Origin of the sequence: Streptomyces sp. NPDC048584, from assembly GCF_043199595.1 — a bacterium.
GTDB lineage: Bacteria > Actinomycetota > Actinomycetes > Streptomycetales > Streptomycetaceae > Streptomyces > Streptomyces edwardsiae.
Map to the genome: position 1 here is coordinate 1 of NZ_JBICWF010000009.1, position 223416 is coordinate 223416.

General features: G+C 71.5%; 208 protein-coding genes, 2 tRNA genes and 4 pseudogenes (1 of these 214 only partly in view). 120 read left to right on the top strand and 94 right to left on the bottom strand.

Features of this window, described 5'->3' with window-relative positions:
- Positions 1–228: 228 nt before the first annotated feature.
- Positions 229–1053, bottom strand: a complete 825-nt coding sequence (locus ACGFR9_RS20410) for a maleylpyruvate isomerase family mycothiol-dependent enzyme (RefSeq protein ID WP_030215233.1) — start codon at positions 1051–1053, stop codon at positions 229–231.
- A gap of 182 nt (positions 1054–1235) precedes the next feature.
- Between ACGFR9_RS20410 and ACGFR9_RS20415 the strand changes: the two genes are divergently transcribed.
- Positions 1236–2036: a carbon-nitrogen family hydrolase gene (locus tag ACGFR9_RS20415; RefSeq protein WP_393210455.1), complete on the top strand. Its 801-nt coding sequence runs from the start codon at positions 1236–1238 to the stop codon at positions 2034–2036.
- Here the strand turns inward: ACGFR9_RS20415 and ACGFR9_RS20420 are convergent.
- Complete coding sequence (locus tag ACGFR9_RS20420; protein ID WP_393210458.1) at positions 2033–2530, bottom strand: LURP-one-related/scramblase family protein; 498 nt, start codon at positions 2528–2530, stop codon at positions 2033–2035. The two genes, ACGFR9_RS20415 and ACGFR9_RS20420, sit on opposite strands and share 4 nt — an antisense overlap.
- The gene (locus ACGFR9_RS20425; protein ID WP_393210461.1) at positions 2527–3531 is read right to left on the bottom strand and encodes a helix-turn-helix domain-containing protein; all 1005 of its coding nucleotides are present in this window, start codon (positions 3529–3531) and stop codon (positions 2527–2529) included. Before ACGFR9_RS20425 ends, ACGFR9_RS20420 begins: the two co-directional genes overlap by 4 nt.
- 51 nt (positions 3532–3582) lie before the next feature.
- On the opposite strand from ACGFR9_RS20425, the gene ACGFR9_RS20430 reads away from it, so the two are divergent.
- Positions 3583–3975: a cupin domain-containing protein gene (locus ACGFR9_RS20430; RefSeq protein ID WP_393210464.1), complete on the top strand. Its 393-nt coding sequence runs from the start codon at positions 3583–3585 to the stop codon at positions 3973–3975.
- Positions 3976–4069: 94 nt separating this feature from the next.
- Here ACGFR9_RS20430 and ACGFR9_RS20435 read toward each other — a convergent pair whose 3' ends face one another.
- The 3 genes from ACGFR9_RS20435 to ACGFR9_RS20445 all read right to left on the bottom strand — a co-directional run bounded on the left by ACGFR9_RS20435 (position 4070) and on the right by ACGFR9_RS20445 (position 7658).
- A complete protein-coding gene (locus ACGFR9_RS20435; RefSeq protein WP_030856889.1) occupies positions 4070–4321 on the bottom strand; it encodes a DUF6458 family protein in 252 nt (83 codons plus the stop codon).
- A gap of 81 nt (positions 4322–4402) precedes the next feature.
- On the bottom strand, positions 4403–5701 hold the full coding sequence (locus tag ACGFR9_RS20440; RefSeq protein WP_393210467.1) for a M18 family aminopeptidase: 1299 nt from the start codon (positions 5699–5701) through the stop codon (positions 4403–4405).
- A gap of 130 nt (positions 5702–5831) precedes the next feature.
- Complete coding sequence (locus ACGFR9_RS20445) at positions 5832–7658, bottom strand: acyl-CoA dehydrogenase (protein ID WP_393210470.1); 1827 nt, start codon at positions 7656–7658, stop codon at positions 5832–5834.
- A gap of 164 nt (positions 7659–7822) precedes the next feature.
- On the opposite strand from ACGFR9_RS20445, the gene ACGFR9_RS20450 reads away from it, so the two are divergent.
- From ACGFR9_RS20450 to ACGFR9_RS20460, 3 genes are all read left to right on the top strand, one after another.
- Positions 7823–8287, top strand: a complete 465-nt coding sequence (locus tag ACGFR9_RS20450; protein ID WP_030215220.1) for an SseB family protein — start codon at positions 7823–7825, stop codon at positions 8285–8287.
- Between the two features lie 136 nt (positions 8288–8423).
- Positions 8424–9416: a pirin family protein gene (locus ACGFR9_RS20455; protein ID WP_393210472.1), complete on the top strand. Its 993-nt coding sequence runs from the start codon at positions 8424–8426 to the stop codon at positions 9414–9416.
- A 90-nt stretch (positions 9417–9506) separates the two neighbouring features.
- Positions 9507–10121, top strand: a complete 615-nt coding sequence (locus tag ACGFR9_RS20460) for a hypothetical protein (protein ID WP_393210475.1) — start codon at positions 9507–9509, stop codon at positions 10119–10121.
- Positions 10122–10134: 13 nt separating this feature from the next.
- On the opposite strand, the gene ACGFR9_RS20465 is transcribed toward ACGFR9_RS20460, so the two are convergent.
- Positions 10135–12285: a SpoIIE family protein phosphatase gene (locus ACGFR9_RS20465; protein WP_393210478.1), complete on the bottom strand. Its 2151-nt coding sequence runs from the start codon at positions 12283–12285 to the stop codon at positions 10135–10137.
- 145 nt (positions 12286–12430) lie between these two features.
- Between ACGFR9_RS20465 and aspS the strand changes: the two genes are divergently transcribed.
- Positions 12431–14194: an aspartate--tRNA ligase gene (gene aspS / locus ACGFR9_RS20470; RefSeq protein ID WP_393210481.1), complete on the top strand. Its 1764-nt coding sequence runs from the start codon at positions 12431–12433 to the stop codon at positions 14192–14194.
- Positions 14195–14268: 74 nt separating this feature from the next.
- Here aspS and ACGFR9_RS20475 read toward each other — a convergent pair whose 3' ends face one another.
- The 4 genes from ACGFR9_RS20475 to ACGFR9_RS20490 all read right to left on the bottom strand — a co-directional run bounded on the left by ACGFR9_RS20475 (position 14269) and on the right by ACGFR9_RS20490 (position 17634).
- On the bottom strand, positions 14269–15195 hold the full coding sequence (locus ACGFR9_RS20475; RefSeq protein ID WP_393210484.1) for a hypothetical protein: 927 nt from the start codon (positions 15193–15195) through the stop codon (positions 14269–14271).
- Between the two features lie 65 nt (positions 15196–15260).
- Entirely contained in the window at positions 15261–15626 is a 366-nt protein-coding gene (locus ACGFR9_RS20480) for a PH domain-containing protein (protein WP_393210487.1), read from the bottom strand.
- Positions 15627–15778: 152 nt separating this feature from the next.
- Complete coding sequence (locus tag ACGFR9_RS20485; protein ID WP_393210490.1) at positions 15779–16675, bottom strand: hypothetical protein; 897 nt, start codon at positions 16673–16675, stop codon at positions 15779–15781.
- Between the two features lie 41 nt (positions 16676–16716).
- Positions 16717–17634, bottom strand: coding sequence for a helix-turn-helix domain-containing protein (locus tag ACGFR9_RS20490; RefSeq protein WP_393210493.1), 918 nt, complete (start codon positions 17632–17634; stop codon positions 16717–16719).
- Positions 17635–18400: 766 nt separating this feature from the next.
- Here ACGFR9_RS20490 and ACGFR9_RS20495 point away from each other — a divergent pair.
- Together ACGFR9_RS20495 and ACGFR9_RS20500 are read left to right on the top strand one after the other, a co-directional pair.
- Positions 18401–19282 carry a helix-turn-helix domain-containing protein gene (locus tag ACGFR9_RS20495; protein ID WP_393210496.1) on the top strand — a complete coding sequence of 294 codons (882 nt, stop codon included), beginning with the start codon at positions 18401–18403 and terminating at the stop codon, positions 19280–19282.
- Positions 19279–19488, top strand: coding sequence for a DUF397 domain-containing protein (locus ACGFR9_RS20500; protein ID WP_393210499.1), 210 nt, complete (start codon positions 19279–19281; stop codon positions 19486–19488). The genes ACGFR9_RS20495 and ACGFR9_RS20500 overlap by 4 nt, the downstream gene beginning before the upstream one ends.
- A 65-nt stretch (positions 19489–19553) precedes the next feature.
- Here ACGFR9_RS20500 and metG read toward each other — a convergent pair whose 3' ends face one another.
- Together metG and ACGFR9_RS20510 are read right to left on the bottom strand one after the other, a co-directional pair.
- On the bottom strand, positions 19554–21170 hold the full coding sequence (gene metG / locus ACGFR9_RS20505) for a methionine--tRNA ligase (protein WP_393210502.1): 1617 nt from the start codon (positions 21168–21170) through the stop codon (positions 19554–19556).
- A gap of 96 nt (positions 21171–21266) precedes the next feature.
- Positions 21267–22667, bottom strand: coding sequence for a VWA domain-containing protein (locus ACGFR9_RS20510; protein WP_393210505.1), 1401 nt, complete (start codon positions 22665–22667; stop codon positions 21267–21269).
- Positions 22668–22921: 254 nt separating this feature from the next.
- On the opposite strand from ACGFR9_RS20510, the gene ACGFR9_RS20515 reads away from it, so the two are divergent.
- Entirely contained in the window at positions 22922–25012 is a 2091-nt protein-coding gene (locus tag ACGFR9_RS20515; RefSeq protein WP_393210508.1) for a PhoX family protein, read from the top strand.
- Between the two features lie 22 nt (positions 25013–25034).
- Here ACGFR9_RS20515 and ACGFR9_RS20520 read toward each other — a convergent pair whose 3' ends face one another.
- Complete coding sequence (locus ACGFR9_RS20520) at positions 25035–25961, bottom strand: LysR family transcriptional regulator (protein WP_393210510.1); 927 nt, start codon at positions 25959–25961, stop codon at positions 25035–25037.
- A gap of 214 nt (positions 25962–26175) precedes the next feature.
- Here ACGFR9_RS20520 and snpA point away from each other — a divergent pair, with 214 nt between their 5' ends.
- Entirely contained in the window at positions 26176–26880 is a 705-nt protein-coding gene (gene snpA / locus ACGFR9_RS20525) for a snapalysin (protein ID WP_393210513.1), read from the top strand.
- Positions 26881–27061: 181 nt separating this feature from the next.
- Here the strand turns inward: snpA and ACGFR9_RS20530 are convergent, their stop codons facing one another.
- The 3 genes from ACGFR9_RS20530 to ACGFR9_RS20540 form a co-directional block, all read right to left on the bottom strand.
- Positions 27062–28060, bottom strand: coding sequence for an endonuclease/exonuclease/phosphatase family protein (locus ACGFR9_RS20530; RefSeq protein WP_393210516.1), 999 nt, complete (start codon positions 28058–28060; stop codon positions 27062–27064).
- A gap of 44 nt (positions 28061–28104) precedes the next feature.
- Positions 28105–29019, bottom strand: coding sequence for a hypothetical protein (locus ACGFR9_RS20535; RefSeq protein ID WP_393210519.1), 915 nt, complete (start codon positions 29017–29019; stop codon positions 28105–28107).
- Between the two features lie 195 nt (positions 29020–29214).
- Positions 29215–29637, bottom strand: coding sequence for a hypothetical protein (locus ACGFR9_RS20540; protein ID WP_393210522.1), 423 nt, complete (start codon positions 29635–29637; stop codon positions 29215–29217).
- Positions 29638–29747: 110 nt separating this feature from the next.
- On the opposite strand from ACGFR9_RS20540, the gene ACGFR9_RS20545 reads away from it, so the two are divergent.
- Positions 29748–30959 carry a PP2C family protein-serine/threonine phosphatase gene (locus ACGFR9_RS20545; protein ID WP_393210525.1) on the top strand — a complete coding sequence of 404 codons (1212 nt, stop codon included), beginning with the start codon at positions 29748–29750 and terminating at the stop codon, positions 30957–30959.
- 64 nt (positions 30960–31023) lie between these two features.
- Positions 31024–32103, top strand: coding sequence for a hypothetical protein (locus ACGFR9_RS20550; RefSeq protein WP_393210528.1), 1080 nt, complete (start codon positions 31024–31026; stop codon positions 32101–32103).
- Positions 32104–32120: 17 nt separating this feature from the next.
- Here the strand turns inward: ACGFR9_RS20550 and ACGFR9_RS20555 are convergent, their stop codons facing one another.
- The gene (locus ACGFR9_RS20555; RefSeq protein WP_393210531.1) at positions 32121–32285 is read right to left on the bottom strand and encodes a hypothetical protein; all 165 of its coding nucleotides are present in this window, start codon (positions 32283–32285) and stop codon (positions 32121–32123) included.
- Positions 32286–32382: 97 nt separating this feature from the next.
- Here ACGFR9_RS20555 and ACGFR9_RS20560 point away from each other — a divergent pair, with 97 nt between their 5' ends.
- Complete coding sequence (locus ACGFR9_RS20560) at positions 32383–33726, top strand: tetratricopeptide repeat protein (protein ID WP_393210534.1); 1344 nt, start codon at positions 32383–32385, stop codon at positions 33724–33726.
- 257 nt (positions 33727–33983) lie between these two features.
- Positions 33984–34739, top strand: coding sequence for a GAF and ANTAR domain-containing protein (locus ACGFR9_RS20565; protein WP_393210537.1), 756 nt, complete (start codon positions 33984–33986; stop codon positions 34737–34739).
- 168 nt (positions 34740–34907) lie between these two features.
- Here ACGFR9_RS20565 and ACGFR9_RS20570 read toward each other — a convergent pair whose 3' ends face one another.
- Positions 34908–35726, bottom strand: a complete 819-nt coding sequence (locus ACGFR9_RS20570) for a hypothetical protein (protein ID WP_393210540.1) — start codon at positions 35724–35726, stop codon at positions 34908–34910.
- A 270-nt stretch (positions 35727–35996) separates the two neighbouring features.
- On the opposite strand from ACGFR9_RS20570, the gene thrS reads away from it, so the two are divergent.
- The 3 genes from thrS to ACGFR9_RS20585 all read left to right on the top strand — a co-directional run bounded on the left by thrS (position 35997) and on the right by ACGFR9_RS20585 (position 40009).
- The gene (gene thrS, locus ACGFR9_RS20575; protein WP_393211239.1) at positions 35997–37247 is read left to right on the top strand and encodes a threonine--tRNA ligase; all 1251 of its coding nucleotides are present in this window, start codon (positions 35997–35999) and stop codon (positions 37245–37247) included.
- 152 nt (positions 37248–37399) lie between these two features.
- Positions 37400–39103, top strand: a complete 1704-nt coding sequence (locus ACGFR9_RS20580) for a glycoside hydrolase family 13 protein (protein ID WP_393210543.1) — start codon at positions 37400–37402, stop codon at positions 39101–39103.
- 168 nt (positions 39104–39271) lie between these two features.
- Positions 39272–40009 (top strand): Ig-like domain-containing protein, encoded by a 738-nt coding sequence (locus ACGFR9_RS20585; protein ID WP_393210546.1) that lies wholly within the window; start codon positions 39272–39274, stop codon positions 40007–40009.
- 2 nt (positions 40010–40011) lie between these two features.
- Here the strand turns inward: ACGFR9_RS20585 and ACGFR9_RS20590 are convergent, their stop codons facing one another.
- Positions 40012–40416 carry a DUF6479 family protein gene (locus ACGFR9_RS20590; RefSeq protein ID WP_393210549.1) on the bottom strand — a complete coding sequence of 135 codons (405 nt, stop codon included), beginning with the start codon at positions 40414–40416 and terminating at the stop codon, positions 40012–40014.
- A gap of 193 nt (positions 40417–40609) precedes the next feature.
- On the bottom strand, positions 40610–41785 hold the full coding sequence (locus tag ACGFR9_RS20595; protein ID WP_393210552.1) for a cytochrome P450: 1176 nt from the start codon (positions 41783–41785) through the stop codon (positions 40610–40612).
- Positions 41786–41902: 117 nt separating this feature from the next.
- Between ACGFR9_RS20595 and ACGFR9_RS20600 the strand changes: the two genes are divergently transcribed.
- From ACGFR9_RS20600 to ACGFR9_RS20610, 3 genes are all read left to right on the top strand, one after another.
- Positions 41903–42610, top strand: a complete 708-nt coding sequence (locus ACGFR9_RS20600; protein WP_393210555.1) for a TetR/AcrR family transcriptional regulator — start codon at positions 41903–41905, stop codon at positions 42608–42610.
- Positions 42611–42777: 167 nt separating this feature from the next.
- Positions 42778–43158, top strand: coding sequence for a MerR family transcriptional regulator (locus ACGFR9_RS20605; protein WP_393210557.1), 381 nt, complete (start codon positions 42778–42780; stop codon positions 43156–43158).
- Between the two features lie 241 nt (positions 43159–43399).
- On the top strand, positions 43400–43603 hold the full coding sequence (locus ACGFR9_RS20610) for a cold-shock protein (protein WP_003969786.1): 204 nt from the start codon (positions 43400–43402) through the stop codon (positions 43601–43603).
- Positions 43604–43702: 99 nt separating this feature from the next.
- Here the strand turns inward: ACGFR9_RS20610 and ACGFR9_RS20615 are convergent, their stop codons facing one another.
- Positions 43703–43987, bottom strand: a complete 285-nt coding sequence (locus ACGFR9_RS20615; protein ID WP_393210561.1) for a LysR family transcriptional regulator — start codon at positions 43985–43987, stop codon at positions 43703–43705.
- 86 nt (positions 43988–44073) lie between these two features.
- Here ACGFR9_RS20615 and ACGFR9_RS20620 point away from each other — a divergent pair, with 86 nt between their 5' ends.
- The gene (locus ACGFR9_RS20620) at positions 44074–45702 is read left to right on the top strand and encodes a penicillin-binding transpeptidase domain-containing protein (protein ID WP_393210564.1); all 1629 of its coding nucleotides are present in this window, start codon (positions 44074–44076) and stop codon (positions 45700–45702) included.
- A gap of 33 nt (positions 45703–45735) precedes the next feature.
- Complete coding sequence (gene bla, locus ACGFR9_RS20625) at positions 45736–46644, top strand: class A beta-lactamase (protein ID WP_393210567.1); 909 nt, start codon at positions 45736–45738, stop codon at positions 46642–46644.
- A gap of 9 nt (positions 46645–46653) precedes the next feature.
- Here the strand turns inward: bla and ACGFR9_RS20630 are convergent, their stop codons facing one another.
- Entirely contained in the window at positions 46654–47505 is an 852-nt protein-coding gene (locus ACGFR9_RS20630) for a hypothetical protein (RefSeq protein ID WP_393210570.1), read from the bottom strand.
- Positions 47506–47737: 232 nt separating this feature from the next.
- On the opposite strand from ACGFR9_RS20630, the gene ACGFR9_RS20635 reads away from it, so the two are divergent.
- Complete coding sequence (locus ACGFR9_RS20635) at positions 47738–48886, top strand: sugar ABC transporter substrate-binding protein (protein ID WP_393210572.1); 1149 nt, start codon at positions 47738–47740, stop codon at positions 48884–48886.
- 62 nt (positions 48887–48948) lie between these two features.
- On the opposite strand, the gene ACGFR9_RS20640 is transcribed toward ACGFR9_RS20635, so the two are convergent.
- Positions 48949–50526, bottom strand: a complete 1578-nt coding sequence (locus tag ACGFR9_RS20640) for a carbohydrate-binding protein (protein WP_393210575.1) — start codon at positions 50524–50526, stop codon at positions 48949–48951.
- A 134-nt stretch (positions 50527–50660) separates the two neighbouring features.
- A complete protein-coding gene (locus ACGFR9_RS20645; RefSeq protein WP_393210577.1) occupies positions 50661–51266 on the bottom strand; it encodes a sigma-70 family RNA polymerase sigma factor in 606 nt (201 codons plus the stop codon).
- A gap of 296 nt (positions 51267–51562) precedes the next feature.
- Here ACGFR9_RS20645 and ACGFR9_RS20650 point away from each other — a divergent pair, with 296 nt between their 5' ends.
- The 5 genes from ACGFR9_RS20650 (at position 51563) to ACGFR9_RS20670 (ending at position 58240) form a co-directional block, all read left to right on the top strand.
- Positions 51563–52003 carry an SsgA family sporulation/cell division regulator gene (locus ACGFR9_RS20650; RefSeq protein ID WP_393211242.1) on the top strand — a complete coding sequence of 147 codons (441 nt, stop codon included), beginning with the start codon at positions 51563–51565 and terminating at the stop codon, positions 52001–52003.
- Positions 52004–52721: 718 nt separating this feature from the next.
- Positions 52722–55448 (top strand): ATP-binding protein, encoded by a 2727-nt coding sequence (locus ACGFR9_RS20655; RefSeq protein WP_393210580.1) that lies wholly within the window; start codon positions 52722–52724, stop codon positions 55446–55448.
- Between the two features lie 185 nt (positions 55449–55633).
- The gene (locus ACGFR9_RS20660; RefSeq protein ID WP_393210583.1) at positions 55634–55837 is read left to right on the top strand and encodes a DUF4287 domain-containing protein; all 204 of its coding nucleotides are present in this window, start codon (positions 55634–55636) and stop codon (positions 55835–55837) included.
- Between the two features lie 150 nt (positions 55838–55987).
- Positions 55988–56932 (top strand): RNA polymerase sigma factor SigJ, encoded by a 945-nt coding sequence (gene sigJ / locus ACGFR9_RS20665; protein WP_393210586.1) that lies wholly within the window; start codon positions 55988–55990, stop codon positions 56930–56932.
- 111 nt (positions 56933–57043) lie between these two features.
- A complete protein-coding gene (locus tag ACGFR9_RS20670) occupies positions 57044–58240 on the top strand; it encodes an NAD(P)/FAD-dependent oxidoreductase (protein WP_393210589.1) in 1197 nt (398 codons plus the stop codon).
- A gap of 110 nt (positions 58241–58350) precedes the next feature.
- Here ACGFR9_RS20670 and ACGFR9_RS20675 read toward each other — a convergent pair whose 3' ends face one another.
- The 5 genes from ACGFR9_RS20675 to ACGFR9_RS20695 all read right to left on the bottom strand — a co-directional run bounded on the left by ACGFR9_RS20675 (position 58351) and on the right by ACGFR9_RS20695 (position 61300).
- Complete coding sequence (locus ACGFR9_RS20675; RefSeq protein WP_393210592.1) at positions 58351–59124, bottom strand: polysaccharide deacetylase family protein; 774 nt, start codon at positions 59122–59124, stop codon at positions 58351–58353.
- Between the two features lie 146 nt (positions 59125–59270).
- Positions 59271–59453 carry a hypothetical protein gene (locus ACGFR9_RS20680; RefSeq protein WP_393210595.1) on the bottom strand — a complete coding sequence of 61 codons (183 nt, stop codon included), beginning with the start codon at positions 59451–59453 and terminating at the stop codon, positions 59271–59273.
- A gap of 65 nt (positions 59454–59518) precedes the next feature.
- Positions 59519–60091 carry a hypothetical protein gene (locus ACGFR9_RS20685; RefSeq protein ID WP_393210598.1) on the bottom strand — a complete coding sequence of 191 codons (573 nt, stop codon included), beginning with the start codon at positions 60089–60091 and terminating at the stop codon, positions 59519–59521.
- Positions 60092–60195: 104 nt separating this feature from the next.
- A complete protein-coding gene (locus tag ACGFR9_RS20690) occupies positions 60196–60756 on the bottom strand; it encodes a hypothetical protein (RefSeq protein WP_393210601.1) in 561 nt (186 codons plus the stop codon).
- Complete coding sequence (locus ACGFR9_RS20695) at positions 60749–61300, bottom strand: SigE family RNA polymerase sigma factor (RefSeq protein WP_393210604.1); 552 nt, start codon at positions 61298–61300, stop codon at positions 60749–60751. Before ACGFR9_RS20695 ends, ACGFR9_RS20690 begins: the two co-directional genes overlap by 8 nt.
- A gap of 341 nt (positions 61301–61641) precedes the next feature.
- Between ACGFR9_RS20695 and ACGFR9_RS20700 the strand changes: the two genes are divergently transcribed.
- Positions 61642–62280 carry a hypothetical protein gene (locus ACGFR9_RS20700; RefSeq protein ID WP_393210607.1) on the top strand — a complete coding sequence of 213 codons (639 nt, stop codon included), beginning with the start codon at positions 61642–61644 and terminating at the stop codon, positions 62278–62280.
- A gap of 732 nt (positions 62281–63012) precedes the next feature.
- Here the strand turns inward: ACGFR9_RS20700 and ACGFR9_RS20705 are convergent.
- Together ACGFR9_RS20705 and ACGFR9_RS20710 are read right to left on the bottom strand one after the other, a co-directional pair.
- Positions 63013–63846 carry a PIG-L family deacetylase gene (locus ACGFR9_RS20705; RefSeq protein WP_393210610.1) on the bottom strand — a complete coding sequence of 278 codons (834 nt, stop codon included), beginning with the start codon at positions 63844–63846 and terminating at the stop codon, positions 63013–63015.
- A 566-nt stretch (positions 63847–64412) separates the two neighbouring features.
- Positions 64413–65168 (bottom strand): DUF3152 domain-containing protein, encoded by a 756-nt coding sequence (locus ACGFR9_RS20710; RefSeq protein ID WP_393210613.1) that lies wholly within the window; start codon positions 65166–65168, stop codon positions 64413–64415.
- A 303-nt stretch (positions 65169–65471) separates the two neighbouring features.
- Here ACGFR9_RS20710 and ACGFR9_RS20715 point away from each other — a divergent pair, with 303 nt between their 5' ends.
- The 4 genes from ACGFR9_RS20715 (at position 65472) to ACGFR9_RS20730 (ending at position 69677) form a co-directional block, all read left to right on the top strand.
- Positions 65472–66158 carry a response regulator transcription factor gene (locus tag ACGFR9_RS20715; RefSeq protein ID WP_311641792.1) on the top strand — a complete coding sequence of 229 codons (687 nt, stop codon included), beginning with the start codon at positions 65472–65474 and terminating at the stop codon, positions 66156–66158.
- Positions 66155–67705, top strand: a complete 1551-nt coding sequence (locus ACGFR9_RS20720; RefSeq protein ID WP_393210616.1) for an ATP-binding protein — start codon at positions 66155–66157, stop codon at positions 67703–67705. The genes ACGFR9_RS20715 and ACGFR9_RS20720 overlap by 4 nt, the downstream gene beginning before the upstream one ends.
- Positions 67702–68289, top strand: coding sequence for a hypothetical protein (locus ACGFR9_RS20725; RefSeq protein ID WP_393210619.1), 588 nt, complete (start codon positions 67702–67704; stop codon positions 68287–68289). The genes ACGFR9_RS20720 and ACGFR9_RS20725 overlap by 4 nt, the downstream gene beginning before the upstream one ends.
- Positions 68290–68849: 560 nt before the next feature.
- Positions 68850–69677 carry a DUF2182 domain-containing protein gene (locus tag ACGFR9_RS20730; protein WP_393210622.1) on the top strand — a complete coding sequence of 276 codons (828 nt, stop codon included), beginning with the start codon at positions 68850–68852 and terminating at the stop codon, positions 69675–69677.
- Between the two features lie 130 nt (positions 69678–69807).
- On the opposite strand, the gene ACGFR9_RS20735 is transcribed toward ACGFR9_RS20730, so the two are convergent.
- The 4 genes from ACGFR9_RS20735 to ACGFR9_RS20750 all read right to left on the bottom strand — a co-directional run bounded on the left by ACGFR9_RS20735 (position 69808) and on the right by ACGFR9_RS20750 (position 74992).
- The gene (locus ACGFR9_RS20735) at positions 69808–70464 is read right to left on the bottom strand and encodes a DUF1326 domain-containing protein (RefSeq protein ID WP_393210625.1); all 657 of its coding nucleotides are present in this window, start codon (positions 70462–70464) and stop codon (positions 69808–69810) included.
- A gap of 429 nt (positions 70465–70893) precedes the next feature.
- Positions 70894–71562 carry a response regulator gene (locus ACGFR9_RS20740; RefSeq protein WP_393210628.1) on the bottom strand — a complete coding sequence of 223 codons (669 nt, stop codon included), beginning with the start codon at positions 71560–71562 and terminating at the stop codon, positions 70894–70896.
- Between the two features lie 11 nt (positions 71563–71573).
- Positions 71574–72788: a sensor histidine kinase gene (locus ACGFR9_RS20745; protein ID WP_393210631.1), complete on the bottom strand. Its 1215-nt coding sequence runs from the start codon at positions 72786–72788 to the stop codon at positions 71574–71576.
- A gap of 5 nt (positions 72789–72793) precedes the next feature.
- Positions 72794–74992, bottom strand: coding sequence for an MMPL family transporter (locus ACGFR9_RS20750; protein WP_393210634.1), 2199 nt, complete (start codon positions 74990–74992; stop codon positions 72794–72796).
- A gap of 398 nt (positions 74993–75390) precedes the next feature.
- On the opposite strand from ACGFR9_RS20750, the gene ACGFR9_RS20755 reads away from it, so the two are divergent.
- Positions 75391–75795, top strand: coding sequence for a hypothetical protein (locus ACGFR9_RS20755; RefSeq protein WP_393210637.1), 405 nt, complete (start codon positions 75391–75393; stop codon positions 75793–75795).
- Positions 75796–76267: 472 nt separating this feature from the next.
- On the opposite strand, the gene ACGFR9_RS20760 is transcribed toward ACGFR9_RS20755, so the two are convergent.
- On the bottom strand, positions 76268–77497 hold the full coding sequence (locus ACGFR9_RS20760; RefSeq protein ID WP_393210640.1) for an MFS transporter: 1230 nt from the start codon (positions 77495–77497) through the stop codon (positions 76268–76270).
- 400 nt (positions 77498–77897) lie between these two features.
- On the opposite strand from ACGFR9_RS20760, the gene ACGFR9_RS20765 reads away from it, so the two are divergent.
- The 7 genes and pseudogenes from ACGFR9_RS20765 (at position 77898) to ACGFR9_RS20795 (ending at position 84427) form a co-directional block, all read left to right on the top strand.
- On the top strand, positions 77898–78092 hold the full coding sequence (locus tag ACGFR9_RS20765) for a hypothetical protein (RefSeq protein WP_393210643.1): 195 nt from the start codon (positions 77898–77900) through the stop codon (positions 78090–78092).
- Between the two features lie 96 nt (positions 78093–78188).
- Positions 78189–78845 carry a PadR family transcriptional regulator gene (locus ACGFR9_RS20770; protein ID WP_393210646.1) on the top strand — a complete coding sequence of 219 codons (657 nt, stop codon included), beginning with the start codon at positions 78189–78191 and terminating at the stop codon, positions 78843–78845.
- Between the two features lie 204 nt (positions 78846–79049).
- Positions 79050–79790: an ABC transporter ATP-binding protein gene (locus ACGFR9_RS20775; RefSeq protein WP_393210649.1), complete on the top strand. Its 741-nt coding sequence runs from the start codon at positions 79050–79052 to the stop codon at positions 79788–79790.
- The gene (locus ACGFR9_RS20780; protein WP_393210652.1) at positions 79787–82654 is read left to right on the top strand and encodes an ABC transporter permease; all 2868 of its coding nucleotides are present in this window, start codon (positions 79787–79789) and stop codon (positions 82652–82654) included. The genes ACGFR9_RS20775 and ACGFR9_RS20780 overlap by 4 nt, the downstream gene beginning before the upstream one ends.
- Before the next feature lie 95 nt (positions 82655–82749).
- Positions 82750–82866 (top strand): annotated as a pseudogene (locus ACGFR9_RS20785) (DUF2587 domain-containing protein); the annotation flags it as partial.
- Positions 82867–83720: 854 nt separating this feature from the next.
- Positions 83721–83987 carry a ribbon-helix-helix protein, CopG family gene (locus ACGFR9_RS20790; RefSeq protein ID WP_093549204.1) on the top strand — a complete coding sequence of 89 codons (267 nt, stop codon included), beginning with the start codon at positions 83721–83723 and terminating at the stop codon, positions 83985–83987.
- On the top strand, positions 83984–84427 hold the full coding sequence (locus ACGFR9_RS20795; RefSeq protein ID WP_387912328.1) for a PIN domain-containing protein: 444 nt from the start codon (positions 83984–83986) through the stop codon (positions 84425–84427). Before ACGFR9_RS20790 ends, ACGFR9_RS20795 begins: the two co-directional genes overlap by 4 nt.
- Positions 84428–84600: 173 nt before the next feature.
- On the opposite strand, the gene ACGFR9_RS20800 is transcribed toward ACGFR9_RS20795, so the two are convergent.
- Positions 84601–84957: a transcriptional regulator gene (locus tag ACGFR9_RS20800; RefSeq protein ID WP_393210656.1), complete on the bottom strand. Its 357-nt coding sequence runs from the start codon at positions 84955–84957 to the stop codon at positions 84601–84603.
- A 293-nt stretch (positions 84958–85250) separates the two neighbouring features.
- Between ACGFR9_RS20800 and ACGFR9_RS20805 the strand changes: the two genes are divergently transcribed.
- Positions 85251–87617, top strand: coding sequence for an N-6 DNA methylase (locus tag ACGFR9_RS20805; RefSeq protein ID WP_393210659.1), 2367 nt, complete (start codon positions 85251–85253; stop codon positions 87615–87617).
- Positions 87618–88702: 1085 nt separating this feature from the next.
- On the opposite strand, the gene ACGFR9_RS20810 is transcribed toward ACGFR9_RS20805, so the two are convergent.
- The gene (locus ACGFR9_RS20810; RefSeq protein WP_031046009.1) at positions 88703–89116 is read right to left on the bottom strand and encodes an arsenate reductase ArsC; all 414 of its coding nucleotides are present in this window, start codon (positions 89114–89116) and stop codon (positions 88703–88705) included.
- 92 nt (positions 89117–89208) lie between these two features.
- On the opposite strand from ACGFR9_RS20810, the gene ACGFR9_RS20815 reads away from it, so the two are divergent.
- Genes ACGFR9_RS20815 through ACGFR9_RS20825 form a run of 3 tightly spaced genes read left to right on the top strand, consistent with a single transcriptional unit; the run spans position 89209 to position 91737 of the window.
- Positions 89209–89517: an ArsR/SmtB family transcription factor gene (locus ACGFR9_RS20815; RefSeq protein WP_393210662.1), complete on the top strand. Its 309-nt coding sequence runs from the start codon at positions 89209–89211 to the stop codon at positions 89515–89517.
- On the top strand, positions 89514–90623 hold the full coding sequence (gene arsB, locus ACGFR9_RS20820; protein ID WP_061443464.1) for an ACR3 family arsenite efflux transporter: 1110 nt from the start codon (positions 89514–89516) through the stop codon (positions 90621–90623). The genes ACGFR9_RS20815 and arsB overlap by 4 nt, the downstream gene beginning before the upstream one ends.
- Positions 90624–90681: 58 nt before the next feature.
- Positions 90682–91737 (top strand): ArsO family NAD(P)H-dependent flavin-containing monooxygenase, encoded by a 1056-nt coding sequence (locus ACGFR9_RS20825; protein ID WP_393210665.1) that lies wholly within the window; start codon positions 90682–90684, stop codon positions 91735–91737.
- Between the two features lie 10 nt (positions 91738–91747).
- Here ACGFR9_RS20825 and ACGFR9_RS20830 read toward each other — a convergent pair whose 3' ends face one another.
- Positions 91748–92116, bottom strand: a complete 369-nt coding sequence (locus tag ACGFR9_RS20830) for a helix-turn-helix transcriptional regulator (protein ID WP_031045997.1) — start codon at positions 92114–92116, stop codon at positions 91748–91750.
- A gap of 39 nt (positions 92117–92155) precedes the next feature.
- Entirely contained in the window at positions 92156–93238 is a 1083-nt protein-coding gene (locus ACGFR9_RS20835) for an NAD(P)/FAD-dependent oxidoreductase (RefSeq protein WP_351854347.1), read from the bottom strand.
- Positions 93239–93367: 129 nt separating this feature from the next.
- Between ACGFR9_RS20835 and ACGFR9_RS20840 the strand changes: the two genes are divergently transcribed.
- Both ACGFR9_RS20840 and ACGFR9_RS20845 read left to right on the top strand, forming a co-directional pair.
- On the top strand, positions 93368–94744 hold the full coding sequence (locus ACGFR9_RS20840; RefSeq protein WP_191878945.1) for an NAD(P)-binding domain-containing protein: 1377 nt from the start codon (positions 93368–93370) through the stop codon (positions 94742–94744).
- A gap of 242 nt (positions 94745–94986) precedes the next feature.
- Positions 94987–95520, top strand: a complete 534-nt coding sequence (locus tag ACGFR9_RS20845) for a DUF5994 family protein (protein WP_393210669.1) — start codon at positions 94987–94989, stop codon at positions 95518–95520.
- On the opposite strand, the gene ACGFR9_RS20850 is transcribed toward ACGFR9_RS20845, so the two are convergent.
- Positions 95488–95883 carry a DUF5994 family protein gene (locus tag ACGFR9_RS20850; protein ID WP_239105958.1) on the bottom strand — a complete coding sequence of 132 codons (396 nt, stop codon included), beginning with the start codon at positions 95881–95883 and terminating at the stop codon, positions 95488–95490. The two genes, ACGFR9_RS20845 and ACGFR9_RS20850, sit on opposite strands and share 33 nt — an antisense overlap.
- Before the next feature lie 315 nt (positions 95884–96198).
- Between ACGFR9_RS20850 and ACGFR9_RS20855 the strand changes: the two genes are divergently transcribed.
- Both ACGFR9_RS20855 and ACGFR9_RS20860 read left to right on the top strand, forming a co-directional pair.
- Complete coding sequence (locus ACGFR9_RS20855; RefSeq protein WP_031043866.1) at positions 96199–96789, top strand: DUF5994 family protein; 591 nt, start codon at positions 96199–96201, stop codon at positions 96787–96789.
- A gap of 5 nt (positions 96790–96794) precedes the next feature.
- Complete coding sequence (locus tag ACGFR9_RS20860) at positions 96795–97076, top strand: hypothetical protein (RefSeq protein ID WP_393210673.1); 282 nt, start codon at positions 96795–96797, stop codon at positions 97074–97076.
- On the opposite strand, the gene ACGFR9_RS20865 is transcribed toward ACGFR9_RS20860, so the two are convergent.
- The 5 genes from ACGFR9_RS20865 to ACGFR9_RS20885 form a co-directional block, all read right to left on the bottom strand.
- Positions 97073–98110, bottom strand: coding sequence for a fatty acid desaturase family protein (locus tag ACGFR9_RS20865; protein WP_393210676.1), 1038 nt, complete (start codon positions 98108–98110; stop codon positions 97073–97075). The two genes, ACGFR9_RS20860 and ACGFR9_RS20865, sit on opposite strands and share 4 nt — an antisense overlap.
- A gap of 100 nt (positions 98111–98210) precedes the next feature.
- Positions 98211–98726 (bottom strand): DUF5994 family protein, encoded by a 516-nt coding sequence (locus ACGFR9_RS20870; protein WP_031043860.1) that lies wholly within the window; start codon positions 98724–98726, stop codon positions 98211–98213.
- Between the two features lie 394 nt (positions 98727–99120).
- Positions 99121–100848, bottom strand: coding sequence for a SpoIIE family protein phosphatase (locus tag ACGFR9_RS20875; RefSeq protein WP_054103068.1), 1728 nt, complete (start codon positions 100846–100848; stop codon positions 99121–99123).
- Between the two features lie 715 nt (positions 100849–101563).
- On the bottom strand, positions 101564–101929 hold the full coding sequence (locus ACGFR9_RS20880; protein ID WP_031043854.1) for a hypothetical protein: 366 nt from the start codon (positions 101927–101929) through the stop codon (positions 101564–101566).
- A gap of 14 nt (positions 101930–101943) precedes the next feature.
- A complete protein-coding gene (locus ACGFR9_RS20885; RefSeq protein WP_115742899.1) occupies positions 101944–103200 on the bottom strand; it encodes a helix-turn-helix transcriptional regulator in 1257 nt (418 codons plus the stop codon).
- A 167-nt stretch (positions 103201–103367) separates the two neighbouring features.
- Between ACGFR9_RS20885 and ACGFR9_RS20890 the strand changes: the two genes are divergently transcribed.
- The 4 genes from ACGFR9_RS20890 to ACGFR9_RS20905 all read left to right on the top strand — a co-directional run bounded on the left by ACGFR9_RS20890 (position 103368) and on the right by ACGFR9_RS20905 (position 106724).
- Entirely contained in the window at positions 103368–103739 is a 372-nt protein-coding gene (locus ACGFR9_RS20890) for a hypothetical protein (protein WP_224353295.1), read from the top strand.
- Positions 103732–103881 carry a hypothetical protein gene (locus ACGFR9_RS20895; protein WP_393210681.1) on the top strand — a complete coding sequence of 50 codons (150 nt, stop codon included), beginning with the start codon at positions 103732–103734 and terminating at the stop codon, positions 103879–103881. The genes ACGFR9_RS20890 and ACGFR9_RS20895 overlap by 8 nt, the downstream gene beginning before the upstream one ends.
- 786 nt (positions 103882–104667) lie before the next feature.
- On the top strand, positions 104668–105981 hold the full coding sequence (locus ACGFR9_RS20900; RefSeq protein ID WP_224219992.1) for an asparagine synthase-related protein: 1314 nt from the start codon (positions 104668–104670) through the stop codon (positions 105979–105981).
- Positions 105978–106724: a class I SAM-dependent methyltransferase gene (locus ACGFR9_RS20905; protein ID WP_311641828.1), complete on the top strand. Its 747-nt coding sequence runs from the start codon at positions 105978–105980 to the stop codon at positions 106722–106724. The genes ACGFR9_RS20900 and ACGFR9_RS20905 overlap by 4 nt, the downstream gene beginning before the upstream one ends.
- A 14-nt stretch (positions 106725–106738) precedes the next feature.
- Here ACGFR9_RS20905 and ACGFR9_RS20910 read toward each other — a convergent pair whose 3' ends face one another.
- From ACGFR9_RS20910 to ACGFR9_RS20925, 4 genes are all read right to left on the bottom strand, one after another.
- Complete coding sequence (locus tag ACGFR9_RS20910; RefSeq protein WP_164271091.1) at positions 106739–108481, bottom strand: relaxase/mobilization nuclease domain-containing protein; 1743 nt, start codon at positions 108479–108481, stop codon at positions 106739–106741.
- Positions 108478–108906, bottom strand: coding sequence for a plasmid mobilization protein (locus tag ACGFR9_RS20915; protein WP_372464504.1), 429 nt, complete (start codon positions 108904–108906; stop codon positions 108478–108480). Before ACGFR9_RS20915 ends, ACGFR9_RS20910 begins: the two co-directional genes overlap by 4 nt.
- Positions 108907–109688: 782 nt before the next feature.
- Positions 109689–110381, bottom strand: coding sequence for an ATP-binding protein (locus ACGFR9_RS20920; protein WP_031043827.1), 693 nt, complete (start codon positions 110379–110381; stop codon positions 109689–109691).
- On the bottom strand, positions 110378–111334 hold the full coding sequence (locus ACGFR9_RS20925; protein ID WP_031043824.1) for a hypothetical protein: 957 nt from the start codon (positions 111332–111334) through the stop codon (positions 110378–110380). The genes ACGFR9_RS20920 and ACGFR9_RS20925 overlap by 4 nt, the downstream gene beginning before the upstream one ends.
- 505 nt (positions 111335–111839) lie before the next feature.
- On the opposite strand from ACGFR9_RS20925, the gene ACGFR9_RS20930 reads away from it, so the two are divergent.
- From ACGFR9_RS20930 to ACGFR9_RS20950, 5 genes are all read left to right on the top strand, one after another.
- Positions 111840–112097 carry a helix-turn-helix domain-containing protein gene (locus ACGFR9_RS20930; RefSeq protein WP_030401440.1) on the top strand — a complete coding sequence of 86 codons (258 nt, stop codon included), beginning with the start codon at positions 111840–111842 and terminating at the stop codon, positions 112095–112097.
- A gap of 126 nt (positions 112098–112223) precedes the next feature.
- Complete coding sequence (locus tag ACGFR9_RS20935) at positions 112224–112436, top strand: excisionase family DNA-binding protein (RefSeq protein WP_031043819.1); 213 nt, start codon at positions 112224–112226, stop codon at positions 112434–112436.
- A complete protein-coding gene (locus ACGFR9_RS20940; RefSeq protein ID WP_311641837.1) occupies positions 112436–113581 on the top strand; it encodes a site-specific integrase in 1146 nt (381 codons plus the stop codon). The genes ACGFR9_RS20935 and ACGFR9_RS20940 overlap by 1 nt, the downstream gene beginning before the upstream one ends.
- A gap of 198 nt (positions 113582–113779) precedes the next feature.
- On the top strand, positions 113780–115846 hold the full coding sequence (locus ACGFR9_RS20945; protein ID WP_031043812.1) for a GNAT family N-acetyltransferase: 2067 nt from the start codon (positions 113780–113782) through the stop codon (positions 115844–115846).
- Complete coding sequence (locus ACGFR9_RS20950; RefSeq protein WP_224219990.1) at positions 115843–116322, top strand: ASCH domain-containing protein; 480 nt, start codon at positions 115843–115845, stop codon at positions 116320–116322. Before ACGFR9_RS20945 ends, ACGFR9_RS20950 begins: the two co-directional genes overlap by 4 nt.
- A 43-nt stretch (positions 116323–116365) precedes the next feature.
- On the opposite strand, the pseudogene ACGFR9_RS20955 reads toward ACGFR9_RS20950, so the two are convergent.
- The 3 genes and pseudogenes from ACGFR9_RS20955 to ACGFR9_RS20965 all read right to left on the bottom strand — a co-directional run.
- A pseudogene (locus ACGFR9_RS20955) lies at positions 116366–116907 on the bottom strand (DUF1707 domain-containing protein).
- Positions 116908–117213: 306 nt separating this feature from the next.
- Positions 117214–117287: transfer RNA gene (locus ACGFR9_RS20960), tRNA-Gly, on the bottom strand.
- A 471-nt stretch (positions 117288–117758) separates the two neighbouring features.
- Positions 117759–118704, bottom strand: a pseudogene (locus tag ACGFR9_RS20965) (RNA-guided endonuclease InsQ/TnpB family protein); the annotation flags it as partial.
- A gap of 72 nt (positions 118705–118776) precedes the next feature.
- Between ACGFR9_RS20965 and dcd the strand changes: the two are divergent.
- A complete protein-coding gene (dcd, locus tag ACGFR9_RS20970) occupies positions 118777–119352 on the top strand; it encodes a dCTP deaminase (RefSeq protein WP_311641879.1) in 576 nt (191 codons plus the stop codon).
- Positions 119353–119360: 8 nt separating this feature from the next.
- Positions 119361–119849: a phosphoribosyltransferase gene (locus tag ACGFR9_RS20975; protein ID WP_393210688.1), complete on the top strand. Its 489-nt coding sequence runs from the start codon at positions 119361–119363 to the stop codon at positions 119847–119849.
- A gap of 54 nt (positions 119850–119903) precedes the next feature.
- On the opposite strand, the gene ACGFR9_RS20980 is transcribed toward ACGFR9_RS20975, so the two are convergent.
- From ACGFR9_RS20980 to ACGFR9_RS20990, 3 genes are all read right to left on the bottom strand, one after another.
- On the bottom strand, positions 119904–120929 hold the full coding sequence (locus ACGFR9_RS20980) for a Yip1 family protein (RefSeq protein ID WP_393210691.1): 1026 nt from the start codon (positions 120927–120929) through the stop codon (positions 119904–119906).
- An 88-nt stretch (positions 120930–121017) separates the two neighbouring features.
- Positions 121018–122493 (bottom strand): VCBS repeat-containing protein, encoded by a 1476-nt coding sequence (locus tag ACGFR9_RS20985; protein WP_393210694.1) that lies wholly within the window; start codon positions 122491–122493, stop codon positions 121018–121020.
- Positions 122494–123031: 538 nt separating this feature from the next.
- Positions 123032–125314 (bottom strand): (Fe-S)-binding protein, encoded by a 2283-nt coding sequence (locus tag ACGFR9_RS20990; protein WP_393210696.1) that lies wholly within the window; start codon positions 125312–125314, stop codon positions 123032–123034.
- 282 nt (positions 125315–125596) lie between these two features.
- On the opposite strand from ACGFR9_RS20990, the gene ACGFR9_RS20995 reads away from it, so the two are divergent.
- The 7 genes from ACGFR9_RS20995 to ACGFR9_RS21025 all read left to right on the top strand — a co-directional run bounded on the left by ACGFR9_RS20995 (position 125597) and on the right by ACGFR9_RS21025 (position 133419).
- Entirely contained in the window at positions 125597–126634 is a 1038-nt protein-coding gene (locus ACGFR9_RS20995; RefSeq protein ID WP_393210699.1) for an MraY family glycosyltransferase, read from the top strand.
- Between the two features lie 92 nt (positions 126635–126726).
- A complete protein-coding gene (dnaK, locus tag ACGFR9_RS21000) occupies positions 126727–128571 on the top strand; it encodes a molecular chaperone DnaK (RefSeq protein ID WP_393210702.1) in 1845 nt (614 codons plus the stop codon).
- Positions 128568–129221 (top strand): nucleotide exchange factor GrpE, encoded by a 654-nt coding sequence (grpE, locus tag ACGFR9_RS21005; protein WP_393210705.1) that lies wholly within the window; start codon positions 128568–128570, stop codon positions 129219–129221. Before dnaK ends, grpE begins: the two co-directional genes overlap by 4 nt.
- Before the next feature lie 24 nt (positions 129222–129245).
- Positions 129246–130430, top strand: coding sequence for a molecular chaperone DnaJ (gene dnaJ / locus ACGFR9_RS21010; RefSeq protein WP_393210708.1), 1185 nt, complete (start codon positions 129246–129248; stop codon positions 130428–130430).
- Between the two features lie 5 nt (positions 130431–130435).
- A complete protein-coding gene (locus ACGFR9_RS21015) occupies positions 130436–130885 on the top strand; it encodes a heat shock protein transcriptional repressor HspR (RefSeq protein ID WP_311641899.1) in 450 nt (149 codons plus the stop codon).
- Between the two features lie 276 nt (positions 130886–131161).
- Positions 131162–132271: a sugar ABC transporter substrate-binding protein gene (locus ACGFR9_RS21020; protein WP_393210711.1), complete on the top strand. Its 1110-nt coding sequence runs from the start codon at positions 131162–131164 to the stop codon at positions 132269–132271.
- A gap of 131 nt (positions 132272–132402) precedes the next feature.
- Entirely contained in the window at positions 132403–133419 is a 1017-nt protein-coding gene (locus ACGFR9_RS21025) for a LuxR C-terminal-related transcriptional regulator (protein WP_393211245.1), read from the top strand.
- 260 nt (positions 133420–133679) lie between these two features.
- On the opposite strand, the gene ACGFR9_RS21030 is transcribed toward ACGFR9_RS21025, so the two are convergent.
- Complete coding sequence (locus tag ACGFR9_RS21030; protein WP_393210714.1) at positions 133680–134660, bottom strand: helix-turn-helix transcriptional regulator; 981 nt, start codon at positions 134658–134660, stop codon at positions 133680–133682.
- Positions 134657–135676 carry a helix-turn-helix transcriptional regulator gene (locus ACGFR9_RS21035; protein WP_393210717.1) on the bottom strand — a complete coding sequence of 340 codons (1020 nt, stop codon included), beginning with the start codon at positions 135674–135676 and terminating at the stop codon, positions 134657–134659. Before ACGFR9_RS21035 ends, ACGFR9_RS21030 begins: the two co-directional genes overlap by 4 nt.
- 105 nt (positions 135677–135781) lie before the next feature.
- On the opposite strand from ACGFR9_RS21035, the gene ACGFR9_RS21040 reads away from it, so the two are divergent.
- The gene (locus ACGFR9_RS21040) at positions 135782–135985 is read left to right on the top strand and encodes a hypothetical protein (protein WP_393210720.1); all 204 of its coding nucleotides are present in this window, start codon (positions 135782–135784) and stop codon (positions 135983–135985) included.
- Position 135986: 1 nt separating this feature from the next.
- A complete protein-coding gene (locus ACGFR9_RS21045) occupies positions 135987–136322 on the top strand; it encodes a hypothetical protein (RefSeq protein WP_393210723.1) in 336 nt (111 codons plus the stop codon).
- A 158-nt stretch (positions 136323–136480) separates the two neighbouring features.
- Here ACGFR9_RS21045 and ACGFR9_RS21050 read toward each other — a convergent pair whose 3' ends face one another.
- On the bottom strand, positions 136481–136888 hold the full coding sequence (locus tag ACGFR9_RS21050) for a TIGR03618 family F420-dependent PPOX class oxidoreductase (protein WP_311641905.1): 408 nt from the start codon (positions 136886–136888) through the stop codon (positions 136481–136483).
- Between the two features lie 129 nt (positions 136889–137017).
- On the opposite strand from ACGFR9_RS21050, the gene clpB reads away from it, so the two are divergent.
- A complete protein-coding gene (gene clpB, locus ACGFR9_RS21055; RefSeq protein ID WP_393210726.1) occupies positions 137018–139615 on the top strand; it encodes an ATP-dependent chaperone ClpB in 2598 nt (865 codons plus the stop codon).
- Positions 139616–139657: 42 nt separating this feature from the next.
- On the opposite strand, the gene ACGFR9_RS21060 is transcribed toward clpB, so the two are convergent.
- Complete coding sequence (locus tag ACGFR9_RS21060; RefSeq protein ID WP_393210729.1) at positions 139658–140158, bottom strand: hypothetical protein; 501 nt, start codon at positions 140156–140158, stop codon at positions 139658–139660.
- 141 nt (positions 140159–140299) lie between these two features.
- Here ACGFR9_RS21060 and ACGFR9_RS21065 point away from each other — a divergent pair, with 141 nt between their 5' ends.
- Positions 140300–140827, top strand: coding sequence for a YbjN domain-containing protein (locus ACGFR9_RS21065; RefSeq protein WP_030214842.1), 528 nt, complete (start codon positions 140300–140302; stop codon positions 140825–140827).
- Between the two features lie 70 nt (positions 140828–140897).
- Here ACGFR9_RS21065 and ACGFR9_RS21070 read toward each other — a convergent pair whose 3' ends face one another.
- Positions 140898–141239: a hypothetical protein gene (locus ACGFR9_RS21070; protein WP_393210733.1), complete on the bottom strand. Its 342-nt coding sequence runs from the start codon at positions 141237–141239 to the stop codon at positions 140898–140900.
- 41 nt (positions 141240–141280) lie between these two features.
- Between ACGFR9_RS21070 and ACGFR9_RS21075 the strand changes: the two genes are divergently transcribed.
- Entirely contained in the window at positions 141281–141424 is a 144-nt protein-coding gene (locus ACGFR9_RS21075) for a hypothetical protein (protein ID WP_393211278.1), read from the top strand.
- On the top strand, positions 141378–141905 hold the full coding sequence (locus ACGFR9_RS21080) for a DinB family protein (RefSeq protein ID WP_393210736.1): 528 nt from the start codon (positions 141378–141380) through the stop codon (positions 141903–141905). Before ACGFR9_RS21075 ends, ACGFR9_RS21080 begins: the two co-directional genes overlap by 47 nt.
- Before the next feature lie 155 nt (positions 141906–142060).
- Here ACGFR9_RS21080 and ACGFR9_RS21085 read toward each other — a convergent pair whose 3' ends face one another.
- Positions 142061–143254 carry a pyridoxal phosphate-dependent aminotransferase gene (locus ACGFR9_RS21085; protein WP_393210739.1) on the bottom strand — a complete coding sequence of 398 codons (1194 nt, stop codon included), beginning with the start codon at positions 143252–143254 and terminating at the stop codon, positions 142061–142063.
- An 823-nt stretch (positions 143255–144077) separates the two neighbouring features.
- Between ACGFR9_RS21085 and ACGFR9_RS21090 the strand changes: the two genes are divergently transcribed.
- From ACGFR9_RS21090 to ACGFR9_RS21180, 19 genes are all read left to right on the top strand, one after another.
- Positions 144078–144599, top strand: a complete 522-nt coding sequence (locus ACGFR9_RS21090; RefSeq protein ID WP_393210742.1) for a DUF2617 family protein — start codon at positions 144078–144080, stop codon at positions 144597–144599.
- A 91-nt stretch (positions 144600–144690) separates the two neighbouring features.
- Complete coding sequence (locus ACGFR9_RS21095; protein WP_393210744.1) at positions 144691–146370, top strand: polyamine aminopropyltransferase; 1680 nt, start codon at positions 144691–144693, stop codon at positions 146368–146370.
- Between the two features lie 86 nt (positions 146371–146456).
- Entirely contained in the window at positions 146457–147248 is a 792-nt protein-coding gene (locus ACGFR9_RS21100; protein WP_393210747.1) for an SRPBCC family protein, read from the top strand.
- Between the two features lie 201 nt (positions 147249–147449).
- Positions 147450–148235, top strand: a complete 786-nt coding sequence (locus ACGFR9_RS21105) for an aldose 1-epimerase (protein WP_393210750.1) — start codon at positions 147450–147452, stop codon at positions 148233–148235.
- A gap of 10 nt (positions 148236–148245) precedes the next feature.
- Positions 148246–148794: an orotate phosphoribosyltransferase gene (pyrE, locus tag ACGFR9_RS21110; protein WP_393210753.1), complete on the top strand. Its 549-nt coding sequence runs from the start codon at positions 148246–148248 to the stop codon at positions 148792–148794.
- 159 nt (positions 148795–148953) lie between these two features.
- On the top strand, positions 148954–149985 hold the full coding sequence (gene fbaA / locus ACGFR9_RS21115) for a class II fructose-bisphosphate aldolase (protein ID WP_393210756.1): 1032 nt from the start codon (positions 148954–148956) through the stop codon (positions 149983–149985).
- Positions 149986–150047: 62 nt separating this feature from the next.
- Complete coding sequence (locus tag ACGFR9_RS21120) at positions 150048–151517, top strand: MFS transporter (protein ID WP_393210759.1); 1470 nt, start codon at positions 150048–150050, stop codon at positions 151515–151517.
- 17 nt (positions 151518–151534) lie between these two features.
- Positions 151535–151948, top strand: coding sequence for a DUF3151 domain-containing protein (locus ACGFR9_RS21125; protein ID WP_393210762.1), 414 nt, complete (start codon positions 151535–151537; stop codon positions 151946–151948).
- A gap of 150 nt (positions 151949–152098) precedes the next feature.
- On the top strand, positions 152099–152932 hold the full coding sequence (locus ACGFR9_RS21130; RefSeq protein WP_393210765.1) for a tryptophan 2,3-dioxygenase family protein: 834 nt from the start codon (positions 152099–152101) through the stop codon (positions 152930–152932).
- Complete coding sequence (gene kynU, locus ACGFR9_RS21135; protein ID WP_393210767.1) at positions 152925–154118, top strand: kynureninase; 1194 nt, start codon at positions 152925–152927, stop codon at positions 154116–154118. The genes ACGFR9_RS21130 and kynU overlap by 8 nt, the downstream gene beginning before the upstream one ends.
- 166 nt (positions 154119–154284) lie before the next feature.
- Positions 154285–155148, top strand: coding sequence for an alpha/beta hydrolase (locus ACGFR9_RS21140; RefSeq protein ID WP_393210769.1), 864 nt, complete (start codon positions 154285–154287; stop codon positions 155146–155148).
- Positions 155149–155523: 375 nt separating this feature from the next.
- The gene (locus tag ACGFR9_RS21145) at positions 155524–156429 is read left to right on the top strand and encodes an alpha/beta hydrolase (protein ID WP_393210772.1); all 906 of its coding nucleotides are present in this window, start codon (positions 155524–155526) and stop codon (positions 156427–156429) included.
- The gene (locus tag ACGFR9_RS21150) at positions 156426–157619 is read left to right on the top strand and encodes an acyltransferase (protein WP_393210775.1); all 1194 of its coding nucleotides are present in this window, start codon (positions 156426–156428) and stop codon (positions 157617–157619) included. The genes ACGFR9_RS21145 and ACGFR9_RS21150 overlap by 4 nt, the downstream gene beginning before the upstream one ends.
- Positions 157612–158931, top strand: coding sequence for a sensor histidine kinase (locus ACGFR9_RS21155; RefSeq protein ID WP_393210778.1), 1320 nt, complete (start codon positions 157612–157614; stop codon positions 158929–158931). The genes ACGFR9_RS21150 and ACGFR9_RS21155 overlap by 8 nt, the downstream gene beginning before the upstream one ends.
- Positions 158928–159590: a response regulator gene (locus ACGFR9_RS21160; protein ID WP_393210781.1), complete on the top strand. Its 663-nt coding sequence runs from the start codon at positions 158928–158930 to the stop codon at positions 159588–159590. The genes ACGFR9_RS21155 and ACGFR9_RS21160 overlap by 4 nt, the downstream gene beginning before the upstream one ends.
- Before the next feature lie 87 nt (positions 159591–159677).
- On the top strand, positions 159678–161015 hold the full coding sequence (locus ACGFR9_RS21165; RefSeq protein WP_393210784.1) for a sensor histidine kinase: 1338 nt from the start codon (positions 159678–159680) through the stop codon (positions 161013–161015).
- Positions 161012–161677 (top strand): response regulator, encoded by a 666-nt coding sequence (locus tag ACGFR9_RS21170; RefSeq protein WP_393210787.1) that lies wholly within the window; start codon positions 161012–161014, stop codon positions 161675–161677. The genes ACGFR9_RS21165 and ACGFR9_RS21170 overlap by 4 nt, the downstream gene beginning before the upstream one ends.
- A 42-nt stretch (positions 161678–161719) precedes the next feature.
- The gene (locus ACGFR9_RS21175; RefSeq protein WP_393210790.1) at positions 161720–162946 is read left to right on the top strand and encodes a cytochrome P450; all 1227 of its coding nucleotides are present in this window, start codon (positions 161720–161722) and stop codon (positions 162944–162946) included.
- A gap of 88 nt (positions 162947–163034) precedes the next feature.
- On the top strand, positions 163035–163631 hold the full coding sequence (locus tag ACGFR9_RS21180; protein ID WP_393210793.1) for a Uma2 family endonuclease: 597 nt from the start codon (positions 163035–163037) through the stop codon (positions 163629–163631).
- Between the two features lie 7 nt (positions 163632–163638).
- On the opposite strand, the gene ACGFR9_RS21185 is transcribed toward ACGFR9_RS21180, so the two are convergent.
- Both ACGFR9_RS21185 and ACGFR9_RS21190 read right to left on the bottom strand, forming a co-directional pair.
- On the bottom strand, positions 163639–165243 hold the full coding sequence (locus ACGFR9_RS21185) for an ABC transporter permease (RefSeq protein ID WP_393210796.1): 1605 nt from the start codon (positions 165241–165243) through the stop codon (positions 163639–163641).
- Positions 165240–166136 (bottom strand): ATP-binding cassette domain-containing protein, encoded by an 897-nt coding sequence (locus ACGFR9_RS21190; protein ID WP_393210799.1) that lies wholly within the window; start codon positions 166134–166136, stop codon positions 165240–165242. The genes ACGFR9_RS21185 and ACGFR9_RS21190 overlap by 4 nt, the downstream gene beginning before the upstream one ends.
- A 114-nt stretch (positions 166137–166250) precedes the next feature.
- Here ACGFR9_RS21190 and ACGFR9_RS21195 point away from each other — a divergent pair, with 114 nt between their 5' ends.
- Together ACGFR9_RS21195 and ACGFR9_RS21200 are read left to right on the top strand one after the other, a co-directional pair.
- The gene (locus ACGFR9_RS21195) at positions 166251–166748 is read left to right on the top strand and encodes a GbsR/MarR family transcriptional regulator (protein ID WP_393210802.1); all 498 of its coding nucleotides are present in this window, start codon (positions 166251–166253) and stop codon (positions 166746–166748) included.
- Between the two features lie 61 nt (positions 166749–166809).
- Positions 166810–167412: a Uma2 family endonuclease gene (locus ACGFR9_RS21200; RefSeq protein WP_393210805.1), complete on the top strand. Its 603-nt coding sequence runs from the start codon at positions 166810–166812 to the stop codon at positions 167410–167412.
- Here the strand turns inward: ACGFR9_RS21200 and ACGFR9_RS21205 are convergent.
- A complete protein-coding gene (locus ACGFR9_RS21205; RefSeq protein WP_393210807.1) occupies positions 167393–168265 on the bottom strand; it encodes a diacylglycerol kinase family protein in 873 nt (290 codons plus the stop codon). The two genes, ACGFR9_RS21200 and ACGFR9_RS21205, sit on opposite strands and share 20 nt — an antisense overlap.
- Positions 168266–168453: 188 nt before the next feature.
- Here ACGFR9_RS21205 and ACGFR9_RS21210 point away from each other — a divergent pair, with 188 nt between their 5' ends.
- The gene (locus tag ACGFR9_RS21210) at positions 168454–169737 is read left to right on the top strand and encodes an adenylosuccinate synthase (RefSeq protein ID WP_393210810.1); all 1284 of its coding nucleotides are present in this window, start codon (positions 168454–168456) and stop codon (positions 169735–169737) included.
- 128 nt (positions 169738–169865) lie between these two features.
- On the opposite strand, the gene ACGFR9_RS21215 is transcribed toward ACGFR9_RS21210, so the two are convergent.
- The 3 genes from ACGFR9_RS21215 to ACGFR9_RS21225 form a co-directional block, all read right to left on the bottom strand.
- Complete coding sequence (locus tag ACGFR9_RS21215) at positions 169866–170516, bottom strand: hypothetical protein (protein ID WP_030229344.1); 651 nt, start codon at positions 170514–170516, stop codon at positions 169866–169868.
- A 44-nt stretch (positions 170517–170560) separates the two neighbouring features.
- Positions 170561–171322, bottom strand: a complete 762-nt coding sequence (locus ACGFR9_RS21220; protein WP_393210813.1) for a GntR family transcriptional regulator — start codon at positions 171320–171322, stop codon at positions 170561–170563.
- Positions 171323–171460: 138 nt separating this feature from the next.
- Positions 171461–172816, bottom strand: coding sequence for an aspartate aminotransferase family protein (locus ACGFR9_RS21225; protein ID WP_393210816.1), 1356 nt, complete (start codon positions 172814–172816; stop codon positions 171461–171463).
- A gap of 201 nt (positions 172817–173017) precedes the next feature.
- On the opposite strand from ACGFR9_RS21225, the gene ACGFR9_RS21230 reads away from it, so the two are divergent.
- Positions 173018–175171: a protein kinase gene (locus ACGFR9_RS21230; RefSeq protein ID WP_393210819.1), complete on the top strand. Its 2154-nt coding sequence runs from the start codon at positions 173018–173020 to the stop codon at positions 175169–175171.
- Between the two features lie 310 nt (positions 175172–175481).
- Here the strand turns inward: ACGFR9_RS21230 and ACGFR9_RS21235 are convergent, their stop codons facing one another.
- Complete coding sequence (locus ACGFR9_RS21235; RefSeq protein ID WP_393210822.1) at positions 175482–176228, bottom strand: SLATT domain-containing protein; 747 nt, start codon at positions 176226–176228, stop codon at positions 175482–175484.
- 272 nt (positions 176229–176500) lie between these two features.
- On the opposite strand from ACGFR9_RS21235, the gene ACGFR9_RS21240 reads away from it, so the two are divergent.
- The 7 genes from ACGFR9_RS21240 (at position 176501) to ACGFR9_RS21270 (ending at position 183319) form a co-directional block, all read left to right on the top strand.
- Positions 176501–176845 (top strand): YbaB/EbfC family nucleoid-associated protein, encoded by a 345-nt coding sequence (locus tag ACGFR9_RS21240; RefSeq protein WP_078621659.1) that lies wholly within the window; start codon positions 176501–176503, stop codon positions 176843–176845.
- A 78-nt stretch (positions 176846–176923) separates the two neighbouring features.
- A complete protein-coding gene (gene recR, locus ACGFR9_RS21245; protein WP_393210825.1) occupies positions 176924–177523 on the top strand; it encodes a recombination mediator RecR in 600 nt (199 codons plus the stop codon).
- Complete coding sequence (locus ACGFR9_RS21250) at positions 177516–178175, top strand: DUF5063 domain-containing protein (RefSeq protein ID WP_030229353.1); 660 nt, start codon at positions 177516–177518, stop codon at positions 178173–178175. The genes recR and ACGFR9_RS21250 overlap by 8 nt, the downstream gene beginning before the upstream one ends.
- A 308-nt stretch (positions 178176–178483) precedes the next feature.
- Positions 178484–179761 (top strand): aspartate kinase, encoded by a 1278-nt coding sequence (locus tag ACGFR9_RS21255; RefSeq protein ID WP_393210828.1) that lies wholly within the window; start codon positions 178484–178486, stop codon positions 179759–179761.
- On the top strand, positions 179761–180834 hold the full coding sequence (locus ACGFR9_RS21260) for an aspartate-semialdehyde dehydrogenase (RefSeq protein WP_393210830.1): 1074 nt from the start codon (positions 179761–179763) through the stop codon (positions 180832–180834). Before ACGFR9_RS21255 ends, ACGFR9_RS21260 begins: the two co-directional genes overlap by 1 nt.
- Before the next feature lie 539 nt (positions 180835–181373).
- A complete protein-coding gene (locus ACGFR9_RS21265) occupies positions 181374–181949 on the top strand; it encodes a SigE family RNA polymerase sigma factor (RefSeq protein WP_393211248.1) in 576 nt (191 codons plus the stop codon).
- Between the two features lie 323 nt (positions 181950–182272).
- Entirely contained in the window at positions 182273–183319 is a 1047-nt protein-coding gene (locus ACGFR9_RS21270) for a hypothetical protein (protein ID WP_393210833.1), read from the top strand.
- Positions 183320–183377: 58 nt separating this feature from the next.
- Here ACGFR9_RS21270 and ACGFR9_RS21275 read toward each other — a convergent pair whose 3' ends face one another.
- On the bottom strand, positions 183378–184184 hold the full coding sequence (locus ACGFR9_RS21275) for an SURF1 family protein (RefSeq protein ID WP_393210836.1): 807 nt from the start codon (positions 184182–184184) through the stop codon (positions 183378–183380).
- A gap of 158 nt (positions 184185–184342) precedes the next feature.
- Here ACGFR9_RS21275 and ACGFR9_RS21280 point away from each other — a divergent pair, with 158 nt between their 5' ends.
- The gene (locus tag ACGFR9_RS21280; protein WP_393210838.1) at positions 184343–186187 is read left to right on the top strand and encodes a S9 family peptidase; all 1845 of its coding nucleotides are present in this window, start codon (positions 184343–184345) and stop codon (positions 186185–186187) included.
- Between the two features lie 39 nt (positions 186188–186226).
- Here ACGFR9_RS21280 and ACGFR9_RS21285 read toward each other — a convergent pair whose 3' ends face one another.
- Both ACGFR9_RS21285 and ACGFR9_RS21290 read right to left on the bottom strand, forming a co-directional pair.
- Entirely contained in the window at positions 186227–187492 is a 1266-nt protein-coding gene (locus ACGFR9_RS21285; protein WP_393211250.1) for an MFS transporter, read from the bottom strand.
- Between the two features lie 310 nt (positions 187493–187802).
- Complete coding sequence (locus tag ACGFR9_RS21290) at positions 187803–189659, bottom strand: NAD-binding protein (protein ID WP_393211253.1); 1857 nt, start codon at positions 189657–189659, stop codon at positions 187803–187805.
- Between the two features lie 187 nt (positions 189660–189846).
- Between ACGFR9_RS21290 and ACGFR9_RS21295 the strand changes: the two genes are divergently transcribed.
- Both ACGFR9_RS21295 and ACGFR9_RS21300 read left to right on the top strand, forming a co-directional pair.
- A complete protein-coding gene (locus ACGFR9_RS21295; RefSeq protein ID WP_393210841.1) occupies positions 189847–190875 on the top strand; it encodes a permease in 1029 nt (342 codons plus the stop codon).
- Between the two features lie 53 nt (positions 190876–190928).
- On the top strand, positions 190929–191645 hold the full coding sequence (locus tag ACGFR9_RS21300) for a TIGR03943 family putative permease subunit (RefSeq protein ID WP_393211256.1): 717 nt from the start codon (positions 190929–190931) through the stop codon (positions 191643–191645).
- Here the strand turns inward: ACGFR9_RS21300 and ACGFR9_RS21305 are convergent.
- Entirely contained in the window at positions 191642–191929 is a 288-nt protein-coding gene (locus ACGFR9_RS21305) for a zinc-ribbon domain-containing protein (protein ID WP_393210843.1), read from the bottom strand. The genes ACGFR9_RS21300 and ACGFR9_RS21305 overlap by 4 nt on opposite strands.
- Before the next feature lie 242 nt (positions 191930–192171).
- Between ACGFR9_RS21305 and ACGFR9_RS21310 the strand changes: the two genes are divergently transcribed.
- On the top strand, positions 192172–192537 hold the full coding sequence (locus tag ACGFR9_RS21310) for a VOC family protein (protein WP_393210846.1): 366 nt from the start codon (positions 192172–192174) through the stop codon (positions 192535–192537).
- Positions 192538–192546: 9 nt separating this feature from the next.
- Here ACGFR9_RS21310 and ACGFR9_RS21315 read toward each other — a convergent pair whose 3' ends face one another.
- A complete protein-coding gene (locus tag ACGFR9_RS21315; RefSeq protein ID WP_393210849.1) occupies positions 192547–192891 on the bottom strand; it encodes a hypothetical protein in 345 nt (114 codons plus the stop codon).
- A gap of 196 nt (positions 192892–193087) precedes the next feature.
- Here ACGFR9_RS21315 and ACGFR9_RS21320 point away from each other — a divergent pair, with 196 nt between their 5' ends.
- Together ACGFR9_RS21320 and ACGFR9_RS21325 are read left to right on the top strand one after the other, a co-directional pair.
- Entirely contained in the window at positions 193088–193774 is a 687-nt protein-coding gene (locus tag ACGFR9_RS21320) for a TetR family transcriptional regulator (RefSeq protein WP_393210852.1), read from the top strand.
- Between the two features lie 140 nt (positions 193775–193914).
- Positions 193915–194010, top strand: a pseudogene (locus ACGFR9_RS21325) (NADP-dependent oxidoreductase); the annotation flags it as partial.
- A 25-nt stretch (positions 194011–194035) separates the two neighbouring features.
- Here ACGFR9_RS21325 and ACGFR9_RS21330 read toward each other — a convergent pair.
- Complete coding sequence (locus ACGFR9_RS21330; protein ID WP_393210855.1) at positions 194036–195514, bottom strand: hypothetical protein; 1479 nt, start codon at positions 195512–195514, stop codon at positions 194036–194038.
- Positions 195515–195719: 205 nt separating this feature from the next.
- Between ACGFR9_RS21330 and ACGFR9_RS21335 the strand changes: the two genes are divergently transcribed.
- Complete coding sequence (locus ACGFR9_RS21335) at positions 195720–198698, top strand: BTAD domain-containing putative transcriptional regulator (protein ID WP_393210858.1); 2979 nt, start codon at positions 195720–195722, stop codon at positions 198696–198698.
- 117 nt (positions 198699–198815) lie between these two features.
- Here ACGFR9_RS21335 and ACGFR9_RS21340 read toward each other — a convergent pair whose 3' ends face one another.
- Together ACGFR9_RS21340 and ACGFR9_RS21345 are read right to left on the bottom strand one after the other, a co-directional pair.
- A complete protein-coding gene (locus ACGFR9_RS21340; RefSeq protein ID WP_393210861.1) occupies positions 198816–200414 on the bottom strand; it encodes a glycosyl hydrolase in 1599 nt (532 codons plus the stop codon).
- A gap of 87 nt (positions 200415–200501) precedes the next feature.
- Positions 200502–200936: a DUF4913 domain-containing protein gene (locus ACGFR9_RS21345; RefSeq protein ID WP_393210864.1), complete on the bottom strand. Its 435-nt coding sequence runs from the start codon at positions 200934–200936 to the stop codon at positions 200502–200504.
- Positions 200937–201106: 170 nt separating this feature from the next.
- Between ACGFR9_RS21345 and ACGFR9_RS21350 the strand changes: the two genes are divergently transcribed.
- The gene (locus ACGFR9_RS21350) at positions 201107–202015 is read left to right on the top strand and encodes a hypothetical protein (protein ID WP_393210867.1); all 909 of its coding nucleotides are present in this window, start codon (positions 201107–201109) and stop codon (positions 202013–202015) included.
- Between the two features lie 86 nt (positions 202016–202101).
- On the opposite strand, the gene ACGFR9_RS21355 is transcribed toward ACGFR9_RS21350, so the two are convergent.
- A complete protein-coding gene (locus tag ACGFR9_RS21355; protein WP_393210870.1) occupies positions 202102–203136 on the bottom strand; it encodes an NlpC/P60 family protein in 1035 nt (344 codons plus the stop codon).
- A gap of 171 nt (positions 203137–203307) precedes the next feature.
- Here ACGFR9_RS21355 and ACGFR9_RS21360 point away from each other — a divergent pair, with 171 nt between their 5' ends.
- Together ACGFR9_RS21360 and ACGFR9_RS21365 are read left to right on the top strand one after the other, a co-directional pair.
- Positions 203308–203700, top strand: coding sequence for a hypothetical protein (locus ACGFR9_RS21360; protein WP_393210873.1), 393 nt, complete (start codon positions 203308–203310; stop codon positions 203698–203700).
- Positions 203697–204935, top strand: coding sequence for a DUF418 domain-containing protein (locus tag ACGFR9_RS21365; protein ID WP_393210876.1), 1239 nt, complete (start codon positions 203697–203699; stop codon positions 204933–204935). Before ACGFR9_RS21360 ends, ACGFR9_RS21365 begins: the two co-directional genes overlap by 4 nt.
- A 55-nt stretch (positions 204936–204990) precedes the next feature.
- Here ACGFR9_RS21365 and ACGFR9_RS21370 read toward each other — a convergent pair whose 3' ends face one another.
- The 8 genes from ACGFR9_RS21370 to ACGFR9_RS21405 all read right to left on the bottom strand — a co-directional run bounded on the left by ACGFR9_RS21370 (position 204991) and on the right by ACGFR9_RS21405 (position 213321).
- On the bottom strand, positions 204991–206787 hold the full coding sequence (locus ACGFR9_RS21370) for a type IV secretory system conjugative DNA transfer family protein (protein ID WP_393210879.1): 1797 nt from the start codon (positions 206785–206787) through the stop codon (positions 204991–204993).
- Entirely contained in the window at positions 206775–208541 is a 1767-nt protein-coding gene (locus ACGFR9_RS21375; protein ID WP_393210882.1) for an ATP/GTP-binding protein, read from the bottom strand. Before ACGFR9_RS21375 ends, ACGFR9_RS21370 begins: the two co-directional genes overlap by 13 nt.
- A complete protein-coding gene (locus ACGFR9_RS21380; RefSeq protein ID WP_393210885.1) occupies positions 208538–210031 on the bottom strand; it encodes an SCO6880 family protein in 1494 nt (497 codons plus the stop codon). The genes ACGFR9_RS21375 and ACGFR9_RS21380 overlap by 4 nt, the downstream gene beginning before the upstream one ends.
- A gap of 135 nt (positions 210032–210166) precedes the next feature.
- Entirely contained in the window at positions 210167–211396 is a 1230-nt protein-coding gene (locus ACGFR9_RS21385; RefSeq protein WP_393210888.1) for a hypothetical protein, read from the bottom strand.
- Position 211397: 1 nt separating this feature from the next.
- Positions 211398–212168, bottom strand: coding sequence for a hypothetical protein (locus tag ACGFR9_RS21390; protein ID WP_393210891.1), 771 nt, complete (start codon positions 212166–212168; stop codon positions 211398–211400).
- A gap of 22 nt (positions 212169–212190) precedes the next feature.
- Positions 212191–212475 (bottom strand): hypothetical protein, encoded by a 285-nt coding sequence (locus ACGFR9_RS21395; protein ID WP_393210894.1) that lies wholly within the window; start codon positions 212473–212475, stop codon positions 212191–212193.
- 88 nt (positions 212476–212563) lie between these two features.
- Entirely contained in the window at positions 212564–212854 is a 291-nt protein-coding gene (locus ACGFR9_RS21400; RefSeq protein WP_393210897.1) for a hypothetical protein, read from the bottom strand.
- Positions 212851–213321 carry a hypothetical protein gene (locus tag ACGFR9_RS21405; protein WP_393210900.1) on the bottom strand — a complete coding sequence of 157 codons (471 nt, stop codon included), beginning with the start codon at positions 213319–213321 and terminating at the stop codon, positions 212851–212853. The genes ACGFR9_RS21400 and ACGFR9_RS21405 overlap by 4 nt, the downstream gene beginning before the upstream one ends.
- 516 nt (positions 213322–213837) lie before the next feature.
- On the opposite strand from ACGFR9_RS21405, the gene ACGFR9_RS21410 reads away from it, so the two are divergent.
- From ACGFR9_RS21410 to ACGFR9_RS21420, 3 genes are all read left to right on the top strand, one after another.
- The gene (locus ACGFR9_RS21410) at positions 213838–214656 is read left to right on the top strand and encodes a lytic transglycosylase domain-containing protein (RefSeq protein WP_393210902.1); all 819 of its coding nucleotides are present in this window, start codon (positions 213838–213840) and stop codon (positions 214654–214656) included.
- Between the two features lie 39 nt (positions 214657–214695).
- Positions 214696–215496 carry a hypothetical protein gene (locus ACGFR9_RS21415; protein WP_393210905.1) on the top strand — a complete coding sequence of 267 codons (801 nt, stop codon included), beginning with the start codon at positions 214696–214698 and terminating at the stop codon, positions 215494–215496.
- 108 nt (positions 215497–215604) lie between these two features.
- Positions 215605–216150 carry a sigma-70 family RNA polymerase sigma factor gene (locus ACGFR9_RS21420; protein ID WP_393211259.1) on the top strand — a complete coding sequence of 182 codons (546 nt, stop codon included), beginning with the start codon at positions 215605–215607 and terminating at the stop codon, positions 216148–216150.
- A gap of 75 nt (positions 216151–216225) precedes the next feature.
- On the opposite strand, the gene ACGFR9_RS21425 is transcribed toward ACGFR9_RS21420, so the two are convergent.
- Positions 216226–216924, bottom strand: a complete 699-nt coding sequence (locus ACGFR9_RS21425) for a hypothetical protein (RefSeq protein ID WP_393210909.1) — start codon at positions 216922–216924, stop codon at positions 216226–216228.
- Positions 216925–217299: 375 nt separating this feature from the next.
- On the opposite strand from ACGFR9_RS21425, the gene ACGFR9_RS21430 reads away from it, so the two are divergent.
- Entirely contained in the window at positions 217300–217722 is a 423-nt protein-coding gene (locus tag ACGFR9_RS21430; protein WP_393210911.1) for a hypothetical protein, read from the top strand.
- Here ACGFR9_RS21430 and ACGFR9_RS21435 read toward each other — a convergent pair.
- Positions 217701–218480, bottom strand: coding sequence for a helix-turn-helix domain-containing protein (locus ACGFR9_RS21435; protein ID WP_393210914.1), 780 nt, complete (start codon positions 218478–218480; stop codon positions 217701–217703). The genes ACGFR9_RS21430 and ACGFR9_RS21435 overlap by 22 nt on opposite strands.
- An 86-nt stretch (positions 218481–218566) precedes the next feature.
- Here ACGFR9_RS21435 and ACGFR9_RS21440 point away from each other — a divergent pair, with 86 nt between their 5' ends.
- A complete protein-coding gene (locus ACGFR9_RS21440) occupies positions 218567–219538 on the top strand; it encodes an LLM class flavin-dependent oxidoreductase (protein WP_393210917.1) in 972 nt (323 codons plus the stop codon).
- A 264-nt stretch (positions 219539–219802) separates the two neighbouring features.
- Here ACGFR9_RS21440 and ACGFR9_RS21445 read toward each other — a convergent pair.
- The 3 genes from ACGFR9_RS21445 to ACGFR9_RS21455 all read right to left on the bottom strand — a co-directional run bounded on the left by ACGFR9_RS21445 (position 219803) and on the right by ACGFR9_RS21455 (position 221799).
- Positions 219803–219876: transfer RNA gene (locus ACGFR9_RS21445), tRNA-Pro, on the bottom strand.
- 33 nt (positions 219877–219909) lie between these two features.
- The gene (locus ACGFR9_RS21450; protein ID WP_393210920.1) at positions 219910–220650 is read right to left on the bottom strand and encodes a Pr6Pr family membrane protein; all 741 of its coding nucleotides are present in this window, start codon (positions 220648–220650) and stop codon (positions 219910–219912) included.
- A gap of 222 nt (positions 220651–220872) precedes the next feature.
- Positions 220873–221799 carry a metallophosphoesterase gene (locus ACGFR9_RS21455; protein ID WP_030225119.1) on the bottom strand — a complete coding sequence of 309 codons (927 nt, stop codon included), beginning with the start codon at positions 221797–221799 and terminating at the stop codon, positions 220873–220875.
- Between the two features lie 103 nt (positions 221800–221902).
- Between ACGFR9_RS21455 and ACGFR9_RS21460 the strand changes: the two genes are divergently transcribed.
- Both ACGFR9_RS21460 and ACGFR9_RS21465 read left to right on the top strand, forming a co-directional pair.
- Complete coding sequence (locus ACGFR9_RS21460) at positions 221903–222367, top strand: GatB/YqeY domain-containing protein (protein ID WP_393210923.1); 465 nt, start codon at positions 221903–221905, stop codon at positions 222365–222367.
- 138 nt (positions 222368–222505) lie between these two features.
- A complete protein-coding gene (locus ACGFR9_RS21465) occupies positions 222506–222757 on the top strand; it encodes a response regulator transcription factor (RefSeq protein ID WP_393210926.1) in 252 nt (83 codons plus the stop codon).
- Between the two features lie 104 nt (positions 222758–222861).
- Here ACGFR9_RS21465 and ACGFR9_RS21470 read toward each other — a convergent pair whose 3' ends face one another.
- Positions 222862–223296: a hypothetical protein gene (locus ACGFR9_RS21470; RefSeq protein ID WP_393210929.1), complete on the bottom strand. Its 435-nt coding sequence runs from the start codon at positions 223294–223296 to the stop codon at positions 222862–222864.
- Between the two features lie 45 nt (positions 223297–223341).
- Positions 223342–223416, bottom strand: the end of a protein-coding gene (locus ACGFR9_RS21475) for a hypothetical protein (RefSeq protein WP_393210932.1). The gene runs 321 nt beyond the window's last position; only the last 75 of its 396 coding nucleotides appear in the window; the start codon falls outside the window, past its right edge; its stop codon occupies positions 223342–223344.

The following is a 223416-nucleotide window of genomic DNA, read 5'->3' on the forward strand; positions in this document are numbered from 1 at the left end:
GCGGGGGGTGTTCGCGCGGCCCGGCGCTTGCGGGGTGCCGTCGCGCCCACCCGTGCCGCCCTGCGGCACGATTGCCCGCGGATCGCGGATCGCGGGTCGGCGGATCGCGGGTCGCGGATCGCGGGTCGGCGGATCGCGGGTCGCGGGTCGGCGGATCGCGGGTCGCGGGTCGGCGGGTCGCGGGTCGGCGGAGCGCGGGCCGGCGGGTCGCAGGGCGGCGGGTCGCGGCTACTGCGTTACTGCGAAGTGGCGCAGGATCGCTGATGTCAGGTCCGGGTCGCCCTCTGTTTTCAGGCGGTCCGAGACCGCTTCCGGCGTCACCCGGCCGCAGGCCAGGCGGACGAAGGTTTCCCAGTCGAGGGTGAGGGTGGCGGCGGGGCCGAGGGCGGGGGCCGTTTCCAGGGTGCCCCGGCCCTGGATGTCGACGCGGATCGTGCGCAGGAACTCCACCGGGCCGTGCACGTCGATGACCACGGCCGAGCTGCGCGGCGCCTGCGCGAGCTCCGCGACCACGCGTGGCAGTTCGGCCAGCAGCACGTCACGGGCGATGTGCGCGCCGGGGGAGTCGAGGTTGCCGGGCCGGCCGAGGGCGGTGCGCAGATCCTGCTCGTGCGCCCATACGGCGAACGCGTGCCGGCGCATCGACTCCTCCAGCGTCAGCTCCGTGCCGAGCGGACCGCGCACCGTGGTGCCCGGCTCACGCGTCTCGTTCCGCAGCTGACGGTTGCGGCGGATGATCGAGAGCTCCAGCTCGGAGGTCATCTCCGGCGCCGTGTGGTGGCGGCGCACATCGACCTGCATCTCCATGTACCGCTGGTGGTCGTTGGTGACGTGGAACAGGTCGCGCGGCAGCGTGTGGATGGGGCGCGGGTCGCCGTACATCTCGGAGTCCAGCCCGATGACATGCGAGACCACGTCCCGGACCGACCACCCCGGGCACGGCGTCCGCCGGTTCCAGTCGGCCTCCGGGAGCGGCTGCACCAGCTCGGATATCGCCTCGATGGAGTGGGTCCAGGCGTCGGCGTAGGGCTGGAGGGCGGGATGCAGGCTCACGGAAACGGGACCCCTCGGCGGTCGGTACACGGGCAGGTTGCGGCGGCGTGCCAGTGGGCGGTGGCTGCACTGCGTGGGTGTCTCGAGTCGCTAAGTTACGCTGCTGTGAGGCACCCCGGCAGTGCTTTCGTGTGACGATCGTAGGCCCGTGTGCGCGGGTCGAATGCCAGGACGGTGGTAGTGTGCGCGCTTCCTTGCTCCAAGTCGCCGTGAACGAGGGCGAATCGGTCGAATCGCGGCGGCTGCGCGTCGCCGGGATGGTACGGGATCAGGCCGGGGCCGATCTCGTCGTCCTGCCCGAGCTGTGGACCACGGGCGCGTTCGCGTACGAGGCGTTCGGCAGCGAGGCGGAACCGCTCGAAGGTCCCACCTACGAGGCGATGGCCAAGGCCGCGAGCGACGCGGGCGTGTGGCTGCACGCGGGGTCGATCCCCGAACGTGACCCCGACGGTCCCCTCTACAACACCTCCCTCGTCTTCTCCCCCGCCGGTGAACTCGCCGCCGCCTACCGCAAGATCCACCGCTTCGGCTTCGACAAGGGCGAGGCCGTGCTGATGGGCGCGGGCGACGCACTGGTGACGGTCCGTCTGCCGGACACCGTCGTCGGTGTGGCGACCTGCTACGACCTCCGCTTCCCCGAACTCTTCCGCGGTCTCGTCGACGCGGGCGCCGAGACCTTCGTCGTCCCGGCGGGCTGGCCGGAGCGCCGCCGCTCCCACTGGACGCTGCTGGCCAGGGCCCGCGCGGTGGAGAACCAGTCGTTCGTCCTCGCGTGTGGAACGGCCGGGACGCACGCCGGAGTTCCGCAGGCGGGTCACTCGATCGTGGTCGATCCGTGGGGCGAGGTCCTCGCGGAGGCGGGCCCCGACGAGGAGACCCTCACCGTCGACTTCGATCCGGCCACGGTCACGGGCACCCGCGAACGCTTCCCGGCACTGAAGGACCGCGTCCTGGGCCTGGCCCGCCCCGAGCGTCACTCCTAGTCGTCCTCCCGTTCCCTCTCCGCCAGGTGGATCACGCACACCGCCACCGCGATCAGCAGCGCCGGGTCCGCGTCCTCGCGGACGACGTCGATGCCGTACGTCTCCCGGACGTGCAGCCGGCGGCGGGAGACCACGGCGAGCAGCTCACCGTCGTACTCGACCGCGAACTCCCGGTCGGCGATCCGGCCGCTGACGTCCAGTTCGGTGCCGCCGTCCGCCAGCGCGACGCGGTAGTGGTTGCGCAGCAGCGACAGCCGTTTGCGGCGGACGGTCGCCAGCGGCTCACCGTCCCGCTCGATCACCATCGTGTCCCGCAGGGCGAACATCTTCTGCCGGATGTCGATGAGCACGCGCCCCTCGGTGTCCTTCAGCTCGAAGGTGTCCCGCAGCCGCATCGCCTTGCCGTCGACGAGGAAGACCTTGTTCCCGTGGTCGTCCTCGATCCAGTAGTCGTCCCCGATCCCGAGGATCCGGTCCCGCACAAGGAATCTCATGGTTCCACCGCTTCCCCGCCCCGCGTTCCGAAACGCCGCCGGTAGGCCGACGGGCTGAGTCCCGTCTCGCGCCGCAGCCGCGCCCGCAGGTTCGCCGCCGTCCCCAGGCCGCTGCGCGCGGCCACGATGTCCAGCCGGACCTCGCCCCGCTCGATGAGCCGGCACGCCAGCGCGACCCGCTCCCCCGTCAGCCACGCGAGCGGCGTGGCGCCGAGCTGGGCGCGGAACCGCCGGTGCAGGGTCGCCGGACTCACCGCCGCCCGTGCCGCCAGGTCCGCCACCGTCATCGGCTCGCCCAGCCGTTCCTGCGCCCAGGCCAGGAGCGGGCCCAGCGATGCGTCCGGTACGGGCGGCACCGGCCGTTCCACGAACTGGCGCTGCCCGCCGTCCCGGTGCGCGGCGAACACCAGCCGCCGTGAGACCGCGTTGGCGGTCTCGGCGCCGTGGTCCCTGCGCCAGAGGTGCAGCCCCAGGTCCAGGGCGGCCGAACTGCCCGCGGCGGTGAGGACGTCCCCGTCGTCCACGAAGAGCACGTCCGGTTCCAGCAGCACGCGCGGGTGCAGTGCGCGGAAGGCGTCCGCCCACATCCAGTGTGTCGTGGCGCGGCGCCCGTCCAGCAGCCCCGCCTCGGCGAGGGCGAACGTGCCGGTGCAGAAGCTGACGACACGGGCGCCACGCGCGTGCGCGCGCCGGATCGCGGCGAGGACGGCCTCCCCGCGCGGTACGACGTTGTCGGGCCGTCCGGGTACGACGAGGGTGCCGGCGTCGTCCACGGCGTCCAGCCCGGCCGCACCGGTCATGGTGAAGAACCCGTGGTTCATGGGCACGTCCGGCGTGGGCGTGCACAGCGTCACCCGGTAGGGGGCGTACGGCATCCCCAGTTCGGGCCGTGGCAACCCGAACAGCTCGGTGGCCACGCCGACCTCGAACGGGTTGGTGCCCTCGTCGACGATCACGGCGACATGGTGGGTACGCGGAGGCTGAGAGGATCCTTGCGGCATGCGCGATTTCTAGCACTGTCCCGGTGCCGGCGCGTCGGCGAGGCTGGCGGCATGTCACGAGAACCCCTCTCCCTCGACCGGGCCCTCGCCTCCTTCACGGAGCGGTGGAGCCCCCGCATCGTCACCGCCGTCAACGACTACGACGTACGCGTCGCCAAGGTGGAGGGCGAGCACGTCTGGCATGTGCACGACCACACCGACGAGTTCTTCCTCGTCCTCGACGGTGAGCTGCACATCGCCCTGCGCGAGCCGTCGGGCGAGCGCACGGTCGTCCTGCCGAAGGGCTCCGTGTTCACGGTCCCCCGCGGCACCGAGCACAAGCCGTACGCCCCCGCCCCCACCGCGATCCTCCTCTTCGAACCCACCGGCACCCTCACCGTCGGCGACCGCCACGACGAGGTACCGGACCACGTCGACACGACGACGGGCCACGCGCTCGGCTGAGCGGCGAGGCGGGTGTCAGCCGGAAGCCTGGTGTTCCACGCGGTGCCGGATGTACAGGCCCGCGCGGCACCCGCCCGCTGCTTCCCGCAGCGGCTCAGACCCCGTACCCGTCGCTGTAGCCGTCGCGGGTGCGGGGGCGGGTGGTGTCGTCCACGACCGGGGTGGCCGGGGGTACGACGACCCGCCTGCGGCGGGCGATGCTGCTGAACGTCGCGACGCCGATCAGGCCGACGATCATGAAGATGACGCCGACCAGGTCAAGGTTGACACCCTGCATGTCCCAGTCGGTGGCGAACGTGAGAATTGCTCCTACGGCGATGAGGATGATGCAGCCGCCGAGGCCCATGAGTGTCGCCTCCCTGTCCGGTGGTTCCGGTGGCAACCGGGTACCCGGGCGGACGACACCCATGCGTCGTGGGTCAGTTGACTAGCCCTCAAGAAAGGCGACCAGCGCGTTCGCCAGCAGGTACGGGTCCTTCGCGCCGCAGAGTTCGCGGGCGCTGTGCATCGACAGGATGGCCACGCCGATGTCGACGGTGCGAATGCCGTGCCGGGCGGCCGTGATCGGGCCGATCGTGGTGCCGCACGGCATCGCGTTGTTGGAGACGAACGACTGGAACGGGACGTCCGCCTTCTCGCAGGCCGCCGCGAACACCGACCGGCCGGAGCCGTCGGTGGCGTAGCGGTTGTTGACGTTGACCTTGAGGATGGGGCCGCCGTCGATCCGCGGATGGTGCGTCGGGTCGTGCCGTTCCGCGTAGTTGGGGTGGACGGCGTGACCGGTGTCGGAGGAGAGGCAGACGGTGCCGGCGAAGGCGCGCGCCCGGTCCTCGTACGATCCGCCGCGCGCGAACACCGAGCGCTCCAGGACGCCGCCGAGCAGCGGGCCGTCCGCGCCGGTGTCGGACTGGGAGCCGTTCTCCTCGTGGTCGAAGGCGGCGAGGACCGGGATGTAGGGGAGGGCGGAGCCCTTGGCGGCGACGGCGGCGAGCGCGGCCGTACCGGCGTGCACGGAGAGCAGGTTGTCCATGCGCGGGCCGGCCACCAGCTCGCGGTCGCGGCCCAGACAGGCCGGTGCCTCGACGGAGTGGACCATCAGGTCCCAGCCGGTGACCTCACCGGAGGCGAGCCCGGCGGTCTCCTCCAGGAAGGAGATCAGGTCGCCGTCGCGGACGTCGTCGCCCAGGCCCCACACCGGCTGCATGTGCCGCTGCTTGTCGAGCTTGAGGCCGTCGGCGTTGACCGAGCGGTCCAGGTGGATGGCGAGCTGCGGGACCCGCAGCAGCGGGCGGTCGACGTTGACCAGCCGGGTGGAGCCGTCACGCAGCGACAGCCGCCCGGCCAGGCCGAGATCCCGGTCGAGCCAGGAGTTGAGCAGCGGCCCGCCGTAGATCTCCACGGCGACCTGCCGCCAGCCGTGCGCCCCGCTGTCCGGGCGGGGCTTCACCCGCAGGTTGGGGGAGTCGGTGTGGGCGCCGACGATCCGGAAGGGCGTGTGCGCGTCCGCGCCCTCGGGGACGTACCAGGCGATGATCGCACCGCCGCGCAGCACGTACCTGCCGCCCGTGGCCCCGTCCCAGGCGTCCGTCTCCGCGACCTGACGGAAGCCCGCCTTCTCCAGCCGCTCGGCTGCGTTCGCCACGGCGTGGTACGGCGTCGGACTCGCCGCGAGGAAGGACATCAGATCGTCGGTGTGGCCGCGGTCGAAGCGGGAGGGTGCGCTCATGGGGTTCACCTTAACGAGGACGAGGGCCCGCTTCCCGGTGCGGGAGCGGGCCCTCGTACGGGGTCCGGCTGAATCTCGTGGGGTCTGTCCCAGGAGGTCCGGGGAGGTCCGGGAGGGTCCCGGAAGAGTCCTAGAAGGCCGCCTCGTCCAGTTCCATCAGGTCCAGTTCGACGCCCTCGGCGACCTTGCGGGCCAGGGTGACGCCGGGCAGGACGTTGGCCGCGAAGAACTTCGCCGCCGCGATCTTGCCGGTGTAGAAGGCGACGTCCTTCGCGGAGGCCGTCGGGAGCTTCTCGGCGGCGATCGCGGCGCCGCGCAGCAGCAGGTAGCCGACGATCACGTCACCGGACGCCATCAGCAGGCGGGTGGTGTTCAGGCCCACCTTGTAGATGTTCTTGACGTCCTGTTCGGTGGCCGCGAGGTCGGTGAGCATCAGGCCGACGATGGCCTCCAGCTCGACGGCCGCCTTGGCCAGGTGCTCGCGGGCCGCGCCCAGCTCCTCGCCGCCCTCGCCGAGCGCCAGGAACTTCTTGATGTCCTCGGCCAGCGAGTTCAGTGCCGCGCCCTGGTTGCGGACGATCTTCCGGAAGAAGAAGTCCTGGCCCTGGATCGCGGTGGTGCCCTCGTACAGGGTGTCGATCTTGGAGTCCCGGATGTATTGCTCGATCGGGTACTCCTGGAGGAAGCCGGAGCCGCCGAAGGTCTGCAGCGACTGGGCGAGCTGCTCGTAGCCCTTCTCGGAGCCATAGCCCTTGACGATCGGCAGCAGCAGGTCGTTGAGCGCGTGCTCGGTCCGCGTGTCCTCGCCCGCCGCCTCTTTCACCGCGATCGCGTCCTGCACCGACGCCGTGTACAGCACCAGCGCGCGCATGCCCTCCGCGTACGCCTTCTGCGTCATCAGCGAGCGGCGTACGTCGGGGTGGTGGGTGATGGTGACCTTGGGTGCGGCCTTGTCCATGAAGTTGGCCAGGTCCGGACCCTGGACGCGCTCCTTGGCGTACTCCAGCGCGTTGAGGTAGCCCGTCGAGAGCGTGGAGATCGCCTTCGTGCCGACCATCATGCGGGCGAACTCGATGATGCGGAACATCTGGCGGATGCCGTCGTGCTTGTCGCCGATCAGCCAGCCCTTGGCGGGGTGGCGGTCGCCGAACGTCATCTCGCAGGTGTTGGAGGCCTTCAGGCCCATCTTGTGCTCGACGTTCGTGGCGTAGGCGCCGTTGCGCTCGCCCAGTTCGCCGGTCTCGAAGTCGAACTCGTACTTGGGGACGAGGAAGAGCGACAGGCCCTTGGTGCCGGGGCCGGCGCCCTCGGGACGCGCGAGCACGTAGTGGAGGATGTTCTCCGACATGTCGTGCTCACCGGACGTGATGAACCGCTTCACGCCCTCGATGTGCCAGGAGCCGTCCTCCTGCCGCACGGCCCTGGTGCGGCCGGCGCCCACGTCCGAGCCGGCGTCCGGCTCGGTGAGGACCATGGTGGAGCCCCACTGCCGCTCGACGGCGATCCGCGCGATCCTCTTCTGCGTCTCGTTGCCCTCGTCGTGCAGGATCCCGGCGAACGCCGGACCGGAGGAGTACATCCACACGGCCGGGTTGGCGCCCAGGATCAGCTCGGCGTACGCCCAGATCAGCGACGGGGGAGCCGTCGTGCCGCCGATGCCCTCGGGCAGGCCCAGGCGCCAGTACTCGGAGTCCATGAAGGCCTGGTAGCTCTTCTTGAACGACGCCGGCACCGGCGCGGTGTTCGTCTCCGGGTCGAACACCGGCGGGTTGCGGTCGGCGTCCGTGAACGACTCGGCCAGCTCGTTCTCCGCGAGCCGGGTCAGCTCGTCGAGGATGCTCTTCGCGGTGTCGACGTCCATCTCCTCGAACGGACCCGAGCCGTACAGCTTGTCGCGGCCGAGTACCTCGAAGAGGTTGAACTCGATGTCGCGGAGATTCGACTTGTAGTGCCCCATGGCGACGGCTCCCGTTGGAGAGGTATCGGCGAGGCACTGACTCCTCGCAGCTGATTCACGTACCGGCAAGTAGCTACGATGATGCTACCCGTCGGTAATAAGAAGCAACCCCGTTCCGGACATCTGTGACCCAGCCCTCCCGCCGGGTCAGTAGTCTGTGCGGCATGTACGGCTACGACCAGAACGCAGGCGCACAGCAGGGTTACGTTCCGCCGCAGCAGCAGATGCCGGGCGGGTACGGGCAGCAGGCGCCGGCCTATCCCGAGCCGTCCGCGCCCTCGCTCGCCGACGCGGTGCGCGCCTTCACCACCGGGCAGCTGGCGGCCGAGGACTTCCAGCAGGTCTTCGCCACCTCCAAGGTGTACTGCCCGCGCGGCGACAACCCCGGATTCCTCGCCCTGCACAACACCCAGCAGCCGGTGATCCCGATGTTCACCTCGCTGAAGGAGCTGCGGAGGTACGCGGGCAAGGAGTCCAAGTACTTCGTGATCACCGGCGCCGAGGTGATCGATCTGCTGCCCACGGGGTACGGCTTCGTCCTCGACATGGAGGGCGAGCACCGGATGGTGTTCGACGCCAAGGCCGTGGAGCAGATGGTCGAGTTCGCGATGCGCCGTATGTATGGCTGAAGCCATTGCCGCGCGGGCGGCCGACGGCGCCGCCCCGACATGGAGCCCGGAGGGAATGCCCTCCGGGCTTTCCGCGTTCGGGGTGGCAAGAAGTTCAACGCTCAACTAAACTGAGCGTACCTGAGGAGGTACCGACATGCCTGCAGTGACCGTCGAGAACCCGTTGACGCTGCCCCGCGTGACCGCACCCGCCGACGCCGTGGCCCGCCCCGTACTCACCGTCACGACCGCGCCGAGCGGTTTCGAGGGCGAGGGCTTCCCGGTGCGCCGGGCGTTCGCGGGGATCAACTACCGCCATCTCGACCCGTTCATCATGATGGACCAGATGGGTGAGGTGGAGTACGCGCCCGGAGAGCCGAAGGGCACCCCCTGGCACCCGCACCGCGGCTTCGAGACCGTCACCTACATCATCGACGGGATCTTCGACCACCAGGACTCCAACGGCGGTGGCGGCACCATCACCAACGGCGACACCCAGTGGATGACGGCCGGCAGCGGCCTGCTGCACATCGAGGCGCCGCCGGAGCAGCTCGTGATGTCCGGCGGGCTCTTCCACGGGCTCCAGCTGTGGGTGAACCTCCCCGCCAGGGACAAGATGATGGCCCCGCGCTACCAGGACATCCGCAGCGGCAGCGTCCAGCTGCTCACGTCCCCCGACGGCGGCGCGCTGCTGCGCGTCATCGCCGGTGAGCTGGACGGCCACGAGGGCCCCGGCATCACGCACACGCCGATCACCATGGTGCACGCGACGCTGGCGCCGGGCGCGGAGATCACCCTGCCCTGGCGGGAGGAGTTCAACGGTCTGGCGTACGTCATGGCGGGCCGGGGCTCGGTCGGGGCCGAGCGGCGCCCGGTGCACCTCGGGCAGACGGCCGTCTTCGGCGCGGGTTCCTCGCTGACCGTCCGCGCGGACGAGAAGCAGGACTCCCCCACCCCGGACCTGGAGATCGTCCTCCTCGGCGGGCAGCCGATCCGGGAGCCGATGGCGCACTACGGCCCGTTCGTGATGAACACCCGCGACGAGCTGCAGCAGGCGTTCGAGGACTTCCAGAAGGGCCGGCTCGGCACGATCCCGGCCGTGCACGGTATGACCGGGAGCGGCCCCGCGGTCGGCAACGACGGCGCCTGAACACTGCCCGCTTCCGGAAGTGATCCCGGCCGCGTACGGACCCGATGATGTCCGTACGCGGCCGGATCGTGTAGGAGAGGGGCGGTACCGATGGGTGAGCGCCGAGTGGTGCGGAAGATGCTGCGGCGGATGGAGAGCGGGGAGCCCGTCCGGGTGTCACGCGCCTTCCCGACCACGACGAGGCTCGCCCGGCTCGCCGCCGTGGCCCAGCGGTTCGGGTACGCGTACGCGGATGTACGACGGGGCGGCGGTCCCCGGGGCGACGGCTATCTGATCGTGATCGTGCCGGACCCCTCCCCCGAGGCCCGCGCGCGGGCGGAGCGGAACCGGCAGCGGTATCCGAGGGCCGCCGCCGGCGGCGAGCTGCCGCGCGTCGCGCCCGAGGCGGTCGAGCTCCTCAAGGCCCGCATCACGTTCGACATCGCCGCGATGTACAGCGACAGGCAGCTGATCCTGCTCTGCGCCGTCGCCGCCGTCCCGTTGGCCCTGCCGCTCGGCCTGCTTCTCGGCTCGGGCGTCTGGGAGGCCGTGCTCACCGGTGTCTTCTGGGCCGCGCTGATGGCCTTCGTCCCGCTCGGGCTCGCGGCCAACCGGCGCTACCGGACCAGGTACGCCGCGATCCTGCGGTCGGCCGGTTTCACACCGGTGACCGACCCGTCGGGCCGGACGCGGTATGTGCCGTCGGCCGGCCGGCTCGCCCACTGAGCCGCCGGGCCGTTCAGCGGGCCCCGGCCTCCTCCGTCTCGTAGAGCTCGAACCAGATGCTCTTGCCCCTGCCGCGCGGGGCGACGCCCCACGCGTGGGCGAGCAGTTCGATCAGGACCAGGCCGCGTCCCGAGGACGCCAGCTCGCCGGGTCTGCGCATGTGCGGCAGATCGTCGCCGGAGTCGGTCACCTCGATACGCATCCGGCGGCCGTCGACGCCGTCGGTGACCTCGGCGAGCAGCAGGGCGTCCGTGTCGGTGTGCACGAGGACGTTGGTGAGCATCTCCGACAGCAGCAGCACCGCCGAGTCCACCTGGTCCGACGAGGACCAGTCGTGCAGCAGTTCCCGCAGCTGCTGCCGGGCCACCGAGACCCGCTCGGGCTCGGCCTGCGCCACCGTCAGCGCCGTACGGCGCACCGGCGGCTCCGCGGTGTCCGGTTCCACGCCGCAGCCGCAGCCTTCGCCCTCCCGGGACAGCAGGATCATGGCGATGTCGTCCTCGCGGCGGTCGGCGAGCGGGCCGGTGGTGTGGTGCGAGGAGGGGCCGTGCACCGCCTGTACCAGGGCGTCGGCCAGTTCCTCCTGGTCGCCCTTGTGTTCCTCGAGGATGCCGCGCAGCCGCTGCCAGCCGGTGTCCAGATCGTGGCCGCCGGTCTCGATCAGCCCGTCCGTGCAGATCAGCAGGGTCTCGCCGGACTCCAGGACCAGCCGGGTGATCGGGTAGTCGGTGTCCGGGTCGATGCCCAGCGGCAGCCCGCCCGCCGTCGGCCGGGTCAGCACGGTCGCGTCGGCCATCCGGATCACCGGGTCCGGATGCCCCGCGCGGGCGACCTCCAGCACCCCGGTCGACGGATCGACCTCGACGTACAGACAGGTCGCGAAGCGCAGCTCGCTGAGGTCCCCGTCGCTGATCCCGTGCAGGAAACGGGACGCGCGGGAGAGCACGGCGTCGGGCCGGTGCCCCTCCGAGGCGTACGCCCGCAGGGCTGTCCGCAGCTGGCCCATCAGCCCCGCCGCCCGTACGTCATGACCCTGGACGTCACCGATGACCAGCGCGAACCGTCCGCCCCGGGACTTCGTCCGGGAGGTGCCGCCCGGCAGCGGGATCACGTCGTACCAGTCGCCGCCGATCTGGAGCCCACCGCCGGTGGGGACGTAGCGGGCGGCGATGCTCATGCCAGGGATGCTCGGGCCGAGCTTCGGCATCATCGTGCGCTGCAGGCCCGCGCTGAGCTCCCGCTCGGTCTCGGCGGTGCCCGCGCGGGACAGCGCCTGGCCCAGCATCCGGGCGACGGTGGTCAGCACCGACCGCTCGTCGGGGGTGAAGGCGACCGGGTAGGCGAAGGCCGCCAGCCAGGCGCCCATGGTGCGGCCCGACGCGGTCAGCGGCAGGAACGCCCAGGACTGCCGTCCGAAGCGCTGGGCGAGCGGCCAGGTGAGCGGGTAGCGGGCTTTGTACTGTTCCGGCGAGGAGAGGTAGACCGCGCGGCCCGTGCGCACCACCTCGGCGGCGGGGTAGTCCGTGTCGACCGGCATATAGGTGAACGGGTGGTCGGATCCGGGCTCGTGTCCGTGGTGACCGATGATCGTGAGCCGGTCGCCCTCGACGCCGAACACGGCCAGTCCGTCCGGGGAGAAGCCCGGCATCGACAGATTGGCCGCGACCCGCAGCACCTCCTGCGTCGACCGGGCCTCCGCCAGCGCACGGCCCGCGTCCAGCAGGAAGGCCTCGCGGGAGCGCCGCCAGTCGCCGGTGACCGCGCTGCGTCCGGCGGGCGTACCGGGCGCGGGCTCGGTCACCTCCTGGAGGCTGCCGGTGAGGACGTACGCCTTGCGGTCCCGGTCGAAGGAGGGCTTGGAACGGCTGCGCACGACGCGGACGACCCGCTTGCGGTCGTCCATGATCCGGATCCGCACCTCGGCGAGGGTGCCCTCGGCGACGGCGAGCTGGACCACTCCCCTGATCTCGTTCCAGTCGACGGGGTGCAGACGCGCGCGGACCTGGGCCTCGGTGAGGGTGACCTGCTCGGCGGGCAGGCCGAGCAGCCGTGCGGCGACGGCGTCGACCGTGACCTCCCCGGCCGCGGTGTCCCAGTGCCACAGACCGGTGTCGAGGGCGGCGAGGACGTCCCCCAGGGCGGGCAGGGGCTCACCAGTGCGCATTGCTCCACTTTATGAAGATGCTGACGAAAACTGCCACCGCGTCCCACGGGTAATGACGGAGAAGCGATCTTGGGCCGGCCGGTAGGCTTGGGGCGAGTTTCACGTGAAACAACGCCCCCGATCCGCGAAGGCTGGATGAACGACGATGCATCGGTACAGGTCCCACACCTGCGGCGAGCTCCGCGCCTCTGACGTCGGCACCGACGTCCGGCTGAGTGGCTGGCTGCACAATCGGCGCGACCTGGGCGGCATCCTCTTCATCGATCTGCGCGATCACTACGGCATCACGCAGCTGGTGGCCCGTCCGGGCACCGAGGCGTACGAGGCGCTGGACAAGCTCTCCAAGGAGACGGTGGTCCGCGTCGACGGCAAGGTTGTCTCCCGCGGTGCGGAGAACATCAACCCCGAGCTGCCGACGGGTGAGGTCGAGGTCGAGGTCGGCGTCGTCGAGGTGCTGGGCGCCGCCGCCCCGCTGCCCTTCACGATCAATGCGGAGGACGGGGTCAACGAGGAGCGGCGTCTGGAGTACCGCTTCCTGGACCTGCGCCGCGAGCGCATGCACCGCAACATCCTGCTGCGTACGTCGGTCATCTCGGCGATCCGCCACAAGATGACGGCGCTGGGCTTCAACGAGATGGCGACGCCGATCCTGAGCGCCACCTCCCCCGAGGGCGCCCGTGACTTCGTGGTCCCGTCCCGGCTGAACCCGGGCCGGTTCTACGCGCTGCCGCAGGCCCCGCAGCAGTTCAAGCAGCTGCTGATGATCTCCGGCTTCGACCGCTACTTCCAGATCGCGCCCTGCTTCCGTGACGAGGACGCCCGCGCGGACCGCTCGCCGGGCGAGTTCTACCAGCTCGACGTGGAGATGAGCTTCGTCGAGCAGGAGGACGTCTTCCAGCCGATCGAGAGGCTGATGACCGAGCTGTTCGAGGAGTTCGGCAACGGGCGTCATGTGACGTCCCCGTTCCCGCGCATCCCGTTCCGCGAGGCGATGCTCAAGTACGGCTCCGACAAGCCGGACCTGCGCGCCCGGCTGGAGCTCGTCGACATCACCGACGTCTTCGAGGGCTCGGAGTTCAAGGCCTTCGCCGGCAAGCACGTCCGCGCGCTGGCGGTGCCGGACGTATCGGCGCAGCCCCGTAAGTTCTTCGACCAGCTCGGCGACTACGCCGTCTCGCAGGGCGCGAAGGGCCTGGCCTGGGTCCGCGTCGGCGAGGACGGCAAGCTGACCGGCCCGATCGCGAAGTTCCTCACCGAGGAGAACGTCGCGGAGCTGACCAAGCGCCTCGCGCTGGCCCCCGGCCACGCGGTGTTCTTCGGCGCGGGCGAGTTCGACGAGGTCTCCAAGATCATGGGCGCGGTGCGGGTCGAGGCCGCCAAGCGCGCCGGACAGTTCGAGGAGAACGTCTTCCGCTTCTGCTGGATCGTCGACTTCCCGATGTACGAGAAGGACGAGGAGACCGGCGCGATCGACTTCTCGCACAACCCGTTCTCGATGCCGCAGGGCGGCCTGGAGGCCCTGGAGACCCAGGACCCGCTGGACATTCTGGGCTGGCAGTACGACATCGTCTGCAACGGTGTCGAGCTGTCCTCCGGCGCGATCCGGAACCATGAGCCGGAGATCATGCTCAAGGCGTTCGAGATCGCGGGCTACGACCGCGAGACGGTCGAGGAGAAGTTCGCCGGCATGCTCCGCGCGTTCCGCTTCGGCGCCCCGCCGCACGGCGGCATCGCCCCCGGCGTGGACCGCATCGTCATGCTCCTCGCCGATGAGCCCAACATCCGCGAGACCATCGCCTTCCCGCTCAACGGCAACGCCCAGGACCTGATGATGGGCGCCCCGACGGAGCTGGACGAGACCCGCCTGAAGGAACTCCACCTGACGGTCCGCAAGCCCCAGCCGAAGTAACCCCGGCAGCAGCGAAGGGGCCCGGAACCGCCGAGACGGTGGTTCCGGGCCCCTTTCCGCGTGCACGCGGGCCGTCAGGCCGCCGGATCCTCCTCGGCGAAGAGGTCTTCGGCACGCTCGACCGTGCCGGAGCGGTCGAGCCAGTCGTTGAGGCGGTCGAGGTCGGTGCAGGTGGCGATGCGCTCACGGACGTCGTCGGAGAGCGCGAGGCCCCGCACTTCCAGCACGCGCAGGATCCCCCGGGCTTCGCCCCGGGCTTCACCTCGGGCTTCACCCGTGGCCTCGCCTTCGGCCTTGCCCTCCAGGTACTTCTCCTCGAAGAGCGTTCCGTGCCCCGGGAAGTAGGTGACGGCGTTCTCCATCAGTTTCCTCCAGTTCTTCCTGGTCGGAGTGGACTCCAGACCTACCTCTACCACCTCGAACCAGTACTTTGTGGTGTCCCGGTCGAAGGACGCGAGCCCGCGGGCGACCGTTTCCAGTATGGCCGCTGCCCTCCGGCTCTGGCTGTGAACGATGGCCGAGAGTGCTGCCAGGGCCGGCTGCTGGACCACCACCGTCTCGTCGGTGACCTCGGGGACGGTCTGCGGGCCCAGCACGAACGGTCGGGTGACCTGGGTCGACCAGGGGCCCACGGCGCACTCGAAGGGGCCCATCGCCCAGGCCGCTGTCGAGCGGTCGCGGCAGACCGCGACCAGCAGCACAGGCAGGTCGTACTTCGCGCGCAGGTAGGCGACGTAGTACGCCCAGCTGTTCGCCTTGTCCGGGTCCTTCTTCGTCTGTGCCTCGACGGCCAGGATGAAGTGCTCACCCATATCGGGCTCGAACATGAGGACCGTGTCCGCGCGGCGCTCCATCGGGCGGATCTCGGTGACATCCGGGGAGAGCTCGTGGAAGTCCGTCTTCACAGGGGGCGGGAGACCCAGTGCTTCGAAGACGGGCGTGAGGGCCTCCGGGTGCTTCCGGAAGAGCTGGTGGGAGGCCTCGTGTGTCGCTGTGACCATGAGCGCAAGCCTGGTGCGCTCATGGCCTATGCGTCCGGCATATGAAGGGCGTTCACCCGATCGGGTCAGCGCGCCACGAACTGGGTGAGGATGGCCTGGACCTCGTAGATGTCGACGCCCTTGGTGAAGGTCTTCTGGACGGGGGTCGGGGAGCCCGAGAGCCAGATCTTCAGTTCGGCGTCGAGGTCGAAGGTGCCGGCGGTCTCCACCGCGAAGTGGGTGATGCTGCGGTACGGGATCGAGTGGTACTCGGTCTTCTTGCCGGTGATGCCCTGCTTGTCGACCAGGATCAGGCGGCGGTCGGTGAAGAGGATGGTGTCGCGGATCAGCAGGTAGGCGGCGTGCACCTGTTCGCCGTGCCCGAGCAGACGTGCGTACTCCTGCTGCGCCTGGGCCGGGTCGATGCTGTGCGCGTTGCCGAACAGTGCCATGGGTGTCCCCCGTGTGATCTGGTTATTTGTTCGATCTTCGCGCAGGCGGAGGGCCCGGGAGAAGCCTCCGCCTCTCCCGGGCCCCTGCTGTAGCGAGCGCGTTACGCGGCCGGGTTCTCCGCGATACGCGAAGCCGCCGCCGTCAGCCGCGACTACGCGTCGTCGAAGATGCCTTCGGCGGTCGGCGCCGTGACGGCTCGGCGGTGCCAGTGGCGCAGGATCTCGGGGTCGCCGCAGTCGGTGATGCGCTCCCGGACCGCTTCGGGGACGTCGACGCCGCGCACGTCAAGGATCTCCAGGATGTCCTCGGCGGCGCGTCGGGCCGCGCCCTCGGCCCGGCCCTCGGCCCGGCCTTCGTCGCGGATTTCCTCGGAGAGGTCGGACTTGTAAAAGGAGAGGTCCACGGCCACCAGTTTCCTCCACAGTTGTGCGGCCGGGTGCTTGCCCAGGCCTTGTGCGATGAGTTCGATGATCGGGTCGGCGACATCCGGCGGGGTTTCCCGCAGAACGGTCGTCATTGACTTGAGTATGGCCCCGGCGTCCGGATGCGTGGCGTGCGTGATTGCGGACAGCGTGGCGAGGGCGAGGTCCTTGCGTGCTTCGGCCGGGTTGGTGATCACCGGCATGTTGTGCGGCCCCGCGACCAGCGGCCGCAGGGTCAGCAGGGGCCACTGGCGGGGGCCGAAGCTGACTTCGCGTGCGGCCCATTCCGCGGTGGCGCGATCCTGGCAGACGATCAGCAGCATCGGCTGGAGCCGGTACTTGTTGAGCAGGTACGAAGCGTAGTACGCCCAGCTGGCGGGCTTGAGAGCGTCCTTCCTGCTTTGGGCCTCGACCGCGAGGAGCAGCGGCTCGCCGTCCTCTGTGTCCAGCCGCAGGAGCGTGTCCACGCGGCGTTCGACGGGGCTGGTCTCGGTGAGGTCGTTGGGCAGGACGGTCACCGAGGTGGGCGTAGGGAAGTCGACGCCGAGCACCTCGGACACTCTGGAGAAGAGGTCCGGGTACTGCTGGAAGATGCGGTGCATCGCCTCGTGGGGCGAGTTGACCATATGGGTTCCTGTGAGCGGAGGGATGAGGGACGGGTGATTCGTCAGGTGGTCGTGCGGGCGGGTTGCCGTAGTGCGAGGCAGCCCTGGCAGTGGTGGGGGTCGGGGCCTCGGTAGGCGTGGTCGCAGGTGTCGCAGTTGCGCAGGGGGTGCCGGACGGGCGGGGGCTGTTCGGGGGCGCGGTAGGGCGGGAGGGGCGGGAGTTTGGCCGTCAGGCGGTGGGCCAGGAAGGCGGCGGGACGGACCAGGGGCTCCGGGGGCAGACCGGCGGCCAGGGCCTTGCGTACGGCGGCGGGGGTGAGGTCCCGTTCCAGCCAGGCGGCGACGCCGGGGGCGAGGTGTTCGGCGTCGGTGGCGGACAGCAGCAGGCGGGGGTCCTCGCGGCGCAGGCCGGCCAGGACGTCGGTGGCCGCCCGGAGGAGGTCCGGCGAGGTGTACGCGGGCTTCGGTACGGCGGGGAGGGCGCGGCGGCGCGGGGGTTCCTGCTGCGGGACGGTGGTCGCGCGGCGGGTCGGGGGACGGGCCGGAGGGCTGGGCGCCTCGTCCGGTCCGGACGGGGCGTCGCGTCGGCCGGGCTGGTTGCAGGAGACGGTGCGGGTGACGAGGCGGCCGGTCGGAGTGCGTTCGCGGATACGGCGCAGGTAGCCGTGCGTCTCCAGCTCGCGCAGGGCGTTGGCGATCCGGGTCGGGCCCTCCGGGAAGCGGGCGGCCAGTGACTTGATGCCGATGGGGGCGCCGGTGGGGAGGGACTGGATGTGGCAGGCCAGTCCGATCGCCAGCAGGGAGAGGTCCGGGTGCTGGGCGAGGTGGTTGCCGATCACCGTGAAGCGGGCGGTGTGGCGGGCGTTGTCGTGGGTGACGCCGCCGGGGTGCCGCTTCGTCCCGGTGCGGCGGGAGGGGTGGTTTTTGTCGTCGTTACGGGACTGGGCGTGCGGGGGCACGCTAGTGTTTTGGGTGTTCATCGGGAAGGTTCTGCTTCCTTGGTGGGTAGGCCCTCGCAGTGGGACGTCACTCCCGGCGGGGGCCGTTTACGTGTCTGGGGTCGTTGTGTCGTGCTGCGCAGAGCGTAGGGCTGACAACCCGTCACATACCTAATCCAACCGGTGATGTTCACCCACGCGAGTGATCCTGCGTCTCGGGCGGGAGGGGTGGGGCTTGGTGGGGGTCCTTTCCCTCTCGTGGTCCTTGGGGAAGACAGCCGGGAGCACCGGAACACACAGGGTCGGGTTTCGGTACCGGTGACGTTTTAGCCGGTCAGGAGGGTGGCAGATCGATTTCCGCCCATACGGTCTTGCGGGGGACCGGTCCCAGCCGCACGCCCCAGCGGTCGGCTAGGGCCTCGACGAGGAGCAGGCCGCGTCCGGACTCGGCGTCGGGGTCCGGTACGCGGCAGAGCGGAAGGTCGTCACCGTGGGCGTCCGTGACCTCGATACGGAGGGTTCCGTCACGGTCCAGGAGTGCGAGGCGGAAAAGGTGAGCAGCCGGGCGAGCCGGGCATCGCGGGTCGTGGGTGACAGGAGCACGCTGAAGTGGTCCGCGGGTGAGAGGAGTTGGGTGGACTTTTCGCTGTTCACGGGACCGAGGGTGGCCTGACGTGCTTACCGTAATAGTGACAGCGCAGATACGCAGGGTGACTGTCGGAGCTTGTCGGCCGCTGCCCGAACCGTCGGAAACCGGCCTGCGGGCACGGGCGTTGCACAGCACGGCGGTACGACAGAGGGGTGCGGTATGTCGGTGGACGGCGAGGCGGTACGGCTCCGGGCCGGGACGGAGGAGGACGAGCCGGGGTGGGAGGTGGACCCGGAGGACGAGTGGGGCATGGCCGTACTCGCCACGGTGGGTCGCCAGTTGAGGCTGCGGCGGGAGGCCGTGGGGATGCGGGTCACCGACTTCGCGGCGGCGGTCAAGTACGGGGACGACCTGGTCTACAAGATCGAGGGCGGGAAGCGGATTCCCCGACAGGAGTATCTGAGCAAGGCCGACAAGGTGTTGGGCGCGGGCGGGCTCATCGCGGCGGCTTGGGAGGACGTGAGAAAGGTCCGGTACCCGAAGAGTGTTCGGGCGCTGGGGAAGTTGGAGGCGCAGGCGGTCGAGGCTGCGCTGTACAGCAACCACAACATCCACGGTCTGTTGCAGACCGAGGAGCATATGCGGGCGCTCTTCGAAGCGTGGCTTCCTGCCTACTCGGATGAGGAAACGGAGCGCATGGTGGCCGCGCGGATGGCCCGCCGTTCGATCTTCGAGCGGTCACCGGCGCCGACGCTGAGTTTTGTCCAGGAAGAGGTGACGCTGCGGCGCCCGGTCGGGGGCAGAATGGTTTGGCGGCGGCAACTCGAACGCCTGTTGGAGCTTGGGCAGTTGCGGAACGTCTCGATTCAGGTGATGCCGACTGACTGCGAGGATCACTTTGGCACGGGCGGACTGATCGAGGTGCTCAAGTTTCCGGATGGTACGGCGGTGGGGCGCACCGAGGGTGCGTTCAGCGGTCGCCCGGTGTCCGAGCCGAAGCAGCTCAGGATCCTTGAACTGCGCTATGGCATGATCCGGGCGCAGGCTCTCACGCCCAGAGAGTCGCGGGCCCTCATCGAGCAGATGCTTGGAGAGACATGATCAGCACCTCCACTGTCCACGACGCTTCTGCGCTGGTCTGGTTCAAGAGCAGTTACAGCAGCAGCGGCGACGGCAACGACTGCATCGAGATCGCCGCGGCCCCTGACGTCGTGCACGTCCGCGATTCCAAGGACATAGGTGGCCCTCAGCTCGCGCTCACGCGCCACGCGTGGGCCGATTTCGTGGCGCACGCGTCGGGGAACTGACCCCTTCACCTGCGCAGAGGCCCGGAAACATGGCGTTTCCGGGCCTCTGGACGTACGTGCGGGTCCTACGCGGTCGGCTTCTCCTCGAGGCGGGGGAAGAGGACCGCGCCCTTGGTGACCGTCGAGCCGGCGGGCAGCAGGCCCCAGGTGCCCGCTTCCGTGACGTCCTGGTCCGCGAGGGCGCCGAGGCCTGCCTCCGCGCCGAGGGAGTCCCAGAGCTTCTGGGAGGTCTCCGGCATGATCGGGTTGAGGAGGACCGCCACCGCGCGGAGGGACTCCGCGGCCGTGTAGAGGATGGTGGCCAGGCGGGCCTTGCCCTCCGGGCTGTCGTCCTTGGCGACCTTCCAGGGTTCCTGCTCCGTGATGTAGCCGTTGACCTGCTTCACGAAGTCGAAGACGGCCAGGATGCCGCCCTGGAAGTCCACCTCCTCGCCGATCTTCCGGTCCGCCTCCGTGACCGCCTTGGTCAGGCCGTCGCGGATCGCCTGCTCCGCCTCGCCGCCGGCCGCCGACGCCGGCAGCTCACCGCCGAAGTACTTGCCGACCATCGCGGCCACCCGGGAGGCGAGGTTGCCGTAGTCGTTCGCCAGCTCGCTGGTGTAGCGGGCGGAGAAGTCCTCCCAGGAGAAGCTGCCGTCCTGGCCGAAGGCGATCGCCCGCAGGAAGTACCAGCGGTACGCGTCCACGCCGAAGTGCGAGGTCAGGTCCTGCGGCTTGATGCCGGTCAGGTTGGACTTCGACATCTTCTCGCCGCCGACCATCAGCCAGCCGTTCGCGGCGACCTTCCCGGGGAGCGGGAGGCCCTGCGCCATCAGCATGGCCGGCCAGATGATCGCGTGGAAGCGGAGGATGTCCTTGCCGACCAGGTGCACGTCGGCGGGGAACGTCGACTCGAACTTCTCCGGGTTCTCGTTGTAGCCGACCGCCGTGGCGTAGTTCAGCAGGGCGTCGACCCATACGTAGATCACGTGCTTGTCGTCCCACGGGACCGGCACGCCCCAGTCGAACGTCGAGCGGGAGATGGAGAGGTCCTGGAGGCCCTGGCGGACGAAGTTCACGACCTCGTTGCGCGCGGACTCGGGCTGGATGAAGCCCGGGTTGGCCTCGTAGTGGGCGAGCAGCTTCTCGCTGTACTCGCTCAGCTTGAAGAAGTAGTTCTCCTCGCTGAGGATCTCCACCGGCTTCTTGTGGATCGGGCACAGCTTCTGGCCCGCGTACTCGCCCTCGCCGTCGAGCAGCTCGCCGGGGAGCTTGTACTCCTCGCAGCCCACGCAGTACGGGCCCTCGTAGCCGCCCTTGTAGATCTCGCCCTTGTCGTACAGGTCCTGCACGAACTCCTGGACGCGGTCGGTGTGCCGCTTCTGCGTGGTGCGGATGAAGTCGTCGTTCGCGATGTCGAGGTGCTCCCACAGGGGCTTCCATGCCTCCGTGACGAGCTTGTCGGCCCAGGCCTGCGGGGTGACCCCGTTCGCCTCGGCCGTGCGCATGATCTTCTGACCGTGCTCGTCCGTGCCGGTGAGGTACCACACCTTCTCACCGCGCTGGCGGTGCCAGCGGGTGAGCACGTCGCCTGCGACGGTCGTATAGGCGTGGCCCAGGTGAGGAGCGTCGTTGACGTAGTAGATGGGGGTCGAGACGTAGTACGCCTTCGCCCCCTGCTTCTCGGATCCAGTGGCCGCCATGGTCGAAATCCTACTGGCCCGGGAAAGGTCGGCTCACACGCGTTTCGGGGGGCGGACGGGGATTCCGTCCGCCCCCCGACCGGGTCACCGTGGTGACTACGGGCGCCAGGACGCCAGTACGCCCTCGTAGAGCTCGCTGTCCGTGAGCTCGCGGGGGGTGGGGCCGGCGTGGAAGAAGGCGGTGTTCTCCGTCTTCAGCTTGCGGAGGTAGTCGAAGGCCTTGTTGTCGTGCTCACCGAAGGCGACGAAGGAGAAGAACACGGTGGGGTGGTTCTTCGCGGCGTCGGTGAGGGACTGGGTGGCGGGGGTCTTGGCGTCCGGGGCGCCGTCCGTCTGGAAGATCACCAGGGCGGGGGTGCCGGCTTCTTCTTCCGCGTGGCGGGTGAGTACGGCTTCCACGGCGGCGTGGTAACTCGTACGGCCCATGCGGCCGAGGCCCGCGTGCAGCTCGTCGATCTTGTTCTCGTGGTCGGTGAGGGTCAGCTCGCCGGTGCCGTCGAGTTCGGTGGAGAAGAAGGTGACGTGGACCGTCGCCGTCGGGTCGAGGTGGGCGGCGAGGGCGAGGGTCTGCTCTCCGAGGGCCTGGGCGGAGCCGTCCTTGTAGTACGGGCGCATGCTCGCGGAGCGGTCGAGGACGAGGTAGATCTTGGCGCGGGCGCCGGTGAGGTCGTGGTTGGTGAGGGTGGTGGCGGCTGCGTTGTAGGCGGTGGCGAGGGTGGGGGGGATCGGGGGGTGGGGTTCGCCTGCGGGCTCGGCTTCGCCTTCAGCGGGGGATTCGTTCCCACCCGCACCGCCCGTGCGGCTTTCGTCGTCGGGTGCGGGTGGCCCCTGTGGGGTGTCCTCGCCGTCGGCGGGCTCGGGCTCCGCCTCGGGCTCCGCGTCGGGCTCCGCCTTGGTTGCCGGCTCGGGGTCGGCGGCGGCTGCGTCGGGCTCGGGGTCGGCCTCGGCTTCGCCTTCGGCGGGGGATTCGTTCCCACCCGCACCGCCCGTGCGGCTTTCGTCGTCGGGTGCGGGTGGCCCCTGCGGGGCGTCCTCGCCGTCGGCGGCTGCGGCAGGCTCCTCAACGGGGGCGGGCTCGGGGGTTGCCTCCGCCTCGGCCTTGGCCTCGATGACCGGCTCAGGCTCCGTCTCGGGCTTCGGCTTCGGTTCCGGGGCGGGTTCGGCCTTGGCCGTGGGCTCCGGGGCGGCTTCCGGCTCGGGCTTCGGTTCGGCCTTGGCCGCAGGTGCCGGAGTGGGCTCGGGCTGCGGGGCCGGGTCCGGGGTGGTGACCTTGTCGAAGGCTTCTGAGACCAGGTCGTGTTCCGTTCGCGGTTCCGGGACCGACGGGGTGGATGCCGGGGTCGGTTCCGGGGAGGGGGACGGGATCGTCGGCTTGGTCGCCTCGGGCTCCGAGGGCGTCGCCACCGGAGCGGCGGCTTCCACCGCACCCTCCGATTCGGCGGACCTCGCCTTGCGTGACCGGCCGAACGCGTTCCGCAGGAGAGTGAGAATGCCCATGTGCGCAACCCTTCGCATGAGTTGATGCCCGTCAATCCCTGGCCAGGACGGACACGTAAGGTTATCGACCCGCAAGGGCGATCTTGGGCAGGGTCGGGGTTGGCCGAATCGTATATGTCAAGGGCGCGATCCGGCCCGGGGCACCTTCCGTAACGCCGCGGCAGGTTCACTCGCCGTTCACCCCGGCGCCCGGCTACCGCACATATGTACTCCTACGGTCACGCTGACACCACGGGTACCCAAGGAGTGAAAACGTGCGAAAGCTGCTGCCGTTGATCGGAACGCCGTCCGGTTCCCACCCCGGCGGACGGTCCGCCATGACCTGCCGTTTCCGGTGTGGTGACGCCTGCTTCCACGAGGTGCCCAACACCACGTCCAACGAGTACGTCGGTGACGTCATCGCCGGTGCCCTCAGCCGCCGTTCCATGATGCGCGCCGCCGCCGTCGTGACCGTGGCGGCCGCCGGCGCCGGGGCGGCCGGCGTCGTCGCCGCGCCCGAGGCGCAGGCCGCGCCCGCCGTGAAAGGCCACGCGAACGGCCACGGGCACGGGCACGGCAAACCCAAGGGTGCCCGCGGTCTGCGGTTCGCCCCCGTCGCCCCGAACACCGACGACGCCGTGACCGTGCCCGAGGGCTACCGGCAGAACGTCGTCATCCGCTGGGGCGAGCCCATCCTGCGCGGCGCGCCCGCCTTCGACGGCGACAGGCAGAGCGCCACGGCACAGGCCGGACAGTTCGGCTACAACTGCGACTTCCTCTCCCTGCTCCCCCTCAAGGGCGAGCACGGCCGCCAACTCCTCGTCGCCAATCACGAGTACACCGACGAGATCCTCATGTTCCGGGACTACGACCCCGAGAACCCCACCCGTGAGCAGGTGGAGATCGCCTGGGCCGCGCACGGCCTCGCCGTCGTCGCCGTGGAGGAGGAGCGCCGCACCGGCGAGCTGACCGCCGTCGGCCGGCACCAGCTCAACCGGCGGCTCACCGCCACCTCCGAGTTCCGCCTCACCGGCCCCGTCGCCGGGTCCGACCTGGTGAAGACCTCCGCCGACCCGCGCGGCAGCAAGGTCCTCGGCACCCTCAACAACTGCTCCGGCGGCACCACCCCGTGGGGCACCACGCTGCACGGCGAGGAGAACTTCAACCAGTACTTCGCCAACGGCAGCAGCGCCACCGACAAGCGGTACGGCATCGGCACCGGCGCCACCGAGCGCAAGTGGGAGCGGTTCGACAAGCGGTTCGACCTCGCCCAGGAGCCCAACGAGGTGCACCGCTTCGGCTACGTCGTCGAACTCGACCCGTACGACCCCGACTCCACCCCGCGCAAGCACACCGCGCTCGGCCGCTTCAAGCACGAGGCCGCGACCGTACGCATGACGCACGACGGGCGCCCGGTCGTCTACACCGGCGACGACGAGCGGTTCGACTACTTCTACAAGTTCGTCGGCAGCAAGAGGATGCGGCACGGCAACAGCCGCTCCGCCCGCGAGCACAACCTCACCCTGCTCGACGAGGGCACCCTGTACGTCGCCAAGCTCACCGGCGACTCCCCCGCCATCGAGATCGACGGCACCGGCAAGCTGCCGAAGGACGGCGAGTTCGACGGCAGCGGCCAGTGGATCCCGCTGGCCACCGCCACCGCCCACGGCGCCGTCTCGCACGTCGACGGCATGACCGCCGACGAGGTCTTCGTCTTCACCCGCCTCGCCGGCGACAAGGTGGGCGCCACGAAGATGGACCGCCCCGAGGACATCGAGCCCAACCCGGTCACCGGCAAGGTGTACGTCGCCCTCACCAACAACAGCAACCGCGGTGTCGGCTCCAACGCCAAGGCGGACGAGGCCAACCCGCGCAACGCCAACAAGCACGGCCACATCCTCGAACTGACCGAGCGCCGGAACCGGCCGGAGAGCACCCGCTTCGCCTGGTCGCTGTTCCTGGTCGCGGGCGACCCCGAGGACCCGGCGACGTACTTCGCCGGCTTCCCGAAGGACTCCGTCAGCCCCATCTCCTGCCCGGACAACGTCGCCTTCGACGACCACGGCAACCTGTGGATCTCCACCGACGGCAGCGCCCTCGGCTCCCACGACGGCCTCTTCGGCGTCGCCACGCGCGGTGACCGGCGCGGCGAGCTGAAGCAGTTCCTCACCGTGCCCAACGGCGCGGAGACCTGCGGCCCGGTCATCCAGGACCGGCGCGTGCTGGTCGCCGTACAGCACCCGGGCGAGGTGGACGGGGCGACCGTGGACCAGCCGGCCAGCGCCTGGCCCGACGGGCCCGGCACGTACGTCCGCCCGGCGGTCGTCGCGGTGTGGCGCGCGGACGGGCAGGACATCGGCGTCTGAGGCGGCAGAGGAGGTGGCTGGGTCAGGGGCCCGGGACCAGGTCCTGATCCAGCCACTCCCGGTACGCCGGTGCCTGCCGCGCCACCTCCCGGTAGGCGTCGGCCAGGTCGGGATAGACGCCCTCCAGCTCCGTCTCCGTACGCGCCGCCAGCAGCAGCCGTACGCCGAGCGGGTCGCCGTACAGCCGGCGGACCGCCGTCTCGGGGCGGGAGGGCGACGTCGGCTGGCACACCGTGACGACCTCGCCGATCGCGACCAGCGACGCGGCCGTGTGGTAGTCGCCGTGCAGCACGCGCGGGTTGATTCCGGCCGTGCGCAGGACCCGTCGTACGGCGTCCCACTCGCCGTCGACCGCCGGGTCGATCATCCAGCGGTCCTCGGCCAGGTCCGACAGCCGGACGACCGGATGCGCGGCGGCCGGATGGTCGGCCGGGAGCGACACGAACTGCGGTTCGCGCTCGACGAGAACCCGGGTGCGCAGGCTTTCGGGGACGCGCAGCGGTGAGCCCTCGACCTCGTGCACGAACGCCACGTCGAGCTGGCCGTCGGCGACCATGCGCAGCAGCGCGTTGGCGGAGACGTCCATGTGCAGGGTGGGTTCCTGCCAGTGCCGGCGCAGCCGCCGCAGCCAGCCGGCCAGGGCGCGACTGGCGGTCGAGCCGATGCGCAGCTGACGGTCTCCCACTGCGGCGGCGCGGGCCTCGGTGACCAGCGAGCGCAGCTCCGTGACGAGGGGGCGGGCGCGGCTGAGCACCAGCCGGCCCAGCGGGGTGGGACGGCAGCCGGTACGGGCGCGTACGAACAGGGCGCCGCCCAGCTCCTGTTCGATGCGCCGCAACTGCGTGCTCAACGAGGGCTGGGCCACGCCGAGCTGACGTGCGGCACGGTGCAGACTGCCGGTGTCGGCGATCGCGCACAGCGCCCTGAGGTGCCTGACCTCGAGCTCCATGCCCTGGGAGCGTAAGCCGGAAGTTCAGCTTTCACCAGACACACAAACCCCGTCCGTTCGGCCCGAGTCGGGCGCTCACGGGCTGCCGTCGGGCCGGTGGCCGGTGTCGGGCGATAGGGCCGTCCTATCACCGGTTGCCATCATCACAGCGGGCGCACAGACGCACACACTCCTCGGTGACATGTGACTCACCCCCCACCTCGAGGAGTCATCGATGCGTAAGCGCATGCCCATGTCCGTGCTCACGGCCGCCGGTCTGAGCCTCACGGCTCTCGGGTTCGGTGTCGCCCCGGCGACCGCGGCGACCGCCCCGCTCGACGCCGGATCGGCGGCCTCGTCCGTCCCGTCCGCCTCGTACGCCGCCTACGACGGGCCGTCGGAGGAAGCCGCCGCCAACCGGGCCTTCTTCGAGGCCGTGCTGAAGTCGGCGGCCGAGAAGCGGGCCGCGAACCCCACGAGCGCGGCCGCCGTCACCGTCGTCTACAACGCCTCCCGGGCGCCGTCGTTCGCCTCGCAGATATCCCGCAGCGCGCAGATCTGGAACAGCTCGGTCTCCAACGTGAGACTCCAGGCCGGCACGTCGGGTGCGGACTTCACGTACTACGAGGGGAACGACTCCCGCGGTTCGTACGCGTCCACGGACGGGCACGGGCGGGGGTACATCTTCCTCGACTACCGGCAGAACCAGCAGTACGACTCGACACGGGTGACCGCGCACGAGACGGGACATGTGCTGGGGCTGCCGGATCACTACTCCGGGCCGTGCAGTGAGCTGATGTCGGGGGGTGGGCCGGGGACGTCGTGCACCAACGCATACCCGAACTCCGCGGAGCGGTCCCGGGTGAACCAGCTGTGGGCGAACGGGTTCGCCGCGGCGCTGGACAAGGCGGAGAAGGCGTTGCAGAAGTCCGCACGTTAACCGGGGCTCGGGCTCGGTGGCCGTTTGTCGCCGGTGACCCTGTGCTGTGGTGTGGCGGGGGTGGGTCGCGCGGCCCGGCGTTTGCGGGTGCCTCCCCCAGAGGGGGCACCCCCAGCGCCCACCCGTGCCGCCATAGCGGCACGATTGCCCGCAGTTGCGCGGGAGGTTGCCCGCTGTGGCGTTAGCGGGCGGGGTGCAGGGTCAGGTCCGCCAGGACGGCCCGGTGGTCGGTGTTGCCGAGGGTCAGGAAACGGGTTTCCGTTGCTTTGAAGGCCTTCGACACCAGGATGTGGTCTATCTGGGTGCCGAAGGCCGGGGTGGTGCGGGTGGGCCAGGTCGGGGTCCGGTCGGCGCCGGTCAGGCGGGACGCGTCGCGTAGGCCCGTGTCCAGGATGCGGCGGAAGGCCGCGTGGTCCTGGGAGGCGTTGAAGTCCCCGGCGAACACCGTCGGGGTGTCCCGGTCCGCGGCGGCGGCGTCGCGCAGCCGGCCGAGTTCCCGCTGCCACAGGCCCACCTGGTCCGGCAGCGGCGGCATCGGGTGCGCGAGCTGGAGCCGTACGGGATGCCCGTCGACGTCGGCCACGGCGCCGGGCATGCCCATCGTGCCCGGGACCCCGTCGGTGGCCCGCAGCGGGAAGCGGCTGAGGATGACCGACCCCTCGCTGCCGCCGCCCTCCACCGCCCGGCGGTGCGGGTAGGCGTCGGTCAGCTCCCGCTTCAGCGCCGCGTCACACGTGTACTCGCACTCCTGGACGAACACGAGGTCCGGCTTCTCATGGCGTACCGCGTCGATCAGCGCGTCGGTGGCCCGGCCGAACTCCACGTTGGACGTCAGGACACGCAGCTCGGCGACGGGCGGCCCCGTGGGGTCGCCCGTCTTCCCGTACGGCTCGATGAACCAGGCCAGCAGGCCGAGCAGCGCCACGCCCCACACGGCGCCGGTCCACCAGCGGGCCAGCACGGTGAAGAGCAGTCCGGCGGCGGTGGGTACGAGCAGCCAGGGCAGGAAGGCGAGGAGCTGCGGCACCGGAGTGATGCCGTCGGTGTCGGCGGTACGGCAGCCGACGACGACGCTCACCCCCGCGAACAGCAGCGCCGCCGACCAGGTACGAAACCGCCGTCGTCCCGTCCGCCCGGTCTCGTAGCCGGTGGTCGGCGGGTCGGCTGTCGCAGTGTCCAAGGTTTCCGGCCTTCCGCTCGCGGGTGCGATGACCGAATCCTCCCTCACGGACGGGTGAGGGTGGCGGGTGGCTGCCGGGAAGGGGCGGCGGACGCGGTCGTGGCGGGCGGGGGTTCGCGGCGGCCGGTGAGCCAGGAGGCCAGGGCGACGGTCAGGCCCAGGGCGAGGAGGAGCCAGGACGCCGTGCGGAGGGTGGCGGTCAGGGCGTCGTAGATTGCGGCGGCGGCCGGGCGGTGGACGCGGTCGGGGAGGTCGGCCAGGGTGAGCCGGCGGCCGACCGCGACCGCCACGGCGAGCAGGGCTCCGCCGAGGGCCGTGCCCAGGCCGGTCGCGGTGAGGGCACGGCGGCGGCGGGCGGCCACGGCGGTCCCGGTGACGGCGAGGACGACGGCCGCGAGCGGCAGCCAGAACGCGGCGGCGTCCAGCATGTGGAACCCCCTGCGGAGTCCGGCCACCTCGGCCTCCGGCACCACCGCGACCTCGGTGTGCTCCACGGGGATGCGGTGGGCGTAGGGCATGTGGTCGGCGGTGAGCTGCGCCCTCACCTGGGCGGTGACGGGGGCGAGATCGATGGTGACCGGGCCGGGGGTGTCGGTGTGGAGGGCGTGCAGGAGTGCGTCGTGGACGGCCTCGTTCGTGGCGGTCCAGGCTGTGCGGAAGGCGGGGGTGTGGGTGAAGGAGCGGACCGCGTCCTTGATGAAGGGGGTGAGGGGGGTGTCGGTGGCGGCGGCCGGCTGGGGGGACAGGGTCTGTACGACCTCGTCCTGTACGGCGTCGGCGACCGCTTCGCGGATGGCGGGGTTGGTGGCGAGGGGGGCCATCGTGTCCACGTAGCGGGGGGTGTCGGTGAGGGTGTGGGTCGCCCAGGTGGTGAGGGTGGCGCAGGGGGTGAGGAGGCAGGCGAGGGCCAGGAGGGTTGCGGAGAGGGCGTCGCGGGGGCCGGTGTTGTGGGGGGACACGTTTCCAGGCAAGACCGTGGGTAGTGGGTGCGCGAGCGCTGGGCGGGCGTACGGGTGCACGGGTGGTGCGAATGGGGTGCTGCGGGTGGGGGTGGGCCGGGGGGTGTTCGCGCGGCCCGGCGCTTGCGGGGTGCCGTCGCGCCCACCCGTGCCGCCCTGCGGCACGCCTGCCCGCGGATCGGCGGGGGTGGGGCGTCAGGTTCGTTCGTGGGTGTAGTAGCGGTAGAACATGATCAGGGTTACTCCCGCCGCCACCGCCAGGGCCAGGGCTGTGGAGCGGAGGACGCTGCCGCCGGCCTGGCTGAAGAGGAAGCCGACCGCCGCGCCCGCGAAGGCTCCCCAGGTCACCGCGTGGGCTTCGCGGGGGAGCCTCGGGGCCAGCGCGAGCAGGGCCATGAGGACCACGGCGAAGACCAGCGCGGTCAGGAAGCCGAACAGGAGGTTCCAGCCGGTGATGGGCCCGGCGTCGCGCCGGTTGCCCGCCGCCCAGTAGCCGTACACGAGCCCGAGCAGGACGGGGACCGCGATCTTCGCCGCCGTATGGGCCCGTGCGCTGAAGACGTCGGTCGTGCCGGACCGTTCGATCGCCGCCCGGGACCGGGGTGCCGCGTGCGCCATGGGAGCACTTCCTCTCTCCTCGCCCCCGCCTACTAAGAGCACACCTCCCCCGCCCGGTCGGCAAGTGGGGACCGGATGCGGGCCGCACGGCCGCGTGTTTCGCTGGGGCCGTGAGTCAGGGCAGCGGAGGACACGGCCTGCACGACCGGTATCCCCTGGCCGGCCGGGGGAACGTCGTGCAACGCCACGAGATGCTGCGCCTGCGAGGGCGCAGCATCACCTGGCTGCCGCCGTTGGTGCTGCTCACGGCGATCGCGATCGCCGACTACAACACCACCGGCGAGTTCCGGATCATCTCCTGGATCGTGCTGGTGCCGGGCATCGCCGCCGCGATCTGCGGGATCTGGGGCACGGCCGTGTTCGCCGTGCTCGCCATGTCCGTGTACACCGTCGTGGACAGCGCCTGGCCGCACCAGTTCCAGGCGGGCCTGCCGGACTTCATCCTGGTCGCCACCGGTGGCATCCTCGCCACGCTGGCCTGCGTGGTGCGGGTGCGCGCCGAGCGCCGCGCGCTGCACATGCGGGACGTGACCGACACCGTACGGCGCACGGTGCTGCGCCCCCTGCCGCGGCGCTGGGGCGGTCTGGAGCACGCCGGGGTGTATCTCACCGCGGACGCCCAGGCCCGCGTCGGCGGCGACTTCTACGACATCCAGCCGGGCCCCTACGGCACCCGGGTTTTCGTCGGTGACGTGCAGGGCAAGGGGCTGGGGGCGGTGGAGACGGCGGCGGTGCTGCTCGGGACGTTCCGCGAGGCCGGGTATCACGAGGCCGAGCTGATGAAGGTCGCCGACCGGCTGGAGGAGCGGATGCTGCGGCACCGCGAGTACACGACGGCGCTGGGCCGGGGCGACGGCGACCGGTTCGCCACCGCCGTACTGCTCGGGTTCCCGGTGGACCGTACCGACGTCGTGGACGCGGTCGTGTTCGGGCACGAGGCCCCGCTGGCCGTCGGCCCCCGCGGTGTGCGGTCGCTGCCCGCCGGCGGGGGGCTGCCGATCGGCTGCCGGGACCTGGCCCCGGACCCGCCGCCGCTGTGCCGGGTACCGGTCGCCGCCGACGAGACGCTGCTGGTGGTCACCGACGGGGTGACCGAGGCCCGGGACGGTCACGGTGACTTCTACCGGCTCGCCGACGCCCTGAACCGGGCGGTGGCGGCGGACCCGCGGGTCGTGGCACCGGGCAGGCTGGTCGTCGCCGTGCGGGACGGGACGCTGCGGCACAGCCGGGGGCATCTGGTCGACGACACCACCGCCTTCGCCGTACGGCGCACTCGCGGGCCGTGGGGCGAAGGCCCCGAAGAGGGACGTTCACGCCACTGACACCCCTCCGCGCGGGCGCAGCGGTTACCGTGCATCCGTAGGTGATCGACAGGGGGAGGCGACCATGCCCGGAACCGTGCTGCTGGTGGCGGCCGCGCCGCTGGGCCGCGGGCGGCTGGTGGACGCGGCCTCCGTGCTCCCGGTCCTCGCGGCGGTGCCGCCCGCCGTGCTGTCCGGAACGGACACCGCGAACGTGGTCGAACTCGCCGACCCGCTGGAGCCGCAGGCCGTGCTGACCCGGCTGCGGGCCGCCGCCGCGGCGCCGGGACCGCTGACCGTGTACGTCACCGGGCAGCTCCAGCTCGACCGCAGACAGCGCCTGCCGCATCTGGCGCTGGCCCGGACGACGGCGTCGACGGTGCGGTACACGGCGCTGCCCTGGCAGTGGTTCCGGGAGGAGCTGCGGCTGCGGCCGGCGGGCGCCACGACGCTCTTCCTCGATCTGCACGCCGACGCGGAGACCTGGCAGTGGCTGTGCGCGCCGCGCCCGCCGGGCCCCTCCCCGCTGGACTGCGGCCGGGACAACACCGTCTACGGCCGGGTCGCACCGCCGCCGTCCCGGCGCGGGGTCGCGGCACCGGCGTACATGAAGGCGGTCGCGACGATCCTGCGCAGCGGCCGCCGTCCCCCGGACGAGGAACTGCACCAGCAGGCGCTGACCCGGATCGCGCCGGAGAGCGCGGGCACCGATCTGTGGCTGGCGCAGCGCGGGCCGCTGCCGGGTGATCCGCACGCGGCCGTCACCGCCGCCGTACGGTCCGGGCGGCACGGCGACGCCGACACGCTCGCCGCCCGGCTGGAGCAGGCGGCCGGGCTGGCGCACGGGCCCGCCTCCGAGGAGGCGCTGCACTGGACGGAGGTCCGGGCGGACCTGGCGATGCTGGCCGGGGACGCGGCCCGCAGCTGCCGTTCCTGGCTGGCGGTGGCCACCACTCGGCTGACCGCGGGGCAGCCGGCGGACGCGCCCGCCGTCGAATCGGCCGTGGACCGCGCGCACCACCAGTGGGGCCGGATCGGCGACCCCGTACGGGCCCGTGAACTGGGCGCCGTGCTCGCCGAGTTGCGCGGCCGGGTGCCGGGGCGGCGCGAGGGCGCCCTCGATCATGTGCGCGAACAACTGCGCCAGTTGCAGACGCAGGGTTAGATGTCCCCCGAGGTGGTCTAACGGAGTGCCGCTTCCACCGGTGCCGTGGTCTGCCGGTCCGGCGCGGGGGCGTCGGCCTCGGCGGGGGCCGCGTTGGCGGCAAGGATTAGCGCCGCGACCGCGGCGACGGCCGCGGCCAGGCCGCGGGCGTAACGCTCGGTGGTGCGTGTGGGTTCCAGCACGGCGACCTCGCAACAGCGATGGGTTAAGCACGTTTAATCCGCGGTTTAACCTAGGGGCTGTCGGTCACGAACGGCAAGGGGCACAGGGGGAGTTGGCGTGGGGGAGCGGGACGAGCCGGGGACCATCGGGCGGCGGGTGCAGCAGTTGCGGGTGGAGCGCGGGCTGACCCAGAGACAGCTGGCCGAGCCGGTGTACACGCCCGCGTACATATCCACCCTGGAGGCGGGCCGGGTGCGCCCCTCCGACGACGCCCTACGGCATCTCGCGGACCGTCTCGGAGTCGCGTTCGACGAACTGGCCACCGGAGGTTCCGCCCGGCTGGTGACCGAGCTGCATCTGCGGCTGACCGAGGCGCAGCGCACCCTCGCCGTCGGTGAGACGGAGGCCGCGGTCGGGCAGTACGCCGGGCTGCTCGCCGAGGCGGAGGCGCAGGGGCTGGCCGAGGAGCAGGCGGCCGCGCTGCTCGGGCTCGGGGAGTGCGCGCTGGAGACCGGCGAACTCGTCGAGGGCCGCGAGTACTTCGAGCGGGCCGAGGCCCGGCTCGCGGAGGCGCCGCTGCCCGCGCGGGTGCCGGCGCTGCGCGGACGGGCGGTCGCGCACTACCTCGCGGGTGAACTGCGTTACGCGGTCTACCTCCTCGAGTCCACCATCGACGAGCTGAACCGGGGCGGTCTGCACGACCCGGACGCGCTGCTGCTGCTGTACGCCAGCGCGATCGGCCCGTACATGGACATGGGCGCGCACGCGCGTGCCGCGCAGGCGGCGGAGTTCGCGCTGGCGCTCGCCCCGCAGTCCGGCGACCCCGCGCTGGTGGCGCGGATGCACCGGTCGGTGGCCCGCACCCTGCTCGCCGAGGGACGCCTCGCCGAGGCGGACGCCTCGCTGGCCAAGGCGGCGGAGCTGTACCGGGGGCTGCAGCTCCGTACCGAGCTGGCCAACTGCCACTGGATGCGCGGCTATGTGTACGCGCAGAACGGTGAACTGGAGCGCGCCGAGACGGAGATGCGCGAGGCGCTGCGGATGCTGGCGGCCAAGCGGGCGTCCCTCTACAGCAGTCAGGTGACCGTCGAACTCGCCGACGTACTGCACCGGCGCGGCAGTTCCGAGGAGGCGGCGGCCCTGCTGGAGGACGTCCTCGGCGGGCTCTCGCCCGAGCGGGGCGCGGTGCACGCGGCGGCCGCGCACCGGCTGCTCGGCATCATCGCCGAGGACGCCCGCGAGGCCGAGCGTGCCGAGGAGCACTACGTACGCGCGATGAGCCTGCTGGAACGCGCGGGCGCCGCCGGTGACCTGGCCGACCTGTGCCGCCTCCTCGGCGACCTGCTGCGCCGCACCGGCCGCGTGGAGGCCGCCCTGGACGCCTACCGCACCGGGCTGGGCCACCGCACGGCCCCGGGTACGACCACCCTGGGCCCGGCGCCGGCACAGCCACCGGTCTGACCGGTACGACGCGACGGGGGACTTTCCGTCAGGGCCGGGGGTCCCGGCGTACAGCGTCGGACCGACCGTGACCGCGACGGGCGTGACGGGCGTGACGGCGGCCGTGACCGCGACGGCGGCGGCGGGCGCGTACCCGGCGCGCAGGACGATCGCCGCGCCGGCCGGCCTCGTGCCGTGCGGCCCGGTGTCCCGGGTTTCGATGCGCGCCGGTGTGGGAAACCGGGGCACTCATCGGCCGGCGACAGGCGAGGGAGGCGGTGGCCGTGCGGCCCAGGGACGACCCTGGGGGCGAGCCGGGCCGGGGGGCCGGCGGCCGGGCGGACGCGCGGGTGATCGGCGCGGTCCTCGCCGGGCTGCGGGGCGCGGAGCCGGCCGCCGTACCGGCACGGCTGTGCGCGGTGGCCGTCGAACTGCTGCCGGTCGGCGGCGCGAGCGTGTCGCTGCGCGGCGACGGCATGCCCGTCCAGCTCGGCGCCTCCGGTCCGGGCGCCGCGCGACTCGCCCAGCTCCAGGCCACCCTGGGCGACGGGCCCTGCCGTCATGTCCTGGAGACCGGGGAACCGGTCCTCGCGCGTGACCTCGCCGCCGCCGACTGCGCCGGCCGCTGGCCCGTCTTCGCCCAGCAGGCGCTCGGCGCGGGCGTGCGCGCGGTGTACGCGCTTCCCCTCGGCAGTGGTGCCGTCTGCGTCGGCACCCTCGACCTGTACCGCGGTATCCCCGGCGGGCTCACCGACGGCCAGCTGCGGGTCGCCCGGCTCGTCGCCGGGGTCATGACGGTGGCGCTGATGGACCTGCCGTACGACCTCCGGGACGGTGACGAACCCTGGCTCGGCGGACTCGCCGCCGACCACGACCGCGTCCACCAGGCCGTCGGCATGATCATGGCCCAGCTGAACGTCGGCGCCGACGAGGCCCTGGCCCGCCTCCGCGCCGACGCCTTCGCCCACGACCGCACGGCCCTGGAGGTGGCCCTGGACGTGATCATCCACGGCCGCCGCTTCGACGCCCCCTGATGTGCGGGGCCGCCCGCTCCATCGGACCGTTCCGGACATCCGCCGCGTCCTGGGCGCGCCTGCCCGTGGCTCAGCCCCGCGCCCCGCTCGGGCGCCCGCCGTTCACGCCTGTGTCCGCCCCACCGGCTGCCCTCCGCGCGGGCCCCCGGGTTCCGTCACCGCCACCGCTCAGACCTGTACCCGTCCCTGGCGTCCGATCTCACGCAGACGGTCCGCGCCGAGTTGGGTCATCGCCTGGGTGACCTCCGGGAGGACCGCGCCGAGGCCGCCGTTGGTGAGGGTGATCGTCTCCTCGCCGACGCGGATCGCCGCGAGGTTGACGGTGAGGCGGGTCGGTACGCCGTCGGACGCCTTGCCGGTCATCGTCAGCCGCAGTCCCGCGCGTGCGTCGCCCGCCTCCGGGAGCGTCAGCTCCGTGACCTCGACGACCTGGGCGCCGCCCCGGGTGGGCGTCGCCTCGAACCGTCCGCACTTCTCCGGCAGCGTCATCAGCCAGGCCAGCGCCCGGTCCGCGTCGGCGGGCGGGTGCGCGGCGACCTGGTAGCGCAGCTGGGAGTCGTTGTAGGCGTCGTCGAGGGCGGCCGTGGCGGTCGGTCCGGCCGGTGGGCCGAACAGTTCCTCCGTGTACAGGGTGTCGAGCAGCCGGCGGCAGTCGGTGTCGTCCGTCTTCGACTTGAGCATGCCGTCCCGCCAGGTGGCCGCGCCCCGGCTCGCCATCCACGGCTCACCCAGGTCCGTCTCCGTGACCAGCGCGGCCCGCAGCTGTTCCTCGTTCAGCGCGGACGGGCCGGGCGAGGGCTGCTGTGCGGCGGGCGAGGCGGCCGACGGGGCCGTGGGGGTGGGGGCGGCCGGGGGTTCGGGCACCGCCGCGGGCAGCGCGCGCGGCACGTCCCGGTCGCCCGCCACGCACCCCGCCGTGGTCAGCAGGGCCGTCACCGACAGCGCGGAGGCGAGGAGGGTGCGGGCGGCGGCCGGGGCATGCGTCATCGGGGTGCCTCCAGGGGGAACCGGGCCGTCCACGAGCGGGACGTGCTTCCACGGCACCACCCCGCCGCCCGCCCCACCAGCGTGGCGAGCCGTCCGGGTGAGCCGCCCGCGCCGAAAACGCCTCGCGCCCTCCCCCGGCCGCTGCTACCGTCCCCGGCATGCAGCGTGCCCACTCGTTCCGTACGACGACGCCGGACCAGGTCCCGGCGCGCTGACATCCGACCAGTGACGAAGCCCCGGGGCGAGTGCCCCGGGGCTTCGTCGCGCGTGGTGCTCGCCTCACGACACGAGGAGCCCACCGTGCACGACCACCGACGCCTCGGCCGTGAACTCGGCCTGTTCGACACCGACCCCCTGATGGGCGCGGGCCTGCCGTACTGGCTGCCCGACGGCGCCGTCGTACGGCACGCCCTGGAGGAGTACGTCCGCGACGCCGAGCGCGCGGCCGGCTACCGGCACGTCCACTCGCCCGTGCTCGGCAAGCGCGAGCTGTACGAGATCTCCGGGCACTGGGACCACTACAGCGAGGACATGTTCCCGCCCATGGACCTGGGGGGTGAACAGGTCCTGCTGCGGCCCAGCCTCTGCCCCCACCACGCCCTCATCTACCGCTCGCGCTCCCACTCCTACCGCGAACTGCCGTACCGCATGGCCGAGCTGGGCGGCATGTACCGCTCCGAGCCGTCCGGGGTGCTGGGCGGACTCACCCGGGTACGGGCCATCCAGCTGAACGACGCGCACATCTTCTGCACCCTGGAGCAGGCCGTCGAGGAGGCCCGCGCCGCCCTCGGTCTGATCTCCCGCGCCTACGCCGACCTCGGCATCCGCGCCGCCCGCCATCGGCTGTCCCTGCCGGGCGCCGGCGGCAAGTACGTCGCCGACCCGGCCCTGTGGGAACGCGCGACCGCCCTGCTGCGCGAGGTGCTCGACTCCTCCGGGCTGGACTACGAGGAGGCCGAGGGCGAGGCCGCCTTCTACGGGCCCAAGATCGACGTACAGATCGCGGACCCGGCCGGCCGCGAGTCCACCCTGTCCACCGTGCAGATCGACTTCCACCAGCCCGAACGCTTCGACCTGCGCTACATCGGACCCGACGGCGCCCGGCACCGCCCGGTCATGGTGCACCGCAGCGTCATCGGCAGCGTGGAACGGGCGGTCGCCCACCTCCTGGAGGAGCACGGTGGCGCCTTCCCCGTCTGGCTGGCGCCGGTGCAACTGGCGGTGCTGCCGGTGGGCGAGGCGCAGGAGGAGCGCGCGTACGACGTCGTACGCGGGGCCGGTGAGCTGGGGCTGCGGGCCGAGGTGACCGCAGCGGGCGAGGGCAGCCTGGGTGCGCGGATCCGCCGGGCGCGGCTGGTGCCGTACCAGGCGGTCGTCGGGGCCCGGGAGGCGGAGGCCGGACTGCTCGCCGTACGGCTCAGGGACGGGACCCGCCCCGGCGCGCTGCCGGCGGAGGAGCTGCTGCGCCGCATCGCGGACCGTGCGGCCCGACGGGGCACCGCGCTGTGGGAGCCGGCGTAGGACACGGCCACACATCCGAGCGCGGGACGAACAGGGCGAAAGTGTCGTCCGGCACATCTGCGCGGAATGTCTGCACACCACCGGCGTGTTCGTTTTTAGGGTGGTGTGCACAGATTCTCCGCCGGTACCCGCACGCACCCAGAGGAGACCGCGTGACCGACCGCTCCATCACGCCCGACGCCCGGCCGCCGCACCCCGCCCCCGACGCCACGCCCGACCTCTCCCCCCGGAACCCCGACTGGTGGCGGCAGGCCGTCGTCTACCAGGTCTACCCGCGCAGTTTCGCCGACGCGGACGGCGACGGGCTCGGTGATCTGCGCGGCGTCACCCGGCGTCTCACCCACCTCGCCGCCCTCGGCGTCGACGCCCTGTGGCTGAGCCCCTTCTACCCGTCCGAGCTCGCCGACGGCGGCTACGACGTCGCCGACCCGCGCGGTGTCGACCCGCGCCTCGGCACGCTCGACGACTTCGACGCGCTCGTGGCGGAGGCCCACCGGCTCGGCCTCAAGGTGATCGTCGACATCGTCCCCAACCACAGCTCCCACCAGCATGTCTGGTTCCAGGAGGCGCTGCGGGCCGGGCCCGGCTCCCCGGCCCGCGACCGCTATGTCTTCCGCGACGGCAAGGGGGAGCGGGGCGAGCTGCCGCCCACCGACTGGCAGTCCGTGTTCGGCGGCAGCGCGTGGCGGCGGGTGCCGGACGGGCAGTGGTACCTGCACCTGTTCGCCGCCGAGCAGCCCGACCTGAACTGGGGCCACCCGGACGTGCGCGCCGACGTCCGCACCACCCTGCGGTTCTGGTCCGACCGGGGCGTGGACGGCTTCCGCGTCGACGTCGCGCACGCCCTCGCCAAGGACCTCGACGAGCCGCTGCGCGACCTCGGGTCCCCCGAGCTGAGCGGCGAGGCCGGGCTCACCCACTTCGCGCCCGGCACCCACCCCTTCTACGACCGGGACGAGGTGCACGAGATCTACCGCGACTGGCGCAAGATCCTCGACGCCTACTCGCCGCCCCGGACGGCCGTCGCCGAAGCCTGGGTACCCGGTGCCCGCCGCGCCCTGTACGCCCGCCCGGACGAACTGGGCCAGGCCTTCAACTTCGAGTACCTCCAGGCGGGGTGGGACGCGCGGGAGCTGCGCCAGGTCATCACGGAGTCGCTGGAGACCGCGCACACCGCGGGTGCCCCGGCGACCTGGGTGCTCTCCAACCACGACGTCGTACGGCACGCCTCCCGGCTGATGCTGCCGCCGGGCACGGACGACAACGCGTGGCTGCTCTCCGGCGGCCACGCTCCCGCCGTCGACCGGGACGCCGGACTGCGCCGGGCCCGCGCCGCCACCCTGCTGATGCTGGCGCTGCCCGGCTCGGCGTACCTGTACCAGGGTGAGGAACTGGGCCTGCCCGAGGTCGCCGACCTGCCCACGGAGGTCCTCCAGGACCCGATCTGGGAGCAGACGGGGCATGTCCGCAAGGGCCGCGACGGCTGCCGGGTGCCGCTGCCGTGGACCACGGTCGGCCCGTCGTACGGCTTCGGGGCGGCCGGCGCGTGGCTGCCGCAGCCGCCGTCGTTCGCCGCGTACGCCGTCGAGGCGCAGGACGGGGTGGAGGGCTCGACGCTGGAGCTGTACCGCACGGCCCTGCGCACCCGCCGCAAACTGATCGACGGCGAGACGCTGACCTGGGCGGAGGACACCCCGGAGGGGGTCCTGCGGTTCGACCGCGGCGACGGCTGGAGCTGCGTGAGCAACCTGTCCACCGAACCGGTACCCCTCCCGGCGGGCGAAGTCCTCCTGACCAGCGCCCCACTGGAGGACGGCCGTCTGGGCCCGGACACGACGGCCTGGATCGGCCACTGAGTCCCCGAGCCGCCCCGGCACCGCCGCCGGGGCGGCTCGGGGAGGGGGCGGCGGCGCTGCCCCGGTGGAGCACCCGTACGGCCGTCCAGTACGGGCGGCCCGCGCGGACACCCCGGCAGAATCGGCGGAGGGGGTGTCCATGACCGCCGTACAGGGAGCCCGCCGACGATGAACAGGTCCAGCAGGACAGTGGCGGCCGCCGCGCTGACGGCGGCCGGAATTCTGGCCGGCGCGTGGCTGCCCGCCGCGGCGGACGACCGGGTGCTGTGGGCGGAGGTGACGATCCCGCCGGGCCGGGACGGCGTCGTCGAGGCCGCCGGTTTCACCGGACCCGCCCTCGGAGAGGGCTCCACGCTGACCCTGGCCGCCCCCTCAGGGGCGCGGGTGACGGGTGTCCCCCTCGGCATCCCGGGCTACCGGGGCGCGGTGGTCGCCGACGGGCGCGGCGCCGTCTACACCGCGGTCTCGGCGGAACACCCCTGGCGGACGGGCGGCTTCCCCTTCGTGCTGGCGGTATCCGCCGACGCCGTACCCGGAACCCGGCTCAGCGGCTGCGCCCTGCGCCTCGCGGACGCGGACGGCGTGACCCGCGCGGCGGGCGGCTGCCAGGTGACCGTGGGACTGGGCGAGCCGGTCCTGACCCGCCCGGAGTCCGGTGTGCCGCTGGACGCGCGGCCGGCGGTCGCCGGTACGGCCCACCCGGGAGCGCGGGTCACCGTCTCCGACAAGGACGGCCACGAGGTGTGCGCCGACACCGCCGGGTCCGACGGCCACTGGACCTGCACTCCCGGGGCTGCGCTCTCGGACGGCCCCAACCGGCTCCAGGCCACCGCCGCCCTGAACGGCGTGAGCGCGTCCAGCGAGCAGATCCAGATCACCGTGGGGGAGACCGCCCCGGCCCGGTGACGTCACACGTGCCCTGGACCGCCGCTGCCGAAGGCGCCGCTGGATCCGGGCAGCCAGCGCCTGCGCTTCTGGTCCTTGCCCGTTCTCGTCGCGGAGTGATGGAGCTCGTAGGGCATGAGCCGGGAGCCCGACTTCGACATGTCCGGCATCTCGTCCGGCTCCCGTATCTCCCGCATCTCGCGCACCGCGCCGCCGGCCGGGAGGTGCGGCTGCTCCTCGGCCTTCGGGCGGGGCTCCTCCTGGTCCATGTAGCGCATCCCGACACGCACGGCCCAGATCAGCGCGCCGGCCACGATCAGCCCGCCGATGAAGGCGCCGAAGACGGCCCACTTGTGCGTGTCCGCGGCCAGAACCACATACCACTTGTGCGTGTCCGCGGCCAGAACCACATACGTTGCCGTGTTCATGCTTCCGAGTATGGATGACGAAATAGGATAAAGCGCCCGGAATGCCCGACTCTGTCACGCGGGTGGTCCTCCCGGCGGGCGGCCGGCCCCGTGACATGGCAGATTGCGCCCGGAGGGAAGGCCGGGACGGGCCGTCGCGTCCCCACGTGTGCAGCTCGGGGCCCGCCCCCGGCCTTCCCGTCCCTCCCCGTGATCAGCGCAGCCGGACCGGGAGGGCGGTGAGCCCGCGCAGGAGGGTGCTCGTACGCCAGGTGAGGGCGGCGGGATCGGCGGCGAGCGCCAGGCCGGGGTGGCGGTCCAGGAGGAGGCGGAGGGCGACGGCGGCCTCCGTACGGGCCAGTGGGGCGCCCAGGCAGTGGTGGATGCCGTGGCCGAAGGCCAGATGCCCCTTGGGGCGGCGGGTGACGTCGAAGCGGTCCGGATCGGGGAAGGCGAGCGGGTCGCGGGAGGCCGCGGCCAGGGAGACGAGGACCGCGTCACCGGCGGCCACCCGGGTCCCGGCCAGCTCCAGCGGCTCGGCCGCGAAGCGGAACGCGCCCGAGTGCACGGGGGAGTTGAAGCGCAGGGACTCCTCGATCGCGGCGCCGGTCAGTGCCGGGTCGGCGCGCAGCAGGGCGAGCTGGTCCGGGTGGGTCAGCAGGCTGTGCACGGTCGCGGAGATCAGGTCGCCCGTCGTCTCGTGGCCCGCCACCAGCAGGAGGAAGGCCATGCCGAGGACTTCCTGGGCGTCGGTCCGGGCGTCCGTGGCCAGGGCCGCGAGCAGGGTGCCGTCGGGGGTGCGGGCCTTCTCGGCGATCAGGCCGGTGAGGTAGCCGGCCAGCGCGGCGGAGGAGGCGGCGGCGGTCGCCTCGTCGGTGGGCACGACCAGCTCGTTCGACCAGGTGTGGAAGTCCGCGCGGTCCGTCACGGGGACGCCGAGGAGGTCGCAGATCACCGTCACCGGCAACGGCAGCGCGTACGCGCTCACCAGGTCGGCGGTGTCCGGCAGGGGCGGTCTCGCCAGCAGGCCGCGTGCCACCGCCTCGATGCCCGGCCGCAGTGCGGCGATCCGGCCCGGTGTGAAACGGCCCGCCACCAGGTTCCGCAGCCGGGTGTGGTGCGGCGGGTCGCTCTGCAGCATGTTCCGGCCGACCGCGTGGCCGCCGTCGGTCTCCCAGGTCGCGGAGTGCCGGATGTCGTTGCGCAGCCGGGGGTCGGTGAGCGCGGCGCGCACCCCCTCGCGCGTCACCACCAGCCAGGCGTCGCCGCTGCCCGGGACGTGTACGCGGTGCACCGGGCCCTTCCGCCGCAGGTCCGCGAGGGCGGAGTAGGGGTCGTGCGCCGGGTCGTGCCCGCGGGGGGCCGGTTCCTCGAGGGTCGGGGCTCGCACGTCGGCGTCCTCTCTGCCGCGACAGTAAACGGGGACTACTCCCCGTTTCGTCTCCCGACGATAGCATTCGGTCGGGGAGTGATCCCCGTTTCGCTCGGACGGAAGACGAGGAAGACGATGCCCGTCGGTGATCAGGAGCCCGCGCCCCGGCAGCGGCGGGACGCCCGGCGCAACCGGGACCTGCTGGTGGAGGCGGCGCACGCGGTCTTCGGCGAGCAGGGGCTCGACGCGCCGCTGGACGTCATCGCCCGCCGGGCCGGCGTGGGCAACGCCACGCTCTACCGGCACTTCCCCACCCGCGCCGCCCTCGTCGACGCGGTCTTCCACGACCAGCTGACGGACACCATGGCGGCCGGTGAACGGGCCAGGTCCGCCCCGCACGCCTGGACGGGGCTGCGCGACTACCTCGGGGCCGTCTTCACCACCCTGGCCGCCGACCGCGGCACCAACGACCTGATGACCACCCGTCTGCCGGACGTCGAGGTCCTTCGCTCCGTGCACGCCCACAACCGCCGGACGGTGGAGCTGCTGCTGGACCGGGCCCGCGCGGAGGGCACCGTACGGGCCGACGTCACCACCGAGGACCTGCTGTTCGCCCTCGCCGCCCTCGGCCGCGCCGTCCCTCCGCTCACCGCGGCCACCACCACGGACGCCTGGCGGCGCCCCCTCGCCCTGTTCCTCGACGGCCTCCGTGCCGCCCCCGCCGCGGACCCCCTCCCCGGCACCGCGCTCACGGAGGCCGAACTCGACGACGCCCTCGCCGAAATGGGCCCCCACCGCACCACCCGTACGGCCGAAGACGCCAGGACCCGCGAGAAGCCGTGACGGCCGTCGGAGGGGCGTGCCGCGCGCTCAGCGGTGCGCCGTCGCGGGCTCCCCAGGACATCTGCCACGGCCGCGACAGGTTTTCCGCCCGGCCGACTAGAGTTCCCTCGTGGGGAACCCGTCCCCCGTGGCGGACCGTGCCCACCGTGGTCCGCGGAAAGGTGCGTATGCCCTCCGAAAGTCAGCCGTACGCCGACGGCCGGCAGCCGGACCAGGACCGGTCCCCCGTCGCGGACCGGCTCGACGACGACCATTTCCCGGCCTACACCATGGGCAGGGCCGCGGAACTGGTCGGAGCCACACCCGCTTTCCTCCGCGCCCTGGGCGAGACGCGGCTGATCACCCCGACGCGCTCGGACGGCGGCCACCGCCGCTACTCGCGCCACCAGCTGCGGCTGGCCGTCCGGGCCCGCGAGCTGGTCGACCAGGGCACCCCCGTCGACGCCGCGTGCCGCATCATCAGCCTCGAGGACCAGCTGGAGCAGGCCGAACGCGTCAACGAGGAGCTGCGCCGCAGGGGTGCGGGGGCGGGTCATGGACCCCGGTGAAAAGCTGTCGCCGCCGGACCAGAAATTCCCCAACCGCTGCGGAAAATCTCTTTCCCTAAACACGCCGTCCGGGTTTAATTCCAGTGATTTTCCTCGCTTGCCGCTGCCTATTTCCGTGCTAGGCTGACGCCAGTTGCAGTTGTGGTTGCCAGTTTGCTACCGGGTCTCCGGGCAGGTGATCATCGCGACGATGAAGGGATTCGTAAAGTGCGAGTCCCAGCACTGTCTCAGGAGAATTGATATGGCCACCGGTACGGTGAAGTGGTTCAACTCGGAAAAGGGCTTCGGCTTCATCGAGCAGGACGGCGGCGGCGCTGACGTCTTCGCCCACTACTCGAACATCGCCACCTCGGGCTTCCGCGAGCTCCAGGAAGGCCAGAAGGTGAGCTTCGACGTCACCCAGGGCCAGAAGGGCCCGCAGGCGGAGAACATCGTTCCCGCCTGACCTGCACGCAGGGTTTGAGAGCAGGGCCCCGCACTTCGGTGCGGGGCCCTGCTCCGTTTATTCCCGGCGACCCGCCGAATTCCCCGCCGCCCCCGCATTTCACCCGGGCTCAACGTGAGCGCAATGCTTTCGCTTCCGCAGCGCGTCCACCGCGATCCCGCGGGCGAGGGCCTCCCGGGCCTCGGCCGGCAGCAGCCGGACCGCCTCGGTGATCGTCACCTGGCGGCTGGTCCGCTCGAACAGCCGGAGGCCCAGCTCCCGTTCCAGCCGCTGGACGCGCTGCGACAGCGGCGGCCGATCCCTCCCCAGACGGGCCGCGGCACGCCCGAAGTGTGACTCTTCTGCAACAGCCACGAAGCACTCCAGGGGCCGCACCAGGCCCACGACCAGTCATCATATCGAGTATTGATAGATCCAAGATCGATAGCGGACTTGGACGTACGCCCCCTTCCGCTGCTGTGGTCGACCGCATGAGTTCCTACGTCGACTTCTCTCACACCGGCCCCGGCCGTCGCCGCCCGCGCAGAACGGCGAAGGCGTTCACCGCCGTCGCGGTGGTGGCCGCTGTCGCCGCCGGCGGGGCGTACGCGACCGGTCTCGGTCCCTTCGGGGGCGAGGACGGCCCCGATCCCGAGGCGGTGGCCGAGGCCCGCGCCTTCCTCGCCGACTGGTCCGCCGGACGCCTGCCCGAGGCCGCGGCCCGTACGACGGGACCCGACCGTGCCGAGGAGGTGCTGCAGGGTTTCACCGCCGGCCTCGACATCGAGGAGCCGGAGCTCACCGCCGGGACACCGAAGGACACCGGCGACGGCACGGTCACCGTGCCCTTCACCGCGCGGATGCCCGTCACCGGCCTGGGCGTCTGGACGTACGACTCGAAGCTGCCGCTGCGGCAGGCGGACGACGGCGCCTGGAAGGTGGAGTGGAGACTGTCGCTGGTCCACCCCCGGCTCAGCGACACGGAGAAGTTCCGGCTCGAACGCGAGGAGACCGCGCCGGTCGAAGCCACCGACCGCGACGGCGAAACCCTCTCGGGCACCACCCACCCGTCCCTCGCCCCGGTCCTGGCACAGCTCGCCGGGGGTACGGACGGCGGCGGCGCGCGCGGCACGGTGCAACTCGTCGACCGCGCCACGGGGAAGGTGGAGCGTACGGAGGCGTCCTTCGGCGGCGACGACACCCGGAAGGACGAAGGCCCCGTCCGCACCACCCTCGACGCAGGCTGGCAGGCCGCCGCGGAACGCGCCCTCGGCGAGGCCGACGGCAAGAACGCCTCGCTCGTCGCCCTGCGCATCGACGACGGCGAGATCCTCGCCGTGGCCAACTCGCCCGCCACCGGCTTCAACCGCGCAGTCTCCGGCACCTACGCACCCGGCTCCACCTGGAAGATCGTCACCAGCGCGGCCCTGCTGCTGAAGGGCGCGGTCGCCCCGGACGACGTCGTGGACTGCCCCCAGTACCTCACCGTCGGCAAACGGTTCCAGAACGTGGAGACCTCCGAACACCCGGGCGCCACCTTCCGCAAGGACTTCACCGAGTCCTGCAACACCGCGTTCATCAGCCTGCGCGGCAAGCTCGGCGACGGTGAGCTCGGGGAGGTGGCGAAGAAGCACTTCGGCGTCGGCCAGACCTGGCACGTGGGCGTTCCCTCGTACGACGGTTCCGTGCCGGTGCCGCGCGACGCGACGGAGAAGGCCGCGTCGATGATCGGACAGGGCCGCGTCCAGGCCAACCCGCTGATCATGGCGTCGGTGACGGCGACGGCCGTGTCCGGCACGTTCCACCAGCCCTCGCTCGTCGACGGCACCGAGGACGAGACCACCACGATCCCGCTGCCGCCGGAGGTGGTGTCCCAGCTGCGCACTCTCATGCGGGCGACCGTCACCGAGGGCACGGCCCGCGTACTGGCCGGGCTGCCCGGCGACATCGGCGCCAAGACCGGCACCGCCGAGGTCTCCGACGAGCAGGACAACAACGGCTGGCTGGTCGCCCACCGGGGCAATGTCGCCGTGGCCTGCGTGGTCGAGGAGGGTGTCACCGGGGGCGGCTCGGCGGGACCGGTGATCGCCTCCCTGCTGTCCGCCGTACCCGAGTCCTGACCTGCCCTCCCTCGCGACCGAAGGGCCCTCCCCGTGACACCAGCCCCCTCCCGCCGCGTGCTCCTGCTCGCGGCGGCCCTCGCCCCGGTGGCCGGATGCGCCACCGGCACCCCCACACGCGCCCCGGAAGCCGCCGCGCCCGGCCGCCCGGTCCCCGCCCCGGCCGACCCCCAGGGCCTCACCGACCTCGAGCGCGAGTACGGCGCACGGCTCGGGGTGTACGCCGTCGCGACCGGAACCGGCGCCACCGTGATCCACCGCGCCGACGAACGCCTCGCGCTCTGCTCCACCTTCAAGACACTCGCCGCGGCGGCCGTACTGGACCGGGGGCCGCTCACCCGCCTGGACCGGCGCGTCCGCTACACCCGGGCCGACCTCGTCCCCTACTCACCGGTCACCGAGAAACACGTCGACACCGGCATGACGCTGCGGGAACTCTGCGCCGTGGCCGTCCGCCACAGCGACAACACCGCCGCCAACCTGCTCCTGCGCGACCTCGGCGGCCCGTCCGCGCTCACCGCCCATCTGCGCGGACTCGGCGACCGGGTGAGCCGCCTCGACCACACCGAACCCGAGCTGAACGGCAATCCGCCCGGAGACCCGCGCGACACCACGACCCCCCGGGCCGTCGCCGCCGACTACCGCGCCCTGGTCCTCGGCGACGCCCTGCCGGCCGCGAAACGCGCCCTGCTGACGGACTGGCTGGTCGGCAGCACCACCGGCGGCAAGCGCATCCGGGCCGCGGTGCCCCGCGACTGGAAGGTGGGCGACAAGACCGGCACCGGCGACTGGGGCCGCGCCAACGACATCGCCGTACTCTGGCCGCCGCGCGGCGCCCCGCTGGTGATCGCCGTACTGACCGAACGCCCCGACCGTGAGGCGGCCGCCGACGACGCCCTGGTCGCCGAGGCGACCCGGCGCACGCTGGCGGCCCTCGTCTGACGGGCGCGGTCAGCCCAGACAGATCACCAGAAGACAGAGCTGGGGGTCGGGCGCGGTGGTCGACGGAGCGGACGGCGTGGTCTGCCCCTGATCCGCGCCGCTGCCGTTGCCGCTGCTGCCGCCGCCGTTGTCGTTGTCGTCGTCGGCCGCCGGGGGCGGTGTCGCGGGCGGGGTGGCCGTACCGGAGCCGCCACTCTCCTGGGACGCGGACCCGCCGTCCCCACCCGCTTCCGCGCGGGCGCCGGTGTCCGGGGACGCCGACCGCCGCCCGGACGGCGAGGACGGCTGGGAGGTCACCGCCGTGTCCGACACGGCCGCGCCCTCCGTGCGGGTGTCCGACGGTGTGCCGGGCGCAGGAGCCGCCTCGGCGGCTCGCCGGTCACCGGCCGAGGGCTCCCGCTCCGTACGCTCCGGGGAGGCGCTCGGCACGTCGTCCAGGTCGTCGTACTCGTCCGCGAGATCCTTGCCGCCGCCCATGCCCCGCAGATCCGGTGCGCTGGCGGCCTGGGCGCGGTCCCCGCCGCCCCGGTCCATGGAGGCGAGGGTGAGCCCGCCGCCCACCAGGGCCACCGCGGTGGCGACCAGGGCACGCCGCTGCGTCTTCTTCCAGCGGGCCACCTGCCGCCGCCGCGCCGCCCGGCCCGTACCCGTGGGCGCGGCCACCGCGGCCGGCTCCGCCACGTCGTCGGGGCGCGGGGCGGGAGGACGGACGTCGGTCTCGGACGCCGTGGCGGCCGTCGCCGTACCGGGGACGGTGTGACCGCCGATGACGCTGGGCGCGATGTCGGGGGCATAGGCGCCGCAGCCCGGGCAGACCAGGGCGCCGTTCAGATGCCGCCGACACGTGGAGCAGTAGTCCATCCGCCGTCTTCCTGAGTTGACGTACCGACGCCCGCCGAGGGGTCGGCCGGTCCGGAGCAGGGAACAGCCCACGCTAACGACGCCCGCGACCCACTGTGTGCAGTCCGTGTGCCGCTCCTGCGCACATTCTCTGCGCACCCCGCGAGAAGGCCGTGAGCACGCATGTCGCACCACCGCACAACGGACACAGTCACGGGGACGCCACGCTGCACTCGCCCGGAAGGCCCTCCACGTGAACCCCCGTACCACCCCCCGCACCGCGTCCGCCGTCGTGCGCCGCTCCGCCGTGCTCCTCACCGCCGCCCTGTCCGCCCTGACGCTCACCGCGTGCGGGGTCGTCGGCTCCGTCGGCGGTGACGACGAGTCCGCGTCACCGAGCAGGAGCTACGACATCACCGTGGGCCTGCTGCTGCCGGACACGGCCACGGCACGCTTCGAGAAGTTCGACTACCCCCTCATCAGGGACCGCGTCTCCTCCCTCACCGACAAGAAGGGCAAGGTCGTCTACGCCAACGCCGAGGGCAGCAAGGAGAAGCAGAGCGAGCAGTTCGGCAGACTGATCGCCGACGGCGTCGACGTGATCGTGGTGGACGCGGTGGACTCCGCGGCCGTCGCACCGGACGTGGAGAAGGCGAAGAAGGCCGGCATACCCGTCATCGCCTACGACCGCCTCGCCCAGGGCCCGATCGACGCGTACGTCTCCCACGACAACGAACTCGTCGGCCAGGTACAGGGCCGCGCCCTCGTGAACGCGCTCGGCGAGGACGCCGAGAAGAGCAAGGTCGTCATGATGAACGGCGCGCCCACCGACCCGAACACGGCACTGTTCCGGGAGGGCGCGCTCGCCGAACTGGACGGCCACGTCGACATCGCCAAGTCGTACGACACCCGCAAGTGGCTGCCCGAGGTCGCCGCGGAGAACATGCGCAAGGCGATGAAGGAGATCGGCACCGCCGACATCGCCGCCGTCTACTCGGCGAACGACGGCATGGCCGGCGCGGTCATCGACGTGCTGCAGGACGCGGGTGTCACCGACCTGCCGCCGGTGACCGGGCAGGACGCCGATCTGGCGGGGGTGCAGCGGGTCGTCGCGGGCACGCAGTACATGACGGTGTACAAGTCGTTCCTGCTGGAGGCGACGGGGGCCGCGGACATCGCGGTGGCCAAGGTGCAGGACCGGTCGATCCAGTTCGACGCGCTCGCCCGTGACGTGGTCGACAGCCCGACCCGGAAGGACATCCCGGCGATGCTGGTCCCGGTGGTCGCGCTGACCCGGGAGAACATCGAGGCCACGGTGGTCCAGGACGGCGTCTACTCCGTCGGGGACATCTGCACCGCCGCCTACAAGGCGGCCTGCGCGGAGATCGGCCTGACCTCCTAGCCCCGACGAAGTGGCCGGCCCCGGACGGACCCGGGACCGGCCACGACACGCACCTCGGTCACCTACAGCGTCACGACCCGCCCGCCGAGCGTGACGACCAGCCGCCCGTCGGAGGCGAAGGACCAGCCCAGCGCACCCGAGTAGGTGGCGCACCGGGAGCCGTTGGAGCCGGACCAGAACTGGTTCGAGCTGTCGGAGTTGCCGATGATCCGGTCGTTCGTCCCGCTGCCGCTGCGGCACGACGTGTTGTTGCGGAACACCGAACTGCCGTCGTCGAAGTTGAAGTTGCGCTCGGCGCTGTCGACGCTGAGGTTGTTCGACACGGTCATCGAGCCCGGGTTGCTGTTGTAGGTGAACCCGTGCTTGCCGTTGTCGTAGGCGATGCTGCGCCGGACGACGTGGTTGACGGCGATGTCCTCGCCGCCGAGCTTGTAGCCGTTGCGGTCACCGTTGCCGGCCTGGCCGCCGTTGGAGAGGGTGCCGTTCTCGTAGGCGAGGGAGTCCTCGATGGTGACCGCGCCGATCGCGCCGGTGTCGTCCTTGGTGTAGAGGTCCCAGCCGTCGTCGATGTTGTTGTGCGACACGGCGTAGCGGAAGACGTTGCCGGGACCCGAGGTGAGCTTGGCGGCGAAGCCGTCGGCGTCCTCACCGTCGGAGTCGGCGTTGTCGTGCGACTCGGCGCCGAGGATCAGGTTGTCGGACGGCCACTGGCTGCTCGGCGTGTCGGAGGACATCCGCGAGAGCTGCAGCCCGGTGTCGCGGTTGTACCGGGTCACCGTGCGCTCGAAGACGTTGTTGCTGCCGCCGACGAAGATGCCGTTGTCCCCGGCGCGTTCGACGACGATCCCCTTGACATGCCAGTACGACCCGTTCACGGCGAGCCCGCGGTTCGACGAACTCTCGCTCTGCGCCGAGAAGTTCAGTACCGGCGTCTCGCCCGGGTAGGCGGCCAGCTCGGTACGGTCGCCCGAGGTGCCGTTGTTGCCCGCGGGGATGGTGACCGTCTGGGAGTGGTTGTACGTGCCGCCGCGCAGGTAGATCGTGCCGCCGGGGGTGATCCGGTCGATGGCGGAGGCGAGCGTGGTCGGATCGGACTGTGTACCGGACGCGCCGGCGCTGCCGCCCGGTGCCACGTAAAGGGTGCCGGTGGGCGGCGGGGTGGTGGTGTCGCCGCTCGTCTCCACCTCGATGTAGTCGATGTTGGGCAGCCCGGCGGACGAGGTCGGGCTCAGCCGTACGGTGTTGCTGCCCGACCGCACCGGTACGGAGAACGTCTTCGTCGTCCAGCCCGTCCAGTCGCCGGTGGCCTCGAAGGAGGCGGACGCGACCGTGCTGCCGTTCACCACGATGCTCGCGGCGCGGGCGCTGCCGCTGCCGTTGGCGAAACGCACCCGGAGCGTGGCCGTCTCGGCGGCGGAGGCGCTCACGGTGAACTGGGCGTAGCCGCCCGTCCCGTTGGTGCCGTTGCAGAAGCCGCTGCCGGAGTAGCCGGACCACTCGGTCTCGATGGCGCCGGTACACACCGCGGAGCTCCCCTCGGCCTCGTACCGTACGGACGCGGCCTGCGCGGGGTTGCCGGACAACGCGACGAGCGTGCCGGCGAGCAGGCCGGCGCAGGCGAGGGCGGGTCTCATGTGCATCGTTCGTCTCCAGGTTCGGTCGGCTGGTGGGACGAGCTGTGCGTTCGGATCCGTGAACGGAGAAAGCGCTTTCTGGGACGGTAGGGGCCTGCTGTGGACGCGTCAAGTGGCGCGACGCCGCATCAGATTCACACTCATGAACACATCAGTGCCGTCCGAAGCTCGGAGAGATCGCCGGACCGCGCCGCCCCGGCGAACGCCTCCCGGAACCGCCGACCCTCCCCGGGGCTCACCGACGTACGCCGTCCGCCGGCGAGGTGCTTGCGGGCCCGGCTCACGATCTGACGGGTGTTGACCTGACTGATCCGGAGGTCCTCGGCGATCTGGCTGTACGGGCAGTCGAACGCCACGCGCAGCACGTAGGCGGCCCGCTCGGTGGGGCCGAGCCGTTCGACGAGCAGACACAGGGCGGCGTCCAGCGCCTCCGCGCGTTCGGCGCGGACGGCGGGGTCCGCGCCGGTGTCGACGGGTTCGGCGGCCGACGGGCCGAACCCGGTCTCGTGGCGCACCCGCGCGGAGCGGGTGACGTTGAGGGCGAGCCGGACCGTGATCCGGGTCAGAAAGGCGGGGGGATCCTGTACGCGTGTACGGTCGGTGTTCTGCCAGCGCAGCCACGCGTCCTGGACGACGTCCTCGGCCTCGGCCGTGTTTCCCACAATGCGCTGCGCGAGCCGCAAAAGGCGCGGGCGGATTGCGGTGAAGGCCGCTGCGGCGGCGGTCAGGGTATCGGTGGAAGACATCTGTGCGGAATGCATGGTGTCTCTCCTCGGGTGCCGCTCTTTTTGTTTCTTTACCGGACCCCATTAATGCGGTGTCCGCGGTGCGCGGGCATCGGTCATCCGACTGTTCACGGTGACTGCCGACGCGGCCGCCGGGGGCGTCCGGCGGCCCGCGCGTGTGACGCGTACGACGGCAGAAGGGGTCGCCGTGCAGTCGCTTGACTGATGCCCGGGGCCTCGTCCGGGAGCAGACTCGGTGACGTGGGGGCTGGGGATCAATGCACGTCAGGGGGAGGGGGAACGGGAGAGATGTATCGATGAGCGGTCGGTCCTCCGAGACCCGACGGGACCCGGTGACCTGCCGGACACCCGTCCGCCTCGTCAGGGAACGGGCACACCTGTCGGTCGTCACGGATCTTCGGTACGACCGTGCGGACCCTTATGCGGTGACGATTCTCTTCAATGCGGACGCGGGTCCGGGAATGGCGGTCGAATGGCGCTTCGGCCGTGAGCTTCTGCTGGCCGGGCGGGAGGGGTTGAGCGGGCTCGGGGATGTGCGGATATGGCCGTCGCGGGTGCGGGGATACGACCTGGTGTTCATTTCCCTCCGGGCGGGAGCGGAAATGGATGTGGTGGCTGTTCCGGGGGTGGTGATCGACGTATTCGTCCAGCGAACGCTGGAGGCTGTTCCGGTGGGGGAGGAGGAACGCCTCCTGGACGTCGAGAGGGACATGGGGTCGTTGCTGGACGATGTCTGAGCGGGGTTTCGTTCGGGGGTGTCGTACGGGTACCCCGCGTTGGATGTTCCTGGGTGTTCGCGCGGCCCGGCGCTTGCGGGGTGCCGTCGCTCCCACCCGTGCGGAGGGGGTCGGGCGGGCGCCCGGTGTCGGGCTGGGCGGGGGGTGTTCGCGCGGCCCGGCGCTTGCGGGGTGCCGTCGCGCCCACCCGTGCCGCCCTGCGGCACGATTGCCCGCGGATGGCGGATGGCGGATGGCGGATGGCGGATGGCGGAGAGACCGGGGTGGGTTTGCCGCCCCAGCGGCGCTGCTGCCCGCGGGTGTGGAGTGTGGCGGGGGCTGGTCGCGGCGGACGTAGTGCGGTGGGCGGGGTGCAGGCGCGTACGGCGGGAAGGGGACGGGGCGGGGGTGGCCGCCCGCAGTGGCTGGCGCGTCAACGTCCCGCACCCCTGTCCAGCAAGCCCAGTCGCGCCAGTCCGAGGACGGACACCCCCGACGCGGCCCCGACCCACCCACCACGCATGGGCGCTACCCCAGCCCCCACCGGACCGAAAGCGGCGCCGCAGGCACCCCACCCACCGGACCTGAAGGCCGCGCGCAGGCACCGCCCCCACCGGACCGAAAGCCGCGCCGCAGGCACCCCCCGAGTCATTCCGCAGTCGTTCGACTGATGTTTCCGTGGGGCCGGTAGCATGTGCCCGGTGAGCCGGATATCTGTTGTGGTGCCACCCCGCGCGCGATGATCGGCCGGGACGAGGAGCTCCGTACCCTTCGTGACCTGCTGGCGGACGCCGCCGCCGGGCACGGCAGCGCGGTGCTGGTGCACGGCAGCGCCGGGGTCGGCAAGTCCGCCCTCCTGCGCACCCTCGCCACCGACGCGACCGACAGCGGCTTCCGCATGCTGCGCACCTCAGGCGTCGAGACCGAGCAGTGGCTCCCCTTCGCCGCCCTGCAACTCCTGCTGCAACCGGCGGCCAGGGGCATCAAGAACCTCCCCACCCCCCACCGCCTCGCCCTCAACGCCGCCTTCGGCGCCACGGAGACCGAGACCGAGCCCCAGGTGTTCCGCGTCGGTCTCGCCGTACTGGAACTGCTCGCCGACGCCGCCGCCCGTCAGCCCCTGCTGATCCTCGCCGACGACGTGCAGTGGATCGACTCCTCCAGCCGGGACGTACTCAGGTTCGTCGCCCGCCGCACCCGGGACCACGCGATCCTGGTCGTCGGAGCCGCGAGGGTCCCGTCCGCCGCCTCGTACAGCCCGGGCCTGAACCCGGACATGCACCTGCGGCCCCTCGACCACACGGCCGCCGCGGCGCTGCTCGACGCCTGCGCCCCCGACCTCCCGCCGCCGGTGCGCGGACTCATCCTGGACCGGGCCGCGGGCAACCCCCTGGCCCTGGTGGAGCTGCCGAAGGCAGTCCATGGCGCCCCCGCGCACCTGGACGACCTCCCCCTCACCCAACGCCTGGAGGCCGCGTTCGCCGCACGGACCGACTCGGTCAGCGTCCAGTGCCGTACGTTCCTGCTGGCCCTGGCCACCGAACCGACCGCACCGCTGAGCAAGCTGCTCGACGTGGCCGGCCGGCTCTGCGACGCCACGGTGTCGGCCGCGGCGCTGCAGGAGGCGGTCGACGCGGACCTCGTCGTCCTGGCCGGCCGCAGTGTCGAGTTCCGGCACCCGCTGATGCGCTCGGCGATCTACACACGTGCCACGGTCACCGACCGCCTGGCCACCCACCGCGCCCTCGCGGCGGTGCTGGAGGACAGCCCCGAACGCCAGCTCGTGCACCTGGCCGCGTCCACACTGGGACCGGACGAGGAACTGGCCGCACGACTGGAACGCTTCGCCGACGGAGCCCAGGCCCAGGGCAGGCCCGCGGCCGCGGTCCCGGCCCTGCGCCAGGCCGCCGAACTGGTCCACGACGCCCGCCGCCGTACCGGCATCCTGGTGAGGGCGGCCGAGCTGGCCAGCGAGGTCAATGACCGCATCAACACGCAACTGCTGCTGGACCGGGCCGACATGGGCGAACTCGGCCCCCCGGAGCGGGCCCGGCTGATGCTGGTGTCGGACCGGTCCGCGTTCGAGCCGGACGAGCCGCACCGGCGGATCCTGGAGATGGTCACCACGGCGGCCGGCGCGTTCGACGCGGGCAGCGCGGACGTGGCCGAGGACCTGCTGTGGCGGGCCGCCGCACGCTGCTTCTTCCAGGACGGCGACGCCGAGGTACGGGCCCGTGCCACGGCCGAACTGGACCGGTGGCACCCCGGCCCGGACGCCCCGCACGTCCTGACGGTACGGGCGTACACCGAGCCGTACCGCTACGGCACGGACGTGCTCGCGAGGCTCGACGGCGTCGAGCCCGACCGGCAGGACGGCCGGACGATGCACTTCCTCGGCAGCGGCGCGATGGTCGTCGGGGAGTGCGCCCGCGCCACCCGCCATCTGACGGTGGCGGCCGCGGCGTGGCGCGCGCAGGGCAGGCTCGGACTGCTCGCCCGCTCGCTGGCGGGCTCCTGGCCGCGGGTGTATCTGGGTCAGCTGGACCGGGCCCGCGAGGAGGCCGGCGAGGGGATGGAGCTGGCGGAGGAGACCGGGGAGTCGATCGTCTGGCTGGGTGTGAAGGCGACGTCCGGCCTGGTGGCGGCGTTGCGCGGGGAGACGGAGGAGGCGGAGCGGACGGTCCGTGTCCTGCGCACCCACCACCTGTTCCCCGGTATGCCCTTCGCCACGGTGATGGCGACGCAGGTCGACGGCCTGCTGGCGCTCTTCGACGGCCGCCCCGCCGAGGCCTACGAGATGTTCGCACGGGCGTTCGATCCGGGGGATCCGCACCACCACTCGGTGAGCTGCTGGCTGCTCGCCCCGGATCTGGCGGACGCGGCGGTGGCCGCCGGCACCGTCGAGCGGGCGCGCGAGCTGCTGTCGGACCTTCCGGAGCTGGCCGAGCGGCTGCCCTCGGAGATGATGGTGGTCGCGCGGGCGTACACCGACGCGGTGCTGGCCCCGGACGACACGGCCGAGAAGGCGTATGCCGAGGCCCTGGACGCCCTCCCGGCCTCCTGGACCCCGGCCCGTGCCCGGCTCCACCTGCACCACGGCCGCTGGCTGCGCCGTCAGCGCCGTAACGTCGACGCCCGCACCCCGCTGCGACTGGCCCGTGAGGAGTTCGACCGGATCGGCGCGCGGCCATGGGCGGAGATGGCGCGCGAGCAGCTGCGCGCCGCCGGTGAGGCGGGCGGAAGGCGGCACACGAACACCAGCGAGCAGCTTTCGGCGCAGGAGATGCAGATCGCCGTACTGGCCTCGCAGGGCCTGAGCAATCGCGAGATCGGCCAGCGCCTGTTCATCTCGCACCGCACGGTCGGCGCCCACCTGTACCGCATCTACCCGCGCCTCGGCATCACCAGCCGGGGCAAGCTCGCCGCGGCCCTGGCGGCACTGCGCGAGGACCAGCCGGCCGTCTGAGGAAGCGGCGGAGAAGGCGTGGCCGCCCGTGAGAACCGGCGGCCACGGAATTCCGGACGCAACCCCCACCCGCCGACGCCCCCGGGTATGTGACGCACCACACATCGCCCGGCGATGAGAACGCTCCCCGCCGCCGGTCATATCCGCGACGACCATCCGACGAGCAACGGAACGGGAGCACACCCATGAGCGACGCGGTGAAGGGCCCGGCGAGCTACTTCCCCTCCATCGAGAAGAAGTACGGCCGCCCGGTCGCCGAGTGGAAGGAGCTGATCCGCTCCTCCCCGCTGACCAAGCACATGGAGCTCGTCTCCTGGCTGAAGACCGAGCACGGACTGGGCCACGGCCACGCCAACGCCCTGGTCGCCCACACCCTGGCCGAGAGCTGACCGGCCCCGCGCCGACGCCGTACGGCCCCGCGCCGGCGCCGTACGGCCCCGCGCCGGCGCCGTACGGCCCCGCGCCGGCGCCGAGTGCGGCACCGGACCCGGAGCCCTCACGAAGACGCCCGCCCATGCCCGGGAGCTACGATCCGGTACATGGCGTTGAGCGCACAGGACGTGGACCGTTTCGAGGCCTCCAGGCCGCGGCTGGAGGCCATCGGCTACCGCCTGCTCGGCTCCGCGAGCGAGGCCGAGGACGCGGTGCAGGAGACGTTCCTGCGCTGGCAGGCCGCCGACACCGGCCGTATCGAGGTGCCCGAGGCGTGGCTGACCAAGGTGCTCACCAACCTGTGCCTCAACCAGCTCGGCTCGGCCCGCGTCCGGCGCGAGACCTATGTGGGTGAATGGCTTCCCGAGCCGCTGCTCGCGGGCGACCGGATGCTCGGCCCCGCCGACACCGCCGAACAGCGCGAGTCGGTGTCGTACGCGGTCCTCGTCCTGCTGGAGCGGCTGACCCCGAACGAGCGGGCGGTGTACGTGCTGCGGGAGGCGTTCGGCTGTCCGCACCGGGAGATCGCCGCGATCCTCGACATCGGCGAGGCCGCCAGCCAGCAGATCTTCCACCGCGCGAGGAAGCACGTCGCGGACGGCAAGGCGCGTACCGAGATCGACCAGGCCGCCGCCCGGCGAGTCGTCGACGAGTTCCTCGCGGCCGCCACCAGCGGCCGGACGGAGCCGCTTGTCCGGCTGCTCACCCAGGACGCGGTCGCGGTCGGCGACGGCGGCGGGAAGGTCCCGGCCCGCGCCAAGGCGTTCGAGGGCGCGCTCGCGGTCGCCACGTTCATGCGGGGCCTGTTCAAGCCGGGCAAGGCCAAGCAGGACCTCGTGGGCGGTTCGCCCGGTGTCTACGCCACGACCGCCAACGGCGACCCCGCCCTGGTGGCGGTCCTCGACGGCCGGGTCATCGGGGTCATGTGCTTCGCGATCACGCCCGACGGCATCACCGCGATCCGCAGCCAGGTGAACCCCGACAAGCTGGAACGCGCGACCCGGCTGTGGGCGGCCGACGACCACGGAGAACCCCTGCTCATCGCCTTCTGACCCCCATGTGACACACGTCACATCCTGCTCCTGTCAGGAAACGGCGGGCCGCCCGGTTCAAGGGGCGACCCGCCGAAGAGCAGCCGTAGAGCCGACGACAGGAGCAGGAAAATGCAGCACCGCATCATCGTCCTCGGAGCCGGATACTCCGGAGCCATCGCCGCCGGGCGGCTGGCCAGGCGGCTGCGCCGCGAGGACGTCGCCATCACCCTGGTCAACGCCGAACCCGACTTCGTGGAACGCGTCCGCATGCACCAGCTGGCGGTGGGCGAGGAGCTGACGCCCCGCCCCTTCAGCGAGATGTTCGAGGGCACCGGCGTGGAGCTGAAGCTCGCGAGGGTGACGGGCGTGGACGCCGACCGCAAGACCGTGACCGTCGACGCCGAGGGGCCGGAGGTCCTGCCGTACGACACCCTCGTGTACGCCCTCGGCAGCGGCTGGAACACCCAGGGTGTCCCCGGTACCGCCGCACACGCCCACGACATCGCCGCCCGTCCCGGCGCCCTCCGGCTGCGCGAACGCCTCGCCGGTCTGGCCGCCGGGGAGCCCGTGGTCGTGGTCGGGGCCGGGCTCACCGGCCTGGAGGCCGCGACCGAGATCGCCGAGGCCCGCCCGGACCTCGACGTCTCCCTCGCCGCCCGCGGCGAACTCGGCGACTGGCTCTCCCCCAAGGGCCGCCGGCACGTACGGAAGGTCACCGGAAGGCTCGGCATCACCGTGCACGAGCACACCGCCGTCACCTCCGTCGAGGCCGACCGGGTCACCACCGCCGACGGCCGCACCCTCCCGGCCGCCGTCACCCTGTGGACCGCCGGCTTCGCCGTCCACCCGCTCGCCCGGGGCACCGCCCTGGAGACCACCGGCACGGGCCAGATCGTGGTCGACGACACGATGCGCTCGGTCTCGCATCCGGACGTGTACGCCATCGGCGACGCGGCCCTGGTCATGGGCCCCGGCGACAAGCCCCTGCGGATGTCCTGCGCGTCCGGTGTCCCCACCGCCTGGCAGGCCGCCGACTCCGTCGCCGCCCGTCTCACCGGCGGCAAGCTCCCCCACGCGCCGCTGCGCTACTTCAACCAGTGTGTCTCGCTGGGCCGCAAGGAGGGCCTGATCCAGTACGTCACCGCCGACGACCGCGCCGTCAACGCGGCCCTGACCGGACGTCTCGCCGCCTTCTACAAGGAACTGGTCTGCAAGGGCGCCGCGTGGAGCGTGGCCAACCCGACCCTCGGTATCCCGACCCGCTCCCGGGGCGTCGTGGCCGCCACCCCGGAGACCTCGGCCACTCCGCTCAGGCCCGCGGCCTGACCCCGCCGGCGGACCGGTGGCCACGGCCGCCGGTCCGCGGCCTGCGCGGTGACGCGCTCGACGGCCCGGTTCTGCCCCGTGTCCACGGCGAGCGCCCGGTCGCGCGGAACTCAACGTACCGGGAAGCCGAACGAGTAGCCCTGCTCCTTCAGCCAGGGAAGGACCTCGCGCAGGGCGTCGACGGTCTGCGCGCGCTCGCCTCCCGCGTCGTGGAAGAGGATCGTCGGCCCGTTGGAGATCTCCCGCTTGACCGTCGCGACGATGGCGTCCGCGCCCGGCTGCTCGAAGTCCTTGGTGTCCACGTTCCAGCCCAGCGGCCGCATGCCCCGGGAGGCCGCGATCTTACGGCTGTGGGGGGTGAAGGCGCCGCCCGGTGCCCGGTAGTACATCGGCCGTACGCCCCCGGACGCCTCGGTGATCATGCGTTCGGCGTCGAGGATCTCCTTGGTCTGGTACGCCTCGGGCTTCTTGTCCATGGAGGTGTCGTGCGACACCGAGTGGTCGCACAGCCGGTGCCCGGCCGCGACGACGTCCTTCACGAGGTCCGGGTGGGCCCGGGCCTGCAGGCCCGTCATGCAGAACGTGGCCTTGACGTCGTACTCCCGCAGCAGATCCAGCACTTGGGGGGTCCACGCGGGGTCGGGACCGTCGTCGATGGTGATGTTGACGCCGCGCGGCCCCTTGTCGGAGGCGTGCACGATGCTCACGTCGACCGGCTTGACGTCCCCGCCGGGGGTGGCCGGGGCGGACGCCTTCGGCGTCGAGCCGTTCACGGCGTCGGCCTGCGCGGTCCACACCGAGGCGCCGACGGCGAGCACGGTCACTCCGAGCGCCGCCCCGACCATCTTGCCGTACCAGCCCCGCCCGCCGCCGTGCCGCGCCATGTCCGCCCCGCCTTCGCTCAGTTGCCCGCCCGGTCCCCGGTGACCTTGCGACCACCTGCCATGACGAGGTTCAACGGCGAGAGGATCCGCCCGTTACGGAGCGCGCACAATTCCGGGGATTTCCACGGACATTGCGGCGGCCTTCCCTAGGCGGCCTTGTCGCGCCCGCGTCGCCGCCGCAGCGGTGCCGTGAGCCACATGAACAGGGCGACGAGGGCCAGCACCACCGCCCCTCCCACGACAGTGGGAACGGCCGCCATGAGAAAGAGCGTGACCAGCAGCTCCCCCCACGTCGGCTCCTCGGCCATGGTGCTTCCGCCTCGTGCCATGAAGGACATTCTCGGCTACACCTGCTCCGGGCCCTGCCCCGGGCAGGGGCAGGGCCCGCGCCGCGTCAGGGCGTGTACAGCGACTGCAGCCGGGTCACCCGTCCTTCCGCGTCGAAGCTCAGGTCGTAGCCGACGAGCGCCGGGGACGACGACTGGGCCGTGAGGCGGGTGACGAACTCCGCCTGGGAGTACGACGCGGGGTGCTTGCCGTCACCGAGCGGGACCGAGAGCAGGATCGTGGCGTCCTCGGTCATCGGTACCTCGGTGTAGGCGCCCTTGCCCGGGATGATCACCCATGCCTCGAACTGGGGGTGGGCCTTCTTCTGGGCGGGCCGTACCGACAGATACGTGCGTCCGTCGCCGGTCCGGGCGCTCTTGATCTGCACGAACTGCTTGGTGCCGGCCCAGGGGGCGGTGGTGGCCGGCGCGGTGACCGGGTCCGCCCCGGCGGCCGTCGCGGAGGGTGCCGCAGAGGTGGCCGGGGCGGTGATCGGGTCCGCCCCGGCGGCCGTCGCGGAAGGCGCCGCCGAGGTCGCGGGTGCGGTGGTGGCCGCCGCCTGGCCGTCGCCCCCACTGTCGCAGCCGGTCAGGACGACGAGGCCGAAGACGAGAGCGGTGAGCCGGTGTGTGACGCGCATGGTCAAGGTCCCCCATGGATCAGGTGTGTTCGGGATACGAGGTCTCTACGCGCCGACCCACGCCCGGGGTTACACCCCGTTCCGGTTTTCTTTTCCGCGCCGGCTCACTCGCCGAGCCAGTACGCCTCCCGCAGCGACTGCACCCGGCCCTCGCCGTCGTAGTCGATCGCGAACACCCACCGCGGCCCGCCCGCCAACCGGTCGACCAGTTCGCCGAGTTGCAGGTCCGCGGGGCTGCCGCCCGCCAGCCGCCGCGCCTCGACCAGCGTCCCGCGCGGCAGGATCAGCGTGTGCACCACACCGGTCCCTCGCTGCTCGACGGTGACCCGTACCGTGCCCCCCTCCGCCACCGCCCCGTACACAACGCCGAGTTCGCTGCCGTACTCCTCCCCCGGGGCAGGCGCCGGCGGTACGAAGGCCGAGGCGGTCGGTGCCGGAAGGACGGCCGGCGGATCGGCCGCCCGGGGAGCCCGTGTCAGCGCGAGACCGCCCACGGCCAGCACCGCGACCAGCAGCGCGCCGCCGCCCGCCACCGCGGCCCGCTTGCGGCGCAGCCGCTGCTCACCGCGCGCCCGGACCCGTTCCGCGGTCAGCGGTGTGGTGTGCCGTACACCCGATGCGGCGAGGTCGGCCAGATGCTCCTTCAGCCCGGTCTCGTCAGTCATGACGTACCTCCGACAGGCGGGTCGTGGTCCGGGGATCGAGTTCGGTGTCGGTGAGCAGCCGGGCCAGCGCCGCACGGCCCCGGCTCAGATGGGCCTTGACCGTACCGACGGGACAGGCGGCCTCGGCGGCCACCTGCTCGACCGTGAGGTCGCACAGATGATGGAGCACCACGGCGCGTCGCTGCGCCTCCGGGATCCGCCGCAGTGCCCCGACGAGCAGCACATGGTGCGGTTCCGGCGGCGGCACCGCGGCCGGCGGACCCTGCCGTCGCGCGAACGCCAGCGCCGTACGCACCCGCCGCCACCGGCTGACCGCAAGCCGCCAGGCCACCGTGCGCACCCACGCCTCGGGGGCACCGCCCAGATCCAGCTCGGCCCGCCGTTCCCAGGCCCGTGCGAAGGCCTCCTGCACGACGTCCTGCGCCTCGGCGAGGTCACCGGTCATGGCGTACAGCTGCCCGATGAGCCGCCCGACGCTCGCGGCGTAGAAAGCGTCGAACTCCTGCTCGTTCACGCCGTGCGTCTCGTCCGGTGGTGATCCCATGCCTCTCCTGTCACGCCGCACGGTGCCACGCGACGTCCCCACCGCACAAGAAGCACGGGTCGGCTCGCCGGTGCCCGCGAGTCGACGGCCTCCCCGTCACGTGGTCGCGCATGGTGATGAACCCTCGCGTAACTCATGGTGAACCACCGCGGGAACTCCCGCCCCGCCACTTACTGTGAACCCCGCCGCGCCCCATGGCGCGGCCGCTGCCGCAGTGCCCGGGGAGGGGCGCCGACGGCAGTTGTCGGGGGGCGGGAAGCTGCTGGTCACCCTTTGCGGGTCCATCGTCTCGTCGTGCCCGGAATCCGTTCCGTGAAGGGTGAGGAATAGCCGTGAGACGTATGACCCCCGTTCTTCTGTCCCTCAGCGCACTGCTGGCGGCCTCCGCCTGGACCGCCCCCGCGGCCGGCGCCGCCCCGCAGTCGGTCCCGGCCGGATGGGACAAGGTCGACGCGGCCGAACTGGCGGACTTGGCCGGGGACCCGGCCGCCCGGAAGGCCCCGCTCGCCGATGTCTCCGCGCAGGCCGAGGAGCCCGAGCTGCTGGCCATGCAGTCGCTGCGCAACAACAATTTCGTCTCGACGGAGAAGACGTACCCGGCCCCCGACACCGGCGTGCTGAGGGCCCGTACGGCCCAGTACACCGGCTCCTGGGAGGGCTTCGCCTTCGAGTTCGACGAGACCACCAGCACCTACGCGCTGAAGTCCCTGGCCAACGACCGCTATGTGGCGGTCGAGAAGAACTTCACCGGCGACGCGAAGAACGAACTCCGCGCCCGTTCCACCTCCGTGGGCGGCTGGGAGCGGTTCGTCCTCTACCACCACGAGGACCTGGACCGCTGGGCACTCCAGTCCACCCTGAACGGCCTGTTCGTCACCATGGAGAACAACTACACCGGCTCCCTCCAGTACGCCCTGCGCGCCCGCTCCACGGAGATCGCCGGCTGGCAGGAATTCAACCTCTACACCCTGGAACCCTGACCCCACTCAAGAGGGCCCGGGGCCAGCACCCCGGGCCCCTCGTGACCACGGCACCGGCTGCCTGACATGCCCAGGGCCATGAGGCCGACGCCGACGGCGGTCACCGACGGGGGCGTGAAACCGCCGCACGCCACCAGCAGCGCACCCGCCCCTCAGAAGGTGCAGGACATGACCTTGCAGCCGAGCGCCCGGTACCGGCCGAGCAGCAGGCCGTGCACGCCGAGAACGGCGCCCACACCTGCCCGACCCCCGGACCAACCGGAAACCCCGCCCCTGCCCGCGCCTGTCAGGTACGCCGACCGGCCAGCCGGTAAACGACGTACGCAAAGCCGAGAATGACGTCGACCGCCACCCACAGCCCGACGACGAGCCCCACGCCGATCGAGGCCCCGACCTCCCCCGCGTTCGCACGACTTCAGGCGGTCACCCGTCATCCCCCGGCACTCCTTAGGCGTCCGGCTCCCGCTCGTGGCGCCCGAGATCACCCACACCAGAAACAGAATCTGAACGGCCGGAAAGACCCGCACGAGACCTCGGGCCGCTCTGAACACGGGGACGCCGGTGCCGAGCCCTGCGAAAGCGGTGTCCGGACAGCAAGCAAGGCCCAAGTCGATGACCTGGGCCTTCTTCGCGGCGCGGTGACGAGAATCGAATCGCGCCCTCAGCGCGGGCTGCGTCCCGCTCGATCGCGCCGCGCAGTCGATGCGCTTCCCGGCCGGTCGGGCGGGGGGATCAGCGCAGTCCGGCGAAGAGATCGTTCTCGGGTACGGGGGCGCCGGTGGCGTCCTGGACCCGTACGAAGGTCTCCGTGCCCATCAGCTCACCGAACCTCTCCTTGCCCATCTTGAGGAAGAAGATGTTCTCGCCCTGACTGGCGTGTGCGGCCAGCGCGTCGTACTTCTGACCGCTGAAGGCGGTGGTGTCCACCCACGTGGTGATCTCGTCGTCGGGGAGACCGATCTCGGCCAGCGCGGCGGCCTCGGCGGGATCCGGCTCCGGCATGTCCTCACCGAACTCGCGCATGATCTCGCCGAACCGCCGCATCCCGGAGCGGGGCATCGTGGTCCAGTACACCTTCGGTGTCAGCTCGGTCAGCTCCAGCGCCGCCATCGTGATGCGGTGGGCCTGGATGTGGTCGGGGTGGCCGTAGAAGCCGTTCTCGTCGTAGGTGACGACCACATCGGGCCGGTAGTGCCGCATGAGTTCCGCGAGCCGGGCGGCGCCTTCCTCGACGGGGGTCTGCCAGAAGGACCCGGGGGAGTCGTTGCTCGGCCACCCCATCATCCCGGAGTCGGCGTAGTCCAGCGTCTCCAGCTCGCCGACCTTCAGGACGTCACAGCTCGCTTCGAGTTCCTGGCGGCGCATCAGGGCGACGGCGGCCGGATCATGCCCGGGGTCGCCCGGCTTGACACCCCCCGGCCCGTCACCGCAACCGCCGTCGGTACACGTCACGAGAACCGTGCGGATCCCTTCCGCCGCGTACCGCGCGAGGACCCCTCCGGTTCCCGTGGCCTCGTCGTCGGGGTGGGCGTGTACTGCCATGAGCGTCAAGGGTCGGTCAGTCATGAAACGGTCCTCCTGCTGAGATACGTCCTGGTCCAAGCGGCGCGGCGGGCGTACCGCGACTCCGGGGCCCGGATCCTGGTGGGGCGGACGAAGGACCTCGTGGTCCTTGTGTCCCCCGCCTGCGGCGCCGGTGCCTCGGTCGATGCAACAGTGCCGCCCGCACCCGCTGTTCCCGGCACGACCGCTTGATCCACATGCCGGCGTTGCCACGTGATCCGGAGCGCGCCCACATCATCGTCACGGCCGGGAAGGACCAGCGGGCACGACCGCACTCCTGGGCATGCGCCCAGCTCGCCCGCCAGTGCTCCGAGTGCCGGCACACCCACCGCACCAACCGCGTGACGCGGGCACGGTTCGTGTGCAGGTCCTGCGGGACGGTGCCGCAAACGGACCACAACGGACGCAGGAGGCCACAGCGAGGCGGTCATGCCACGCTCTGCCTGCAAGCCCGGCCCCGTAGGCCGGGTAGTCGACAGTGGTGCCGGCAGTTCATGGCCCCGGGGCCGGTGCATGAACGGGCTGTGGCGGCCGTTCGCCGTGACGGCCGGCCTCGGGGCCGGCGCCGGTCATACGGGCGGCCCGGTGACGAAGTCACCGTCCTCGTCGTAGGGCCAGGCGTTGGCGACGCACCCGTGCAGGCCCTTGATCTGCTGCATCATCACGGGGGCCAGTTGCCCGGCGCCCCCGCAGGTCACGTGCGAGTGGCCGAGGAAGTGCCCCATCTCGTGGTTGATGATCAGCGCCCGGTAGTCGTGGATCGGCCCGTCGAAGGTGGGCGAGCCTTTGACCCAGCGCTTGAGGTTCACCACCACCCCTCCGGGAACCTCGCAGTTGTACTCGCCTCCGGTGTCCTGATGGATGCCGGCCCAGCACAGGGCGTCCGCCGTCCCCGGTGTCGCGATCCTTATCGTGATGTCGTGCGGCGATCCCGCGCCCACCAGTTGGAACGCGTTGCCCGGGTCGTGGGTCCAGCCCCGCGGGGCGGCGAGTATCCGGGCGATGTCGTTCGCCGCCTGGGACGGCGAGATGTCGAGGCCGGTCTCGACCTCCACGACGTAGCGCACCGGGCGGGAACCGCTGCCCACCTTCTCCCCAGTGGCCTGCGCGGTGACGAACGTCCCGCTGCCCGTCGGGGGAACGTCGATCTCGGTCCGGCTCGCGCTGGGAGAGGGCGAGGGGGAGGGGGAGGGGGAGGAGGACGGGGGCGGTGTGGGAGTGGGGGTGACGTGCGTGCGCGGCGGGTGCGGCGCTCCGCCCGACGCGTCGCTCCGCCCGCCCTCCAGCAACAAGTACGCCGCCGAACCCAGCAGGCCGGCGGTCACCAGCAGACTGGTCAGCAGGTTCCGGCCCCGGCGGCGCGGCCGTCCCCGGCGACGGGAGGACCGACGCCGGCGGCCGGCGCGGTGAACGGCCGCGGTGCTGCCGGTGGGGGATGCGGATCGCCGCTGTCGTGCCGAATGCATGGCAGCTCAATCTGGTGATCCCAGATGATCGCGATGAGCCGGTGCCGTCACGGAAGGATAACGACGCCCGCGTTCCCGGCCCATGTGATCGTTGTGTAACGGCGGCCGGAGAGGCACTTTCCCCGGGACGGCCACCTCGTCCGGTCTGCCTACACTGCCGAAATGTCACGGGTCCTGATCGTCGAAGACGACCTAGATGTCCGCAGGGCCGTCCAACTGGGGCTGCGGCACCAGGGGCATGAGGTTCTCGCCGTGGAAACGGGGGAGGAGGGGCTGGAACAGCTCCGCCCCTTCCGGCCGGACGTCGTCGTACTCGATCTCATGCTGCCCGGCATGTCCGGCCTGGACGTGTGCCGCCGGATCAGGGACCGCGACCAGGTGCCGATCATCATGGTGACGGCCCGGGGGGACGACGTCGACGTGGTCGTGGGACTGGAGACCGGTGCGGACGACTACGTGGTGAAGCCCGTGCAGGCCCGCGTGCTCGACGCGCGGATACGGGCCGTACTGCGCAGACAGGACGCGTCGCTGCCGGACGGCACCCGCCCCCGGGCGGAGACGCACGGCGAGCTGGTCGTCGACCGCGCCGGGCTCGTGGTGACGCACCGCGGCGAGCCCGTCACCCTCGCCCCCTCCGAACTGCGGCTGCTGCTGACCCTGTCGGCCCAGCCCGGCCAGGTGTTCAGCCGCCAGCAGTTGCTGGAAGCGGTCTGGGAGCACAGCTACCACGGCGACATACGGCTCGTGGACGCCTGTGTGAAGCGACTGCGCAACAAGCTCGGCGAGGGCAGGAATCCCCGCTACGTGCAGACCGTACGCGGATTCGGTTACCGCTTCGGCACCTCATGAGCGACCGGAAGTCCGCCGCCGTACCGGGTGCCGGCCCCCGGTGGTTCCTCCGGGCGGCACTGGCGCGCATCCCGCTCCCCCTGCGCGGCCTGCGCCCCCGCCTGCTGACGTCCTTCGTCCTGGTGGCCATGGCCAGCTCCCTGGGCACCGGGGCCCTCGCCTTCCGCGAGGCGCGCACGGGGGTACTCCAGCAGAGCCAGGACTCCGTCATCAACCGGTTCCGTACGAGTGTCGACGCCGTCGCGCCCTCCGTTCCCCTTGCCCCGGACCAGTCGGACCTCCAGTTCGCGGTGGACCAGGTGCTGTACGCGAACCGTTCTTCGGGCTGGCGGATCATGGCCACGTACGGCGGCCACCGCGCCTATGCGCCGAGCCCCGGTTTCGTCGAGCCGAGCCCCGAGATGTTGCGGTCCGTCCGGGACCGGCGTGTCGCGGTGTTCCAGCGGATGAATGTCGACGGGCGCCCTCGTCTCGTCGTCGGCATGCCCGTCACGTACACCTCGGGCGAGGGCCTGGAGACCAGGCTCTCCGGGCTCGTGATGTACCTGGAGGTCCCGCAGACCACCGAAGAGGGGTACGTCGAGGCCATGGTCCACGGCATCGAGCGGGCCACCCTGGTGGCCCTGTGCCTCGCCGTCGTCCTGGCGCTGCTCGCCGCGAGCGGCGTACTGCGTCCCGTACGGGCGCTGCGCCGGGCGACGCGCCGGATGGCCGCGGGGCATCTCGACGTCCGGCTGGACGTCACCGGCTCCGACGAACTGGCCGACCTCTCCCAGTCCTTCAACGAGACGGCGGCCGAACTGGAGCGAACCGTAGGGGAGCTGCGCCGCCTGGAGGCCCAGGGGCGCCGCTTCGTGGCGGACGTCTCCCACGAACTGCGCACACCGCTGGCGGCGATGTCGGCGGTCACCGACGTGCTGGACCTGGACGGGGAAGGGGAGACCGGTGAAGCGCTGCGGCTCATCAGCGAGGGAACGAACCGGCTGAGCGGACTGGTGAACGACCTGATGGAGATCTCCCGTTTCGACGCCGGGGCGGCCGAACTCAACCGGGACGAGATCGACCTGGCCGAGTCCGTACGGCGCACCGTCGCCTCCCGGTGGCGGCAGGAGCAGGTGGAGACCCGGCTGCCCGGACCGGGTGAGCTCCGCGCGCGCGTCGATCCGCGCAGGCTCGACGTGGTGACGGCCAATCTGATCGGCAACGCGCTGCGGCACGGAAAGCCGCCCGTGCGGCTGACCATGGGGGAACGGGTGGACGGGACGGGCATGGCGTGGGCCGTCATCGAGGTGACCGACAACGGGCCGGGGATCGCCGAGGAGGTCATGCCGCACATCTTCGAGCGGTTCTACAAGGCGAGCACCTCACGGGCCAGGAGCGAGAGCAGCGGGCTGGGGCTGGCCATCACGGCGGAGAACGTGCGCCTGCACGGGGGCCGCATCCGGGCGGCGAACCTGCCCCGGGGCGGCGGTGCGGTGTTCACCGTCGAACTCCCGCTGCACCGCGACGACACCGACACCGGTGCCGGCGGCGGGAGCACCCGGTGAAGGGCTCGCGGACGGCGGCGCTGCTGTCCGGGCTCACGGCCGCGGCCGCGGTCGCGCTCACAGCGTGCGGAGTCCCCCCGTCCGGCGTCATCGAGGCCGGTGCGCCGGCGAGCGGCATGTTCTCCCCCAGCGCGGCACCACCCTCGCCGCCCGCCACCGTCTCCCTCTTCTTCCTGCGCGACGGGGACCTGACGCCCTATCCCCGCCGGATCGACGACGTCGGGAACCTCGAGGCCGTCATCCACCTGCTGTTCGAGGGGCCGGCGGCGAACGAGACCGCGACGGCCACCACGGAGCTGCCCCGCCTGACGGACGCGCCACGAGTGGTGGTCGCCGACGGCATCCTCTTCGTCCAGCTCCCCGGCAAGACGGTTCCGCTGAGCCGTCGGGCCATGCTCCAGCTGACGTGCACGGTGAACCACGCGGAAGCCGACGGCGGCACCGCGCCCCGTTCCGCCTTGTCCGACAGCCTCCATGTGCTCGGGGACGGATGGACGATGACGCAGTCGGACCACGCGTGCCCGGTCGTGTCCCCCGCGCAGGAGCAACCGGAAGCACCGACCCCGTGGGAGCCCTCCCGCTGACCACCCGACGGCCCCCGCGCGGGACCGGAACCGGCTTTCCGGTCGTCCAGCGCCGGCGCCTCCGCCTCCAGGAGCAGTTCGGGCCGGAAGAGGGCGGCCACCTGGACCGCGGTACGCGCAGGTGGCCGCTCGATGCCGATGCACTGGCCCCGCGCCTCCCGCACGGCGGAAACCCCCAGGTCGATGACCTGGGGGTTTCGCGCTCTCAGCGTGGAAGCTGAGGCGATCTACGGGCGGGTGATCGGCTGACCTGGACGGGAGCAGAGACGGCGTCCGATCGTCTGTCGGGTTGACACCCGCTGTTTCCCGTGGTTACCCGCACAATCCTGCACGGGTCTGGCGTTATTGCGTCCGGCGTCGTTGATGTCAGCCCTTCGCCCGGTCGCGGTGGAGGATGGCCGGTCCCCGTGCCTCGGTTACGGGCGGCGGGGACCGCGGGGAGTCCGTCATGGTGCTCGCGTCGTGCTCTTCCGCCGGCGTACCCGGTCCGGGCCACCGTACGCGGTCGCGCCGCGACGGGATGAGTGCTGTCATGGAACCAGCCGCAGGAGTGCATGCCGATGTGTCACAGCCGGATCTCCGCTCTCGCGTCCGCCCGGCCGCCCGCGCCGACCGGAGCGGGCGGAGGACTGCTGCCGGCCCGGGATCTCGCCGCCGCCTGGTTCCTGGTCGTCCTGGTCGCGGTACCCGCCTGGGTGCTGACGGCCGGGCAGGCCCGGGGCATGGGGGTGGGGCCCGGCACGATGGGGACGGCGTTGCCGCTGTTCCTGCTGCTGTGGGTGACGATGACGGCGGCCATGATGCTGCCGTCCATGGCGCCGGTGGCCATCACGTGGGTGCGTGGGATCGGCCGACGGTCCTCCGGCTGGACGCGGACCGTACGCACCGCCGAGTTCGTGGGCGGCTATCTGCTGGTGTGGACCGCCTTCGGCCTGCTCGCCTACGCGGCCCTGGCCCTCACCGGCGGCCTGGTGGACGACCGTCCGACAGCCGGACGCTGGATCGGCGCCGTGGCCTTCCTGCTCGCGGGCCTGTATCAGCTCGGTCCGCTCAAGAACGTCTGTCTGCGGCACTGCCGCGACCCCATGGGCCACCTGGTGCGCTACGCCGGGTTCCGGTCGCCGGCCCGCGACCTCCGGGTGGGCGTCCACCACGGCGCCTACTGCGTCGGCTGCTGCGCGGGACTGATGACCGTCCTGGTCCCGCTCGGGGTGATGAACGTGGCGGCGATGGCCGGGCTGGCCGTGGTGATCTTCGTGGAGAAGCTGTGGTCCCGTGGTCCGCTGCTCGCCCGGGGCGTTGGCATCGCGTTTCTCGTACTCGCCGTGCTCGCGCCGTTCCAGGACTGGCTGCTGCCCGGTCTGCGGGCGACGATGGACGGTATGTGACTCGGGCCCCTCGAAGAAAACGCGTTCGCCGGGCGGTTGTCGGTGACCGAAGAAGTCCACGCTGTGAGGGCTCGCCTTGACGTTGGCCCACGGGACCCACGGCCTTGCCTCTGCGACAACGCGTCCTGTCTCAGTCGGGACCGCTCCAGTCGAACGGGAAGTGTTTGCTCGACTTCCCCGAGCGTTCCCAGGAGAAGCCGAACGCGTCGGCGCGGTCGGTGGTGGCCCGTCCCCAGGTGGCGACCTGACCCGGTCCGACCTCGGCGCCCGGGGCGTTGTGGACCTGGACGCGCGCGCCGTCCGGCGTCGTCGGGCCGGTGAGTGCCTCGGCGGTGGCCGTGACCCGGCCGGGAACCTCGGCCCGCCAGGTGGCGAGGTCCTCGTCGATCTCGACGTGGACGGGGGCGAAGTCCATGCCGCGCATCTCGGGGTGGAACATCTCCCCGAACTGCGCGGGCCACCCGCCCGCCTCACCGCCGAAGACGGCCTCGAGCGCGGCGCGCTGCCGGTCGTCGGCCCGTTCGTCGAGGAAGATCGCCGCGTACGGGTCGGAGTGCGTGCCGGTCCAGGGGTTGCCGACGAAGGAGCCGAGCATCAGGACGTTGAGACCATCGAGCCGCACATCGCCGAAGCCGCCTTCCCGGATGTGCCAGACCAATACGCCCTCGCAGTCGCCGTAGGTCGGCGGCTGGGCGAATGTACAGGGGCACGGTATGGCGCACTTGCACACATCGAACCAATCACCGGCCAGATGCCAGCGTGTGCCGGTGGTGACGTGATCTGTCATCTCGCTTCCCTCCTGCCGAGCTCGAGGAGGAGCTCAATCGGAGTGGCGAGACCGCGTGTGCCCGAGCCCGCGCCCGGACGACGAGGCGGCCTCCCTTCCAGCTTGCACCCCCACGGCCCGGTACGGGAACCAGGGACGCCCGACGAACTGGACCGAGTCCGTGAGGAGGCGCTCACGCGCGGTCGCCCGCCTCCGAACCGGCGCGACATCCGATCCGACGGAGCGGACACCCGCCTCGGGACACCCGGCCACTGTGTACCGGCCGTTCCCGGCGACGGCCACGGTGATCCGGGACGGGGCCCGTGTCCGTCGGTGGATACCGGCCCACCGACGTGCCGGCGTCGTCGTCGAAGGCGGTGGCGGTGGCGGTGGTGGACAGGAGCGCGGCGGAGGTCGTGCGCACGGTGAGCTGCTGGGCACGCCGGGACGTCAGGGGGAGCCCTCCGGACCGGAGAACCTCCGGAGCAGTCCTCTCTCCATCGCCACCACCACGGCCCTCGTCCTGTCGTTCACGTCGAGCTTGGCGAACAGGCGGAGCAGATGGGTCTTCACCGTCGCCTCGGCGATGACGAGCCGCCGCCCGATCTCCGCGTTGGTCAGGCCGTCCGCCACCGCGTTGAGAACGTCCGCCTCGCGGTCCGTGAGCGCGGCCTGGGCGGGCTGCCGCATCCGGGCGACAAGCCTCTCGGCGACCCGGGGCGCCAGCACCGTCTCACCGCGGGCCGCCGCATGGATCGCGTCGACCAGCTGTTCACGGGTGGTGTCCTTGAGGAGGTAGCCGATGGCCCCGGCCTCCACTCCGCGCTCGATCTCCGCATCGGTGTCGTACGTCGTGAGGATCAACACCCGGGTACGCGGGAAGCGCGCCCCGATCTCGGTCGTCGTGGCCACTCCGTCGAGCACGGGCATCCGCAGGTCGACCAGGGCGACGTCGGGCTCGTACCGCTCGACGAGTTCGAGGGCCGCCCGTCCGTCGCCCGCCTCGCCGACGATCTCGATCGTGCTCTCGGAGGCGAGGAGAGCCACCACCCCCGCCCGCATGACGGTGTGGTCGTCCACCACGATGATGCGGATCGCTCCGCCGCTCCCGCCTGCCACCCGCCGGCCGGTCACGCCTTCGCCCCGCTCTCTCCCGGCGCGCGGGAAGCCGTGGGAACCCACGCCAGTACCCGCGTTCCGTCCCCCACCGAACTCGTCACCGTCAGCTTCCCGCCCAGCTCCGCCAGCCGTTTGCGCATTCCGTCCAGACCGAAGCCCGCCGACTCCTCGACCACGAATCCCGTCCCGTCGTCGGTGATCTCCAGTTCCACCCCGTACGCCTGCCGTGCCAGCACCACGCCGACCGTGGACGCGCGGGCGTGCTTGCGTACGTTGGCCAGGGACTCCTGGGTGCAGCGCAGCAGCGCGATCCGGGTCTGCTGGTCGCACACCAGGTCCTCCAGGTCGGCGTTCACGGTGAGCGCGGTGTCCTCGGCGAAGCGGTCCAGGGTCCGGCGCAGCGTCTGCGCCACCGAACCGGCGGCCATCTGGCCCGGCCGGTGCGCCGAGGCGACCAGTTCCCGTGCCTCGGTCAGGTTCTCCCGGGCCGTGGACTCGATCGACCGCAGCTGCTGGGCACTTCGCGCGGTGTCGGAGTCGAGTCCCGCCCGGGCCGCCTCGGCGAGCACGATGATCGAGGCGAAGCCCTGCGCGAGCGTGTCATGGATCTCCCGTGCCATCCGCTCCCGCTCGTCCGCCGCGCCCTGGCGCTGGTGCGCCTCGGACAGCTGTGCCTGGGTCCGCTCCAACTCGGCGATGAGCCGTGCCCGTTCCGCGCTCTGCGCGACCACCGAGTGCGCCCACAGCCCGATGAGCACCCCCACGGCGACGACGATCAGCGTGGACACGAGCGTCTCGCTGAAGAACTCCACCGACCAGCCGTCCTGCCGCAGGACGCTCCCGGCCAGGGTGCCGGCCGTGGCGAGCCCCAGGAAGCCCATCGAGGCCCTCGGGGTCCGCCCGAACATCCAGTAGTGCGGCAGCGTCACCATGAACAGCGCCGCGTAGTTGCCGCGCAGGTACGCGAGCCCGCCCAACGCCACCGCCAGCACCGAGAGGTAGACGTGCGGCCGTACGACGGGGTTGTCCGGGAAGCGGTCGAGGACCGCGTAACACAGCACCACACCACCCAGGAGCGCGAGCGCCGTGTACTTGCTCCCGCCGGGCCGGTCCATCGCCGCGAGGCCGACGGCCATCACGGCGAACAGCACCCAGCACACCGCGTTCCAGCGGCGCAGTGACATGGCCCAGAAGGTGTCGGCGGTGGGCCCGGCGAGAGCGGTCATGGAGATCAACGTACGGCGGCCGCTGAACGCGGGGCGGTCTTTTCCTCCGATGCGGTCGCCGCCCGCTGCGGGCGCGAGGGCCACCAGCTCGCCTCGCCCAGCAGCAGCATCGCCGACGGCAGCACCAGGATCCGGACCACGAAGGCGTCGAGCAGCACGGCCGCCGCCAGTACGAAGCCGATCTGCTTCATCTCGATGATGTGCAGGAAGACGAAGCTCGCGAAGACGGTCGTCATCACGACCGCGGCGCTGGTCACCACGCTCGCCGAGCTGCGGATCCCGTCGAGCACCGCCTGACGCGTGGGGACCCCGGCGGCCGCGGCTTCCCTGATCCGGCTCACCACGAACACCTGGTAGTCCATCGAGAGCCCGAACAGGATCACGAAGAGGAAGAGCGGGACCCGCGATCCGATCGATCCGGTGGAGTGGAAGTCCAGCAGTCCCTCGGCCCATGTCCCCTGGAAGACCAGGACGAGCAGTCCCAGTGCCGCCGCCGCGGACAGCAGGTTCAGCACGACACCGATCAGACCGAGCACCACCGAGCGGAAGGCGTACACGGTCATCGCGAACGTCACCAGGAGCAGCGCGCCGAGGACCAGCGGGAGCTTGCCGTTCTGGTGGGCGGGATAGTCGGCGTAGCGGGCGACGTCGCCGCTCACCCCGAACTCGGCACCGTCGATCCCGCCCACCGCGGCGGGCAGGTAGTCGTCCCGCAGCCGGTCGAGGGAGTCGTACGCCTGGTCGGAGTTGCCGAGGTGCGGCACCTTCAGCTCCAGGACGCTGGTGCGGCGGTCGGCGGACGTCCGTATCCGCGGGGTACCGGCGAACAGCGGGTCGGCGTCGGCCCGTCGGGCCACCGTGCGCAGGGCCGAGGTGACGTCCGCGGCGCGCGAGGCGTCGGCGCGTACGACGACCTGGTGGGTGACCCGCTGCTCGGGGAACGCCTCGTTGAGCCGGTCGTACACGCGCATCGCGGGGATGTCGCGGGAGTGCGTGTCCCGGCTCATCTCCGTGATCCTCAGTCCGGCGAGCGGCGCGACGAGCGCCAGCAGACCGAGGACCGAGGCGCACAGGGTGACCAGGGGATGCCGGGCGGCGGGCCGCAGCAGTGCGGCCCACATCCGGCCCCCGGAGCGCTTCCCTCCCACCCGGCGGACGGGCTTCCCGCTCCGTGCCCGCCGCAGTTCCCTGCGTTCCGCCCGCTTCCCGAGCTTGACGAGGAGTGCGGGCAGGGCCGTCAGCGAACTGGCCACCGAGACCAGTACGACGACGATGGTGCCGGTCGCGAGCGAGGAGAAGATCACGTCGGAGGCCAGGTACAGCGTCGCGGTGGAGGCGACGACCGCGAGTCCGGAGACCACGACCGCCCGGCCCGAGGTGGCGGCCGCCAGTTCCACCAGTGCCTTCGAGCCGAGCCGGCCGCCGGAGCGGGCCCGCTCCTCGCGCTCGCGCTTGAGGTAGAAGAGCGTGTAGTCGACGCCGACCGCGAGGCCGATCATCAGGATGACGTTCGTGCCCACGCCGGCGTCGGGGGAGATGTGGGAGACGACCATGGAGAGCCCGATCGCCCCGGCGATCGACGACAGCGCCAGCAGCAGTGGCACCCCGGCCATGGTGACCGACCCGAACACGACCATCAGCGTGATCAGCGTGACCGGAAAGGTGATCGCCTCGGAGAGCGCCAGGTCGTCGCTGCGCTGCCGGTCGACTCCCTTGCTGATGGAAGGGCTTCCGGTCTCCTCGAGGAGCAGGCCGGGGTGGCTCCGCTGCACCGCCGCGGTCTGCTCCACGAGCGCGTCGACCTTGTCCTTCGCGTCCCGCTCCTCGCCCTTCAGCGTCACCTCGACCATGAGGATCGCGCGGTCGTCGGAGAGCAACGGGTCGGCCACGGCCGCGACCTCGGGCAACCGCTCCATCCGCGCGGTGAGATCCTCCGCTGCGGCCTGTGCCGCGGCCCGGTCGAGGGCGCCCGACCTGGCGGAGAGCAACACCTGCTCGGCGGCTCCGCGTTCCAGGTCTCCTTCGGCCGCCAGGGCCTCGGCACGGCCGGCCTCACCGACCCGGTAGTCCGCGGTCTTCGCGCTGTTCGTGCCGACAGCACTGCCGCCCCCCAGGCACAGCGCCACGAACACCAGCCAGCCCACGATCGCCCACCAGGGGTGCCGCGCGCTCCAGCGAGCCATGCTCACAGAGAGTGTTTTCATGCCCGAAAGCCTTGTTGAACAGGGCAGTCGCCGGACAGAGGTACTCGGTTGAACCTGTTGTCCACCGCTCGGTGGACAGCCGTGCTGGGGAAAACCCCCTGCGCACCGGATCTTTGCGGAGTGGGCATGCCCAGGACGACCCCGCAGGACTGGGAGACCCTGGAGCAGGAGCCGTACTCGGCCGGTGCTGATCCCGCCGAGGTGGAAGCCGGTTCACGTCGACTGCTGGCGGAGGCCCGTGGTCATCAACTCGCCACGGCGCGCAAGCGGTACCTGCCCTGTGACTTTATAGGTTCCCTCTGATGACTCCTCGGGGGAGCATGCGCATGGCCAACACGGCACGAAGAGACCACGTCAGATGTGGCTCGGCCGCGGCACGCTACGGGAAGGACCCGCACATGCGCATCAAGCGCGAAGGCCCCGTCAGGCAACCCGTCCGTCGGCGCCGGCTACAGGCGCTCGCCACCTGCGCGGCGGCTGCCGCGATCACCGTGGGCCTGTCGCCGGCCCCCGCCGCAGCCGTATCGCTCGCCTTCATCAAACACGGAAGCGACACCGGTGAGCTGCTCACCAACGGGGATAGGGTCGCCTGTGACAAGGAGGCGGACGGCCGTGCGGTCTATGTTCAGGTGAATTCTGAACACAACGGGTTGGTGAAAACCACCGACTCGACCGGCGCTGACGGCGTCTGCGTCAAGAACAGTTCCAGCTGGCAGCTCGACCCCGACTACATCGAGTGGATCAGGGTGTGCGAGAAAATCAACAACTGGCCCGACGATTGCACCGACAAACTCTATCTGTGAACCGGCGGTCGGTAATTCCAGTGCATGCCGGAACGGCGAGATCATGAGTGGGTCTTCCTGAGGAGCCTGCGGCGGATGAGGCTCCAGAGGCCCACGCGGTGGGTGGAGCGACTTCGGCCGGGAGCTGCCTCGGCGCGAGCGATCATGGCCCGTCCAGGTCGACCTGATGGACGGCCGGCCCTTCGTCGGTGAGCGGGACAGGAAGGCCGGCGTCCCTCATCTCGCACGTGCCGCGTACGCCTCGGGCCGTCGCCGCGAGCGTCCCTCCCGTCGGCCTTTCGTCGGTTTGCCGAGTGGAGATGAAGCACGAGGCCGCCCGCATCACTTCGGTTCGGCTCAACTCCAGGTCCTTACAACGGCTGACCGAATGAGGTGGGTTGGCCTTGTAACCTTGACCGGGCCGGGTATCGAGGTTTCGGCTTGGCGTGGGGACGTCGGCGTGGTTGTGTCGGCTGAGACCGTGCTCGCCGAGCTACTCGTGCGCGTCTGCCCTTTCTGGCCAGGTGGGACGCCTGGTGAAGTGGGCTCCCGCTGTCAGGGCCATGATCAGCGCAGTGCAGCCGCCGAGCACCATGACCGCGGATGGAGAGGTGCGGTCCAGGACCATTCCCCCCAGTAGCGCGCCGATGGAGATCGTGGCTTGGAAGGAAGCCGTGAACAGAACCGATGCCGCTTCGGGCGCAGACGGTGCCGCCTTGGAGAACCAGGTCTGCGAGGCGACCGGCACAGCGCCATAGCCGACGCCCCACACGATCAGCAGGGCCATAGCACCAGCCTCCCAGCGGCCCGCCATGGGAAGCAGCAGGGTCGCCGCTGCAATGAGTCCGGCCGCAAGTCCGAAGACGGTCCGCGGATACTGTGCCACCCGAGCACCCCCGAGAAAGTTGCCGAGGATACCGGCAGCGCCGTAGATCAACAGGAACGTGGTGATCAGGCCGTCGCCGGCATGGGTGACCCGTTCCAGGAACGGCGTCACATAGGTGTAGGTCCCGAAGTGGGCGAGCACGATCAGGAATGTCAGCAGAAGCGCGAAGCGGGTGTTGCCACTGCGGAACATGCCCCTGAGATCGCTCAGCCGGGTGGCCTGGACGGGAGGTAACGGGGGCACGGCCAGGAGCAGCATGATCAGTACCCCCACCGTCAGCGCACCCATGACCGCGAATGCCGTACGCCACCCAGCGAGATCCCCGAGGAGGGTGCCGGTCGGTACCCCGAGGACGGATCCCAACGGAACAGCGGAGAAGATCACGGAGGTCGCCCTGCTGACCGAGGCCGGCGGCACCAACCGTTCTGCCAGCCCAGCGCCTATCGACCAGAACCCACCGATCGTGATCCCCACCATGACCCTGGAGACCAGCACGAGCCAGTAGTCGGGTGCTGCAGCAGCGAGGAAATTCGCCAGGGCCAGCAAGAGCATGAAGACGCACAGCATCAGGCGACGGTCGATGCGTGCCGTGGCCACAGTGACCAGAGGAGCAGAGACCGCCGCGAGAAAACCCGGCATGGTCATCATCAGCCCGGCCACCCCATCTGAGATGGTGAAACTGGAGCCGATCGAGGTCAGCAGACCGATAGGCAGGATCTCAGTGGTGACAATGGCGAAGATTCCCAGCATCACCGAGACCACGGCCAGCCAGCCGATCAGCGGTGATGGGGTGGGCAGAGCTGCGTCGTCGACTGGGTCGGTAGTGGTGGGGGACATGAGCTCCGTCCTGCGATGGGCAGTGCATGGGCGAACAGCTCAGCAGGCGGTGTCCCCGGTCGGCTGGCAGAACTACGACAGCACCCTCGCGCTCCGCGGTTGATGTCGCGTTCCTGCCAGGGCAACGGCACTTGCAACGGTCAACACAGCGAGCGCCCCGTCGGCGTCGCCTTCCTCCGGACCCGCCCGTCCGGCGGCCCCCGAGCCGTCGGGGCCGCCCGACGCGCCAGCGCCCAGCGACGCCGCCTCCCCCGGGGGGCGCCGGCGGGGGAGGGCCGGGAGCGGCCCGGCCGCCCGGCCGACCCCTCCGACTCGCCGTCCTCCACGAGCCCGGTGAAGCCCGCTCGTACTACAACGGCAACAGAGGAGGAGCCCGCCGAGGAGTCGGACGAGGGGGTCGATGCGGTACCCAAGACGGACGCCCCGGCCCGCCGAGAACTTGCCCGCGGAGCAGTCGGCGGCCGCTCACGGGACCAACACCGAGGCCCCTCTCGGCCTCTCCGACCGGCGGATTCCCGTGTTCACACTGGGCGTGGGGCTGGCTCCGGTGGGCCTCGGCATCGGCTCCCTCGGGGTGCGGATGCGCCGCCGCTGAGCGGCTCGCGACGGCCCGGGTCCCCCTTGAGTCGGACCTCCGGCGTCCGCCTCAGGACGCTTGCCCACGCGGACTTACTCGGTATACATACTCGGTATGTCCATCCGTCACGGGCTTCTCGCCCTCCTCGAAGGCGGCCCGCGCTACGGCTCACAGCTCCGTACGGAGTTCGAGTCCCGCACCGGCTCCGCTTGGCCGCTCAACGTGGGTCAGGTCTACACGACGCTCAGCCGGCTCGAACGCGACGGCATGGTCGTGCAGGACGGTGAGGACGAGGCCGGCCACCCGCTCTACGCGATCACCGACAGCGGTCGCGTCGAACTTCGCAGCTGGTTCGAGCACCCCGTCGACCGCACCAGCCCGGCCCGTGACGAGCTGGCCATCAAGCTGGCCATGGCCGTCGGGGCGCCCGGGGTCGACATCCGTGACGTCATCCAGTCCCAGCGCCGGCACACCGTGAAGGCCATGCAGGACTACACCCGGCTGAAGGCGCAGGCCCTCACCGCCGTGGAGAAGAACGGGGACCGGGAGCGGGACGACATCGCCTGGCTCCTCGTCCTGGAGCAGCTGATCTTCCAGACCGAGGCCGAGGCGCGCTGGCTCGACCACTGCGAGTCCCGGCTGATCCGTCTCTCGTCGACCGCCCAGGCGGCGGGGCCGGAGCCGGCCTCGCCGGGGGCGGTAGCGGGAGCGGCGGGGACGGGGGCGCGGGCGGCGGCCGGGGCAGAGGAGGCCGCACGCCACCGCCCGTGACGTCCGACCTTCACGACCGGCCCCGAGCGCCCGAACGACCGGACCCACAGGGCCGACCGAGTCCACCGGCTCCACCCGACCCACTCGTAGCACCTGAAGACTCCGAACCACCCGACCAGACCCATACCGTACGCACGGCGCTGCCAACGACCGTCCGTCGCACCGACGTCCGGCCGCTCGCCGGCGTACGCCCGAGGGGAAACCATGTCCACACAACAGCAGCAGGCCGTGCTGAGTCTGCGGAACCTGACCCGCGTCCACGGCTCCGGCGCCACCGAGGTGCACGCCCTGCGCGGCATCGACCTCGACGTCCACCCCGGTGAACTCGTCGCCGTCATGGGCCCGTCGGGCTCCGGCAAGTCCACCCTGCTCACCATCGCCGGCGGCCTCGACAACCCCACCTCCGGGCAGGTCTTCGTCGAGGGCACCGACATCACCGCCCTCGGCATCAAAGGGCTCGCCGCCCTGCGCCGCCGCAGCATCGGCTACGTCTTTCAGGACTACAACCTCATCCCGGCCCTCACCGCCGCCGAGAACGTGGCCCTGCCCCGCGAACTGGACGGCATATCGGCCCGCAAGGCCCGCACCGAGGCCCTCGCCGCCCTCGCCGAGATGGACCTCGGCCAACTCGCCGACCGGTTCCCCGACGAGATGTCCGGCGGCCAGCAGCAGCGCGTGGCCATCGCCCGCGCCCTCGTCGGCGACCGCCGGCTCGTCCTCGCCGACGAGCCCACCGGCGCCCTCGACTCCGAGACCGGCGAGTCCGTGCTGGCCTTGCTGCGCTCCCGCTGCGACGCCGGAGCCGCCGGCGTCATGGTCACCCACGAGCCGCGGTTCGCCGCCTGGGCCGACCGGGTCGTCTTCCTGCGGGACGGCGCCGTCGTCGACCAGACCCTACGCAGCGACGCCGACTCGCTCCTGACCGGCCGGGCGGCCCAGCGGTGACGACCTGGTTCCATTCCTGGCGGGCCGCGGTCCGCATCGCCCGCCGTGACGCCTGGCGCTCCAAGGGCCGCAGCTTCCTCGTCCTCGCCATGATCGCGTTGCCGATCCTGGGCGTGAGCGCCCTGGACCTGACCCTGCGCAGCGCCGAACTCACCCCCGCACAGCGGGTGGAGCGCACCCTGGGTGCCGCCGACGCCCGCTTCTCCGACGCCCGGACGGGCGGCGTGGCCATCCTGCAGGACCCCGAGGGCGAGCAGAACACCCCGGCCGGGGACCACTACTCGCCGGGCACGCCCTGGCCCGACGGCCCGACCGATGTCACCAAGACCATCCCGGCCGGTTCGACGGTGCTGACCGACAGCAGCGGCACCGCCAAGCTGACCACCACTCACGGTCTGCTCCAGACCGAGGTCCGTGAGCTGGCCGCCACCGATCCCGTCGCCCGGGGCATCATGCGGCTGCAGGAGGGCCGCTTCCCCGAGAAGAACGACGAGATCGCCGCGACCACCCGGTTCCTGGAGAGCAGCGGGCTGTCCGTCGGCTCCACCCTCACCGCCCGCGGCTTCGACCGCACCTATGTGATCAGCGGCTCGTACGAGTTGCCCAGCGACCTCACGGCACAGCAGGTCAACGCCCTGCCGGGCGCCTTCCTGGCGCCGTACGCCAAGGCGGTCGAGAAGGCCGGACTGCCGAAGCCCGCCGTCTCCACCACCTACCTGGTGAAGAAGGCCGGTGGTTTCACGTGGAACACGGTCCAGGCGATCAACGCCAAGGGTGTCCTGGTCACCTCGCGCGTCGTGGTCCTCGACCCGCCCGCCGACTCCGAGGTGCCGCTCTACCAGAAGGAAGGCTGGGCCAACTACGAGAGCAGCGGGGCCGCCGACGCCGCCGCGCTCGCCGCCGTGGGCACGGTCGTCGGTCTGGCGATGCTGGAGATCTGCCTGCTCGCCGGTCCCGCCTTCGCCGTCGGCGCCCGTCGTTCCCGCCGCCAACTCGGCCTGGTCGGCGCCAACGGCGGTGCCCGCAGCCATATCCGGGCCATCGTGCTGAGCGGCGGCCTGGTCATCGGCGTCGCGGCGGCCCTGGTCGGCATCGTCCTCGCCCTGGTCCTGACCTTCGCCCTCCGGCCGCTCCTCGAGGACTACATGGGGCAGCGGTTCGGCGGCTTCACCGTCAGGCCGCTGGAACTGCTCGCCATCGCCGCGCTCGCCGTCCTCACCGGCCTGCTCTCCGCGGTCATCCCGGCCGTCACCGCCTCCCGGCAGACCGTCCTGGCCTCCCTCACCGGCCGTCGCGGCGTGCGCCGCAGCAACCGCGTGCTGCCGCTGATCGGCTTCGGCGCTGTCCTGCTCGGCGCGGCCATCGCCCTGTACGGCTCGGTCGTCTCCGACCAGTTCGCCCTGGTCGCGGGCGGCTCGGCCATCGCCGAGCTGGGTGTGGTCGCCATGACGCCCGCCCTGGTCGGCCTGTTCGGCCGGGCCAGCCGCTGGCTGCCGCTCTCGCCGCGCCTCGCCCTGCGGGACGCCGTCCGCAACCGGGGCCGTACGGCACCCGCTGTGGCCGCCGTCCTGGCCGCCGTCGCGGGCACCGTCGCCGTCTCGACGTACGCCGCGAGCCGCGACGCCCAGAGTCTGGCCGAGTACCGGGCCAGCCTGCCGTACGGGGCCGGCGCCGCGCTCGTCACCGAGGAGGGAGGCCGGGACGTCCCCGCGGTCCGCGACGCCGTGCAGCGGACGCTGCCCGTCGACGTCCGCGCCGATGTGTTCCGGATCGCCGTCGGCAAGCCCGGCTGCGCCCCGTATGGCGAGGGCGAGGGCTGTGGCAGGTTCGAGGTCGTCATCCCGCCGGCCAACGAGTGCCCGCTGTGGGTCAGCACCCCCGACGGCTCCGACCCGGCGGAGAAGTACACCAAGGAGCAGCGGCGCGCGCTCGCCAAGGACTGGCGCTGCCTCTCGCCCGACGGCAACGGCATCTACGTCGACGGCGGTCTCCTCATCGCCGACGCCCCGCTCCTGAAGGTCCTCGGCATCGACGACCCGGACGCGGCCAAGGCCCTCGCCGACGGAAAGCTCCTCAGCTTCCACAAGCCCCAGGTCGACAGGAACGGCACCGTCGGCGTCAAGCTGATCACCGACCTGAAGGCCGCCGACCGCGCCGCCGAGCAGAACAAGCCGGTCCCGGGCGAGCTGAAGTCCTTCCCCGCCTACCAGGTGGCCGGCTCGCCCGACTCCTACGGAGTGCAGAGCGTGCTCAGCCCCGCCGCCGCCAAGGCCGCCGGGCTGACCACCGTCCCCCTCGGCGCCTACTTCAGCACCGACCGGATGCCCAGCACCGAGGAACGGCAGAAGCTCGACGCCGAGATCGCCAAGCTCGGCAGCAACGTCGAGCTGACCGTGGAGCGGGGCTGGGTCGACGAGAACGGGCTCGTCCTGCTCGCGCTGACCGTCTTCGCCGGCCTGGTCACCATCGGTGCGGCCGGCATCGCCACCGGTCTCGCCCAGGCCGACGCGGAGGCCGATCTCAAGACGCTCGCAGCGGTCGGCGCCCCGCCCCGGGTGCGCCGCACGCTCAGCGGCTTCCAGTGCGGTGTGGTCGCCGCGATGGGGGTGGTCCTCGGCTCGGCGGCCGGTGTCCTGCCCGCGGTCGGGCTGCGGCTCACCGAGGAGCGCGAGCAGGTGCGCTTCTACCAGGAGGCTCTCGACAATGGCTGGGGCGGCGCCGGTGACGCCCCGCCGTACGTGCCGATCGTCGTCCCCTGGGAGACGCTCGCCGCCCTCCTGGTGGCTGTGCCCCTCGGCGCCGCCCTGCTGGCCGCGCTGGTGACCCGCTCGCGCGGGGCGCTGGCCCGCCGCGCCGCGCACTGAGCCTCCGTTGCCGGACCGTGCCCCTGGACGAGGGTGGATCACCCTTGTCCAGGGGCACACCGTGTGGGAAAGCATGCGCGCGCGAGAACGGCGGCATGGAGATGCCGAGGAATGACAGGTCGCAGGAGAGCCCCCAGATCCTCATCCTGGGCCAGGACGGGATGGCGCTCGGCGGCACTGACACCGACGGGACTTCTGGCCGTACACCCGTTGGGCCGCTATAAGACGTTCTGGGTGCTCCCCGACGGCCTTCCCCTCTGACGCAGGACCCTCGGCGGTCAAGTACCCGTTTTCGCGAGGGGCTTGTGTGCCGCCCACGACGAAGCAGGTGCAGGACGGGCGTCCGCCATCGCCGGGAACAGCGGGCTGAGGGCTCGCCTCCGGCTCATCGGTGTGAAAGTAGAGGTCAGCGCCATGCTGCGACGTGATGGGGACGTCCTCGCAAGGCGTGCGTGCCCTCTGCGTGCCCAATCTCGGAGTGCGGGAGCACTCGCAAACCGCAGCAACGAGACCCCTGTGAAACAAGCCCCGGGTCGCTGACCTGGGGCTTGAAGAAGAGCGGGTGACGAGAATCGAACTCGCGCTCTCAGCTTGGGAAGCGACGGTGCTTGCGCGAGCGTGAGGCTGCTGACCTGCGTGGATTCAATGTGCTGCGGTAGGCGCGGGCGTCCTGTGGCACCGCTGTTGACCGTAGGTGTCCGCTCTGAAGGGCACACTGTGGGCACGACACTGCGAGGTGGACGACCACTGCTCTGATGTGGACTGCTCGGTGTGCGGGCTTGGGCATGCGCAGAGCGACTGAGCGCGGCAGTTGCGGTCGCGCATGGCTGCCGGGCCCTCGCCTCGGCTCGGAAGGTCACAGGATGCGGGATCATCCCTACGGACTTCGACCTCCACGAGAAGTGGCTCGGTGCAAGATGCGGCGAGCACGTTGCGGGGCCAGAGCTCGATGCCGCACACCCATGGTGAGCGCGGCCAGTTTCGTCGTCTGCGATCGCGGCATCCGATGAGCCGACGGACGAGGCACCTACGTGTGTCAATCCGGTACATGGACTACTCTTGGCACATGTCCATGAAGCGCACGAACGTCTACGCCGACCCCGAAGACCTGGCGATCATCAAGGAAGCCGCGAAGCGTCGGGGGATAAGTGAGGCCGAGATCATCCGTCAGGGCATCCACCTCGCGGCCATGGCGAACAGGGTCTGGGACGAGCCGCTGTTCTCGCGCACCTTCGAGGGGACGGGACGCACACCCTCCAGATCGGAGGTGCGTGACACGGTCGCCGACGCTGTCCGCCGTGGGACCGACCCGGATTCCGGAACCGCCGCGTGATCATTGTCATCGCCGACACGTCCGGTCTCCTGGCGGCCCTGGACTCGGTTCACCCGGAACACCGGGCGGCGAACGAGGCGATCATGGCGGCCGGCCTCCTGGTCATGTCCCCGCTGCTGCTGGCCGAACTGGATCACGTCGCCACGCGCGAGCTCGGCAGGGAGGCCGCCCTCGGCGCGGTCGACGACCTCCGGCGCTGGATGAGCCGGGGGCGTGTCGTCATGCCGGAGATCACGGAGGACCACCTGGGCGCCGCCCAGTCCGTCCGTGTCCGCTACCGTGCGCTGGACCTCGACCTCGCTGACGCGGTCAACGTGGCGCTCGCTGCCGACTACGACACGGACGCGATCCTCACCCTCGACCGACGTGACTTCCGGGCCGTACGCCCCTTGGGCCACCACAAGGCGTTCCGGGTACTCCCCGACGATCTCCCGCTCTGATACGACGAGAGTCGAACTCGCGTTCTTCGCTCGGGAGTGACGGTGCTCGGGCAACTCGTGCGGCTCTGGTGCGCACGGATGTTGTGCAGCAGGGTGGGAACGGTCGCTGAGAACACATGCAGTCGTGTCTCCACCATGCTGTCCGCGCTACGTCGGCCTCACTTCCGTGAGGTTCACGCAGTGGCCTGGGCTTCGTGAGCCAGCTCGTCGAAGGAGCTCTCCCACACCTCCCAGACATCACGGCTGACCAGTGTGCGCAGTGTGGGCCATAGGCTGACCAGAAGGTCGCGACTGAGGAACTGGACCAGATCGTCTTGCGCTCCCTCGGTCAGGACGATCCGGCAGTAGTTCATCCACAACCGCGGCTGATCGAGATCGAACGTGGTCAGCCCCGGCCGCGCCAGATGCAGCGGCAAGGTCACTGTGCCGTGCTGAGGGCCGACGAGCTCGGAGAGGGTGGCAGGCGCGCCGAGCGGACTTGGCACGGCGAAGACCAGAGGGACCGGGCTGTGTTGCCATACGTCGATCATCCAGGAAGAGCCTGCGGTGGGGCTTCTTGATCCGCAGACTGGCGCAAGCCCTTCTCAGGTAGACCCTTAACAAGAGATGCTCTTCACCTCTCGGTGATCGGGTAGCGAAAGAGGGTGACGGTAGGGCAAAGTAGCTGCTCAGCTCCTTGGTGGTCCTTGAAAATCTGAAGCGCGACCCATGTATCTTGCCCGCTTGTCGATGTGCGCACCGTCGGTGCGCTGATTGACGCTCCCACTGTCGCCTCTCTACCGTTACCTCATCGAGAGCAACCAGGACGGTGTACGGGGGTTTCATGGACGGTACGGGTCTCAGCGACGATCGCCTGCTGTCGAGGGCCGAACTCGCGGAACTGGCCGGGGTGATGCGGCCAGCGGTCACCAACTGGCAACGCCGGTACGAGGATTATCCGGAGCCGGTCAGGACGGGGGAAACGGAACTATTCAGTCTACGGGCGGTCCTCCGCTGGCTCGACTCCCGTCAGATCCCGTCACGTGCGCGTGCGTCCGACGAGCCGGCCGGGTTCACCTATGCCGACCGTATGCGGCGGAACCTCGTTGCGTCGGACGATGCCCGCCAGGGAGCGGCCGCGCTGGGTGATGAGGCAACAGGCAGCGGTCCGTTGAGCGACGAAGAAGAGCGTGCGCGGCAACTTGCGCAATTGTTGGGACCGATGGCAGACGCCGTGCGCGGCGGCGCATCGATGACGGACTACCTTGCCTTGCTCCTCTCCCTGGTCTTTCTTCAGGTGAGCGGAAGCCCGCGCTCGATGTCGCTCCCGCGTACGGTGCAGTCTCGATCGAGGGCTGCCACGGCGGCGTTGTTGCAGGAGATCGGGGAGGCAGCCGACGAGGCACTGCGCCTGCGCGGTGTGCCGCCGGGCATGCGGACAGCCATCGTCAGGCTGGAACCTCGGGAGTACGGGGATGTTGTCGAGGTGATCCGCCTGACCGACGGCTTGGGGATCGACGAGTTCCGACAACTGGTGGATCAATTCGGTTCCCGAGCCGCGCTTCCCAGCGGAGAGTTCTTCACTCCACGTGCCGTGGTGCGGCTGATGCGGGACGCCGCCCTAGGGGACGAGGACTCCGCGCGACGCGTCTACGACCCGTATGCGCGCGCAGGCGAGATGCTTGACGGAGTCGCTGAACGCCTCGGTGGTGTCGTGCCTCTGACTCTGCGTGGTGAGAGTCCGCAGCGCGGCACACTTCGGCTCGCCGGAATGAACCTCGCGCTGCACGGTATTCCGGTCGAACTGGAAGCTGGCACCGCGGCCCCATGGAACGAACGTGCCTGGCCGAAGGGCCACCGAGCCGATCTAATTCTGACCAATCCGCCTTTCAACGCTCACGGGGCCGTGCCGAAGCCGCGTGAGGGCATCGACTGGCCGTACGGACCGCCTCCCTCCGGTAGTCCTGCCTTCGCCTGGCTCCAGCACGTCCTGGTGTCGCTCAAGGACGAGGGGCGTGCGGGTGTGGTGATGCCGGTCAGCGCGGGCACCTCCACAGACGTCCGGGAGCGGGAGATCCGGAGCAGGCTGGTGGAGGATGGCGCCGTCGAATGCATTGTCGCGTTGCCTCCTCAGCTCTTTTCCGGGGCTCAGGTGTCCGTCTGCTTGTGGTTCTTGCGGAGTTCCGCGGCGGTGCGCGAGGAGATCCTGTTCGTGGACGCCCGGGACCTGGGTGACAAGGCGACTCGCGGACCCCGAGTCCTCTCCGACGAACACGTCGGGGCTGTCACGAGAACCGTTCAGGCATGGCGACGAGGGACCGGATTCCGCCTCGGTCGGCAGAGCGCGGGCCATCTTGCGGTCGCTGCTCCGCTGGAGGCGGTGCGGGCTGCCGGTTACTCGCTCAGCCCCGCCGACTATGCGGACCGATGGATGTCCACGGCGTCACCGGCTGAAGCGGCTACCGAGGCAGCAACCACAGAGCGGGTGCTCGCCGAGGCGAGGCGTCGAACGAAAGCCGTGGACGGCACGGTCGATGCGCTCTCGTACGGCCCCTTGCCGTCAGCCACCGTGCTCTCGTACGACGGGCTACCTCATGACTGGCGTCGGGTTCCGCTGGGAGAACTGGTCGACATCATGGCTGGTCCGTCCTACACACGTCTGCCGGCCGAGGTTCGCTCCGCGGCAGGCGATCTCCGTGTCGTGATGCCCAAGCACCTGCGTGAGGGTCGTATCGACGATCGTGACATGGAGAAAGTAGGCGTGGATGTCGCCCGCGCACTGGCAAGGTTCCGTCTCAGGCCCGGGGACATTCTGTGCGTGCGTTCCGGTGCCCAGATGCCCCCTGCCTTGGTCGAGAAGGCGCAGGACGGTTGGCTGTTCAGCACCAACCTGCTGCGGCTGCGTGCCCTGGAGACGGATGGGGAGCCACTTGTCCTCCCCGGCTACCTGCTCGCCTACTTGTCTCTGCCGGAGACGGTGCACTGGCTCAAGGAGTACGCCCGCGGCACCGCCGTTCCTTCCCTCAGCGCCGCCACACTGGCACTTCTGCCCGTACCGCTGCCGCCCCTTGCCCACCAGCGACGAATCAGTGCCGTGCTGGATGCCGTGAACGCGCAGATCACCGCGCACCGCGAACTCATCCAGGCCGCGACTCAGCACCGCAGCACACTCGCCGCGCATCTGCTGACCGGCGTTCTGGTCCCCGAATGACGCACTCCTCTCCTTTCAGTCCGTCCGCGAAGGAAGACTTCTGTGAATGCTCCGCCGTCCGAGTCACGATCCGGAACGAGGTACCTGTGGCTGCTCGTGGCAGCGCTGTTCTCGCTCGTGGTGGCTCTTGTCGCTGGGATCCTGAAGACCAGCACCGGAGCCGCATTCGCTGAGGCAGTCCTTTACGGCGGCACTGCTTTTGCCACGTCGATGGGCCTCTGCGTGCTTGTCCTGTCTGCAGTCGGCCAACTCTGAACAAGCTGACACGCTTTTCGGAACATCCTGCTGCGGCCGCGCGCGGTCACCTCTGCTGGGAAGCACCGCGTGCGCGGGCCACAGCTCAACCGTCGGACAGAGTGTACAAACGGTGCGAATTCCCTGATCGGACCAGACAATAAAGAAGGCCCGGGGCTTTGACCTGGGCCTTCTCCATGGAGCGGGTGACGAGAATCGAACTCGCGCTCTCAGCTTGGGAAGCGACGGCGCTTCACGGGTGAGATCACCTCTCACCTGCGGCTACGTATTCTGGAGCGCGTTTTCGGCTACCTGTTCCGCGCCGCTGTTTACCGTTGTTGTCCGGTCGTATGGGCACGCTGTGGGCACGAGGCTGGTCCGCGCTGCTTCGCGGAGGGCCGCTGGGCACTTGGCGATGAGGAATGCCTGGCGGGGGAGCACCGCTGCCACGGTGACTTGCGTGTGCACACTCCTAACCGAGGATGCCAAGATCACAAAAAGCGTCTCTTTGGGCACAGACTTCGATCTTCGCCGCAGGCAGCCTGGGGTTCTGGGCGAGGAGGCGGCCGATGTGGTGGATCGGGATGGGGCTCGGAGGCGTCGCGGGTGTTGTGGTCCTGCGCGTTCTGCTCCGGCAGGTCCGGGGGCTGTTGCTGGACTTCGGCGACGTGACGCGAGCCTGGACCGAGGTTTTGTCGAGTATCGGTGGTGGGGAAGGCCGACGGGTTGGTTGCTGCGCTGCGCGCTATCGGTGCCCCGGGGCCGTGGATGCTCCGAGGTGTGTACGCCGGCTCAAGTAGGCGATCTGTCGTGAGGCCATGGTCGATCCGAGTGCGGGCTGCGGGCGTTGCTCATGACTGCGGCTCTGGCGCGATCTCCTTGATCAGGCCCTCGACCAGCACCTTGATCTCGTCGCGGATCGGGCGGACGGCCTCGACGCCCTGGCCGGCCGGGTCCTCCAACTGCCAGTCCAAGTAGCGCTTGCCCGGGAAGACCGGGCACGTGTCGCCACAGCCCATGGTGATGCAGACGTCGGACTCCTTGACCGCGTCCACGGTCAGCATCTTTGGCACCTCGGCGGAGATGTCGACACCGACCTCGCGCATCGCCTCGACGGCGGCCGGGTTGACGTTCTCGCCCGGGTTGGATCCGGCGGAACGGACCTCGACGCGATCCCCGGCCAGGTGGGTCAGCCACGCGGCTGCCATCTGCGAGCGGCCGGCGTTGTGGACGCAGACGAACAGCACGGAAGGCTTGTCGGGCATCAGGAGGTCTCTCTTGTCTCGAGACGGCATCAGGCGCGCATGGCATCAGCGCCCGATGGTGTCAGTCACCACTGATGTGAGAGTATCAGTGCATGATGACGTCAGTCGACGCTGACCTGATCCGGGTCCTGGCGGACCCGCTCAGGCTGCGGATCGTGACCCTGCTCGCCAAAGAGACGCTGTGCACCACCCACCTCGTGGAGGAGACCGGTGCCCGGCAGACCAACCTCTCCAACCACCTGAGAGTGCTGCGCGAGGCCGGCGTCGTCGAAACCGAGCCGTGCGGCCGCTACACGTACTACAGGCTCCGCCCGGACGTCATCGCCTCGCTCGCCGGCCAGTTCGCCGACCTGGCCGACTCCGCACGCAACGCCGTCGAGAACAAGAGGGCCTGTCCGTGACCCGCACCGAAGCCCCCGCGACGACCACCGAGGAGCCCTCCGTCGTCGCGAAGCTGTCGACGCTCGACCGCTTCCTCGCCGTCTGGATCCTCATCGCCATGGCCATCGGCCTCGGCCTGGGCCGAGCCATCTCGGGTCTGGACGACGCCCTTGCCAGGGTCGAGATCGGCGGCATCTCCTTGCCGATCGCCGTCGGCCTGCTGGTCATGATGTATCCGGTCCTGGCCAAGGTCCGCTACGACAGGCTCGACGCCGTTACCGGCGATCGCAGGCTCATGGCCTCGTCGCTGGTGATCAACTGGATCGTCGGCCCGGCGGTGATGTTCGCGCTCGCCTGGATCTTCCTGCCGGACCTGCCCGAGTACCGCACCGGCCTGATCATCGTCGGCCTGGCCCGCTGCATCGCCATGGTCATCATCTGGAACGACCTCGCCTGCGGCGACCGCGAGGCCGCCGCCGTACTCGTCGCCCTCAACTCCGTTTTCCAGGTCCTGGCGTTCGGTCTGCTCGGCTGGTTCTACCTCGACCTGCTGCCCGGCTGGCTGGGTCTGGGCGACGGCGAACGCCTGGACATCTCCATGTGGAAGATCGCCCTGAACGTCGTCATCTTCCTCGGTGTTCCACTGCTCGCGGGCTTCCTCACCCGCCGCATCGGCGAGAAGAGGCTCGGCCGCGAGAAGTACGAGTCCCGCTTCCTGCCGAGGATCGGTCCGTGGGCGCTCTACGGCCTGCTGTTCACGATCGTCATCCTGTTCGCCCTGCAGGGCAGGACCATCACCTCGCAGCCGCTGGACGTGGTCCGCATCGCGCTGCCGCTGCTGGTGTACTTCGCGGTCATGTTCTTCGGCACCTTCCTGCTGGGCAAGGCGATCGGCCTCGCCTACGACCGGACGGCCACCCTCGCCTTCACCGCCGCCGGCAACAACTTCGAGCTGGCCATCGCCGTCGCCATCGCCACTTTCGGTGTCACCTCCGGCCAGGCCCTGTCCGGCGTGGTGGGTCCGCTCATCGAGGTGCCCGTCCTGATCGGCCTCGTCTATGTTTCGCTGGCCTGGCGCAAGAAGTTCACCCCGTCCGCTCCGACCACCGAGGGCAGAGGCTACTGATGCATTGCCTCACGGCCCGCACCGTCCGGTCCATCACGTGCGCGGCGGCGCAGGCGGCATGACACAGCACTCCGACGTGGTGGTGATCGGCGGCGGTCAGGCAGGGCTCGCCGCCGGCTACCACCTGCGCCGCCTGGGCCTCGACTTCGTCGTCCTCGACGCCCAGGCCACCCCGGGCGGGGCCTGGCAGCACACCTGGGACTCGCTCCACCTGTTCTCCCCGGCAGCCTTCTCCTCGCTCCCCGGCCGCCTCATGCCGCCGCAGTCGGGCCAGGAGTACCCGGACGCCGGGCACCTGGTCGCCTACCTGAGCGACTACGAGAAGCGATACGACCTCCCGGTGCAGCGACCCGTCCGGGTGATCGGCGTGCACGCCGACAGCCGGCTGCTGCGAGTGGAGACCGACTCCGGCCCGTGGTATACACGCGCGGTGATCAGCGCGACCGTCACTTGGTGGCGTCCCTTCCTCCCCGCCGTCCCCGGCCGCGGCGACTTCCAGGGCAGGCAACTGCACACCGTCTCGTACCGCGGACCGCGGGACTTCGCGGGCCAACGCGTGATCGTCGTCGGGGGCGGCAACTCCGGCGCGCAGATCGCCGCCGACCTCGCCCACGACACCGAACTGACCTGGGTGACCCGGCGTCCGCCCCGGTACCTCGCCGACGACATCGACGGCCGCGCCCTGTTCGACGCGGCCACCGCCCGACGTCGCGCCCTCGACGAGGGCCGCACCGGCACCGGAGGCGTCGCCTCGCTGGGGGACGTCGTCGCCGTACCGCCCGTGCGCGAGGCCCGGGACGCCGGGCGGCTCAAAGCGTCACCCATGTTCGCCCGCCTCGACCGCGACGGCGTCGCCTGGGTCGACGGCACGCGAGCGCCCGCCGACGTGGTGATCTGGTGCACCGGCTTCCGGCCTGCCCTCTCCCACCTGTCACCCCTGGGCCTGCGCGGCCACATCCCCACCCAGGGCACGCGTGCAGTGGCGGACCCCCGGCTGCACCTCCTCGGATACGGAGACTGGACGGGCCCCGCCTCCGCCACGCTCATCGGCGTCGGACGGGCGGCCCGCGACGCAGCGCGGCAGATCGCCGGGCTTCTCAAAGGTGCAAGGTGATCCGCGTGCGCTACCGAACGGCCAGCAGCTGTCCCATCGCCGCCAGTACCGACGGCTCGACCCGGTAGTAGACCCAGGTGCCGCGCCGCTCGGACGTGAGCAGGCCGGCCTCCTTGAGCTTCTTCAGGTGGTGGGAGACGGTCGGCTGCGAGACACCGACGTCGGAGATGTCGCACACGCATGCCTCGCCGCCCTCGTGCGAGGCGACGGCCGAGAACAGCCGCAGCCGCACGGGGTCGCCGAGCGCCTTGAACATACGGGCGGTGCGCTCGGCCTCCTCGGCGGTGAAGGGACGCTCGCTCAACGGCGGGCAGCACGGCACCGCGGCGACGGGGGCCTCGGATCGTTCCAGCAGCGGCAGTGCCTTGGCATTCGACATACGTCTATGTTGACACATGTCGAACTAGCCCAGCCAGAGTCAGCGGGCGTCGAGATGGGCGACAAGGCGCCGTACGACGCGGGCGGCGTCCCTGCCGACCCCGCGCAGGGAGTTCGAGGAGAGGCTGCGCTGCCATTCCAGGCCGACGTACGCCAGTCCGGGATGGGTGGTCGACAGGCCCTCCCGGTGGCGCGGTTGGCCGTCGCAGTCGAGGGCGCCGAGCGGGCGCAGATAGCCGAGGTCGGGTCGGTAGCCGGTGGCCAGGACGATCGTGTCGATCTCCTCGATGGCGCCGTCGGTCCATGTCGCCTTCGTGCCGTCGATCGCGCTGAACACCGGGCGCAAGTCAGGGGCGCCGGCTGCAACCGCGGCGCGGTAGCGGCCGTCGTCGATCACCAACTGTGTCGGCGGCGTGCGCAGGAACCTGCCCACCGGCAAGGTGTCGAGCCCTGTCCGCTGTAGCCACCAGTGCAGGTCCCGGCCCAGCGGGCGCTGCCGGGCGAACCGCACCGGATGCCGCGCCGCGAGCGTCACCCGGGTATGTGTGGCCAGCTCGGCGGCGATCTGCACCGCCGAGTTGCCGGCCCCGACGACCACCACCCTCCCCCAACCTCCGGCCGGGGAGCCCCCCAGCCCGGCGAGTGGTTCCGGCCCGCAGTACTCGGCCGCGTGCAGCACGGTGCCCGTGAAGTCGTCCAACCCTGGGAGGGCGGGCCGGTGAGGCCGGCCGAAGGTTCCAGAGGCCGCCACGATGCCCCGGGCCGTCATGCGTTCTCCGGTTTCCAGGGTAAGGACGAAGGCTCCGTCGCTCATACGCACCTCCTGCACACGCATACCGGTGCGGACGTCGGCGTCCAGGCGCTCGGCGTAACGCGGCAGGTAGGAGACGACCTCGTCCCGGTGCGGGTAGCGGTCCGGATCGCCGCCGAACGGCAGGCCCGGAAGGGAGCTGCGGGCCGCGGGGGAGAAGAGGGCGAGGCTGTCGTAGTAGCGGGGCCATGACCCCGCCGGCTGCCCGGACGCTTCCAGGATCACCGGTGCCAGACCCTGCTTGCGCAGGGCGTGTGCGGTGGCCAGTCCGGACTGGCCACCACCGATGACCGCCACGTCGACGTGTTCCATGCCCGCTCCCTCGGATCGCTCAAGTACTACGGCTTCGATAAGTGTCTATGTTGACGCCCATCGAAGCAGGTGCCATCCTGGTCTCGCAAGGGATCGACAGATGTCGAAGCAAAAGGGAGTGTCGTCGCCGTGTCCAACACCAGCGTGTCCACCACCGACCACCAGCAGCCCGTTGTGGTCATCGGCGCCGGCCCCGTCGGCCTGGCCGCAGCCGCACACCTCGTCGAGCGCGGCGCGGAGCCCCTGGTGCTGGAGGCCGGCCAGTCCGCTGCCACTGCGGTGCGCGAGTGGGCGCACGTCCGCCTGTTCTCGCCCTGGGCCGAGGTCACCGACCCGGCCGCCGAGAAGCTGCTCGCTTCAACCGGCTGGGTCCGCCCCGACGAGACGACGTACCCGACCGGCGGCGACTGGGTCGAGCGGTACCTCCAGCCGCTCGCGGACGTCCTCGGCGACCAGGTCCGCTACGGAGTGACGGTCACCGGCGTGGCCCGCGCCGGCCGGGACCGGATTGTCGACTCCGGCCGCGAGGAGCAGCCCTTCACCGTGCACATCGAGACAGCGGACGGCGGCGAGGAGCGGATCACCGCCCGCGCCGTCATCGACGCCTCCGGCACCTGGTCCGTGCCCGGCCCGATGGGTGCGAACGGCATCCCCGCCCTCGGTGAGAAGTCCGCTTCCGACCGCATCACCTACCGCGTCCCCGACCTGAAGGACCCGGCTGTCCGAGCCCGCTACGCCGGCAAGCGCACGGCGGTCGTCGGTTCCGGCGCCTCCGCCTTCACCGCTCTCGCCCTGCTCGCCGACCTGGCCGGGGAAGAGGCGGACACACACGCGGTCTGGATCCTGCGCCGAGGCATCGGCGACGCCACGTACGGCGGCGGCGAGGCCGACCAGCTCCCGGCCCGCGGCGCCCTCGGCCTGCGTGCCAAGGCGGCGGTGGAGCAGGGGCACGCGAGCGCCGTCACCGGGTTCCGTACGGAAGCGGTCGAGCGTGACGGCGACCGGCTGGTCCTGGTCGCCGAGGACGGCCGCCGCCTGGACGCGGTCGACGAGGTCGTCGTCCTGACCGGCTTCCGCCCCGACCTCAGCTTCCTCTCCGAGCTCCGCCTCGGCCTCGACGAACGCCTCCAGGCCCCGACCGCGCTGGCTCCGCTGATCGACCCGAACGTCCACTCCTGCGGCACGGTCTACCCGCACGGCGTGAAGGAGCTGTCCCACCCGGAGCAGGGCGTCTACCTGGCCGGCATGAAGTCCTACGGCCGCGCCCCCACCTTCCTCGCCATGACCGGCTACGAGCAGGTCCGCTCCATCACGGCCGCTCTCGCCGGTGACCACGAGGCGGCCGAACGCGTCGAGCTGACCCTGCCGGAGACCGGTGTGTGTGGCGGCGCGGGTCTGTTCGACGAGCCCGACGCCGCGCGGAGCGGCGAAGGCGGAGGTTGCTGCGCGGCCCCTGCCACGCTGCAGATCGGCATCGGCGCACCGGCCGCCTCCGGCGGCTGCTGACAGACCGACACCGCGGGCGCTGGCGCGTTCCTTGCGTTGGCGGCGAGTACGTCGGGGTGACGGGCCTTGGTGCCGCCCAGAAGCGCAGGTCGAGGGAAGCACACCTCGACCTTGTTCTTCATCGCGTGCGGCGATGACGGTGAGTAGCCCGGTGATCGTGGAATTCCGGCCGTCGTCGGTCGAGGAGTACCGTGAAACCAGGAGGCTTTCGGTTTGCCGTTCCCGGTAGGCAGGCGAGTGCGATGTCCGACCCCGCCCCCCCGCGGGTGACCAGGCTCCTGCCCGACGCTGTGCATCAGGCGGTTTCGCGACCTGGAACCGCCGTGGTGCGGCTCGAGACGACCCATGACCGGAAGGGCGCGCTCGACGGGGCGTGGTGGCCCCGCTCCCGCGACATCGCCGGTGAACTGCCCGGCCTCGTCTCCGCGCTGTCCGAGTACCTCGGGCCGATCACACGTGTCGGTCTGGACACCGACGCCTGGGACGAGCTGCCGACGCGGCTGACGATCGACGGTCGGGTCGTCCGCATCGACTCCTTCCCGGTCGGAGACGACACCGTTCTCATCACCCGGGGCGGCAATGATCTCTTCTCGCTGCTGGTGGTTCCGCCGCACACCGCGGCCGACGCGGCCCGCGCGGCCATGGCCGCAGCCGTGCGCGCAGGCAGTCAGACGCCGGCGGAACAGATCCTCATCGACACCGGCACGGAGCGTGTGGGCCCGGGGCATGCACCCACCGCTGCGCTACGCCACGACCGCCATGAGCCGGGCCGCTGACGACGCGCTCGTCGGGGGCGGCACCACGAGGAGATCCCAGCGGCCCGCGGTGTAGGACTGCAGCAGGATCCTGTGCGGGTTGAGCACCTCGGTGAATCGGTCGACCGCCACCTCGTGACCGTTGACGACGACCAGGCCGTGCGGGACAGGCTGCCAGTGGCGGGGATTGACGGCCACGTGGGTGAGCCGGCCCCACAGCGGATCGATCACGTCGGCCAGTTCGCCGAGTTCTCGTGCCAGGTCGCGGGTCCGTGGCCACCAGGCGCCGTCCGGACGGCCGAAACGGCTGGCGGATCCGAGGACGAGGCGCGCGGCACGTGAGCGGAACGGTGCCGCGTGCGGACGGAGCTGAGTGGAGTTCATGATCATGAGGAAGAAGCCTGACTGCGGGCCTGCGCTGGCTGACGGCGCGCCCGGTGGTTGGGTGACCGAGGACGGGACCGGCGGCGCCGGTGCACGAAAGCCCTCGAAGTCCTCAGGCTACTCCTCGACGAGCCCCGACAAGAGGCTTCGGCCTCATCGGGCGGGCTGCTCCCGGCGTACGGCCTGCTCGGGCGCCGCGAAGAGTAGGCTGGAGGAACCGGGAACACTCCGCGCACGGACATATCGCGTCTGTGCCGTTTTCGGTGATCGAATACGCCGGGTCGGCTCAGGCCCGCCCGGGGCAGGGTTCGCGTCATGACTGCGACCGTCTCCCCTCCGACGACGTCCGAAGACCGGCGTCCCACGTCTCCCGTACGTCTCTCGCTCGTCCCCGCCGGTTCGGCACCGCTCCTGCTGGACGGCGCCTGGTGGCCGCGTTCGCGTGATCTCACCGCCGAACTGCCGGCCCTGGCGTCCGTTCTGGATCCGCTGTGGGGGCGGATCACCCGGATCACGGTGAACCCCGCCCAGTGGCCGGTCGTCCCGCGCAAGGTGCCTGTCGCCGGGCACGTGGTGAAGGTGGGCTGGTTCCGCTTCGAGCAGGACGAGCACGAGTTGCTGCTGCTCTCCTACCACGTGGGCCGCTGGAACCTGCTGGTCGTTCCCCCGCAGACGCCTCCGGCCGCGGCCGCCTGGCTGATGGCCGCCGCGAGCGACCCGCGCCGGACAGCGACCGCGAGCAGCCTGCTGGCGGATGCCGCGCGTCTGACGGTGACCGCCGAGGCCGACCGCACCAGGGAAGCGGTGTGGGAGTCCGAAGGAGGACATGGAGCCGGTGCTTCCGTCACTTCTCCATGGCTTCGAGTCGCCGTCGCCACCGCGAGGGACCGGCCGGAAAGGGTGTGAGGGCCATGGACATCCTCGTGACGGTGTTCGTGCTGCTGGCGGTGATCGCGGCAGGCGCGTTCCTCATCCACCGCCTGAACTCCCAGCGCGGGGGCAGAAGTGCCGCCTTCCACTACGGCCGCAGCGGTGTCGTCGCACCAGACCGGAAGACCGACGAAGGGCCGGCGGTACGCCGACGGTCCCCGGTCGCGAACGACGCCGGCGAGCGCCGGGGCTCCCGGTACGGCGGACGCGGACGGCTGCGTCCTGGACGCCGCCGTACCCACGGCGGCGTCTCGCCCCGCTAAGTGGGGACGCGGGTCCGTCGGAGCGGGGCGCCGGCGTCGTGGAGGCTGGTGAGTGCCAACCGGTAGGAGGCGACCAGGCCCGTTTCCGCATAGTCGACGCCCAGGTCCCGGCAGTACCGCCGGACGATGGCGCGGGCCTTGCGCAGGTTGGGGCTGGGCATGCTCGGGAACAGGTGGTGCTCGATCTGGTGGTTCAGGCCGCCGAGCGCCAGGTCGGTGAACCGGCCGCCGTTGACGTTGCGTGAGGTCAGCACCTGGCGGCGGAGGAAGTCGGGGCGGTCGTCGGCCGTCAGGATCGGCATCCCCTTGTGGTTGGGCGCGAAGGCCGAACCGAGGTAGACGCCGAACAGGCACTGGTGGACAGCGAGGAAGGCGATCGCCATCCCGGGCGGCAGGACCCAGAACAGGGCGGCCAGGTAGACGGCGCAGTGCCCCAGGAGCAGAGCGCCGTCGACCGCCCGGCGTTTGAGCCGGCGGTTGGCCATGGCCCTGCCGCTCGCCACGTGCAGGTTGAAGCCCTCCAGCGTGAGCAGGGGAAAGAAGAGGAACGCCTGCCAGCGGCCGAGCAGGCGGGGCAGTCCGGTGGCGGCGCGGGCCTGGTCCGGGGACCAGACGAGCAGGTCGGGTCCGATGTCGGGGTCGAGGTTCTCGGTGTTGGGGTTGGCGTGGTGACGGGTGTGCTTGTCCTGCCACCAGCCGTAGCTCATGCCGATCGACGCGCCGGCGATCCGTCCGGACAACTCGCTGGCCCGGCGGCGGCGGAACACCTGCCGGTGGGCCATGTCATGGGCGACCAGGGCGACTTGCCCGTACATCACGGCCAGGAACGCGGCGATCGCCAGTGTCCACCAGGAGGCGCCGACGAGGACGAACGCGGCCCATCCGGCGGCGTAGAGCCCGGTCACGGCGGTGATGCGTAACGTGTAGTAGCCGGGGCGACGCCCCAGCAGTCCGGCGTCCGCGATCTTCTTCGACAACCGGGCGAAGTCGCTGCCGGGAGTGTCGGGGCGCGTGGCGGTGGTGGCCATGGTCATGAGGACGTCTCTCTCAGAAGCGGGCGGATGACTCGGGGCGGCCCCAGGGCGAGTAGGGCGCGGGGAGCAGGTGCGTACATGGACGTGCCCGCGGCGGCTCCTACCATCGAGGTGCCCGGGTTCCCCGCCCGGTGGGTCCCACACGGCCGCGCGGACCTGCCGCCGCCGTCGGGGCCGGGGGCCGGGCTTCTCCCTCGGCGCCGGGCCGCCGGTCGTCCAAGGCGGCCGTCGTAAGGAGAGCGGCTGCTTCCTCCGTCGCGTCCGGCGGGATCACCTGCAGGTCCCAACGGCCGAGCCCGGGGGAGAGCAGGACGACCCGGTCCGGGGCGTGCGGAGAGGCGGGGGCCTTGTGCAGGCGGACGACCTGGTTGGCGACGAACATGCGCCCCGGTGCCGCCGACCAGGCCGCGGCGTCCACGGTGACGCCGGTGATGTCGCCCCACGCTCTCGGCAGCGCGGCGAGCATCTTCGGGAGCTGTGTCAGAAGATCGCGGGAGTACGGCCACCACACTCCGTCGATCCGGCGCGGCAGCGCGCCGTGCGGCGCGAGACGCAGGCGGACGAGGGGCAGGGGCGGGGACAGGGTGGACGGTGCGGTGGGGACTGTGGCGATCACGTGGGATCTCTCTGACGAGTTGGGTGCCGGCCGGTTCGGCAGGGCACGGCGGCCGACGGTCCGCGGGCTGTCGGGCAGCGCCGGACGTGGCCGGTGGATCCGGGTGCTGGAGGTCGTGCCTGGCCGCTCTTGCCGGAGGAAAGCGCCGACGACCGCCGCGAGTTCGCGGGAAGGGAGTCGGCGGGCGTATGCGGGGTGAAGGGGGGAGACCCTTCCGCGTGACGAACGCCGGTGGATACCGGGGTGGAGCCGGTCCGCCACCGGCGTGCCTGATGCCCTCGGTCTCCTCAGACTACTCCTCGGCGAGTAAAGGCGGCGTGACAGCAGGTCATCAGTGGTGTGGGAGATGGTGGGCGCCTCCGCGGCACCGGCCCGGTCCGACGGCCACCACGTCTCATGGCGGCGGTACGCGCAGGGCGAGCAGGGCCACGTCGTCGGTGCTGCCGGGCGGCAGGTGGGCGAGCACCTTTCCGCACAGCCTGTCCAGCGGTTCGTGGACGAGAGTGAGGGCGTGCCGGAGCAGCCGGTCCAGGCCCGTGTCGAGGTCGCTGCCCGGTGTCTCGACGAGCCCGTCCGTGTACAGCAGCAGGGTGGAGCCGGGCTTCAGGGGATGCGTGGCGTCCGGTCGGTCCGCGTCGCCGACGGATCCGGTGCCGAGGAGCAGCCCCTGGCCGGCTTCCAGAAAGCATGCGGTGCCGTCCGGGGAGAGGAGCAGCGGGGGCGGGTGCCCCGCGCTGGTCCAGCGGAGCGTCCACGGTCCCGTGTCCGGGTCGCCCTCGACGCGGGCGAGGATCAGGGTGGCCAGCGGGACGGTGGTGATGACCGGCATGGCGGCGTCGAGGCGGTCGACGACGGCGCCGGGCGGTCCCGTGTGATCCCAGGCCAGCGAACGCAGAATGCCGTGCAGTTGGGCCATACCGGCCGCCGCGGTCAGGTCGTGGCCCACGACGTCACCGATGACCAGGGCGAGCGCGCCGTCCTTCAGGATGAAGGCGTCGTACCAGTCCCCGCCGACCTGGGAGCCCGCGGGTGCGGGCTGGTAGCGGGCGGCCAGCCGGAGGTGGCCCGGCCGGGGCAGCGGGACGAGCAGGTTGCGCTGCATGGCCTCGGCGACGGCGCGCTGACGGCCGTAGCGGCGGGTGTTGTCGATGAGCACGCCGACCCGGCGGCCGACGTCGCCCACTGCGGCCAGGTCGTCTTCGTCGAAGGGGTGCGCCGGGTCGGTGCGCACCACCGTCAGCGCCCCGGTGATCCGGTCCCGGGCGCCGAGGGGCACCGTAACGGCGGAGCTGGCGCCCACCGCCGTCAGAAAGCCATGGTGGAGAGCGGCCAGAGGAGGGTGTCCGGCGGCCGGGGTGAGGGCAGCCACCCGCTCCTGGAGCACGGATTCGCCCCCGGTCAGCGCACGGCCCAGCGGCGAGTCCTCCCCCTCACCGGCCCCCTCCGCGCCGAGTACGCTCCGGCCCTGGAATCCGGCGTCCCGTCCCTCCGGACCGGTCACCGCCACCCGGTGGACCTCGCCGGAACCGGTCCGCAGGTCCACCGCGGCCCAGTCGGCCAGACGGGGCACGAGCAGCCGCACCAGGCGGGCCAGCGCCTCGTCGGTCTCCAGAGTCTGCCCCAGGACGTCCGTGATCTCCGCGACCAGGGACAGCCGCTCGTTGAGGTCCTCCAGGGCGCGCGTGCGCGCCGTTCGCTCCCGGTGGACGCGGCGGTCCCCCGTGGCGTCCGTGAACAGCAGTGCCATGCCTTGCACGGAGCCGTCCTCCGTCAAGGGGGATGCGGACCAGGAGACAGCCAGCAGACGACCGTCACCGCGCAGGTATGTGCCGCCCTCCCCTCGCGCCCCCTGCCCCTCGGCCAGCGCGTGGAGCAGGGGGCACCGGTCTCGCGGCACCTTGTTGCCGTCCGCGTCCCGGTGCAGCAGATCGTGTGCGTCGGCTCCCCGCATCGCCCCGGTGGTGCGGCCCAGCAGCCGCTCGGCCGCCGGGTTCGCGACGATCACGCTTCCGGCTGTGTCCAGCACCAGCACCGCCGTGCCCAGCCGCTCGACGACCCGCCGCCAGAAACCCGGCTCGCCCACCGGCCACGCCCCCACGTCATCACCCACCGCATCGCGCACGGACCCTCCAGAGGCTGTCTTCCCGTCGATGGTGCTCCGACGCGGCCCTGCTCGCACGGCACCGGGGCAGACGGCGCACACCGCGCGGGCACGGCCCACGGGCCAGCCAGGTATGTCCGGACCAGGGGCAGTCGTCATCCCGCCGTCTGGCCAGACGCCGGGTCTCCCGGGCGGTTGGTCCGCTCGTCTCCGGCGAGCCGTACCCCGCGCCGTCCTCGCCCCGGACCGCGGGGAGCGCAGCTCCGCCCGGGCACGGACGCGGCCAGGCCCGTGACGAGGACGGCGAGGCCAGCAGGTGACAGGATCTCCGGGATGCTGCTCGATGAAGGCGTCGTCGCTGACCGTCAGGACGGCGAGCACACTGTTCACGGCTACGACGGTGTTGCGGCGGCTGTCGGGCCGGCCGCGATGGTGACAGTCAAAGCCTCGGCGGTCGTGAGGGAGGAAGCCCGTCCCGAGTCGGGACAAGAGGTTTGTCCCGAGTCGGGACATGACGCCCGTCCCGAAAAGGGACAACCGGAGACCCCGGCGAACAGTTCGGAGCCGCGCGCATGCTCAACAGGATCCGCCCGCTGTCCGGCCCCCTCGCCGCGCCGGTCCCACAGGAGCTGAACCGTGACGCGGCGGTCGGAAACGAGCCGCGAAGGGAGGGCCGATCGACGCCATAGGAAGCCCGGCGGTTGCGCAGGCCGACTTGAATGGCAGCCCCGTGCGACTACTTCAGAGCGTCCTCGATCGCCTCGAAGATGTCCGCGTCGGTCTCTTTCTGCCAGTCGGGCAGGTCGGGCCAGTCGGCGACATAGCCCGGCTTCGGGTTCTCGAAGTGCTTGTACATCTGCGCGGTCCAGCAGGTGGCGACAAAGCGGCTCTTCTGCTCGCGGGTGAGGCGGGAGGCGTGGCGGTCGCTGAGGTCGAGGAACTGGCGCACTTGGTCGTGGACGGCACCGGCGGCCTGGCGCTCCCACTCGGGGGTCTCGTCCCAGGGGGTGACGTAGCCGGGCTTCGGCTCGCCGGGGAAGTGCTTGCGCACTCCGGTGATCCAAGCCTCGCGGAACAGTCGGGCGCCCTCGGACTGCGACATGCCTTCCCCTCTCGTCACGTCGTGCACAGTGCGTCGATCTCGGCGCCCAGCTCCGCCACACGAGCGTCGCGGGAGAGCGGGCCGAGGTCGGTTCGTAGCCCCTGAAGTTTATGGGCGACGTAACCCGAGGAGGTCGTGTGGGCGAGTCGCAGCGCCTCCCCGCCGTAGGCGAGTACTTGGTCGGGGTCCTGGCGCCGGGCGCCGATGGCCGCGAGGTCGGTCAGTACCGCACCGCGTCGGCGGAAGGACTGGCCGGAAGCGAGGATGTCCTGGCTGAGCGCGCTGCTGAGTGCCTTCTCAGCGAGGTCGAGGCGTCCAAGCTGGAGGTAGCGCGCGCCACGCTCTTCTGCGAGGCGGGAGCCGTCGAAACGCAGCCAGCCACCGTTGTGGGCCGCCCCGCTCAGGCCGGTCACCTTCTCCGCCTCGTCCAAGGCGCGTTCGCAGGCGGAGAGGTCGCCGAGGCCGGCGTACGCCTCGGCTTGGACGGCAGCGACCCAGTAGCGGGTGGACAGGGAACCGTCCCCGCGCCTTGCCACCTTCTCGGCGGCCGACAGCGTGCCGACCGCGTCGGCGTACCGGCGTTCGTACAGATCGACGTAGGCGTGGCGGACGAGGGCACACGCCCACAGGTCGTAGGACTTCGCCTCCTGGCTGGCAGAGGCGGCGAGCGTGTAGGAGGCGGCGGCGTCGGTGTAGCGGTTGCCGTCGAAGGCCAGTTCTCCTGCGAGCTGGAAGAGGTCGCCGGCCGCGCCGCACAGGGCCTGTGCTTCGACCTCGGGCCGCCCGTCGAGGGTCTCGTTCAGGGCGGTGAGCTGGTCGCGGACGACCGGGTAGACGGAACGCTTGGCGCGGGCGAGTTGGTAGACCTGCCACAGGTGTCCGTTCATGCGCAGGAAGTCGTCGGACATCCCGCGCAGCGCGCCCTCCGCGAGGGCTGCGCCCTCGTCGGGGGGCAGGGCCACCAGGGCACTGGTGACGGTGATGGCGCGCAGGAACTGGCGTCGGATCATGTCGTCGAGGTCCCCTGAGCCGTGGTGGTCGCGAGGCGGCGGCCCTGCCGACTCCGGGTGGGCTGCTCGTGGCTGTCCCACCAAGGCGTCGAGTTCGTCAAGGTCGAGGTGGAGCAGCTCGGCCAGCCGTGGTCTCAGCGGCGGCTGCGGCGTGGTGGAGCGGCCTTCCCAGCGGCCGACGGTCCGTCGGTCCACGCCGAGGGCGTGCGCGAGCTCTTCCTGACTGTAGCCCAGCGCCCTGCGCCGCTCAGCAAGCCCCATGCCGCCCCCTTTCCACGCACCAACCCGCGTCTAACCCGACGGCACCGGGCTGTCCCAGAAGTGTCTCAGGACTGCCCCGCGGATGCCGTGGTCTGCGCCAACACGAGCCGCTTTTCTGGACGTTGTCAGGCACGACAACGGTGGAGACCGGAGAAGGGGTGCGGGCAATGGCAGCAGGAAGCGTCACGTCGTTCGAGGTGGCTGGAGTGTCGATCGTCCTGGAGGCGGTCGACGAGACCGTGGAAACCGCGCTGGCCATTCGCCTGATGATGCCCGAACGCCCGGTGATCGACGCCACGACCCGAGGCCTGGTCAGCCACCTGAGAGTGCTGATGGCCGAGGAGCTCGGCTTCGACGAGAACCCGGCCGTCCAGGCGCTGTTCCGGGAGGGCTACCGGGTCCTCGACCTGACGCGCCGGCCGACGGAGCAGTCCCCTCACTTCCATGCCTACCAGTACATGCGGGATCTCGGCTCACTGACCAGACGCTTCGCCGACGTCTACCGCGCGACCCGGAGGAAGGACCAGAACGATGGCTGACCAAACCCCGGCCGAGCCGCCGGTGTGCCGGATCGGCGCCACCCTGCCCGACCAGGAACGAGCACGACGCGTCTTCGTCGGCCGACCTAGCCTCGCGCCGACCGTGGGGCAACAGCGTGGCAAGGACCAGGGCGCGCAGTGAAAGGCCAGGTCACGGCTCAGGTCATGTACATCGCGTGCGTCATGGTGCTCGGGGGATCGATCGTGGTGGCGGTGTCCCTGGGATGGTGAGCCGGCGGCGCAACAGGCGAGGTCGCCCCTATGGCTGGCGGCAGTGGCTGCTGTCGGCCCTGATCATCGTCTCCACTACCCCGGTCGCCTGGGCTCTGTGGCACCTCGCCCCCGACTGAGAGAGACCACCGGTCCGCTCCGGACCTACGGACTCCCGCTCTGGCCGAGCGAGCCCTCGGGAAGACCCGGTCCCCACCGGGGAAGGGCTCAGCCGCTCTCTCCCCTCGGCCAGAGCGGGCCCCCACCCGACGAGCTCCCGTCCAGTTCGCCGTGAACGCCGGCGGCAGGGACGGGTCCGGGTTCCGCAGCTCGCGGTGCCCGTCCACCCACTCCGCAGGAGGAAGGAACAGTCATGATCATCGACGAGCTCTTCACGGGAGACCTGGTCACCGGCGTCCCCAGCATGGACGCGGCGCTGCTCGACAAGATGCCCGGTGGTGGCGACAACAACGGCGACCACTGCAGCTGACCGGCCGGTGAACGCGGCGGAGCAGGGCCTGGCGTCCTGCTCCGCCGCTCCGTAGAGGAGGGGAGCGGAGTGCTCTCGTTTCGTGTGCGACTGGCAGACACCCGGGACGCCGGCTGGCGATGGGACACAGACCGCTGGGTCAAGGGGGAGAGCTGGATCCGGCCCGCTCACGCAACCGTCCTGGTCGCGGACCTCATACCAGGCGACGGATCGAGCGTCTGTGTGCTGGTGCGAGAAGACAGAGACGGTGAAGCCGACTACACGTCGCTGCTCGTCCGGCCCGACGAGATCCAGGTCTCGGCGGGAATGCTGGGTACCGTCCCGCTGTACCTCACAGCTGTCGGCGACGAGATCTTCGGGGCGTGGGACATCGTCGACCTCCGGCCGCACCTGCGACCTGACCAGCTCAATCCACGAGCGGTCGCCCGCACCTTGAGCCGCCAACACCGCTACAGCACCGACACCCTCTTCGACGGCGTGTACCGACTCACCGAACGCGCTACCGCGGTCTTCACGCCGGCAGGGCTCTCCATCCTCTACCCCGAGCCCGCCCAGCACGTCCTGGAACCCCGCAGCCTCCGTAGCGGAGTGGACCCCGTGACCGCGTTCGACGCACTGCTCACCGAGGCCGTGGCCGAGTGGCGATCGACGGCCGGCCGCGTCGGCGTCGAGGTGTCAGGCGGAGCGGACTCGGCCAACGTGGCACTGTCCGCCGTAGCGGCCGGATTCGGCTCCGTGCACACCTTCGGGCTACTCATGGGCGGCCGCATCGGCCAGCTCCAGCGAGACCGACGCCGCTCCCTGGTGGACCACCTGGGATTGCGCGACACCGCCGTGCCGGCGATGCAGCACCCGCCCTTCGTGCCTGGAGGCGTGAGGGAACGCAGACGGCCGCACGATCCGGCAGGCGCCTTCTACCAGGAAGCGTTCGACATCATGCGCGGGCACGTGGCCGCACACGGCTGCGAGCTGGTCTTCACAGGTGGCGGCGGGGACGAGGTCAACGCCCACCACTCGCGTACGGAAGCCGGACTCCCGCCGATGGAGCCGGTGCCATGGCTCGGCGACAAGGCCACCGCGGCGCTGGCCCAGGTGAACGAGAACCTCGCTCCCATCCCGGTCCTGCCTGTGCCGACGCTCATGGCATTCGGCCTGCACAACCCGGCGTACGTGAGACTCGGTATCTGGCCGGTGGCCCCGCTCGTCCACCCCCGGATGATCCGCTTCATGGAGCAACTGCCGTACGAGTACAAACGCGACAAGAAGATGTTCCGCGACCGACTTCGGCGGACGGGTCTGCCCGAGTCCGTTGCGGCTCCGACCGAGCCGGAGAACTTCCTCGCGGTCATGGAGTCGGGACTGCGCACTTACGGGCTACCTCTCCTGGACGAGATGCTGACCGATTCCCTGCTGATCGATCTCGGCTACGTTGATGCCGACGCCCTCAGCCGGGCCCGCGACCACGCCGAGCGGACTCCCGCGGTGCCCGACCTGCTGTGCGACACACTCGCCCTGGAAGTCGGACTGCGGAGCCTCGCATGAGCGGCCTGGACATCGCCGAACCCAGACACCTGGCAGCCTCCAACCTCTTCTACCGAGACCCCGCCCTGTACGACAGAGTGCAGTCCGACAGCACCAGCGCGAGCAGCTGTCGGGCGCTCGTCCATCGGCACCGCCCGGACGCCCGCACTCTGCTGGATCTGGGCTGCGGAACCGGGAGAGAGCTGGAGCTGCTGGCCCGCCACTTCGACTGCATCGGTGTCGAGTTCCAGCCCGGCCTGGTCGACTACGCCCGCCGCACACGGCCCGGCCTCGACATCCGCCTCGGCGACATGCGCACCATCCGACTCGACCACACCGCTGACGTGCTGACCTGCCTGGGAAACTCCCTCTCCTACGTGCACGACAACCAGGACATCCAGGCGGTCTTCCGGACCTTCGCAGCGCACGCCCGTCCCGGGACGCTCCTTGTACTCTGCAGTTCCGTAGCCCCGATCGAGCGTGATGAGCCGCAGGAAGCAGAGGTCGAGATCGGATCGGACACAGCCCACGTGACCATCACCTACGAGTGGGACCTGCGGACCCAGATGAACACCATGCGCCGGCACTGGGTGTTCAACTCAGGTGAAGAGACACGGGACGTGATCCGTCGGCGTGTTCTCGGGCCGCGTGAGCTGGAGCTGTACGCGACGCTCGCCGGCTTCGACGTCCTCCAGATCAGCGACGAGATCGGAGCAGGCACCTTGCACGGGCCTACCGCGTACACCGTGGCCCGGTACAGATGATCAGGACACGGTCGTCAGCGGCCACGGCGGGGATCGTTCCCTGTCGGGCCGGGCGCCGACTGCGTGGTGGGCGCCGAGTGCGAGGTGTGCCGGTTGGCTCGGAGGGCCGTGGCGTTGCGGTCGTCGGGTAGTGCGGGCAGGTGAGCGCTGCGGCGCAGGCGCCAGACGAGGACGTCGCTCATGGATCCGGCGGAGCGTAGTTCGCGCCGTGCCGTGGCTTCGGTCAGCAGGGCGGCCGGGTCATGGCCGGCCCTCCGGGCGTCGTCCAGTGTGGCGGCCAAGGCGGGCCAACCGGCCTCAGCCTCGATCCGGTCGGCCAGCTCCGGCAGCACTTGGTGGAGCAGGTTCGCCTGCTGTTGCCGAACACGTTGAGTCAGCCGCCGGCCTCGCTGGCTCAGTGCGGTCATGGGCTGGACTGAGGCGGCCTGGTAGGCGGCGCGGAGGTGCTCGGCGGCTTGCTGGGCTGCTGTGGCCTGCTGGGTGTGATGCTTCCTGGCGTGCCACTTTGCCGCGGCGGTCACGACGAAGAAGGCCATGTCGATGAGCATGGCCGTGCAGGCGCCGTCTTCGCCCCGGCCCAGGACCGGCCCGCTGTGGACGAGATCACGGGCGGCTTGTCGCAGGCCCCGGTCGTGCCCGCGTACCGCCTTCACGTGGGAGCGGCTCGCGCGCTCGAACGCGGAGGCTGCCTCGCGCAGTTCAGCCCGGGTGTGGGCGGCGGAGGTCTTGGCCAGCGCGTCCAGGACCTCTCCGGTCGCGGCGATCTGGGCTGCTGCGGTGCCGTCGTCGCCGTGGTCGATCACCAGCAGGGCCTGCCACGTGGCAGCCGCGGCCCGCCGCCGCGCGAACGCGGGGCCTGTCACGGGCGGCAGTGCAGGCTGATCCGGCCACGAACCGTCGATGGCGGTGGGCGTCTCCGAGGGCCGGCTCCAGCGTTCGCGGACACGGGGCAGGGACAGGTCGGGCGCCAGCTTGGAGCCTGAGTAGAAGACCGGCTCGCCGTCCTTGTTCCGGTCATCAGGGAGGGCGACCTTGTACCCGAGGAGGTCGCCGGAGGGCGCGAGACGCTTGCGGATCAGCAGACCGGCGGCGGCCAGGCGGTCGAAGAACTCGTCCGTCGAGGCAGCACCCGCCACTGCCCGGCGCACGGACTCACGAAGTTCCTCCCGCGCCGTGCGCTCCCGGCCTTCCCGCTGGGCCTTGTGCCGTTCGGCGCTGGTCGGACGACGGGCTGCGGTGCCATCGCCGGTGGCGAGGCGGCGCAACCCGTAGTCGATCTCGATCACGCGGGCTTCCGCTTGGGAACGCTTGCCGTCCCGGCGAATGCGGGCTTGCCGGCCGTCCTCTCGTACGACGGTGGCGATGATGTGAATGTGGTCGTCGGCGTGCCGAATCGCTGCCCAGCGGCAGGCGGCGTCGTCACCGTCGGGAGCGATGCCGGTGGCGGCGACCATTCGGCGCGCAATCTCGGCCCACTGCTCGTCCGACAGGACCGGGTCCTCAGGAGCGGCGCGTAGCGACAGATGCCACACGTGCTCGGCGGGCCGTCGGTTCTTCGGCAGGGCGTTGACCGGCTGGTCGAGCAGCCGCTGGAGATCTCCGTACGTGGCGTCGAGGTCGCGCCCGGGATCAGGGGCGAGGCTGTCCCAGGCGCCCACCAGGTGCGGGTCTGTGTGTTCTTCGTGCGTGCCGGGCCCGTACAGGTAGTGGAGCAGGCCGATGGTGCGCGTGCCTCTTGCGTGGATGCGGGGGATCACCTGGCCCTCCTGTTGTCCAAGTGGTGCTGGGTGAAGGCGTCGACGCGCCTGGCGGCGCGCTGGACGGCGGCGAGGACCGCCTCTGCCTGCGGTGCGTCGGCGCCGGAGTTCAGCGCCTTGGCGACCTGGTTGAGGTTGTTGCCGAGTTGCCCGAGGTGGCGCCGCAGCGCGAACAGCTCGTGCAGCATCTCTCGCTCGCCCGCGATGTCCTCGGCGGTGCGGCCGAGGTCGTGGGCGGCGTTGAGAGCGGCGCGGGCGAGGAAGCCGGCGATGCTCATGTGGCACGTGGCGGCTGCTCGGGCGAGCAGTTGGTACTCGGCGTCGTTCATGCGGCAGCTGGGCTGGTGCAGGCGCTTGTTCTCGTCGCGCAGGCGTTCGCGCTGCTGTATGCGGGGCTGTGACGGAGAGGTGCGCGCGCAGTCGATGCTGTGGTTCGCGTGTAGCTCTTCCCCGCCGGTTTGCGATCCGTCCTCGGTCGCTTCCGGGCCCGCCGCTCTCGGGGCGGGAGACGCAAGAGCATTGCTCCCGTCGGGAGCAATGCTCTTGCACCAACTTGCTCCGTCGGAGGCTGAGATGGCGGCCCCCTGACGCACGTCGTCAGGAGTGTGCTGATGTGGTTGGTGCATGGGTCGCTTTTCTGGGTGGGTGTTCCACGATGAGAACCCGTAGCGGCGGCCGTGCGCGGCTGACACCGGGCGGGCTCGTTACGGGACCGTGTGGGGTGGGCTCCAGGTTGGAGCGGTCCGCGAGGACCGGTCCTCTCTTCCTCTGTGCATCACGCTCGGGGACCGCGGACCGCGTTGTGCGGGTCTTCGGTCCTCGGCAGGACCGGGACCCGGCAGGGCTCGGTCCTTCCTCACGATTGACTGTCATGCGCGGTGCAGGACCGTTGTTTCCGCCCACCTGGGGGCTGTGACCTGCTGCTTTGCCAGGAGACCGTTCTCGTGTCCGACGGGACCGTCGGGGACCGGTCCCCGAGACGTACGGGACCGGTCCCCGATGTCTGGTGAGGACCGGTCCCCACCTCGGGCGGCCACGGTCCCGGGACCGGGATGCTCGGTCCTCGCATGTGCCGTCCGGTCCCCGGCCATTGAGGACCGGTCCCCGACACCCTCGCTCGGTCCTCGACGCGGCACGCGGCCGGTCCTCCTGGTGAAAGGACGCGCGCTCGCGGACTGCCCTTCCGTCATCCGGTCTTTCTCCATCGTCAGGGGGAGCGGTGACGTCGTCTGTCAGGGCCCTTGAGGATGACGCGGTCGGTCATCTCCGCGAGGCGGGAAGCGACGCGGTCACCGAGGGTGGTGCGCAGCTCGGCGGTGGGCAGATTGGTCGTGATGAGGGTGGGGAGCAAGTGCTCGTACCGGTGGTTGATGAGCCGGTAGGTCAGCTCCTCGGTCCACTCGCTGGTCTTGGCCGCACCGAGGTCGTCCAGAAGCAGCAGTGGGCTGCGGGCCAGGGTCTGCAGGTCGCGTTCGGCGTCGTGGCCGGCACGGGGACGCAGGCGGGCGTACAGGTCGGCGGTGGTGACGGCTTCCCAGCGCAGGCGAACCCCGCGGGTGAGGAGAGCCCGGACGGCGCCGTACGCCTGATGCGTCTTGCCCGTGCCGGTGGGGCCGGCGATCAGCAGGGAGGGACCCTCGGCGATGCCAGGCCCACTCGGGCCGGGGCGTCCGGCATGGGCGATGTGGTCGGCCCAGGCGATGATCTGAGGGTGGTCGGCGAGGGCACGGCGGTAGCGGGCCGGGATGCGGGCGTCGGCCAGCTCCAAGGCGGTGACGGGTTCGCCGGACGGCTCCGCGGCTACGGCGCCGGGGTCGATGCCACGGCCCGCCAGTATGCCGTTCAGACGGTCGGCGAGCGGGCCGACGGGCTGGGGTTCGCGGGTGAGGGTGGAGCTCAGAGCTGTTCTCCGTAGGCGGCTTCGACGTCGGCGGGGTTTGTCCACGCCCTGTGGATGACGGGCTGGGCGAGGGCGGCGTTCATGGCCTGGTGCACCAGGCTCGGCAGGATGCTGGGGTGCCTGCCCTTGGTCCTGTGGAGGACGAGCCCTGCCCTGACGTGGTCGGGAGCGATGCCTTCGGCGAGCAGCTTGCGCACCTCTCGGCCGAGATGGCCCAGGACGTCCTGGGGCGGGCGGTGGGCGCATGCCGCGCTGTATTCGGCGATGAGCTGCTTGGCCGAGACGGTGCTGGCCGCGGGGGCGCTTGCGCCCCCCGAAGGGGTAGATCCTAGATCCATGATCCTAGGTCCTAGATCCGGACCGTGAGGTGTCACCGCGGCCTCAAGCACGAGTCCGTGAGGTTCAGGGGAGGGCTCACTGAACGCCTTCTGACCTGCGGTTTTGCTGGTGGTTTCCGTTTGGTTCGAGGGATCGTGCGGGTTCCGTGCCCCTTCACTGCCACCTCCGCGAGGGTTCGGCGCATGGTCCGCGACGGCTCCGTGCGTTACGGACGGCGCGGGTGCCACGGCCTCGACAGCCTCGGTGCCGCCCGGGGCACCGTTCGGATCGTTGTGGCGAGGGCAGGCCGGGATGCGGCTCTTGCTGGCCCGGTTGATCTTCTGGTGCTTGTGCCACGTGACGATGTGCAGGTAGCGCTTGTCGTCCGGGCCCTTGTACCGGCAGACCAGGCCGGCGTCGGCCAGCTGGGCGAGATCCTTCTCGACCTCGGCGGGAGTGTGCTCCGGACGCAGAACCCACAGCTGACCGGCGATGATCGCCGCGTGGTCGCGATAGCGGCCTTGGTCGTCGGCCTGAGTGAGCAGACCGAAGAAGGTGCGCTCGGCGGTCAGGGTGACGACGGCGAGGGATTCGGAGACGAAGGCTTCGGGCTTGATGGTGCGGATCCGTGCCAAGAGCGGAGTGTTCCTTACTCGGTGGCCGATGGGCGGGCACCCATGGCTCACCGTCGGTCGTGACGGCAAAGGCGGGGGAGTTGGCCGGCCGTTGACGCGAGGCTGGCTGAGAGCCGGGCGCGCTTTCCGGGGGTGTCGTCAACATAGCCACACCCGAGCGGCACAAGTCCAGCCCTGACCTGTCGAATCTCTGTCGGCAGAAAGGCCATCGGCAATCGGGGCGGCGAGGGCGGCGTGAAAACGGTAGGTCACGATCTGCGGTTGACCAAATAGTTGTTCCGGGCGTCAAGCCAGAAGGATCACACCGGCAAGGCGTTGACGTCCGGCGAGTGGCGAAGCTACAACACAACACCCCACGTCAGAGACGCTGTCGAGCACTGCTCGGGTCGCCGTCACAGGGAACCCATCGACGAAATGGCCACCCGCCTGCCAAACGCACGGCGGCGCAACATAGCCGACGATCGCCGGTTAACCAAACCGGCGAACACAGCCGAGAATTGGAGTCATGGCAGCACGTTCACTGGAAATCGGCGCAGCCGGGATAAGGGCCGCCCGCACGATCGAAATTCTCCGCACCGAGCGCGGCCTCTCCCAGCGAGAGCTGGCCGCTCGCGTCACCGCCCTTGGCCGGCCAATGTCCAACACGATGCTGTCCCGCATCGAACGCGCTCAGCGCCGCTGCGACGTCGACGACCTGCTCACCCTCGCGCAGGCACTTCGCGTCCCGGCCCGCGCCCTGCTCCAGGACTCCGCGACCTGTTGAAGCCACCACCGGTCCGCCGTGCCCGCTCCAGTTTCGACCTCGGTAAGGAAGTCTCACCGTTGCACCGACTCGCAATAGCCCCGGCCCGTTGCACTCAGCAGCACAGCCGAAAGGGGGCGGTCGCCCATGACTGACCGCCTTCTGACGGTGGCCGAAGCCGCCGAACAGCTCGGTACCGGCGAACGCTTCGTTCGCCGTCTGATCGCCGAGCGCCGCATTCGCTACGTCAAGCTCGGACGTCCCGTGCGCGTCCCCGAGAGTGCCGTCACCGAGTACATCGAGGCGCGCACGGTCGAGCCGACCCGGCGCACCCGCACTCGGTACGGGCGGGCCGCCTGATGCCGACACGCAAGCTCCAGCGTCGTCGGGAGTTCGGTACCGTACGCAAGCTCCCGTCCGGTCGATGGCAGGCCCGCTACCTGGGCCCGGACGGGCAGCGCCACAAGGCCCCCGAGACCTTCGACACGAAGACCGACGCGCAGGACTGGCTGAACCTGGTCCGCGCCGACATCGAGCGTGACCACTGGCGTGACCCGGACGCCGGCGCGATCAACTTCGAGAAGTACGCCCTCCGTTGGGTGGAGGAGCGCGGTCTGGCCCCGACCACGGTCGACCGCTACGACGGCCTGCTACGCCTGCACCTCCTGCCGGCCTTCGGGAGCAAGGACCTGGACGAGATCACACCGCCTTCCGTCCGCACCTGGCGAGCCGAGCGGCTCAAGGCAACGGGTGCCACGACGGTCGCCAAGTCGTACCGGCTGTTGAAGGCCATTCTGCAGACCGCGGTCGATGACGACCTCCTGCGGACCAACCCGTGCCGGATCAAGGGCGCCGGTCGGGAGGAAGCCGACGAGCGGCCGACCGCCACCGTGGAGCAGGTCTTCGACCTCGCCGACGCCATGGGTCCGCGCTGGCGCCTGATGGTCCTGCTCGGTGCCTTCGCCTCGCTCCGCCCCGAGGAACTGGCTGAACTGCGCCGCCGCAGTGTCGATCTCGACGAATGCTCCCTGCGGATCACGCATGCGTCCCCGGAGCTGACCAACGGCAGGAGGGTCACCGGCGATCCCAAGTCACGAGCGGGCAAGCGCACCGTGTACCTGCCCGATTTCCTCCTGCCCGAGCTACGTCGCCACGTGCAGTGGTTCGCCGAGAAGGAGCCGGACGGACTCCTCTTCATCGGGGAGAAGGGAGCCCCATTCCGCCGCTCGACGTTCGGACGGAAATGGCGCAAGGCCAGGACGAAGGTGGGGCTGCCGGACAACTTCCGCTTCTACGACCTCCGGCACACCGGTAACACCCTCGCCGCCGACACCGGCGCCAAGCTGAAGGACCTCATGGTGCGCGCCGGCCAGTCCTCGGAACGGGCCCAGCTGATCTACCAGCACTCGACGGCCAAGCATCAGCGGAGGCTGGCCCAGGGGATCGACACTGAAGTGCGCGAGCGCTTGCGTGAGGCGGGTGCCGATCGGTCGGAAGCCAATTAGGCGGACCGGTATCGGGGCTACGAGTCCGGCGGGACGGTTCCATCGGCCGGACTCTGGAGGCAGGCGACGGTCTCCGCAGCACCGTGCGCCCCTCGTGCCCCCTTGAGGGATGGCAGCAACTGAGATCAGCTTCTCCCTGTATGCAGTGACAGGGGAGTTGTGGCCGGTCGCGATCAGCCACAGCTGGAGGGGGTAGTAATGGCGATCAAGCTGGTGTCCGTTTCGCCCGCGCAAGAAGAGTTGATCGTTAAGGCCATAGCCCTGGGGGACCGGTACACGAAGACGCTGGGGCTTCTGACGCCTCCTGCCTATGAGAAGGCAGCTGAGGACGGTGGCCTTCTGGTCGCGGTCGAGGCCGGCGAAGTGATCGGCTACGCGCTGTTCGGGCTGCCGAAGAGGAGCGCGCGTATCCGACTCGCGCACCTGTGTGTGGCTGAGGAAGAACGGGGGCGGGGAATTGCGGGCCGTCTGGTGGAGGGCATCAAGGAGCGGTATCCACAACGCCTTGGGATCAAGGCCAAGTGCCGTCGGGACTATGACCTGAGCGGGATGTGGAGGAGTCTGGGCTTCGTTCCAGACGGTGAGGTCCGTGGGCGTGGTCGTGACGGGGAGATCTTGGACGGCTGGTGGCTGGACCTCGGCCATCCGGACCTGTTCACGGAGATGGAGAGCGACGCGCTCCTCGTGGTGACGGTCGACCATGGTGTGTTCGCCGATCTGCGCGGCCTCACGGACACCACCGGTGCCGAGGAGTCCCGTGCGCTCGAAGCCGGATGGATGGCGGATCTCGTTGAGTTTGCCTACACCCCGCAGTTGGTCCATCAGATCCGGGACCTCACGGACACGGCAGAGCGTCAGCACCAGCAGGCGGCGCTGACCGGGCTCCACAAGCTCTCTCCCGGCTCCGCGGCCGTGGAGGAGCGAACCCGCGAACTGGTGCAAGCCGCTACGCAGGCGGTTCCCGGCCTGGCTGCCGACCCAGCACTTCTGCGGGGCATGCGGTATGTGGCCGAGACCTCGTGTGCTGGTCTACAAGTCCTGGCGACCCGTGATCCGCTGCTGTCTCGCCTGACAGACGTGGCCTGGGAGGTCGCTCGCGTCCGGGTCGTCTCACCGTCGACCGTGACGCTTCACGTCGATGAGCTGCGGCAGGCCCAGGTGTATCGCCCGGCTGACCTGATGGGGACGGAGTTCCGGTCCGCGGAGGTGGCGCCGGGCGCGGAGGATGAACTGGTCGCCTTCTTCGAGCAGTCGGGCGCTGACGACGGCTCAGCCTTCTCTGAGCGGCTGCGGTCGCTGAACGAGGGCGGGATCGCATGGCGTCGTGAGCTTCTCCGGGACGGCCAGGGCCGACCGGTCGCCCTCTACGCGTGGTCGCTGGACGGCCGAACCCTGGTTGTACCCGTCCTTCGCACAGCTGGCCACCCCCTGGAAGAGACCCTGGCCCGGCAGCTCCTCTTCCTGCTTAAGCGGCTCGGGAGGGATTGCGGGGCCGAGATCGTCCGCATCAGTGATCCGCACCCCTCCGAGGCGGCGCGGTCCGCGGCCGGTGACGACGGCTTCTTCGAGCACAACGGCCAGCTCGTCGCGCTCCTGGTGAACGTGTGCGGGACTGCCGCCGAGGTGGAGGTGGTGGCCGGCGGGTTGGCCCGAGAGCTTGCTGTCGATGCGACCGTGCTCGACGTCGGCATGCCGGCGGAGGTGACCGCCGTGCTGGAGCGTGCGTGGTGGCCGGCCAAGGTCATCGACTCCGAGCTGCCGTCCTTCATGGTGCCCATCAAGCCGCGCTGGTCGACTGAGCTGTTCAACGTCCCGGCCATGCTCATCGCGCGGAGCGACGCCCTGGGCATCAGCAGGGAACACGTCTACTACCGATCTTCGCAGCGTCGAGGAGAGAGCGTCCCGGCTCGACTGCTCTGGTACGTCAGCGACGACAACTCCACGGGAGAGGGTCAGATGGTGGTGGGCAGCTCGCGGCTCGACGAGGTGCTCATCGACACTCCGGATGTTCTGTTCTCGAAATTCGAACACCTGGGCGTATATGGTCGGGCTGAGGTCGAGAGGGCTGCAGACGCGTCCGGTCACGCCATGGCGCTGAGGTTCTCGGACACTGAGATCTTCCCGAAGCCGGTGACGCTGCGCCGATTGACCTCGCTGGCCAGGGGCCGGGGGCTAACGTGGTCGCCTGGCTCGCTGATCTCGCTGTCCAAGATCAGCAGTGAGCTGTTCCAGGCGGTTTACCAAGAGGGGCACCGAACGACGTGAGCGATCCGGAACGCGCGATGCTGCTGTCCGTCCACCCGCGCTTCGCCAACGCGATCCTGGCTGGCAGCAAGACGGTGGAGGTTCGCCGCCAGCGCGTCGCCGCGCCTCCGGGAACGCCCGTCCTCTTGTACGCGACCGCGCCCACCATGGCGGTGGTGGGCATGGCGCGCATTGCCGCCATCTACGTCGCCACGCCCAGCGAGGTCTGGTCGGCTCATCGGGGACAGACCGGGATCACCCGGAGGGAGTACGACGCCTACATGAGCGGCGCGAGGCAGGCGAGCGGTCTCACGATGGAGAATCCTGTCTCCTTCGATGAGCCGGTATCGCTCAATGCGCTGCGCTCCGCCGGGTCCTTCCACCCTCCGCAGAGCTACCGCTACATGAAGGGCGACGAGCTTCGACAGGTGGCCGTGGCGGGACCTGTCGTGGGCACGGCGCTTCGCGAGGCGCTGGGAGACCTGGTACCCGCCTAGTGCTGCACTCGCCGCCGGCGGGGCCGAAGCACCGGACGGGGCTTCAACGCAGGGCGTGGCGAATCTTCAAGCGTCCGTATCCCATGACCCCGGAGATCCGAATCGTCGGCCCGTCGGGCCGGGGGTGTCGCGGGATCTTGTAGCGCAGGTCCTTCCATCCCGTGCTCAGTCCTTCGACGTCGACCACCGCGTCCCGGGGCACCGTGATCCGGGCCCCGCCGGTTCCAGTTGCAGCTCGATGTCGACGATCGGGTGCTCGATGACCGCACGGGACAGGTCCAGGCGCACCCTTCCATATGCTGACTCGACCTTGAGGACCCGGGGCACCCGCCACGCGCCACGCCGCTTGATCCGCCCACCGGCGGCGGCGATCGTGGCAGTGCTTCCCGGTTGCTCCTCCGGGAGCGAGACCAGAGCGGACGCGAGTTCGCTCCGCGTCTTGGCCCTGAGCACCTGGTGGAGGTGCTCGTCCAACACCTCGTGTGGGATGAGCCCTTCCGCGTACGCCTCCTGCAGACGTCGCACGGCTGCCTCGCGGTCGCCTTCACGGATCAGTGAGGGCGATTCTTCCGGTAAGGAGGTCACGGGTTCACCGTACTGCCGAGTCGGCGAGGTAAACCCGTCAAGGCAGGCCCGGAGACCGGGGCGCCACCCGTCCCGCAAACCACCCTTTGCGTATGCGTCTTAGTGACCCTTTGCACCCTGTGTGGCGCAGGTCACACGAATTGCGTCTCGCGATATGGGACGCCGGGGCAGGTTGATGCCTGCTGGGCGCCCGAATGGCGCTGGTGTGGCGGCCTGGACTCGACTTAGGGCACGCCGAGGGCACGCCGCCCCCTGATTGGACTAGACAACAAGTAAGGCCCAGATCGGTGAACTGGGCCTTCTTCGTGGAGCGGGTGACGAGAATCGAACTCGCGCTCTCAGCTTGGGAAGCTGATGTTCTACCATTAAACTACACCCGCGTTGGTCCCGGCCCCGCGATTCGGCGGCGCCTGGATGCTCCGTCACTCTACCCCATGGCAGGCCCCCGGTGTTCGGGCCCGGGGGCCTGAGGGTGTTTCAGGGGGTGGATGTGGCTGCGGCGGGCGGAAGTTCGGGCGTACGGTGAGGGTGCGGGGTGCCGCCTGGAGACCGCTTCCCTTGATCCCGTAATGTGGCTTTTGTCGTCAGGGCAGTTGGCCGGACGCAGCCTCTTGGGGAAGGGACTCTTGGACTTGATGGAGCGCACCGTCGTCCGTTGTGCCGATGGGCACGTGTTCACCGCCGCCTCGTTTCCGATGCAGCAGGCCGAGCGACTCGGCCCCGGCCGGCTTCTGCGGTGTCCGCGCTGTGCGCGGCTTCGCAGTGTCGTGCCGGTGAGTCTTCAGAAGCGTTGACATGCTCCTCGCTATGAAGGGCGAGGATTCTGGCCTTCCCCACCGACCCCCGTGCCGTTACGCGGCGCGGGGGTCGGTGGGGAATCCGTGGCTTCCTGTTTCTTCGCGCTGTGCCAGAAGGGGTTCTGGTCCTACCGGCGCTCCGCAGGCTGATACCGCCAGTCCGGCGGCCCGTTTGACGTTGAGGGCGGCGTTGTGGTCCCGGTCGTGGACGGTGCCGCAGGCGGTACAGGTCCATTCCCGGATGTGGAGGGGTTTGGGTCCGTCGTGGTGCCCGCAGGCGGAGCACACCTGGCTGGTGGGCTCGAACCGCCCGATCTTTACGAAGGTGCGGCCGTACCGTTGCGCCTTGTGCGCCAGCATGCTGATGAACTGAGCCCATCCGGCGTCGTGCACACTCTTGGCCAGCCTGGTGCGGGCCAGTCCCGCCACCGACAGGTCCTCCACGGCGATCCCTTGGTTCTCGGAAATCAGCCTGGTGGAGAGCTGGTGGTGGAACTCGCGGCGCGCGTCGGCGACCTTCACATAAGCGCGGGCAACCTTCAACCGGGCCTTCGACCGGTTCTTTGATCCCTTCTGTTTGCGGGACAGCGCCCGCTGGGCCTTCTTCAGCTTCTTCTCCGCCCGGCGCAGGAAGCGCGGAGAGGCGATCTTCGTACCGTCGGACAGAACCGCGAAGTGGGTCAGGCCGGTCGATGCCGACGGCACAGTCGGTGCCGGGCATCCGGGCGGCGTCGGCGGTGGGGTCGGTGTCGACGACGAAGGAGGCGAAGTGCTGTCCCGCCGCGTCCCTGACCACGGTGACCGAAGAGGGGGTGGCGGGCAGGGTGCGGGACCACTTCACCTTCACCGCGCCGACCTTCGGCAGGCTCAACCGGCCGCTGCCGGTGATGCCCCAGCGGGCGTTGGCGGTGAACCTGACCGACTGCCGCGCGTCCCGCCGCCAAAGGGTTTGCCTCACCCCCGGGCGTGAACGCCGAAGCACTGCGAATGAATCCCGGTAGCGGGCGGGAGAGCGAGGGCGCGTGGGACGGCCGGTTGTGGCCGTTCCGCGCGTCTTGCGTATTCTCGGGGCGTGCTTCTCTCTGACAAGGACATCCGGGCCGAGATCGACGCCGGACGGGTGCGTATCGATCCCTTCGACGACGCCATGGTGCAGCCGTCCAGCATCGACGTACGCCTCGACCGCTACTTCCGGGTGTTCGAGAACCACCGGTACCCCCACATCGACCCGTCCGTCGAGCAGGTGGACCTGACCCGGCTGGTGGAGCCGGAGGGGGACGAGCCGTTCATCCTGCACCCCGGTGAGTTCGTGCTGGCCAGTACGTACGAGGTGATCTCGCTGCCCGACGACCTCGCCTCGCGGCTCGAGGGGAAGAGCTCGCTCGGGCGGCTCGGGCTGGTCACGCACTCCACCGCCGGGTTCATCGACCCCGGGTTCTCCGGGCACGTGACCCTGGAGCTCAGCAACCTCGCGACGCTCCCCATCAAGCTCTGGCCCGGTATGAAGATCGGCCAGCTGTGTATGTTCCGGCTGAGTTCGCCGGCCGAGCACCCGTACGGCAGCGAGCGGTACGGCTCCCGGTACCAGGGGCAGCGCGGGCCGACGGCCTCGCGGTCGTTCCTCAACTTCCACCGGACCCGGGTGTGAGCGGCGGCATGCGCGAGAACCTCGGCTACGAGCAGTTCGGCGTCGCCGTCCGGGAGCTCGCCCAGACCATCGCCGACGACGGGTACGAGCCCGACATCGTGCTCAGCATCGCGCGCGGCGGCGTCTTCGTCGCGGGCGGGCTCGCGTACGCCCTCGACTGCAAGAATCTTCATCTGGTGAACGTCGAGTTCTACACCGGCGTCGGGACCACGCTCGAGATGCCGGTCATGCTCGCGCCCGTGCCCAACGTCATCGACTTCACCGACAAGAAGGTGCTGATCGCCGACGACGTGGCCGACACCGGCAAGACGCTCAAGCTCGTCCGCGACTTCTGCCACGACGCCGTCGCCGAGGTGCGCAGCGCCGTGGTCTACGAGAAGACGCAGTCGCTGGTGAAGTGCGAGTACGTGTGGAAGCGCACCGACGCGTGGATCGACTTCCCGTGGAGCGTGCAGCCGCCCGTCGTCGGGCGGGCCGGGCGGGTTCTCGACGCCTGAGGGGCAGAGACAGGAAAGAGGGGGCTCCCGGCACCGGGAGCCCCCTCCTTCGTGTCAGAACGTGCCGAGCTTCACGATCGACAGCAGTGCGACCAGCTGGATGGCCGAAGCGCCGAGCGCCTTCGGCCAGGGGAGGTCGTGGGAGCGGCTGACCATGATGGTGAGGAGGGCGCCGGCCGCGACCCAGGTGGCCCAGCCGAGGAGCTGGACGAAGGAGGCGTCGCCGCCCGCGAAGATGGCGACGACCAGGCGGGGCGCGTCCGTGATGGACATGATCAGCATGGAGAGGCCGACCGTGGGCTGCCAGGCGCCGTTGCCGCCGAGCTGGCGGGCCAGGGTGTGGGTGACCACGCCGAGGATGAACGCGCTGAGCACCATCGCGACGGAGGTCGTCAGGACGATCGGGACGGCGTTCGACAGCGTGGCGTTGATCGCGTCCTCGCGCGCGGTGTCGAAGCCGAAGACGGCGAGCAGGCCGTAGAGGAAGGAGACGATGAGGGCGGGCGCCCACACCGAGTAGTCGCGCATCCGCAGGAAGGTCTGCGCGGGGGACAGGACGATGCCCTTGAGCAGCTCCTGCCAGCGCAGCCGGGGGCCGACCGGGCCGGGCGGCGGGGCGGAGCCGGCGTGCTGGGGGTCGCCCTGGGTGTAGGGGTCCTCGTTGATCGAGAAGGCCTGGGTGTGACCCGGGTTGTTGGCCGCGTACGGGTCGTGCGGAGCGCCCTGGGTGCCGTGCGGGTATCCGCCGTCACCGAAGTACTCCGGCTCCCCGTGACCGCCGGGGCCACCAGGGCCGCCGGGCCCGCTGGGACGGTGCGCCTGCGGCCAGCCGCCCCCGCCACCGCCGTACGACGGCTGCTGTGGGTACGACGGCTGCGGCGGCGCCTGCGGGTAGCCGTACGACGGCCCCTGCGGCGTCTGCTGCCCGTGCGGGGGGTGTTGCGGTCGCGCGTGAGGAGCGCCGTTGTTCCGGCCGCGTCCGATCCTGAATCCAGCCACGTCCTCGAACGTACCCGGTCCCGGCCTGCCGCGTGCCGGACCCCGGCTTCGGAGCCCGGCTTTGCGGCCGAGCTGTGACATCCCCTAAGGGGTCGTCAGGCGGGTCGTCCGTCCTCCGTAGGACCGCGCCGTCGCGCGGTCCTACGGAGGACGGAGGGACGGGGCCCGGTCAGTCGGCGAAGTTGGAGCCGAAGTACGGGGTGCCCGTCTTGGAGACGCCCGAGGTGGACGCGGCGATGAAGCGGGAGCCGGTGGTGGTGATCTTCGTGCCGTTGGACGGCATGTAGACGATCGCGCCGTCGCCCTTGTCCTCGGCGGAGCCGACGATCAGGTCGTCCTTCCCGTCGCCGGTGACGTCGTCGAGCTTGACGTCGAGGCCGAAGCCGTCGTTGTCCTCGTTGCCGCCCGGGACGCCCGTGTTGTCCTGGTGGAAGGACTGGCCGCCGGAGCTGGTGTTCAGGCCGTTCGCGGTGCCGTAGAGGAGGACGACCATGCCGGTGTCGGCCGCGGCGCCGATGTTCTCGCCGGCGACTCCGATGGCGAGGTCGAGGAAGCCGTCGCCGTTGATGTCGCCGAGGTCGAGTTCGTAGCCGAAGTAGTCGTTGCCCTCGGAGCCGCCGGGCACGTTGCCGGTGTCCTGGGTGATGCCGGTGGCGGAGTCGGTGAGCGGGCCGCCGGCCGAGCCGGAGGTGACCCAGACCTTGCCGCCGTTGGCGGAGTCGGGGATCGGCGTGCCGTCCTCGGTGGTGGAGTTCCAGTAGGCGCCGCTGACGATGTCGCCGAAGCCGTCGTTGTCGATGTCGCCGATCGCGGTGATGACGCCGGGCTTCAGGGACTTGGCCGCGGAGGCCTTCAGTCCGGTGGCGGAGCCGGGGATGAAGAAGTTGCGGTTCCAGCCGTACTCGGAGGTGGTCTCGAAGCCGTCGACGACCAGGTCGGTGGCGCCGCCGTCGACGTCACCGGCGGTCAGGTTCAGCGGGCCGTCCGCCTCGGCGCCCTGGATGGGCGGCGTGACGGTGTAGCGGCCGCCGGACTTGCCCGCGGTGGTGAAGCCGCCCTTGAAGACGTGGATGGCGGCGTGGTCGGTGCCGACGGCCAGGTCGGCCCTGCCGTCACCGTCGAAGTCGCCGGCGGCCAGGTTCTTGCCCCACAGGTCGTGGGAGGAGGGGGCCGGGTCGTTGACGGTGATGCTCTTGCCGGTGATGCCGGAGGCCGAGCCCCACAGGATGGTGAGGAGGCCGCCGTCCTTGTCGCTGCCGAGGTCCTCGTACGGGGCGGAGACGGCGACGTCGTCGTAGCCGTCGCCGTTGAAGTCGGCGTAGGCGTGGTCGTAGCCGAAGTTGTCGCCGGTCTCGGCGCCGCCGGGGACGCCGCTGGTGTCCTGGCTGATGGTGTGGCGCTTGGCGGACGATACGCCGGTGGCCGTGCCGTAGAGGACGGCGAACTGGCCGGCCTGGGCCTTTCCGGCGACGTAGGCGCCGGTGACCGAGGTGGCCACGTCGCCGCGGCCGTCGCCGTTGAAGTCGGCCAGGGCGACGTGCGTGGAGTCGGCGGCCGTCGCGGGCGAGGCGGCGAAGGTGAGCAGACCGCCGGTGAGCGCGACGGCGGTGGCCGAGGCGAGGGCGAGTCTCATGTGTCGGTGCATGCGGGGTCTCCTGCGGCATGCGAGGGACGCCTGGCGGGCATCCGGAGTCGATGAGGTGCCGGGGCCGTCCGGGTTCGCCGGGGGTTGTCCCGGGGTTCACCGACGGTTCGGCGATCATGAGACCGGCGGCGGGGTGTGAGGGTTGTACGGGCAGCCCGTGTTTTTTCGGCGCGGGGGCCCACGGACACGGCTCAGGGGCCGGGGGCCCACGGACACGGCTCAGGGCCCGTCCGAACACGCCCCAGGGGCTGCGGGAGCCCGCCGCGGGACCGTCCGAACACGCCGCATGGGCCGCCGGAGCCCGCCGTAGTCCGCCGCAAGGGCCGTGGGGAGCACGTCGCATGGGCCGCCGGAGCCCGCTGCAGGGGCCGTGGGGAGCACGTCGCAGGGGCCCGAAACCCGCCGCAAGGGCCGCCGGAGCCCGCCGCAAGGGCCGCGGGAGCCCGCCGCATGGGCCGCCGAGACCCGCCGCAGGCCCGTCCGAACACGCCGCAGGGGCCGCCCTGTTCGGACGGCCCCTGCCACGACGCGCGGTCGGTTACTTCACCGGCTCCGGCTGCGGAGCGTTCTCGTTCTCCTCGTCGCCCGCCGGGTCGGCCGGGGTCTTGACGGACTCCAGCAGCAACTGGGCGACGTCGACGACCTGGACGGACTCCTTGGCCACGCCCTCGTTCTTCTTGCCGTTGACCGAGTCGGTCAGCATGACCAGGCAGAACGGGCAGGCCGTGGAGATGATGTCCGGGTTGAGGGAGAGGGCTTCGTCGACGCGCTCGTTGTTGATGCGCTTGCCGATCCGCTCCTCCATCCACATCCGGGCGCCGCCGGCGCCGCAGCAGAAGCCGCGCTCCTTGTGGCGGTGCATCTCCTCGTTGCGCAGGCCCGGGACCTTGCCGATGATCTCGCGCGGGGGCGTGTAGATCTTGTTGTGGCGGCCCAGGTAGCACGGGTCGTGGTAGGTGATGAGGCCCTCGACCGGGGTGACCGGGATCAGCCTGCCCTCGTCCACCAGGTGCTGGAGCAGCTGGGTGTGGTGGATGACCTCGTAGTCGCCGCCGAGCTGCGGGTACTCGTTGCCGAGGGTGTTGAGGCAGTGCGGGCAGGTGGCGACGATCTTCTTCGCCGACTTGGGCTTCGCGGACTCGGGCGTGACCTTGCCGTCGTCGTCCGTCTCCTCGCCGAAGGCGGCGTTGAGGGACATGACGTTCTCCATGCCGAGTTCCTGGAACAGCGGCTCGTTGCCGAGGCGCCGCGCCGAGTCACCGGTGCACTTCTCGTCGCCGCCCATGATGGCGAACTTGACGCCCGCGATGTGGAGGAGCTCCGCGAAGGCCTTCGTGGTCTTCTTGGCGCGGTCCTCCAGGGCGCCGGCGCAGCCGACCCAGTACAGGTACTCGACCTCGGACAGGTCCTCGATGTCCTTGCCGACGACCGGGACCTCGAAGTCGACCTCCTTGGTCCACTCCAGGCGCTGCTTCTTCGCCAGGCCCCAGGGATTGCCCTTCTTCTCCAGGTTCTTGAGCATCGTGCCCGCCTCGGAGGGGAACGCGGACTCGATCATCACCTGGTAGCGGCGCATGTCGACGATGTGGTCGACGTGCTCGATGTCGACCGGGCACTGCTCGACGCAGGCACCGCAGGTGGTGCACGACCACAGGACGTCCGGGTCGATGACGCCGTTCTCTTCCGCCGTGCCGATCAGCGGCCGCTCGGCCTCCGCGAGGGCCGCCGCGGGCACGCCCGCGAGCTGCTCCTCGGAGGCCTTCTCCTCGCCCTCCATCGTCTTGCCGCCGCCCGCCAGCAGATAGGGCGCCTTGGCGTGCGCGTGGTCGCGCAGGGACATGATCAGGAGCTTGGGGGAGAGGGGCTTGCCGGTGTTCCAGGCGGGGCACTGCGACTGGCAGCGGCCGCACTCGGTGCAGGTGGAGAAGTCCAGCAGGCCCTTCCAGGAGAACTGCTCGACCTGGGAGACGCCGAAGACGTCGTCGTCACCGGGGTCGGTGAAGTCGATCGGCTCACCGCCGGACGTCATGGGCTGCAGGGCGCCCAGGGCGGTGCCGCCGGTGGCCTCGCGCTTGAACCAGATGTTCGGGAAGGCGAGGAAGCGGTGCCAGGCCACACCCATGTTGGTGTTGAGCGAGACCACGATCATCCAGATGAAGGACGTCGAGATCTTGATCATGGCGACCAGGTAGACCAGGTTCTGCAGCGCGCCGACCGACAGGCCCTTGAAGGCGAGGACCAGCGGGTACGAGGCGAAGTACGCCGCCTCGTACCCGTCCACGTGGTGCAGCGCGCCCTCCAGGCCGCGCAGCACGTAGATGGCGAGGCCGATGGTGAGGATGACGTACTCGACGAAGTACGCCTGGCCGGCCTTGGAGCCGGCGAAGCGGGACTTGCGGCCCGGGCGCGAGGGCAGGCTCAGCAGCCGGATGACGATGAGTACGGCGATGCCGAGCACGGTCATCACACCGATGAACTCGGTGTACATCTCGAACGGCAGGAAGCCGCCGATCACCGGCAGCACCCAGTCGGCCTGGAAGAGCTGGCCGAACGCCTGGGCGAGGGTCGGCGGCAGTGTCAGGAAGCCGACCGCGACGAACCAGTGGGCGAAGCCGACGATGCCCCACCGGTTCATGCGGGTGTGGCCGAGGAACTCCCGGACCAGGGTCACACTGCGCTGGTAGGGATTGTCGGTCCGGGTGCCTGCCGGGACCGGCTGGCCCAGCTTGAAGTACCGGACGAACTGGCCGATCGCGCGTGCGAGCAGCGCGACGCCGACCACGGTCAGGACCAGCGACACGATGATCGCGGCGAGTTGCATGGGGGCTCCTCGGGCCTGCGAGGGGTTTCGGAGGGGTCTCGGATGGAACTGATGGGATCTTCGTACGGGGACGCTGTCATGGCTCTCACCACGACTTCCCCAGATTACTAAGCGGTAACTTATGCAGTCCGTTCGAGACTACCCGCATCCCCGGCCGCACTGTAGCCGGGCGCGGGGTGATCTGAGTCGCTGAGGGTTGCCTGAGAAGTCCTCTCGGGTGGTGCCGGCCATCGGATCGTGTTATTCACGCTAAATCGGTCCATACGCCCCTAACTTATATCCGTGCTCTACGGGATCGCCGCCACCGCCACCGCCCTGCTGCTCTCCGCCCTTCTCGCGGAGCTGCTGCGGGCCCCCGCCCTGCGTCTGGGAATCCTGGACCGCCGGCGCCGCTGGGCGCTGCCGCTGTCCGGGGGGACGGCCGTCGTGCTCGCCACCGGGCTGGTCGCGGGCCTCGGCGACCGCGCGGGGTTCGCCCCGCTCGGCACCGGGATCGGCCGGGTGCTGGCGGCCGGGGCCTGGGTCGGCGTACTGGGGCTGGCCGCCGACGTATGGCGGCTGCGGTGGTGGATCCCGCTCGGCGGTACGGCCGTGGCGGCGGCGCTCGTCGTGCCGTACGCGGAGACCGGGACGGCCGGGGGCGTGCTCGCCGTGGCGTGGATCGTGGCGGTCGCCGCCGCCTTCCGGGGGCTCGACCACGGCGACGGACTGGCCGGCACCGTCGGGGTGGTGACCGCGTTCGGGGTGGCGGCCTGCGCGGCGGCGGAGCTGATGGAGGGCCTCGCGGTGCTGATGGGCGTGACGGCCGCCGCGCTCGCCGGGTTCCTGCTGCACAACTGGCATCCCGCGCGGGCAGGTCTCGGCGCCGGCGGATCGCTGTTCACGGGGTTCCTGGTGGCCTCGGCGGCGGTGTTCGTACGGGCCGGGCAGGGAATCGGGACCGGTGTGGGGGTGTTGTCCGCCCTGACGGCCGTGGTGTGCGCCGACGCCGTACTGGTGGTCCTCGCGCGGCGGCTGTCGCGGTGGCCCGTGACGCGCGGCCGGCCCGACCACCTCGGACACCGGCTGCGGCGGCTCGGACTCGCGCCCCGCGCGGTGACGGTCCTCATCGGCGCCGGGGCGCTGGGCGGCGTACTGGTGGGGGTGGCCGTGCACACCGGACGGGTGTCCGGGAGCGCGGTGCTCTGGGTGGCGGCGGTCGCCGCCGTGATCGTCCTCGCGCTCGCACGTGTGCCCGTCACCCCCGTTTTCCGTCCCCGTCAGCGCTCGGCCGAGGCGTCTGGGCAGGTCACAGGGCGGTTGCGTGTAAGGAACGGATAAGAGTTGAGTCGGGCAGACTCAGCTCTGTTGACCCCGCGCCGGGTGTCATGCATGCTTGAGTCTGTTCCACTCAAGTCAGCTGGAGGATCAAAATGGCACGTGCGGTCGGCATCGACCTGGGCACGACTAACTCCGTCGTCAGCGTTCTGGAGGGCGGCGAGCCCACCGTCATCACCAACGCCGAGGGCGCCAGGACCACGCCGTCCGTCGTCGCCTTCGCCAAGAACGGTGAGGTGCTGGTCGGCGAGGTGGCCAAGCGTCAGGCGGTCACGAACGTCGACAGGACCATCCGGTCGGTCAAGCGCCACATGGGCACCGACTGGAAGATCGAGCTCGACGGGAAGCCCTTCAACCCGCAGCAGATGAGCGCCTTCGTGCTGCAGAAGCTGAAGCGCGACGCCGAGGCGTACCTGGGCGAGAAGGTCACGGACGCGGTCATCACCGTCCCGGCGTACTTCAACGACGCCGAGCGCCAGGCGACCAAGGAGGCCGGCGAGATCGCCGGTCTGAACGTGCTGCGGATCGTCAACGAGCCCACGGCCGCCGCCCTGGCGTACGGGCTCGACAAGGACGAGCAGGTCATCCTGGTCTTCGACCTCGGTGGCGGTACGTTCGACGTCTCGCTGCTCGAGATCGGCGACGGTGTCGTCGAGGTCAAGGCCACCAACGGTGACAACAACCTCGGTGGTGACGACTGGGACCAGCGCGTCGTCGACTACCTGGTCAAGCAGTTCCAGTCGGGCCACGGCGTGGACCTTGGCAAGGACAAGATGGCGCTCCAGCGTCTGCGCGAGGCCGCCGAGAAGGCGAAGATCGAGCTGTCCTCGTCCACCGAGACCACGATCAACCTCCCCTACATCACCGCCTCCGCCGAGGGCCCCCTGCACCTCGACGAGAAGCTGACCCGCGCCCAGTTCCAGCAGCTGACCGCGGACCTGCTCGAGCGCTGCAAGACGCCGTTCCACAACGTCGTCAAGGACGCCGGCATCCAGCTGTCCGAGATCGACCACGTCGTCCTCGTCGGCGGCTCCACCCGGATGCCCGCCGTCGCCGAGCTCGTCAAGGAGCTGACCGGCGGCAAGGAGGCCAACAAGGGTGTGAACCCGGACGAGGTCGTCTCGATCGGTGCCGCGCTCCAGGCCGGTGTGCTCAAGGGCGAGGTCAAGGACGTCCTGCTGCTCGACGTCACCCCGCTGTCCCTCGGTATCGAGACCAAGGGCGGCATCATGACCAAGCTGATCGAGCGCAACACCACGATCCCGACGAAGCGTTCCGAGATCTTCACCACGGCCGAGGACAACCAGCCGTCCGTGCAGATCCAGGTCTACCAGGGCGAGCGCGAGATCGCCGCGTACAACAAGAAGCTCGGGATGTTCGAGCTGACCGGTCTGCCCCCGGCGCCGCGCGGCGTCCCGCAGATCGAGGTCTCCTTCGACATCGACGCCAACGGCATCATGCACGTGACCGCGAAGGACCTCGGCACGGGCAAGGAGCAGAAGATGACCGTCACCGGCGGCTCCTCGCTGCCGAAGGACGAGGTCGACCGGATGCGCCAGGAGGCCGAGAAGTACGCGGAGGAGGACCACGCCCGCCGCGAGGCCGCCGAGTCCCGCAACCAGGGCGAGCAGCTCGTCTACCAGACCGAGAAGTTCCTCGGCGACAACGAGGACAAGGTCCCCGGTGACGTCAAGGCCGAGGTCGAGGCCGCCGTCGCCGAGCTGAAGGAGAAGCTCAAGGGCGAGGACTCCGCCGAGATCCGCACCGCCACGGAGAAGGTCGCGGCCGTCTCCCAGAAGCTGGGCCAGGCCATGTACGCCGACGCCCAGGGCGCCCAGGCGGCCGGTGGCCCGTCCGCCGGTGCCGGGGAGGCCAGGGCCGACGACGACGTCGTCGACGCCGAGATCGTCGACGAGGACCGGAAGGACGGTGCGGCGTGACCGAGGAGACCCCGGGCTTCGACGAGCAGTCGCAGCAGCCCGACGTCCCCTCCGACGAGACCGAGCCGAAGGCCGCCGCCACACCCTCCCCGGAGGGGGAGGCGGCCCCGGCCGGCGACTCCGGCCAGGAAGCGGCACTGGTGGCCCAGCTGGACCAGGCCCGCTCGGCGCTCGGTGAGCGCACGGCGGACCTCCAGCGCCTCCAGGCCGAGTTCCAGAACTACCGCCGCCGGGTCGAGCGGGACCGCGTCGCGGTCAAGGAGGTCGCCATCGCGAACCTCCTGACCGAGCTGCTCCCCGTCCTCGACGACGTCGGCCGCGCCCGTGAACACGGCGAGCTGGTCGGCGGCTTCAAGTCCGTCGCGGAGTCGCTGGAGACGATCATCGCCAAGATGGGTCTCCAGCAGTTCGGCAAGGAGGGCGAGCCCTTCGACCCGACGATCCACGAGGCCCTGATGCACAGCTACGCGCCGGACGTCACCGAGACGACATGCGTGGCGATCCTGCAGCCCGGGTATCGCATCGGCGAGCGCACCATCCGCCCCGCGCGGGTGGCCGTCGCCGAACCGCAGCCCGGCGCCCAGCCGGCGCAGGCCGAGGACGCCACCGAGGCCGGCGAGGAGAAGGACAACGGCCCTGAAGAGGGCTGACCGTAGGAAGGAGGGACGTCGGGGATGAGCACCAAGGACTTCATCGAGAAGGACTACTACAAGGTCCTCGGCGTCCCCAAGGACGCCACCGAGGCCGAGATCAAGAAGGCGTACCGGAAGCTCGCCCGCGAGTTCCACCCGGACGCCAACAAGGGCAACGCCAAGGCGGAGGAGCGCTTCAAGGAGATCTCCGAGGCGAACGACATCCTCGGGGACCCCAAGAAGCGCAAGGAGTACGACGAGGCGCGCGCCCTCTTCGGCAACGGCGGGTTCCGTCCGGGGCCGGGCGGGGGCGGCGGTGGCTCCTTCAACTTCGACCTGGGTGACCTCTTCGGGGGTCAGGCCGGCGGCCAGCAGGCGGGCGGCGGCTTCGGCGGCGGCATCGGTGACGTCTTCGGGGGTCTGTTCAACCGCGGCGGCGCGGGCGCGGGTACGCGTACCCAGCCGCGCCGCGGCCAGGACATCGAGTCCGAGGTGACGCTCAGCTTCACCGAGGCGATCGAGGGCGCGACCGTCCCGCTGCGGATGTCGTCGCAGGCGCCCTGCAAGGCCTGTTCGGGCACCGGCGACAAGAACGGCACACCGCGTGTGTGCCCGACCTGCGTCGGCACCGGGCAGGTGGCGCGGGGCTCCGGCGGCGGTTTCTCCCTCACGGACCCCTGCCCCGACTGCAAGGGCCGCGGTCTGATCGCGGAGGAGGCCTGCGAGATCTGCAAGGGCAGCGGCCGGGCCAAGTCCTCGAGGACCATGCAGGTGCGCATCCCCGCGGGCGTCAGCGACGGGCAGCGGATCCGGCTGCGCGGCAAGGGCGCGCCGGGCGAGCGCGGCGGCCCCGCCGGTGATCTGTATGTCGTCGTGCACGTCGGCAGTCACCCGGTGTTCGGCCGCAAGGAGGACAACCTCACCGTCACGGTCCCGGTGACGTTCACCGAGGCCGCCCTCGGCGGCGAGGTCCGGGTCCCGACCCTCGGCGGCCCACCGGTCACGCTGAAGCTGCCGGCGGGCACGCCCAACGGCCGCACGATGCGCGCCCGGGGCAAGGGCGCGGTCCGCAAGGACGGCAGCCGCGGTGATCTGCTGGTCACCGTGGAGGTGAGTGTTCCCACGGACCTGTCGGGGAAGGCTCGTGACGCGCTGGAGGCGTATCGCGAGGCGACCGCGGAGGAGGATCCGCGGGCGGAGCTGTTCCAGGCCGCGAAGGGAGCATGATCTGAATGGACGGCCGTCGACGCAATCCGTATGAACTGACCCAGGACACCCCGGTCTACGTCATTTCGGTGGCGGCCCAGCTTTCCGGTCTGCACCCGCAGACGCTGCGCCAGTACGACCGGCTGGGTCTCGTGTCGCCGGACCGTACGGCCGGCCGGGGTCGCCGCTATTCGGCCCGCGACATCGAACTGCTCCGCCAGGTGCAGCAGTTGTCGCAGACCGAGGGCATCAACCTGGCCGGGATCAAGCGCATCATCGAACTGGAGAACCAGGTCGCCGCGCTCCAGGCCCGGGTGGCCGAGATGGAGGCCGCCCTCGACGGGGCGGCCACGGCGATGCGTCAGCGCGAGGCCGCGGTGCACGCCTCGTACCGCCGTGACCTGGTGCCCTACCAGGAAGTGCAGCAGACCAGCGCGCTGGTGGTGTGGCGGCCGAAGCGGCAGCAGCCCGACTGAGCCGCGGTGTGAAGTGAGCCGGGAGGCCCGGAGGTTCGCCGAACCTCCGGGCCTCCCGGCTTATGTCCGCACACATGTGTGGCTATGGTATGGCTGCGTGTCCAGATGATCCTCGCCGAGCTTCCGCAGGTCTCTCACGAGTTCAGCACACCGTGCTGTGTCCATCTCGTTAAGTGGTTGACCTTGACGCCGGCGGGGGCTGAAGCGTTGGCTTTTCAGTCACATGGGCCGCAATGCTGTGCCCACGTCCGAAACGCACCTGAAGTGAGCCCTCGCATGCGTCGTCGTATCGCCATATCCGTGGCCGCCACCTCCATGTCCGTCATGCTCGCCGGATGCGGCGTGCTCAACGCGACGGGGAGCAGCGACGACGCGAGCCCGACCAAGGGGGACGACATCACCGTCGGGCTGCTGCTCCCGGAGAAGGCCAACACCCGGTACGAGCAGTTCGACTACCCCATTTTCAAGACGAAGGTGGAGTCGCTCACCAACAAGAAGGGCACCGTCGAGTACGCCAACGCGGAGGCGGACGCCGGCAAGCAGGCGAGCCAGCTGCAGAACATGATCGACGACAGGGTCGACGTCATCGTGCTGGACGCGGTCGACGCGCACGCCATCGCGGACGGCGTGCAGAAGGCCAAGGACGCGGGCATCCCCGTCATCGCCTACGACCGGCTGGCCGAGGGGCCGATCGACGCGTACATCTCCTTCGACAACGAGCTGGTCGGCGAGGTGCAGGGCCGTTCCCTGCTGCAGTCCCTGGGCGAGGACGCGAGCATCACCGACAAGATCGTGATGATGAACGGCTCGTCGACCGACCCCAACGCCAAGCAGTTCAAGGCCGGCGCGCTCGCCGTGCTCAAGGGCAAGGTGACGATCTCCAAGTCCTTCGACACCAAGGACTGGAAGCCGGAGAACGCCCAGGCCAACATGACCGAGGCGATCAACGCGATCGGCGCGGGCGACATCAAGGCGGTGTACTCCGCCAACGACGGCATGGCGGGCGGCATCGTGAAGGCGCTGGAGGCCGCCGGCGTGACCAGCCTGCCCCCGATCACCGGCCAGGACGCCGAACTCGCGGCGGTGCAGCGGATCCTCACCGGCGAGCAGTACATGAGCGTGTACAAGTCCTACCCGGAGGAGGCCGAGAGCGCCGCGGAGATGGCCGTCGCCAAGGTCCAGGGCAAGGACATCCAGTTCGACGCGCTGACCCGTGACCGGGTGGACAGCCCCACCGCCAAGGACATCCCGGCGCAGCTCGTCCCGGTGGTCGCGCTGACGAAGGAGAACATCGCGACCACCGTCGTCGCCGACAAGATCTACGACGTCTCGGACATCTGCACGGCGGACTTCAAGGCGGCCTGCGCGGAGATCAAGCTGAAGTAGCCGCCGCCCGTCGATATTCGGCCACCCGCCGGTCCCCGGACCGCCGCCGGAACCGGTGCGTGTTGCACAGCCGGTTCCGGCCGCGCATAGTTGCGCTGCGGAAAGTGGCTGAACCGGGGGTGGGACGGGCGATGGCCGGGCACGGGACGGACGAGCATCCACACGGTGCTGACCGACTGTGCGAGGCCGGGGATCGTGTGTATTCCCGGGCCGTACGGCGCGGACGGCTGCCGCGCCGGGACGCCGAGCCGGTGCCGTGCCTGCTGGAACTGGCCCTGCTGCACCCGGACCCCGACGACATGGACTGGCTGGTGCCGACCTCCCCGCAGGAGGTCATGACCCGGCTGCTGCGCGGGATGTACGAGGACATCAGCGCCAGTCAGCGCCGGGTGGGTTCGGCCGTGTCGGCCTTCGAGTGGTACGCCGGTCTGGGCCGCCGGCTGTCCGCCGCGCCGACGGCCGCCGAGGGGCCGGCGATCCGGGTGCTGGACGGGGTGGCGCGCATCCAGGCGGCGATGGACGAGGCGACCCAGGCGTGCACCACCGAGGTGCTCACCGTCCAGCCGGGCGGTATCCGGCGTGAGGCGGAGCTGTCCGAGGGACTGCACCGGGCGATGGCGCTGCGCGGGCGCGGGGTGCGGATGCGGGACCTCTACACGCATGTGGCCCGGCACGGGCACGGGCTGCTCAGCTATCTCGAGCTGATGGGCGACGCGGTGGAGGCGCGCACGCTCGACGAGGTGATCGAGCGGCTGATCCTGTTCGACCGTACGGTCGCGTTCATTCCCGCCAACAGCGAGCGGTCCATGGCGCTGGAGCTGCGGCATCCGGCGCTGGTGGAGTACCTGGGCACGGTCTTCGACCGGCTGTGGCGGCTCGCGATCCCGCTGACCGCGCCGCTGCCGGACACCGGGATCGAGGGCATCTCACACCGGGAGCAGTCCATCGCGGCGCTGCTGGCGGAGGGGCACCAGGACGCGGTGATCGCGGAACGGCTGGGAATCAGTGTCCGTACGTGCCGGGCGCACATCGCGCGCCTGTCGGAGACGCTGGGGGCGGCGAGCCGTACGCAACTGGGTGTGCGCATAGCCCAGACGGGCCTGCACACCCCGCGTCCGCACGCGACGGTCCCGCCGGACCCACGCTGAGCCCTCCGGGGCGGGGCGCGGGTGCCGGCGCCGCGGTGGTCGCCCCGCCGGGTCGCCTCGCCCCCGCCGCCCCTTCCCGTCCCGACCCCGGGGCTCCGCCCCGGACCCCGTTCCGCAGGTCGCTGCGGGACTCTCCCCGAGCGGGGGAGGGCGGTGGGTGCCGACGGAGTCCAGGGCGCGGCCCCGACCCCGTCGCGCCCGGGGCTGCGCCCCGAAACCCCGGTGCGGGCGGCGTTGTGGTGAGCCGGACGCCGGGTGGGCTACCGCGCGCGGTCCAGGATGCCCGCGCGGGCGATCAGGTAGCCGAGCTGGGCTCGGCTGTTGCTGCCCAGGGTGGCCGCCAGTTTCGCTATGTGCTCGCGGGCCGTGCGGATGTTCATGCCCAGCCGGTCGGCGATCACCGCGTCGGTGTGGCCCTCGACGAGGAGGCTCGCGATGGCGTGCTGGCGGGGGGTGACGGTGCCCGGGGAGGGCAGGCGGGCGGCCAGGGGGTGCATGGGGGTGGCCAGGCGCCACAGGCGGTCGAACGCGGTGGCGAGGTAGGAGACCAGGGCCGGGTGGCGGACCTCCAGGGCCAGGCTCCGGTCGCTGTTGGCGGGGACGAACGCGACCGCGCCGTCCACGAGGATGAGGCGTTCGGTGACCTCGTCGAGGGTGCGGGCCTCGACATCGCCCGTCAGACGTTCGTAGCGGGCGAGCACGGTGGGGGCGTGCCGCAGTGTGTGCGGGTAGAGCGTGCGGATACGGCCGCCGCGGTCGAGGAACGCCTGGTCCCGTGCCAGGGCGAGCTCGTACTCCGGGGTGGGCGGGCCGACGTGGCCCTCGCGCGGATGGATGGCCAGGAGCTGGTCACCGGCCCCGGCCAGTTCCTCCGCGATCGCCCGGACGATGCGGTCCTTGCCGCTGATCAGCCGCAGTGTCGGCGTCTCCGCCGCCGCCGAGGTGCCGTACGGCAGGAAGGAGGCGAAGGTCTCGGCCAGCCGCTCCTCGCGCCGTCTGTCCTCCGCGACACGTTCCGCGGAGCGCCGCAGCAGCCGCTGGAGGGCCACCAGGGGCGTGACCGGCTCCCACCGCTCCGGATCGTCCACGGCGGGCTGCAACAGGCCCAGATCGGCCATGCAGGGCACCTGCTGGGCCTCCGGGGCGCTCACGCCCCCCTCGCGCAGGGCGCGTTCGTACAGGGCGGCCCCCGTGGCGCAGAGCTCCTCCGCCTCGTGCCCCTCGTGCGCCGGCGAGGTCACTTCGTGTCTCCCTCCTGATGGAGGATCCCGGACTCCGCGATGAGATAACCCAGTTGGGCCCGGCTGCCGCTGCCGAGGGTGGCGGCGAGTTTGGCGATGTGGGCCCGGCAGGTCCGTACGTTCATACCGAGGCGGCGCGCGATGGCCTCGTCGACGTGGCCCTCCACCAGCAGTTTGGCGATGGAGTGCTGTATCTCCGGTATGCCGTCGGGTGCCGTCTCGTAGGGTGTGCCGGCGGTCAGCGGGACCGCGCGGCTCCACATGAACTCGAACACCTTGATCAGATACCGGACGAGCCCCGTGTGCCGGAGCTCCAGCGCGACCTGGCGGTCGTCCTGCACGGGGATGAAGGCGACCGTCTCGTCGCAGATGATGAGACGCTCCACCAGTTCGTCGATGGTGCGGTACTCCGCCCGGCCGTTGGCGAACTGCTCGACGTACGACAGCCGCTCGGGGTTGAACCGCGCGGTGTGCTGATAGAGGGTGCGTATGCGCACACCGCGCTCGATGAGCAGCCGGTCGCGCTCGAAGCCCTGCAGCAGGCTGCGTTCGGGCCGGTGGCCGCTCGGCTGGACGGTCAGCATCTCCGTACGGCACTGGGCGGTGGCCAGGTCCAGCGCGCTGTTGATGCGGTCGTTGCCCTCGAGCACCGTGATGGAGTGGGTGGGGGCGATCTCCTGGGCGCTCAGCGACATGAACGGCTCGAAAGTGTCGGCGAGTTCGATCGACAGCTTTCTGCGCTCGGTGATCTCCCGCTCCAGCGGGCTCAGCCGCTGCGCCAGCGCGATCGAGGGCAGCACGGGACGCAGCCACTGGGCGTCGTCCGGATCCGGATGAAGGAGGGCGAAATCCATCAAGCAGGGCGCGGGCTCCACTTCCGCGCGGGTGATACGTCCCGCGCGGAGAGCATTCGCGTACAGTCGCACCCCCTCCTCGCACAGCTCAGTCACCGCATGAGGATGTGCCGTATTAGTCTGTTTCGTTCCCAAATCTCCACCCCCCAGGGTCCTGAACATGCAGGAACATGATGCACCGATCGTGTGGCCATGACGTGCCCGAATGAGCCATCGTCGTACTCGACGGGGGACAGAGGGGACCTTCAAGTGAGGACGAAGCCGACTATGGGTAAGAAAATGCTTCGCTCGGTGCTTGTCGCCGCCTTCTCCGTCGGTGTGGCCTTCGGGGTGGTCAGCGGCTTCTCCGAGACGAAGGGAGACGTCCTGGCGGACAGCGTGTGGCCGCCGATCGTCGCCCAGGACGCACCCGCGGGCGACAGTGTGTGGGCGGCAGGGCCGGCGCGTACGGATGACAGCGTGTGGGCTTGACATGAGTACTCCACCCGACGACCGCTCCTTCCGCCGTGAGATGGCTACCGCCTACCGGTCCGGATGGCACTTCATCGACCTGGTCACCGCTATCCCCCACAGCGGCGACTCGTTGATGGTGACCGTCTTCGGTGAGCCGGTCGTCGTCACCCGCGACGAGGACGAGGACGTACGGGCGTACCGGTGCCTGAGGCGGCCCAGGGGGGCGCCGAAGCCCGTACGGTGTGCCATCCGGTACGGAATGATCTTTGTGAACCTGGACCAGCGGGACCACCGGCAGGTGGAGTCCGACTCCCCTGCCCCCCGGACCATCTCTGCCACCCCCCGCAGTGCCTGACGCGATTCCCCCGTCGTAAAAGATCGCGCAGGTGCTTCCCCCCGCAGCGGCGTCACCGTGACCTGAACACGGTGACGCCGCTGCAGTTTCGGGGGAAGAATCCGGGTATCGGCCGGATCGGGCGATGACCGAAAACAATCGTGACCGGCAGGCCCGCCTCACCCCCGCCCCATCGCGCGTGTGAGCGCGATCTCGATGACGACCCGCGACGGATTCGGCCGCGGCGTCCGCCCGTAGCGCTCCGCGTACCGCCGCTCCGCCTCCGCGACCCGCTCCCGCTCGCCGCGGACCACGGCCCGCCCCTCCAGCGTCGCCCACCGCCGGCCGTCCACCTGGCACACCGCCACGACCGCGCCCTCGGCCGCCAGCACATGGCGCACCTTCGCGCTGGACTTGTTCGCGACCACCCGAGCGAGCCGGGCCTCCGGGTCGTATGTGACGGCGACGGGCACCACGTGCGGGGTGCCGTCCGGACGGAGGGTGGTCAGGGTGCACAGGTGCTTCTCGCGCCAGAAGCTGAGATACGACGCGTCCGGATCGCCCGGATCCACCGAATACGAGGCCATGACCCAGGAACTTAGTACCGGAGGTACTCCCGTCCGCAGCCTTGAGTGGCATAGACTCAAGTTTGTGTACGTTGACCGAGTCAGCCACGAAGGCCGCTGAAGGGTCACCGCAAGGAGGAGAACGGATACGTGGACGCCGAGCTGACCAACCGGAGCCGGGAAGCGATCCAGGCCGCCGGCAACCGGGCCGTGACCGAGGGACACCCCGACCTCACCCCCGCCCACCTGCTGCTCTCCCTGCTCGCCGGGCAGGAGAACGAGAACATCACCGACCTGCTCGCCGCCGCCGACGCGGACCAGGCCGCCGTACGCTCCGGCGCCGAGCGCGTCCTCGCCGGCCTGCCGAGCGTCACCGGGTCGACCGTCGCACCGCCCCAGCCGAACCGTGAACTCCTCGCCGTCATCGCCGACGCCCAGTCCCGCGCCCGCGACCTCGGCGACGAGTACCTCTCGACCGAGCACCTCCTCATCGGCATCGCCGCCAAGGGCGGAGCCGCCGGCGAGGTCCTCACGAAGCAGGGCGCCACCGCGAAGAAGCTCCAGGACGCCTTCCAGAAGGCCCGCGGAGCCCGCCGGGTCACCACCGCCGACCCCGAGGGCCAGTACAAGGCCCTGGAGAAGTTCGGCACCGACCTCACCGCCTCCGCCCGCGAGGGCAGGCTCGACCCGGTCATCGGACGCGACCAGGAGATCCGCCGCGTCGTCCAGGTCCTGTCCCGCCGCACCAAGAACAACCCCGTCCTCATCGGCGAACCCGGTGTCGGCAAGACCGCGGTCGTCGAAGGCCTCGCCCAGCGCATCGTCAAGGGTGACGTCCCCGAGTCCCTGAAGAACAAGCGGCTCGTCGCCCTCGACCTCGGCGCCATGGTCGCCGGCGCCAAGTACCGCGGCGAGTTCGAGGAACGCCTCAAGACCGTCCTCGCCGAGATCAAGAACTCCGACGGCCAGATCATCACCTTCATCGACGAACTCCACACCGTCGTCGGCGCGGGCGCGGGCGGCGACTCCGCCATGGACGCCGGCAACATGCTCAAGCCCATGCTCGCCCGCGGCGAACTCCGCATGGTCGGCGCCACCACCCTCGACGAATACCGCGAGCGCATCGAGAAGGACCCGGCCCTGGAGCGCCGCTTCCAGCAGGTCCTCGTCGCCGAACCGACCGTCGAGGACTCCATCGCCATCCTCCGCGGGCTCAAGGGCCGCTACGAGGCCCACCACAAGGTCCAGATCGCCGACAGCGCCCTCGTCGCCGCCGCCACCCTCTCCGACCGCTACATCACCTCCCGCTTCCTCCCCGACAAGGCCATCGACCTCGTCGACGAGGCCGCCAGCCGGCTCCGTATGGAGATCGACTCCTCACCCGTCGAGATCGACGAACTCCAGCGCGCCGTCGACCGGTTGCGCATGGAGGAACTCGCCCTCGGCAAGGAGACCGACGCCGCCTCCCTCGAACGCCTGGAGCGGCTGCGCCGCGACCTCGCCGACAAGGAGGAGGAACTGCGCGGCCTCACCGCCCGCTGGGAGAAGGAGAAGCAGTCCCTCAACCGGGTGGGCGAACTGAAGGAGAAGCTCGACGAGCTGCGCGGCCAGGCCGAACGCGCCCAGCGCGACGGCGACTTCGACACCGCCTCCAAGCTCCTCTACGGCGAGATCCCGGGTGTGGAACGCGACCTGGAGGCCGCCTCCGAGGCCGAGGAGGAGGCCTCCAGGGACACCATGGTCAAGGAGGAGGTCGGCGCCGACGACATCGCCGACGTCGTCGCCTCCTGGACCGGCATCCCCGCCGGGCGTCTCATGGAGGGCGAGACCCAGAAGCTCCTGCGCATGGAGGACGAACTCGGCAGGCGCCTCATCGGCCAGACCGAGGCCGTACGCGCCGTCTCCGACGCCGTACGCCGCAGCCGCGCCGGCATCGCCGACCCCGACCGCCCCACCGGCTCCTTCCTCTTCCTCGGCCCCACGGGCGTCGGCAAGACCGAGCTGGCGAAGGCCCTCGCCGACTTCCTCTTCGACGACGAGCGGGCCATAATCCGTATCGACATGTCGGAGTACGGCGAGAAGCACTCCGTCGCCCGCCTCGTCGGCGCGCCCCCCGGCTACATCGGCTACGAGGAGGGCGGCCAGCTCACCGAGGCGGTCCGCCGCCGCCCGTACAGCGTGGTCCTCCTCGACGAGGTCGAGAAGGCCCACCCCGAGGTCTTCGACATCCTGCTCCAGGTCCTCGACGACGGCCGTCTCACCGACGGCCAGGGCCGCACGGTCGACTTCCGCAACACCATCCTGGTGCTGACCTCCAATCTGGGCAGCCAGTACCTGGTCGACCCGGTGGCGACCGAGGCGGAGAAGAAGGAACAGGTGCTGGAGGTGGTCCGTGCCTCCTTCAAGCCCGAATTCCTCAACCGGCTCGACGACCTCGTGGTCTTCTCGGCCCTGTCGAAGGAGGAGCTGAGCCGGATCGCGCGGCTCCAGATCGACGCGCTGGCCCGCCGGCTCGCCGAGCGCCGGCTGACCCTGGAGGTCACCGACACGGCCCTGACCTGGCTGGCCGACGAGGGCATGGACCCGGCCTACGGCGCCCGCCCGCTGCGCCGCCTGGTCCAGACCGCCATCGGCGACCGCCTGGCCCGGGAGATCCTCTCCGGCGAGATCAAGGACGGCGACACGGTCCGCGTCGACCGCCACGGCGACGACCTGATCGTGGGCCCGGCGACGGGCAAGACGCTGTAGTCACGGCCGTGAGGGCCCTTCCGGCGGCGGAGGGGCCCTCGCTCACAGCGTGAACGCGGCGAACCGCACGCGCGCGGTGCCGGCGTCCTCGTGCACCACGCTCACCTGGACCGTGTCGGCGCTCACGCTCTGCGGCAGGCCCTCCGCCTCCCCCAGCCCCAGACACAGATCCGCGTCCTCGTCCGGGCAGGACTCCGTCTTCGGGGCGGGCGCGTCCGGATAGGTGCGCGCCAGCCAGTCCCGGACGTCCGCGCGCGGCATCCGGAATTCCGCCCGGTAGTGCAGGTCCTGCCATCCCTCCCGGGTGCAGATCCCGGCCGGCTGGGCACCCGGAGGGAGTGCCGCACCGCCGAAGCGGAGGACGTTCGCGCAGGGCACCTCTCGCGCCGCACCGCCGAGCGGGCGGTCGTCGGACTCGGAGAAGACGATGCCGACGAAGACGACGAGAAGGGGGATCAGGACCAGCGCCGGAAGGATCACGATGAGCGCGAACATCCCCCACCGGGTCCGCCCCGTGACCCGCTCCCCGGACCGTGCCGCCATCGTGCCCCCGCTCGCCGCGTCCCGCTGTTCATCCGACCGGCCAGATCATGTCAGCCGGGGGCGGACAGGCCCCGTCGGGGCTTGCCACCCCCCTCCCCGCATGAGGGAGGATGGCAGGATCCGTACGAAGGGAAATTCACGGTGACCATCGACCCGTCCTCGATTCCGAATTTCGGGGGCCAGCCCGAGCCGCAGCCGCAAGGACCGGCGGGCCCCGTCGTCCCGGATCAGGACCTCGTGAAGCAGCTCCTCGACCAGATGGAGCTCAAGTACGTCGTCGACGACGAGGGTGACCTCGCGGCGCCGTGGGAGCAGTTCCGCACCTACTTCATGTTCCGTGGGGAGGACGATCAGCAGATCTTCTCCGTGCGGACGTTCTACGACCGGTCGCACCAGATCGACGACAAGCCGCAGCTGCTCGAGTCGGTCGACGACTGGAACCGGCGCACGCTGTGGCCCAAGGTCTACACCCACACCCATGACGACGGCACGGTCCGTCTCATCGGTGAGGCGCAGATGCTGATCGGCATGGGCGTCAGCCTGGAGCACTTCGTCTCGTCGACGGTGAGCTGGGTGCGGGCCGCGATCGAGTTCGACAAGTGGCTCGTCGAGCAGCTCGGCCTGGAGCAGGAGATCAACGAGGCGGACAAGCCCGAGGACGACGAGTAGTCCGTCCGGTTCCGTCCTACGCGTTCGCCCCCTCCCCGCGTGAGCGGCCGGAGGGGGCGAACGCGTGTGGTCAGGCCGCTGCGCGGCTGCGCCGGTACGCCACCCAGCCGGTGGGGGCCGTGCCGCCGCTCGCGCCGCCGGTGCCCGGCGGGTCCGTGTCGTCCGGGGCCGGTGTGCCGTCGTCGTCCGTGGCGACCGGGGTCCGGCCGGTGAACGCGACCGGGACCTTGACGTCCTGGGAGCCGGAGAGGGCGTGGTCGGCGCGAGTGGCCAGGACGCACGTCGCCTTGAAGCGGTCGGTGTACTCGTCCTCGGCGTCGACGGTGCGCTCGACGCCGTCCCTGATCGACGCGGCGGGCGGTGTCGACGCGGGTGCCGGGACCGGCCTGGACCGGCCCTTCGCCCCGCTCACCAGCGAGGCCCTGACCGCCCGCCGCACCCGACCTGAGTCTCATGATGGACAAGGGCCTCGCATCGGTGGGCGGCGTCGACGGCCTGGCCGACATCCCGGGTGGCTGTGCGGCGCGGCTGTTGCTGGCATGGTGGGCCGATGCATACGACACCGGACGGACGGCCTGTCCCACCCGCGAAAGCTGAGGAACGCGCCATGTTGGAGGCATGGCTGGACTTTCACCGCGCGACTCTCGCCCTGAAGTGTTCGGGGCTCAAAGACGATCAACTGCGGCGTGCTTCCGTGTCACCCTCGTCGATGACGCTGCTTGGTCTCGTTCAGCACCTGGCTGAGGTGGAGCGCAACTGGTTCCAGCGTATTTTCGCAGGTCGAGACGTGCCGCCCGTCTTCGGGGAGGACAACGTCGACGGCTATGCGCTGCGGCCGGACCGGGGGTTCGACGAGGTGATGGCCGCCTGGCAGGCCGAGGTCGCCCGAGGCCGTGAGCTGACCGCCGACGCGTCGCTGGACGACTCCGGCCGCCTGTCCGAACGGGATGCGGGTCATGTCGGCGATCAGGGGATCTCCCTGCGCTGGATCATGGTGCACATGATCGAGGAGTACGCGCGTCACAACGGTCATGCCGATCTCATCCGCGAGCGGATCGACGGAGTCACCGGCGCCTGAGGGGCACGTGCGCGGTCGCGGGTACCGCGCAGGCCCGGCTCTCGACCGGGACGCGCTGTGCGGGGCAGCGGTCCCGCGGCCCCTGCGGTACGGCGTCACGGCATCGAGCGCCACCCGGCCGTGAAGAGGGACAGCCCGAGGCCGGGTTGCCGCGCTCAGCCGGCTCCCACGGCCTTGAGGCGGTGGGAGGCCTCCTCCAGGACCGGCTTCTTCTTGCAGAAGGCGAAGCGGACGAAGGGGGCGCCCATCTCGTGGTGGTCGTAGAAGACCGACGTCGGGATGGCGACGACGCCCGCGCGTTCCGGGAGGGCGCGGCAGAAGGCGATGCCGTCGGTCTCTCCCAGGGGGCGGATGTCGGCGGTGATGAAGTAGGTGCCGGAGGGGCGGTAGACGGTGAGGCCCGCTTCCTCCAGCCCGGCCGCCAGGAGGTCCCGCTTGGACCGGAGGTCGTCCCGGAAGCCGGTGAAGTAGGAGTCCGGGAGGGCGAGGGCCTCGGCGATCGCGTACTGGAAGGGGCCCGCGGAGACGTAGGTGAGGTACTGCTTGGCCGAGCGGACCGCCGTGACCAGGGCCGGGGGTGCCGTGATCCAGCCGACCTTCCAGCCCGTGTACGAAAACGTCTTGCCGCTGCTCGAGATGGTGACCGTGCGGTCCCGCATGCCGGGGAACGTGGCCAGGGGGATGTGTTCGGCTTCGTCGAAGACCAGGTGCTCGTAGACCTCGTCCGTGACGACGAGGAGGTCGCGTTCCACCGCCAGTTCGGCGATCGACGTCAGTTCCTCACGGGTGAGAACCGTGCCCGTCGGGTTGTGCGGGGTGTTGAGGAGGAGCAGGCGGGTGCGGGGGGTGACGGCGGCGCGGAGTTCGTCGAGGTCGAGGTGGAAGCGGCCGTCGCGGGGGCGGAGGGTGACCGGGACCCGGGTGCCGCCGGCCATGGCGACGCAGGCGGCGTAGGAGTCGTAGTACGGCTCCAGGGCGGTCACCTCGTCGCCGGGCTCCACCAGGGCGAGCAGCGTGGCGGCGATGGCCTCCGTGGCGCCCGCGGTGACCAGGACCTCGGTGTCGGGGTCGTACGAGAGGCCGTAACGGCGTCGCTGGTGCGCGGCGACGGCCGTGCGGAGTTCGGGGATGCCGGGGCCCGGCGGGTACTGGTTGCCGCGGCCGTCGCGCAGGGCGCGTACGGCGGCCTCCCTGATCTCCTCGGGGCCGTCGGTGTCGGGAAAGCCCTGGCCCAGATTGATGGAGCCGGTCCGCAGGGCCAGGGCGGACATCTCGGCGAAGATCGTCGTCCCGAACTCGGCGAGCCGGCGGTTCAGGAGAGGGCGCGCGCTGGAGGTCATGCCGGTCATCCTGCGCCGAAGCTCTGGAGTTCCTCAACTCTGCTTTGGGCCGCGTGGGCGGGGGGCATCTCCCGGTCACACGCGTGAGCGAGGCGCCCACGGGGGGCCGCTTCGGGGGATCACGGGGGAATGGAAGGAGGGTGGCGCCATGGGTATCGGCATCGTCCTGGTGGTGGTTTTCGGCCTGCTCGTGACGGTCGTCGTGGCCGCGGCCCGCGCTGGATCGCGCCGGGTGGGGGCCGGTCGGCCCGGACGTCGCGGCAGGGGTGGCCGTGACAGCTGGTGGACCGGCGGCTCGGACGGCGGGAGCGGGGGAGCGTCCTGCGGTGGTGGTTCGTCCGACGGAGGCGACTCGTCCTGCGGAGGCGGGTCGTCCTGCGGGGGCGGCGGCGGATGCGGTGGTGGAGGCGGCTGACACGGGGCAGCTGCCTCCGCATCGGGGGATCGACGTATCCGCGACAGCGGGGTCCGCGCCTGGGCGGACCCCGCTGTGCCGTTGAGCGGTGGTGATCACTCCGGTTCCGGTTGGGGTCCGGGCGAATCGGTGCGCCGGGCGTGAACCGTTTCCTCGGGGCGTACGCCGGTGTTGAACAGGTGAGCTGGGGAGCCCCCTAGGGGATGGAAAGCCCACGAAGTTGGGTAAAAACGCTGTGGTGGCACCACACTTCATGATTGCCTATAAATCACCGACGCAGCCCACGGACTCCGCGCGGAGCGTTTCCGGCCGGGTGAACCGGGCTGACGGGCCGAGGGTCCCGGTGCGACGTGTGACCGGGGTGCGCGGACCCCCTTTCTCTTTCTCGCTCTCCCTGTGTGCTTGCGGAGCCGTTCCATGCTCACGACCCTGAACACCGCCTACACCGACACCCGCGCGGCCGATCTCGCCTGGGCCCTGGGACGCGAGCCGCTTCCCGCGCTGGCCACCCTCGATCTCGAACTGGCGGGGGCGACAGTGCAGTTGAGACTGCTCGGCGCGTCCCACCAGGTGCTCCTGGAGGAGGAGCGGGGCCGCTGCTCGGAAACGGTGGCGTGCATTCCGGGCAGCAGTACGCCGCTTCCGCTGGGGGTGGCCAAGCGGGTGGACGACTGGGAGTACGAGTTCGCCGCCCGCGTGGAGACGCTCTCCCCCGGGTCCTTCGCGGGCCGGGCGCAGGAGCTGCTCGACCTGGTCTCCGGCCATCCGCAGGGCCTCGCCGGGGTCTTCCCCGGCAGCCCGCACGCGTTCACCGCCCTGCTCGCCCAGCGTCACGAGGGACAGGTCCACTGGCGGACCTGGCACGCCTACCCGCAGGACGGCCAGCTGGTGGCGACGCGGACGAAGGTGGGGGTGCGGGTGCCGGCCATGACGGGGTAGCCGAGGCGCGTACCGGGAGCGGGCGGAGATAAACAAAGACCACACGTGTGGGTGACGTGGTGTGCCGGAGGCGTAACGTAACGTCGCTGGGGTGATCGAACCGCAGGCCCCCGCACCGCCCGGCCCCGCGCAGTCCCGGGACGGGTCGGGCGGCCCCGGGGGCGGTGCGGAGAGCGTGCTGCGGCTGCCGGTGCGGCAGGGCACGGGGCGGTTCCTGGTGCTCGCGGGTGTGTTCGTCTGTGCGGCCTGCGGACTGGTCTACGAGCTCGAACTGGTGGCGCTGGCCACGTACTTGATGGGCGACTCGGTCACCCAGGCTTCGGTCGTGCTGTCCGTGATGGTCTTCGCCATGGGCATCGGCTCCCTGGCGGCGAAGCGGCTGCGGCGGCACGCGGCGGCCGGTTTCGGCGCGGTGGAGGCGATGCTCGCGCTCGTCGGCGGATGCAGTGCGATGGTGCTGTACGCCGTGTTCGCCTGGACGGGTGACTGGGGCGGCGTGTGGGCGAGCGGCCCACGCTCACTGCTGGTCGCGTTCTCCCTGGCCACCGGTCTGCTGATCGGGGCCGAGGTGCCGCTGCTGATGGAGCTGATCCAGCGGATCCGGCGGCAGGACGCGGGCGGCGCGCTGGCCGATCTGTCCGCCGCGGACTATGTCGGCGCGCTCGTCGGCGGGCTCGCCTTCCCCTTCCTTCTCCTGCCGGTCCTCGGCCAGTTGACCGGCGCGCTGATCACCGGCGCCGTCAACGCGGTGGTGGGCGGGGCACTGGTGCTCGGGCTGTTCCGGCAGGACCTCTCACGGCGCGCCCGCCGACTGCTGCTGGCCGCCAACGTGTGCGTGCTCGTGGTCCTCGCCTCGGCGGCCGTCCTCGTCGACGACTTCGAACGGGCCGCCCGGCAGGCGATGTACGGCTCCGACGTCCGCGTCGCCCTGCAGACGGACGTCCAGGAGGTGCTGCTCACCGGCGGGCGCGACGGGCGGCCCCTGAACCTGTTCCTCGACGGCCGGCTGCGGGTCAGCGGCCGGGACGAACTCCGGTACCACGAGGCGCTGGTGCACCCCGCGATGTACGGGCCGCACGCGCGCGTGCTCGTCCTCGGCGGCGGGGACGGGCTGGCCGTGCGCGAGGTGCTGCGGCACCGCGGGGTGCGGCGGGTCGACGTCGTCGAGATCGACGCGGGTGTGGTGCGGCTGGCGCGTGGTGATGCGGCGCTGTCCGCGCTGAACGCGCACGCCCTCGACGATCCGCGCGTGCGGGTGCGCATCGCGGACGCCTTCGACTGGCTGCGCGGGGCGCCCCCGGCGGCGTACGACGTCGTCGTCTCGGATCTGCCGCATCCCGGGATCACCGCGAGTACGAAGCTCTACTCGCAGGAGTTCTACGGGCTGACCCGGCGGGTGCTGGCGCCGGGCGGGCGGCTCGTGGTGCACGGGGGCGCGGTGGCGTCCCGGGCGCGTGACTTCTGGACGGTGGACTCGACGCTCCGTGCGGCGGGGTTCCGTACCGCCGTGTACCGGGTGAGCGGGCGGCGGTCCGGGTACGCCGCGGGGCCCGACCGGGGCGGCGGGGCGGCGATGACCGCGCACGCCCATCGGGACTGGGGGTTCGTGCTGGGGGGCCGGGACGCGCCCGTGCCGCGGCTCGACCCCGCCGGGCCTTCTCCGCGCACGCTCACCGAGGCGTCCCTCGCGGGGGACGTCCGGGCGGCGGAACGCACCAGGGTCGACGGGCTGCCGCCGTCCACGCTGCTGCACCCCCGGTACGGCGGCTGATCCCTCTACTACGTTCCGTGCCGACGCGCCGCGACTTCCCGGCGACGGGGGTGCGGTTTCGTGCCGCGTGGGTAGGCTCCGCACTCATGGAGCACGAGGTGTTCGTTCCGGTTGAGGTTGAGCGGCTCAGGGCAGTGCTGGACGACCCCGCGCGGGTCGCGCGGGCGGTGCCGGGGCTTCAGCACGACGCCGGTGCGGAGCCTGTCGCCGGGCGGCTGAAGGTGCGGGTCGGGGGGCATTCCGTCACGTATCGGGGTGCGGTGCGGGTGGTCGCGCGGGATGACGTCTCGTGGGCTGTCGAGGGGGAGGCGGCGGAGGCTCGCGGGAGCGGCTCCGTGCGGCTCGCGCTGACGTTGCGGGTGCGGGCGGTGGAGGGGGGTACGGCCCTCACCGTCGGGGGTACGGCCGCGGCCGATGGGCGGGTCGCCGAGTTTCCGTCGGAGGCGGTGGCTTCCGCGGTGGGGCGGCTGCTGGATCGGTTCGGGGAGAATCTGGGGGCCGTGGCGGGGGAAGGCGCGGATGCGGAGCCCGAGTCGCCGGAGCTGCTGTCCACCGGGGATTTCGAGCCGCAGGCCACGACGGATTTCGAGACGACGCCGGATGCGGAGGATGTTCCGGTGCCCGGGCCGAAGGCGGAGGGTCCGGCTTCCTCGACCGAGGACGACGAGTCCGTCGCGGAGGCGGCGCATGCCCGGCGGACGATGATCGGGCGTAGTGCGGAGGAAGTGGATCATGCGCCGCCGCGCGGGCGGTATGCGCCGGTGCCCGCGCCGCAGACTGTCGCGTCTTCTACGCCGTTGCGGTGGGCCGCGCCGGCGGCGGCGCTGGCGGTGGCCTCGGCGGTCGTCGCGATTCGGGCGTTGCGGCGGCGACGCTGAGGGTTTGTGCGGGCAGTGGTCGCGCGGCCCGGCGTTGGGGTGGGCCGGGGGGTGTTCGGGTGGCCCGGCGCTCGCGGGGTGCCGTCGCGCCCGCCCGTGCCGCCCTGGGGGTACCTCCCAGGCCCTTGAGGCACTGGGGGAGGCACGACTGCCCGCGGCCGGGGCGGCGAGCTGCCGGACGCGGGTGAGTAGGGTCGTTGTGTGAGTGGAGAGATCTTGCTGACCGCGGGTGACGCGGAGGTGACCGTGCTGCCGGCGAACGGCGGGCGGGTCGGAGGACTGCGGGTCGGGGGCGTCGAACTGCTGCGGCAGGGGGAGCGGTTCGGGTGCTTTCCGATGGTGCCCTGGTGCGGAAGGGTCCGGGACGGTCGGTTCCGGGACGGGGCCACCGTGCGGCAGCTGCCGCTGAACGCCCCGCCGAACGCCATCCACGGCACCGCCCGTGACGCCGCCTGGCGCACCGCCCGCAAGAGCGCCGACGAGGCCGTGCTCACCTACGACCTCGTCGAGCCGTGGCCGTACCCGGGCCGGGTCACGCAGCGGATCGCGCTCACCGGGAACGACCTCACGCTGACGATGAGCGTGGAGACGTACGAGTCGTCGTTCCCGGCGCAGATCGGCTGGCACCCGTGGTTCAACCGGAACCTCGGGGGTGAGGACGTCACGATCGGCTTCGCGCCCGCCTGGCAGGAGGAGCGCGGCGAGGACCATCTGCCCACCGGGCACCGGATCGACCCGAAGCCGGGGCCGTGGGACGACTGCTTCGGGATGCCCGACGGCGTCGACGTCACCCTCACCTGGCCGGGGCGGCTGGAGCTGAAGGTCACCAGCCGGGAGGAATGGGTCGTCGTCTACGACGAGCAGCGCGAGGCCGTCTGCGTCGAACCGCAGACCGGGCCGCCGAACGGGCTGAACACCCACCCGCGCCTGGTCACCCCCCTGGAGCCGCTCGAGGCCTCGACGACCTGGACCTGGACCCGCCTTTAAGCTGGGCCGCATGACGGACACACGCGGCGCGCTGCTGCAGCAGATCAAGGACAAGGCCGTGGTGCACGGCAAGGTGACCCTCTCCTCCGGTCTGGAGGCCGACTACTACGTCGACCTGCGCCGCGTCACCCTCGACGGCGAGGCCGCCCCCCTGGTCGGGCAGGTGCTGCTGGACCTGACCGACGGGCTGGAGTTCGACGCGGTGGGCGGGCTGACCATGGGCGCCGACCCGGTCGCGGCGAGCATGCTGCACGCCGCCGCCGCGCGGGGCCGGAGCCTGGACGCCTTCGTCGTACGGAAGGCGGCCAAGGCGCACGGGCTGCAGCGGCGCGTCGAGGGCCCGGACATCAGGGGCCGCCGGGTCGTGGTGGTCGAGGACACCTCCACCACCGGCGGCTCGCCGCTCGCCGCCGTGGAGGCCGTGCGCGAGGCCGGCGCCGAGGTCGTGGCCGTCGCGACGATCGTCGACCGGGCCACCGGCGCCGCCGAGAAGATCCAGGAGGGCGCCGGGGTGCCGTACCTGTTCGCCTACGGCAAGGACGAGCTCGGCCTCGACTGATCCCGCCGCCGTCGCATAACGACTTGACCTGTGCCGTCGGCCGGCCGGGCAAGTCTGGGAAGATGGGGCCGACAATGACGTCGCATCCAAGGTTCCAGGTCAGGGCCGACCGTACGCAGTAACGCAGTACGCCACACCGCATGCTTAAGGAGCGGACAGATGCCCATCGCAACCCCCGAGGTCTACAACGAGATGCTGGACCGGGCGAAGGCGGAGAAGTTCGCCTACCCGGCCATCAACGTCACCTCGTCCCAGACCCTGCACGCGGCACTGCGCGGCTTCGCCGAGGCGGAGAGCGACGGCATCGTCCAGATCTCGACGGGCGGCGCCGAGTTCCTGGGCGGCCAGCACAAGAAGGAGATGGTGACCGGCGCGGTCGCGCTCGCCGAGTTCGCGCACATCGTCGCCGAGAAGTACGACGTCAACATCGCCCTGCACACCGACCACTGCCCTAAGGACAAGCTCGACGGGTACGTACGCCCGCTGCTCGCGGTGTCCGAGGAGCGCGTCAAGGCCGGCCGCAACCCGCTGTTCCAGTCCCACATGTGGGACGGCTCCGCGGAGACCCTCGCCGACAACCTCTCCATCGCCGGGGAACTCCTCGAGCGCGCCCGCGCCGCGAAGATCATCCTCGAGGTCGAGATCACCCCGACCGGCGGTGAGGAGGACGGCGTCTCGCACGAGATCAACGACTCCCTCTACACCACGGTCGACGACGCCCTGCGCACCGCGGAGGCCCTCGGCCTCGGCGACAAGGGCCGCTACCTGCTCGCCGCGTCCTTCGGCAACGTGCACGGCGTGTACAAGCCCGGCAACGTCGTCCTCCGCCCCGAGCTGCTGAAGGAGCTCAACGAGGGCGTCGCCGCCAAGTACGGCAAGCCGGCCGGCTCCCAGCCGTTCGACTTCGTCTTCCACGGCGGATCGGGTTCCTCGCCGGAGGAGATCCTCACCGCGCTGGAGAACGGCGTCGTGAAGATGAACATCGACACCGACACCCAGTACGCGTTCACGCGTCCGGTCGCCGACCACATGCTGAGGAACTACGACGGCGTCCTGAAGGTCGACGGCGAGGTCGGCAACAAGAAGACCTACGACCCGCGCACCTGGGGCAAGCTGGCCGAGGCGTCCATGTCGGCCCGCGTCCTCGAGGCCTGCCAGAACCTGCGCTCGACGGGCACCCGCATCAAGTAGCACCGTCCGGAGTGTGAGCCCGGTACCGCACGCGGTGCCGGGCTCTTCCGTATGCTCGCCGTATGCCCGATGTCCGGCTGTCCTCACCGCAGGGCAAGTGGATCCTGCTCACCACGGTACTGGGCTCCAGCATGGCCCTGCTGGACTCCACCGTGGTCAACGTGGCCCTCCCGCGCATCGGCCGCGACCTCGACGCCGACCTCGGCGCGCTCCAGTGGACCGTCAACGCCTACATGGTCACGCTGGCCGGGCTGATCCTGCTCGGCGGGGCGCTCGGCGACCGGTTCGGGCGGCGCAAGGTGTTCGTCGTCGGCGTGCTGTGGTTCGCGGCGGCCTCCCTGCTGTGCGGGCTCGCCCCGAACGCGGGGATGCTCATCGCCGCCCGCGCCCTCCAGGGCGTCGGCGGCGCGCTCCTCACCCCCGGCTCGCTCGCCCTCATCCAGGCGTCCTTCCACCCCGACGACCGGGGCCGCGCGGTCGGCCTGTGGTCCGGTTTCGGCGGCATCGGCGCGGCCGTCGGACCGTTCGTCGGCGGCTGGCTCGTGGACGGGCCCGGCTGGCGCTGGGTGTTCCTGCTCAACGTGCCCCTCGCCCTGCTGTGCGCCCCCATCGCCGTACGGCACGTGCCGGAGTCGTCGGGCGTGAAGGCCGAGGGCCGCTTCGACGTCCTCGGCGCCGCGCTCGGCGCGATCGCCCTCGCCCTGGTGACGTACGCCCTGATCGAGGCCGAGTCGGGCACCCTCCTGGTCGCCGCCTCCGCGCTCGCCGGACTGGCCGCCGCGGTCGCCTTCGTCGTCGTCGAGAAGCGCCGCCCGCATCCGATGATGCCGCCGGACATCTTCGCCTCCCGCCAGTTCTCCGCCGTCAACGGGGTCACGCTCTGCGTGTACGCGGCGTTCGGCGGGTTCTTCTTCCTCGCCGCGCTCCAGCTCCAGGTCGTCGTCGGCTGGTCCGCGCTCGCCGCCGGTACGGCCCTGCTGCCCACGACCGCGCTGATGCTGCTGCTCTCCGCCCGCTCCGGCGAACTCGGCGACCGGATCGGCCCCCGCATCCCGCTCACCGTCGGACCGCTGCTGTGCGCCGCCGGGATGCTGCTGATGCTGCGGGTCGGGCCGGACGCCTCCTACGCCGTCGACGTACTGCCCGCGCTGCTGGTGCTCGGCCTCGGCATGGTGACCCTGGTGGCGCCGCTCACCGCGACCGTCCTCGCTTCCGTGGAGACCGAGCGGGCGGGCCTGGCCAGCGGTATCAACAACGCCGCCGCCCGCGCGGCCGGCCTGGTCGCCGTGGCCGCGCTGCCGCTGCTCGCCGGGATGGGCCCGGAGGCGTACCGCATCCCGGACGCCTTCGACGACGCCTTCCGGCGGGCGATGGTCCTGTGCGCGGGCGTCCTGGTGGTGGGCTCGGCCCTTGCCTTCACGACCGTACGCCGCCCGGCACCGGACTGCCGCCGCCCCGAATGCCGTACCCATGGCAGCGTGGCGGTGCCCCCGCTGGAAGCGGGGAGGGAGCGCGGCAGCGAGGCGCGCTGATGTACGAGACTGGACCCATGTCCATTCACGAGAACCTTCTCGGGGGCCCGCCCCCGACCCACCTCCCCGACGACCCCGGCCCGCGCGAGCTGCTCGCGTCCGGCGGCTCGCCCGCCGACGCCGCCGCCAAGTTCCCCACCTCCTCGCTGGCCTGGGCCCGGCTGGCCGACGAGGCCTTCGAGCGGGGCAGCGTCGTGGAGTCCTACGCGTACGCCCGTACGGGCTACCACCGCGGACTGGACGCGCTGCGCCGCAGCGGCTGGAAGGGTCACGGGCCCGTGCCGTGGGAGCACGAGCCCAACCGAGGCTTCCTGCGCGCCCTGCACGCCCTCGCCCGCGCGGCGCAGTCGATCGGCGAGCAGGAGGAGTACGAGCGCTGCTCGCAGTTCCTGAAGGACTCCTCGCCGGCGGCGGCCCAGGTCCTGGGCTGATCCGTCGTTTCTCGCAGGGCCCGTCCGTGAGCGGGCGGGCCTTGCGGTCTCGGGGGACGATTACGCAGGATGCACCGTGGGGACCGGGGCCCCCGTGCCGGTACCGGCAGGGGCGGACCGCTACCCGGAGTACATGTACAGGAGACAGCGATGTCCCATGAGGCTCACGAGCAGCCCGAGACCCCGCATCTCGACTTCAGGGGAACGACCCCCTACGAGGACTACGTCAAGGCCGACGTCCTCACCCATCTGCAGCACACCCTCTCCGACGACCCCGGAGAGATGGTCTTCCTGGTCACCACCCAGGTCATGGAGCTGTGGTTCACCGTCATCGTCCACGAGTGGGAGACCGCCGCGAAGGCGCTCCGGCAGGACGACATCCCGGTCGCCGTCGACGCGCTGAAGCGGTCCGTACGGGAACTGGAGGCGCTGAACGCCTCCTGGAAGCCGCTGAGCGGGCTCACCCCGGCACAGTTCAACGCGTACCGCGGCGCCCTCGGCGAGGGCTCCGGCTTCCAGTCGGCGATGTACCGGCGCCTGGAGTTCCTGCTCGGCGACAAGTCCGCGTCCATGCTGGTCCCGCACCGGGGCGCGCCGCGCGTGCACGCCGAGCTGGAGAAGGCCCTGCACGAGCCGAGCCTGTACGACGAGGTCCTGCGGCTCCTCGCCCGGCGCGGGCACGCCGTCCCGGACGAGGTGCTGCGGCGTGACGTGGCACGGAAGTACGAGCCGTCGGCGGAGGTGGAGGCGGTCTGGACGGCCGTGTACTCCGGCGACGGGCGCGACGAGGTGGCCCGCCTCGGCGAGGCCCTGACCGATGTCGCCGAACTGGTGTGGCGCTGGCGCAACGACCATCTCGTCGCCACCCGCCGCGCGATGGGCGCCAAGGCCGGCACCGGTGGTTCCGCCGGGGTGGCCTGGCTGGAGAAGCGGGCGCGGAACAGCGTGTTCCCCGAGTTGTGGACGGCGAGGTCCTATGTCTGAGCTCACGCGGAAGGCGGAGAAGCTGGACGCCGCCGACGAACTCGCCGCCAAGCGAGGCGAGTTCGTTCTCGACGACGTCGTCTACCTCGACGGCAACTCGCTGGGCGCGCTGCCCGTCGCCGTGCCCGGCCGGGTCGAGGACGTGGTGCGCCGGCAGTGGGGCGAGCTGCGCATCCGGTCCTGGACGGAGGGCGGCTGGTGGACGGCGCCGGAACGGATCGGCGACCGTATCGCGCCGCTGGTCGGCGCCGCTCCCGGGCAGATCGTGGTCGGCGACTCGACGAGCGTCAATGTGTTCAAGGCGGTCGTGGGCGCGGTGCGGCTGGCGCGGCCGGCCGGTCCGGAGCGGGACGAGATCGTGGTCGACGCGACCACGTTCCCCACGGACGGCTACATCGCCGAGTCGGCGGCCCGGATGACCGGGTGCACGGTGCGTCCGGCCGAGCCGTCCTCGCTGCCCGACGTGCTCGGTGAGCGTACGGCCGCCGTGCTGCTCAACCATGTCGACTACCGCAGCGGGCGGCTGCACGACCTGCCGTCGCTGACCGCCGCCGTGCACGCGGCGGGCGCGGTGGTGGTCTGGGACCTGTGCCACAGCGCCGGCGCGCTGCCGGTCGGCCTGGACGAGCACGGCGTCGACCTCGCGGTCGGCTGCACCTACAAGTACCTGAACGGCGGGCCCGGTTCACCGGCGTTCCTGTACGTGCGCGCGGACGTGCAGGACCGCTTCGACTCCCCGCTGCCGGGGTGGAACTCGCACGCCGAGCCCTTCGGGATGCGTCCGTCGTTCGAACCGGCGGCCGGCGCGGTGCGCGGGCGGGTGGGCACCCCGGACATCCTCTCCATGCTCGCCCTGGAGGCGGCGCTGGAGGTCTGGGACGGGGTGACGGTCGACGCGGTGCGGACCAAGTCCCTCGCGCTGACGGACTTCTTCCTGGAGTGCGTCGAGGCGTACGTGCCCGAGGGACGCGTCTCGTGCGTGACGCCCCTGGCGCACGGGGAGCGGGGAAGCCAGGTCGCCCTGCGCTGCCCGGACGCCGGGGACGTGATGCAGCGGCTGATCGAGCGGGGAGTGGTCGGGGACTTCCGGCATCCGGACGTCCTCCGCTTCGGATTCACGCCGTTGTACGTCGGGTTCGCGGAGGTGGAGCGGGCGGCGCGGGTGCTGGCGGAGGTGCTGGCGTAGTCGCCCGGGGACGGGGGGTGACGGTCGTACGGTGTCACCCCCGGCCCCGCTGACCGAGCGTGACATCCGCATGTCGGGGCGGGTGTGCGGGCTGATACCGTCCCGCCCCAACGGCCGCGTTCCTGTCGGACCGTCACCCGCGTTGTGTCGCTGAGAGGTTGGAGCAATGACGGACGATGTCGCAGCCGCCCGGGCCGCCGAGGAGGAGTCGGCGTTCTCCCATCCGCCCGTCGACCCCGATGTCACGGTTGCTTACGGCGACGACCCGGACCAGCTGATCGACTTCCATGTGCCCACGGGCCCGGGCGGGCCCGCGCCCGTGGTGGTCGTGCTGCACGGGGGTGCGTGGCGAGCGCCGTACGACCGGCGGCATGTCAGCCCCTTCGCGGCGTTTCTGGCCGGACGGGGGTTCGCGGTCGCCAGTGTCGAGTACCGGCGTGGGGCGGGGGAACCGGGCGGTGCTCCGGTGGCGGGGCGGTGGCCCGACACCTTCGACGACGTCGCCGCGGCGATGGACGCGCTGCCGGGGCTGATACGGGAGCGGGTGCCGCGGGCCGATGCTCGGCGGGTGGTGCTCACCGGGCACTCCGCGGGCGGGCAGCTGGCGTTGTGGGCCGCTGCTCGGCATGTGCTGCCGGCGGGGTCGGCCTGGCGTACGGACCGGCCCGCGCCGCTGCGGGGGGTGGTGGCGCTGGCGCCGATCGCGGACTTCGAGGTGGCCGACAAGCTGGATGTGTGCGGGGGTGCCGTACGGCAGTTGTTGGGTGGGGACGACTGCTTCGCCTCGCGGCGGGCGTACGCCGACCCGGCGTCGCTGCTGCCGACCGGGATCGCGACCACGTTGGTGCAGGGGCGTGCCGATGACGTGGTGCCGCAGGTGGTTGCCGAGGCGTATGCGGAGGCGGCGGCCAAGGCGGGGGAGGTCGTGGGGGTGACGTTGCTGGAGGACGTCGGGCATTTTCCGTTGATCGATCCGGGGGCGGATGCGTGTGCGGTGGTCGCGGAGGAGATCGCGCAGCTTGCCTGGTGATACCCGTAGTACTTGAGAGCTACCGCTCAGGTGAGTTCTCTGGCGGGACGCGGGTTACCTGCGGTGCTCCGTAACTTCCCTTCCTGGTAAGCCCGATGGGCGGGCGGAGGGGGAGGTGCGGCGATGGCGGGGCCTGTGCGCGAGGGGGGACCGGGGGGTTCGGGGGCCGGGGGGAGTCTGCGCAGCCCGGCGCTTGCGGGGTGCCGTCGCGCCCACCCGTGCCGCCCTGGGGGTACCTCCCAGGCCCTTTCGGGCTCTGGGGGAGGCACGACTGCCCGCGAGGACGGGAGTGGGGGCGGGGTTGCCCCGGGGAACGGGAGCGGGGGTGGGGGAGGTGCTGGGGTTGCCCGGCGTGGTGGGCGGTGGTGGCGGGGGGTGCTCGCGGTGGGGGTTGCCTGTGCCGTTGCCGTGCCGCTTGCGGGGGCCGGGCGGGGGCGGGTGCCGGCTCCTCCCCCCGCCGAGGTCGCGGCGCCTGCCGTCGCGGGTCTCGACGGTGTCTACGCCGCCAACCGGGCCAATGCCGGAAAGGCCGCGCGGATGGCGGCCGCGTACGGGGACGAGGGGCGGGCCCGTGTGGAACGGGGGCTTGCCGGGCGGCAGTTGCTGGCCTTCGACGGGCGGGGGCAGGGGCTTGTCACCGAGGTGTTCGGTGAGCTCGCGACCGCTGAACGTGTCGCCGTTCTCGTGCCGGGGTCGGACACCGGGATCGATACGTACGGGCGGTTCCGGGCCGGGGCGCTCGCCCTGCACGAGGGGCTCGGGGAGCGCGGCGCCGTGGTGGCCTGGCTCGGGTACGAGACGCCCGGGACCTTCAGCAGCGCCGTCGCCACCACCGGGCGGGCGGAGGAGGCAGCGCCCGAACTGCGGGATGTCGTGGGGGACCTGCGGGCCGTCGTCGGGTCGCGTGCCCGTATCTCCCTGCTCTGTCACTCCTACGGTTCCGTCGTCTGCGCCGAGGCCGCCGACGGGCTCGACGTCGACGACATCGCCCTCCTCGGCAGCCCCGGCACCGGTGCCGACACCGCCGCCGCCCTGCACACCCGGGCCCGCGTCTGGGCCGCCCGGGGCACCGGCGACTGGGTCGAGAACGTCCCGCACCTCAGCGCCGGCCTCCTCGGCACCACCGTCGGCTTCGGCACCGACCCCGTCTCCCCGGCCTTCGGCGCCCGGGTCTTCGACGCCGGGGACGGCGGCCACAGCGACTACTTCGCCCCCGGCTCCGCCTCCCTGACCAACCTCACCCGGATCGTCCTCGGCGAGACGCGGACGGTGACCTCGTGAGCGGCCCCGTGAACGGCCTCACGACCGCGGTACGCCACACCGCCGCCCGCGTCGACGCGGCCACCCCGGCCCACCGGGACCGTGCCGTGGACGCCCTCCGCGCCGGCGCCATCCTCGGTGTGGTCCTCGGCCACTGGTTCGTCACCGCCCTGGTCGCCGACGGCCGTACCCTGCACACGGCCAGCCCGCTCCAGCACCTGCCCTGGCTCGCCCCCGTGTCCTGGATCTTCCAGACCCTCGCCGTGTTCTTCCTGGTCGGCGGGCATGTCGCCACCCGCGGCCACACCTCCTCCCGCGCCCGCGGCATCCCGTACCACCGCTGGCTGCGCGACCGGCTGGCCCGGTTGTTCAGACCGGTCGCCGCCGTCCTCATCCTGTGGACGGCCGTCACGGCCGCGCTGCTGGTCTCCGGCGCCGAGTACGCCACCGTCCGCACGCTGGCGAAGCTGGCCCTGTCCCCCCTGTGGTTCCTGCTGGTCTTCGCCGCCCTCACCGCCGCGACCCCGCTGCTCACCCGGCTCCACCCGCTGTGGCCGCTCGCCGTCGTCCTCCACGTCGACCTGCTCCGCTTCGGCCTCGGCGCCCCCGCCTGGCTCGGCTGGCTCAACCTGGCGGCCGGCTGGCTGGTCCCGTACACCCTGGGCGCGGCCTGGACCCGGGGCGAGCTGGAACGCCGCCGCTCCGGCTGGATCCTCCTCCTCTCGGGTGCGGCCGCCACCGCCGCCCTCGTCGCCTGGGCCGGCTACCCGGCCTCCATGGTCGGCGTCCCCGGCGCCGGGGTGTCCAACCTGAACCCGCCGACGCTCGCCGCCGTCACCTTCGGCCTCGCCCAGTGCGGGCTCGCCCTGCTCCTGCGGGACCGGCTGCGCACGGTCATGCGTCGGCCCGTCGCATGGGCGGCGGTGGCGCTGGTCAACCTCTCCGCGATGACCGTCTTCCTCTGGCACCAGACCGCCCTGATGGCCACCACCGCCACCGGCCTTCTCGCCGGCCGCCTCCCCGGTCTGCACACCGCCCCCGACGGCCTCGGCTGGGTCGCCGCCCGCCTCGCCTGGCTGCCGGTGCTGGCCCTCGCCCTCGCCGTCTGCTGTGCCGCCTTCCGGTCCTGGGAGCGGGACGGGGCCCGGCGGAGACGGTCCCGGGTGGTCCGTACGCACCGGCCGGCCGGGAAGGACGTACGGCATGTCTAGGCTGGACCGCGTGGTGGACAAGGGGGCGGAGCTCGTCCGGCGGTGGCTCGGTGTGCTGCGGGACGACCTGTGGACCGCGCGGACCGACCCCCTGCCGCCGTCGACCTGGCTGCGCTGGCTGCCGCACGGCATCGTGTGCCTGGCCGCGTTCGGGGTGCTGGCGGGCGGTCTGCCGCAGCTCCAGGAGAACGGCGGCCTCGCCTTCGGCCCGGCGTTCCTCGTCGCGGTGTCCCAGGCGGGCGCCATGGTCTACGCCCTGCGCCGGCCCGTCCCGGCGTGGTGGCTGTCCATGGCCGCCACCCTGGTCGGCGCGGTCCTGCTCCACCGGCGGATGATCGCCGACGAGACCACCTTCACCTGGCCCTGGACCGCCTCCGGGATCATCGCCCACCTGTTCGTGCTGCTGCTGCTCGCGCTGCGGGTGCCCACCCGGGTCTCCGCCGAGGCCTGGGGCCTCACCTTCCTGCTCACCTACCTCCTCCAGGGAGTGTGGGGCGCGGTCAGTTACCAGCCCACCGGACAGGTGCTGGTGCCGCTGTCCGCGGTCGTCGTGATCCTCGGCTCCGCCCTGCGCGGGCGGCGCGAGGCCCGCGCCGAACTCGGCCGGCAGACCACCCTCACCGCCGAGGAACGCGCCCGCCGCACCCTCCTGGAGGAACGCAGCCGCATCGCCCGGGAACTGCACGACGTGGTGGCCCACCACATGTCGGTCATCTCCATCCAGGCCCAGGTCGCCCCCCACCTGGTGCAGGACCCGTCCGACGAGCTGAAGGAGAACCTCGCCGGCATCCGGCAGAACGCCGTCGAGGCGCTCACCGAACTGCGCCGCGTCCTCGACGTCCTGCGCTCCGAGCACGCCGCCCCGGGCGAGCGCTCGGACGCCCCGCAGCCCACCCTCGACCGGCTCGCACCGCTGGTGGAGAACACCCGCGCCGCCGGACTCACCGTGACCACCGAGATCACCGGCGAGCGGCGCCCGCTGCCGCCCGGCGTGGAGTTGTCGGCGTACCGGATCGTCCAGGAGGCGCTGAGCAACGTACTGCGGCACGCGCCCGGCGCGACCGCGCACATCACCCTCGCCTACGATCCGCGGGGACTGCGCGTGACGGTCGTCAACACCGGCCCCACCCGCGAGGCACCGCCGTCCGCGGGCGCCGGACACGGACTGCTCGGCATGCGGGAACGGACCGTCATGCTGGGCGGCACACTGACGGCCGGCCCCTGGGCCGGGAAGGGCTACAGGGTCGACGCCCGCCTCCCGGCGCCCGCCCCGCCCGCCACCGGCCCCGCACCCCAGGACGGCACCGCATGATCCGCGTACTGATCGCCGACGACCAGCAGATGGTCCGCCAGGGCTTCACCGTGCTGCTCAACACCCAGCCCGACATCGAGGTCGTCGGCCAGGCGGTGGACGGTCTCGACGCCGTCGCGCAGGTCGCCGGACTCGCCCCGGACGTCGTCCTGATGGACATCCGCATGCCCGAACTCGGCGGCATCGAGGCCACCGCCCGTATCACCGCCGCCACCCCCGGGATCAGGGTTCTCGTCCTGACCACCTTCGACCTCGACGAGTACGTGTACGAGGCACTGCGCGCCGGCGCGTCCGGCTTCCTGCTGAAGGACGCCTCCGCCGACCAACTCGCCGAGGCCGTACGGGTGGTGGCGGCCGGCGACGCCCTGCTCGCGCCCGGCATCACCCGCCGGCTGATCGCCGAGTTCTCCCGCCTCGACGCCCGGCCCCGCCCGCCGCTGCGGCAGCGCGTCGGAGGGCTGACCGAACGCGAGACGGAGGTGCTCGCGCTGATCGCGCAGGGTCTGTCCAACGCGGAGATAGCGGTACGGCTGGTGGTGGCCGAGCAGACGGTGAAGACCCATGTCGGCCGCATCCTGGTGAAACTCGGGCTGCGGGACCGTACGCAGGCGGCGGTGTTCGCGTACGAGTCCGGGCTGGTCCGCCCCTCCGGGTACTGAAACGCGCGCGTAGTACCTGAGACGGACGCCCCACAACCCCCCTCAGCGGGGACGACCCGCCTCACCCGGTCGGCCTACCGTGTGAGCGTGACCGAGACGACTCACCAGCAGCACGACGACGGGACCCGCAGCCCCGAGTACCGGCTGGCCCAGAACGCCCTGCGGGGACTGCGCCAGGACCTCTTCCACGACCCCTTCGCCTACCGTCCGCTGCCGAGCCGGCGCACGGACGGCCCGTTCGTCCGCCGGCTGCCCGCGCGGGCGCGGTCGGCCGCACAGCATCTCCCGCACGCGGTGGTGGGGGCGGTCGCGCTGATCGCCCTGGCGGCCGGCGCGCTCGGGGGCGGCCTTCCCGGCGGTGACGTACTGGCCCTGCTGACCGGCCTGCTGTGCGCGGCCCCGGTGGTCGCCACACTGGTGCGGCCGATCGGCGCGTTCTGGATGTCGCTCGCCGTGACCCCGGTGGTCTCGATCCTGGGCGGCGACGGCTGGGACTGGCCGTGGATGCCCGGCGCGTTCGTCTGCCACCTCGCGGTGCTGGTCTTCGTGGCGCTGCGCACCCGGCCCCGTACCGCCGCCTGGATGTGGGCCCTCACCTTCGCCTACGCCTTCCTCGCGGACGTCTTCTTCGGCGGGTCGTACTACTACACCAACAGCGCGCCCATGCTGGTGACGTCGGCGTTCGCCCTGCTCGTGGTCTCCGTGTGGCACATCCGCCGGGCCGCCGAGCAGGAGGTGACCGCCCAGCAGACGGTGACCGCGCACGAACGCTCCAAGCGCACCGCGCTGGAGGAACGCACCACCATCGCCCGCGAGCTGCACGACGTGGTGGCCCACCACATGTCGGTGGTCGCCATCCAGGCCGAGGCCGCGCCGTACCGGGTGGAGAACCCGCCCCCGGAACTGGAGCGCGCCTTCGTCACCATCCGGGAGAACGCGGTGGCCGCCCTCACCGAGCTGCGCCGCATCCTGGGTGTGGTCCGCGCTGAGGACTACGAGGCTCCGGACGCCCCGCAGCCCACCCTCGCCGACCTCGACGCCCTGCTGGTCAACGTGCGCGACGCGGGTCTTTCGGTGGAGAAGGTGACGACCGGCGCGGTGCGGGAGCTGCCGCAGGGCGTGGAGCTGTCGGCGTACCGGATCGTGCAGGAGGCGCTGAGCAACAGCCTGCGGCACGCGCCCGGCGCGAGCGCCCGCGTCGAGATCGGGTACGTCCTCGGCGGCCTCGGCGTACGCGTGGTGAACGGTCCGGCGCCCGCGCCGAACCTGATAAAGCCCTCGCCCGGAGCCGGTCACGGCATCACCGGGATGCGCGAGCGGGTCACCATGCTGGGCGGCGAGATGACGGCGGGACCGGCGGACGACGGCGGCTACGAGGTCGCCGTGTTCCTGCCGGTCGCCACGGTGAACGAGGGTGACGCATGACGATCCGGGTCCTGATCGCGGACGACCAGATGATGGTGCGCGAGGGCTTCTCCGTCCTGCTCGGCGCGATGCCCGACATCGAGGTCGTCGGCGAGGCCGTCAACGGCCGGGAGGCGGTCGACCGGGTCCGCGAACTCGCCCCCGACGTCGTCCTCATGGACATCCGCATGCCCGAACTCAACGGCATCGAGGCGACCCGGGAGATCGTCGCCGCCGACGGTACGGCGAAGGTCCTGGTGCTCACCACCTTCGACCTCGACGAGTACGTCTACCAGGCGCTGCGCGCGGGCGCCTCCGGCTTCCTCCTCAAGGACGCCTCCGCCCGGCAGCTCGCCGACGGGGTCCGGGTCGTCGCGTCCGGCGAGGCGCTGCTCGCGCCGTCGGTGACCAGGCGGCTGATCACCGAGTTCTCCAAGCTGTCCGAGGGGCCCCGCCCGATGCCGCCCGCGCACGGGGCGTACGGGGAGCTGACCGAGCGGGAGACGGAGGTGCTGGTGCTGATCGCGCAGGGGCTGTCGAACTCCGAGATCGCCGAGCGGCTGGTGGTCGCCGAGTCCACGATCAAGACCCATGTGAGCCGGATCCTGGTGAAGCTGGGGCTGCGGGACCGTACGCAGGCGGCGGTGTTCGCCTACGAGGCCCGGCTGGTCACACCGGGCTGACCCCCCCTGGTCAGAGGCGGGGTTCCGGGCTACCGTCCGGTCATGGCAGCACGTGACGACCTCGCGTTCGACCCATGGGACCCCGCGTTCGTCGCCGACCCGTACCCCGTCTACGCCGAGCTGCGCGCACGCGGGCGGGTGCGGTACTACGAGCCGACGGACCAGTGGCTGGTCGCGCATCACGCGGACGTCTCGGCGCTGCTGCGCGACCGGCGCCTGGGACGGACGTACCAGCACCGCTTCACCCACGAGGAGTTCGGCCGCACCGCCCCGCCGCCGGAGCACGAGCCGTTCCACACCCTCAACGACCACGGCATGCTCGACCTCGAACCGCCGGACCACACCCGGATCCGCCGCCTGGTGTCGAAGGCGTTCACCCCGCGCACGGTGGAACGCCTGAAGCCGTACGTCGAGGGGCTGGCGGACCGCCTCGTGTCCGCGCTCGTCGACGCCGGCGGCGGTGACCTGCTGCGGGACGTCGCCGAGCCGCTGCCGGTCGCGGTGATCGCCGAGATGCTCGGCATCCCGGAGGCCGACCGGGCGCCGCTGCGGCCCTGGTCGGCGGACATCTGCGGCATGTACGAGCTGAACCCGCCCGAGGAGACGGCGCGCAAGGCCGTCCGGGCGTCGGCCGAGTTCTCCGACTACCTCCGCGACCTGATCGCCGAACGCCGCGAGAACCCCGGCGACGACCTGATCTCCGGACTGATCGCCGCCCACGACGAGGACGACGACCGGCTCACCGAGCAGGAGATGATCTCCACCTGCGTCCTGCTGCTGAACGCGGGCCACGAGGCCACCGTGAACTCCACGGTCAACGGCTGGTGGGCCCTGTTCCGCAACCCCGGCCAGCTCGCCGCCCTGCGCGCGGACCACTCCCTGATCCCCACCGCGATCGAGGAGCTGATGCGCTACGACACCCCGCTCCAGCTCTTCGAACGCTGGGTCCTCGACGAGATCGAGATCGACGGCCGGGTCATCCCGCGGGGCGCGGAGATCGCGATGCTCTTCGGCTCCGCCAACCACGACCCGGCGGTCTTCGCCGACCCGTCCCGCCTGGACCTCACCCGCCGCGACAACCCCCACATCTCCTTCAGCGCCGGCATCCACTACTGCATCGGCGCGCCCCTGGCCCATATCGAACTGGCCGCCTCGATGAGGGCACTGCTGGAGAAGGCCCCGGGACTGCGCCTGGCGGCGGAGCCGCGGCGGAAGCCGAACTTCGTGATCAGGGGACTGGAGGGGCTGGCCGTGGAGGTCGGCCGGTGATCACCCGTTCGGCTGATCATGGCGCCGATCCGCCCTGGCGCTCGCCTGCGGCCCGGCAGGCTGGTGAGCGCCTGCGAAGGAGGGCACCATGACGGTTATGACGCAGCACATGGCGCAGATGTCCGTGGAGGAGTTCGAGGAGCTCGCTGCCCACGTGGCCAAGAAGTTCGACGCCGTCAGGTTGGAGTTCATCAACGGACGGGTCGGGATCAAGGGTATGACGGACGGCAACCACAGCGAGGTCATCCGCTGGCTGCAGGAGTGTTTCCTCCTGACGGGCAGCGGGCTGTGGCTCTACGGAGGCGGGGAACTGGGCCTGCGCATCGAGAAGTACCGCAAAGGCCGGGCCCTCCCGGACGCCGTACTCGCTCCCCGCGGGACGTTCGCCGGGAAGGGCGACTGGGCCGAGACACGAGGCGTCGTCATGACGGTCGAGGTCACGTCCTACGACTCGGACACCCACCGCCGGGACCGTGAGGAGAAGCCCGCAGGCTACGCCGACGCCGGAATCCCGTACTACCTGCTGATCGACCGCGACGACTGCTCCGTCACGCTCTTCAGCGTTCCCGTTCCGGGCGAGGGATACAGCTGCACGGTGCGGAAGTCCTTCGGCCAGAAGCTTTCCCTGCCGGAACCCCTCGGCATCGAACTCGACACCGAGGAGCTCAAGCAGTACGTGGACTGAGGCGACGTCACGCCGTCATGTCCCGCCGCCGCAGCCCTGCCAGCCCCGCCCCAACCAGCGCCGCCGCGAGTGCCGTGAGCACCAGCACCGGCGTCCACGTCATCTCCCCGCCCGGCAGCTTCGGCAGATGGCCGAAGGGGGACAGGTCCAGCACCGCCCGCGGCACGTCCAGCGCCGGGCCGACCCAGCCGATCAGCAGCACCGCCCCGGCCACCGCCCACGCGCCCACGGCCGCCCGGGGCGTCAGCCCGTACAGCAGGACCGCGATCCCGCCGGTCACCCACACCGCAGGGACCTGCACCAGACACCCGCCGATGACCGCCCCCGCCCGTTCGCCGTGACCGAGCGCGAGGCCCACGCCCGCGAGCAGCATCAACAGCACCGCCCCGCCGAACGCCACCGCCAGATGCCCGGCCGCCCAGCGCAGTCGTCCGACCGCCCCCGCGAGGACCGGTTCGGCCCGCCCCGAGGTCTCCTCGCCGTGCAGCCGCAGTACCGAGGCCACGATGTACAGCGCGGCCACCAGGCCCAGCATCCCGGCCATCGCCGCGAGGAACGTGTCCGTCAGCCCCGACCGCCCGCCCATCCGCCGGAACACCTCCCGGGCGCTCTCGTTGTCGCCGACCAGTTCGGCCGCCCCGTCCGCCATCCCGCCGTACACCAGCCCCGCCAGCAGGAAGCCGATGCTCCAGCCGAGCACACCGCCCCGCTGCAGCCGCCATGCCAGCGCTCCCGCGCTCCGCAGCCGGCCCGCGGCAGGTCCGGGACGGCTCGGCAGGAAGCTCATGCCGAGATCCCGGCGGCCGGCGAGCGCGTACGCCACCGCCCCCTGTGCCAGCGCCGCGCCCGCGAACAGCCCCAGCACCCACCACCGTTCACCGGCGTACGCCCGCAGATTCGTCAGCCAGCCGAGCGGTGACACCCACGCCAGCGGGGACGAGCCGTCGTCCGTCGCCGCGTCACCCGCCGCCCGCAGCACGAACGCGGCACCCAGTACCCCGGCCGTCAGCCCCCGCGCGAGGCGCGCGCTCTCCGTCAGCTGGGCCACGATCGCCGCCGTCGTCGCGAAGACCATGCCCACGCCCGCGAACCCCAGCCCGAACGCCACCGCCCCCGCGGCGCCCTGCCCGGCCAGCCCGGCCGCCACCAGCAGTGCCAGCGCCCCGTTCGCGACGGCCGCCGCGAGCAGCGCCGCCGTGAGCGAGGCCCTGCGGCCCACCATCCCGGACGCCACCATCTCCTGACGCCCGCTCTCCTCCTCGTCACGGCTGTGCCGTACGACGACCAGCAGACCGACGACGGCGGCCAGCGCACCCGCGTACACCCCGGCCCGCCAGACGGTCAGCGCGCCGAGGGAGTCGCCGAGGACGGGCCCGACCATGGCCCGCAGGGAGGAGTTGGTGGCCATCTGCGCCACCAGACCGGCGCGTTCGGCGGCCGTGCCGTACAGGCTCTTCAGCGTGTTCGGCATCGACAGCACCATCAGCGTGTTCACCCCGACCCAGACCGGGATCATCACCCGGTCCCGGCGCAGGGCGAAGCGCAGCAGGACGCCGGTGCCGGCGAGCTGTCGCGCGGTCGCGGGCCGTACGGCGAAGGCGGCGGCGCTCATCGGGCGGTCACCTCGTCCTGGTAGTGCCGCAGGAACAGTTCCTCCAGCGTGGGCGGGGTGGAGGTCAGCGACCGCACACCCGACTCGCTCAGCGAGCGCAGCACCGCGTCCAGCTTGTCGGTGTCCACCTGGAGCCGGACCCGGTGGCCCTGGACGTCGAGGTCGTGCACACCGGGCAGCGCGGCGAGACCGCCCGGCTGCCCGGCGAGTTCGGCGCTGACGCTCGTCCGGGTCAGATGCCGCAGCTCGGCGAGCGAACCGCTCTCCACGGTGGTCCCCTTGCGGATGATGCTGACCCGGTCGCAGAGCTCCTCCACCTCGCTGAGGAGGTGCGAGGACAGCAGCACGGTCCGCCCGCGCTCCCGCGCCTCGGCGACACAGCGCCGGAAGACCTCCTCCATCAGCGGGTCCAGGCCCGACGTCGGCTCGTCCAGGATCAGCAGATCGACGTCGGAGGCGAACGCGGCGACCAGGGCCACCTTCTGCCGGTTGCCCTTGGAGTACGTCCGGCCCTTCTTCGCCGGGTCCAGCTCGAACCGCTCGACCAGCTCGGCCCGCCGGTGCGGGTCCAGGCCTCCGCGCAGCCTGCCGAACAGGTCGATGACCTCGCCCCCGGACAGATTGCGCCACAGCGTCACGTCACCGGGCACATAGGCGATACGGCGGTGGATCTCCACGGCGTCCGTCCACGGGTCCCGGCCGAGCACCTGCGCGGCGCCGGCGTCGGCGCGCAGCATGCCGAGCAGGACGCGGAGGGTGGTGGACTTCCCGGAGCCGTTGGGCCCGAGGAAGCCGTGGACCTCGCCGGTCTCGACGCTCAGGTCGAGACCGTCCAGCGCGTGGGTCCGGCCGAACGACTTGTGCAGTCCGGACACGGTGATGGCCTTCGTCATGCTTCGGAACGTACGCTTCTTTCAGAAATTTGTGAAGTTAAGGAACCGTATAAATCGAGGGTTAGACTCGCTCCGAGGCAGCCACGGCGTGTGAGCAGGGGAGATGGTCGGAGCATGGCGGAAGCGAGCGGGACGGCCCGGGACCCGGAGGCGGTCTCACGCTTCGTGGAGCACTTCGCGGCCCAGCTGGTCGAGGCCGGCCTGGCCCGTATGCCGGCCCGCGTCTTCGCGGCCCTGCTCGCCTCCGACGCCGGTGTCCTGACCTCCGCCGAACTCGTCGAACAGCTCAAGATCTCCCCGGCCGCGGTCTCCGGCGCGGTGCGCTACCTCTCCCAGGTCCACATGGTGTCCCGCGAACGCGAGCCCGGCTCCCGCCGCGAGCGCTACCGGGTCCACGGCGACCAGTGGTACGAGGCCCTCACCAACCGCGAGGCCATCATCAAACGCTGGGAGGACGCCCTCCGCGAAGGCGTCACCAGCCTGGGCGCGCACACCCCGGCGGGCCGCCGTCTGGAGGAGACGCTCGCCTTCTTCGAGTTCGTCGAGAAGGAGGTCGAGACGATGATGGACCGCTGGCGGGCGCATCGGGAGAAGCGATTCGGGGGCGGGTAGTCGATCCGTTACACTGAGTGGTGACTGGTCCGTTTCAATGGGAGGGCGCATCATGACAGTCATGGCAGAGCGACCGACAATAAACGGCACCGAGCCTGACTGCTTCGGGGAGCTGCTGAGGACCCTCGATGAGCTGGACGTGCCCGACGGCTACCAAGCCGAGATCATCAGGGGGAACATCGTCGTGTCGCCGTGGTCGAAGGCGTTCTATCTCGACGTCATGGAGCTGCTGTGCGAGCAGCTTCGGCCGTATCTCCCTGAGGACCACCGGATCAGTTACGGTCCTTTCCTGTATGTGTTTCCCGGCGTGGAGCGCGCGTACGGGCCCGACATCCACGCGGCGCATCGAGGTGTCAGCCGGAGTACGAGCAATCACCTGGACGGGGAAGCCCTCTCCTTCGTCGCTGAACTGACGTCGTCCTCCACCCGGAACGACGACCTGACCGACAAGGTCCAGGCGTACGGCAAGGCGGGCGTTCCCGTCTATCTGCTGCTCGACATGCAGGAGGAGCAGGCCACGGTCTTCTCGATGCCCTCGGTCAAGGGTTACGAGGCCCGCGAGACCAAGCCCTTCGGCGAGAAGCTGTTCATCCCCGCCCCGTTCGACCGCGTGCTGGACACCACCGGCTTCAACGCGCCGCCCGCTACCGCACCGGCACCGTGAGCCCCCAGGCGCCCTCCCGTACCACCCACGTCCGGGTCCCCACCGGGCCCGACACCGCCGCGTCCGCGCGGTAGCGGAAGTGGGCGCCCGACACCGTCACCGTGCGGGCCCGGGCCAGCAGTGGGGACGCCTCCGCGCCGACCGACGCCGGGCGTACCTCCACCCGGGCCGTTCCGGAGGTGTCCGGGACGACCGAGACACACTCCACCGGCTGGCCCAGATCGACGAGCGTCGCCCCGTCCACCTCCACCCGCAGCCGCGCCGGCCCCGCCTCGGGAGCGGTGACGTAACCGGACGGCCTGGCCGGCACCAGCGTCCGTACGAGCGACCGGCACGTCCGCAGCCACGGATGCCCCGCCTCACCGCCCGCCTCCGGCATCCCCGCCGGGCCCCCGAGCGGCGGGATGCGCAGCGCGCCCAGCACCACCCCGTCGCTGTCGTCCACCAGCAGGTCCATCCGCCGCTCCGCCCCGTCCAGCACGGCCCGCGCCGCCGCCACCGCCCCCGCCGGCACCCCCAGCGACCGGGCGAGGGAGACCGCGCTCCCCACCGGCACCAGCGACAGCGCGCAGCCGGTCAGCTCCCGCTGCCGGTGCAGCAGCGTCACCGCCCGCACCAGCGCACGGTCGTCGCCGACCACCACCGGCCGCCGCGACCCGCGCCGCGCCAGCGCCCGCGCGAACTCCTCCGGACTGTCCGGCAGAGACACCTTCGTCCCCGCCGCACCCGCGCTGAGCACGTCTTTCGCGATGCGGACGGACTCCCCGTCCGTCCGCCGGGCGACCGGATCGATGACCACCAGGAGCTGATCGGACGTAGCGGATGAGGTCCTGGAAGTCGCCACCTCGGCCATGCCTCGCTTCCTCGGGTAGCATCTTTGTGCAAGAGCCCCTTGCGCTGTTGCGCCAGGGGCTTCGTCTATTCCGGGGCATCCGGTCCGACGGTTGGCGGCCAACGGTGGTCGTCGCGGTGCACGCGGCGGAGATTCTCCGTGTGTGTCCCTGACCTTGGACATGCCCCGCCCGGAAGGGGTGTACGCGCGTGCCCGCACTTGTGCTGCTCGGTGCTCAGTGGGGTGACGAAGGCAAGGGAAAGGCGACGGACCTGCTCGGTGGCTCCGTCGACTATGTGGTGCGCTACCAAGGCGGCAACAACGCCGGCCACACGGTAGTCGTGGGCGACCAGAAGTACGCCCTCCACCTGCTCCCTTCCGGAATCCTGTCCCCCGGCTGCACGCCGGTCATCGGCAACGGCGTCGTCGTCGACCCGTCGGTCCTGCTCTCCGAGCTGAGCGGTCTGAACGAGCGCGGCGTCGACACGTCGAAGCTCCTGCTCAGCGGAAACGCTCACATCATCACGCCGTACAACGTGACGGTGGACAAGGTCACGGAGCGCTTCCTCGGCAAGCGCAAGATCGGGACCACGGGCCGGGGCATCGGCCCGACCTACGCCGACAAGATCAACCGCGTCGGCATCCGCGTCCAGGACCTGTACGACGAGTCGATCCTCACCCAGAAGGTGGAGGCGGCCCTCGACGCCAAGAACCAGATGCTCACCAAGCTCTACAACCGGCGCGCGATCGCCGTGGAGCAGGTCGTCGGGGAACTGCTGGGCTACGCGGACAAGCTCGCCCCGTACGTCTCCGACACGGTGCTGGTGCTCAACGAGGCGCTGGAGCAGGACAAGGTGGTCCTCTTCGAGGGCGGCCAGGGCACGCTCCTTGACATCGACCACGGCACGTACCCCTTCGTCACCTCCTCCAACCCGACCGCGGGCGGCGCCTGCACGGGCGCGGGCGTGGGCCCGACGAAGATCAGCCGGGTCATCGGCATCCTCAAGGCGTACACGACCCGCGTCGGCGCCGGCCCGTTCCCGACCGAGCTGTTCGACGAGGACGGCGAGGCGCTGCGCCGCATCGGCGGCGAGCGCGGTGTCACCACCGGCCGTGACCGCCGCTGCGGCTGGTTCGACGCGGTGATCGCCCGCTACGCCACCCGCGTCAACGGCCTCACCGACTTCTTCCTCACCAAGCTCGACGTCCTCACCGGCTGGGAGCAGATCCCGGTCTGCGTGGCGTACGAGATCGACGGCCGGCGCGTCGAGGAACTCCCGTACTCGCAGACGGACTTCCACCACGCGAAGCCGGTCTACGAGATGCTCCCGGGCTGGAGCGAGGACATCAGCAAGGCGAAGTCCTTCTCCGACCTCCCGAAGAACGCCCAGGCGTACGTTAAGGCCCTGGAGGAGATGTCCGGCGCCCCGATCTCCGCGATCGGCGTGGGTCCGGGCCGCACCGAGACGATCGAGATCAACTCGTTCCTGTAGTACGGCGCAGCCGTCCGCCGGCGTCCCGCACGGGCGCCGGCGGACGGGCATGCCCTGGACGTGACGAGCGGTGCCCCGCCATGAACGCGGAGGAGCCGCGGAAGGGGCTCTCCGCGCCGCGGTGAGCCTCAGCTGAAGACGATCATCGAGCCCTGCGCCAGGCTCCGGGTCGCCGCCGCGTGCAGGCCGAGCCAGACGTGGCGTTCGCGGGCGAAGGGGCTGGGGTCGTAGGGGGCGGGGACGGCCGGTTCCTCGAGTTCGGTCGGGCCGTGCGGGGGTTCCGGCGCGGCCGGGGGGTTCGCCGGGTCGATGCCGATGGACGGGGCCACCAGCTCCAGCTCCCGGAGCAGGGCGTGTGAGGAGCCCAACGGGCCGCCGCCCGCCAGTAGTTCGTCGTTGGCGAGGGGGTGGGGGAAGTCGACGGGAACGTACGCGCCCGCGTGGTCGTAGTGCCACACCAGGTGGGCCTGCTGGGCCGTCGTCTCGAACATCTCCAGCAACTGCTCGTAGTCGCCGCCCAGTTCGTCCACCGGCGTGACCGGCAGCCCGCACACCTGGAGCAGATACACCCGCCGCAGGAAGTGCAGCGCGTCGTAGTCGAAACCCGCGACCGGGGCCACCTCGCCGGTCAGTCCCGGCATGTACTGGTACACCGGCACCGGCGGCAGGCCGGCCTCGGCGAGCACCCCGTTGTACTGCGCGAGTTCCTCGGCGAACGGATTGTCGGGCGTATGGCACAACACGTCGACGAGCGGTACCAGCCACAGGTCACAGGCCAAAGAGAGCTCCTCACACAGCACGGTCGTCGTGAAGTCGGTCGTGGTCAGGAAAGCGTATCGGCGCCCGGCGCGGGCGGCTCCCCCCGTGCCGGTCCCTTACCCACACCGCCGTCCGTCAGCCCCTCCACGAGGGAGAGCGAGTCCGCGTTGTACGACTCGGCGATCGCACGCGCCGTATCGATGTCGCGGCGCGACAGCGCGTCGACCAGATCGGTGTGCCGGTCCCACAGCCGGCCCCGCGGATCGGGCAGCCGCCGCAGATGCTGCACCACACACACCCAGGTCTGGACGCGCAACCGGTGCAGGAAGTCGGTGAGATACGGGTTGCCGAACACGGCCCCGAGTTCGCGCCAGAACCGCAGGTCGTAGCCGATGAGGACGGTGACCTCACCGGCGAGGGCCGCACGCTGGGCCTCCTCGCCGCGTCTGCGCACCCCGGCGAGGGCGGCGGCGACACGCGGCTCGTCCGGCCTCAGCTGCGCCAAGTGGCCGGCGGTCAGGGCCTGGAACATCCCGTCGGTCACCAGGGTGCGGGCCTCGATCATGCCCCGGAAGTCGTCGGCGTCGTACGCGTGCACCCGGAAACCCCGGTGCTGGTCGGCGTCGAGCAGCCCCTGCGCCGACAGGTCGACCAGCGCCTCCCGGACCGGGGTCGCGGAGACGCCGTACTGGTCGGCGATCTCCTTCACGGTGAACTCCTGCCCCGGCTGGAGCCGCCCGGCCAGCACCTCGTCACGGAGCGCGTCCGCGATCTGCTGCCGCAGGGTGCTGCGGGTCACGGCACCGTTGCCACTGAAGCCGGGCATGGTCGGGGCGTCTCCCTCGTCGCGTTCGAGTGACGTGTGTACAGATGTGTACGGGCACGCCACCTTACGCGTTCGAATGAACCCCGACGGGTTCGAAAGGGTGCGCGGGGAAAGCCCCGCGCACCCTTCCCTCCGCCGCTACTCCACGTAGCCGTCCGCCACCGACAGCGCCGTGTCCAGCGCCGCCAGGCCCTCCTTCAGCTCCGCCTCGCTCGCGTTGCACGGCGGCACCACATGCGTACGGTTCATGTTCACGAAGGGCCAGATCCCGGCCTCCTTCGCGGCGCCGGCGAAGGCCGCCATCGGGGCGTTCGCCTCCCCGGCCGCGTTGTACGGCACCAGCGGCTCCCGCGTCTCACGGTTGCGCACCAGCTCCAGCGCCCAGAACATGCCGGTGCCGCGCACCTCGCCCACGCTCGGGTGCCGCTCCGCCAGCTCCCGCAGACCGGGTCCGACGACGGACGCGCCGAGCGTCGCCGCGTGCTCGACGATCCCCTCCTGCGCCATCACCTCGATCGTCGCGACGGCGGCGGCGCAGGCCAGCGGGTGCCCCGAGTACGTCAGCCCGCCCGGGTACGGCCGCTTCCCGAACGTCTGTGCGATCGTCGCGGAGATGGCGACGCCGCCCAGCGGCACATACCCGGAGTTCACGCCCTTCGCGAAGGTCATCAGGTCCGGGACGACGTCGTACAGATCCGCCGCGAACCATGTCCCGGTCCGCCCGAACCCGGCCATCACCTCGTCCAGGACGAAGACGATGCCGTACCGGTCGCACAGCTCGCGCACCCCCGCGAGGTAACCGGGGGGCGGCGGCATGATGCCCGCCGTGCCCGGGATCGTCTCCAGGACGATCGCGGCGACGGTCCCCGGCCCCTCGAAGGCGATCGTCGTCTCCAGGTGCTCCAGCGCCCGCGCGCACTCCTGCTCCTCCGTCTCCGCGTAGAAGCGGGAGCGGTACAGGAACGGCGCCCAGAAGTGCACGACACCGGCGGTGCCGCTGTCGGACGCCCAGCGGCGCGGGTCACCGGTGACGTTGACCGCCTGCTGGGTGCCGCCGTGGTACGAGCGGTAGGCGGAGAGCACCTTGGGGCGGCCGGTGTGCAGCCGCGCCATCCGGATGGCGTGCTCCACCGCGTCGGCCCCGCCGTTGGTGAAGAAGATCTTGTCCAGGTCGCCGGGGGTCCGCTCGGCGATCAGCCGTGCCGCCTCCGACCGCGCCTCCACCGCGAACGCGGGCGCGAACGTCGTCATCCGCGCCGCCTGCTCCTGGATCGCGGCGACGACCCTCGGATGCTGGTAGCCGATGTTCGCGTACACCAGCCCGCTGGTGAAGTCGAGATAGCGCCGGCCGTCGTGGTCCCAGAAGTACGACCCCTCCGCCCCGGCGACGGCGAGCGGGTCGATGAGCTCCTGGGCGGACCAGGAGTGGAACACATGCGCACGGTCGGCGGCCTTGACGGCGGCTCCGGCCTCGGGGTTCGGCTGAGGGGTCATGCCGCCGAGGGTAGGCGGGGCCGGTACGTCCACGACATCGGCGGCCTGTCTGCGGTGGGGGACTTTCCGCGACAGGGTGTCGACAGGAGGCGGACGCGCCCCCGGCTCCCTGTTACGGAACCGTAGAGGTCGCCCAGCTCATCGGTCACCGGCCCCGCACTATCCTCGGGATGTTGCTCATTGGGGGGAGGCGGCGCGGCGATGGACAAGCTCGGGCCGGGGGATCCGCGGGAGATCGGCGCGTACCGGCTGCTGGCGCGGCTCGGGGCCGGCGGCATGGGGCAGGTCTATCTCGCCCGCTCCGACCGGGGGCGCACCGTCGCCGTGAAACTGGTCCGCGGGGAACTGGCCCGGCAGGAGGAGTTCCGGGCGCGCTTCCGTCAGGAGGTGCGGTCCGCGCGGCAGGTCGGCGGCGACTGGACGGCGCCGGTGCTGGACGCGGACACGGAGGCGCCCGTGCCGTGGGTGGCCACCGGGTACGTCGCCGGGCCCAGCCTCCAGCAGGTCGTCGGGCACGATCACGGGGCCCTGCCCGAGCGTTCGGTACGCATTCTCGCCGCCGGTCTCGCGCACGCGCTGAAGGACATCCACGCCGCCGGGATCATCCACCGCGACCTCAAACCGTCCAACGTGCTCGTCACCATCGACGGCCCTCGCGTCATCGACTTCGGGATCGCGCGGGCGCTGGAGACGGTCACCGACGGCGGCCTCACCCGTACCGGCGCGCTCGTCGGCTCGCCCGGCTTCATGGCGCCCGAGCAGGTGCGCGGCGACCGCGTCACACCGGCCTGCGACGTGTTCTGCCTCGGCTCGGTGCTCGCGTACGCCGCCACCGGCACGTTCCCGTTCGGCACCGCCAACAGCGGTGTGCACGCGCTGATGTTCCGCATCGCCCAGGAGGAACCCGACCTGGAGCGGGTGCCCGAGGGGCTCGCCGATCTCGTACGCGACTGTCTGCGCAAGGATCCGGCGGCGCGGCCCACGCTGAACCAGGTACTGCAGCGCACCGGCGCCGACGACACGGTGGCCGACGGCCGCTCCCGCGACCCCTGGCTGCCGAGCGCCCTGGTCGCCCAGCTGGGCCGCCACGCGGTCCGCCTCCTGGACGCGGAGGACCCGGCACCGGCGCCGGCCACTCCCTGGCCCCCGCCGGGGCCCACCGACGCGGCGGACCGGCGGACGCCGCCGGGACCGGCCTACCCCGGCGCACCCGCGCAGGGTCCCGCCGTACCGGCGGCCGGTCAGCAGACCCCGCCGGGACCGGCGTACCCGGGTGCGCCCGCGCAGGGCGGTTCCGCGGGACCGGACGCTCCCGCCGTACCGGGGGGCGGCCGGCCGGAGGGGCCCCCGGTACCGGGCGCCGGTCAGCAGGTCCCCGGTGTGCCCGCCGGGGGGCAGCAGGCTTCGCCCGGCCCGGCGTACCCCGGTGCGCCCGCGCAGGGTCCTGCCGGCGGGACCCCCGCAGGGCACCCCGGTGGTCCCGCCGGAGCGGGTGTCGTGCCCGGACCGGCCCATCCCGGCACCCCCGCCGCGGGTCACCCCGCCGTCACCCCCGAGCACGCCCGCGCCGGCGACGATTCCGCCGTACCGCCCCCGCCCGGGGTGAACCATCCGCCCACCCTCGTCGCGGGTCAGGGCGTCCCCGTTCCGGCCCCGGCGCCGGGACCGTACGGGCATCCCCAGCCGCCCGCGTACGGCTACCCGTACAGCGGTGGCCACGGCGCAGGGCAGACCCCGCCCTACGGACCGCCGCCGTACCTGCCCGCGGCGCCCGCACCGCGCAGGGACAGCCGTTCCACCGTGCTGCTCGTGGTGATCGCCCTGGTCGTCGCGCTCGCCGCCGGCGGCACCGTGTACGCCCTGATGAGCGGCGGTGACACCGGCCACCGGGCCGGCGGCGACCCGACCACCCCGCCCCCGACATCCGCCGGCGCGTCCCAGGGCGCCGCCCCCGACGACCCGTCCCCGACACAACGGCCCAGCACCTCCGCGCCCGCCGAGGGCACCGTCCCCGCCGACTACCTGGGCAGCTGGTCCACCACCATCGACAACGCGAGCGGGGAGCACACCCGCACCCTGACCATCCAGCAGGGCGAGGTCGGCGACACCGTGATGTCCCTCGTCGCCGACGGGCCCGCCGGCAGCGGCACCTATCACTGCGTCTTCGAGGCCCGCCTCACCACCGACCCCGGCTCGGGCGGCCGCCTGGAGCTCGGCCCGTCCTCCGTCACCGCCGGCGAGCCGCGCAGCGCCTGCACCCCGGGCGCCGCCAGCACGATCACCCTGCTCTCCGGCGACTCCCTCCAGCGCGTCAACACCGGAACCGGCGAACAGCTCACCTACACACGCGGCTGACCGTTCGACGAACTCCCGTCGACGGACAGCCCCGGCCCTGACGTGCGGCCGTACGGTGGCCACCCGGCGCGACGGAGTGGCTGACCGCGGAGAACCTGGTGGCCGTGGTGACGGCGATCCTCGGCAGCGCCGCCTGCTCGTACCCGTACCGGGGAGATCGAGTACGCCCCCACCTACGGACAGCCTCCGGCGGACCCGCTCGCGTCGGGTTTCCCGACGTATCCCACGCGCGGCAACGGCCAGGACGTGATCCGTACCCCGGTGGGGGCCGGGCTGTGTTCGGGCCGTGCCGTGAGGCCGGCAGGACCGCTCAGCGGGGCTCGGGCGGGCGCTGGCGGGGCATGTTGGGGCGGGCAGGTCCGTGCGGGGCCGGGAGGCGGCCGTGCGGGAGGGCGGTTTCCGGGCGTCCCGCCCCCGCCACCGCCGTCAGCACGCCCAGCGGCGCGCCGCCCGCGCGGAACTCCACCATCCAGTCCGCCGTCTCGACCCGTACCAGCTCGGTGACGTCCTCCGAGAACCGCCGCAGCACCGACAGACACCGCTCGGCCGCCTCGCTCGCCGTGCCGTCCGCCGGACCGAGGACCTCGCGCACGCACTCGGACGCCCAGTCGAACTGGAACGCCCGCAGCCGCCGCTGCACCGCCTGCGCCGTCGCCATGTCCCGCATCCAGCCGGACGTCGTCCCGAAGAACCGGTCCCCGGCCACACAGGCCACCCCGAGCAGCAGCGCCAGATACCCCCAGGGCGCGCACCCGTCGGCCACCCTCGTCAGATCGAGCAGCGGCAGCGCGGCCCCGGTCAGCGCGCCCGCGGCCGTCCCCGCGCGCAGCGCCCACGCGCACCGCCGCTTCCACGCCCGCTCCGCGAGATACCAGGCGGCCGTGTCCAGCGCCCCGCGCTCCACCCACCGGTACAGCTCGTCCAGCCGGACCGCCGGTTCGCCCCAGTCCCCGAGCGGGAACTCCCGCCCCTCCAGGTCGCCCGGCCGGGGCCCGGCCGCCCCCTTGCCCCGCCCGTCATGAGGCCGACCCTCGGGCTGCATCTCCGGCTGACCCACCCGGTATCTCCCTACTGACCCCTGCTGACTCCGGCTACCGTCTGTCCATGAAGTGTGACGCCAGGTGCTCGCGCGCCTGACCCTTCCTACCGCCCAACGGGTGGCGGCGCCGGGGGTTCGGGCTCTTTTTCGCCCGGAAGATGGCCGTGATCAGGTATAGGGCCCCGGGGGTGACTCACTCGAAAGAGTGCCGGGGCGACGGCTCCCGCAACCACGTAGGCTCGTGCCGAACGGTAAAACCCTTACCGACGGACCGACCAAGGAGCCCAATCGTGATCCCCGGTGGTGGCCAGCCGAACATGCAGCAGCTGCTCCAGCAGGCCCAGAAGATGCAGCAGGACCTGGCCAAGGCGCAGGAGGAGCTGGCGAGGACCGAGGTCGACGGGCAGTCGGGAGGCGGCCTGGTGAAGGCCACCGTGACCGGCTCCGGCGAGCTGCGCGGCCTCGTGATCGACCCGAAGGCGGTGGACCCGGAGGACACCGAGACCCTCGCCGACCTGATCGTGGCGGCGGTCCAGGCGGCCAACGAGAACGCGCAGAACCTCCAGCAGCAGAAGCTCGGCCCGCTGGCCCAGGGGCTGGGTGGCGGCGGCGGGATCCCCGGTCTCCCGTTCTGACCTTTCCGGCCTTTCTAAGAAGGCTCGCGGGCCTCTACGGTACGTACTGAAGGAACACCAGGAAGGGACGGCAGTCCGTTGTACGAAGGCGTGGTCCAGGACCTCATCGACGAGCTGGGGCGGCTGCCCGGCGTCGGTCCCAAGAGCGCGCAGCGGATCGCCTTCCACATCCTCCAGGCGGAACCGACGGACGTACGGCGCCTCGCGCACGCGCTGATGGAGGTCAAGGCGAAGGTCCGCTTCTGCGCGACCTGCGGGAACGTGGCGCAGGAGGAGCGGTGCAACATCTGCCGCGACACCCGCCGCGACCCGGCCGTCATCTGTGTGGTGGAGGAGCCCAAGGACGTGGTCGCCGTCGAGCGCACCCGCGAGTTCCGGGGCCGTTACCACGTCCTGGGCGGCGCGATCAGCCCCATCGACGGGGTGGGCCCCGACGATCTGCGGATACGGGAACTTCTCGCACGGCTGGCCGACGGTACCGTCACGGAGCTGATCCTGGCCACGGACCCGAATCTGGAAGGCGAGGCCACGGCGACGTACCTCGCCCGCATGATCAAGCCCATGGGCCTGAAGGTCACCCGCCTGGCCAGCGGCCTCCCGGTGGGCGGCGACCTGGAATACGCGGACGAGGTGACCCTCGGCCGCGCCTTCGAGGGGAGACGACTCCTAGATGTCTGATGCCACGCTGCACGCGACGAACCAGAACCCGGACGACTTCGCGGTCCAGATCGCGGATCAGATCGAGAGCTTCCTGGTCGCCGTCACGGAGGTGGCGAAGGGCGACGAGCCGGACTCGGCGGTCCCCTTCCTCCTCCTGGAGGTCTCCCAGCTCCTCCTGGCCGGCGGTCGCCTGGGCGCGCACGAGGACATCGTCCCGGACGAGCGCTACGAGCCCGACATGGGCCCGGAGGCCGACGTGGACGAACTCCGCGAGAACCTGGCCCGGATGCTCGAACCGATCGACGTCTACTCCGAGGTCTTCGACCCGTACGAGCTCCGTAAGGCCCCGGTGCCGGCGCGTATCTCCGACGATCTCACCGATGTCATCACCGACCTCCGCCACGGCATGGCGCACTACCGGGCCGGCCGGACCACGGAGGCCCTGTGGTGGTGGCAGTTCTCCTACTTCTCCAACTGGGGCTCCACGGCGTCCGCGGCGCTGCGCGCCCTCCAGTCCGTCGTGGCGCACGTGCGTCTGAACCAGCCCCTGGCGGAACTGGACGGCCTCGACACCGACCAGGGTATGGGCGACGACACCCTGGAGTTCGAGGCGGGCCAGGTCATGGCGGAGGAGATCGGGCAGCCGCTGGGCGTCCGCCCGGTCACGTGATCAACGCGGGCAAGGGCACGGCGCTGGACCGGGGCGGACACGGCCCGGTCCGCCCTTCCCGGCGTGTTCGTCCGATCTCGGGCGCCCGTCCGCTCCGTACGGCGACGGCGCGGCTGAGTCCGTGTGACGCGGGGCACTTTTCCGCGTGGGCCGCGTCGGGATGGGCATGAGCCCCCTGCACGGGCGCCGGGAGTCTCATCATGCGATATCGCGGAGGGGTTTTTCGGGCGCTCGATAGACTGAGCCGACCGCAGCGCACACCTAGGTGGGCGGACTGTGGAAAACGACGGACTGAGCGAGGAGCGCACGTGGGCCTTGTCGTGCAGAAGTACGGAGGCTCCTCCGTAGCCGATGCCGAAGGCATCAAGCGCGTCGCCAAGCGGATCGTGGAAGCCAAGAAGAACGGCCACCAGGTGGTCGCCGTGGTTTCCGCGATGGGCGACACGACGGACGAGCTGATCGATCTCGCCGAGCAGGTTTCCCCGATCCCTGCCGGGCGGGAGCTCGACATGCTGCTGACCGCCGGGGAGCGGATCTCCATGGCCCTGCTGGCCATGGCGATCAAGAACCTGGGCCACAACGCCCAGAGCTTCACCGGCAGCCAGGCAGGTGTCATCACCGACTCGGTCCACAACAAAGCCCGCATCATCGATGTCACGCCGGGCCGGATCAAGACCTCGGTCGACGAGGGCAACATCGCCATCGTCGCCGGGTTCCAGGGCGTCAGCCAGGACTCCAAGGACATCACCACGCTCGGCCGCGGCGGCTCCGACACCACGGCCGTCGCCCTCGCCGCCGCGCTCGACGCCGAGGTGTGCGAGATCTACACGGACGTCGACGGTGTGTTCACCGCCGACCCGCGTGTGGTGAGCAAGGCCCGGAAGATCGACTGGATCGCGTTCGAGGACATGCTCGAACTCGCGGCCTCCGGTTCCAAGGTGCTGCTCCACCGCTGTGTGGAGTACGCCCGCCGGTACAACATCCCGATCCACGTCCGCTCGTCCTTCAGTGGACTGCAGGGCACGTGGGTCAGCAGTGCGCCGAGGAAGCAAGGGGACAAGCAGGTGGAGCAGGCTCTCATCTCCGGTGTCGCACACGACACCTCCGAGGCCAAGGTCACGGTCGTCGGTGTGCCCGACAAGCCCGGCGAGGCGGCCTCGATCTTCCGCACGATCGCCGACGCCCAGATCAACCTCGACATGGTCGTGCAGAACGTGTCCGCCGCCTCCACGGGACTGACGGACATCTCCTTCACCCTCCCGAAGACCGAGGGCCGCAGGGCCATCGACGCCCTGGAGAAGAACAAGGGCACCATCGGCTTCGACTCCCTGCGCTACGACGACCAGATCGGCAAGATCTCCCTGGTCGGCGCCGGTATGAAGACCAACCCGGGCGTCACCGCCGACTTCTTCACCGCGCTCAGCGACGCCGGTGTGAACATCGAGCTCATCTCGACCTCCGAGATCCGTATCTCGGTCGTCACCCGCAAGGACGACGTGCCGGAGGCCGTCCGCGCCGTGCACTCGGCGTTCGGACTGGACTCCGACAGCGACGAGGCCGTGGTCTACGGGGGCACCGGCCGCTGATGGCCGAGTCCGTACGACCCGGGCGTTCCGGGCGGCCGACGCTCGCCGTCGTGGGGGCGACCGGAGCCGTCGGCACGGTCATGCTGCAGATCCTGTCCCAGCGTGCGGACGTCTGGGGCGAGATCCGACTGATCGCCTCCCCGCGCTCGGCCGGCCGCAAGCTGGCCGTGCGCGGCGAGGAGGTCGAGGTCGTGGCGCTCACCGAGGAGGCCTTCGACGGCGTCGACGTCGCGCTGTTCGACGTACCCGACGAGGTCTCCGAGCGGTGGGCGCCGGTCGCCGCCGCGCGGGGCGCGGTGGTCGTCGACAACTCGGGCGCGTTCCGGATGGACCCGGACGTGCCCCTCGTCGTCCCCGAGGTCAACCCGCACGCCGTACGCAGGCGTCCGAGCGGGATCGTCGCCAACCCGAACTGCACCACCCTGTCGATGATCGTCGCGCTGGGCGCGCTGCACGCCGAGTTCGGCCTGCGCGAGCTGGTCGTCTCGTCGTACCAGGCGGTCAGCGGCGCCGGGCACGCGGGCGTGCGGACCCTGCGCGAACAGCTGTCCCTGGTGGCCGGTACGGAACTGGGGACGCACCCCGGTGACGTACGGCGGGCCGTGGGCGACAACACCGGGCCGTTCCCGGAGCCGGTCGCGCTGAACGTCGTACCGTGGGCCGGTTCCCTGCGCGAGGACGGCTGGTCGTCGGAGGAGATGAAGGTGCGGGACGAGACCCGCAAGATCCTCGGCCTGCCCTCCCTGCCCGTGGCGGTCACCTGCGTACGTGTCCCGGTGGTCACCGCGCACTCCCTCACCGTGCACGCCCGCTTCGAGGGCGAGGTCACCGTCGACGGGGCGCGCGAGATCCTGGCCACGGCACCCGGCGTGGTCCTGTTCGACAACCCGGCCGCGGGGGAGTTCCCCACCCCCGCCGATGTCGTGGGCACCGATCCGACCTGGGTCGGGCGGGTACGGCGGGCCCTCGACGACCCGACCGCGCTGGAGCTCTTCGTGTGCGGGGACAACCTGCGCAAGGGAGCGGCGCTCAACACCGCGCAGATCGCCGAACTGGTGGCGGTTGAACAGTGAAAAGTTCTGGATCGCACAGGATTCGTTTGTAGGATCTGTGTGAGTCCTGTGAGCGCCGATCATGGGCCGGATCGTGGGCCGGGGCCCTTGATCAGGCCGTTCCGGCGACAGAGGATGGAACAGGGCCCGTAGGGGCCTGTACGAGAGCCTGCACGAGGATTCACCTCCCCGTTCTCCGCAACCGCGCGGAGGGCGGGGAGCGTCTTTGCGTTCACCCCTATCGGGTGGCGTGGGGACGCTGCTCTCCGGACGTGGGGACGGCCGGAACCGGGCGTGGGGACGCCCGTTCATATGGGACACAGGGGAAGAGCGGGACACATGAGGGCATTTGGCATGCTGTCGGTGGTACTGCCCGAGGGCGGGCGGCCGCTGGCGCCGGCCGCCGCAAAAGTGACGCCCGGCGCGTACAACCCTTACGGGGGGAAGCGTGTCCAACTGGCGTGGCAGAGGTACTCGACTTCACAGCGCCGCGCGGCACGGCCCTACGGCCGCCCCGTCAGGCCCGCCGACCCCGCTTGTCCGGCGCGTCCGGCGGCGGCATGCCGGTGATCGCGCCCATGCCCGCAGCGCGCCCCACTCGCATACCCGGTCAGCGTGACGGCACCGACGACGCCGTGGCGGCCGGAACCACCGTCGACCATCTCACCGAGACCTACCGGGCGCACTACCGCTCGCTGCTGGGCCTCGCCGCGCTTCTCCTCGACGACACCGCCTCCTGCGAGGACGTCGTCCAGGAGGCGTTCATCCGGGTCCACTCGGCCCGTAAACGCGTCCGGGACCCCGAGAAGACCCTGGCCTATCTGCGGCAGACGGTCGTCAACCTGTCCCGTTCCGCGCTGCGCCGCCGCATCCTCGGCCTGAAGCTGCTCTCCAAGCCCATGCCCGACATGGCGAGCGCGGAGGAGGGCGCCTACGACCAGCTGGAGCGCGACTCCCTGATCCAGGCGATGAAGGGGCTGCAGCGCCGACAGCGCGAGGTGCTGGTGCTGCGCTACTTCGCGGACATGACGGAGGCACAGGTCGCCGAGACCCTCGGCATCTCGCTCGGCTCGGTGAAGGCGTACGGCTCACGCGGCATCGCGGCGCTACGGCTGGCCATGGGGGCCCCGGCATGAGTGACGCCGAGAAGGCACGCCGCGAGGAACCCGCCCCGGACCCCGAGAAGCCCCGGACCACCTCCGCCGGGCGGGAGCCCGAGGACGCGGCAGCGTCCGGGGGCCCGCCTGAGCCCGGCGACGCACCGGCGTCCGGCGAGGCACCGGCGTCCGGGGACACCCGGTCGTCCGGGGGCGCGGGGTCGTCCGGGGACGTACCTGGGCCCGGGGGCACGCGGTCGTCCGGGGGCGCACGCGCGTCCAGGAGCGTACGTGCGTTCGAGGGCGCGGCGGCGGTCGGGGACGGGCACAAGCTGAAGCACACGCACGCTGGGAACGGAACTGTGAACGACGGCCTGGACGAACAGGGCTCCGAGGGGCTCGACGCGGACGAGCTGGCACTGCGCGCCATGCTGCGCCAGGCGGTCCAGGAGGTGGAGCCGGACGACGGCACCCTCGACTATCTGCGCCGGGCCGTTCCCGTCCGCCGGGCCCGCAAGCGCCAGGCCCTCGTCGGCATGGCGGCCGCCGCCCTGTTCCTCGGCACCGCCGTGCCCGCCCTCGTCCATGTCTCGGGCACATCGAGCTCCGGCGCCAACCCCTCCACGGTCGGCCACGCCTCGCAGGCGCAGGGCGGCACCGGTCAGGGCAAGGACAAGGGCAACGGCGAGAGCACCGCGGGCGGCGCCTCCGACGAGGTCGAGGGCACCGACAAGGGCGACACCGGCGACAAGGGGAAGACCGGCGAGTCCAACGGCTCCGGCGCGGGGACGACGGAGGGGACCGACCCCTCGTCCAGCCTCTCCGCCGACACCCCCGCCTGCACCGCCGCCCAACTGGGCCCGGCGACCGCGTCCAGCGCCGCCCCCGACACGACGGGCGCGGTCTACGGCTCCTTCCGGGTCGGCAACGTCTCCGCCGAGACCTGTACGGTCGAGTCCGCCGGCCTGGTGACCGCGGCCCCGCAGGGCGTGGCGGACGCCACCAAGGTGACCTCGGCACGGCATGTGGCGGGCGACGCGGCGGCCGGACTGCCCGACCCCTCCCTCGAGTCGATGACACTGGTGCTCAAGCCGGGTGCGGCGTACGAGGTGAAGTTCGCCTGGGTGCCCTCCGAGCCGTGCGCCCCTCCGGGCGACACCACGGGCGGCGGCACCGGCGGCCCCTCGACCGACCCGACACCCACCGGCGACCCGACCACGACGGCCGGGACGTCCACGGGCACCGACAGCGGTACGGCCGCCCAGCTGGTCAGGGAGGACGGCGGCCCGGCCGACGGCAGCGTGGCGATCACGTACACGTCACCCACGGGTTCGGGCTCGGCCACCACGACGGTGAGCAACGCGTGCGCGGGCACGGTGTACTTCACGGGGCTGCTGACGGCGGTGTGACCGGGGCGGCGGCGGTGTGCCGGGCGCGGTCGCGCCCCGCCCGTCAGGGTCGGACCGGTCAGACCGCCGACGGGCTCGACCGCTCCGGCTCGGGCCGCTCGTCCCCCTCCGGGACCAGACCCAGCTCCGCGTCGCGGGCGAGCTCCAGCTCACGGCGGAACAGACGGAACCACATGAAGATCACGAAGCCGACGAAGGCGAACCACTCGGCGGTGTAGCCGAGGTTCTGGAACGCCTTCAGGTCCAGTCCGGTGCCGCTGGGCGCGGTCGCCGGGACCGCCTTCATACCGGAGTCGCCGTCGTTGAGGGTGACCCAGGCGTCGTAGAGGTCGAACTCCACGAGGTTCACCAGGGACGCCGAGCTGATCGCCGCCGTCTGCCCGGCCGGCAGACCGCCGCGGGCGCTGACGCCGTTGCTGCCCGGGGTCTCGGACGCCTGGAGCGCGCCGGTGACGGTGACCTCACCGGTGGGCGCCGGCGGCACCTCGGCCGGGTCGGGGTCGCCGGGCAGCCAGCCCCGTACGACGGGCAGCGCGCGGTCGGCGTCGGTGTGCAGCAGCGTGAGGACGTAGTAGCCGTCCTTGCCGTCCAGCTGACGGTCCGGCACCAGGAGCTGGGTGTCGTACCGGCCGGTCGCGGTGGCCTGCTTGCCGGAGGTGGCCTTGGTCACGGGCAGCAGGCCGTCCAGCGGGGCGGGCTCCTCCCGCTTGTCCGAGGCGACCCGCGCCTCGGCGTCGCGGTGGTCGTCGACCCGGTCCTCGAACCGGCCCAGCTGCCAGGACCCCAGGAAGATGCAGAAGGGGATGGCGAGCAGCAGGGCGACGTTGATCCCCCACCAGCGTGGCGTCAGCAGAAACCGGTACACGCCTTCAACGGTACGGGCCCGCGCGTGGTTCCCGTCCTGCGGGGGTCGCCGTGCGCGTCCCGTGCCGGAGGCCCGGCCGGTGAGAGATCGGGAAGAAGTTGTCCACAGGCTGGGGACCTCGGCGGCACGATGTCCCCGGGGACGGGCAGTATGGGGTCATGACTGAGAGCAACGGGTCCGACGCGCCGGACCGGGCGGACCACCAGACCGAGCGAGTGGCACAGGGCGCGGGCATGCCCGACTGGGAGAAGCGTTTCCGGGCGCCCAGGGTGTCCCTGCCCGACTGGGCGGAGGACGCCCCCGACCGCTCCCTGTTCGTGTCGAACGCGACGGGGACGTACGAGCTGTACGCCTGGGACCGGGCGAGCGGCGAGCAGCGGCAGGTGACACACCGGCCCAACGGTACGACGGACGGGGTGCTCTCGCCGGACGGCGAGTGGATCTGGTGGTTCGACGACAAGGACGGCGACGAGTTCGGCGTCTGGCGCCGGCAGCCGTTCGCGGGCGGTGAGGACGAGCTCGCGGCCCCGGGCCTGGACGCCTCCTACCCTGCCGGTCTCGCCCTGGGCCGCGACGGCCGTACGGCGGTGGTGGGCCGCTCCACGGACGAGGACGGTACGACGATCCATCTGGCCCGTACGGGCGAGGCGCCGGTGGAGATCTACCGGCACCGCGAGTCGGCGGGTGTGGGGGACCTCTCCCACGACGGTTCGCTGATCGCGGTGGAGCACACCGAGCACGGCGACGCGATGCACTCCGCGCTGCGGGTGATGCGCCCGGACGGTACGACGGTGGCGGAGCTGGACGACACCAGGGGCGGCACCGAGGAGCTGGGCCTGGAGGTGCTGGGCTTCGCCCCGGTCGCGGGCGACACCCGGCTGCTCATCGGGCATCAGCGGCGCGGACGCTGGGAGCCGCTGGTGTGGGACGTGGCGACGGGGGAGCAGACGGACCTCGCGCTGGAGCTGCCCGGTGACGTGAGCGCCGAGTGGTGTCCGGACGGCACGGGTCTGCTCGTCGTGCACGGTTTCGAGGCCCGCGGCGAGCTGTTCCGGTACGACCTGGGCGCGCGCCGCCTGGTGGAGATCCCCACCCCGCGCGGCGCGGTCTCGGGTGCGACGGCCCGGCCCGACGGCAGCGTGGAGTACCTGTGGTCGTCGGCGGCCGAACCGCCGGCCGTGCGTTCCACGGCGGGCGGCGTGGTCCTGGACCCGCCCGGCATGAAGTCGCCCGGCTCGGTCCCGGTGGAGGACGTGTGGGTGGAGGGGCCCGGCGGCCGTATCCACGCGCTGGTCCAGAAGCCGGCCGGCGTCACCGGCCCGCTCCCGACCGTCTTCGACATCCACGGCGGCCCCACCTGGCACGACAGCGACTCCTTCGCCGCCGGCCCGGCCGCCTGGGTGGACCACGGCTACGCGGTGGTCCGCGTCAACTACCGCGGTTCCACGGGCTATGGCCGCGCCTGGACGGACGCGCTGAAGCACCGGGTGGGCCTGATCGAGCTGGAGGACATCGCGGCGGTGCGGGAGTGGGCGATCGGCTCCGGTCTCGCCGACCCGGCCCGGCTGATCCTCACCGGCGGCTCCTGGGGCGGCTACCTCACCCTGCTCGGCATCGGCACCCGGCCCGACGCGTGGGCGCTGGGCATCGCGGCCGTCCCGGTCGCCGACTACGTCACGGCGTACCACGACGAGATGGAGGCGCTGAAGGCGATGGACCGCACGCTGCTCGGCGGCACCCCGGAGCAGGTCCCCGACCGCTTCGAGGCGTCCTCGCCGATCACGTACGTCGACGAGGTGACGGCCCCGGTCTACATCTCGGCGGGTGTCAACGACCCGCGCTGCCCCATCCAGCAGATCGAGAACTACGTCAAGCGCCTGGAGTCCCGCGACGCGGTGCACGAGGTCTACCGCTACGACGCCGGCCACGGCTCCCTGGTGGTCGACGAACGCATCAAGCAGGTGCGTCTGGAGCTCGACTTCGCGGCGCGGCACCTCCCGTAGGACGGCGTCCCCCGTCTCCGGCGGCCGCATGGCGGTGGGTCATGCGGCCGGTACGGCGGGGGCCGGATCGGGGTCGGGGTCGGACAGGTGGGCCCGCCGGGGCAGCAGGAGCGGGGTGGCGAGCAGCAGCACGCCGGACATGGTGATCGCCGCGAGGGGGCTGGTCAGGGTGGCGAGGACGCCCCAGACCACCATGAGGGCGGCCTGGACGAGTTTGGTGCTCACGCTCCAGGTGCTGAGCACCCGGGCGGTGCGGTCCATGGGGGTGCGGCGCAGCCGCTCGGTGGCGTGCACCGGGTTGAAGACGCCCATGCAGATGATCAGCAGACCCTCGACGACGATCACGGTGAGGAGTCCGGGGACACCGGGCCCGACGAACGCGAGGCCGAGCGGGAACAGCGAGCGCAGCCAGCCGAACACGGTCATGATCCGGTACCGCCCGTGCCGCCGGACGAGGCGCGGGGAGAGGCGGGCGCCCACGAAGCCGCCGAGCGCCGGGACGCCGAAGGCGAGGCCGTACTGCCAGGCCGGGAAGTGGTACGTGTCGAGCAGGAGGACGGCCAGCACCGGGGAGGCGGCCATGATCAGGCCGCCCACCAGGGACGAGTTGAGGAACAGCCGCCAGAGCACGGGGTCGTGGCGGATGAACCGCCAGCCGTCGAGCAGCCCGGCCGCCCGCGACCCCGCGGCGGGGTCGCGGGGTGCGGCGACGTCTCCCTCGCGGATGCGGAGGATGCCGAGGGCGGAGAGCAGATAGCTGACGGCGTTGGCGAGGACCGTGACGACCGGGCCGAACATTGCGATGAGGGCGCCGCCGAGGGGTGGTCCGACGGCGGTGGCCGCCCAGTTCGTGCCCTCGAACCGCCCGTTCGCGACGAGCAGCCGGTCGCCGTGGACGAGATACTTGAGATACGCGCCGGACGCGGCGGTGAACGCGATGTTCGCGGTGCCGCAGACGACCGAGACGACGAGCAGCTGGCCGTAGGACAGCACACCGAGGACGTACGCGGCCGGCACGCTCGCCATCGCGAGGAACCGCAGGACGTCCGTCCCGATCATCACGGGCCGCTTGGCCCGGTGATCGACCCAGGGCCCCAGCGGAAACGCCACGACGGCGGCAACCGCCAGCCCCACGGCATCCAGCAGGGCCACCTCGAACGCGGAAGCCCCCAACACCCGAACAGCAAGAAACGGAAACGCCCCGAAGGCCACCCAGGTCCCGTACGTACTGACGGCATAGGCCCCCCACAACCACCCGAACCCCCGCACCAACCCCTCCACTCCACCGCAACAGCAGGCTCCCACGCCGCCGTAGCCGTAGGCTCCCACGCCCCGTAGCTGCGGGCACCCACGCCGCCGTAGCCGTAGGCTCCCACGCCCCGTAGCTGCGGGCAGTCGTGCCGCTGGGGCGGCACGGGTGGGCGCAGCGGCACCCCGCGAACGCGGGCAAGTGAAACCGCCCCGCGCCCAGCGCAGCGCCCCGCGCCCCGCGCAGCGCCCCGTGCCCAGCGCAGCGCCCCGTGCCCAGCGCAGCGCCCCGTGCCCAGCGCAGCGCCCCGCGCCCCGCCGGCGCGGGCGCCCGCACACCCACCGCGCAAGCGAAAAAGCCCCCCGGCTAAACCCCCCGCCGAGCCCGCCGCCCCAACAACTCCGCCAGCCCCCGCCGAGTCGCCGCCAACACAACCCGATCCTCCGCCCGCAGCACATACGTATCGGGCAGATCCCACACCAGCCCCGCCCCCGAAGCCCCCGAAGCCCCCTCCGCCGTGTCGAGCGCCAGCACCCGAACCGCCCCCGCCCGAAACGCCTCCCCCACCGTCCGCCCCTCCAACCGCTGATGCCCCCGCACCCTCACCGCCGCGAACAGCAACACCCGCCGCTCCACAGGAATCGCCCCCAGAATCTGCCGCCCCATCATCGCCCCGGCGAAGGCCGGCGCAGCCAGATGCGACACACTCCGGCTCCGCGTCAGCGCCCCCGGATGCGCGGTCCGCAACGTCCGGTACACCGCTTTCGCGAAGTCGTCGTCGTACAGCCGCAGCACCGTCCGCAGATCCTGCCGCACCGACCGCGCATACAGCACGGCCTCCAGATTCGTGGTGTCCACACTGGTCAGCGCGAGCAGCGCGTCCGCCCGGTGGATCTTCGCGGCCTCCAGCACCCCCTCCTGCGTCACATCGCCCAGCACCACCGGCACCCGCAGCCGCCGCGCCACGGCCATCCCCCGCGCCTCGGGATCGGCCTCGACGCACACCACCGGGATGTGCAGCTCCCGCAGCCGCGTCAGCACCCGCGTCCCGATCTTGCCGAGACCGAGCAGCACCACATGCCCGCTCAGCCCGCGCGGCGGCTTCCGCAGCGCCGACGCCGTACGGAAGGTCCCCAGCGCCTCGAGCACGGCCGCCAGCAGCACCGGCAGCAGCAGCAACCCCACCAGCATGGACAGGAGTTGCAGCACCTGCTGCCCGGTGGACTGGTGGTGCGCGGGCTCGTTGATCGCGAAGAGGTCGAGCAGGGTGACGTAGGTGGCGTGCAGCGGATTGTCCCGGGTCACGATCGTCAGCGTGACGGCGAGCGCGATCACCGCCGCCACCAGCCCCGCCAGCGACCACCGCAGCCGCCGTGAGAACAGCGAGGCGAACGGCGGTCCGCCCCGCCGGGCGGGCAACGGCGGCCCGGAGTACGACACCTGCTCCAGTACGACCGTCCCGCGCCCGGTCGCGGCCGCCACCGCCGCCGCGTCGGGCAGCAGTTGCGGCCCCTGGTCCCCGCTGTCCTCCGAACCCTCGGCGCCGGCCGGGTCGTTGCTCGTCGCGGAGAGCAGTGCCAGCGTGCACAGCCCCGGATCGGCCACCTCGCCCGGTGCGGGAGGCCGGCGTTCCACCGCGCGCAGCAACAGCCCCTCCGCGTCGACGACCTTGCTGGTGCCGACGAGCGCGGTGGCGACCAGCGCGGGCGCGGCCGTGTCGGCGTCGGACAGCACGGTCGTGGCGATGTCGGCCCCGCCACGCTCCACCGGCCCGTCGCCTCCCAACGCTGCCGCCTGGTCCAGCAGTTCCTCGATGTGCTGCCCCAGCCGCCGGTTGTACAGACGCAGTACGAGCCGCAGCCGGGGGTTGAGCCGGCGGGCGGTCAGCGCGGCACGGATGTTGGTCTCGTCGTCGTCGTACACCAGCGCCAGCGCGGCGGCCCGATCCACACCCACCTCGGCGAGTACGGCCTCGCTCGGTTCGGCGGCCTCCACGATCCGCTCGCCGGGGGCCAGGGTGTCGTCGGATCCCCCGCTGTTCCGGTTGACGGCGGTCACCACCCGGTCGAGCAGCGCCGCGGAGACCGCGCGGGCGCGCCCCACCATCGGCTCCCGTACGCGGTGCCCGGCCGGCGGTACGACGAGGACGACCTGTTCGCGGTACACCTCGCGCAGTTCGGCGGCGAGCCGGTGGGCGAGTCCGTCGTCACCGCACACCACCATGTGCGCCGAAGGGTCGCTGGGCGGGGCGGGGTTGGGAAGGAAGCTCACCACAGGGGAAGAGACTGCCTCATCGTGACGGGTGGTTCCAGGCCGGCCCTGAACGGCCGCGCCCCGCCCCGCGTATGAAGGGAGGGGGCCGAGCGGCCCCGCCCCCTCGCGCGCGCACATCCGGAGGTGCACCCGGCCCGTGGCCACCACCACCACACCCACGCGCGGAACGGAAGAACCGCCGCGACACGAGGACGAGCAGGCCCCCGACGAGGACTCCCGCCACCTCACCTCCCCCCTCCTCCTCACCCTCGTCCTCCTCACGGCGGTGATGTTCCAGGACCCCGTCCGCCGCGCCCTGGCCGCCCCGGTGATGCAGAGCTGGATGACGGTGTTCGTGGCGGTGGTCCTCCAGGCCCTCCCCTTCCTGGTGCTCGGTGTCCTGCTGTCGGCGGCGATCGCGGTGTTCGTTCCGCCGTCGTTCTTCGCCCGCGCCCTGCCGAGACGCCCCGCGCTGGCGATCCCCGTCGCCGGCGCGGCGGGCGCGGTGCTGCCAGGCTGCGAGTGTGCGTCCGTCCCGGTGGCGGGCGCGCTGGTACGCAGGGGAGTGGCGCCCGCGGCCGCCCTGGCGTTCCTTCTCTCCGCGCCCGCGATCAACCCGATCGTGCTGACGGCGACGGCGGTCGCGTTCCCCGGCAACCCCGAGATGGTCCTCGCCCGTTTCGTCGCGAGCCTGCTGGTGGCGTGCGCGATGGGCTGGCTGTGGCAGCGTCTGGGCCGCGCCGACTGGCTGCGTCCGCCCGCTCGTTCGTCGTACGAGGGTCAGGGCAGGGGTGTGGCGTTCTGGGGCTCGGTCCGGCACGACGTGATGCACGCGGGCGGTTTCCTGGTGGTCGGCGCGATGGCGGCGGCCACGCTGAAGTCGGTGGTGCCGGCGGAGTGGCTGCGCGCGGCGGCCGGCAACCCGGTGCTGTCGGTGCTGGCGCTGGCGGCCCTGGCCGTACTGCTGTCGATCTGCTCGGAGGCGGACGCGTTCGTGGCGGCGTCACTCACCCAGTTCTCGCTGACGGCGCGGCTCACCTTCCTGGTCGTGGGGCCGATGATCGACCTGAAGCTCTTCGCCATGCAGGCGGGCACGTTCGGCCGCGCCTTCGCCCTGCGCTTCGCGCCGGCGACCTTCGTACTGGCGGTGCTCGTCTCGGCCGTGACGGGAGCGGTGCTGCTGTGAAACCCGAGAAACCCGAGAAGCCCGTGAAGTCCGAGAAGCCCGCGAAGTCGCGTCTGAACCATCAGGCCCAGGCGGCCCTGCTGTTCCTCCTCGGCGCGACCGTGCTGCACGCCGGCCTGACCGACCTGCACCTGCGCTACGTCAAGTCCGGCCTGCGCCCGCTGCTCCTGCTGTCGGGCGCGGTACTGATCGCGGCGGCGGCGGCGACGGTCTGGTACGAGTGGCGCCGCCGTCCGCACTCCGGCCACTCCGGTGAACAGCACCGGGAACCCCGTGTCTCCTGGCTCCTCACGCTCCCCCTCTTCGCCCTGATCCTGGTCGCCCCGCCGGCCCTGGGCTCGTACAGCGCGAACCACACCGGTACGGCCCTCACCGAACCCCTCGGCTACCCGGACCTGCCCGACGAGGGTCCCCTGCGTCTGGGGGTGGGGGAGTACGCGGCCCGCGCGGTCTACGACCACGGCCGTCATCTGCGCGGGCGCCCCCTCAGCATCACCGGTTTCGTGGCGCTGGACGGCAGCGGAGTCCCGTATCTGGTCCGGATGAGCCTCAACTGCTGTGCCGCGGACGCCCAGCCGGTCAAAATCGCCCTCACCGGCAAGGTCCCGCCGGTGCTCCAGCCGGACACCTGGCTGGAGATCACGGGCACCTACACCCCACGGCGTACGAAGGATCCGGTCAACGACGGCCCGGTCCCGTACGTCCGGGTCACGGCCGCCAAACCGGTCCCGGCCCCGGCGGACCCGTACGACGACGCCTGGAACGGCTAGGACCGGTACGGCTGCTGCGGGGACTGCTGCCCGTACCCCTGCCCGCCGCCGAGGGCCTGTGCCTGGAGTTGCTCGGCCTGTTCGCCGGTCACCTTCTGCTCCGCGCCGCAGAAGGTGCACTGGGTCGTGTACTTCGTGGACACCGGGAACAGCGGCACGAAGAACAGGGTGAACTTGGTGACCCGCTTCCTGAGCGTGTGCGCGGCGGGATTCCCGCACTGCGCGCACACCAGCGTCAGTATCGCGAGCTGGTACAGATACCCCTTGGTACCAAAAATGATCATGTCGTCGAACCTTCCCGGGCCTCGGCCCCGCAACCACCACCCGCACCGGACGGTGAGAGCGGTCGGCAATGTCACCGGCCACAACACTGCCGCACCCTGCACAAGCGCGCACGGCCCTCGCCCCGCCATCCTGAACCCGTGATCGAAGCCGGTGGTGACGCGGGTGTCGTCACGCAGACACGCCACCGCGGCGGGACCGGCCCCTCGGAGCGCCCCCCACCCCTCGCAGAGAAGAGGCAACCGTGCAGATCACCGTCTCCACCGTCTCACTGACCGTCGACGACGTGAACGCCTCGCGGGCGTTCTTCACCGACCACCTCGGCTACCAGGAGATCGCCGCCGCCGACGGATTCGCCTCACTGACCCGGGGCGACGCCGCCGTCGACATCGTGCTGCTGCGCGGCGGCGCGGAGGACCGGGACGGCGCCGGGTTCGCCCTGGCCTTCACGGTCACCGGCATCGAGGGCGAGGAACGGCGGCTGCGGGACCGGGGCGTCGCCATCACGACGCCACTGCGCAAGGAGCCGTGGGGCGAGCGCCTCTTCCAGGTCACCGACCCGAGCGGCGTCATCGTCCGGTTCGTCGAGTGGGCGTCCCCGATGGAGTGAGGCGGGTCCTCACCGGGACCTGTGGTGCATCCGCCCGAAGACGATGTTGAGGAGCACGATCCCCAGCCACATGGCGAACACGGAGTCCGCATCGGCCCCCGCGCCCGCCGTCAGCCAGATCGAGCCGCCGACGCCGAAGAGCAGCGAGAAGACCGGCACCGCCACATGGGAGTTGTCGGGCTGCTGCCGAGCCTCCGGGGCCCGCTGTGCCAGCCGCGCGTCCACCCGCCGGTCGATCGCCTCGGCGGCGCCGGCGGCGAAGGAGTCCAGCACGGCACGCTCGTACTCCGGGCCCAGCTCCTTGCGGGCCTCGTACGCCACAGAGATCTCGTCCTGGAGGTCGGGAGATAGCATGTCTCGCGCACCGTCCTTCCCGTTTTCCGGCATCAGGCAGTCCGATCGTTCCGGCGGTCCCGGACGGGGACCAGGGAAGAGGTGTACGGCGTACACCCCTGTGCGGGCAACGTAGGTGGACGCTGTACACCTGTCAAGGGGGGCGGCCGGCTCCGGGTCCGGTCCGTACGGGACTCGGACGAGAGGGATGGTGGAGATGACCAGGCAGGCCGACACCGTCCGGCGGGCGCGCACCCCTCTGAGCAAGGAGCGGGTGCTGGACGCCGCCGTCGCCCTGGCCGACGAGGGCGGGGTCGACGCGCTCAGCATGCGCAGGATCGCGCAGGAGCTGGGCGTCGTACCGATGGCGCTGTACAAGCACGTCGCCAACAAGAACGAGCTGCTGGACGGCATGATCGACGCCCTGGTCGGCGAGATCGACCCGCCGGCCGCCGACGCCGACTGGAAGACCGTCGTCCGGCTGCGGGTGCTGTCGGCCCGGCGCATGCTGCTGCGGCATCCGTGGGCGTCGCGGGTCATCGAGGTGCGGATGAAGGAGCGGGCGGCGCCGACCCCCGCGGTGATGGCGTACCTGGACTCGATGATCGGGACCTTCCGGGCCGGGGGCTTCTCGGTCGGCATGGTCCATCACGCCATGCACGTCATGGGCAGCCGACTGCTGGGCTTCTCGCAGGAGTTGTTCGACGACACCTCCGACCGTGAGCCGGACCCGGACGCGCTGCCGCCCGAGGAGATGGCCGCGCGCTTCCCGCACATCACCGAACTGGCCATGGCGGTCGCCCATGACGAGGAGTCCGTGGTCGGCTCGGGCTGCGACGACCAGTTCGAGTTCGAGTTCGCCCTCGACCTGACCCTCGACGGCCTGGAACGGCTTCTGCCCTGACCCCTTGCGCAGGTGTACGCCGTACACTCATGATGGTCGGTGTACGGCGACACTCGCGTGCGGTGCGGGTGCGCGCCACCGGAGCCCGCCCAGCCGCGCACACCACTGCGGCCGCGGGCGCCTACGCCGCGTAGCTGCGGGCGGCGCCGGTCGCGGGCGCGGTGACGGCCCTGCGCGGCATCCACACGGCGGGCCGGGTCCGTGCGGGGCAACGCGTACTGGTCAACGGCGCGGGCACCTGGTGACGGCCGCCGGGCGGGGTCACACCGTGAGCTTCACGGCTTCCAGCCAGACGTCGTTGTCGAGGGTGCCGCCGAAGACGAAGTCGGGGCGGGGCTTGGTGCACACGCGGCCACCCCAGTCGCGCTGACGGAGGCGGACGGTGTTGCAGATCTCGCCGCTGCCGACGTTCAGGGCGAAGCCCAGCATGTCCGGGGCGTCCTTCTTCGGGCTGCCGATGGTGAAGTTCTTGCCGTCCCCGGTGACGGCCGTCCACGAGGGCTGCCACTCGCCCCGGCCGTCGACCGGCTTCGACGCGTGCCGGAAGGCGTTGCCGGCCGAGCCGTCGACACCGTGCACCGCGATGTTCAGGGCCTTGATGGGCCGGTTCTGGCCCGTGGTGCCGGCCATCGTGCCGTCGCACACCGGCTTCTGCCAGCCCTTCCCGGAGACGTACGCGCGGTAGCAGATGTGCCGTCCGGAGGGGTCGCTCGCGGCGAGCCGCCGTACGGCACTGGCGGCGGTGTCCTGCGGGGGCTTCGCCGTGACGGTGGTGGTGCTCGCGGGCGGTGTGGCGGTCACGGTGACGGTGACGCCGCCGCCCTTCACGTTCGTGGTGTCCTTCGGTTTCGGCTTGTCCTTGTCCTTGCCCTTGTCCTCGGTCTTCTCCTTGGCCGACGGCGAGGCGGGCGAAGGGGGCGGGACCGGCAGGGGGGTCGAGGTGCGGGCCGGTGACGCCTCGGCCGAGGGTGAACTGCTCGCGGCGGCCTGTTCCTGTTTCCCGCCGTCGTCCGAGCCGCCGCTGCCCAGGACCACCAGCGGGATGATCACCAGGGCGGCCACCCCGAGTGCCACGGGCCCGACGACCAGGGGCCTGCTGAGCGGTCCGGGGCCCTCGAACTCGTCGTCCGACTGACGGGAGGCGGTCCTGCGGGCGGGTTGTGGGGGCGGGACGGGAAGCGGGGCCGGGTCCCGTCGGTCCGGGTCCCGTCGGTCCGGTTCGTCCAGGTCCGGGTCCCTTCGATCCGGTTCGCCCAGGCCCCGTTCGTGTCGGTCCGGTCCGCCCGGGCCCGGTCCGCCCAGCCCCGGCGAGGGCAGGCCGTCCGTGCCGCCGGAAGGGCGCGGGGGCGGAGGGCTCTCCGGTTCGGGCAGCCTGTACGCCGCCTCGTCGACGGCGCCGGGAGCGTCACCCGGCGCACGCGACTGCGCCGTCTCCGGCTCCTGTTCCAGCAGCGAACTCGAGCCGTCCGGGGAGACCTCGACGAATGCGACGTACCCCGCGGCGGGGTCGGATATCGCCGCCGTGACGGTGGTGTCCAGGTCCCGTGCGTGGCCGTGCAGCAGGTCCAGGACGGCGGCGTCGACCGCCGTCCCGTCCGCCACCGGCACCGGTTCACCGTCGACGGCGGCGGAGCCGTCACCGGATATGACCACGGTGAAGTGCGGGAACGGCCCATCGGGCGCGGCGTGTTCACCACCGGTGACCTGCTCCTGCGCCTTCTCTCCCTCGCCCCGGCTCATAAGCGTTCCTCCCTGACGTTCCCGTTCGCACGGCACGGCCGGCCGCCGTATCGGCGTCGCCCGCCACCGCAACGGGCGTCGGCCGGGAAAGGTTCAACCGCGGTGCGCGGAACGGGACATCGGCGGTATGGGCGACGGCACGGGACGGAATGGCATGTTCCGCCGAACCGGCGGGTAAGGAGCGGTGTCGCACTAGAGTCCGAGCGTGGACCATTACGTGAATTCCCTTCGCTTCGCCGTACTGGGTCCAGTCCGGGCATGGCGCGGAGAACGTGAACTGGACCTCGGCTCGCCGCAGCAGAAGGTGGTGCTGGCTGTGCTGCTGTTACGGCGCGGAAGGCCCGTACCGCTCGGCGAACTGCTCGACGCCGTCTGGGGTGAGGAACCGCCCGCCGCCGCCGTGTCCGTCCTGCGGACCTATGTGTCGCGCCTGCGCAAGGTGCTGGAGCCGGACCGGGGCCCGGCGGGACGGCCCCGGGTGGTCGTCTCCGTCGGGGACGGATACGCGCTGCGGATCCCGGACGACGCCCTGGACCTCGCCGTGTTCCAGCGACGGGTCGTACAGGCGAAGCAGGCGCGCGCCGCGGGCGACGTGTCCGGCGCCGCGGAACTGCTGCATACCGCACTCGGCGGATGGCGGGGCGCCGCGCTGGCCGGACTGCCCGGCCCGCTGAGCGAGACGGTGTGCTCCTGGCTGGACGAGGAGTGGCTGACCGCGCTCGAGGCACGGCTCGACCTCGACATCGCGCTGGGACGCCATCACGAAGTGATCGCCGAGCTGATCCCGCTCACCGGAACGTACCCGCTGCGGGAAGAGCTGTGCCGCTTGCTCATGCTCGCCCTGTACCGGTCCGGGCGGCAGGCCGAGGCACTGGCCGCGTACCGCGGGACCCGCGGGGCCCTGGTGAAGGAGCTGGGCATCGAACCGGGCGCCGGGATCCAGGAGTTGCACGACCGCATCCTGGCCGCCGACCCGACGTTGCTGCCCCGGCGGCACCCGGAGCCCGCTGCCGCTCCGGTACCCGCGCGGGCCGGCGCCGTACCGGCGGACGACGCGGCGGCCGACGCGCCGGAGTCGGACGTGCCCGAGGCCGGCGATCCGCGCGGGCTCCGCTTCGAACCGGCCCGTCCCGCCCAACTTCCGCCCGACCTGCCGACCTTCGCCGGGCGGCGCACCGAACTGGACAGCACCGGGGCCCTGCTGCCGCAGGACGGCAGCCCTCCGTCGACCGTGGTGGTCAGCGCGATCGGAGGCATGGGCGGGATCGGCAAGTCGACCCTGGCCGTGCACTGGGCCCACTGCGTGGCCGGCCGGTTCCCCGGCGGCCAGCTCTACATCAACCTGCGCGGCTTCGACCCGACCGGCTCGGCGGTGACGCCGGACGACGCGGTACGCACCTTCCTCGACGCGCTCGGCGTCCCCCCGATGCGCATCCCCGCCGGCCGTGACGCGCAGGTGGCGCTCTACCGCAGTCTGCTCGCCGGGCGCAAAGTGCTGATCCTGCTCGACAACGCCCGTGACGCCGAACAGGTCCGTCCGCTGCTGCCCGGCTCCCCGGGCTGCCTGGTCATCGTCACCAGCCGCAACCGGCTCACCGGACTCGTCGCGAGCGAGGGCGCGCACCTCCTGACGCTGGACCAGCTGCCCACCGCCGAGGCGTACGACCTGCTGGCCCTGCGCGTCGGCGCCGACCGGCTGGCCGCGGAACCGGAGGCGGCGGACGAGATCATCGCGCGCTGCGGCCGGCTGCCGCTGGCGCTCGCCATCGTCGCCGCCCACGCCTGCGCCCACCCCGCCTTCCCGCTCAGGGCCATCGCCGACGAGGTGAGCGAGAGCCACGGCAGCCTGGACGCCTTCACCGGCGGCGACGACATCACCACCGATGTGCGGGCCGTCTTCTCCTGGTCCTACAGGGCGCTGTCCGCCCCGGCGGCACGCCTGTTCCGGCTGCTCGGCGTGCATGTCGGCCCGGACATCTCCGTACCCGCGGCGGGCGCTCTCGCCGGGCTCCCCCAGCGTGAGGCCCGGGGACTCCTCACCGAGCTGACCCGGGCCCACCTGCTCACCGAGCACTTCCCGGGCCGCTTCACCCTGCACGACCTGCTGCGCGTCTACGCCGCCGAACGCGTCCGCGCCGAGGAGACGCGGGAGGAACAGGAACTGGCCCTGCGGCGGCTGCTGTGCTGGTACCTGCACACCGCCGACGCGGCCTACGCGCACATCACCCCGAACCGCCGCCGCGTCCCCCTGGAGCCGCGGCCCGAGGAGTGCCGGCCGCTGCGCTTCACCACGCACGAACAGGCACTGGACTGGTGCGAGACCGAACGGTCGAACCTGGTCGCCGCGGTGCACGAGGCCGAGCGGGCCGGGCAGACGGGCATCGCGTGGCGGCTGCCCGCCGTCCTGTGGGGGTTCTTCTACCTCCGCAGCCATGTGCTCGACTGGCTGGACACCTCGCGTACCGGGCTGGCCGCCGCCCGCGCCGCCGGCAGCCGGGAGGGGGAGGCCCGCGCCCTGTCCGACACGGCGGCCGCACTGCGCAACGCCGGCCGGACCGACGAGGCCATCGCACACCTGCACAAGGCACTGGAGCTGCGGCAGGAGCTCGGGGACCGGGAGGGCAGATCGTCGGTGATCTCCAACCTGGGGGACGCCTACCTGCACGCCGGCCGGCTCGACAAGGCCGTCGAGTACACCCGTCGCGGGCTGGCCGTGGACCGCCTCACCGGGGACGTCTGGGGGGAGGGCATCGCCCTGTCCAACCTGGGCGACGCCTACCAGCGGATGGGCCGCTACGACGAGGCCCTCGGCTGCCTCGAGCGGGCGCTGGTGGTGCTGCGGGCCGGAGGCAACCGCTGGGTCGAGGGCGTCACACTCGACATCCTCGGCACCGTCCACCACCGGCTCGGCCGGCACGGCGAGTCCGTCGAGCACTACCGCCGGGCGCTCGCGACGCACCGCGACATCGGGAACCGCTGGGGCGAGGGCCACACCCTGGGCCACCTCGGGGACGTCCGTCTCGACGCCGGGGAGCCCGAGGCCGCCCGGACGAGCTGGCGGCAGGCCCTGGCGATCTTCGCGGAGTTCGGTCATCCGGACGCCGAGGGGATCCGTGAGCGGCTCGCCCGGCTGCGCGGTGGCACGGCCGAAGCCCCTGCCACCGCGCAGCGACGCACCGCCTGACATGGATCTCCCTCGATCGTGAGGCGCGCGGGGCGACTCCCGGCACGCACCCGCACAACGAACGGAAGGTGAGGACGGTTCAACTCCGCCGGACCGTCCTCACCTCTCCTCGGTCCTCTACCGGCGCACCTCGCGGTAGGCCTGCCCGCTCGGACCCGCCACCGTCCCGTCGTAGAGACCCGTCGGGCTCGTCTCCTTCGACAGGGCGAACCACGCGTACCGCTCGACGAAGTCCAGCCCGTTCAGCATGGTGGTCGAGGACCGGACGAAGTCGGTCTGCTGCCGCTCGTCGGGGTAGCGCGGGGTGCCCCCGGAGAAGTCGGTCAGCGCGTACTCCGTCAGCCAGACCGGCTTCCCGTAGCGCTCGTGCACGGCCTGGAGATAGCCGCGCAACTGGTCGGCGGCGCCGGGGCCGAAGTCGGCGCCGTACCAGTGCAGGGGGATGAAGTCGACGCGCAGACCGCGCTGCTCGGCCCCCCGCATGAACCGGTCCAGCCACCCGTCCGGGAGGTCGCCGCCGGAGGCGACCGCGGGTGCGCCCAGCCGCAGCCCGGTGGACTCCAGCCGGGGCCACAGGTCCAGGGCCTGTTCGGGCGACATGTTCGCCTGGCCCGGATGGTCCGGCTCGTTGAAGCCGAGCAGCGCCTCGCCCTCGGCGGCGGCCTGCCCCAGTTCGGCGTCGGTGACCGAGCCGGGTCCCCAGATCATCGGCACGAACTCGACCCCCTCGGGCCGCGTGACGCCGTCCGAGGAGGAGGACCAGTCGTAGTACCAGGACGAACCGGAGTCGGCCAGGGCCTCGGAGGCGCCGGCGACGGGGTTCAGAGCGACGCCCTTGCGGGAGACGGCCGCGGCGCTCTCCTGGGGTTGCCCGGTGACCGCGGGGGCGGGCGGGGCCGGTGTTCCGGCGGTGCCGTGGAAGGTGACGGTCATGCCGGCGCACTGCCGGCACTGGTAGACGACCTGGTTGCCCTGCTCGGCGTCGTGCTTGGACCAGCTGTACGCGGTCGGGCACGTCGAGGCCAGCGCGTCGCTGTAAGGGGTCTTCGCGTCCCGGTTCGGGTTGACGCACACCAGCGGCCGCCCGGTGGCCGGGTCCTTGACCAGGTTGTCCGCAGGGCAGGCCGCCAGCAGGTCCACGGCGCAGCCCGCCGCCGCGCACTCGCCCGACTCCGGCGGCGTCACGCCGTCCGGGGTGATGGTGAGGGCCGAGGCGACGGCGTTGACGTAGCTGACGTTGTACCAGGGCGCGAGTCCGTCCGCCGGGTCGAAGTTGAACTCGGCCAGGCCGGTCGGCTGTTCACCGGTCGAGCAACGGTCGGCGTAGGGTCCGCAGTCGCCCACGGCGCAGTGGAACGTGCTGCCCTCCTCCCCGGTGCAGCCCTCGCGGGCGAAGAACTTGCCGCGCCAGTGCCCGGCGCCGGAGTGCTCGGGGATCGTGACCGTGGCCGACTGGCCCGGGTCGAGTACGGGAAGCCCGGTCAGCGCGGTCGAACCGTCGGCGTTGACCGTGCTGCCGATCCAGACGCGGTGGTCGGTGGAGTTGCGGAAGGTGACGGTGTGCTCGGGTGCGCCGGCGGCGGCCGGTGTCCCCGCGATGCTCACGTCGTCCGAGCGCTGGCCCTGGGCCAGCCACGCGGTGCCGGTGACGGCGGCGGCGACCAGGAGCAGCGCCAGCAGGAACGAGGTGCGCCGGCGCAGGAGGGGTCTACGCATGGATCGCGCCTCGGGTGGGGACGGCGTACGTCATCCGTGTCCTCTCTCGGGGAGTGTCGGGTTGGGGGAGGGGTGGCCCGGCCGCGCTCATCCGGCGTCCTGGGGTGGCTGCGGGGGCGGTCCGAACGGGTCGACGGCGTCGACGGGCGGAGTCTGCTTCCCGCGGTGGGCGCCGGGCTTGCAGCCGGCGAAGGGCCCCGAGGGGTCCCTGAGGGAGGCCATCACCGGCAGCAGGTAGTCGCGGTGCCAGTTGGCGGGCCCGCTCGGCCCGGACCCCGTGCCGGTCAGCTCCAGCCAGGCCAGCCAGAGGCCGTGGAGCTGGGCCACCGCCTCCTGGTGCTCCCACCAGCGGGAGCACCAGGGAGCGGAGGAGGTGACCTCCCGGCCGTAGACCGGCAGCAGCACATGGTGTGCCCACAGGGTCAGCCCGCGCAGTTCCTCGACGTACTGCGGGCCCTCGAAGTAGAGGATGAACAGCGGTGCGGACGTGGGGGCCTGGGGATCGGACACGGGAGCGTTCATACGGGTGTACCTCGGGGCTGGGTTGCGCGGTTCGTCCTGGCCGAGGACCACAACGGACGCGTGGCGTGCGCGGTTCACCGGCGCTGAACCCCCCGCGCGCCGTTCCCGTTGTGCTGACGACTCCGCGACGGAGTCGCACGTGACGATCTCGCAGGAAGTGAGTGCTTCACATGTCAGGAAACAACTCGGACGACAGCTTCCGGACGGCACGAAGTCGGCAGAGCGGCAGCAGTCGGCACAGCACCGCACACCAGAGCAGCACGTCGGAGCGGGAGCGCAGCACCAGCCCGGAGAGCGACGGTTCCGGGCCGTACCCGGCCTCCACGACGAGCAGTGCGCAGTACTCGCAGTCCCAGTACTCCCAGTACTCGCAGTCCCAGTACTCGCAGTACTCCTACTCTCCGTCCCAGTCGTCCCAGTCCACGCAGCCCGGCCCCCGGACCGACGACAGCGCCTGGACGCGGGGGGCCAACGCCGCCCTGGCGGGGGCCCCGCTGGCAGGTCAGGGTGCCGCCATGCTCGGCGTGCAGTACGGGTCCGATCCCACCGCCTCCGTGCAGGGCTACGGTGCCGCGGTCGGCACGACCGCGGCCGCCAACGCCGCCGAGGTCGCCCGTCAGCTCTACTACGCGCGCAACGTCAGGACCAACCCCCAGACGCCGCAGCCCGCTCCCTCCTACACCAGGATGGCGGGGTCCGCGGTCGCCGTCGCCGGAGGCGCCGTCTACGGTGCCGGGGCCGGCATGAACAACGCGGGCATGCAGGGCTACGGAGCCATGGCCCAGGCCGTGGGAACGGCCGTGGCGGTGTCGGCACCGCAGCCCATGCACGATCCGTCCCGGCAGCCCAGGCCGCAGCAGATGCCCACCGGCGGCTACGGTCCCACACTGCCGCAGTACAACCAGCAGGTCGCGGGGTACCTCGCTCAGCAGCAGCAGTACCAGCAGCCCGTGCAGCAGCCCGCCCAGCAGCGCGACAGCACCGCGCCCCGCCGTCCGGCCGGGTCGCACTCCTCGTCGCACAGCCACGGGCAGGGAGGACGCCGCAGGGCCGCGGGAGGCGGAGGTGGCGGCCGGTAGTCGTATCGGCCGTTAGCCGTACGGGCCGGTAGCCGTTCCGGTCGGCGGGGCGGGTCCTCGTACCGGGGGCCCGCCCCGCCCCCGCGTCACGCGTCGGGCCGCACCACCCCGAGGATCTCCATCGATCCGGCCGGTGCCACCGTCACCGAGCGGCCGGGACGCGGGGCGTGGATCATCCGGCCGTCGCCGATGTAGAGGGCCACATGACCGGCGTCGGCGTGGTAGATGATCAGATCACCGGGGCGCATGTCCGTGACCGCGACGCGGTGGAGACGGCGCCACTGCTCCTGCGAGGTGCGCGGAACGGCCACGCCCGCCGCCAGCCACGCCCGCGAGGTCAGGCCCGAGCAGTCGTAGGAGTCGGGGCCCTCGGCGCCCCAGACGTAGGGCTTGCCGAGCTGCCGGGTGGCGAAGGCGATGGCCTCGCGTCCGGCGTCGCCGGCCTCGGTGCCGGCGCCGTCGAGGACCCCGGACTCCACCCAGGCCGCCTGGGCCGCGTCGGCGGCCTCCTTCTCCAGCGCGGCCAGTTCACGACGCTGCTTCTCCGCCAGCCGCGACTCCACCCGCTCCGCCGCGCCGATGCGGGCCCGGACGGTCGCGCGGTGGGACTCCAGCGCGCCGCGGTTCTCGCGCAGCCGCTTCAGCTCGGCGGCCGCCTCGTCGCCGCGGGTGCGCAGCTCCTGCTCGGTCCCGGCCAGGGCCTCCAGCACGCGGCGGGTGCCCAGGTGCGCCTGCCGGGCCAGGGACGCGTTGTCCAGCGCGTGCGCGGGGTCGCCGGCGAGGACGAACTGCACCTCGGCGGGGACCCCGCCCCCGCGGTACTGGGAGCGGGCCGCCGCCCCGGCCAGTCGGTTCAGGCGGTCCAGCTTCCGCTCCGTGGCGGCCACCCGGCCCCGGAGCGTGCCGAGGCGCTTCTTCTGCCGGGTCACCTCGGCGTCGACCGCGTTGTACTTCTCCGTGGCGGCCTCGGCCTCGTGGTAGAGGCGGTCGAGTTCGGCGCGCACCTCCGGGAGGGTCGCCGGTTCGGCTGCGGCGGGCCCGTGCGGCACCGCCGTCAGTGCGAGGGCCAGCGTGACGGCGGCCGTCGCGCGGCGGCCGCGGGGGCCCGGGCTCCGTCTCATGGTTCGTCGCTCCTTTTCGTGGGTGCCCGCGTCGGCGGGGCATGCGGGACGGGGTACGGCACGGGGCCGCCCCCACAACGCGCCCATGTCGTCCGGGGGTTCAAGGGCCGGGTGAACCGGGTTGGCCGCGGCGCCCGTTGTGCGATCGGGCGCCGGGGCGAAAGGGTGTGTATGAACGCGCAGTTGGTGCTGCTCGCGCTGAGCACGGGGTGCGGTCTCGGCTTTCTGCTGGCCGGGGTCCGGGCGATGGCGACGGCCGCGGCCCTGTGGGCGCGCGGGAGACGGGTGATGGGGCGGGTGACGCCGCGTGCGGCGACCGACCGGCGGCGCGGCGGGCTCGTCGTGTTCTCCGACCACTTCGGAAGGGATTTCGTCCTCGATCCCGGCCGGTACGGGCCGTTCTACGGCGTGCCCCCGGTCGGTGGCCAAGTGCCCGTCGTGTACGAGCGGGAGCGCCCCACGCGGGCCAGGCTGTGGACGCCCCGGCATCTGCTGGCGCCGTCGTTCGGCTGGTTCCTGTCCGCCACCGTGGCGTTCGGCACCGGAGTCGTGGTGGCGGGGTGAGACGTGCGGCGGACCCGTCCGGCGGTCCCCGGCGCGTCGGCGAACTCGATGTGCTGCGCGGGTTCGCCCTGTTCGGCGTCCTGGTGGTCAACGCCCAGTTGATGGCGGGCCCGTACACCGCCCTCGGCGGAGGACCGGGCGCGTCCGCGGCGGACCGGGTCGCCGCGTGGCTGGTGACCGCGCTGGTCACCGCCAAGTTCTACGTCCTGTTCTCCTTCCTGTTCGGTTACGGCCTCGTCCTCCAGGAACGGGCCGCGCGCCGGGCGGGCGCCGCGTTCGCCGCCCGCCATCTGCGGCGTGCGGCCGGGCTGTTCGTGCTCGGGGCGGGACACGCGGTGCTCCTGTACCCGGGCGACGTCCTGACGACGTACGCCGTCCTGGCCCTGGTGCTGTACGGGCTGCGCGGGCTCCGGGTACGGGCCGCGCTGAGGGTCGCCGCGGTGCTGCTGCTGGGACTCTCGGCGCTGTTGCTCGGGTACGGGCTGCTGACCGTCGCCCTCACCGAGCCGGTCACCGCCCAGGCCTACGCGCCCCGCGTCGCCGAGCGGGTCGCGGCCCTGAGGGGCGACGCCGGTTCGGTTCTCGGCGCCCGGCTGCGCGAGCTGCCCGCCGCGATCGGCACCGGTCTGCTGTACGCGCCCGCCATGCTGGCCGCCTTCCTGGCGGGGCTCGCGGCGGCGCGGTCCCGGCTGGTCGAGCGGCGCGGCCGGGACCGGGTGTGGCTGTGCCGGACCGCCCGGCGGTGGCTGCCGCTCGGGCTCACCGGCGGTGTGATCGCCGCCTGTTGCTCGAGCGGACCGCTGGACAGCCGCTGGTTCCTCGTCGGACAGGCGGTGACGGTGCTGACCGCCCCGGCGCTCACGGTGTCGTACGCGTGCGGAGTGCTCCTGCTGCTGCGGCCGCTGGAGACCCGTGTACCGGCGGCGGCCGGTGCGCTGGCCGCCGCCGGGCGCATGGCGCTCAGCCACTACCTCACCCAGTCGCTCGTCCTCGCCTGGGTGTTCACCGGTTACGGACTCGGCCGGTACGACCGGACCGGCACGGTCGCCGTCCTGGCCGGGTGCGTCGTGCTGTACGCCCTTCAACTCGCCCTCGGCGCTTGGCTGATGGCGCGCACACGGTACGGACCGGCCGAGCTGCTGCTGCGCACCGTCACCCTGGGCCGGCGGCCCCCGGGCCCGGCCCCGACAGCGGCTCCGGCTCCCGCCGGGCGCCGTCCTTCGCACCCACGGTGAGGAACAGCGTGCCGCCGCCCGGATCCACCCCGGCCGGCAGGGCCCGCCGCCCGGGTCAGGGGACCGGCTTCGACAGCGGCACGCCCGGCGCCCGGGTCCCGGGAAGCGGACGGCGGGCGGCACGCTCCGTGATGGCCGCCGTCTCCGCCTTCGCGGCCGCCGAGATCACCGCGGCGCCGGGCTCCTTGTACCAGGGGCGCAGCCGGATCAGCGCGGGCCTGACGCCGGTGGCGAGGAGCAGGGCCGTGCCCTTGGGCAGCGCGCGGATGCGGTCCGGCGGCAGGACGGACTCCTGACGGTAGGAGTACGACCGTGAGGTGCCGTCCCTGCCGCGGGAGACGGTGGGCGTACGGACGTCGTGCTGGCCGACCAGGGTGGAGATCTTCTGGACGAAGTCGGCGTCGTCCAGGCCCGCGCCGAGCAGCTTGATCGTGGCCGCGCTCCACAGCGCGTCCATCCCGACCTCGCCCCACACCCGGGCGCCCTGGCGGTAACTCTGCAACAGGGTCACGACGTTGATGCCGCGCGAGCCGAAGTGCGAGTACAGGTCGGGCAGATCGGAGATGCGGCAGACGTTGGCGGCCTCGTCGAGGACCGCCGTGAGCGGCGGGTCGAGCCGGCCGCCCATGCGTTCCGCGGCGACCACGCCGGCCCGCATCGTCGCGTCGGCGAGCCCCGCGATGACGCCGGCCGCGGAGCCCCCGCCGTCCTTGGAGAGCAGGTAGAGCGTGTCCCGGCCGAGGACGTGCCGGTCGGGGCGGAACTCCGGCAGCCGGGGGTCGGGCGAGACCCAGGCGAGGATCTCCGGGTCGAGCAGGCAGGACACGGTCTGGCGGGCGGTCTCGTAGATGCCGTCCCGGGTCTCCACGGCGCCGCGCACGGTGCCCTGCAACTGCTCGGCCATCGCCACGAGTCCGGCGTCCCGGAGCAGGTCGACCGGGGTGCGGTCCGCGGGGTCGGCGAGCCAGGCGAGCAGCTCGGTGAGCGGGGTGCGGCTGCGGGCGGCGGCCAGGAACAGGGCGGTGAGGGTGTTCTGGGCGGCCGAGATCCAGAAGTCCTTCTTCGCCGTGTCGTCGTTGACGGAAGCGACGAAGTGACCGGCGGTGCGGCGGGCGCCCTCGATGGTGTGGCACTCGCCGAGCAGGTCCCACCACATGGCGCGCGGGGTGTGGGCGATGCCCTGCGGATCGAACGTCCAGACCGTGCCCGCCTTCTCGCGCTCCGCGCGGGTGACGGCGTACACGTCGGACTTGTTGGAGGTGAGCAGCACCGCGCCCTGGGCGCGCAGCACCCGGGGGACCGCGATGCCGGTGGACTTGCCGGCCCGCGGCGCCATCAGGTCGAGCTCCACGTCCTCGTGACTGCTGCGCAGCTCGGGGCCGCCCGGGTCGAGGTCGCCGAGGAGGTTGCCGGTCTCGTCCGGGTGCACACGGCCGCGGTCCCTCAGGGTGGGACGCAGTTCGCGGGCGCGGGACTCGATGCCCTTGGGGCACAGGGTGGCGAGCTCGCGCCGACCGGCCAGGCCCTTGGGGCGGCCGGCCCGGTCCACGAGGAGGCGTACGACGAGAGTGCCGGGCACGGCGACCAGCGTCAGCAGGCCGAGCATGCCCCCGTAGAGGGCGCCGGCCGGCGCTCCGGGCCACAGGCCGGCGGGACCGTCGGCGACCAGCTGCGACACGGTGGACAGGGCGAACGGGGGTGCGCCCCAGCCGTGACCGGACAGCCCCGCCCCGAGGGTTCCGCCGGCCCAGGCGACGGTGAACGCGGTCAGCGCGGTACCGGCCACCGCCACGATCGCCCACGGCAGCTGCTCGTGCGCGGAACCGGTGCCCGGGACGCTCACGCGGTCCACCTCCCGGTTCCGGCTTCGGCGGCCGGACCGCCGGGAGCGCCCGGCATCCCGTACGTCCCCTCCTGCGCGGCCCGCGCCACCCGCTCGGACGTCCGGGCGAGCTCCCGACGGACGGTCTCCTCGTTCGGCGTCCACCGGGTGTTGGTGTTGTGCAGCCGGCGTTCGGCGTCGGTGATGGCGACCTTGATCGGGATTCCGGGGCGTCCGCCGACCTTGATGAGGAAGCGGCCCCGGCCGGGCGGCTCCTCGTGCTCCCCGGACACTCCCCAGCCGGGCGGTGAGGACCACGACGACACGAGCTCGATCTCGCGCCGGGACAGCCCCACCACCTTGCCGAGATCCTCCATCTCCGCCTTCGGCAGCCCCGCGCACACCACCATCCCGGCCCGCTCGACGAACCCGCGGGCCTTGGCCCGGTCGGCGTCGGTGCCCAGGGCCTCGGCGTCCTTGAGCGTATGGGTGATCTTGGCGTCGCCGAGGCCCAGGGAACGGTTGAGCCGGGTCAGCGCGTCGATGCGGTCGACGATGCCGGAGGCGGCGCGCAGCGGACGCCACAGCTCGTCGAGCACGGTGAAGAACCAGCGCCGGGGTTCGAGCCCGGCGTCCGCGAGGGCGTGCGAGGCGGCCACCGTGCCGAGTCCGTCGGACCAGGCGGCGAGCATCGCCGCGGCGGTCAGCTGGGTGTCGGCCTCCCCGATGCCGGAGATGTCGATGCACACCGCGGGAGCCCCCGGGTCGATGCGGGTGGACGTCTCGGAGGCGAAGGTGTCGCCGAGCGGGCCGTCCAGGATGCCGAGCAGGGAGCGGTGCAGCGGGTCGACGGCGTCCCGGTAGCGGGCGTCGTCCCCCCGGTCGAGGGTGACCGCGCGCACCCGGTCGGGGCCCTCGGTGAGCACCCGCAGCACGTCCGGCAGCAGCACCGTACGGCCGGGCGGGGTGCGTTCGCGCAGGTGGTGCAGGACGGCGGAGAGCACGGACTGCTCGTGGTCGTCCATCGGCCGGCCACGCACGATGGTGATCAGCGCGGCCACCATGTTCAGCACCCGGCCGTGCGTCTCGGCCTTCAGCACCTCGCCGGCCTCACCGCCGATCCTGGCCGCCGCCGCGCCCATCGCGCCCGGATCGAGGACGTTGATGCCGCCCCGCCCCCGGCCGATGGAGATCACCTGGCCGCCGAGGGCACGGACCGTGTCGGCGTAGTCGGGCTTGAGGTCACCGAGGACCAGCGGGACCACCCCGGTGGCGGACAGTCCGATGAGCATGCGGTTGACCAGCGTGGACTTGCCCAGACCCGGCATGCCGAGCATGAACAGCGACGGGTTGGAGATGTAGCGGGCCCGGGTGAACCAGTTCAGCGGATCGCCGCAGACCGTGGCCCCGGTGAAGAGATGCTGGCCCAGGGGCACGCCCGTCATGGGAGCGCCGGAACCGGCGGCGAACGGCCACATGCCGCACGCCTGCACAGTGGTGGCCCGCCACATGGTGGGCGGGTCCAGGTAGCCGACCCGCCCCCCTCCGGCGCCGTACCAGCCGCGCGGCGGGACGTAGAGCTCGCGCGGGCGCGCGGCGGCCTTCTTCCCGCCGGACCGCTCCCCTCGCCCGGCCCGCTCCCGCTCCTTGCGTTCCCCGCGGCCGGTGCGGTCCTTCCGCCCGGCCTTCTCCGGGCGGCCGGTCCCGGCGGCCCGCTCCTCGCGGGCCCGCAGCTCGGCCAGGCGGTCGGCCCGCTCGGCCTTCTTCTCCTCGCGGCGGCTCACAACGCCTCCTGGAGCTCGTGTGGGATCAGGGTCTGCTCCCAGGGGAGGATCCCGGCGGGCAGTGTGCAGCTGAACGCCGCCGCCTGCATCCGGTCCGCGGGCCGCATCAGCACCCGCGAGGCGGCGGTCAGATTGCGTACGGTGACGCTCGCGTCGGCCAGCTGCTCCATGGTGTCCACGGTGACCGTCAGCATCAGGGAGAACTCCACGAGCCCCGCACCCGACGCCTCCTCGGCCGCGGTCTGCTCCGCCGCCCGCATCTCGGAGGCCGCGCGGGCCTGCACCATGCCCCGGCCGGACGTAGCCATGAACTGGGCGCTGCGCCGGTCCGCCTCGACGATCCGGGCCGAGGTGGCCGGGTCGATCGGCCGGTACACCAGCGCCACCCGCTTGCGGCGCGTGCCGGGCGCCGCCTCCAGCATGCCGCGCAGCACCGAGGACCGTACGGTGCCGCGCGGCGCCAGCGTCATCAGCCAGGTCCGGGACACCCCCGAGTCGTGCTGGTAGCTCCCCACGGTCTCGACGGCGGCGGCGGGACCGGCGTCGGCCCACTCCAGGCCGGTACCCCCGTGCTGGGCGCGGGCGTCGAGGACGTCGGGGGCGACCGCCGGGTCGTAGGCGACCCGCACGACCTCCGCGATGCGCTCCGCCGACAGCGGGTACGCCGCTCCGCCGCCGGCCGCCACCAGACCGCTGAGCAGACCGGGAATGCGGATGGCGAGGTCGGTGATCACGTCCTCCTTCTTCCGCTTCTGGTTCGCGGGGACGCCGTAGGTGAGGCTGACGTAGGTGTGCATCTCGGAGGACGCGGTGGGGTAACGCTCGACGACCTCCTCCATGACGGCGCGCGCCGCGGCGGGCGCGTCCGGCCGGATGCGGGGGAGCACCTCGTGGGCGAGCCGGGTACCGGGGTCGGGCGCGGTCTCCACGATCACGGAGGCGCCGCGCAGCCCGGGTTCATGGGCCAGCCGGGCCAGCCACTCGCCCCACAGGGCGACCCAGACGTCGACCTGGTCGGGGTCGACGAGCGAACCGCCGTCCGGGTCGCAGCCCAGGACGATCGTGTACAGATTGCGGTTCGGGTGGTGCAGCACGCCGAAGGGACGGTCGTAGGCGTCCCGGCCCTCCGTCGCCGTCACCTTGTTGAGCAGTCCCGGCGGGCGGAACCGGCCGCCCGGCCGGGCGGACAGCGGCCCCGAGACATACAGGTGCGCCCCCCTGGCCCGGCGCCGGCGCCAGCCGATGCGCAGGGCGATCAGCTGGTAGACGTTCCGGCCGTCCTGGGTACGGATGGCGAGCGGGACCAGGAACAGCGCGATGGGGGTGAACACGATCATCGCCGCGTACAGCGAGATCAGTGACGCGAGCAGGGTGAGGACGAGCCCGCCGAAGACACCGAAGGTGCCGACGAGCCCGAGCGGACCGAGTCCCGGGCGCCGGGGGCGGCGCCAGTTCCCGTAGGTCGGATGGGTGACGGCTTCCGTGGTCATGAGGGTCCGTTGTCCCTTCGTGGAGTGATCGGATGACGGGGACGGGCCGGCGCGGACCGGGAGGGAGGGGACCGCCGGACTCCACGGGGGGAACGGGAGTCCGGCGGCCGTTTCGGGGCGAGGCGGGGCCGGGGGTCAGCTGTTGTGGCCCTTGTCGCCGTCGGCGTCCTCCACGGAGCCGGAGGCGGTACGGCCGACGACCTGAGCGGCGGTGACGGCCGCCCCGACGGCGACACCGACCGGACCCGCCGCGGCGGCGGCCCGGCTCGCTCCGGCTGCGGCTCCGGCGCTTCCCCCGCCGCCGCCCCCGGTACTCGGGGCGCCGTGGTGACCCGCCGGCCCGGATCCGCCGGCGGAACCGCTCGAACCGCCGGAGCCGCTGGAGCCGCCCGCACCGGTCGCCCCCGACGCGCCGCGCGGCCCGCTCTGCCCGCCGGCGCCCCCGCTGCCGCTGCCGCTGCCGCCCGCGCCGCCGCCGAGGGAACGGGCACCGGACGCCAGGCCGCCGCCCACCGTCGACATCGCCCCCGACATCGCGGAGGCCCCGCCGAGTGCGGCGGTGGCCGGCACGACCAGCTTCAGCAGCGCGGGCAACGCGACGGCGGACAGCAGCATCACGCCGATGCCGGCGATGCGTTCGTTGATGTCGCTGCCGCCGTCCTGACCCGAGCTGATCATCGCCGAGCCCGCGTACAGCACCAGACCGGCCGCCGGCTTGTACAACAGCCAGGCGATCATCCAGCCGAGGTGCTTGCGCCACCAGCCGCCGCCCCAGTCCGTCATCGAGGCGGCGGCGGCCAGCGGAAGGGTGCCCAGCAGCAGGATCATGACGCCGAGGCGGATGTAGAGCAGGATCGTGTGGATGATTCCGGCGATCAGCAGCAGGAAGGCGAGGACCAGCAGCAGGAAGGACTCGATGCCGTTGCCGTCGGAGCAGGCGCCCACCGCGTTCAGCTGCTTCTCCGCGCCCGCGTTGAAGAGATACGTGGAGTAGTCGTCCGAGAGGGCGGCGGCGGCCGTGACGACGGTGGTGGCGGCACCCGAGACCAGAATGACCCGCAGGATGCCCTTCAGAGCCGTGGTACCGGCGTCGCCGCGCCGCTCGATCGCCATCCTGGCGGCCGCGAACAGCAGCGAGCCGACCGCCAGATAGACGACGATCCACTGGGTCTGGCCGTTGATGTCCTGGGCCGTCCTGGTCCCCGAGAGGGTCGGGATGCCGGTGGTCAGTGCCCCGAACACCGCGATGGCGCCCGCGAGTACGGCGTTGGCGACGCCCTCGACGATGGTGCCGATGGGGTCGCCGAGGAAGCTGAAGAAGCCGACCGCGATGTCGACGATGGGATTGCCGGTCGGGCACGCCATGTCAGACCCCCCACATGAGATGGCCGTTGGTGCCCTGGACCGCCTTCACCGGCGTGTGCAGGGCGCCGTTGTCGGAGGGGCGGACCTTCCAGTCACCGCCGCTCCAGCGCAGTGCGACCGAGGTGGTGGCGTAGCCCTGACCGGTCTTGAGCAGCAGTTCGACGACCGCCGCCTCGCGGGAGTACGCGGGCACCGAGAAGCCGGCGTAGGAGGCTGTGGAGGAACCGCCCGCGCCGGAGCCGTCGTCGCTGACCGTGGAACGCTTGAAGACGAACAGGTCCCGTCCACGGCCGGACACCACCTGCTCCTGCGCGATCGTCCGCCAGTCGGACCCGCTCATCTGCGAGGGAATGACATGGGCGGCCAGCACCGCCCCGGCCGGCGTGTGCGCGAAGCACCACCACACGGGCCCCTCGGCCAGGGTCGGCCCCGCCGAGGCGGAGACGGGCACCCGTGTGACGCCGAGGGCGCGCCAGTCCACGTCGTCCGGCGGAGCCGAGGGCAGGGTGTCACCGGCGCTGTCGTCCGTACGGCATCCTCCGGGCCGTCCGTCCTTCATGGCGGCGGTGCCGGACAGCGGTCCCTCGGAGGCGGGGGCACCCGCACCCGTTGCGTCGGCGTCCTGATCGGCCGTCAGCGCGACGATTCCGCTCAGCAGGACGACGACGCCGAGGAACGCCGCCGACACCTGCCAGCCCCGCTGCCTCCAGTACGGACCCTGGGGGTCGGGCCGGTCGCGGCGCGGCGCCCGGTACTCCCTGCGTGTGAACATCTCGACCGTCCCGTCCGCCGGATCAGTTGAAGACGAAGCCGACCAGCGGACCGGCGGTGGCGACCAGGACACAGCCGCCGAGCACCATGCCGAGACGGCTCATGTGCTCCGAGCTCTCACCCCGCTTGAGCGAGACGGCCATCATCGTGCCGGTGATCAGCACCCCGAGGACGCCGGCGGCGGTACCGGCCCAGGCGGCGATCCCGAGCACGGTGTTGACCTTGGAGGTCAGCTCGCCGGGGGCGTTGCTCACCGGCTGGGGGACGCCGGCGGCGAGCACGTTGGTGGATTCGAGGAGCAGGGACATGGGGTCTCCGGGAGGTCGGCGCCCGCGGCGTGGGCGGGGGAGGGGGTTGGCTGAGAGGAGGCTCGTATGCCTCGGTCGTTCCGGGTCCTCAGAGGAGGGACAGATTGCCGAGGAAGGCGACGAGCGGGCCGGCGGTCGTGGCGAGCAGACAGCCGAGGGTGACGTAGAAGAAACCGCGGAAGAACGCGCCACCCTCGCCCGGCTCCCCACGGCGCAGCTGGATCGACATCTGAATGCCGACGATGATCAGACCGGCGACTCCCGCGGCCGAGGCACACCAGGCGAGAACGCCGAGGATGGTGCCCGCGTCGGCGGTGGGCTGGTAGGCGGCCAGCCGCTCGCCGGGCGGGAGGGCGAGGTGCACGAGGGGAGGGGTCATGACACGGTTCTCTCGCGGTCGGTGGGGGTTTCGGTGCGGGTGTCGATGCCGACGACGTCGGCCAGCGAGCCGAGTTGCCGGGGCAGGTACTTGGGCTGACCGCCGGTTCGCCAGGCCGGGATCCACGGCACCCGGTGCACGTGGGTGACCGACCGGACGACCCGGATGCGGCGCAGCAGACCGAGGGGGAGCCGGCCGGGCGCGTCGGCGACGAGAACGACACCGAGCAGGTCGATCCCGGGTGGGGCCTTTCCGTCCTTCAGCGCGCCCAACGCCCGTGACACGGCCCGCAGTCCGCGTGCACTGGTCCGGCCGACCAGCATGATCCGGCGCGGCTCTCCCTGAGCGGGCTCCGGCCAGCGGGCCCCCACGTCCACGCCCCCGAGCGTCTCGGCGAGCGAGGAGGCACCGGCTCCCCCGTGCGCCTTGACCCACCCGATCTCGTCCCGCGACCTGCCGCCTGGCACGGGCGCGCGTTGTCTGGGCTCGGCCCAGGGAGCGTCACCGCCGAGGGGCGGGACGGCCTTGCGGCGGGCGGCGGGCGCCTTGGGCCGGACCGGCTGAATCGGCCGGACCGGCTGTGCCGGTTGTGCGGGCTCGGCCGGTTGTGCCGGTTGTGCCGGCTGCGTGGGCTCGCCCGGGTGTGCCGGTTGTGCGGGCTCGGCCGGTTGTGCCGGTTGTGCCGGCTGCGTGGGCTCGCCCGGGTGTGGCGGCTGTGTGGGCTCGCCCGGTTGGGTCGGCCGCGCGGGTTTCGGCCCTCGCACCCATGACAGGGGCGGACCCGACGGAGGTGTCTCAGGAGTGCCCATGGGCGGCCCGCCCCCTTCTCCGCTGGTGCTGCGGCTGCTGCTCTGGATCATCTGATTTCCACGGATTTGAACCTCTTCGCGCCGGGCTCCGTTTGGATCTCCCGAGCCCGACGGACAGCACAACGGACCGTCCGGCCGTCGCGGTTCAAGGCGAGAGGAAGAAGGCGGACACGTATGAGCGCGGGCACGGGAGGGAGCGGGGAGGGCGGGGCCTCCACCGCCGTCAGGAACACCATCGCGGCCGGCACCGGCTGCGGCTGTCTGCTGTCACCGCTCGCCCTGCTCGGCGCCCTGGTGGTGATCGTCATCATCGGGGGGTTCGGGGTGCTGCTGGCCCCCCTCATCGCGCTGATCCTGCTGTTCTCGGGCGGCGGGGACGGCTCCGCCGGCCCGGACGACGCGGACGAGGTGATCGCCGTCTTCAACGGCGACGGCGGGGGCGAGCTGGAGGCCTCGACGGTGCCGGAGGACCTGGTGGACCCGATCGAGGAGGCGGGCGGTCTGTGCGACGCGGTCGGTCCGGTCGTCATCGCCTCGCAGATCGAACGGGAGTCCGCCTTCGACGGGACGCTGGTCGGCGAGAACGGCGAGAAGGGGGTGTCGCAGCTGCCGCCCGAGATCTTCGACGAGTACGGCGAGGACGAGGACGACAACGACGAGACCTCGGCCCTGGACGCGGCGGACTCGATCCTGGCGCAGGGCCGCTATCTGTGCCACCTCGCCGAAGAGGCCCAGGGGATGATCGACGCGAACGAGGCCACCGGCAACGTCCTCGACCTCGCGCTGGCCGGCTACCACGTGGGGATGGACGCCGTACGCGCGGCCGAGGGGGTGCCGCAGACGAACGAGGCGCAGGGCTATGTCCTCGCCATCCGCGCACAGTTCGCCAAGTACGCGGGTGTGGCCGCCCCGCCGCCCGGCGCGACGCCGGGCGTCACCCCGGGAGCGGACCCGGACCCCACGGGTTCCCCTTCCGCCCCCGCCGCCGAATAGGAATCGGTCCGCCGAACAGGAATCAGGAGGACAGCAGCCATGCCCCCCTTCGCGGTGCGCATCTCGGACGACGGCGTCGCCGAGATCGACGGAGAACCCCTGGTCGCCGAGCCGGGCCAGTCCGTGCACGACGCCGTGCTCGACCGCTTGCAGCAGTACGCGCAGCAGCGCGCCACCGCCGTCGAGGCGACGGTGACCGACGGTCCGGGCGCCGCCCACTTCGTCCTGGAGGTGTCTCCCGACGGTTCCAGCCGCCTTGTCGACCGGCAGCCGGCGCCCGCCCCGGCCCCGTCCTCGGCGGTGGCCACGGCGATCGCCCGTGCCCGGGCCGCGGCGACGGCACCGCCTGCTCCGGCACCGCCCGCTCCGGCACCGCCCCCTGTGCCGTCGCGCCCGCTCCCTCCGCAGCTGGCGCAGCCGGTCGCGCGCATCAACGCGCTGGTGACCGAGGGCCGGCTGGAGGAGGCGTCGGAGGAGGCGACGGCGCTGCGCGAGACACTGACCCGCTCGGCGGGCACGGAGCATCCGGACGCGTTGGAGGCACGGGCCATGGAGGCCTACCTCGCGCACCTGCTGGGGGACCACCGTGAGGCCACCGTGCTGGCCCTGTCGGTGGCCCGCATCCTGTGCGGGGCCGGCGATCCGCAGGCACCGGCGGCGGTGGCACGGGCGACGGCGGCATGGCAGCGGCTGGACGACGACCGGGCGATCGAGATCCACGGCAACGAACTGCTGCACATGTGGGGCAGGTTGCACGAGGCCGGCCGCCTCACCCCAGCCGACGAGCGACTGGCCCACGGGGTCCGCCACCGGCTGGAGGAGCAGATCACCTACGCCTGATGCCCGACGGGCGATGTACGGGCCGTGGATCGTACGTCAATCGAACGTGGACCCCTCCTGACCACACTCCGTTCCTCCCAGGGCCACCCCAAGGAGCGGGAGCACATGATGAACGTGACAGTGATCGGGTCGGCGACCGCCGTGTCCGCGGACGAACGGGCGCTGAGGGACCTCTTCCTGGAACACGGCCCGGCCCTCCACGCGTACGTCCTGCGCATGCTCGGCGGCGACACCCACCGCACCGAGGACGTCATCCAGGAGACGCTGCTGCGCTGCTGGAACAAGCGGAACGTGAAGGACCGCGAGGGCATGGCCGTACGCCCCTGGATGTTCCGTGTCGCCCGCAACCTCGTGATCGACGCACACCGCACGAAGGCGGCCCGGCCGCCGGAGATCGGCGGTGCGACCTGGCTGACCGAACTGGGCGCCGAGGGCGACGACATAGACCGCATGCTGTCCTCCATCGTCCTGCACGACGCCCTGCAGGCCCTGACCCCCGCCCACCGCGAGGTCCTGGAAGCCACCTTCTTCGCCGACCGCACCACCCACCAGGCGGCGACCACCCTGGGCATCCCCCAGGGCACGGTGAAGTCCCGCGTCTACTACGCCCTGCGCAGCCTCAGAACAGCCCTGGAGGAACGAGGCATGCACTGACGCTCCCGCCCGCGTGCCCGCCGCCGGCCAGGTTCGGGGGCGAGTCGGGCCGCAGTCTGCTCCCGGACCGTGAGCCTACGAACCCAGCTCCTCCTGCGCGTCCGCCGGCGGGGCCTCGATGGTCACGGGCCGGTCGATGTCGAGGAAGGTGATGGTGAGGTCGAGCGGTCCGCCGTCGCTCCGGGCCTGCCAGCGGAACCGCTTGGCATGGTCGTCGCCGTCGATCCACAGGTCCATGGTGAGTGAGTCGGAGACACGGAGCCCCACGAACTGATCAAGGCTCGCGGTGAGCCGCTCCCGGTCCGCCTCGCCCCGCGCGGCCTTGCCGGCGGCACGCAGGCCCTCGAAGGTGACCGTCCCCCGGTAGTGCGTGGTCCGGGTGCCGTCGACGGTCTCACTCCCGACCTCCCGCACGTCCTTCGCCCCGGTCAGGAGGGTGGACTGGACGAGCGGACTGCTCTCCAGCTGCCGGGGCAGCGCGCCGTAGGAGTTGTTGTCGACGGTGAGCCCGCCCCACACGCCCGCATCCGCGCTGAGCCACTCCTCCCCGTCCGCCGCCTTGCCGACGTACAGCACGTCATCGACGAACCGAACCGGCACGGCACTCTTCCCACCCGAACTCACCTCCATGCTCACGGCCGCAGGCTCGGCCCGCATGACCGCGTCGGCCTCCACCCGCCCGGTCTCCGGCAGCTCCCCGGCCACCCGATACCGGACGGACTCGACCCCCTCGGCCCGAGCAGCCGCCTCCGCCACGGCATCAGCGGGCTCCACCTCGGCCGCCTCACCCCCACACCCGACCGCACCCCCGAGGACCAACACCCCGACGACCACGGCACGACGTACCAAATGCCCCATAATTCCCCCCTGAAGCCACCCCGTTGACGACACCAAGGGCGTGAGCGTATCCCGCCGGGCCGCTGCCGGCGCCGACGTTCAGGCCCGCGAGCACGACGAACTCCCGAGGTCGCGTGGGGAGTCACGTGACCTTCCCAAGAGCTGTCCCGTAAACGATCGCTCTGCCGAGCGAGACGTGTCCCGCCGACGCGCCCTGACGCGTAAAGGCCCATTCCCTGGGAGGAATTGCCGGTCTCCCCCGTCCCCCGCAGGATCTGGTCCGAACAGACCTGCCCGGTCAAGGAGACGAAGATGATCGAGATCGACCCGCAGCAGCTGGCCGACCGCTACATGGCTCAGTGGAACGTGCCCGACGCCGCGGAGCGCCGCGCGGCCATCGAGCGACTCTGGGCCGAGGACGGCACCCACATCCTTCACCCGCCTGCGGAGATACGGGAGACCGCCGCGGAACTCGGCTTCGACCACACGACTCTGGAGGCTCAGGGATACGACGCCATCGAGACCCGAGTGGCCCGAAGCTACGAGCGGTTCGTCGAGAAACAGGGACTCGCCTTCCGGGCGCGCCCCGGTGCGATACGTCTCAATGGCGCGGTCAGGTTCGGCTGGGAGGCGGTGTCCACCGCAACCGGCGACGTGGTGGGTGGTGGTTCGGACATGCTCGTACTCGACGCCAGCGGGCGCATCCAGACCGATTACATGTTCCCGGGCTCCTGACCGGGGGCGGCGCAGGCCATTGCCCCGGCGGCTGCTGAGAGAGCCTCGGCCGTCGCCGGGTCGGCCGGCAGGAACGCCTCCAGCTTCAGTTCCGCAAGCGTCACGTCGACGGCTGTGGCGAAGGTCGTCACCGTCGTCATCAGACGCAGCTCACCGTAGGAGGACCGCAGGCGGAGCGGCACCGCGAAACCGAGTTGCCCGGCGGACGGCTCCAGTTCGGGGACGTACCCGGCGAGTTCGGCGTGCAGCTCCTCCAGGTGGCCAAGGCGCACCAGGATGTGGCGCGCCCACTCGGCGAGGTTGACGATACGGGGGGCCAGACCGTCGGGATGCAGCGCAAGGCGGTACACGTTCGTGCCCGGACCCACCAGCTCGGGGGCCACCCCCTCGGTGATCAGGTCGAATGCGGTGTTCGCGGCGATCAGGTCACCGCCCCGGTCCACGACCAGCGCCGGATACGGCAGATACCCGCGGAGGATGTGATCGATCGCCGTGCGCACTGGGGCCAGCACCGGATCGTCCAGTGAGCTCTCCGGGTAGGCGGGCGCGTAACCGGCGGCCAGCAGCAGTTCGTTGCGCTCCCGCAGCGGCATCTCCAGCGACTCCGCCAGGCGCACGACCATGTTCCGGCCCGGGACGGACCTGCCGGATTCAATGAAGCTGAGGTGGCGCTGGGTGGTGCCCGCCCGCAGCGCCAGGTCGAGCTGGCTGACATGACGGCGGGTGCGACGTTCGCGAAGCGTACGAGGAAAGTCCACGGGCCTGTTGTAACGGCAGCGGAGGGTCCCGGGCCATTCCCCGCAAGGAATTGCCGCCCCTCGTACCGGTCGTGAACAGTGCCGACATGGACATCGGTGTACTGCTTCCGACGGGAACCGCCCAGTGGGGCGCTGCCGACCCCCGAGAGCTGATCGCGTTCGGCCGGTACGCCGAACGCGCCGGCTTCTCCTCGCTCTTCGCCAACGATTCCCTGATCAGCCCTCGCATCGAGGCACTCACGATGCTGGCCGCACTCGCCCCGGTGACCGAGACCGTGACGCTGGGCACAGCTGCACTGATGCCATTCCTGCGTCGGCCGATCCAGGCCGCGCAGTCACTCGCGTCGATCGACCTGCTGTCCGGTGGCCGACTCACCGTGGCCGTCGGCGCCGGCTTCCCCGGCCGGTTCGGGCGACCCCTCTACACGCTGTCCGAGCTGCCGTGGGAAAGGCGCTTCGCCCGCCTGGACGAGACCGTCGCGCTGTGGCGGGCCCTGTGGGACGGCGCAGACACCTTCCGCGGCGAGATCCTCCGGTTCGACGACATCCCGCCCACGACCAGGCCGACCAGCGCCGGCGGCCCACCCATCTGGCTCGGCGGCGCGACACCCGCAGCTCTGGCCCGCACCGGCCGACTGTACGACGGATGGCTGCCCTACCCGCCCGACCCCGCCGACTACGCGTCCGGCCTCCGCGACGTCCACAAAGCGGCGGCCGACGCCGGACGTGCGGCCGAGGACATCGCCCCCGCACTGTTCGTCTCGGTACGGATCGACGACGACATCGAGACCGGCAGCCGGGCACTGGACGACTACGCGAGGGCCACCTACGGAATGCCACTGGCGGAGCTGGAAAAGATCCAGGCAGTTGTCACCGGCTCCGCAGACCAGGTGCTTGAACGCCTGGGACGGTACGTCGCCGCCGGCGCCCGGCACATCGTCGCCCGCCTCGCCGCCCTGGACCTGCACTCCCAACGCAACCAGCTCGAACGCCTCGCAGACCTGCTCCCCGCCGTCCAGGGGACGGATGATCAGGCCTCCACCTCGGAATCCCCCTGAGTCTGCCCCCCACGGGCACGAAGCGACGATCACGGCCCGGCCGCATTGGCCACGAGGGATCGTTCAGCCGTACGAGATCACCGTCCAGCTTGGCAATGGGCTCGGTGACGGGGCGCAATCAGCTCGGGAAGCTGGAAGCTTGTGTTCTCTTCTTCGGTTCCTGACCCGCGGCGCCCGTAGACGCGCGGGAAGCGGCAGTCACGCCGACAAAACAGGTGAGGCACCTACTCAAAAGAGTAGGTGCCTCACCTGGTGTTTCGGCTGTCGGGGTGGCGGGATTTGAACCCACGACCTCTTCGTCCCGAACGAAGCGCGCTGCCAAGCTGCGCTACACCCCGATTGTCGCTGCTGTCGCGGCGACGACGTTTACTTTAGCCCACTGGAGGCCATGGACGAAATCCGGTTTTGCGGGGGCGGGGGCGGGCGTGGTCCAGGGCTACGAGGAGGACGGCGAGGGCGTAGCAGCCGAGGCCGAGGAGGAGGGCGTTGGCGAGGACGCCGCGGTAGCCGTGCCGGGCGACGTCGAGGAAGGGGTAGAGGTAGCCGGGGGCTAGTTCGCCGCGGAGCAGGGTGAAGGCCAGGTAGGCCAGGGGGTACAGCATCCAGGTGGTGGCCTGGCGGAGGTGGGTGCGGGCCGGTGGGGTCAGGAGGAGCCAGTCCAGGGCCGCCGCGACGGGGAGCACCGTGTACAGGGTGTGGGCGGCGAGTGAGTCCAGGCGGGAGGCGTCGCCGGTCATCGTCGTGGGCGCCAGGAGGATGTGGTGGACCAGGGATGCCGTCGCCACGTAGAGCAGGGTCGCTCCCGTGAGGGCGGCCGGCAGCGGGTGGCGGGCGCTCCAGGCCCGGTGGGCCGAGGCCAGCATGACCAGGGCCAGCAGGACCGTGCTCTGGATCACGAAGTAGCTGAGGATCCGGGGCGCGCTGCCGAGGAGGGACTCGGTCAGTACGGCGGCCGTCGCCAGCAGGGCCAGGAGCAGGCGGTACGCCGCCGCCAGCGGGCGGCGTACCAGGGGGACGACGGCTCTGGCGGGGGCGTAGAGGGCGGCCGACGCCGGGTGCGTACGCGGCAGGGCGGGGATGTCCGGGAGGTCCCTGGGTATCGGGGCGGTCATGCACCCCAGCGTGGGCGGATGTCCGGTCCCGGGCGATGTGGGTGGGCCGGATGGGTGACCGTGCAGGGCCCCGGCCCGGCAGTGCGCGTCAGCCCCGGCCGGCCAGGGGCGGCATCAGCCCGCCCACCAAGAAGCCCCGCCCACCAAGAAGCCCCGCCCACCAAGAAGCCCCGCCCACCAAGAAGCCCGGGCTCGCCAAGACGCCCCGGCCCACCAAGCGCCTCAGTCCCGGCTCACCAGTGTCATCAGCGTCGCCTCCGGGGGGCAGGCGAAGCGGACCGGGGTGTAGCGGCTGGTGCCGCAGCCCGCCGACACGTGGAGGTAGGACGTGTGGCCGCCGGAGGTGTGCGTGGACAGGCCCTTCACGCGGTCCGTGTCCAGGTCGCAGTTGGTGACCAGGGCGCCGTAGAAGGGGATGCAGAGCTGGCCGCCGTGGGTGTGGCCGGCCAGGACCAAGGGGTAGCCGTCGGCCGTGAAGGCGTCCAGGGCGCGCAGATACGGGGCGTGGACGACGCCCATGGAGAAGTCCGCCGCGTCCGAGGGGCCACCCGCGACCTCCGTGTAGCGGTCGCGCTTGATGTGGGGGTCGTCCAGGCCGGTCAGCTCGATGGACGTGCCGTCGATCTTCAGCGTGCCCCTGGTGTTCGTCAGGTTCAGCCAGCCGGCGGTGTCGAAGCCGTCCCGCAGGTCCTCCCACGGGTTGTGGACGACGCCGGTCACGGGGGCGTTGCCGTTCAGGCCGTGGCGGCCCTGGACCTTCTCGACCAGGTAGCGGCCCGGGTTGCGGAGCGTGGGGCCGTAGTAGTCGTTGGAGCCGAAGACGTACGCGCCCGGGAACTCCATCAGGGGGCCGAGCGCGTCGAGGACCTCCGGTACGCCCTCGGGGTCGGACAGGTTGTCGCCCGTGTTGAGGACGAAGTCGGGGCGCAGGCCGGCCAGCGAGCGCAGCCAGCGCTGCTTCTTGCGCTGCCCGCCGACCATGTGGATGTCGGAGACCTGGAGCACGCGCAGGGGGCGCATCCCGGAGGGCAGGACGGGGATGGTCACCCGTCGGAGGCGGAAGGAGCGGGCTTCGAAGCCCGCCGCGTACAGCAGCCCGGCGGCGCCGGCCGCCGTGATTCCCAGGGGGATTCCGTATCGCGCGCGCATGCGTCCATCGTGTCAGACCCGCGAGCCGCCGCCGAACGCCCCATGGACCAGGGGCCCTTAAATCGGCAGGCGTGGCCGGGCCCGTACCTGCGACAATCAAGTCATGACCACGCTCAAGTCGAAGCTGCACGACGACCTCAACGCCGCGATCAAGGCGCGTGACGAGCTCCGCTCCTCGACGCTCCGGCTGACCCTCTCCGCGATCACCAAGGAGGAGGTCGCGGGTAAGGAGAAGCGCGAGCTCTCCGACGACGAGGTGCAGAAGGTGATCACCCGCGAGGCGAAGAAGCGCCGGGAGGCGGCGGAGGCGTTCGCGCAGGGCGGCCGTCCCGAGCAGGCCGAGCGGGAGAGGGCGGAGGGCGAGGTGCTGGCGCAGTACCTGCCCAAGCAGCTGTCGGACGAGGAGCTGAACGCGATCGTCGCCCAGGCCGTCGAGGAGGCCAGGGCGGCGGGCGCGGAGGGGCCGCGGGCCATGGGTGCCGTGATGAAGATCGTGAACCCGAAGGTGGCCGGGCAGGCTGAGGGCGGCCGGGTCGCCGCCGTGGTGAAGAAGCTGCTCGCGGGCTGACCCGTCGTCGGTCCGGTTCCGTGGTGTCTCGCACGTCCGTATCTCAGCCATTGCGACCGGAGGTCCTGATCAGAGGCGGCTCGGCGGCGAATGCTTCCGCCGGGCCGGTTTCGTGTGGCCGGCCGGGCGAAGGGGGTCATGTTGGAATCGGTCATCCGGGGAGACGGAGGCGATCGCGACTTACTCACGTTGCTTTATCAAGGGCTCGATGACGCGACCGTGGCCCGGCGGCTCGGGGTCAGTCATCGGACCGTGCAGCGTCGCGTTCAGAGGATCATGTCGGATCTCGGAGTGAGCGGCCGTTTCGCCCTGGGGGCGAAAGCGCAGGAGCTCGGGCTCATTCTCGACATCACCCCGGCCCCGCATTCACGTGACGGCCGTACGGGATGAGAGGAATTCCGCGAGGAATGTGATGTCGCGGGCACGCCACCGCCCTCGCGGCTTTTCCTGGAAATCGCGAGGGCGGCGGGTACGGCCGTGTCAGCCGGGACCGGTCATCCGCAGTGCACGCCGTTGACGGACCTGCCCGCCCAGATGCCCCCGTTGTCCTCGCCGCCGCCGACGTCGATGCAGTGCCCGTTGGTTCCCGTGATGGTGACCGGGCCCGCGTAGTACTTGTACGCGCCGGAGTCGAGCTTGCCGCTGCGGCCGGAGATGTTGATGCCCACTTCCATGTAGTGGGACGAGCCGTAGTACTTCTTCGCCAGCAGCACGGCACAGTTGGTGCCGCTGTTCGCGGAGGAGTAGTACACGCGCAACTGGCCCCACACCTCGCCCGACGCCGGCGTGTTGTACGTGCCGACGAGGCTCCCCGGACAGCCGTACTCGGCGGCGCCCGACGTGGCGGCGGAGGCACTCGGGGCCGTGGCGACGCCGAGGCCGGTCAGCGACAGCGCGAGGGCGGCCGCGGTGGCGAACGTTCTGCGCATGGTGATCACGCTCCTGTTCCGGTCGTTATGGGCGAAAGGGGTGGATCAGGCCACGGCGTGGCAGTTCGAGACGGCGTTGGACGTGAAGTCGATGCCGCCCGTGACGGTGCCGTCCCAGTT

What these genes read in the sequence shown, in the direction of transcription:
- ACGFR9_RS21050 (WP_311641905.1), bottom strand. Translation starts at nt 136,888, where the DNA reads ATGGCCTCGTATTCGGTGGATCCGGGCGATCCGGACGCGTCGTATCTC.
- ACGFR9_RS20670 (WP_393210589.1), top strand. Translation starts at nt 57,044, where the DNA reads ATGCAGCACCGCATCATCGTCCTCGGAGCCGGATACTCCGGAGCCATC.
- ACGFR9_RS20660 (WP_393210583.1), top strand. Translation starts at nt 55,634, where the DNA reads ATGAGCGACGCGGTGAAGGGCCCGGCGAGCTACTTCCCCTCCATCGAG.
- ACGFR9_RS21305 (WP_393210843.1), bottom strand. Translation starts at nt 191,929, where the DNA reads ATGATCATTTTTGGTACCAAGGGGTATCTGTACCAGCTCGCGATACTG.
- dnaK (WP_393210702.1), top strand. Translation starts at nt 126,727, where the DNA reads ATGGCACGTGCGGTCGGCATCGACCTGGGCACGACTAACTCCGTCGTC.
- ACGFR9_RS20905 (WP_311641828.1), top strand. Translation starts at nt 105,978, where the DNA reads ATGAGCGGCCTGGACATCGCCGAACCCAGACACCTGGCAGCCTCCAAC.
- snpA (WP_393210513.1), top strand. Translation starts at nt 26,176, where the DNA reads ATGCGTAAGCGCATGCCCATGTCCGTGCTCACGGCCGCCGGTCTGAGC.
- ACGFR9_RS20845 (WP_393210669.1), top strand. Translation starts at nt 94,987, where the DNA reads ATGTCCGACCCCGCCCCCCCGCGGGTGACCAGGCTCCTGCCCGACGCT.
- ACGFR9_RS20680 (WP_393210595.1), bottom strand. Translation starts at nt 59,453, where the DNA reads ATGGCACGAGGCGGAAGCACCATGGCCGAGGAGCCGACGTGGGGGGAG.
- ACGFR9_RS20940 (WP_311641837.1), top strand. Translation starts at nt 112,436, where the DNA reads ATGCCGACACGCAAGCTCCAGCGTCGTCGGGAGTTCGGTACCGTACGC.
- ACGFR9_RS21140 (WP_393210769.1), top strand. Translation starts at nt 154,285, where the DNA reads ATGACGGACGATGTCGCAGCCGCCCGGGCCGCCGAGGAGGAGTCGGCG.
- ACGFR9_RS21085 (WP_393210739.1), bottom strand. Translation starts at nt 143,254, where the DNA reads ATGACCGGCATGACCTCCAGCGCGCGCCCTCTCCTGAACCGCCGGCTC.
- ACGFR9_RS20425 (WP_393210461.1), bottom strand. Translation starts at nt 3,531, where the DNA reads ATGCCGCAAGGATCCTCTCAGCCTCCGCGTACCCACCATGTCGCCGTG.
- ACGFR9_RS21430 (WP_393210911.1), top strand. Translation starts at nt 217,300, where the DNA reads ATGATCGAGATCGACCCGCAGCAGCTGGCCGACCGCTACATGGCTCAG.
- metG (WP_393210502.1), bottom strand. Translation starts at nt 21,170, where the DNA reads ATGGCGGCCACTGGATCCGAGAAGCAGGGGGCGAAGGCGTACTACGTC.
- ACGFR9_RS21225 (WP_393210816.1), bottom strand. Translation starts at nt 172,816, where the DNA reads ATGACCCCTCAGCCGAACCCCGAGGCCGGAGCCGCCGTCAAGGCCGCC.
- ACGFR9_RS20860 (WP_393210673.1), top strand. Translation starts at nt 96,795, where the DNA reads ATGGACATCCTCGTGACGGTGTTCGTGCTGCTGGCGGTGATCGCGGCA.
- ACGFR9_RS20895 (WP_393210681.1), top strand. Translation starts at nt 103,732, where the DNA reads ATGGCTGACCAAACCCCGGCCGAGCCGCCGGTGTGCCGGATCGGCGCC.
- kynU (WP_393210767.1), top strand. Translation starts at nt 152,925, where the DNA reads ATGTCTGAGCTCACGCGGAAGGCGGAGAAGCTGGACGCCGCCGACGAA.
- ACGFR9_RS20990 (WP_393210696.1), bottom strand. Translation starts at nt 125,314, where the DNA reads ATGCAACTCGCCGCGATCATCGTGTCGCTGGTCCTGACCGTGGTCGGC.
- ACGFR9_RS20985 (WP_393210694.1), bottom strand. Translation starts at nt 122,493, where the DNA reads ATGCACCGACACATGAGACTCGCCCTCGCCTCGGCCACCGCCGTCGCG.
- ACGFR9_RS20800 (WP_393210656.1), bottom strand. Translation starts at nt 84,957, where the DNA reads ATGATCGACGTATGGCAACACAGCCCGGTCCCTCTGGTCTTCGCCGTG.
- ACGFR9_RS20705 (WP_393210610.1), bottom strand. Translation starts at nt 63,846, where the DNA reads ATGACTGACCGACCCTTGACGCTCATGGCAGTACACGCCCACCCCGAC.
- ACGFR9_RS20745 (WP_393210631.1), bottom strand. Translation starts at nt 72,788, where the DNA reads ATGACCGCTCTCGCCGGGCCCACCGCCGACACCTTCTGGGCCATGTCA.
- ACGFR9_RS20980 (WP_393210691.1), bottom strand. Translation starts at nt 120,929, where the DNA reads ATGTCACAGCTCGGCCGCAAAGCCGGGCTCCGAAGCCGGGGTCCGGCA.
- ACGFR9_RS20500 (WP_393210499.1), top strand. Translation starts at nt 19,279, where the DNA reads ATGATCAGCACCTCCACTGTCCACGACGCTTCTGCGCTGGTCTGGTTC.
- ACGFR9_RS20600 (WP_393210555.1), top strand. Translation starts at nt 41,903, where the DNA reads ATGCCCGTCGGTGATCAGGAGCCCGCGCCCCGGCAGCGGCGGGACGCC.
- ACGFR9_RS20945 (WP_031043812.1), top strand. Translation starts at nt 113,780, where the DNA reads ATGGCGATCAAGCTGGTGTCCGTTTCGCCCGCGCAAGAAGAGTTGATC.
- ACGFR9_RS20450 (WP_030215220.1), top strand. Translation starts at nt 7,823, where the DNA reads ATGTACGGCTACGACCAGAACGCAGGCGCACAGCAGGGTTACGTTCCG.
- ACGFR9_RS21045 (WP_393210723.1), top strand. Translation starts at nt 135,987, where the DNA reads ATGAGTACTCCACCCGACGACCGCTCCTTCCGCCGTGAGATGGCTACC.
- ACGFR9_RS20495 (WP_393210496.1), top strand. Translation starts at nt 18,401, where the DNA reads ATGTCGGTGGACGGCGAGGCGGTACGGCTCCGGGCCGGGACGGAGGAG.
- ACGFR9_RS21280 (WP_393210838.1), top strand. Translation starts at nt 184,343, where the DNA reads ATGACTGAGAGCAACGGGTCCGACGCGCCGGACCGGGCGGACCACCAG.
- ACGFR9_RS20455 (WP_393210472.1), top strand. Translation starts at nt 8,424, where the DNA reads ATGCCTGCAGTGACCGTCGAGAACCCGTTGACGCTGCCCCGCGTGACC.
- ACGFR9_RS21260 (WP_393210830.1), top strand. Translation starts at nt 179,761, where the DNA reads ATGGCCGAGTCCGTACGACCCGGGCGTTCCGGGCGGCCGACGCTCGCC.
- dnaJ (WP_393210708.1), top strand. Translation starts at nt 129,246, where the DNA reads ATGAGCACCAAGGACTTCATCGAGAAGGACTACTACAAGGTCCTCGGC.
- ACGFR9_RS21195 (WP_393210802.1), top strand. Translation starts at nt 166,251, where the DNA reads ATGGCGGAAGCGAGCGGGACGGCCCGGGACCCGGAGGCGGTCTCACGC.
- ACGFR9_RS20700 (WP_393210607.1), top strand. Translation starts at nt 61,642, where the DNA reads ATGACCCCCGTTCTTCTGTCCCTCAGCGCACTGCTGGCGGCCTCCGCC.
- ACGFR9_RS20420 (WP_393210458.1), bottom strand. Translation starts at nt 2,530, where the DNA reads ATGAGATTCCTTGTGCGGGACCGGATCCTCGGGATCGGGGACGACTAC.
- ACGFR9_RS20430 (WP_393210464.1), top strand. Translation starts at nt 3,583, where the DNA reads ATGTCACGAGAACCCCTCTCCCTCGACCGGGCCCTCGCCTCCTTCACG.
- ACGFR9_RS21020 (WP_393210711.1), top strand. Translation starts at nt 131,162, where the DNA reads ATGCGTCGTCGTATCGCCATATCCGTGGCCGCCACCTCCATGTCCGTC.
- ACGFR9_RS21345 (WP_393210864.1), bottom strand. Translation starts at nt 200,936, where the DNA reads ATGAACGCTCCCGTGTCCGATCCCCAGGCCCCCACGTCCGCACCGCTG.
- ACGFR9_RS21390 (WP_393210891.1), bottom strand. Translation starts at nt 212,168, where the DNA reads ATGTTCACACGCAGGGAGTACCGGGCGCCGCGCCGCGACCGGCCCGAC.
- ACGFR9_RS20850 (WP_239105958.1), bottom strand. Translation starts at nt 95,883, where the DNA reads ATGAACTCCACTCAGCTCCGTCCGCACGCGGCACCGTTCCGCTCACGT.
- ACGFR9_RS21080 (WP_393210736.1), top strand. Translation starts at nt 141,378, where the DNA reads ATGCATACGACACCGGACGGACGGCCTGTCCCACCCGCGAAAGCTGAG.
- ACGFR9_RS20460 (WP_393210475.1), top strand. Translation starts at nt 9,507, where the DNA reads ATGGGTGAGCGCCGAGTGGTGCGGAAGATGCTGCGGCGGATGGAGAGC.
- ACGFR9_RS20585 (WP_393210546.1), top strand. Translation starts at nt 39,272, where the DNA reads ATGAACAGGTCCAGCAGGACAGTGGCGGCCGCCGCGCTGACGGCGGCC.
- ACGFR9_RS20835 (WP_351854347.1), bottom strand. Translation starts at nt 93,238, where the DNA reads ATGGAACACGTCGACGTGGCGGTCATCGGTGGTGGCCAGTCCGGACTG.
- ACGFR9_RS20975 (WP_393210688.1), top strand. Translation starts at nt 119,361, where the DNA reads ATGCGCGAGAACCTCGGCTACGAGCAGTTCGGCGTCGCCGTCCGGGAG.
- ACGFR9_RS21385 (WP_393210888.1), bottom strand. Translation starts at nt 211,396, where the DNA reads ATGGCGTGCCCGACCGGCAATCCCATCGTCGACATCGCGGTCGGCTTC.
- ACGFR9_RS20510 (WP_393210505.1), bottom strand. Translation starts at nt 22,667, where the DNA reads ATGGGCATTCTCACTCTCCTGCGGAACGCGTTCGGCCGGTCACGCAAG.
- ACGFR9_RS20760 (WP_393210640.1), bottom strand. Translation starts at nt 77,497, where the DNA reads ATGTCCCCCACCACTACCGACCCAGTCGACGACGCAGCTCTGCCCACC.
- ACGFR9_RS21075 (WP_393211278.1), top strand. Translation starts at nt 141,281, where the DNA reads ATGATGGACAAGGGCCTCGCATCGGTGGGCGGCGTCGACGGCCTGGCC.
- ACGFR9_RS20490 (WP_393210493.1), bottom strand. Translation starts at nt 17,634, where the DNA reads ATGAACACCCAAAACACTAGCGTGCCCCCGCACGCCCAGTCCCGTAAC.
- ACGFR9_RS20675 (WP_393210592.1), bottom strand. Translation starts at nt 59,124, where the DNA reads ATGGCGCGGCACGGCGGCGGGCGGGGCTGGTACGGCAAGATGGTCGGG.
- ACGFR9_RS20935 (WP_031043819.1), top strand. Translation starts at nt 112,224, where the DNA reads ATGACTGACCGCCTTCTGACGGTGGCCGAAGCCGCCGAACAGCTCGGT.
- ACGFR9_RS21355 (WP_393210870.1), bottom strand. Translation starts at nt 203,136, where the DNA reads ATGAGACGGAGCCCGGGCCCCCGCGGCCGCCGCGCGACGGCCGCCGTC.
- ACGFR9_RS21460 (WP_393210923.1), top strand. Translation starts at nt 221,903, where the DNA reads ATGACCACGCTCAAGTCGAAGCTGCACGACGACCTCAACGCCGCGATC.
- pyrE (WP_393210753.1), top strand. Translation starts at nt 148,246, where the DNA reads ATGACGGACACACGCGGCGCGCTGCTGCAGCAGATCAAGGACAAGGCC.
- ACGFR9_RS21330 (WP_393210855.1), bottom strand. Translation starts at nt 195,514, where the DNA reads ATGAGCCGGGGCGAGGGAGAGAAGGCGCAGGAGCAGGTCACCGGTGGT.
- ACGFR9_RS21170 (WP_393210787.1), top strand. Translation starts at nt 161,012, where the DNA reads ATGACGATCCGGGTCCTGATCGCGGACGACCAGATGATGGTGCGCGAG.
- ACGFR9_RS21015 (WP_311641899.1), top strand. Translation starts at nt 130,436, where the DNA reads ATGGACGGCCGTCGACGCAATCCGTATGAACTGACCCAGGACACCCCG.
- ACGFR9_RS20445 (WP_393210470.1), bottom strand. Translation starts at nt 7,658, where the DNA reads ATGGGGCACTACAAGTCGAATCTCCGCGACATCGAGTTCAACCTCTTC.
- ACGFR9_RS20520 (WP_393210510.1), bottom strand. Translation starts at nt 25,961, where the DNA reads ATGGAGCTCGAGGTCAGGCACCTCAGGGCGCTGTGCGCGATCGCCGAC.
- ACGFR9_RS20720 (WP_393210616.1), top strand. Translation starts at nt 66,155, where the DNA reads ATGAGCGACCGGAAGTCCGCCGCCGTACCGGGTGCCGGCCCCCGGTGG.
- ACGFR9_RS21450 (WP_393210920.1), bottom strand. Translation starts at nt 220,650, where the DNA reads ATGACCGCCCCGATACCCAGGGACCTCCCGGACATCCCCGCCCTGCCG.
- ACGFR9_RS21290 (WP_393211253.1), bottom strand. Translation starts at nt 189,659, where the DNA reads ATGGTGGTGTGCGGTGACGACGGACTCGCCCACCGGCTCGCCGCCGAA.
- ACGFR9_RS20435 (WP_030856889.1), bottom strand. Translation starts at nt 4,321, where the DNA reads ATGGGCCTCGGCGGCTGCATCATCCTCATCGCCGTAGGAGCAATTCTC.
- ACGFR9_RS20865 (WP_393210676.1), bottom strand. Translation starts at nt 98,110, where the DNA reads ATGACCATGGCCACCACCGCCACGCGCCCCGACACTCCCGGCAGCGAC.
- ACGFR9_RS20640 (WP_393210575.1), bottom strand. Translation starts at nt 50,526, where the DNA reads ATGCACATGAGACCCGCCCTCGCCTGCGCCGGCCTGCTCGCCGGCACG.
- ACGFR9_RS20620 (WP_393210564.1), top strand. Translation starts at nt 44,074, where the DNA reads ATGAGTTCCTACGTCGACTTCTCTCACACCGGCCCCGGCCGTCGCCGC.
- ACGFR9_RS21400 (WP_393210897.1), bottom strand. Translation starts at nt 212,854, where the DNA reads ATGACCCCTCCCCTCGTGCACCTCGCCCTCCCGCCCGGCGAGCGGCTG.
- ACGFR9_RS20685 (WP_393210598.1), bottom strand. Translation starts at nt 60,091, where the DNA reads ATGCGCGTCACACACCGGCTCACCGCTCTCGTCTTCGGCCTCGTCGTC.
- ACGFR9_RS21200 (WP_393210805.1), top strand. Translation starts at nt 166,810, where the DNA reads ATGGCAGAGCGACCGACAATAAACGGCACCGAGCCTGACTGCTTCGGG.
- ACGFR9_RS21465 (WP_393210926.1), top strand. Translation starts at nt 222,506, where the DNA reads ATGTTGGAATCGGTCATCCGGGGAGACGGAGGCGATCGCGACTTACTC.
- ACGFR9_RS20550 (WP_393210528.1), top strand. Translation starts at nt 31,024, where the DNA reads ATGCCCGGAACCGTGCTGCTGGTGGCGGCCGCGCCGCTGGGCCGCGGG.
- ACGFR9_RS20930 (WP_030401440.1), top strand. Translation starts at nt 111,840, where the DNA reads ATGGCAGCACGTTCACTGGAAATCGGCGCAGCCGGGATAAGGGCCGCC.
- ACGFR9_RS21350 (WP_393210867.1), top strand. Translation starts at nt 201,107, where the DNA reads ATGTCAGGAAACAACTCGGACGACAGCTTCCGGACGGCACGAAGTCGG.
- ACGFR9_RS20770 (WP_393210646.1), top strand. Translation starts at nt 78,189, where the DNA reads ATGTCCATCCGTCACGGGCTTCTCGCCCTCCTCGAAGGCGGCCCGCGC.
- ACGFR9_RS21340 (WP_393210861.1), bottom strand. Translation starts at nt 200,414, where the DNA reads ATGCGTAGACCCCTCCTGCGCCGGCGCACCTCGTTCCTGCTGGCGCTG.
- ACGFR9_RS21120 (WP_393210759.1), top strand. Translation starts at nt 150,048, where the DNA reads ATGCCCGATGTCCGGCTGTCCTCACCGCAGGGCAAGTGGATCCTGCTC.
- ACGFR9_RS21265 (WP_393211248.1), top strand. Translation starts at nt 181,374, where the DNA reads ATGCCGGTGATCGCGCCCATGCCCGCAGCGCGCCCCACTCGCATACCC.
- ACGFR9_RS21130 (WP_393210765.1), top strand. Translation starts at nt 152,099, where the DNA reads ATGTCCCATGAGGCTCACGAGCAGCCCGAGACCCCGCATCTCGACTTC.
- ACGFR9_RS21230 (WP_393210819.1), top strand. Translation starts at nt 173,018, where the DNA reads ATGGACAAGCTCGGGCCGGGGGATCCGCGGGAGATCGGCGCGTACCGG.
- ACGFR9_RS20830 (WP_031045997.1), bottom strand. Translation starts at nt 92,116, where the DNA reads ATGTCGAATGCCAAGGCACTGCCGCTGCTGGAACGATCCGAGGCCCCC.
- ACGFR9_RS21220 (WP_393210813.1), bottom strand. Translation starts at nt 171,322, where the DNA reads ATGCCCGGCTTCAGTGGCAACGGTGCCGTGACCCGCAGCACCCTGCGG.
- ACGFR9_RS21420 (WP_393211259.1), top strand. Translation starts at nt 215,605, where the DNA reads ATGAACGTGACAGTGATCGGGTCGGCGACCGCCGTGTCCGCGGACGAA.
- ACGFR9_RS21025 (WP_393211245.1), top strand. Translation starts at nt 132,403, where the DNA reads ATGGCCGGGCACGGGACGGACGAGCATCCACACGGTGCTGACCGACTG.
- ACGFR9_RS21315 (WP_393210849.1), bottom strand. Translation starts at nt 192,891, where the DNA reads ATGCTATCTCCCGACCTCCAGGACGAGATCTCTGTGGCGTACGAGGCC.
- ACGFR9_RS20855 (WP_031043866.1), top strand. Translation starts at nt 96,199, where the DNA reads ATGACTGCGACCGTCTCCCCTCCGACGACGTCCGAAGACCGGCGTCCC.
- ACGFR9_RS20890 (WP_224353295.1), top strand. Translation starts at nt 103,368, where the DNA reads ATGGCAGCAGGAAGCGTCACGTCGTTCGAGGTGGCTGGAGTGTCGATC.
- ACGFR9_RS21455 (WP_030225119.1), bottom strand. Translation starts at nt 221,799, where the DNA reads ATGCGCGCGCGATACGGAATCCCCCTGGGAATCACGGCGGCCGGCGCC.
- ACGFR9_RS20790 (WP_093549204.1), top strand. Translation starts at nt 83,721, where the DNA reads ATGTCCATGAAGCGCACGAACGTCTACGCCGACCCCGAAGACCTGGCG.
- ACGFR9_RS20880 (WP_031043854.1), bottom strand. Translation starts at nt 101,929, where the DNA reads ATGTCGCAGTCCGAGGGCGCCCGACTGTTCCGCGAGGCTTGGATCACC.
- ACGFR9_RS20825 (WP_393210665.1), top strand. Translation starts at nt 90,682, where the DNA reads ATGACACAGCACTCCGACGTGGTGGTGATCGGCGGCGGTCAGGCAGGG.
- ACGFR9_RS21320 (WP_393210852.1), top strand. Translation starts at nt 193,088, where the DNA reads ATGACCAGGCAGGCCGACACCGTCCGGCGGGCGCGCACCCCTCTGAGC.
- ACGFR9_RS21125 (WP_393210762.1), top strand. Translation starts at nt 151,535, where the DNA reads ATGTCCATTCACGAGAACCTTCTCGGGGGCCCGCCCCCGACCCACCTC.
- ACGFR9_RS20485 (WP_393210490.1), bottom strand. Translation starts at nt 16,675, where the DNA reads ATGGTCAACTCGCCCCACGAGGCGATGCACCGCATCTTCCAGCAGTAC.
- ACGFR9_RS20540 (WP_393210522.1), bottom strand. Translation starts at nt 29,637, where the DNA reads ATGGCGCACGCGGCACCCCGGTCCCGGGCGGCGATCGAACGGTCCGGC.
- ACGFR9_RS20650 (WP_393211242.1), top strand. Translation starts at nt 51,563, where the DNA reads ATGAGCGGTCGGTCCTCCGAGACCCGACGGGACCCGGTGACCTGCCGG.
- sigJ (WP_393210586.1), top strand. Translation starts at nt 55,988, where the DNA reads ATGGCGTTGAGCGCACAGGACGTGGACCGTTTCGAGGCCTCCAGGCCG.
- ACGFR9_RS20610 (WP_003969786.1), top strand. Translation starts at nt 43,400, where the DNA reads ATGGCCACCGGTACGGTGAAGTGGTTCAACTCGGAAAAGGGCTTCGGC.
- ACGFR9_RS20885 (WP_115742899.1), bottom strand. Translation starts at nt 103,200, where the DNA reads ATGGGGCTTGCTGAGCGGCGCAGGGCGCTGGGCTACAGTCAGGAAGAG.
- ACGFR9_RS21415 (WP_393210905.1), top strand. Translation starts at nt 214,696, where the DNA reads ATGCCCCCCTTCGCGGTGCGCATCTCGGACGACGGCGTCGCCGAGATC.
- ACGFR9_RS21380 (WP_393210885.1), bottom strand. Translation starts at nt 210,031, where the DNA reads ATGACCACGGAAGCCGTCACCCATCCGACCTACGGGAACTGGCGCCGC.
- ACGFR9_RS20570 (WP_393210540.1), bottom strand. Translation starts at nt 35,726, where the DNA reads ATGACGCATGCCCCGGCCGCCGCCCGCACCCTCCTCGCCTCCGCGCTG.
- ACGFR9_RS20755 (WP_393210637.1), top strand. Translation starts at nt 75,391, where the DNA reads ATGCGCATCAAGCGCGAAGGCCCCGTCAGGCAACCCGTCCGTCGGCGC.
- ACGFR9_RS21060 (WP_393210729.1), bottom strand. Translation starts at nt 140,158, where the DNA reads ATGGCGGCACGGTCCGGGGAGCGGGTCACGGGGCGGACCCGGTGGGGG.
- ACGFR9_RS20715 (WP_311641792.1), top strand. Translation starts at nt 65,472, where the DNA reads ATGTCACGGGTCCTGATCGTCGAAGACGACCTAGATGTCCGCAGGGCC.
- ACGFR9_RS21410 (WP_393210902.1), top strand. Translation starts at nt 213,838, where the DNA reads ATGAGCGCGGGCACGGGAGGGAGCGGGGAGGGCGGGGCCTCCACCGCC.
- ACGFR9_RS21205 (WP_393210807.1), bottom strand. Translation starts at nt 168,265, where the DNA reads ATGGCCGAGGTGGCGACTTCCAGGACCTCATCCGCTACGTCCGATCAG.
- ACGFR9_RS21090 (WP_393210742.1), top strand. Translation starts at nt 144,078, where the DNA reads ATGCTCACGACCCTGAACACCGCCTACACCGACACCCGCGCGGCCGAT.
- ACGFR9_RS21190 (WP_393210799.1), bottom strand. Translation starts at nt 166,136, where the DNA reads ATGACGAAGGCCATCACCGTGTCCGGACTGCACAAGTCGTTCGGCCGG.
- ACGFR9_RS21360 (WP_393210873.1), top strand. Translation starts at nt 203,308, where the DNA reads ATGAACGCGCAGTTGGTGCTGCTCGCGCTGAGCACGGGGTGCGGTCTC.
- ACGFR9_RS21395 (WP_393210894.1), bottom strand. Translation starts at nt 212,475, where the DNA reads ATGTCCCTGCTCCTCGAATCCACCAACGTGCTCGCCGCCGGCGTCCCC.
- ACGFR9_RS20440 (WP_393210467.1), bottom strand. Translation starts at nt 5,701, where the DNA reads ATGAGCGCACCCTCCCGCTTCGACCGCGGCCACACCGACGATCTGATG.
- ACGFR9_RS21180 (WP_393210793.1), top strand. Translation starts at nt 163,035, where the DNA reads ATGACGGTTATGACGCAGCACATGGCGCAGATGTCCGTGGAGGAGTTC.
- ACGFR9_RS21100 (WP_393210747.1), top strand. Translation starts at nt 146,457, where the DNA reads ATGGAGCACGAGGTGTTCGTTCCGGTTGAGGTTGAGCGGCTCAGGGCA.
- ACGFR9_RS20645 (WP_393210577.1), bottom strand. Translation starts at nt 51,266, where the DNA reads ATGTCTTCCACCGATACCCTGACCGCCGCCGCAGCGGCCTTCACCGCA.
- ACGFR9_RS20815 (WP_393210662.1), top strand. Translation starts at nt 89,209, where the DNA reads ATGATGACGTCAGTCGACGCTGACCTGATCCGGGTCCTGGCGGACCCG.
- ACGFR9_RS20695 (WP_393210604.1), bottom strand. Translation starts at nt 61,300, where the DNA reads ATGGGATCACCACCGGACGAGACGCACGGCGTGAACGAGCAGGAGTTC.
- ACGFR9_RS20750 (WP_393210634.1), bottom strand. Translation starts at nt 74,992, where the DNA reads ATGAAAACACTCTCTGTGAGCATGGCTCGCTGGAGCGCGCGGCACCCC.
- ACGFR9_RS20810 (WP_031046009.1), bottom strand. Translation starts at nt 89,116, where the DNA reads ATGCCCGACAAGCCTTCCGTGCTGTTCGTCTGCGTCCACAACGCCGGC.
- ACGFR9_RS20735 (WP_393210625.1), bottom strand. Translation starts at nt 70,464, where the DNA reads ATGACAGATCACGTCACCACCGGCACACGCTGGCATCTGGCCGGTGAT.
- ACGFR9_RS20605 (WP_393210557.1), top strand. Translation starts at nt 42,778, where the DNA reads ATGCCCTCCGAAAGTCAGCCGTACGCCGACGGCCGGCAGCCGGACCAG.
- ACGFR9_RS20655 (WP_393210580.1), top strand. Translation starts at nt 52,722, where the DNA reads ATGATCGGCCGGGACGAGGAGCTCCGTACCCTTCGTGACCTGCTGGCG.
- ACGFR9_RS20805 (WP_393210659.1), top strand. Translation starts at nt 85,251, where the DNA reads ATGGACGGTACGGGTCTCAGCGACGATCGCCTGCTGTCGAGGGCCGAA.
- ACGFR9_RS21185 (WP_393210796.1), bottom strand. Translation starts at nt 165,243, where the DNA reads ATGAGCGCCGCCGCCTTCGCCGTACGGCCCGCGACCGCGCGACAGCTC.
- ACGFR9_RS20475 (WP_393210484.1), bottom strand. Translation starts at nt 15,195, where the DNA reads ATGGTCACAGCGACACACGAGGCCTCCCACCAGCTCTTCCGGAAGCAC.
- ACGFR9_RS20775 (WP_393210649.1), top strand. Translation starts at nt 79,050, where the DNA reads ATGTCCACACAACAGCAGCAGGCCGTGCTGAGTCTGCGGAACCTGACC.
- ACGFR9_RS21155 (WP_393210778.1), top strand. Translation starts at nt 157,612, where the DNA reads ATGTCTAGGCTGGACCGCGTGGTGGACAAGGGGGCGGAGCTCGTCCGG.
- ACGFR9_RS20480 (WP_393210487.1), bottom strand. Translation starts at nt 15,626, where the DNA reads ATGGCACTGTTCGGCAACGCGCACAGCATCGACCCGGCCCAGGCGCAG.
- ACGFR9_RS20630 (WP_393210570.1), bottom strand. Translation starts at nt 47,505, where the DNA reads ATGGACTACTGCTCCACGTGTCGGCGGCATCTGAACGGCGCCCTGGTC.
- aspS (WP_393210481.1), top strand. Translation starts at nt 12,431, where the DNA reads ATGCATCGGTACAGGTCCCACACCTGCGGCGAGCTCCGCGCCTCTGAC.
- ACGFR9_RS21470 (WP_393210929.1), bottom strand. Translation starts at nt 223,296, where the DNA reads ATGCGCAGAACGTTCGCCACCGCGGCCGCCCTCGCGCTGTCGCTGACC.
- ACGFR9_RS20690 (WP_393210601.1), bottom strand. Translation starts at nt 60,756, where the DNA reads ATGACTGACGAGACCGGGCTGAAGGAGCATCTGGCCGACCTCGCCGCA.
- ACGFR9_RS20730 (WP_393210622.1), top strand. Translation starts at nt 68,850, where the DNA reads ATGTGTCACAGCCGGATCTCCGCTCTCGCGTCCGCCCGGCCGCCCGCG.
- fbaA (WP_393210756.1), top strand. Translation starts at nt 148,954, where the DNA reads ATGCCCATCGCAACCCCCGAGGTCTACAACGAGATGCTGGACCGGGCG.
- ACGFR9_RS21035 (WP_393210717.1), bottom strand. Translation starts at nt 135,676, where the DNA reads ATGTTCAGGACCCTGGGGGGTGGAGATTTGGGAACGAAACAGACTAAT.
- ACGFR9_RS21175 (WP_393210790.1), top strand. Translation starts at nt 161,720, where the DNA reads ATGGCAGCACGTGACGACCTCGCGTTCGACCCATGGGACCCCGCGTTC.
- ACGFR9_RS21160 (WP_393210781.1), top strand. Translation starts at nt 158,928, where the DNA reads ATGATCCGCGTACTGATCGCCGACGACCAGCAGATGGTCCGCCAGGGC.
- ACGFR9_RS21440 (WP_393210917.1), top strand. Translation starts at nt 218,567, where the DNA reads ATGGACATCGGTGTACTGCTTCCGACGGGAACCGCCCAGTGGGGCGCT.
- ACGFR9_RS21040 (WP_393210720.1), top strand. Translation starts at nt 135,782, where the DNA reads ATGGGTAAGAAAATGCTTCGCTCGGTGCTTGTCGCCGCCTTCTCCGTC.
- ACGFR9_RS20465 (WP_393210478.1), bottom strand. Translation starts at nt 12,285, where the DNA reads ATGCGCACTGGTGAGCCCCTGCCCGCCCTGGGGGACGTCCTCGCCGCC.
- ACGFR9_RS20590 (WP_393210549.1), bottom strand. Translation starts at nt 40,416, where the DNA reads ATGAACACGGCAACGTATGTGGTTCTGGCCGCGGACACGCACAAGTGG.
- ACGFR9_RS21250 (WP_030229353.1), top strand. Translation starts at nt 177,516, where the DNA reads ATGTCTGATGCCACGCTGCACGCGACGAACCAGAACCCGGACGACTTC.
- ACGFR9_RS20765 (WP_393210643.1), top strand. Translation starts at nt 77,898, where the DNA reads ATGCGGTACCCAAGACGGACGCCCCGGCCCGCCGAGAACTTGCCCGCG.